The organism is Coleofasciculus sp. FACHB-1120 (assembly GCF_014698845.1).
Taxonomy (GTDB): Bacteria; Cyanobacteriota; Cyanobacteriia; order Cyanobacteriales; family FACHB-T130; genus FACHB-T130.
On the sequence record NZ_JACJTV010000004.1, the window covers coordinates 115,343 to 308,078 of the forward strand.

The following is a 192,736-nucleotide window of genomic DNA, read 5'->3' on the forward strand; positions in this document are numbered from 1 at the left end:
AAAATCTGAACTCCCAATGGGGTAGTAGGCTTACCAGTGGTAGTGGTAAATGGAACAGTTGCAGCAAAAACATAGAAGCTTTTCTTTAAAGTTGGCCCCGATCTATACCAACCCGAATTGCCGACTAAGCCAGCAAAGGTACCCTGTGCTGCTTGGCATCCCGGATTAGCCACACTGTCATCCATCGGTGCAGTTCTCGACTCGATAGGCGTTCTGGCTCTATTATTTGTTGCAGTTGGATTGGGAGTGCGAAAGTAAATGCCGTAAAGGGTATAGCTATCAAACTTACCGTCGTTATCTGTATCGACGGGAAATCTCCAGGCAGTGGTTATTTTTTCGTCATTGTCTAGTGGTGTTGGAGTCGCAGGAGCATTTGTTTGAATACTGTTGCTACTATTAATGTCATATCGAATGTCTAGCTGTTGCTCATCGCCCAAAGTATATTTACTAAGGTTCCCAGAAATAGCCTGATATAAAGCGACATCTGTAGGAGTGGCTCGTGGTAGTGTCGGATCTTCAAGTAAAGCTGCTATCTTTGCCTTAGCTCGGTCAAGGGCGGGAGTTGCTGCTGCCAATACTTCCTGACTCACCCTCACGTTACTGGCATTTTTGGAACGATCGAACGACCGGAACACCATCGCTGTCGTCAGCAAGATGACGACCAGGATCACCATTGTCACCGTTGGCAAGATAAATCCCGACTTGGCAAGCTTTGAGCTTCGACCAATAACCATTAAGCTCCGCAAGAGCCAATTCATGAGTGTTTTGGTAATTACTCTGGCTAGCTGCATCATTTGTCGGAATAGGTTCTGCATAGCTTTAACTAGCTTGTTGCGGGATGACATGGCTGCTTTCCTGTCAAAGGTGAGAGATTGGTGGAATAAAGAGTGTAAAACTGAAAAAATTAATAACTGGCGTCGAAAGGCTTTAAAAAAGGCTGTTTGCCTAAAATTTTGCTTTTTATGAGGTGAAGGGAAACTTCATCAAAAATTTATAGTTCAACATTTCTCCTCTGTCTTAACAACCGAAGTTCTGTTGGGCAACCGGGAAACTACGCACTCAGATGTTCAACGGCTGTTTAACGGCTTGTTAAATCTTTCAGTACCTTTCCGGAGCAGAGATGTCCGTTCCGTATTGTGAAACAAAGGCTAGGTGTGCGCTTCCCTCAAGGGATAGATTTAAGAGTCTCTACAAACCATTTTTGCAAACATAGCCTTTAGCTTTAACACAACTTAACGAAAAATCGGGGTAGATTCACTGTAGTTAAGATACCCAGATATTATGGAAAAACTATCACCTGTAGTAAAAAAATAAAGAAACTGCCCAATACCCACTAGAAGTGGGGTATCAGGCAGCACATAAATCATAAAGTGTAGAGACATTGCAGGCTAACGCCTCTACTAGAAGCCATAAGCACTTAGGGATTCTCTAGAGGCTGTACTAATAGTGTGTACTAATAGTGATTCAGGTTAAGTCCCGCTTCTTTAGCCATCGTTTGCAGACCCTTTAGCTCTAGAGTCTTGATTGCCTTCGTAGAAAGCCTTAGCTTCACCCAGCGATTCCCTTGAGGCCACCAAACCCGCTTCCATTGCAGATTTGCTTCCTGTAGCTTTTTGGTACGCCGATGAGAGTGAGAAACTGCATAGGCATTATTCGCCTTTTTGCCGGTCAGCTGACATTTGCGCGACATAGTCTAGTCTCCAGATTTTCGGTCGTTATTTAGATATAGCTTTTAGATTGTACCCAAGCTATTGCTTGGGTGGGCACTGCCCACCCATACTCGCCTAGCGTTCTGTCAGACGAGTTAGCACTTGATTCGACCGTTCCACAAAGGATTTCATCCCTTCAGCGTCAAATCCTTTCTGAGCCATTAGTGCCAAATCATAGATATGCTGGCACATCAGATTAGCCAAATCGCCAGTGGGTGATTGACCTTCACCTTGGATAATACTGCCTTGGCTCAACTGAACTAGATTTTGGATCAGCGGGTGCGCGGTATTTACCACCAAGGTGTGCTCTTCAGGAAATTCAACGTTTTGCTGCTGCATCAATGCGTTCATCTCCCGCAGACGCCGCAGAACTTCTGGCAAGAGTACCATTGCTGGTGGGGTTCCCTGCGGATCATCTGACTTGAGCGCCTCGGTGCGGATGTTTAATTTGGGCTTGTTGAGAGCTTTCTGAAATAACTCTTTGATCTGTTCTGAGCGAGTTTTGTTGGTTTTGGGATCAACAATGTCTCCTGCTTTATCCTGGTCAAGCAGGGTCTTGTCGAGATCAGAGTCTACGCGGGAGAACTTAACGTTCGGATGCTCCTGCTCTAAGAAACTGATGAAGTGGGAGTCTATGAAGGAGTCCATAAACAGGACTTCTAACCCCTGCTTTTTGTGTAGTTCGACGTAGGTTGCCTGAGTAACTTCATCAGTACAGTAAAAGACTCGATTTTCTTGGCGGTCTTGATTACGCTCTAAGTAATCTTTGAGGGTGGTGTAGTGAGTGCTAAGGAGTGTAGGAGCTTCGCCGGGGGTTTGGCTGGGGGTAACTTCTTGCCAGACATCGCCCTCTTGAGATTGCACTTCAACGGCTGGGATATCGGGTTGGGGAGTTTCTGGAGCCGCTGGTGTAAGGTTCGCAGTGGTGCGATAAATCAGTATGTCTTCGACTTGCTTTTTGAATTTGTCGTCGTTGAGGGAGCCGAATTTGACGAAAGTGCCTACGTCTTGCCAGCAGCGGATGTACTCGTCGCGATTTTCGCGGTAAAGTTCTTTCAAGCGATCGCCCACTTTCTTGGCAATATAATCGGCAATTCTCCGCACTGTCCGGTCGTTGGTCAAGGAACTGCGGGAGACGTTTAAGGGGATGTCAGTGCTATCAATGACGCCTCGCAGCGGCAGCAGGAACTTGGGAATGACTTCTTCGCAGTGGTCGCTGACAAATACCTGATTGCAGAACAGCTTAATTTGTCCCTTGGTGGTGTCCACATCCGGCTTGAGCTTCGGGAAGTAAAGAATCCCGTTCAGGATGAAGGGATAGTCGGTGTTAAGATGCACCCACAGCAGCGGCTCTTCTTGGAAGGGGTAGAGGTAGCGGTAGAATTCTAGATAATCTTCTTTGGTCAGGTTTTGGGGCGATTCCTTCCACGGTGCTTTTTGCCGGTTGATTGTCTCCCCGTCCAGTTGGATAGCTACTGGCATGAAGTCGCAGTAAGTTTTTACCAACTGCCGAATCCGCATTGGTTCCAGGTATTCCACCTCCTCATCCTGAAGCGTGAGGGTGATGGTGGTGCCGCGTTCAGTTGTTGGTGAGTCTTCTAACTGAAATACGGGTGAACCATCACAAGACCAGTGAACGGCAGAAGCTCCTTGCTGGTAGGAGAGGGTATCAATCTCGACTTTTTGCGCCACCATGAAGGAGGAGTAGAAGCCAAGACCGAAGTGACCGATAATCTGTTGATCTGCGTTGGCTTTGTATTTTTGGATAAATTCTTCGGCGCTAGAGAAGGCAACTTGGTTGATGTATTTCTTGACCTCCTCTGCGGTCATGCCGATACCATTATCCGAGATGGAGAGGGTTTTTCTGTCTTTGTCAATTGCAATTTTAATTTCTGGTTCGCCCAGTTCGCCGGTGAATTCGCCTGCGAAGGAAACCATCTTGAGTTTCTGGATGGCATCCACGGCGTTTGAAACCAGTTCCCGCAAGAATATCTCGTGGTCTGTGTAGAGAGATTTCTTGATAATCGGGAAAATATTCTCGGTATGAATCGTGATTGTGCCTTGTTCCAGCATAGTTAGGGGTCTCTAGTTCGCTTACTTCGAGTATCTTAAATATTGATTGTGAGCGATCGCTGTTAGTTCTGAGTAGAGGGCAGAGCTGCTTAACCCTATGGGATTCCCACCCATCGAGATGCGGATTTCCCTACTTTCTAGTTTAGTAAGGGAAATTGTAACTGGACGCGATCGCTCAATCCCCGCCTAGAATGCTAATTATTCATGTTTTTTTCCAGTACGAAAAAGTAGTGATAGGGGTTTAAAGGATCGATAAATTCCCTATTAATTCTAAGACCTGCTTTTTCAATTGAGTTAACTAGACGTTTTTTCGGATAGCCTTTGAGTCCCATCTCCCAGTAGTGCTCATCAGTCAAAGGCTTTTGACTCCAAAAGAGTGGAATCCGAACAAAAAAATACTTGGGTCTTAATGACAAAGAAAATTTAAATTGAACTGACAAAAATCTACTTCTATATGGAACCGAAATTACTAAGAATTTTTTAGTTGCATCTGCCAGCTTTTTAAGGGCTTTTTCTGCATCATCGTATGGGATATGCTCTAATACTTGAAAAATAGCGATTGCATCGAATTTATCTTCTGGCAGTGTAAAATCACTTGCTAGATCCAGAACCATGTCCGGCTTTAATTCTACGTCAAAATCAGCGGTTGTGACGTTGTATCCACCCCGCTTGAGCATTTCTGTAAAAAGCGAATTAAAAATCCCGATTTCAAGGATGTTGTTAACTTGCTGTCCTAGCCCTCGGATGAGACGCGCCTGGTTATAGTAACTAATGAGCCGGTCTTTTGATATATATTCTTCGCTCGAAATTTTAGGTTTGTTTATGCTCGTCATAAAAATATCTCCTTGGTTGGTTAAAAAATTAGTATTATTAACTTTTCTATTTTGGTAAAGACTTAACTTTAAGCTATTGAAGACTAGAAAGCTCTACAAGTTTTTTTTAATAAATTTCTAAAAGCTAGCTTCCCTACTCATAGGAGTATAACTTTCCAAAAAGTCAGAAAAATAGAATATATTTCTATGTTCTTAACTCAGTTAATAGTTTTTTTACGGCTTGAGCAGCAATATTCCAATTAAGTCTATCTTGATACTCGTTGAATGATGATACAGCTAACCTTTCATAGGCGCTATAATTTTCTAGTTTAGATACAATATAGTTACAATAATCAGCAATATTAGTATTTACTGCAAAAGTTTTCCCGTTGAAATCATTTTTAATGATAGTTGGTATACCACCAATATTTGTGGTTAAACAAGGTATTCCAAACGAATTTGCTTCAATTAAAACGTGGGGTGAACAGTCTGCTAAAGTAGGCAAAATTAGAAAGTGGGATTCAGCCATTAGTCTATTAAATTCATTTAAACCCTCATTCGTTGATTTATCAATAAATCCTTTAATCCTAACAAAACTTAGTTCGGACTCATTAATCTTCGGCTGACATCCAACTACTTGAAGTTGAGTTTTTAGACCCATTTGATTTAGTTTTCTAGCAACTTCCAGCGCAACATTTCCTCCTTTTCTAAGCCACTCCACACCAATAAATAATAATTTACAAGGAGTTGTACTTCTTGCTGTTATAGCGTTGTTGATATCATCAATTGTTCTATTACATTTTATATTAGCTCCCCAAGGCACTACTTTTACTTTAGAAGGATTAATTCCATAGATATCAATGGCTGTTTGAGCAGCCCATTCCGACGAGAGAATTACTAATTCGCATTTATTCAATGCAGCTTGTTCCATTAAATATATATTTCCTTTGGTTTCCTTGCACAAGTTGCTCAAATAAGGATAGAAATCAATCAAACCTGTCAGTGTTGAGTCTGTCCACAGAACGACTGGCTGTTTACATTCCAGATAAGCAATCGGCACTGCATTTTCAGGACAAAGCACTATGTCTGAGTTGAATTCAGATAATTTTTCAGATATCTGATATGCATAATCCTTAAGGACTAATGGCTCTGCCCAGCGGTAGTAATCTTTTTTAAAAAAGTTTCGATATAAACTCCACTTAGCTTTAGTAATTATCGATTTTTTCTTATTTAAAGGTCCAACGTATTCCAGGTCAATAGATTGATTTTTCAAAGCTTTTGCTATGCTGGCCCCAGCACCACATAGTCCTAATTGAGACTTAGTCCAGGTCAAGCTATTAAAGACATCATAAGTTGTAGCATAAGCAATCTTCATAATGAGTAATTATGCTTAATTTAAATTAAGTCCATAAATAACTTTTGTGCTGACTGGGCACTTACTGACCAGTTTAAACGAGTTTGATACTCATTAAATGAAGATAAAGCTAACTTTTTATAAGCGCCATAATCGCTAAACAAATCATAAATATAGGTGCAATATTCAAGAATATTGCTGGTTATTGAAAAAAGCTTTCCATTTACATTATCTTTGATTACTGTTGGTATGCCGCCTACCTTGGTAGATATACAGGGAACTCCATAGGAGTTCGCCTCACAGAAGACGTTTCCATAAGCTTCTGCTTGTGAAGGCACAATTAATAGATGAGATTCAGCTATCAACTTACTAATTTTATTTAATCCCGCCGCTGTTGATTTACTAATAAAACCAATATTAACAACAAAATCAGGAAGAGAACTATCCCTAAAAGGCTGGCATCCAACTATTGTTAATTCAACATTTAATCCGCTCTTATTCAATTCTCTGGCTACTTCTAAAGCTATCTTTCCACCTTTTCTAAACCAATCCACGCCTAAAAAGAGGAGCTTGCATTTATCCGAGGGTCGATCTTCAATAATCTCCTTAATATCGTCTAACGTCCTATCACACTCAACATTTGCTCCTGACGGAATCACTTTGACTTTCGAGGCGTCAACTTGATAAGTATCAATTACAGTTTGAGCTGCCCAGTCGGAGGAGAATATAGCTAAACTGCATTTATCTAAAGTAAGTTTATCCATAGTAGTTAATTGCTGGATGGTCTCACTACACAGGTTACTAAACTCAGTATAAAAGTTCATCAATCCAGCGTAAGAAGCATCTGTCCAGACTACAGTGGGTTGCTTACAGTCAAGATAAGAAATTAAATTGATGTCTGGACATAAGACGATTTTGGGATTAGTTCGGAGAATTTTTTGGGCAATTTGGGATGCATAGCCTTGATTAACAACGGGTTCTGCCCAAGGATAATAGGTTTGTTTAGATATATGCTTATGCCAGCGATTCTTTGCCTTAGATAATAATTTTGAAATAGGGGGATAGCTTTCCTGAAGAGGACCAATATATTCGATAGTTCCCAACTGTCTTTCAAGAGCTTTCGCTTTGTAGTAGTTAGTGCCACAGTGCCCAATTAAGTTTCGAGGCCAAGTACGGCTATTGAAAAGGTCATAGTGAGTAGCGTATGCTATCTTCATTGACTTTGTTCAAATTTTTTTTTTTACGTTAATGAAACCTTTAACTGGCAATTTTTTATATATTCCTAAAAAAGGACTATAAAATCGACCCAATTGAGACTGAAACTCACAAGCTTTAATAAAATTCTTGGAAAGAAAATCTTCATTTTGTCGGTAGTAAACCAATAGCTTAAAACCATCTCGTAATGTAAAAAATGGTATCAAAAAAGGTAGGAAGGGGCGCTGCCATCGATAAAACCGAGTAACTCGTGTCAAATGGTTAGAGAGACCATATCCACGAGCTAGTCTAAGTAAATAGGCTTCTTCTAAACGATGGGGGGGAATGTGGTGCCAAATCTCCAGTTTGGGATTGTGCCAAACTTCCCACTTACTATTTTGAATATAGAACATTATTTCTGCGTCTTCCCCGGCAGCCATTGTTTTCTCGTCTCTGCCGGGTATTAGGAGTTTTTCTGGAGGAGGAACGGCGTCTTGCCATGCCTGTTTCCGGATGACTGAACCGGGTGCAGCAGGAATTCGGCGTGGTTTATCAGAACGCTTGTATTGAAAAGGCGTTGCACCTCGGTTATAGATAGTAAGATACCCTTTTATTTGCTCAAAGTAGGGCGGTGGTGGTTCATCGAGTTTGGCATGAATAATGCCGCCATAGGCCCCCACTTGAGGGCGATCGCAACCAAAGCGATAAGCTTCGGCTACCCAGTTGTCTGCTGGTAGATTATCATCATCCAAAAATCCAATCAAGTCGCTGCTTTTAGCTTCTTGTACGGCTCGATATCGAGCATAGGTAGCGCCTTGTTTGGCTTCAAAAACATATCTTAACTGGCTACCTTGACGCCAGTTTGTCGCATAGTGAGCAACAATACCAGCCGTGTCGTCATTGCTATTGTTGTCAACAACCAGCACTTCCCAGTCAATATCCTCTGTTCCAACTTGATGAAGCAGTTGATCTAGAACTTCGGGCAGACGTTCTGCACCGTTATATGTGCAAATTGCTACAGTAAAGTCCACGGATATGTTCTTGGCGTTGTCGCCTCCATTTTGGATTTTGTCTTGCTTTTAGACTAACAGTAGAGACGTTTAGAGGCAATGTCTCTACTGATAATTGTTAAATGATTTGAGCTTCGAGGAGGCTGAGGGACTGTTTTTTGCTGAAAGTCAGCGTATCGTCAACACAATCAACCAAGATGGTATCGCCACTCACGAAGGTGTTTTCTAGCAGCGCTGTGGCAAGGGTATTTTGCAATTCACGCTGAATGGCGCGTTTCAGAGGACGGGCACCATAGATCGGATCGTAGCCAACTTCTGCCAGGTGGTCTTGGGCAGATCCCGAGAGTTCGATGGTGATTTTTTGATCGGCTAGTAGCTTCTCAATCTGCTTGATTTGAATGCTGACAATCTGGCGCAGTTCCGAGCGTTCCAGCCTGTGGAAGAGAATAATGTCGTCCACGCGGTTGAGAAATTCGGGGCGGAAATGCGATCGCAAAGCATCCGTCACCTTCTTCTGCATCAATTCATACTGGTCTTCGTTGCCTGAAAGATCGAGAATATACTCGCTGCCGATGTTGCTTGTCATTACAATCACCGTATTCCGGAAATCCACCGTCCTGCCTTGGGAATCGGTAATTCTTCCATCATCCAGCACTTGCAGCAAGATGTTGAACACATCGCGGTGGGCTTTCTCCACTTCATCCAGCAGCACGACCGAGTAGGGGCGACGGCGAATTGCCTCAGACAGTTGACCGCCTTCTTCGTAACCGACGTACCCTGGTGGGGCACCTACGAGGCGCGAGACAGCGTGTTTTTCCATGTACTCGGACATATCAATCCGTACCAGGGCGTCCTCGCTGTCAAACAGGAACTGAGCTAAGGCACGGGCTAGCTCAGTTTTACCCACTCCTGTTGGCCCCATGAACAGGAAAGAACCAATCGGACGACTGGGATCTTTCATCCCCGCACGGGTGCGACGGATGGCAGCAGAAACGGCGGCAACGGCTTCTTGCTGACCGATCACCCGTTCGTGGAGATGAGATTCAAGCTGGAGTAGTTTTTGCCGTTCCGACTCTAGCAGTCGGTTGACTGGGATGCCCGTCCACTTGGCGACAATTTCGGCAATATCGTCTTCGCGTACCTCTTCGCGCAACAAGGCAGCACCGCGAGATTGCAGTTCCAACAATTGGGCTTCTTTGGCTTCCCGGTCGCGTCCTAAAACCTCCAACCGTCCATACTTCAGCTGAGCAGCTTTGTTAAGGTCGTAGGCGCGTTCTGCCTGCTCTATTTGTACCCGGAGTTTATCTTCTTCCTCCTTCACCGCGTTAATGTCTTCTAAGAGCTGTTTTTCTGATTGCCACTGAGAACTTAGTTGAACTTGTTTTTCACTCAGGGAGGCAATTTCTTGTTCGATGCGCTCTAAACGCTCCTGAGAAGAACGGAAGGCACCCACAACGGTTGTTAAACCCGTCCGTTGACCTTCTCCTTGCAGGGAGAGCTTTTCCATCTCCAGCTGCATCACCCGGCGGTCAATTGCCTCTAGTTCTACCGGCTTGGAAGTAATCTCCATTTTCAGCTTGGCAGCGGCTTCATCGACCAAATCAATTGCTTTATCTGGCAAAAACCGCTCGGTGATGTAGCGATCGCTCAAGCTGGCGGCGGCAACTAAGGCAGAATCGGTAATCTTCACACCGTGGTGGACTTCGTAGCGTTCTTTCAGCCCCCGGAGAATCGAAACTGTATCTTCGACGCTGGGCTGATTGACATAGACTTGTTGAAACCGGCGTTCGAGTGCCGCATCTTTTTCAATGTGCTTGCGGTACTCGTCTAGGGTCGTCGCCCCAATGCAGCGCAGTTCTCCCCGCGCCAGCATTGGTTTGAGCAAGTTACTGGCATCCATTGCCCCTTGCGTGGCACCAGCGCCCACCACCGTGTGCATCTCATCAATAAATAGGACAATCTGACCGACTGAATCGATGACTTCTTTTAACACCGATCTGAGGCGGTCTTCAAATTCTCCCCGATATTTGGCTCCCGCAATCAGACTCCCCATATCCAGGGCAATTAAGCGGCGGTTCTTCAAAGATTCAGGTACGTCGCCGTTGACGATGCGCTGGGCTAAACCTTCTGCGATCGCTGTCTTCCCGACACCGGGTTCCCCAATCAGCACCGGGTTGTTCTTACTCCGGCGGGATAGTACCTGCACCACGCGGCGGATTTCCTCATCTCGCCCAATCACCGGGTCAAGCTTCCCGGATTTGGCTCGTTCTGTCAGGTCGCGTCCGTACCGTTCCAAGGCTTCATAGCGTGCCTCTGGATTTTGGTCTTTGACTTTCTGGGTACCCCGAACCTCTTTTATCGTGACTTCCAGCTTTTGGCGATCGAAGTTGAAGCTTTTGAGCAACCGGCGTCCGATGCGGTCATCTTCAGCGAAGCCGACTAATAGATGTTCTACGGAGATGAACTCATCCTGCAAGCTAGTTCTTGAGGCTTCAGCCTTGTCTAGCATGACATCTAAGCCCCTACCCAGGTACAACTGGTCAACGACAGCGACTTTGGGCTGGCGTTGGGTGAAGGCTTCGAGTTGCGACTTTAACGCCTGGATGTCCACATTGACTCGACTCAAAATCCGATTTGTCAGCCCTTCTTCTTCTTCCAGAAGCGCGATCGTTAAATGCTCTACCTCTAGCTGCTGATTTTTGAATCGACGCGCCACATCTTGAGATTTGATGATGGCTTCCCAGGCTTTCTCCGTAAACTTGGCAGGGTCAGTAGGCTGCATTTTATAAAACGAATCTCAGTCGAATACCGTGTCTCACCCGTCAGTATAACAATCTGGAGTCAATGGCTCATCGCCAGATTGCGAATAAAAAAAAATTCCCTCCCTGGTGTGAGGGAAGGAACGGAGGGTGGGAGGAAAGCCCACCTTGCAACTCAACAAGGGCGGAGAGACTCCACCCCGACAGCACTTAACTGACTGCTTCTGCCTCAACTGGCTCTGGCTTCGGTTCGCGCACTTCCTGCTTGATGGTGAGGTAGCGGATGACTTCTTCCGACAGACGCATTGCCCGTTCCATCGGCGCTATCTGGCTGCCATTGCATTTGTAGTTCATCTGAACATAAATGCCTTCCCGATGTTTGCCGATATCTTGAGCTAGACGCCGCCGACCCCGATGCTGGATTTCAATGTCGTGTGCCCCATTGTCACTCAAGATACCTTGATACTTGGCGATCGCCAAGTTTACCTGTTCCTCGCCCAAATCGGGACGGAGGATGTACATAGTTTCGTAAACGATCTGCATTGCTGTTAATCTCCTTATGGACAAGACGGCTTCTTCTAGCACTGGGACTAGGAAGTTTGGGATTGGAAATGGAAGTCGCACCTTGAAAATCTCAACTCGCTAGCCTATAGCGTCTAAAGATGAAGAAGCAAGGAATTAAAATCTTACTACCAGTCCATCAATTGTACAAAGTTACCAGGGTAAATTCACCTCAACGTCCAGACCACACATCAGCATAATCCAACACCAGTCAACATTATGGCGCAGCGCTACGTCCGAGTCCGAACCGCAAAAGGGCAGACTTATTACGGTTTACTGCAACTAAGTCGAGGCGTTCAGGTGCTTGATGCGCCTCCCTGGTTACACGGGCAACCTACGGATTTGCAGTTAGAACCCGATACTTATCAGATTTTGGCTCCTTGTGCCCCGTCTAAAATTATCGCGGTGGGCAAAAATTATGCCAGCCACGCCGCTGAAATGGGGACGGATGTGCCAAAAGAACCGCTACTATTTCTCAAGCCGCCTACTTCTGTCACCGCAGCGGGGACAGAAATTCAATACCCCCCGCAGTCGCAGCGAGTGGACTACGAGGGCGAATTGGCTTTAATTATTGGCGATCGCGTTTATTGCTGTACGCCAGAGGAGGCACAAACCAAAATTTGGGGTTACACCATTGCCAATGATGTCACCGCCCGCGATTTGCAAAAGCAGGATCTTCAATGGACGCGGGCAAAAGGATTTGATACTTTCTGTCCTTTAGGGCCGTGGATCGTCCGCGAGTTGAGTCCTGCTGCCCGCTTGCAAACTTTTCTCAATGACGATCCCCAGCCGGTACAGTCAGCACTGATTAATCAGATGGTGTTTGCGCCCGATTTTCTAGTGTCTTACATCTCTCAGGTGATGACGCTGTTACCGGGAGACGTGGTGCTGACTGGAACGCCCCAAGGGATTGGTCCGATGCAGGTGGGCGATCGCATTCGCATCGAAATTGAAGGCATTGGTCACATGGAAAACACAATTGTGGCACGCTCCACACCAGCCGCACCCTAACGAAGACTCCGCCTGCGGCAAGAAACTAGGGAACTTGGCTGTAAACTGCCTCTGAAATCCCAGGAATTTCTGCGTAACGTCCGATCGCAGACTGAACAACTGAATAGGCGCAGGCAGCAACCGTTCCTAGAAAAACAACATTAAATAGGGTTTGTGCTACCAAGCCAGTTTCTAGCGCTGGAGTCAAAATCTGCAATGCCATAGTACACAAAAATAGAGCAATGTTTATTAGGAGTGCCTGCATCGTGTTGAAACGAATGAAATGGCTAATTTTTTCGTTTCTAACTACGCCTAAGAACAAGACAAAGAAAATGATTAAACTGGCAAACCGTATACGGTAAATTGCTAGTAACGGTTGTAGCGGTAATAAAATCAGCGTCAAGACAGGAAACTGTCCAAACAGATACACCCCAAAAGGAAGCACAGAAAGCAAAGGGAGTAAATAAGGAAGGCAAGCGAAAACCCGGTCTTTCGCTGTCGCTGAACCACGCCAAGTCATCGTGCGTTCTCCTGAAATAATGTATTTATCGCAAGTTATTACTAAGTTCAGGATAACGCAGATGCTATGTCAACCAAGACACGCCTGATCCAGGGGTGTCCCACCAAAGGTATAGAGCTTGTAGCGTTGCTCCCCTTAGAAAAAGTAGCGATCGCCATTAAGCCGCAAATCGCAGATAGCGCCTCAGCAGACTTTAAACTTCAGCAAATAAACTTGCTCAATACAGGATTACTCAATATTGGCAATCCGGAAGCCCATGAGACACTCATATTGATCGGGTTGATTTTCGGTAAGCTTGTGAATCGCTTGAGCGCAGCGGAGCCGCCCCTGACGCCAGCGGGGTTGACCACTTTGATCGGCAAGTAAACAGGTCTGACAAACTTGTTTGGGGGAGAGTATCTGCTCATCCGTAAGAATGACTAACATTTAATACCTCCGCGAGAGCTTTAATCCGCCCGCATTCATTCTAAGTCAGCTTTTCGGCGAGATATGGTAAATTAACATACAGCTTAATGTCCTCTCCTAAAAGTAGGAGTAAGGAGCGTTACTAAAGCGACGCTTTGTGTGTGTGCCAAGAGAGGAGGGCAGGAAATAAATTTGGCACCTAACTTTAGGAATCTGAACAGTATGGGCGTCTAATCCCTCTAAAGTCTTGCAGTTTGTAATTGCATCGGTTGCCAAGTTGGTAAGGTGAATGTCATGGGCAACTTTTTCTAAGCCCCAATGTATCCGGGGTTGGGGATTAAATGTAAAGCAAATTTTTCCAGATCCTCTAGCCCCTGATGAATGGGCGAGAGAAATACAGCAAAATTGCATACTGCGCCAGGTTAGCTAGTTTGAATGAAAGGTTGCAAAAAATTGTTCACTTCAAGTGTTAACAGGAAAGTTGGAATAGACACGACTCCAACAGCGTTAAGATTGAAGACTCCCGAAAATACTGGCGTGGGCTAGTAGCGCGGACATGGCGTTGACCGAAAGCGCACCCGAATCAGAGTTTGAAAGGAAGACTGACACTATTTCTAGGGGTTCACTTTGTGAGTAAAACAAACTTAGATTTTCTAGCCGAAACCGATCCTACCGTTGCCAGCTTTGTCCAAGAAGAACTCCAGCGCCAACGCGCCCACTTGGAGCTAATTGCCAGTGAAAACTTTACCTCCGCAGCAGTGCTGGCAGCACAAGGCTCGGTATTAACAAATAAGTATGCCGAAGGTTTGCCGGGGAAACGCTATTACGGCGGCTGTGACTTTATCGACAAAATTGAGCAATTGGCGATTGACCGCGCCAAACAGCTATTTGGAGCAGCTCACGCGAACGTGCAACCGCATTCGGGGGCGCAGGCGAATTTTGCCGTTTTCTTGACCCTGTTGCAGCCAGGAGACACGATTATGGGGATGGATTTGTCCCACGGGGGGCATTTAACCCACGGTTCGCCAGTAAATGTGTCGGGGAAGTGGTTTAAGGTTTGCCACTATGGAGTCAGTCAGGAAACAGAACAGCTAGACTACGATCAGATCCGGGATTTGGCGCTACAACACCGTCCTAAGTTAATCATTTGCGGCTATTCAGCTTATCCGCGCATCATTAACTTTGAGAAATTCCGCGCGATCGCTGATGAAGTCGGAGCTTATCTATTAGCCGATATCGCCCATATTGCGGGTTTAGTTGCCACAGGTCATCACCCCAATCCTCTACCCCACTGCCACGTCGTCACCACTACCACCCACAAGACCCTGCGCGGTCCTAGAGGTGGCTTAATTATGACCAGCGACCCAGAACTCGGCAAGCAACTCGATAAAGCCGTGTTCCCCGGTACTCAAGGGGGTCCTTTAGAACACGTCATTGCCGGTAAGGCGGTGGCATTTGGAGAAGCATTGCAACCTGCATTTAAAACTTATTCGGCGCAAGTGATTGAAAATGCTCGTGCTTTGGCAACTCAGTTGCAAAAACGCGGCTTCAAGATTGTTTCTGACGGGACTGACAATCACTTGATGCTAGTAGACTTGCGCTCTATCAGCATGACGGGAAAGAGAGCCGATCAGCTAGTAAGCGGAGTGAACATTACCGCGAATAAAAATACCGTACCCTTCGATCCAGAGTCGCCATTTGTAACCAGTGGCTTGCGGCTGGGTTCGCCAGCCATGACGACGCGCGGGATGTCCACTAATGAATTTACAGAAATTGGGGATATTATTGCCGAACGGCTGCTAAATCCAGAAGAGGAAGCAGTGGCGGCGGAATGTCGGCGACGAGTGGCTGCATTGTGCGATCGCTTCCCCTTGTACCCCCACCTGACAATTCCCGTACCAGCCTTGGCATAGAAATAGTAGGGGCATAGCCGCCCTTAATATACCCCTACTCCCCATTCCCCCGCTGAATTCCCCATCCCCCTCTGCCTCTTCCCGTCTGAAATGTAGTAGACTCTGCCTGACGATTGTTTTGAAGGATGAAAGATCAATAGCGATTAGCAATCAGCTAACAGCTTTTTTTGATTTCTCCCTTCTGATGTCTAGTACCCTACTTAATTTCAGATGCCCCCCCAGCTGTATCACCTGGTTGCCTTTCTCGTATCTGCCTGTGTTGTCCTCTGGGCAACACCCGTTGTGAACAAAATTGGCCTCCAAAAGGGACTGGTTGATTTACCCAGTGAGCGCAAAGTCCATAAGCATCCTATCGTGCGGGTGGGAGGTGTCTCTATCTTTGCAGGCACCATTATTGCCCTACTGATTGTTTGGGGAACCGGGGGATTTGGCGCTTTGAGCGCGGAGAAATCCCTAGAAGTTTGGGGCGTTATCTTGGGTGGTCTTGGTTTTTTCCTAGTTGGCTTAGCCGATGATTTGTTTAGTTTGTCGCCTTTCTTGCGGCTGTTTCTGCAAATTATCATTGCCAGCTGGGCTTGGCACCTCGGCGTCCAAATTGACTTCCTCACCGTTCCCTTCGCTGGACTGGTCACATTGCCAGACACCATTAGCTGGCCCATTACTGTCATTTGGCTGGTCGGTCTGACTAATGCCATCAATTGGATAGATGGTCTAGATGGTCTAGCTGCCGGTGTTTCTGGTATCGCTGCCGTGGTGATGCTGATTGTGAGTTTGTTTATGCATCAACCGGCAGCAGCACTGATTGCCGCAGCGCTTGCTGGTGGTTCATTGGGATTTCTGCGATATAATTTCAACCCCGCTCAGATTTTTATGGGGGATGGCGGAGCCTATTTTATGGGCTTTACGCTTGCCGGTGTCGGGGTGATTGGCTTAGTAAAAAGCACCGCAGTGACAGCAGTGCTGCTACCTTACCTGATTCTGGCTGTGCCCATTGTGGATATGTCAGCGGTGATTGTGCAACGCCTGTTGCGTGGTAATTCGCCTTTTATTGGCGATAAATTCCATCTGCATCATCGGTTGCTGCAAGCGGGTCTGCCGCAACGTTTGATAGTTTTGTTTATCTACGCTTTGACTCTCTGGGTGGGAAGTTTAGCCCTAGCTTTGGCTAAAATACCAAGCGGATTGGCTTATGCGATGGGTGCAACGTTATTGCTGGGGTATACCAGCTGGCAAGTTTGGCGAAATTCGCGTGTGAGGAGTGAGGAGTGAGGAAAAATACAAAATTAAAAAATAAAAAACTTTTGCATGAGTGCTGAAATTATTTGTGTTGGTACGGAACTGCTACTCGGCGATATTCTCAATAGCAATGCCCAATTTTTGGCGCAGCAACTAGCCTCTCTGGGAATCCCCCACTACTATCAAACGGTGGTGGGAGATAATCCTGGGCGTCTCAAACAGGTGTTGGAAATTGCCTGCAATCGCTCCCATCTGCTGATCTTTACCGGCGGTTTGGGTCCAACTCCCGATGACCTGACAGTGGAAGCGATCGCTGATTTTTTTGGCGTTCCCTTAGTAGAACAACCGGAAATCGTCGAAGACATTACTCGCAAATACGCTATGCGAGGGCGTCAGATGACCCCCAGCAATCGGAAACAAGCGCTCATTCCCCAGGACGCCTCAATTTTGCCCAATCCAGGCGGTACAGCCCCCGGTATTATCTGGCAACCCCGCACGGGTCTGACAATTCTGACTTTCCCCGGCGTCCCTTCAGAAATGAAGCGGATGTGGCAGGAAACCGCCGTTCCCTTTCTCAAGAGTCAAGGCTGGGGCAAAGAAATCATCTACAGTCAGATGTTAAAGTTCTGGGGAATTGCGGAATCGGCTCTGGCTGAAAAAGTCGCGCCCTTCCTCGACCTCCCTAACCCCACCGTTGCTCCTTACGCCCTTCATGGAGAGGTGCGGCTGCGAGTCTCGGCAAGAGCGGCGTCAGAACCGGAAGCGCTAGGACTGATTGAGCCAGTGGCGCAACAACTGCGGCAGATAGGAGGGCTGGATTATTACGGCACTGACACTGACACCCTTGCTTCCGTTGTCGGCTTTTTGTTGCAAGAAGCCGGGGAAACGCTTTCGGTGGCAGAATCTTGTACGGGTGGAGGATTAGGGCAGATGCTAACCAGTGTCGCCGGGAGTTCCAATTATTTTTTGGGCGGCGTCATTTCTTATGACAACTCGGTGAAAATTTCCCTTTTGGGCGTCAATCCAGAAGACTTAGCCCAAGTCGGTGCGGTGAGCGACGCGGTCGCCAAGCAAATGGCAATCGGTGTAAAGACACGTCTCTCAACAACCTGGGGACTCAGTATCACAGGGATTGCTGGGCCGGGAGGTGGTACGGAAACCAAGCCGGTGGGATTAGTCTATATTGGTCTAGCAGGGCCGGATGACACGGTAGAAAGTTTTAAGCACCAGCTGGGTCAAAATCGAGAGCGAGACTCGATTCGGTACGCCAGTGCTTTAATTGCCCTTGACCAACTGCGGCGAACAATGTTGAAGAAAAAGTTAACGGCGGATGTGTCTTAAGACGGATAGACGCCGCTTGGTCACACACATCCATAGTGAGATTCCTCACCTATTTCGTCATGTGCTAGGGTTAGAATAAATCTTAACTACAATAGGATTCATAAACTCTCACGTTTGCCCTGTTGTTAAGTACTCATCCTGGTCGTATTGCAGGAGTTTTCAATTCAATGGACTATATAGAAAAGGTTTTGGAAAAGCTCAAAGAATGGGCCCGCAAGCTCATCGAAACGCTCCTGGGGCCGGAAGCTGAGCCGGAACCCGAACCAATTCCAATTCCCGTGAATGAGAGAACGTCGCGCCGTCGTAGTTAGTCTGTGTAGTTAGTCTGTTGAGTTGCTGCTGAAACCTTGGGCACAGTTAGTATTCTGGTGCTGCACGGGCCAAACTTGAACCTGTTGGGACTCCGAGAACCAGGGATTTATGGCTCTGTGACGTTGGATGAGATTAATCGCCTGTTAGAACAAGAAGGGCAAACGCTCGACTGTAAGGTGTTTACCCTACAGTCAAATCATGAAGGTGTTCTAGTAGATGCGATTCACGATGCCTTTGGGCAGCACCAGGGAATTTTAATTAACGCTGGAGCATATACTCATACCAGCGTAGCGATACGGGATGCGATCGCGGCTGTTAACCTTCCGACTGTAGAAGTGCATCTGAGTAACATTTACCGACGCGAAGCTTTCCGACATCATTCTTATATCGCACCCATTGTAATTGGACAAATCAGCGGCTTTGGTGCAGAAAGTTACCGCTTGGGGTTAAACGCTCTAGTTAACCATTTGAGACAAAAGAGTAGCAGTGAATAAAATTCGTGGCGAGTGATTGTCCCTGCCTGTTTGAGGGACTGATGACCGATCCGATTCGGCATTGCTGCTTGGCGCAACAAGCGATCGCCTAAAAATGAGCTTCATTAAACGCATAGCATCTTGGCTCGGTCGTCTTAGCAGCGACCGGGTTTTTTTTGGAGTTTATTCCCTCCCCTTTAGGGAGCTATTTACTGCCAAACTTCTTATGTATGGGTGTTTTGAGTAACAAGTGCTGTTGCTTGTTGCTGAATAGTTCTTAGCTTAAATTTTTAGCTCAAGTTCTTAGCTCAAATTCTTAGCTCATCTGTGCCGTACACTCAAGAATCAATCTTTGATTTTCTAAGGCGTAAGGCTGAATTTCCAGTGCTTGTCGAAAAGCTTGAATGGCAGCGCTGTAGTCTTCGAGTGCGACATGGCACAACCCCATCCCATGCAGCGCCCCAAAATGAAACGGGATGAGCTTAACCGCCATTTGGCAGTCTTGGAGCGCCTTTTTGTACTCCCTGAGAATATAGTAAAGAACGGCTCGTCTATTCCAGGCTTCCGCGAAATTGGGTTGAGTCTCGATCAGGTCGGTGAGTAATGCCTCAGCTTGGGCAAGCTCTCCTGCCTCCAGCATTACCTGCGATCGCTGAAGTAGTTCAAACCCTACCACTCCCTTTTGATGAAACCAGACGCGCCACAGCTCTGCTGTAGCCTCATAACGGACGGTTTCATCAGGATTTTTTAGGTCTTCGAGTAACGAATTGATAGAAAATTCATTCATGAATATCACTTCCAATCGGTCGCGTTGGCTTCTAATCTCTCTATCCTTATGTTTAGCAGCTATCTGTTGGATAGGGGCAACTACCGCTTTGTCAGGAGGAACGATCGTGTTTGCCGGAAAACAACCCACTAATCTCGGTGTCCAGTCAGGTCAACTAGCGCCCTGCCCGAGTACGCCCAACTGTGTCAGCAGCCAAAGCCAAGATGCCCAGCATAAAATTGAGCCTTTGACCTACAACTCTTCATCAGGGGAAGCGATCGCTAACCTCAAGACAGTTATCAAGTCCCTCCCGAAAACCAAAATTATCACCGAAACTGAGAATTACCTCTACGCGGAATTCACCAGTGCCCTGATGGGGTTTGTCGATGACGTAGAATTTTATCTCGATGAAGGCGCAAAAACGATCCATGTCCGTTCAGCCTCCCGCCTAGGACAGTCGGATTTGGGCGTGAACCGTAAAAGAATAGAGACAATCAGAGCCAAACTCAACGAACTGAGAAGCTAGGTGTAAGTAATAAAACCCCTTCAATCGGTTCGCCCCCACAGAGAAGTTCCTCTTCGCCCCCTCCTTGCTTGCGGGGAGGGTTGGGGGTGGGGTTCTTGTCATCCTAAAAAAAGAATGGAGATGTGCGCGATGCCCACAGAAACACAAACCTCAAAAATAGTCGTCGTTGGTGCTGGTTGGGCAGGGTTGGGGGCTACCTACCACCTAGCGAGGCAAGGCTATGACGTAACTCTTCTAGAAGCTGGCCCCTATCCGGGTGGCTTGGTGGCAGGCTGGAAGACCGCAGGGGGACGATCGGTAGAAGCGGGGATTCATGGTTTCTGGTATCCTTACCGAAATATCTTCTCCCTGGTAAAAGAATTAGGGCTGAATCCGTTTACGCCTTGGACTCGTTCCTCCCAGTATTCTCCAGCCGGTTTGGAAGTTGAATCACCCATTTTCCAAGACTTGCCGCGACTTCCCACCCCTCTTGGGACTTTTCTCTACACGCAATTTAAGCGATTGCCATTAAGCGATCGCCTCTCAGCTTTACCTCTACTCTACGCAGTTATTGATTTTGACAATAGCGACGAAGCTTGGCGACGCTATGACTCGGTAACAGCACGGGAACTCTTCAAAGATTTTGGGGTTTCGGCACGGCTTTACCGCGATTCCTTTGAGCCGATGCTCTTAGTAGGCTTATTTGCACCAGGCGAGCAGTGTTCCGCCGCCGCCGCACTCGGTATGCTTTATTACTTCATTTTGGCTCACCAACCCGATTTTGATGTCGTCTGGTGTCGCGGAACGGTTGGTGAGATGATATTTCGCCCTTGGGTAGAGCGCATCGAACAAGCAGGGGGAAAATTACTCGCTAATCGACGAGTCAGTGATGTAATTGTTGATAGTAATAATCAAGCGACAGCAGTTGTTTGTCGTGATGAAGTTTTTGAGGCAGATGCGATTATTTTTGCCGTTGGTATCAGCGGTATGAAGAAGATTGTGTCTGGTAGCCCCAGCTTACAAAACCGTAAAGAATTTCGGGATATTCACAACTTGGGCGCGGTTGATGTGTTGGCAACCCGCCTCTGGTTTGACCGCAAAATTAATATTCCCCGTCCTTCTAATGCCTGTTTTGGTTTTAATGCTACAACTGGATGGACGTTTTTCGATTTAAATGCCATACATGATGAGTACCGCGATGAACCAGGGACGGTTATTGAGGCAGATTTTTATCACGCAAATCAGTTTCTTCCCTTAAGCGATGAGGAAATTGTGCTGCTGGTTCAGCAAGATTTAGCAACTTGTATCTCGGCTTTTCGAGATGCAAAAGTAATCGATAGTAGTGCAATCCGCTTACCGCGTGCAGTGACTCACTTTTTCCCTGGTAGCTATCAGTATATGTTACCCGGAGAGACAAGGATCAAGAATGTATTTATGAGTGGCGATTGGATTGTTACCCGTCACGGTTCTTGGTCGCAAGAAAAGGCTTATATAACTGGTTTGGAAGCGGCAAATTCGGTTATTTCTCACTTTGGACGTGGGAGTAAGGCTTTGATTCTACCCATAGAGGCGGATGAGCCGCATATTCAAGTTGGTCGAGCAATTAACCAAAGCCTACGTAATTTCGGTAAAACATTCTTACCTAATATTTGGCTCCCTTAGAACTATTTAGCTGTGTTTTTTTCTTCAGTCCAAACACTGCACCAAAACCACTTACCAAGATCAATGCAGATGTCAAAGAGGATTCAGGAACTGGCTTTGATTGGCTAGTTACATTCACATTTGCATCCAGAGCATCCCCTCTAGAATACACATAATTAAAAGCATCTTTGTCATTGAGAACGCTGGCACGTAAGAAAAGTGCGCTCCAGCGAGCTACAGTTTCTACTGCTACATCTTGAGTTATTGTTGGAGTGTTGCTGTCTGGTCTTGCACCTATAGGGTTGTTCGTATTTGTGATGCCATAGTGGTTAGCACCCAAAATGGTAATCAATGTTTTAGGAGGGTTTTGGATCTGATTGTAGGTTTTTTGGGCGTTAACAGGAAGAGCAATACTATCAAGATTTCCCTGTAAGAGAGCAGTGGAAATTTTTGAATTGTTGATGGGAATAAACTCTTGAGTATTGAAGTTCCGTAAATTTGCACCGAAAAACGCTCCTGCTACGAGTTCATTAGGTCGGCTGAAGGAGCCTTCACATAAAATAGGAAGGCAGAGGTTGGCAATAGCAGATAGTCCGACAGCACCCCCTTGGGAGTGACCGAGTAAAGCTAGTTTCTGTGTATTGATAACGCCAGCAACGGGTGAAGTAGAGTTAGAGTTTTCTTTCACCATTTGTGACAGAACGGCGTTTAATTGTGACGTTTCGGGTAGAAGTCCCGTAAATCCGAACTGTGGCAGTGACTTCTGGTGATTGGGTACAACTACTACGAATCCGTAGCTTGCTACTGTACTAGCAAAATTTGTGTAATTTGATTTATCGACATTCGCACCTTGCAATAGCAGCGCAATGGGAAACGAATAGTTGCCAGTTTTAAGGTTTGATGGGTTTGGAAAGTAGATATCGGCTAAGTCATTATTAGCGGAGATTGTTGTGCTGTAGCTACCTACATCGTTGAATAAAGGAGCATCGCTGAACCTTGCAGCGGCAGTTTCCCCAATACCACAGATAATAAATGCTGCACCAACAGAAGCGAGTGACAATGCTTTTAATCTAGCCAAAGAACTTACTCCTTTACTAAATGCGTCTGCTGGTTGCAAAGCTACTCAATAACATCACTGGCAACAACTACTTTTAGATAGAGAAAGCGCGACGCTGAAGACAGCCGCTTCGGTTCACGCATCCTCATTACCCACTCAACTTGATATCTTGGTAGAAAACGCGGGGTTAAGTCCTATGGTGACGGCAACGAAAACCACTCAAGGGCGGGGTGTACTTAGAAACATTAGTTGGCTGACTTTTGAAACAATACTTGCAGAGATGGGGGAAGATCGTAACACTCGGCTGGCTTACGATCGCGGAACGCTAGAAATTATGACTCCTCTGATGCCTCATGAGCATAACAATAGGCTGCTGGAACACTTGGTGTTCGCTTTAGCTGAGGAACTGAACCTCAACCTCAGAAGTGCTGGATCTCTCACTTGTAAGCGTCCAGACTTACAGCGGGGAGTTGAACCGGATTCTTGCTTTTATATTCAAAATGAACCGCTAATCAGACAGAAAAGGGATATTGACCTAACAATTGACCCACCTCCTGACTTAGCAATAGAGGTGGACTTCACCAGTTCGTCTGTTGACAAACTTTCAATTTATCTCGCTTTGGGTGTTCCGGAAGTTTGGCGTTATGACGAACCTGTGATGCAAATTTATCAATTGCAAGAAGGTGTGTATGTCCCGTGCGCTGTTTCTCCTACTTTTGCAAATCTACCCTTAACAACAGAAATTCCAGGTTTTTTGGAAGAAAGCCTAAAAATTGGGGAAATCCCTATGATTCGGTCTTTTCGCGCTTGGGTAAGACAGCAAATAGAGCATCGTGGCGACAATTGTTGAGGAAAATTGAGAACGCGATCGCTCGAAAGATTTATTATATTCAAAGTTTAATTATCCGGAGCTAATGTCTTATGCCTAACGTTGAGGAAGACGAAATCCGAGAGAATCGCATTGCAATGGAGATAATCGTCGATGCCTATGACGAAGAAGAACAGGCGATGGGATGGTACTACTACCTTGAAAACAATCTCAACTTCCCCTTTAAAGCTAAGTGGGTGAGAAAGGGACGCAAATCATCCTCACCTGAAGGCAAAGAAGTTGAGGTGGTGGAAATGTCATCGGAGGATGAATGCTCGCACGATATGTTTGTAGAAGTGCTTTACAAAGATGCTACAGGTGAAGATACGTTCTCAGCACGTTTATCTGACATAGAACCGATTGATGCTGATAGCAAAACCTTGGAAGCAATCGCCGACTGGCACTATTGGCTTGGCAGAGGATACGAGTTTTAAAGGAGTCGTTTTAATGGCAGTTTATCAAGTCCGGCTAGTGAATCCAGTGATCGCGCTTGACCGTACCATCTCAGTGCCAGACGATCAGTATATTCTAGATATAGCTGAAGATGCTGGCATTCGATTACCTTCTGGGTGTAAACAAGGAGAATGTTCAGCTTGTATTGCCAAGCTGGTGAGTGGTGAAGTCGATCAAGGCGAACAAAAGTTTCTACGTCTAAAAGAACTAGAGGCTGGGTACACTGTTACCTGTGTGGCTTATCCTCTGTCGGATTGCACTTTGGAAACCCACCAAGAACAAGTTTTATATAAATCGGCTCTTTACTTTCAGCCAGATTCTGCTAAATCCGAATAATTCTTGTGCGAATGCTTGCAATATTTCGCAACTAGCAATTAGTCAGTTTTAACTAAAGGTACAGATGGTCTTGCTGCCATGTTCTTAGGTGGCAATTTGGTTAAACTTGCCGCTACACGAGTATTTACAGGGAAGATTTTTGAGTGCGATCGCGCTGATGTATATGAAAAAGCCGAATGGTACAATTCCTTATAAGAAAAAATACACTCTTTTGAAGAAATGAAGGGTGAAATAGTTAGTGCAGAGGATAAAAATGAGCCGGTTACTCTACGAAAATTCAGTTTCTTATAAAGGATATCTGATCATCCCATTTGTTTTTGGAATAGCGGATGGTCAAAATATTTACTCTTATGCTTTACTTTCTGAATTAGGGCATAAAGGTAAATTTCATAAATTGGAAAATCCGGCTGGTTTTTATTCAAGTTGCCTTGAGACGATTATTAAGGTTGCAAAAGAACATCTAGAGGAGAAGTCAGATGTTGCCAGTCAACACGATTATTTTAAAAATAGATATATCTATCAAGATAATTTGATTATTGTTTATCAATTAGCAAGTAAATATTTTTACGATCATTATAAACCGGAGATTTTAAATAATGTTGCCGCGCCAAAAATATTTGAGACTGAACAAGAATGTATTAACTGGATAAAAGAGGGACTAGATAAGTCGCGGATTAATCAACAAGTTTAAATTGTACGCAGATAGAAGTAAGGTGGACAATGCCCACCCTACTCGACGTGCTATTCTGGTACTATTTCGAATGAGAACGCGCTTGTTTTACCATTGCAATGAGCGTATGGTGAGCATCTTCGGCATCTTTGAGAATATGATCGAAGTGAATGCGTATCGGCACATCTGAACCTTTGACTTCTGCCATTAAATTCATGCCTTCTGGGTCTATTGAAACCATTTCTGCCTTTACAGCATCAGGAGAATTTCCGTAAGTTTGGGCGTAAAGAACGACAGCACTCGCGTGATCGTCGTTCATGTGAGCGCAAATGCGATCGCTTATTTCAGACGTTATTGCATCGGACATTAGATAGCACCCTCTGATGTAATTAATTAAGAATGTTTAGCGACAAAATTGCTAACTACATTGACAAATTCACCCGTTGACTCATAGGGTAGAACATTACGACCTAACATTTTAATTCCCTCAGCATTGGGTAAAGACTTCTGATAGTCAGCCAAGCGTTCATTGGGAGTTTCGCCTTTACCAGCTTGACTAATGCTGGATGCCGTGTCGCCGACAACTACCAGAGTGGGTTGAGAGATAGATGCGATCGCGTCTCGATAATCTTGCCGCCAAAACCCTGCTAGAAAGGAAAAAACAGCATGGCGAGTCTCTGGATCTGTCGCACCTTTCTCCAGCGTTTCCAGCCACTCCCGATCGACTGAATCAGCCTTTTCAAAGAGTTGTTTAGTTGAGAAAGAACGTAAGAACTGTTCGCGCCGCGCATAGCGATAAAAGGCACTCCCAAAAGGAGAGTCTAACAGATTCCAGGTGAATTTTTGCCGCCAATTTGCTCTAGGTTTAGCAAGCAACGTCAAAGCGGGAGGGCCAGCCAGCACCAAGCCTCGAATAAAATTAGAATTCGTTTCTAGACGAACTAACTCAATTGCTACCGGCAGCAAGGCACCTTGCACCACTACAATTACAGGTTTTTGAACTACAGTTTGCAAAAAATGTTGCAATTGCTGTGCCCAATCAAGAGGAGTATAAGCCACATGAGGCATATCGCTCTCTCCACATCCTAGTAAGTCTGGATTGTAAATTGGATTCCGGCGACCCGCTTCATACCATTCTCGACAGAATCGCTGCCAAAATTTTCGGGATAATCCTACCCCAATGGGATGAATCAATAGTAGGGGAGTCCCGTCATTTGTATTCGGATTAATTGCAGTATGAAACTCGTAGGCGCAGCGATAGTTTTTCCAAGTGTAAAACTGCGTAGGATTTACGGTTTCAGTTTCAGTGGGTGAATTTTGAGTTGAAGATAATGGTTGCATAATTATCCAGAAAGCAATTAAGGTTAGGAGCATCCCAATCAGAGTAAAAACGCCTGATAGCTAAAATCGCAGCTATACAATGAAGCCTGACGAGAGCAGGTTTCAGCCTGTAAGCTTATTTTTAGAAAAATGGGATGCACTTTGCTCGTTTTTTGGGTTGATGAGCTAAATTTTGAGTTAACTTAACAGTGCCTCCTGGCAAAGCTCAGCTCATCTATCGCTCGTAAGAATAAATATCTCCCGGTTGCTTAAATAGGGTAGATGAACGATCTGAAAGCAATTGCAGATCGTCCTTGTCTAGTTGGAAACTTAAAGCTTCTACATTCTTTTGAATCTGCTGACGATCTAGAGTAAAGCCTGATATGACAGCAGCAACACCAGGCTGTTGTTTAACCCAGTTTAAAGCTACCTGAGAAATTGTTTTCTCATATTTTTTTGCCACCTGTGCCAACGTGTCTAGCATCTCTAGGACAAGTTGCCAGCCGCCGTGAGCGCGGATCATACTGTTGTAGTAGAAGCCACGAGCGTGAGAGCCTTCGCTTGGGGCTGATGCAACACCCCGGAACTTATCTGACAAGAAGCCGCCTGCTAGAGGACCGTAGGGCAACAAAGCAATATTATGCTGGAGACATAGACTTTGCATTGAGTTTTCTACTCGTCGGTCAATTAAGCTGTATTGAACTTGATGAGTGCTGATTGTGGCGTATTGCAAAGCTTTTTCCAGCATCGGCGTGTTGAAATTAGTAACGCCAAGTTTGCAAATTTTACCTTGTTCTAAAAGTTCTGCGAAAACACTAAAAGTAGAGGCAAAATCTAATCCTGGATTATGCCAGTGGATTTGTACGCAATCGAGAGTATCGCGCTGCAAATTGCGAAGAGAATTTTCAATTTTGCTGCGAATTTGTGTTGGATTCGGAATATTGCCGAAAAAGACAGCTTTGGTCAAAATGGTGCAGTCGCTACCTTTGAGCAAGCGACCGAGAACACTTTCGCTGCGTCCATAGATGTCTGCGGTATCAAAATGAGTAATACCCAGCGCTAAGTAAATATCCAAAGCACGGGCGATGTCGGCTTCTGAAATTCGTTTCCAACTGCGATCGTCAAGTTGCCAGCAGCCGACAATGAAAGAGGATTTTTCTTGGCTATTCATGCTTTCGGTCAATATTCCTTGCAATTCATGGCAAAAAGGTGTATTTCTCTGCTAAATGCCCCCTTGACGATTATGCGCCTAAAATCGTCTGCAAACCCTTCACGAATCGCCCAATCCCCTCGGCTGCAGTTTCTTTTTGCAGGGCACCATAGGCAACGCGCAGATAGCATCCATCTTCCATGCCAAAGGCGGTACCTGGAATGACAGCGACGCCATGTTCGCGGATGAGTCGTTCTACCAAGTCCATCGCGGGCAATTTTGTATGAACTCTCAGCAGAAAATAAAAAGCACCATCTGCTGGGGGGATGGTGCATAAATATTGGATGCGATCGCATTCGTTGAGGACAATTTCTCGCACAGAGGCGATCGCTTCTAGCTTTTCTTTGCAGTAGCCTACTCCCGCTTGCAATGCCCCCAAGGCGGCATACTGGGAAATAACTGGGGGACAAATCAAAATCGTATCCTGAATCTTCTTGACGGCGGTGAGTAGGGATTTTGGGATGACCATATAGCCGATGCGCCAGGATGCGAAACCGTAAGCTTTAGACAGCGAGAAGAGGGAAATTGTATGGAGGTGGCTGTCTAGAATCGCTGCTGGGGAAAAATGCTGCACGCCGTTATAAGTGAAGTATTCATAGGCTTCATCGCTGATGTGATAGATGCCGCGATCGCGACAAATTTGATTCACTTCCTGCAATGCGGCTTCCGAATACACGGCTCCTGTGGGATTATTGGGTGAAATTGTGACAACTGCCCGCGTTTTTTCGGTAATTGCTTGCCGAACCGCCTCCGGACGGAGTTGATAATTCTCATCCGTTGCGACCAGAACCGGACGACAACCCGCCATTGTAATTGCCATCTCTTGGTTGAAGTAATAAGGCGTTTGGAGAATAATCTCATCTCCGGGATTCGCGATCGCTAACATCACATTCACGAACGCCATGTTACTGCCAGCAGTGACTACAATGCAGTTCTCAGCATTCATGTCAATTGCGTTCTCAAATTTTAATTTTTGAGCGATCGCCTCCAGCAACGGCGAGATACCTTGCACGGGTTTGTACTTGTGATTCTCTGGATCTGCCAGGAAATCGGACAGTTGTGCGATCGCTTCTGGCGGCGGACTATAATAAGCAACGCCTTGTCCCAGAGAAATCGTTCCCGGACAGCTACGAATCAATTCCCCCACAACGGGAATAATTGGCGACTGCACCACCTGTATTCGAGAAGATTCGGTAAGCATACAAAACTCATCATTCAGGGTTTATTGTGCATTTTTCATAATATTTAAAAATCGAAAATTACTTTTTTTTCGCCCTTTTTTCTATTGAGGCAGAGCGTTAGGGCGAGGTTTAGGGGAGAAAATTTCAATTGCACAAACTTAAATCCCCCGAACACAGTTTAAAAGCGAGAACCCAAAAAGTTTCGCAGAACGTCAATCACAAGCTTTCCATTCATATCGTTTCCGGATGACTCAATTGAAATCCAGCAGCTTTTAGCTTGTAATTTGACACTCGCGCATTGTAAGGTCGAACACTTTTCTGGGATTCATCCCAAGAAACTTTGGGTAGATTATGTTGGTCGCACACTCGGTCAAGAAGTTCTCGATAGGTCAAATGTGCATCATCCACTAAATTGTAAATTCCTTGCAGTTGGTGCTTGCGGACAAACTCAATAGCCGCAACAATGTCATCCAAGTGAATCCAGTTTGTTGAGTCCTCGCCGTTTCCAGGGCGAGTTGTACCAACAACTCGACTGAATATTTTAGATAATTCACGACCTGACCCATGAATTCCGCCTAAACGGAGGATACAAACGCTTAGATTTTCAGTGGAAGCTGATAGCAATACTTGCTCAGTATCGCAGAGAATTTGACCATTCTTGTTAGCAGGTGCAACGGGTGATTCTTCATCCACCCATTCCCCATTTCTATCTCCGTAGACAGCATAACTTCCCGTATAGATTAGCTGTCGTACCGAAGGAGTTTGTTTCAAGGCTGTGACTAAGCTATGGGCAGTTTTTAAATAAGTTTCTTCGTAAACATCGGCATTTTTTGCTCCAATACTTAGCAGTACAGTATCCTGATTTTCCAGCACCGATTGTAGACCTGCCAAATCATCACCTTTTACCAGGAAGACTTGTTGGACAACTGCTTCTAATTCTGAAATTCGTTCGGAAGAAGTTGTGGTTGCGGTAACAGTAAATCCTAACTCTTGACGCCAATATTGGGCAATTGGCTTACCCACATAACCACAGCCAATGATTGCAACGTTCATGAAGATTCCGATGTAAATAAATCTAGAGGCAAATGACCATACATCTCGTTAATTCCGTCTTCACTCGCAGACTGGCAGGACACCAAAACTCCGCGATGTTCTCCTATGTACGGATTGAGATAACATAAGTTAGTCTGAGGGTTGAATTTAATATAAACAGAGCCATCAATCGTCGCTAAATCTTTATTGACTTCATAACCCAAAGCAGTTGCATAGGTTTTTAAAGCTTCAATCCCTTGCTCGGCTGTATCGGCACAAACCCCTAGTATTTGGTTATCAGAAAGCTCTGTTACCAAAAGTAGCGCTTGACGAATTGAATTTTTATCCGGTGTATCTTCACTGGAATCTATCTTCAAGCAGTCGAAAATTTTGAGAATTTTATGTGCTTCTTGAACGGTTAAGCTGGATGAATTCTGGACAGACATAAATTCCTAGGCTTACTGGGCTAATTCCCGCTCAATCGCTGCAATCAATTCTGGTGAATCTGGCTTTATGCTGCTATTAAATCGAGCCACTACTTCACCTTGCTTACTGATTAAGAATTTCTCAAAATTCCAAGAAACATTTCCCGTAGGCTGTACTGCACTGGTAAGCCGAGCATAAAGCGGGTGCTGTTCTTGACCTTTTGCATGAACTTTGTCAAACATCTCAAAGCTGACGCCATAGTTGGTCGTGCAGAAATTCATAATCTCTTCATTGCTACCGGGTTCTTGCGCTCCAAAGTCGTTGCAGGGGAATCCTAGAACGCGCAATCCCCTATCCTGATACTTTTGGTTTAACTGCTCCAATCCTTTGTATTGAGGCGTGTAGCCGCACTGGGAAGCGACATTTACGATTAAAAGTACGTTTCCGCCGTACTCGGAAAGTTGTTTATCTTCACCGTTGATAGTTTTTACGGCGATGTCAGAGACTTTGCTGCTCATTAATTTCACTCCTATACACCCTGATTTAGGTGCGTTTTCCCTTATCTGCGGTTAGTGATATTGGATTCTTCTTCGTTAGGGACGGGCGTTTTTTGAAGGGCTGGCTTGTAATATTCTTGCCAAATTTCTAGGCTGAGGATACAGGTCATCAACCACACAATCCCTGCTGCATAGCCAGCGACGACATCTGTAGGCCAATGGACGCCGAGATAAAGGCGACTCAGACCAATACCCGTAACCAATAGCAGTGTCCCGGTAGCGATCGCGATGTGCCATCTACCCAACTGCTTGACCAGTAAATAGCCCAGTGCGCCGTAAACAACCATTGAAATCATCGCATGACCGCTGGGAAAGCTGTATTGACCCACATCAATCACCCGATCCCAAAGTGCCGGACGGGCGCGACCAAATACCACCTTGAGTAAATAGTTTAAGCCAACCGCACCCACTCCAGCGATCGCAAGTGTTATAGCTTGCCCTCGCCGACCGCCTCGGTACAGCCAAATCCCGAAGCCCAAGCAAATGACCAGCAACACCGTAGGTTCTCCCACAAATGTGAATCCCAGCATTAGCCGATCGAGCAGCGGCGCGTGCAGGCTTCTGATAGCCACTAGAATTGCCGTGTCAATGGCTTGGGTTTCTTTGTCTAAAACTTCGTCAGCAATTTGGGCAAATCCCCACAGCCCCAGAGCAGCAACAAACAGACCCGCCGCTGGAATCGTAAATAACAAGGGCAATATGTGCGATCGCCACCACTGCGGCAACGCGGAGATAACTCGCTTGGCAATTTCGCGCATGATTTGGCGGTTCTAATTTGCTAGAGGCTAGCCCAAGCTTGGGCAACGATGTCGCTAAGCCAGTGTCTTTGTGCCTGATCCAGCAGACTATCTTCTTCTAGCACTTGGGCGGTTAATTCGTCTAAAGACTGCCCCTCTTGACGGGCAATTTGAACGACTCCAGCGATCGCTGCCGCAACTAATTCTTCATCAACGGGCTTTTGCCGTAGGGCAACAATTTCTTGGGGACTGGCTGGGATGGGATAATTCATGGCGTAGGTCATAGTCTATGGGCGGGTTTAAAGGATTCATCGCTCAGGGCTTTCGTCGTGAGCGGTTCCCCGCCCGTCCAACAGTTGCACCCCTGTACATTAAGAAAATGAGAATTGTGTAAAGTTTTTTAATCAATTCTAAGCAATTCGTATCCGGAAGTTTAGCGTACTTTGACCCCGGTTCACTCTGTCTTTCTCAGGAATAGGTTCCCTAATGCAGATCGCCAATATGAGAGAAATACTTTACTTAGAAGTTCCTACCCCGGATATAGTCGCCGTCCGCACCTGGTTGCAACAGGAGTACAATCCAGCAGCAGGGGAGAAACTGCTCACGCCCGACGGTATCAGGCTGCAATTTTCCGATCCTGGGAGCCTTAGGAAAACGGATACAGCCCGAAATCCCGCGATTCCGCAACCCGAACTCTCCATTTTTCTTTGGTCGGTGCAGCGAACCACGTATCTGAAGGTCTTCCGTTGGACACAGAAGGCTGTCCCCGGTGAAAGAGAAATCCTGAAACAACTTACTACCAATCTGAGAAGCCGGTTTGCCCAACAATATCCAGAACCACCGGCGATTGATTTGTCAAAGCAGTCTATTTTTGAAGCTTTGGCTCACGATTACCCGGAAACAGTCCGCTTCTTTCAAAAAATGCCGAACGGGGAATATGACCTGAATCGTGTCTATTGGTGGGAGAAACGTTGGCGCGAGAGCGTTCGCAATCCGAAGCAGCCAGCACAGGTTATCTTCCGAGGAGACGGGGACAGGGGGAATAAAAAGGGAGATGAAGCCTTTACTGATTCCTCAGTCCTCCCCCCTCAGTCCTCTTCCTACGACCTGATTTATGTAGGTGGTGCCTTGGGCGTCATCCACGCTGCTGTCATGGCTCAACTCGGCTACCGGGTTCTATTGCTGGAACGGCTACCTTTCGGGCGGATGAACCGGGAGTGGAATATTTCCCGCGATGAATTTCAAAGCTTGATTGATTTAGGCTTATTTACTCCGGGGGAGTTTGAAAGCCTGATTGCAGCCGAATATGTAGACGGATTTCACAAATTCTTCGATGCCAATAATCCACCCAAGCTAAAAGCACAGGTATTGCATACCCCAACGGTGCTGAATGTGGGATTGGACGCCGAGAAACTACTGCGTCTGTGTGGGGAAAAACTCACCAAAGCGGGCGGGGAAATTTGGGATGAGACGGAGTTTATCCGGGCGGATATTGAGCGATCGCAAGTTACTGTGCAAGCGAAACATCTGCCCAGCCAAGCTCAACGCCAAGCCAGCGGACGTCTGCTGGTAGATGCGATGGGAACCGCTTCGCCGATTGCATGGCAGTTGAATGGAGGCCGCACTTTTGATAGTGTTTGCCCAACCGTCGGAGCTGTGGTTGCTAGCGGGTTTGAGCCGGGAGTATGGGATTCCAAATACGGGGATGTACTGAACAGTCACGGCGATATTTCGCGGGGACGCCAGCTGATTTGGGAGTTATTCCCGGCTGAAGGTGAGGAAGTTACCTTCTACTTGTTCCACTATCATCAGGTGCATCCTGAGAATCCCGGCTCATTATTAGAAATGTATGAAGATTTTTTCAACATTTTGCCAGAGTATCGCCGCTGCGATATGGAGAAGCTGGTGTGGAAAAAGCCGACATTTGGGTATATTCCGGGTCACTTTAGTGTTGGAAGTGGCGATCGCACGGTCGCCTTCGATCGACTGATTGGCATTGGCGATGCTGCCTCTCTCCAATCTCCCCTCGTCTTTACCGGCTTCGGTTCCCTGGTTCGCAATCTCTCCCGTTTAACCAACCTTCTCGATACCGCTCTCAAACATGACTTGCTCCAAGCCCGCCATTTAAACCAGATTCGCGCTTATCAAAGTAACGTCTCCGTTACCTGGCTATTTTCTAAAGGCATGATGGTTCCCACCGGCACCTATTTACCGCCGCAGCGAATTAACTCGATGCTGAATACCTTTTTTGGGCTTTTGGCGACAGAACCCCCAGAGGTGGCAGACACGTTTATTAAAGACCGAGTGAATTGGCTAACCTTCAATCGGCTGGCGCTAAAAGCCGCTTGGATCAATCCAGCTTTACTGTTATGGATTTGGGAACTCGCTGGTGCGAAGGATATCCTGCGCTGGTTGGGCAGCTATTTCAGCTTTACACGCTATGCCCTTGTTGTTTGGTTGCTGGGAGGTTGGTTTCCGAGCGCTATCCGGCGTCTACAACCCTCGCTAGAAAAACGCTATCCCGCTTTGTGGTTGTGGCTGCTGACTCAAAGCTATGCCCTCACTGCTGGGATGCGGCGTCCTCAAAAGAACCGTCAACTTTCCCCACGGGAAGGGCAGAGGCAAAAGCCATCGGAGAGGGTCGCGATTAAAAATTAAAAATTAAAAAAGCAAAATTTAAAAGAACAATTTTAAATTTTGCTTTTTTAATTTTTAATGTCTATGCGCCAGTTTTTCTGGGAAACGTTGGCAATTCTATCGCCGCCAACGATTTCCGCCCTTTGGGGGGACGTGTCGGATAAAGCAGGGGTGAGGGCCAGTTGGGTTGGGAGAGGATGGGGTCAGGGCGCTGGGCTGGCACAGCAGCCGGAAATTCTCTCCGGGATACCGTTTCCGTTTCTTCCTCAGCAGTGACTCCAGCATCTTCTGATGAGACTTCTGGTTCAGAAGGCTCAAAGATGAACGAGGATGAAGAAGTTAATTCGACCTCTTCTGGAAAATACCTCGTGCCCGGTTCATCGTTCTCATCTGGATCGAAACTGACAGCCAGCAGCAGCTCTTCCAATTCGTTCTCAATTGCGATATTTTCCTGGGCAGAAGCGATCGCTAATTCATCGCTGAAATCTTCATTGCCAGAAATTTCCAGCTCAGAGGGCATCAGAAAATCATCCATAAGTGGATCGGAGTCTGAGTCTAGCATTCCCCATTGCCATATCTCCTCTTCATCGGTGGCTCCAAGGCTCTCAGAGGCAGGTATTTCTTCTAAAGGCTCCCATTCCGTCGAAACGAAGGAGGTAGCGTCTGTAATCGGTGAATAAGCCGGAGGCGGTACTGAAATCTCCCAATTTTCCTCACTCTGGGCGGGTTCTTCTTGGAATGCTGATTGTGCTGACCAAGGTTGAATCGGCGGCGCTTTGGGGAGGAGGGATTGGGAATCGTGGGCGCTTTTGAGATGGCGGCGCGCCCAGGTAGGAGAAGGTCTGGTATCTGAATTGATTTCAGTAGGGGGAGGCATTTCCAGACACTTTTCTAACGCCGACTTGAATTGCAGGGTTTGGCGCTGCTGGCGTTGCAACCGGGTGCGGAGTTCGCGGATTGTATTTTCGCTTTGCAACAGTGCGTGAGATTGTTCGTTATAGCGTTGCTGGGTGAAGGCACATTCCCGTTCTAGCTGGGCGATGCGTTCTTGGCTGTTTTCCAGCTGTTCTGTGACGGTTTCAATTAAGATTTGTTGGCGCTGGGCAGCTTGATGAGACGATTCTAGTTCTCGGAACATCCGGGTGACTTGTTCTTGCGTCCCGTTGAGTTCTTGGGTTGTAGAGGTGAGGATATTTTCTTGAGCTTGCGATCGCTGTCTTTGCAATTGCAACGCCTCCTGACAATCCCCCAGTGCCTTCTCTAAGTGATTCACTCGGCTGACTAAGTCCCGATTGCGCTGACGCAACTCAGCCATCAGTGGAAACAAATTTCCCGCCTCTACAGACGATGACTGCGGCTCAGACTTTTCCCGATGCACCCTATCCCCATCATCAGTTGTCTTTGCGGCACCCACCTCATCGTCCACTAGCGCGGGTGGGCGATGAACTAAGCTGACGACTTCTATTACTTCCAGGATCTCGTCCTGTGCGGGTGCTGTCTCCTGTACAAGATGAAGGTTAGAATCTGTTTCATCCTTTACAGGATCGTCTATGGGAGGATCGGTTGATTCGGGGAAGGACTGGGACTGGTTAGCTTCTTGGGGGGTGTCAGCTTCACTCATTGCTCTGATTTAAGAGAAGGTCATGGGTGCTTGAAATGGACTGGCTGTCGCTCGATCAATTCACAGCTTTAGAAAGCGCCTAGATTGCAATAATTCTAATTAAGATTATTCCACGACGCTCTCGGAGTCACTCTACCATTTTCAAATTTCGCATCGACGAGGAAATCGAACTCAAATTGCTTGAGATGCAACGTCTAGAAGAAGTTTATGCCTTGGTTGATTCTTGCCGCACCTCCCTTCGGGAATGGCTTCTTTCATCGAAAAGTCCTGAAGATACCAAGATTTTTCATTTAGGGTGTTGTGTCCCGACAGAGCTATTCTGGCGCTAAAGCGTCATTCAACAAATCCCGATGCATCAGTGCCCGATCAACTAAGGACTGTATTTGATGGGGTGACAGGGGGTCGCCGTTGACGTAGTGTTCTAACCAAGTTTGACTAATCAAGTTGGGGTCGTCAGGCAATTGAGTTAAGTCCCACCCCGGCAGATTGAGTTCTTCCATCAGCAAGCTAACTTTGGGGTCGTAGCTGAGGGCGAAACAGCGACATTCTTGTGCTGCCGCCATAATTAAGCTGTGGTAGCGCATCCCGATTGCCATTTCGACGCCCTGGAATAATCCTTTCAATTCTCTAGGGTCATTGAGAGAAAAGATATGGCTGGCACCTGGTAATTGCGGTTGAATAGACTGAGCGATCGCTAGATCCTGACTTGCTTGAAATGGCACCAGTAAAATGCAGGTCTGAGTGGCTTTTTGAAAGTCAATCAAGGCGTGAGTTAAGTTGGCAAGTCGCGCGGGAGTCAGTTGGGGATGCGATCGCAAGGTGACGGCGACTCTCGGTGCCGGTAAATCCCATAGTCCCTTTACTGGCTTCGCGTCTAACGCCCAAACCGGGTCTGGGGCTTGGATATAGGGGATTTTCCAATTCATCAGCAGGGCAGCAGAGGCGCGATCGCGCACGCTGACGGCTTGGCAACCTGCGATCGCTTTTCGCGCAATCCAGCGAGTCAAATTGCGGTTCAAGGGGCCAATTCCCTGCGCCCAGGCAATGGTTTTCAATCCCCGCTTCTGGGCTAATCCCATCAATCCCCCGTAGTAGAGGGGACTTAGGGCACTGGTAGCATCTTGTATCAGACTCCCGCCCCCCCAGATGAAAACATCCGATTTGCGGAGTGCTTGCTGCACTGGTAAGAAAGCCTTGCGCGAACAACTTTCTACGCCATAGCGATCGCGCGTCTTTTTGGGATTCCCAGAAAGCACAATCGGCGTCACATCAGCTGGTAACATTTGCAGCAACGATGCCAGCAATGCTTCATCGCCTGCATTGCCCTGCCCATAATATCCACACAAAACCGCTCGAATCTGTCCCATGCTCAAACTTTACCAGCAAAGCCGAGCGGTACTATAAGAAAAAGAGTGATGAGTTTTGAATTTTGTTAGCGAAGCGATGCCTAGCACGGGTTGAGTTAAGACTTCTAATTCAAAACTTCAACCTTAACCCTCAAAAACTTCTTTATGCACGCACTCTCAATTCCTACCTGGATTATTCACGTTTCCAGCGTCATCGAGTGGATTGCCGCTATTTGGTTGATCTGGATCTACGGCGAAGTAACTCGCAATCGGGCTTGGTGGGGATTATCCTTTGCCATGCTACCGGCATTAGTCAGCGCCATGTGTGCCTGCACTTGGCACTATTTTGACAACCCAGAATCCTTAGAATGGCTGGTGACGCTTCAGGCGGCGATGACTTTGCTGGGTAACTTCACCCTTTTAGCGGCTGCTTGGTGGATTTGGCGTTCATCACCCGCTGCCAATCAAAAAGACGATGCGCCAATTATCTCTCCAAAGTCACGGTAATGTCTAAAGAAACCCTTTTTGCACTCTCTCTATTCCCCTATTTAGGCTTTCTTTGGTTTCTGACTCGAAGTGGGCAGATGCCGCGTTTAGCTTTAATTGGTTTCTACATGACGTTAGTTTTCGTGGGGGTCACGATTCCGGCTGGAATTTATGCCCAAGTTGGCTATGAGGAGTCCTTAGCAAATGTCGATTGGCTGCACGGGGGCGCAGAGGTTTTTCTGACGCTTTCTAATATTCTGATTGTGCTGGGATTTCGACAAGCGGTGATTCAAAAAAAGGCAAGTCTTTAAGTCAGGGAAACTTCACGCTTTCTGCCCTTGAGAAGATAAGTTTGCATTTCCCCTTTGCCTTTGACCTGAATCGAGCCTCTTTGCTCTAACGCATATCGACTCTGTAAGTATTCGTAAGTTGTAGCCGTTACTTGAATTTCACCGGGCAACCCGTGAGATTCCATCCGGCTAGCAATGTTCACGGTATCTCCCCAAAGGTCATAAATGAACTTTTTAGTGCCAATGACTCCAGCAACGACTGGGCCAGTATTAATCCCAATGCGGATGCTGAGTGCTTGGTTATGCTTGGCGTTGAATTGGGCAATTTCTTGTTGCATATCGATTGCCATTTGGGCGATCGCTTCTGCATGGTCGGGTCGGGGTTCGGGAAGACCTCCTACTACCATGTAGGCATCGCCAATTGTCTTAATTTTCTCCAAGTTATGCTGTTCGGTGAGGCGATCGAACCCAGAGAAGATTTCGTTCAGCAACCAGACAAGTTCTTTGGGTGATATTTTTTCTGAAAGCTGAGTAAAATTAACCAAATCAGCAAATAAAATCGTGACTTCGGCAAATCCATCGGCAATGTTACTTTGCCCATCTTTGAGCTGTCTAGCAATCGGCTCTGGCAAGATATTCAGGAGCAGGTTTTCAGACTTTTCCTGTTCCACCGTCAGTTCCTGATTTGCCTCCTGTAATTGCATCGTGCGTTCAATGACGCGCAACTCTAGCTCCTTGGAAGTTTGACGCAGTCTACCAATCACGAGGGCAATTCCTAATAGCCCTAGTAGAGACAGTAGCGCTAACATTACGAAAGTTCCTTGCAGTCCTGTTTGAGTCTTTGCCATGAACTCATCCAGCGGACTAGAGATTTCCAAAACTCCTCGAACATCCCCCACTTTCCAGTCTTTTTTGGGACTATCAACGTGGGTATTGTGGCAAGCAACGCAGCTAGCCTTCATGAGATCGGCTTGTGCATATCGCAATGACAAACGCCCTTGAAACTTCTCTAAACGAACAAAGGGTCGATCGGGATGTTGCCTCAAGGCGCGAAGCGCTTCCCACTCAAAATTGTCTCTGGGGCCGCCTGTCGCTTGCCGCTGGCGAAAGGGATACTCACTATAGAGTCGGACTGACATCCCAGGATTTTTTTGGGCGAGGCGCTGACTGAGTTCTATCAAGAATGTTGCTGGTACGGGAATTGCCTTTTCTTGAGTGGCGTAGTTGTCAGTAATCGTAATTTCAGGAACTGCTTCTATCCGCGGTATGATCTCGGAGCTGTAGAGGGTGCGTGCTTCCTCTATCGCTTGGGCATACAAGGCTGCATTCTGAAGTGCTTGTGATTGAATTAGGTTTGACGAGAGATGGGACATATTCCACAAAGCTCCCGCTATCCCAGCACATAATAGGAGTGTCAAAACCAGAATCGTCTGTTTATTCAGCAGTTGAATGATTTTTGCTAGACTTTTCGCAATTAACTGGCGAATTGTACGCCTATCTCCAGGGGAGCCTTGCAGATTCATTGAATCTCTCCTACTGTTTCATCTAGCGATACCTTTGTTCCAAGCAGAACACCCTTTAGTTTCTTTTCATCTTCTAAGCTACGACAAGTTTAACTGGGCTACCACAGTTAAACCAGGTTTCCAGTAGCTTGGTAAAAGTGTGAGGCTTGTTCTAGCGCTATAAAGAAAAAAGTCTCATGTCAAGGTTTTACAACCTTTTTTTATCTAAATATTAGGTTTTACTGACTAAAGGTTGATGCTGTTCAGGATTTATTTTAATAATAGAAATTTCTCACTGGGTTATTAATACTTAGTTCTTCCTTCTCCGTATAGCGGCGCTCTCTTCGCGGGGTGCAAGGGTTATCTCTATCATTTTAGCGTCTCAATTACGACTTTTCAGACATTCTCTTATACCCACCAAATAGAAGTAACCAGACGACTACAATTAGCCAATGGATTGCTACTGGCAGCCATAGAGAACCACTTTGAAAATAGGCAAGAGTACAAATAACACCTAGAAGTGCTGCCAAGAATAGAAAAACTGGATTAAAAAAAGTCTGGAGTCCATCTGGGTAGAAAGTTACGGCATTGAGTGGATGATAGATAATAAACATTGCTAAACTGATACCTCCCCACAGCCACAGAGTAGCAGGAGTAGCATTTTCTGTAGGATGAGGGAGTAGTAAAATGCGAAAGAATAACTCTTCAGATATCGCGGGAGAAAAGAAACAACGGGCGATTACGCCGACAATGATTTCCCAGGATGTTTCTATATCAAGTTTTAGAAAACCCAAGTTGAATCCGATAGGGAGTGAAATTAGGGCATATATCAGTACCAATGCAGCGGAATACAGCCAAGCTTGGGCATTAGGAAGTGTAGAGGTAGATGCAATCAAGCGATGGACGATTCCCAGGTTTTGCGAAAGCGCGATCGCATTTATTGAAAGCTCAAATGTGGCTGCGATCGCTGGCACATTACTAATATACGCATCAACCATTAAAGATATTTCCTTAGATAGATACTTTTCAAAATTTAATTTTACTACTGAGAGCCTTTCTCGCTACGTAAAGTAATCTTCTAGTGTCATTTACTATCGACTAGATAAATATTTCTCAGGAAGGGCAAAAATTACCAACGATAGAAAAATTTTTTCTGAATAAAAAAGGTAGCACGAGAAGTACATACGGTTAAGTTTAAACTCCTCTTCCTGCTGCGTAAACCTTTGAAAGCTTGGTGTTCAAAAACATATTGTTACGCAAGTTTACGAAACTTTCTCTTGATGAGAATCTCTACCTGCTGGAAGAGATATTTGTCAAATCCCTGTGACAAACTTCGAGAATTAGCACAGCTTTAATAACAAAAATTCTCAATTTGACTTTGGAGGGACATTATGGGAATCGGCGATATGTTCAGAAACATACCCGGTTTGAATAGGGAAGGAGGCGATCGAGATCGGGAGTACCGCGATCGCAATGAAGATCGGGAATATCGCGATCGCAATGAAGATCGGGAGTACCGCGATCGCGATAGGTATCGTGGCAGTAATGACGATGATGATGACGATGATGATCGCAGAGATAGATATCGTAGTGAACATCGCGATGATGATGACGACGATGATGACGAACATAAGCGCAGCCATCGCCGCAAACACCATGATGATGATGATGACGACGATTAAAATAGTCGGGTTGGATTAACCATCCACACAATCTGTTAAAGGATTAAATGGCGTTAGCTCAATAGCTGACGCCATTCCTGCTTAAAATGAACCCAGGCAATACTTTTGAGCTAAAAAGCTGTTGTAGACAAGAAAAAACAGATGCAGAATTCATCACCCCCGGCGGGACAAATCCGCGCTCATGTAATCGTTTCAGGAACTGTTCAGGGAGTTGGCTTTCGGTTCTCAACGTTGGATGAAGCGATCCAGTTAGGCGTCAGCGGCTGGGTGCAGAATCTCCCCGATGGGCGTGTAGAAGCTGTTTTTGAAGGAAGTAAGGTAGATGTTGAAGAGGTAATTCAATGGTGTCACAAAGGGCCACCTGCTGCTATGGTGAAAGCGGTGGCGGTTGAGTACGAAACGCCGGAAGGACTGCGCGGATTTGAAATGTGGCGATAGAGGCAATTTTAACAGGTAGCAATGACTCCACTTCTACGGCGATCGCCAGCGCCGGTTATGACTCCTTGCGAATTTTCCATGACGCTATGAACGCCACCGAAAAACATATTCTTCTGTTTCCAGAAAATTAATTCATTACTACCCGGAAGCATCAGGTTTTTAAGTTCTTCTTCGCTAAAGCCTGGTTCAAGATTGAAAATATCACTTTCCCAGTGAACGCGAGGATTATTCACCGCTGCATCAACGTCCATTTCAAAATCAATAATATTGGAAATCACCTGTAAAATTGCGGTTCTAATGCGGTTCGATCCACCGGAACCTAAGACAATCTCTGGTTGATTATTCTTCAGTACGATAGTCGGAGCCATCATTGAAGAAATTCGCGTATTCTCTTCCCAGTTATGAAATCCATGCGGATTTAAATCGGCTTCTCCTAGCATATTATTAAGCATGATGCCAGTTCCCGGAATCACATAAGAAGACCCCTCACCGTTGGAAGTGGTAACACTCGCCGCATTGCCTTCGCTATCAACCACACTGATATGAGTAGTGCTTCCCCATTTATTGACAACTTCAGTTAATTGATTTTCATAAATAGCTAAATGTTCAGATGATAAAAAAGTTTGGGCAATATCTTCTGTATGAGTATAAGCGTTATATCCATCCTTTCTAGCTTCATTAGTTAGACGCATCACATGAGCTAATATTTCTAAATGGCGAGAACTGCCAAACTCCATATCAGCTAAATCAACTTTTGAAAGCAGCTCTAAAGCAAAAGCAATCAAAATGCCGCCAGAGCTGGGTGGCGGATTTGTTAAAAAGGTGTTCCCCCGGTAATTCATAACCAGAGGATTTCTCTCAATCACTTGATAATTTTTAAGGTCTTCTAAGGTTAAATAACCTCCATAATCTTGGCAATCATTAACTAAGCATTGGGCAATTTCACCCTCGTAAAATTCTCTAATTCCACTTTCAGCTAAATAAGTTAACGTATCAGCAAAATCCCTCATCAAGACGGTTCCTCCAGGCTGGACAAGTTTCCCCTCTGGGGCAAAAACTTGCTGCATCTCTTTAGAGCCAAGCAGCATGGGGCTGAGGATTGTCAAACAGTAATAGGTAAAATCGTTTAGTTCAACACCCGTTTTTGCATAACGGATTGCCGGTTCAGCAACCACATTAAAAGGTAATCTACCTAATTTTTTATGAACGTGGAAAACGCCCTTGAGGTTTCCTGGGACAGCCATTGAGCCAAGCCCAATATGGAACTCTTGAACTGCATCGCCAAAATTAATCCCGACTGGATAAAAATTAAGCTGTTCCTGGCTCTTTTTCTGTCGTGGCGTTTGAGAAAAAAAGTCAAACAAAATATTTTGATTATCCTGAGTATGAGCTAAAAGAAACCCACCACCCCCGGCAGATGTCAGCGCAGTTTCAGTAACGCAAGATGCTAGGATTGCAGCCGCCGCCGCATCAAATGCATTTCCCCCTAATTGGAGCATTTCAATTCCAGCTTCGGCAGTTTTTTGATGTCCAGCGGCGATCGCACCGTGAGTTTTTTTATGCATAAATATTGAGTACGGAAAGCTAGAGGTAATAGAAGCTAGGTAGTCAGTATGTAGGACGCTGGCGCTATATTCATTAAAGCTCGTTTGATGCTGCTGTGAGTATTAATCAAAAAATTGGCTAAGGGCGATCGCGCTTTCTTATATTTGCATGATGAGAGTACCACGAGCGTCGGATCGCGATTGGATACAATAAAATTGGTAGGAAAAACGAAATGATATTCCCGACTTTACTAGAAATCAAGGATTCTATCTGTGCCTTATGCCTCGAAAAACAACAGTGCTTGCTGAAACGGATGACTCCGTAAGGGTAGAAGAGGCAACATACACAAGATAAACTTGCTAATTTTAAATGCAGGGAAAACTACCTGAGATACTTGGAGTGCTAAGCATCCTAGCAGAAATCGCTGAAATCAATGAGGAATTACCGTTGCTGAAATGAATGGCTTAGCTAGCAACCCTAGGAGAGTCAGCGAAGCGATCGCTCTCAGCTTGGGTCAGGGTGCATTCAGGTAGCGATCGCTTCGCCAAGATTTGCTGTGGGGAATGCTTGCAGCTAGGGTTCAGCGTTTTTATTAATTTTTTTATCTAAGTTAGATGAATTTTTTCACCCTGTCTATAACATTACATTTGGACTTCAATCCCTAACGCATACAAAAACCAGGAATCATACCCGATGGAAACCCAATTATTCAACACTCATATTGAAGAGTCGCATATTCTCTTAACTCCAAATGAAGTTAAATCAAAATTACCTTTAACAGATGAGGCGGAAAAAACCGTTTTAAACTTTAGGAATGAAATAGAGGATATCCTAGATGGGAAAGATAGTCGAAAATTTATTGTAGTTGGCCCTTGTTCTATCCATGATATAAAGTCGGCTGAAGAATATGCTTATAGGCTAAAAAATCTCTCCGACCGAGTGAATGATAAGCTGCTGCTGATCATGAGAGTGTATTTTGAAAAACCAAGGACTACCGTGGGATGGAAAGGATTAATTAACGATCCGGATATGGATGATTCTTTCCAAATAGAAAAGGGTTTATTAACTGCACGGAATTTGCTAATCAAAATAACTGAATTGGGATTACCCGCTGCTACAGAAGCTCTCGATCCTATAGTCCCTCAATATATTGGCGAATTGATTGCATGGTCTGCGATTGGGGCACGCACAACCGAATCGCAAACTCACCGCGAAATGGCAAGCGGACTTTCAATGCCTGTGGGTTTTAAAAATGGTACTGATGGTAGCGTTCAAGTCGCTTTAAATGCTCTGGAGTCAGCTAGAAAACCTCACCATTTTCTAGGAATTAATGCAACGGGACAGGTGAGCATTTTTAAAACAAAAGGAAATGCTTACGGTCATATTATTTTACGGGGCGGTGCTAAACAGCCTAACTTTGATGCTGCGAATGTAAAAATTGCGGAGGAAAAATTAAAAGCGGCTAATTTACCTCCAAAAATTGTCATTGACTGTAGTCACGGAAATTCAAATAAAGACTATAAAAAACAGTCGGCAGTTTTTGAAAATGTTATTCAACAAATAGTGGAGAAAAATTTATCTATCGTTGGCATGATGCTGGAATCAAATTTGTATGAAGGCAGTCAACCTATTCCTAGCCAATTAGAGGAATTAAAATATGGTGTTTCGGTAACGGATAAATGTATTAGTTGGGAGGAAACCGAAAAAATTATCTTAGCTGCTTACGAAAAATTAAAATAAAAAAGCAGTTTCTTGAGAGTAAGAACTGACAAGTTTGCACTTCACTACCACAGGCGCTTTTAGTATCGGTGAAAGTAGTTTCACCGATACTGACAAACTAACTGTTTTCTTGCCCTGATTGGAAAGGATGCCCGCCCACACCCAGTTGTTCTTTTGAATCTTCCAACTGTTTCCAAAGCATTTCAATGTCTTGGAAAGCTTTCTCTAGAGGAATTTTGCCATTGCTTGCCAGACAACTGATATAAGTTACTCGTTGGGCAAATTCTTGTAGATTTGCATTAAAAACCAAATTTTCTGGTTTTACATCACCGTTATAGCGGCTGTGAGAGTATAAAAAATTAGAAGTCGCTAACATTTAATTTAGCTCCGCTTATGAGATTCTGTATCTTATTCTTACTATGCACTGCAACCTCTGTCGGGATAAGTGATAGCTGTCTACAAAAAAAGTGACACCTATCAGCCTGAAGAGTGATGAAACTAATAAATAAGAGTGAAAGTCCTATGCTGAGTGACGACAAGCTAAATAGAATGCGATAGCGAAGCGCTGACTTGTCAGTTCGCACTCTTGCGTTGCTTGTGATTTGCATCACAAACAACGCCCTTGGATTTTGCGCGTATCAACTGCTATAGCGGTTCTAACGTTCAGTAGAGGCTTTTTGATTGCCATGCCCATACTGATGTATGACACCCAAACTAGAATTCCTATAGACAAAGGGATCGCTTTTAGAGCTTAAATTGCCGAACAGGGTTGATGCTCTCCGGACGCGATCGCGTTAGTCGTCTACAGTAAAATTGTCAGGAAATATTTGAGGAAAGATCAACAATGTCTTTGCAAGAATTAAAAAATCAAGCAGATCAATTATCGGTGAGCGATCTCTTGGAATTAGTGAGTGCGCTCATCGAGTCGCTTCGACACGAACTCCACCCCCCCCGCCCTCGTAAAGGCGCAGCGGAACGATTGATGGGACTAGCGAAAACGGATCGAACACCGCCAACAGATACGGAAGTTGAGGCAATGTTAGAAGAAAGGTTGGTGGAGAAATATCTGAAATGAAGGTATTAATAGATACCAACATTATGCTGGATGGGCTGCTGGAAAGAGAACCATTCAATGAGGATGCTAGAGCTTTATTCCAGGCTATCGACTTAGGGCAGATTCAGGGGTATGTCACAGCAACCACCTTAACTGATATCTTCTACATTGTTAGAAAGCAGACACAGAGCCTTGAACGGGCGAGACTTGCTGTAATTGAGACACTAGAAGTTATGGAAGTGTGCCTTGTTGACCATTTGAGATTGGAGAGAGCGATCGCATCTAATTTGAGAGATTTTGAAGATGCACTCCAATTAGCTTGTGCGATCGCCGATCGTCTTGATGCCATTGTGACCCGCGATTCTCAGGGTTTCGCGGGTGCTACTTTGCCGATTTTGTTCGTCAGTGAGTTACGAGATCGTCTGTCGCCAGCCTTGGACTAAAGTAGCGCTCGCATAAATTTATCTAATCTGTCCATGCCTTTCTCAATCGAGTTCATATCCGTCGCGTAGGATAAACGGATGTGGTCATCGGCACCAAAAGCAATTCCTGGAATGGCAGCAACTTGCTGAGATTCTAGTAAAGCATCACAGAATTCTAGAGAAGTTAAACCCGTCTTGCCGATATTAATAAACAAATAGAAAGCACCGTCAGGCTTGGCGCAACTGAGTCCAGAAATGGCGTTAAGACGTTCTAACATTACCTTTCGCCGTTCGGCAAAGGCAAGGCGCATTTGTTCCACACACTCTTGAGAACTTTCCAAAGCAGCGATCGCGCCAAATTGTGCAAAAGTACACACATTTGAGGTGCTGTGTCCTTGGATGGTACTCATTGTTTTAATCAATTTTTCGGGACCTGCGAGATAACCAATTCGCCAACCCGTCATTGAGTAAGCTTTCGCAAACCCATTGCTAATGAGGGTGCGCTCAAAAATCTCTTGCCCCAGCGAACCAATACTAATCTGTTGCACTCCTTCATAGATAATCTTTTCGTAAATCTCATCAGAGACAACTAGAATATCTTTCTCCACCACCACCTCTGCCAATGCTGCCAACTCTGCTGGCGTATAGACGATGCCGGTGGGATTAGAAGGGGAATTGAGGACAAAGAGCTTCGTCCGTTCGGTACAAGATGCGCGGAGTTGATCCGGCGTAATTTTGTAGCCGGTGGAGGCATCTGTCTGGACAATCACCGGAGTCCCACCCGCCAGAACCACCATATCCGGATAACTGAGCCAGTAGGGGGCGGGGATAATCACCTCATCTCCCGCCTCAATCAGCGCCATGTGCAGGTTATAGAGGGAATGTTTGCCACCATTGGTAACGATGACATTTTCAGCCATGTAGCTGAGTCCATTATCAGTTTGTAGCTTGCGAGCGATCGCTTGCCTTAACTTCGGTTCCCCAGCCGCTGGGCCGTACTTGGTCTTGCCCTCGTCTAACGCTTTTTGGGCAGCGACTTTGATATGCGTCGGGGTGTCGAAATCCGGTTCCCCAGCACTGAAACTACAAACATCCATTCCTTCCGCCTTCATCGCCTTGGCTTTAGCTGCGATCGCCAATGTTAAAGAAGGCTGTACTTGCTCCACTCGTGCTGCCAGCTTCATCCTTACCCCACTCGTGAGACTAACTTAGAGAGCCATTGCCAAAGTAACTTAGCTTGTGTGATCGCGTTGCGCTGACTTGCCAGTTCGCACTTGGTAACTCTCTAGTCTTTCAGAGTATCCTGCAATCAGACTCCAGGTTGGCATTTTTTTTACTTTTTCAACTGAATTCCTGGTTCTTACCCATATTCTGACGATTCACACCCAGGCACAAAGCCACCAAGGAAACACAAAATTTTCCATTTTAGTGTCTTTGTACCTTAGGGGTTCTTAAAAAACACGCTTTGGGGCTTATCCATCTGGAGAAACAGACCCCGCGCTCAAGCAATGGTTACATCTGGTGACAGATAAACATCTTGGATGGCGTTAAATAGCTTCACTCCCTCCTCAAACGGACGCTGGAAGGTTTTGCGACCGGAAATTAATCCAGTACCCCCAGCCCGTTTGTTAATGACGGCGGTGCGAATTGCTTCGGCAAAGTCGTTTTTCCCCGATGCACCTCCGGAATTAATCAATCCAGCGCGACCAGAGTAGCAATTCAGCACCTGGTAGCGGGTAAGGTCAATTGGATGGTCGGTCGTCAGGTCAGTGTAAACCCGGTCGTGGGTTTTGCCGTAACTTTCACCTGCGGCTTTGGCAACCGCAGCATATCCGTTGTTACATTCAGGCAGCTTTTGTTTAATGATGTCTGCTTGAATGGTCACGCCCAAGTGATTTGCCTGAGCCGTGAGATCCCCTGCCAGGTGATAGTCTTTGTCTTGCTTAAAAGCATTGTTTCGGAGATAACACCAAAGGATGGTTGCCATCCCATATTCGTGGGCGAGTTCAAATGCTTGGCTGACTTCCTGAATTTGGCGCGTGGATTGATCTGAACCAAAGTAAATCGTTGCCCCGACCGCAGTTGCCCCCAAATTCCAAGCTTGCTCGATCGAGGCAAACATTATCTGGTCAAATTGATTGGGGTAGGTGAGCAGTTCGTTGTGGTTAATCTTGAGAATGAAGGGGATTTTGTGGGCATACTTGCGAGAAACCATGCCCAAAACGCCCAGCGTGGTAGCAACGGCATTGCAACCGGCAGCGATCGCAAGTTTGACGATATTCTCAGGATCGAAATACATCGGGTTGGGTGCAAAAGAAGCACCAGCTGAGTGTTCGATGCCTTGGTCTACTGGCAGGATGGAAAGATAGCCAGTATTGGCTAAACGCCCGGTTGAATACAGTTGCTGGAGACTTCGCAGCACTTGCGGGTTGCGATCGCTACTGGCAAAAATTCGGTCTACGAAATCAGGCCCTGGCAGATGCAGTAAATTTTTGGAAATCTTCGCTTTGTGAGTCAGAAGGTCTTCTGCTTCTTGACCAAGATTCGACTCTAGAAAACTGGGCATAGATAGCGTAGTAGTCATAGCCGTTTTCCTGAAAACTTTAATTTTGGTGGGCAGTACTGATGCACAGAAAAGGGATAATCAATCGAGAGTTTTGTTAGGGTAGCGCGTTTTTCATTTTGAGTTTTGTGTTTAAAATGCTTTATTCAAAACTCAGCACTCCAATTCCAATTACCGCCTGTCTTTACTTAACGAGAGAACATCCATAAAACCTAGCGTACCGCTTCAAGTTTCAACTTGCTCTTTAGGTGGAAATCCGTGCTGTTCTCTACCCGGTGATCCGTCGTACTTCTTTGATGTTTTGTAAAGTTCAAAGCGCCCATCAGCAGCATAGGTTGCATAACGCGATCGCACTGCTTGCATTTCCTCTGGAGTCATCGGCGTGAAACCCCTGGCAATATTCAAGTTTTGGCGCAGCACTTGTAGCGAGTCAATCCCACTCACCGTGGTCGCCACGGGAAGACTCATAGCATAGCGTAGCGCTTCTTGAACGGTGACAACGCCTGCTTTAATCGGTTCGCCCTCACCGCCGAGACTTTTCATCCCAATAGCGGCAATCCCACGCTTGTTGAGTTCTGGGAGAACTTGTTTCTCAAAGCTGCGAAAGCTGGCGTCAAAACAATTCAGCGGCAGTTGCACAGTATCAAAGGGATAATCATAGGAAAGCATTTTCAGGTGAATTGCCGGATCTTTGTGACCTGTAAAGCCGACAAACCGAACTTTACCCTGCCGCTTGGCTTCATCTAAAGCCTCCATAACGCCCCCTTTCGCGAAATGTCTTTCCGGGTCGTTGTCGTAAACAACTTCATGAACTTGCCACAGGTCGATATAATCCGTCTTCAGACGCCGCAAAGATTGCTCTAGTTGCTGCATGGCGACTTTGCGATCGCGTCCGTGGGTACAAACTTTTGTCATCACAAAAGCTTTATCCCGTCTACCTTGCAGCGCCTTACCCATCCGTTGTTCGCTAACGCCTTCGTTATATTCCCAGGCGTTGTCCATAAAGGTGACGCCAGCATCCAGCGCTTCCTGAACAATCCGGATCGCTTCTGGTTCGTTTGGAACCCCCAAGTGAAAGCCGCCAAGTGTCAGCGCCGAAACTTCTACGCCAGTGCGTCCGAGTTTTCGGCGCGGGATTTCGCCTGGTTTTATTGGCGTTGCCTGAGAGGTTGGCGATAGATTTGTCTCAGCATTGACTTGTAGGTGTGGGTGTAGCAAGATGCGATCGGCGATCGCTACTCCGGCTCCCAAAACGCCAAGTCGTTGCAGAAACTGCCTGCGCTTCCAGTTCAGAATCTCTGGGCGACGATTCTCGGCTGCGTTATCATCATGTGCATCTGGCATCGGCTTACCCGGCTGATTTCACTCATTTCTTCTTCAGAATTAATATTTTTGTTAGTTTATTTTCACCTGTCTCTAGATAGGTTATTGACTATCTCTCAAAAATCCAATTTATAAAAATTTAATCTTTTATCCAAGCGATTAATAACAAATATGATTTTCCAATGCACCACTGCACTTGTCACTTTGGCAACCGTTGACCTTGAACTTTTGGTGCCTTTCTATACCAATTTGCTCAACCAAAATCCGAATCCATACATTCCAACTATTTACGCTGAATTTCAATTGTCTGGATTGCGATTAGGAATCTTTCGACCTAAAGAAACGCACGTTTCCGAGTTTGAATCTACTAAAAGTGGAATGAGTTTGTGTTTAGAAGTGACTGATTTGGAAGGGGCAATTTCTCACCTAACTGCCCTCGGATACCCACCACCTGGAGAAATTTTTATCGCTTCTCACGGTAGAGAAATCTATGCTTACGATCCCCTCGGGAATCGGTTAATTCTTCACCAGGCATTTGCTATTTGTTAGGATTTATGACTCTCAGGGCATTGCCTAACCGATGCATCTGTTGTTTTTTCTAGAGTTTTCCCAACTTCCAAACATCTTTAATTTCATTGCTTCTACCTACGTAGCTAATTTTTCAAGGATGTAGATACATTGCTTGATAATTTATTTAAAATCATTAGATAGTGTGAAAATTTAGATTTTATTCAGATTCCAAAATCCAAATTTAAAAACAGGATTACTGTAGGTAAACGGCTAAATCCGAAAAGCTACAAAAACTATAAATGAGTAAGAGGATGGAGAGAATCTGCATGATTCGCAAATGGGGCGAGGGCATGAGAGTTTCACGTACCCACATTGACGTCGCAGCTCCGATTGCGAAGCTTGAACTTAAAACTAGATAAGGCCAATCTCTGGTAACTTCCCAGCTCATCAGTAAACCGATAGATAACCCGGTCATTAGCAACTCGATAAACAAAGGTGGATTGTATTGACTAGAAAAAACTAAGGTGCGCCACCAAAATTGTAAAGGTCTCATCGATCAGTTGTTAGTTGTTAAAAGAGCCATTAACGATGAGGCATTAACTGTTAGTTCATCGTTAATAAAAAATATCAATACGGGACTATAGCTTAAGATAATCAAAATTAAACCGTTTGGCTATCTGCTCAGAGGCGCATCTGGCGGGGGAGTTCCAGGGAAAATCTGCCGATTGTGCTGTTGCAAATCAGCGATCGCTTCTTGTGTCTCAACTTGGGGAAACTCCTCATAGAAGCGGCTGACACTGAGGAATGGATCGGGAGTCTGGAGGATAATCACGCGATCGCTCCAAGATAATAGCCAATCGCCCAATCCTATCGGTGCTACCGGGCTGCAAACCCAAACCGCAGCGGGTTCTTGGGCTTTCAAAGCATAAGCGGCGGCTGCCATTGTCATGCCGGTGGCGATGCCATCGTCAATTAAAATAGCGATCGCACCGCGAGGACTCACAGATAAGCAACTAGGGGAAAGCTGACTGTATAGCGCCGCCGCTTTTTCTTGGGCTTGGTGCAGCGCCGCTTCCCGTAGCTGATTATTTTCTTGATCTTTACGCGATCGCTTTGCCTGGTACCAGATAACGTGCCCATCTGACGTCACGGCACCAATCGCTAGTTCTGGGTTTTCGGGACGGGTAATTTTTTTAGCGACAACGATATCCACCGGGCAACCGAGACAGCGTGCTACCGGCACAGCCACCGGAATGCCGCCGCGAGGCAGTGCATAAACGATAGGCTGAACGCTCAATCCTTGAGCCTGGAGCTGCTTAATCTCTGCCAGAATAAGTTGAGCTAGCTGCTCACCGGCAGTAATGCGATCGCGGAAAATTGGAACAGATGACATGGCACCCTCCAGAAGTTGGCAGTGCGCTCGCCTCTATAATGGCTGATTTTCGCCAGATAAGGCAGGAATCGAGAGTCCATCCAAAGTATGAACTATCCAAGGCAAAGTGTGAAGCTACTTGCAGTCTGAGAGTAACCGGAAGCTTAGAGAAGCAAAAATCCTTTAGCTTCTAGCCGTGGGGAGTGTCAATATTGTTAGGATTATTTCGGAAAAACAATAGACTAGCTGCCAAATTCATGCCCAGCGAAGACCAACTCAGCCTTTTTGACACCTCAGGGATTAGCGAATCTGCCACCCCCCAGCCTCAAGCACTAGAACTGATTCCAACAAGTGCCAAAATTCCCATTCCTGCTGGCACTTATCAAACAATGGCTCAGATGGCTGAGCATTGCAACCAATGCTATCGCTGTCGATTGGGAGAAACCCGCACAAACGCCGTAGTTGGACGTGGCAATCTCCAGGCACCCATCATGATTGTGGGGGAAGCGCCCGGTCAACATGAAGACGAAAAAGGCGAGCCATTTGTCGGTAAATCGGGTCAGTTGCTAGATAAAATACTCGCGTCGGTGCAGCTAGATGTAGAACAGGATGTCTACATCGCCAATATTAATAAGTGTCGTCCTCCCGCCAATCGGGTTCCCACTCCCGATGAAATCGCCGCTTGCAAACCGTATCTGTTGGAACAGATTCGCATGGTAGACCCGAAAATTATCCTATTAACGGGCGCTACAGCAGTGAAAGGATTAACTGGCGATAAAAGAGGCATTACTAAAATTCGCGGCACCTGGATGGAGTGGGAAGGACGCCTGTGTATGCCGATTCTGCACCCAGCCTACCTGCTACGGAATCCTGCCCGTGAAGCGGGCAGCCCCAAATGGTTGATGTGGCAGGATATTCAAGCAGTACGGGCAAAGTTGGATGAAATCCGCAGTTCTCCAGCGTAATTTTGTCGGTTTACACCAGTCCTTCCTGTTCTAAGGTTTCAATCAGCTGAAGACCTCTGGGATCGCCGACTCTCAAAAGCGCAGCTTTTGCATCTTCTCGGACACCCATCTCTTCATCCTCTGCGAATGCCTCAATTAATCCATCAATGGCACCGGCGTAGACAGCATTAGAAGGCATTTCGCGGCAGAGTTGTCCTAACGACCAGGCACAGTTGCTACGGACTGCGGCGATCGGGTCTTGCCTTAAAGCTTCAATCAAAGGTGGAATGGATGCCACAATGGCTTCGTAGCCCAGTTCAGCCATTTGAGCTAACCCACTAGCGGCCCACAGACGCACGGCAGAAATATCGGTTTTCAAGGCGTCGGTAAGGGGTTCTAACGAGCGGCGATCGCGGCAGTTTCCCAAAGCCCAAACAACGCCTTTGCGGACGTAACCATTCCAATCGTTGTTGAGCTGGGTAATCAATGGCACTACAGCGGTAGAACTGGGATTGCGCCCTAGCCCATAAGCAGCACTGACCCGCACCAACGGGCAAGGGTCACTCAGCAAGCGAATTAAATGAGGAATCGCCCGTTCATCCTGGAGTTCGCAAAAGGCTCGGGCTGCTAGCATCCGTTGCTGCGTTCCAGGAGCCGTTAACAGTGCCAGCATTGCTTCTGGATCTGGTTTAGGCTGGCTCTCCTCGTCGGCATCAAGCGGCTCTATTTGATCCAGGGGGCTTTCTAGGTCTATCTCTGGATCGAGTAAGCTCAAATCGTCATCGTCGTCATACATATTTGAATAAAGTACCACTACCGCTCCCATTCCTCTAGTCTCTACTGGCAATGCCTGCTTGAGAGAGGCTCGAAAGTTAAGAAAACTAACATTATGAGTTGCTTGACCCGATCAAAAAGTTGAATTTGGTATAGTACACGACACCAAGAGCCTTCTATTGTGATGCTTGATAATCGGGGGAATAATGTGACAGACCACCTAGAGCCATATCGCCGGATGGTTCGTTCCATTCGATTCGTTCCCGCCTTGGGACCAACCCATCCATCTCATCAGCAGCCGGTGATGCCATTGCCGCCGGTCAATTTATCACTGTCAGTGCCATCTGCCCCTCTGCCTGCTTCTGAAGTTGCCCCCGATCCGTCGGAACACGTTACCGGGTTAGTGCAAGAGGCAGTGTCGAAACCGACGGTGCTTCCCGTGACCTATGCGATCGCGGAAAATCTCGGCGATCGCATCAGCCGACTGGCTCCTGCCAAACCCACGCGATCGCAACCGCCGGAAATTATAGCATTCAAAATTCCCCAGCCTGACCCCAAATGGAAGCCTGCCCCTCCAGTACCTGGTTGGGAGAAGCCAGTAGACGCGAGTTCTACGGCTCCAACCTCTGTCGCGGCACCGGAAGTTGAGCCACCGTCCAGTTCGGTTCCAGAGAGGGAAGTTGCCCCCGTACCCGAACCCGTTGAGGAGACGCCCAGCGCCCTTCCAGAAGCCATCTCTAAAGCTCCAACGACGGCACCGGAAGTATCAGCTCCGACTGAGGAGACGCCTGTTGCTGAGGCTGGGTCGCCAGAGGAAGCGATCGCGCCGATAGAGGAACCAGAAGATACCCAAAAAGATACCCAACAACCCTCTCTATTAGACAGGGCGGCGGCGGCGCTTCAGGCAGTAGTATCTGTTTTCGACCAGGCAGATGCCGAGCAAAAAGAGCCTGCTGTAGAACCAGCTCCTCCAGAAGTCGAAGCCGAAACATCAGCGGCTACACCCGCTCCCGTCGAACAGATCCCCAGGCAATCGGAAGTCGAAACCGAAACTCCAACCGCCGAAACTCCAGTGCCAACCCAACCCGCTGAGGAGACGGCTGCTGAGTCGTCGGAGGAAGCGATCGCTCCCAAAGATGAACCAGACGCCCCTCAGCCGACTCTATTAGATAGAGCCGCATCGGCGCTTGAGGCGGTGGTATCTGTTTTTAACCAGCAACCAGAAGCAGACGACCAGAACGAACAGGCTGTAGAATCAGCACCAGAATCAGCACCAGCACCTGCCCCATCTGTCCCAGAATTGGAGACACCTCAGATTATCTGTCCCAAATGCGGCGCTCCTGAGATTCGGAAAAATGGGCACTATAAAAACAAGCAAAGATATGTTTGTAAAGACTGTGGGAAACAGTTTGTTGCCGCTGATGCTGTTGAAGAAGCCGAGGCGCAGAAGCAGGCTTCTGTAACGTCTGAAGCTCAGGAATCGCCAAAGACAGAAAAGACGGACAGCGTGCCTACCGTACCTGAAAAAGCTTCTAAGGGGAAAGGTAAGAAACCGGCAAAAGGTTTTGGACGACCCAACAAAAAATAGCTTTGTTGGTCTTCCTTATGGCTCCGGTTCTTATGGCTCCGGTATCGCAGGAAACAGCGGTTTCAGCATCCACAACGACTGGGTTTGGTAGCCGAGGCTGCGGTAGAGATTCAACGCGGGTTGATTGGTTTGAAAGACTTGCAGACCCATTTGGCGATCGCCTCTTGCCCTCGCCCAGTCTTCGGCATAATTGACCAAAGCTTTTCCTATACCACGTCGCCGGTATTCTGGCAAAACATAAAGTAAAAAAATGTGGGCATGGCGATCGCCTGTCACCTGATCCACGGCATTCCCCAGCCAAAGACAAGCTACTTGGGAAGGATGAATTGAAGGATGATGAACGGATGAGCCAGGGATTGAAGAATCTGTTTCTTCCTTTTTTATTCCTCCTTCTTCCTTTAGTTCAACCCACCACAAAGGCGTTTTTTTAGAAAAGTATTGCTCAACCGTTTCAGCGAGATGAGAAAAATCTTTTTGTTCTGGAAAAAGTTCCTGGTAAGTCAGCTGCATGAATTTCACGAGACTTGCTCGATTCAGACTCGATCCTTCGCGCAGCTGATACCCCGGCAATAACAGACAAGGCATTTTAGACTATCGATTTTAGATCGGAGATCAATCCTAAATCCATCATTCCCAAGCCAAAATCAGATGCCGGTGCCTGAGCGTGTTCCCCAGGGGGATCAACTTCCTCAATAGGTGCGGGTGCTGCCATATCAGAGGGTAAAAAGATGCGGGCGCTAACTGCCACCAGCGCCACAAAAAAGATTAACACCGCGATCAAGGGAGCAATATACTGACGAAAGATAGCCATAGCAAAAGATTCTAAGAATTGTGCTTAAGATTTGTTAAGCTCTCTATTTCTATCCTACAACTGTTGAGAGTCATCGTCTTCATCATCTAGTACCTCTCGAGGGATTTCTGGCACGGAACGCGGATTCCAGGGAGCAAAGATGGGCAGCAGAAGTAATCCAGGCAAGGCAGCAGCGATGCTAATTAGGAAAAAGGAAGGCCAACCTGTGGCTTCTGCGATTCGACCCGCGGGAGCAACTAAAATATCACGGCTGACTGCCATCAAACTAGAGAGTAAAGCATACTGGGTTGCTGAGAAGCGCTGGTTACAAAGACTCATCAAAAAGGCTACAAAAGCGGCGTTTCCGAGTCCAGCACAAAAGTTTTCAATATTAATGGTCAGTACAAGTAACTGATAATTTTTCCCGACTTGTGCAAGGAGGAAATAAGTAAAATTACTCACTGCTTGCAAAGCACCAAATACCCAAAGTGAGCGATTAATACCGATTTTGCTGAGAATTGCACCGCCTGAAAGAGCGCCAACAATGCTTGCCAGTAATCCCATGCCGCCCTGAATTGCACCAACTTCTGCGGAAGAGAAGTTTAAGCCAGTCTTCTCCAACAAAAAGGGCGTGGACATATTATTAACGAGCGCGTCACCCAGTTTGTAGAGAACAATAAAAACTAGAATCAAAAATCCTTGGCTCTGACCATTGCGTTGGAAGAATTCAATAAATGGCAAAGACACCGCTTCTGATAAGGAATCGGGTGGGCGATCGCGCTGTATGGGTTCCGGTGCCCAAATTGAACTCACGAAGCCAATTGCCATCAACAGCGACATCAACAAGTAAACTGTAGGCCAAGACAATTTTTCTGCGAAAATCAGCGCCAAACCACCCGTAATCAGCAAGGCAACGCGATACCCTAAAACAAAAATCGCTGCCCCGGCTCCCATTTCCCGTTCTTCCAAGACATCAGTGCGATAGGCGTCAACGGCGATGTCTTGAGTCGCACTGAAAAAGGCAATGAGTAAAGCATTGACGGCTAACAGTTGCAAAGCTTGCGAGGGCTTTTGGAGCGCCATTGCTGCGATCGCTAACAACAATGCCCCTTGCGTTAGAACTAGCCAGCCACGACGACGCCCCAGAAACGGCGGCACAAAGCGGTCGAGTAAGGGCGACCAAATAAACTTGAGCGAATAGGGCAAACCTACCAAGCTGAACAACCCAATCGCGCTTAAATTCACGTTCTCGACTGTCATCCAGGCTTGCAAAGTCTTACTCGTCAAGAACAAGGGCAAACCTGACGCAAAGCCCAGAAACAAAAGAGCCGCCATCTTGCGGCTTTGAAAAACTTGAAAAAAAGATTGGGTTGCTTTCACGGCTGACAAAGGCTCCTTACGAACTTTTAGTCATTAGTTTGTTGTCCTTGCTAGTGGGTAATCGGTAATCGGTAATGCCTTGTATGAATTACCAATTACCAATTACCAATTGCCGTTTCTCCAATCCCTAATGACTCAGGAGAATGGCTCTTTTAGTATTGAGACATCATCCCATAGAGAGAAACCTTTTCCCGGAGACTTCGATAAGGGGAACACGAAGAATGTTATCGCCTTCGAGATCCCGATTTCATGGCAGCAAACTCATAGCCGCGCCAGACACCGACCAATATACCTTGTACCTCCACTTGGTTCGCCTTTACCTTAATGGGGTCGTATTTGGTATTCGCTGGTTTGAGCGTAATTTGCTCTCCCTGACGGTGATAGCGTTTCAAAGTCGTCCCGTGTCCTTCGACTCGTGCTGCCACAATCGTGCCATTTTTCACCCGATCCGGTTCGGGTACGGGTCGCATGATGACCATATCGCCTTCGGCAATTTGGTCATCAATCATGCTGTCTCCGATCACCCGGAGAGCATAATAATCTGGCTGACGAAACAGGGAAGCCAAATCCAGCTGTTCGACCGTATCAGTAAAAGGTTCAACAAGACCACCGGCAGCGATCGCTCCTAAAACCGGCACTCCACCCGTACCAGAGCGTACAATCCTAATCGTGCGGGCTTTTCCTTCCGTCCAGTCAATATAGCCTTTCGCACGCAAGTGTTCCAGGCGGCTCTGAACTGGCGCAGGCGACTTCAGTTCCATTGCCCGCATCATCTGCCGAATTGAAGGCGCGTGTTGATATTGACTGATATATTCCACCAGCCAATTATAAAGTTGCTGCTGAGCATCAGTTAAGGGTTCCATAAAACAATAGGGGAATACTAATCTACGTCCTATAGAACATTCGTACTACTAAAATCTTCGTCTGTCCAGTAGCTAATGACGAATGATTTTGAAACAATTAGTCATTCGCCATTTGTCATCCGTAATTAGCAAATTGTTAATCTGCTCCTAAAAGACTCACCAACAAAGCTTTCTGCGCGTGCATTCGGTTTTCTGCCTGATCCCAAACCCGCGACTGAGAACCTTCCATGACAGCATCGGTAATTTCTTCCTCCCGATGAGCCGGTAAACAATGCAGTACAATTGCATCAGGATCGGCAATACTTAACAGCTGCTCATTCACCTGGTAAGGTTGAAAAATTGGAATTCTGGCATTCGCCTGTTCCTCTTGTCCCATACTTGCCCAAACATCGGTATAAAGCACGTGGGCACCTTTAGCGGCAGCTTCGGGATCGTTAGTAATTGTCACCTCTGTGTTCCCCTGAGCAATCTTTTTCGCTTGCTCGACAATTGCCTCATCGGGTTGATACTCCGCAGGTGTAGCAATTCTCACATTCATCCTCATCAACGCGCAGCCCAAAAGCAGCGAGTTCGCCATATTATTGCCATCTCCCAGATAAGTCAAGGTCAGCCCATCTGGCGTTCCAAAGCACTCTTGAACAGTTAACAAATCAGCTAAAACCTGACAGGGATGTTCTAAATCTGACAGCGCATTGATAATCGGAATTTTGGCATAGTTCGCAAAAGATTGCAGATCCTCCTGCTCAAATGTCCGAATCGCTAGGATGTCTAGATAGCGATCCAACACCCGTGCTGTATCCACCAACGGTTCTCCCCGGCTCACCTGGGTAACATTAGGATTAAGGTCTATCACCTGACCGCCTAGCTGGTACATTGCCACTGAAAAGCTGACGCGAGTCCGTGTAGACGCTTTATAAAACAACAGCCCTAACACCTTATTACAGCGCAAACTGAGCTGATGCGTCTTCAGCTGGGCTGCCAAATCCAAAAGTTCTTTCATTTCCTCAGCACTGAGGTCTGCCAGACTTAGGAGATCTCGTCCTTTCAATGCTTCCATTTTTATCCCCGATGAGTGAAGTGAAATGCGTTCCCGCAGCGTGAGTCCTAACAGATCGCGTCGTTTTGACTCTACTTAGCTCTTGTTATACCGTTTTAAAACCCTACCAGATTTTTATCGACTTATCTGTGGCAGAGGATTGTAGCTGAAAGACTATCTAAATCTCGGATGTGTAAGCTAGGTTAATTTCACCAAACCCAGCACTGGTAAAGTTTTTTGGGTTTTGTCAACTTAACCAAACCTACGATTTTTCAAGGGTTTCAGGAGCTTTGGATAGCCTTTGAGGAATCGTAGAGACAAGTCCATGAGTCACTAGGAGTGTTTTCAACCACATCAGGAGGAAAACCTTCCGGTCAGCAACCCATTTTTGCAGAAGTTAACGAGTTTCAAGGGTAAATGTTTTTTCTGCTCCAGCAGCTTAATAAAGAGTTGCAAATTCCAAATTATATTTTCCCAGTCTCTTTTACCCCTAACTCTCGAAAAATCTTTTTTTAAACGAGAAATAAACCGCAATAAAGACAAAACAAACCATGATAAAGGTGTCGGTATGCTGAAGGTTCCCTTTCTCTCATCCTAGGAAAAAATTGAGCGAAATGCTCAGCCTGGTCTCCCTACCCAGAAAATAGGTTGCAAGAATTAACAAACTCATATATGCCGCTTAGGTTTGTTACACTTAAAATTTTTAGTAGAACCTTAAGCTGATCAATTAAGCTGAACAAGTATATTTACCAAAGTAATCGTTTAGCCAGGAAAATGGTTGGAAATATTACAGAAATATAATTTTATAGAATTGTGAATATGAAATTTCCCTTCGCGGTGAAAATAGGGCTAGCTATCTCGCTTCTTTCAGTTGGAGTCACTAGCACTAGCGTTTATTTTTTCTACTCAAAAACAAACCAAATTGTTTTAAACCAGATGTCAGAGCGACTTAAAGATGTAGGTCGTCAAGGAGCATCTCTGTTGGAGCAAGACAAACAAGAAACGATTCAACGGCTTCGCCAGTCTATTGAAAAAAAGTCTCTGCCTAGTAGCCAAAAAATCGGCACGCTAGAATCTGGAGAAATCACTGCTTCCTTACTGCCTAAAATTGCCCAAGAAGCTATGCAATCTCAGGATTATCAAGACCTTGTGCAAGTTTTGACAAAAATTAGAAGTAGTAGCCGAAGAAAAGTATTTCCAGTGAGATTTCTGAGACAAGCACCGGAAGTTAAAGAGAAGATTCCGCTTATTCGCTCAACCTACCTTATCGTTAGTATCCCAGAATCACCAGAATATCAAATTGTCAAATTTCTGGCTCATGCCAATTCCAAAAACACACTAGATCATAAAGAAAAATCAATTGGAAATTTATATGCGACTGACCAAAAAGAACTACAACAAGCTTTTGAGGGGGAGGCACAAGCGGGCAGAAAATTCTATACGGATGAAATGGGGACTTTTCTAAAAGCAGCTATTCCTATTAAAGATGAAGCAGATAATGTTATTGCGGTTTTAGTTTTAGAGTATGACGGTACTAACGAAATCAATCAAATCTATAAATTACAATCCATTTGTATCAGTATTATTGGTATTAGTTTAATCATGTCAATGCTGGTCGCATTTTTGCTGGCGCGGTGGTTGGGAAGCCCTATCGAAAAATTATTAGAAGGTGCCCAAAAAGTATGCGATCGCAACTTTGACATTTGTATAGATGTTAAAAGCAAAGATGAGCTAGGACTGCTGGCCGATGCCTTTAATTCGATGGTAGCGGAAATACGAGATTATGCCCAAAGTCTAGAATCTAAAAACAAAGATTTATTACAAATCAATCAACTAAAGGATGAATTTTTAGCCAATACTTCTCAAGAACTAAAGAATCCTTTAGATGGAATAATCGGTATTGCTGACTCTCTTGTAGAGGGAGCTGCTGGACAACTATCGGAAATTCAAAAGCAAAACTTGTTAATGATTTTGCAAAGTAGTCAGCGTCTAGCAAGTATGGTTAACGATATTGTTGATTTAGAAAAAATTAAGCATAAAACACTGGAGTTAAAACTCAGACCAGTAGGAATGCAAGAAATTGCCGATGTAGTTTTAACCCTTGCTAAACCTTTTGCAGATATCAAAGGTTTGCGCTTGATTAATCGGATTGAACCTACTGCCCCACTGGTACATGCTGATGAAAATAGAGTTCAACAAATTCTGCATAATTTAGTTAGTAATGCGATTAAATTCACTAATACAGGTTGTATAGAAGTCTTTTCCTCGGTTTCAGATGATTACATGGAAATCACGGTTGCAGATACCGGAATCGGCATTCCAATCAGTAGATTAAATACCATTTTTGATGCTTTTGAACTTACCGAAGAATCTATTCTTAGACCTTACGTGGGGATGGGTATTCGCCTTGCAGTTACCAAACAACTGGTGGAGTTGCATGGCGGCAAAATTCAGGTAGAATCCACTCTAGAAAAAGGTTCGTGGTTTACTTTTACACTACCGATGTCAGGAAATTTGGAAATTTTACAACAAACGCTTTCTCAAGAAGTCAGTTTAAAGGAGGTTGAAATTAAAAATTTTCAGTTTGAAAGGTTACAAGATTATTTACAACCTGCACCCCAAGAGGGAAAATTTAAAATTTTAATTGTAGATGACGATCCAGTTAATCTTCAGATCCTTAACAATTATCTCTGTTTAGAAAATTATACGGTTTATCAAGCGAGAAATGGAATCGCTGCTTTAGAAGCCATTGAGCAAGGTCTAAAGCCTGACTTAATTTTACTTGATGTAATGATGCCAAAAATGTCAGGCTATGAAGTTTGCAAAAAAATTCGCCAAACTTTTCCTGCGAATGAATTACCAATTGTGATTGTGACAGAAGCGCATAGCGTTGCTAATTTATTAGAAACTTTTGGTTCTGGAGCCAATGATTATCTAACTAAACCTATTTCAAGACACGAACTAATAGCGCGAATAGAGACTCATCTTGAACTTTCTAAAATAAATATTGCTTATGGTCGATTTGTGCCTCGGCAATTTATTAGTCTACTGGGAGAAGAAAGTATTGTTAATGTAAAACTTGGCGACCAGGTGCAGAAAGAAATGACAATCCTCTTTTCTGACATTCGCAACTTTACTAGCCTTTCAGAAGTGATGTCACCCAAAGAAAATTTTAATTTTATTAATTCTTACTTGAGTCGGGTAAGCCCAGTTATCCGGAATAATAATGGCTTTATAGATAAATATATTGGAGATGCGGTGATGGCGCTTTTTCCGGAAAGCGCTGAAGATGCTTTGCGGGCAGCGATTGAAATGCAAAAACAAGTCTCGCAGTACAATATGGAACGCCGAAGAAGCAATTTACCTCCTATCGCTATCGGCATTGGCATCCATAGTGGCAGTTTGATGCTAGGCACGATTGGAGATGAACAGCGTATGGAAGGAACCGTGATTTCAGATGCTGTGAATCTGGCGTCTCGTCTGGAAGATTTGACCAAAGCCTACGGAGCTTCTATTATTATTAGTGAAAAGACTTTGCTGGGTTTAGCAGATCCCACTCGATACAATTATAGATTTTTGGATAAAGTTAATATTAAAGGCCGTAAAGATTTATCGCCTATTTTTGAAGTTTTTGATGGTGTTATCTTAGAGAGTTTAGAGCTAAAGAGCAAAACTAGAAGCTCTTTTGAATGGGGAATTCATCTCTATTACAGCAAAAAATATGCCTCTGCGGAGGAAATTTTCAAGAAGGTCTTAGAGCAAAATAATCAAGATAAAGCGGCCAGCCTTTATGTTAAACGTTGTCAGAGATTTCAAAAACGGGGAACCGATGAAAGATGGGATGAAATTGAGTCTTTCGAGGAAGTATTTTAGGCAAAACGACAGGAGGGGATGTTTAGAGAGTGGGTTGCCAAGGCAACCTGCATCGCCGATTACCAATTCCGTGATTAAACGCTTACTTTTAAGCCTTCCAGGTCTCTGTCTGGGAATGGTTTTACCTTCTGTAACGACTTTGATGCCGATTCGAGTTTTGGCTGCTGAAAAAATATTTATTTCCTATGGACCGATACAGTTATCCCTTCCGATTTCGGCGCTGGAAGAATATGCCAGGGAAGGCAAAATTAATCAGGATTTAGGGTTTTATGCTCAATTTTTCAAGCCGGAACAGCTAGAGCAGTTACGGAAGATTTTGCAAACTCGTGCGAATGTTAGTCCGGTGGCAGTGGCTCAATTTCTCTACACGCCGCAGGGGGAAATTCTGCTGCGGCGTGTCGGCGAAGTTATTCAAACAAAAGCGTTTCAACCGGGTTTTTATGCAATTCGAGCTGCTTTAATTCAAGCTGCTGCCGATCCCGCAGGGCTGACGCCACTGAATGTACTGCGTAAGTTTCCGACTTACGCAGTTCGGATTAATTCGGATCGGGGCTTTGAGATTATTGATGAGCTGAGCAACCTGATCGAGAAAACTCAAGGAGCGATCGCTGCCGTTGAACAGGAAGCTTTGGCTGAAATCTCAGCTCAGTCATCCACTCAGCTGCCCTTTCAGCCATCACCAATGGCAACACCGTCTAATATTCCCGCAGGGCGAGATTTACAGCAACCAGGGCCGCTAAGCTGGGAAATGCAGACCCTGACGCTCAATGACCTCAGCCGCAGCCGGACCTTCCCAGTTGATGTTTATCTGCCTCAGTTGAGCGGACGAGCTGCACCCGTGATTGTAATTTCTCATGGGTTGGGAAGCGATCGCTTGTCCTATGCCTACCTGGCGAGACACTTAGCTTCTCATGGATTTGCAGTGGCTCTACCAGAGCATCCAGGCAGTAATTCCCAGCAGTTGCAGGCTCTAATTAGCGGTCTGACAAGCGATGCGGCTCCTCCCAGCGAGGCGGTTGACCGTCCTCTGGATATGAAGTATTTGCTAGATCAACTGGCAGCTACTTATCGAGGACGACTAGATATGCAAAACGTCGGCGTCCTTGGTCAATCGTTTGGCGGCTACACAGCGTTGGCGCTGGCGGGTGCAGAAATTAATTTTGAGAACCTGGAAAAAGATTGCACTGCTATCAATAGTTCGTTAAATCTGTCGCTGTTGCTCCAGTGTCGGGCGCTGCTGTTGCCGCAAATTGATTATCAATTGGGGGATGACCGAATTAAGGCAGCGATCGCGATCAATCCAGTTGATAGTAGCATCTTCGGAAAAAGTGAGATGAGTGGTATCAAAGTCCCGATAATGTTATTTTCCAGCAGTAACGATACCGCCGCACCCGCTTTATCAGAACAAATTAAACCCTTCACCTGGCTGACAACTCCCAACAAATATCTGGTTTTAATGAAAAAGGCAACGCATTTTTCCACTTTGGGAGAAGCATTTGAAGGCACTGGTGTAGTTAAAATTCCGCCGCAAGTTGCGGGACCAAATCCCGTGACTGCGTTCGGATATGTGAAAGCATTGAGTCTAGCTTTTTTTAAAACCTATGTTTCTAACGAGCCAGAATATCAAGGCTACCTGAATGCTTCTTACGCTCAATATATCAGTCGAGATGAGATTCCTTTAGTTTTAATTGAGTCTTTGACAGAGGAACAATTGCAGGGAATCATCAATACTTCTGCCGCTCAGCCAATCCCATCTCCCACACCCAATACTTTTCGGTTAACCTCTCCCCCATCCCCTCCCCTGCAAGGAAAGGGGAGGAATTCTCCCCCTTTTCTGCCAGGGGAAGGAGCAGAGGGGTTAGGTCTGCCTTACCCGAAAAGTATTGCTCCTACACCTTAAATAGAATATGCAATCGGATGATTTGAAATTAGCTCAACTGAAACAAAAACTAAATGGTGTTAGGCGTTCGGCTTGGAAACCTATCGTTCAAGAAGGTGATGGAGATTTAACTGCATCAAAGTTTGCTGGAAAACCTTGGCTGAGTGCCGATGAGACTTGGCCTACTTGTCCTAATTGTCAAAAGCCAATGCAGTTTTTTCTGCAACTGAATCTTGACAAGTTGCCTGAAAGCTTGAATGGAAAGTTTGGCAGTGGTTTATTACAATTTTTTTATTGTACCAATTATGAACCACCTTATTGTCATTGTGAGGTTGATTGTGGTGCATGGGAAGCCTTTGTAAACACTCAGCTTGTAAGAATTATTCAACCAAATACGGCACCATTACACGTAGAAATACCTGGAATAGAAGATTTGTTCGATTCTAGATTAATTTTGAACTGGGAAGAAATATATGATTACCCCGATTGGCAAGAATTGGAAATATATGGAATTAACCTAAATAAGGAAGAAGACGATGTTTTTTTTCAAAATAAATTATATCAATTAGGAGATAAGTTAGCAGGGTGGCCTATATGGGTACAAGGTTTGGAATATCCCAATTGTCCTCATTGTAATCAAGCAATGAATCAGTTTGTTTTTCAACTAGAATCAGACGGAAATGTTCCTCATATGTGGGGAGATGCAGGTATAGGATATCTCATTCAATGCCCCGAACATAAGGAACAACTTGCTTTCTTGTGGCAGTGCTAATTAAAAACTTATAGGATTAAATGCAAGGATTTCTTAACTTAAATAAACCTGTTGGATTCACTTCTCACGATTGTGTCGCCAAGGTGCGAAAACTCCTGCGCCTCAAGCGCGTGGGACACGCGGGAACCTTAGATCCGGCTGCGACTGGCGTGTTACCAATCGCGCTGGGTAAGGCGACGCGGCTGTTGCAATATTTGCGGCAGGATAAGTCTTATCGGGGGACGATTCGGCTGGGGGTAAGGACAACGACTGATGACTTGGAAGGGGAAATTATCAGCGCCCAGCCAGTGCCAAAATTAACTTTAGAACAGGTGCAAGCAGCGCTAAGGCAATTTGAGGGAAAAATTCAGCAGGTACCGCCCAGTTACAGCGCCATTCAAGTTGAGGGAAAACGCCTGTACGATAGGGCACGGGCGGGTGAAATCATTGAAGTTCCGGCGCGAGAGGTGGAAATTTATAAGCTAGAAATATTGGAGTGGCGAGAAGGAGATTTTCCCGAATTAGATGTAGCGATCGCTTGTGGTCCTGGAACTTATATTAGAGCGATCGCTCGCGATTTAGGTTCGGCGTGTGCAACTGGCGGCACGCTTACTGCCTTGACTCGCACTGAGAGTAGCGGCTTCCAGCTATCAGATAGCCTGACTTTTGAAGAATTGGAAGAACAGCTCAAACAAGGAACGTTTCATCCAATTCTAGCGTCGGCAGCTTTGGGGCATCTCCCAGCTGTCACCTTACAAGCAACAGACGCTAAAGCCTGGTGCCAAGGTCAGCGCATTCCTTTTCGCCCCCTTTCCTTTCCTGCCTTGACGGACGCTGAAGAGGGAAAGTTGCGGCTTCACGATGAAGATGACCGTTTTTTGGGCATAGGCTGCCTGCTTGCCTCAGAAACTGGCTATCTGCTGGTTCCTCTGATGGTATTTGAGCCACTTTGAGCCACATTTATCGGAACACCCGTTTTCTCGTGTGCGCGATCACACCGATGCCTTTGCCATCCGATTGTCAGGATAATCGTTTTAGAGTTAGAACTGGCAGCATGATAGCCGTCTGCGAACGACTTAGCTGCTTTTGGAGAGAATTTCGGATGCGATCGCTAAAATCAACGTTAATTTATATTGCAATTACTCTGGGATTTGTTTTGAGCTATATTAACAAATCATCGGCTCAAGATTCCGATTTCGCTACTTTAAGTCGGGAAATTATTACCAGATTGAATGGAAATTGTCGGGGTTCTACGCAAGTTCGCTATCAATCCCAGAAGTTGACCTCACCGAATGGTCTTAATTCAGTTTATCTGAATATGAATATTCGGAGATTTGGTCAAGTCAACAGCCGAAAAAATGATAACTTTATAATAAAATGTAATCCCAATACGGCTGATAAAATTATTGGAGAATTAGTGATTGAAAAGAATGGAGTATCAAGTACAACAAGGCTGGAAGATATTCTAGGCTTAAGTAACAATATTCATAACTACGTTATTGCCAATCCAGTTTCTTTTTCTCCCGATGATAGATATTTAGTGCTAAGATTAGATGTTTTTGATGGATTAAATAACTCTTGGGTCAATCATCTGGTTATAGATACCCTCAATCGCTATAAAATATTGGCTTTTTCCAATTGCGAAGGATTTGAAAGCAATTCCTATTTAGGATTTATTTCATCTTCTGAGATAGTGTTTGCCTGCGAGAATCCTAGCGAACCAGGCCCCATAGAAGTGTTTGATTTTCAAAAAAGGTCTCGTCAGAAGATTTCTACCCGGAAAGCTTCAAGAGAATTAGTGAGGATTCTTGATAAGGTTCGCTCTTACGGCTCAGTTTCTTCGGAATTTGCTATTGTCGATGAGCAGCACTTTCCTCCTCAATAGAACTTAATCTATTGCCTATAAAATATCACTATATTATTTTAGGAATATAGAATTTTGTATAACAATCCTAAATGATTTGTGACGAGATACTCGCCTCCTTAGAGAAGCTGGATATCTGAACCGCCAGCCTCTCAAAACCAAAATAAAATGGCGATAGAGATACCACGTTTCACTCGATACAAACTTTATTTGTGCCCAAAATTACTGAATCCGTAGCTTGGTTTTAAATATGCAGGAACCAAAACCTTGTATCGGGTTAAAGAACGAAAACTAACTGACTAAACTCCAATAATCTAATCCTAGGAAGCAAGTAATTTAACCCTAAAGTAGATACATTCATTAATATTTCCCTATAAGAGTAAATAAATGATCCAAGCACAAGTAGCACCTTTTGGTTCCTGGAAATCGCCCATCACCTCTGACTTAATTGTTTCTGAAACGATTGGAGTGGGGCAGATTGCCCTTGATGGCGAGGATATTTACTGGATTGAGGGGCGACCCGCAGAAGCCGGACGGAGTGTCATTGTGCGACGTACCCCAGAGGGGAAAACCATTGATGTCACCCCACCTCCCTTTAACGTCCGAACCCGCGTCAATGAATACGGCGGCGGTGCCTTCTGCGTCGCTGATGGCACTATTTATTTTTCCAATTTCGCGGATCAGCGCCTTTATCGGCAGACTCTAGGTGCAGAACCGCAACCGCTGACACCAGAAGGAATCTTCTGCTATGCAGATGGAGTAATTGACCAGAAACAGCAGCGGCTGTACGTTGTGCGCGAAGACCATACTACAGGCGATCGCGAACCAGTCAATACCTTGATTAGTATCAACTTGAAAGATGGTGACGATATTCGGGTGCTAGTGTCTGGAAACGACTTTTATTCATCTCCACGCCTCAGTCCTGACGGTTCTCAACTGGCTTGGTTAACTTGGAATCATCCGAATCTGCCGTGGGATGGGACGGAATTATGGGTTGCAAACGTGACGGCGGATGGTTCCTTGGGTGAAAGCCAACGGGTTGCTGGTGGCGTTGATGAGTCTATTTTTCAACCAGAATGGTCGCCGGATGGCATTTTACACTTTGTTAGCGATCGCAGTGGCTGGTGGAATCTCTACAGATGGCAATCCCAGCCTTACCTAGAAAAGGGGGGAAAAGACGTTGAACCGCTGTGCGAAATGGATGCTGAATTTGGGCTTCCGCAGTGGATTTTTGGGATGTCTACCTATGCCTTTGAATCTGAAGAACGCATTATCTGCACCTACACTCAGCAAGGCATTTGGCATCTGGCAAGTCTCGACACGGAGACAGGACTGGAGCAAATTGAGACGGACTACACTGAGATTTCGTCTCTCAAAGCATCTGCGGGTCGTGTAGCGTTCATTGCTGGCTCACCGACCAAATTTAGCTCGATTATCCAAATGGATATGGCGACGCGGCAGATAGAAGTGTTACAGCGTTCCAGTAAGTTAGAAATTGACGCCGGGTATTTGTCTGTCCCGCAACCAATTGAATTTCCGACCGAGAACGAATTAACCGCTCACGCCTTCTTCTATCCGCCCCAAAATCGCGACCATACGGCACCCGATGGTGAGTTACCACCCTTAGTCGTCAAAAGCCATGGAGGGCCGACAGCAGCCACCTCTAGCCAGCTGAACTTGCGGATTCAATACTGGACAAGTCGCGGATTTGCTTATCTAGATGTCAATTATGGCGGCAGCACCGGCTATGGACGCGCCTACCATCAGCGGCTGGATGGGCAGTGGGGGATTGTGGATGTAGATGATTGCGTCAATGGAGCGCGGTATCTGGCGCAGCAAGGCTTGGTGGATGGAAACCGGATGGCGATCGCTGGTGGGAGTGCGGGTGGCTACACGACACTATGCGCCCTGACTTTCCGAGATGTCTTCAAGGCAGGTGCGAGTTACTACGGTGTTAGCGACTTAGAGGCGCTAGTCAGAGATACCCACAAATTTGAATCGCGCTATCTAGATCGGCTGATTGGTCCTTACCCACAGCGGCAAGATATTTATCAGGAGCGATCGCCTATTTACTTTACAGAGAATCTCTCTTGTCCGGTTATTTTCTTTCAAGGGCTAGAAGATAAAGTTGTCCTGCCCAACCAAGCTGAAATGATGGTAGAGGCGCTACGTGCCAAAGGGTTGCCCGTCGCTTATGTTCCTTTTGAGGGCGAACAGCATGGTTTCCGCCGTTCAGAGAATATCAAACGTGCCATTGATGGGGAGTTTTACTTTTATTCTCGCGTCTTCCAGTTTGAGCTTGCCGATCCTGTGGAGCCAGTTGCGATCGCGAATCTTCCTGAATCATGACCAACCCCCAGGCTGATTACGACAGCCCTTGGAAGGAAGCCTTGGAGATTTATTTTACAGATTTCATGGCTTTCTTCTTCCCGCAAGCTTATGCTGACATCAACTGGTCGCAGGGCTACGAATTTCTCGACACCGAACTGCAACAGGTCGTCCGCGATGCAGAACTTGGGCGGCGTCGGGTCGATAAACTGGTAAAAGTCTGGCGACAAAACGGCGAAGAAACTTGGGTACTGATTCACATCGAAGTTCAAAGCAAAGTCGATGCTAATTTTGCTGAGCGGATGTATGTCTATAATTACCGGCTTTTTGACCGATATCGACGGCAAGTTGCCAGCTTAGCCGTGTTGGCAGACGAGCAAGCGTCATGGCGTCCGCAGAGCTATGACTACGAAATTTGGGGCGCAAGAGTTAGTTTGCAGTTTCCCACTGTCAAACTGTTGGACTATGAAGCGCAGTGGCAAAGCTTAGAGCAAAGCGCCAATCCCTTTGCCGTCATCATCATGGCTCATCTGAAAGCACAGGCAACGCGCCGCAATCCCGAAGGGCGGTTACAGTGGAAATTGAGCCTAGTTCGGGGGCTATATGGACGAGGCTACAGCCGGGAAAACATCCTAGAGTTGTTCCGGTTGATTGAGTGGATGATGGTGTTGCCAGAGGAATTTCAGTTTGGGTTTGAAGAGACACTAAGCCGTTACGAGGAGGAAAGGAGAATGCCGTTTATCACGCCAATTGAGCGCAGAGGCATCCGCAAGGGAATCGTACAGAATTCTAGAGAGAATGTCATCGAAGTTCTGGAGACGCGGTTTGAAACCGTGCCTAGCCCAATTGTCGAGAGCGTCAACGGAATAGACGATCCCGCTTTGCTAAAACAGCTTTTGAAGCAGGCAATTACCGTTAGCTCAGTGGAAGAATTCCAGCAAGCGATCGCGCTACTTAGCTCTCAGGGAGAATCGGGAACAGTTTAAAGCCACAATTTTTAATTGGAGAGTAATTCATGCCAGACGAACCAATATTCAACATTAACGAAGAAATGTATGAGACGCTGCTAGAATTTCAGCAGCAAATTGAAGAAGGCGAAGTCGAATCGTCAGCGGAAACGACACAAGAGCAGCTCGACACAACTAGAGAATCTCTAGAAAATGTTTACTTGGCCCAGAGCGGTCCAAAACACCCACTTGAGTAAAGCCAGTCGCAGAATGCGATAGCGAAGCGCCGACCTGTCGGTTCGCGCTTGTGAGGCATGGGGAGAGCGAACCGACAGGTCGGCGCTAGGCTAACGCCTCGCTTCGCTGTTTTTATGCCCAAAGGGCTGTACGTGATCGCACCCTTCCCGGCTTCATCCGTCTGTTGCTTGCATAAAATTAACAGCAAATTTGTTCCAATGACGCCGTGCAAAAACGCCGAATTCAGAAGCGCTAAAAAATTAGCAAGATGATTGGGTGGATTTTGCGAAAAAAATATTTAATTGAATCGGAAATGCAGAAAAAGCAAAAGTTCCCCTACCTAGTTGGTTCCAAATGGACAGCCCAGCAGAAAACGTGGGGATGGCGACATTTTCAGGTAGTTAATCGCAAAAACCAAGGCAAGTTTGTCTTTGCCGAGATGGTCGCTTCCTGTGACCCGAACGTGCGTTTTTGGATTAACGCCAAGCTGCTAAAAAACTCCTCTCAGTGGCAAGCAGGCTGGCAAACTCTACAAGAAATGGAAAAAAATGAGGAAAACAGTGAATTAGATATAGAAAACTTAATTATCCATAATTTTTGATTGTTAATCATTACGTATGACTGCTGTTTCCCTTCAGAACGTCCGCAAACTCTATAACAAAGTCCCCGTCGTTAACGACCTCTCCTTTACGATTAAATCTGGAGAGATTTTTGGACTCCTTGGTCCCAATGGTGCGGGAAAATCCACCACAATTCGGATGCTGACTACATTGACAAAACCCAGCGAGGGTCAAATTGAGGTCGCTGGTTATGATGTAGTACGACAACCTTTGCAGGTGAAACAAAATATTGGGGTGGTATTGCAACAAATCAGCGTGGATGCCGATTTAACAGTTTGGGAGAACATGGAACTGCATGGGCGGATGCACCATATTCCCCATCGTCAGCGACAGCAGGAGATCGAGCGATGGCTGGAATACATGGAACTGGCAGACAGGCGAGATAGCCTGGTAAAAACCCTCTCTGGCGGTATGAAGCGCCGATTGCAAATTGCCAGAGCCTTATTGCATAATCCTTCTATTCTTTTTTTGGATGAGCCAACGGTGGGACTAGATCCGCAAACGCGCCGCCGTCTCTGGGAAATTATCCGAGATTTGAATAAGCAAGGGATGACGATGCTGCTGACGACGCATTACATGGATGAGGTGGAATATTTGTGCGATCGCATTGGTATCATGGATGCCGGTCAGTTGATTGAACTTGGCACCTTGCAACAGCTGCGGTCTAAACACGGCGAAGGGTTGGTGATGAAACAACAAGGAGATCGCTGGGAATATAAATTCTTTCCCAATCTGGAACAAGCCAACGCTTATCTTGACGCTGCACCGGATAAAACTGGTATGATGGTTCGCCCGTCCAATCTAGAAGATATTTTCGTTGAACTCACAGGACGCCAGCTAGACTAACCCATTCAGTCATTCGTCTTTTATTTAAAGTCTCTTCCCCATGACGAATGACTAATGACGAATGACTGACTAATGACGAATGACTAATGATGCCTCGCCTCGCCTCGAAAATTGAAGCCATTCTTTATCTCAAGGGTAAGCCGATCTCGGTTAGCGAAATTGCCGAATATGCGGAATGCGATCGCGATAATGCCGAAGATGCCCTGATTGAACTGATGACTGACTATGCCCATCGGGATAGCGCTCTGGAAGTAGTGGAAACGCCCGAAGGCTTCACCTTACAATTGCGATCGCCCTTTCAAGGTTTGGTGGAGGCGTTAGTTCCGCTAGATTTAGGGGTGGGAGCCTTGAGGACGCTAGCAGCGATCGCCCTCAAAGGTCCCATTACTCAGTCTGAGTTAGTCGATTTGCGCGGTTCAGGAGCTTATCAGCACGTTCAAGAACTGGTCGAACTGGGTTTTATCCGCAAGCGCCGACAAGCTGATGGTCGCTCCTACTGGTTACAGGTTACAGAAAAATTTCATCAATATTTTGAAGTCGAACAACTCCCCCAACTGACTCAGCAGGATGCACCGTAAAACCTGCTACTTGGTGTTACAGAGAGCATCTTTTTAAAAAAATCTCTCTATTGACTTACACCTAATAGCCAATAGTAAGGAGTAGCCAAACAACACAATCGTTTACAGTAGAGGGGAAGCTACTCAAATCTTTTTATTCCAATGGTGTTTAACCCTGAATTGTTCGACCGCGAGCCTGAAGATGTACAAGCCAATCAGCTCCTCCAATATATTCAGCACCAATCTCCAGAAGTTTTAGCGCGGGTTGCGAAGTCTGTTACGCCTGACATTAAGCAAATCATCTCGCAGAACGTTCAGGGACTGGTGGGAATGCTTCCCTCAGAGAATTTTAACGTTCAAATTACGACCGATAGAGAAAATTTAGCAGGTCTGTTGGCATCAGCAATGATGACTGGCTATTTCTTACGCCAGCTTGAACAACGGATGCAGCTGGATGAATCGTTGACTGGTTCTTCTTCCCTGTCTCATAAACCTTCTAACGGCGAAAAATTCGCCGATTAAGTCGAGTCAACTTAACCAGGGATATATCATCTGCGATCGCATTTCTGTCTGCAATTCTATCTTTCGCCCAAGAGAGAGTCTTGTTTCGATGAGAAGTTATCGCCTATTTTTGGCATTTTAGGCGATCGCTTCAGTTAAACTTGCTCATTCCATTACCAACTTGCGATCGCATAGTTGGCACCTAGCCAATTGGCTTCCTGTTTCAGGGAATTTCCCCTCTGAGCCAAAAAATAGTTTTAGCCGCCAGCCGCAAAAGCAGCCAGTATCAAAATTGACAGTAAAAGACCCGGACTAAGCATCAGCGCTAAGGTTAAAATTTCATTAAATTCCATTTTATTGCACCACTCCTAAAGCTCACCTAACCGATAGCGATCCTAACACGACAACCAGGGTTTCAGAAGCAATAACCCCAATGAATAATCATTTCAAAATTTAATAATTTAGCAAATATTAAATATTTTAAATTTAATGTTTGCTAAATTATTAGAGACTCCCACCAATACTTCTAATACCCAATCTGGTAGATTATCTGCCATTCCTAGAATCCAACTTTACCCGGTCGTAGGGTAAGGTTATTTTAGGATGAGACAGAATTAATATAATTTAACGGTTTTACTCAACGCCAACCCCTAAATCTCCCATATTTGAGATTTTATTGGAGCGTTTTACCTCAATCAAATATTTGCTTGCACCGCCCTTTTTTTGAACTGCGGCTAAAGATTTCAAATTTTTGTAAAAGTTTTTCTTCTAACCCCATTAAAATGCCTTGATTTAAGAGAATTTGGCATTTAAGCAAGATTAAAATTTTATAGAGAATATAAATCAAAAAATATTTAGTAATCAGAAAACAAGGAAAAAAATGTTTTAGGTTTTTTCTGTAATTGATAGCTAAATTTGACGGCTATTATTTTTAGGTAATTTGACCTATACAAATAGGCATAAATTTTGATACCTGTAAATACTTCATGTATAAAAATTTGCAAATCTTAAAAGTTCTTGTTAGATTTCAGAGAACGCCATAGAAGATGATAGCCAGCGATGAATAAGCTCTTTTGGATTATTCCGACACCGCCAACGCTACAAGCCCAATCTCGTGTTTATGACCTGAAAGCGCGTCTAGATTGGGGTGAACCGGCTTTGACGATTATTGATGTGCGCGATCGCAGTCAATTTAATATTAGCCACATCATGGGAGCCATTCCCATGCCAATGAACGAATTAATAGACCGAGTCCTCACCAATGTGGAACTTACCCGCGATATCTACATTTATGGTGAAACCGATGACGAAACAGCAGTTGGTGCGGCAAAACTGCGTGCAGCTGGCTATCAAAAAGTGTCTGAAATCAGAGGGGGCGTGGCGGCGTGGAAAGCAGTAGGCTATCCAGTTGAGACGATTCTGACTGTGTTAGCTGTTAACGAATCGTGAATAATCTAATTGCGAAGCGCTTAGAAAGGTAGATTTATTAACCCCCTTTTCCTTACATAGGGGATCACATCTAATTAACTGACAAAACTCCTGAAACCCTTGATAAATTTTAGGTTGGGTAGGGGCATAGTATTGCCATGCCCCTACCCAACCTACAGGATGTGAATGAGTGTAAGTTATTTAGTTTTCATTTTTTAGTGTTCAAAAATATCCTTATATTGAAGCAAATCCAAAGTCACAATCGTGGGTAAACATTCAAAGCATTGTTGAGCTACTTCCCAGCGCCCTTCGCGTTGCAACATTGCAATTAGTTTTTCCCACACGCTGAGTAGATAACGAACATCATTTGCTGCATAGCGGAGTTGTTCTTCGGATAAGTTTGCAGCATTTCCCCAGTCTGAACTTTGAGCTGTTTTGTCAAGTTCTACCTTCTCTAGCTCTTGCACCAACTCCTTCAAACCGTGGCGGGAAGTATAGGTACGAGCAAGCTTGCTGGCAATCTTAGTACAAAAAATCGGAGTTACATGGATGCCTAAATTTTGCCGTAGTTGGGCAACATCGAAACGGGCGAAGTGAAATAGTTTTAGGACATTGGTGGCTTCCATCAGTTGTTTTAAGTTGGGAGCCTCTATCTGTCCTTTGGCGATTCGCACGACTGTAACGCGGTTTTGAGCGTCACACAGTTGCACCAAGCATAAGCGATCGCGTTGGGGTATTAGTCCCATCGTTTCAGTATCCACAGCGATCGCTGACTCTTGCAGATATTGAGACAATATCTCCTCGGAAAGGTCGCGATCGCATACCTGAAAATCTTCCAATTCTCTCTCCTTAGCGGCGTTTAATGAATATTTGGGTTAAGTAATACTCGCCCTTTGCGTTTTTGGCAATACCTACCCCAGTTAAATCATACTGACCTTGAATATTTTTCAGATGACCGGGGCTTTTTAGCCAACCCTCTACTGCTTGCTTGGCTGGATCGCTAAAGCCTTGATTGTATGCCACATTCTCAGATGCACCGCTATAAGAAATTGATTTATCAATTGCCTTAGCTCGCTGCTCAAATCCATTATGACTAAAAGGAACTGCACCATTTGCCATTGCCTGACTATGTGCCCTTGCCTCTTTGCTAATTCGAGGATCTAGCGTCAGAGGTGGCAAATTTTGGGACTTTCGATATTGATTGATGAGTTCGTGAGTATACTCTTCCAAGGTTAGGAAATTACTGGAGGAACTGGACGATTTGGGGCTTGGGATGGCTGGTGATGTTTCATACGGCGAAATTTCGCCATCAAGATCAAGATTAGGGATAAAATCGCAGCCTCCAGCTCCAACAGCCAGGACAAGCATTCCGAAAACAAGCCCCGCAGCTAATTTTTGCATGAGTTTTGTATAGATTTGGGAATTAATTTGGCAATTCTTTTAGGATGAGAATATAAATTTTCACTATAGCAATTCTATATTTTTTCTAAGTTATCCCTTCAGATCCCCGCCTTCAGGTTGCCAAGAATTCATAGAGGGCAAGATAAGTTTCTTCTGGCGCTTCTTCGGGTAGAAAGTGGCCGCAATTGATAGGCTTACCGCGTACATTAATTGCGCGATCGCGCCAGGTTTCTAAAACATCGTATTTGCGCCCAATAATTCCTTTTCCGCCCCAAAGAGCCAGCACCGGACAGAGAATTTTTTTCTCCATATCTAGGTTATCGTGTTCTAGATCGATGGTAGCAGCGGCGCGATAATCTTCGCAGGTGGCATGAATCGCAGCGCGATCACTAAAGCACCGAATATATTCAGCTAAGGCTTCCGGAACAAAGGCAGAAAAATCCTGACTCCATCTTTCTAAACAGGTACGTAGGTAATATTCAGGATTAGCGCCAATTAAGGTTTCGGGTAAACTATCGGGTTGAATGAGAAAAAACCAATGGTAGTAAGCCGTGGCAAAATCTTTATCGGTCGTCGCGTACATTTTATGGGTGGGCGCGATATCTAATAATGATAGTTTCGTAACTTGGTTAGGATGATCGAGCGCCATGCGATGAGCGACTCGTGCGCCTCTGTCATGACCGACTACATAAAATTCTTCATAACCTAATTTTGACATTACCTCGACTTGATCCTGCGCGATCGCTCGTTTTGAATAATTCCGATGATCCGGTTCGCCTTCCGGTTTAGAACTATCGCCGTAGCCTCTCAAATCCGGTGCCACTACTGTAAAATTCTCAGCAAGACGAGGTGCTATTTTATGCCACATGACGTGGGTTTGAGGATAGCCGTGTAGCAAGAGCAGTGCAGGACCAGATCCCGCCTTAACCAAATGGATTCTTGCTTCAGTGGTATCAATTTCAGCCCCATCAAAATTAGCGAACATAGTCATTTTTGAATTAACGCAGTGCCCAATCTAAAAATCGCTCAGTATGATAAAGCGCTAACTGGTTGCTCAGCCCCTGAAAGACAGCATCAAAAGCATGTTCAGCCCAAGGAATTTCCAGCAAAACCGATGTATTTCCATCTGCAAGCAGGCGTTGGTGCATTTGCTGGATAAATTTTAATTGCACTAAATTATCGCGGCTTCCATGCACCAATAATGTTGGCGGTAGCGATCGCCTAACATAACTAATCGGTGAAGCCAGACGATACCGATCGGGCATTGTCGCAGGCGTTCCACCCATAAATGTTTTTAAAACCGCTCGCGTATCGATGGGATCGGGGCGTGGCGGGTCAGCATAGCCTCCAGGCAAATCAACCGGGCCATAATAGCTAACCACAGCTTTTACAGGCAGTGCATCCGGCTCATAAGCCGCCAGCATTGCTAGATGTCCGCCGGCGGAACGTCCAACGAATGCGATCCGTTCTGGGTTAGCCTCGTACTCGGCTGCATGTTGGTGGATGAAGGCTAAGGCAGCACGCACATCATCTAACTGTGCGGGAAAACGGTAGCGCGGCGTGTGTCGGTAATCGATGGCAAAGACACTATAGCCCCTCGCCGCCATATAACGGCTGAAATCAGCATTTTGGGTTGGGTCGCCACTCCGCCATGCTCCAGCGTAGATGATAATTAGCGCTGGATAAGTGCCAACTTGCGGCGGTCGGTAGAGATCCATGCTCAATGGGACACCATCTGGTTTTGAAAAGACGATGCCAGAGGTATAGCGACTCTCACCGGGATTGATGCCTCGAAACACATCAGCCAGCACGAAAGGTTGTTCGCGCATCCGTTTTTGCTGACGATTGGGCAAATTTACGCTGTAGTCGCCAAGACCGTCGCGCATTGCCGCTGCTAGATGCTGTTGTGTCGCTGGCATCTGCAACAGTGGCAAAACACTCAAAAGCAGTGCCAGCAAACTAGCAGCCAAAGCCAGAAATTGCCACGGAGTGCGACGGAGCATCACGAGTGCTAACAGAGTTGCGATCGCGTTTAGCATCACCAACCAAGGACTGACTTCCGGTGCCCCTACCCCTAAGGGCAGTAAGGACATTGTGGGCGCTGGAATCACAATCCAGGAACTCAAGAAAAGTGCCGCGCCGCTCAAAAGCAAAACTAACGTCTGGGTAATTACTGCTAACCAATGGGACACGATCGCTGCCCTATTGCCCCAAGTAAGCTTCTAAGACTTGGGGATTGCGCTGAATTTCAATCGGAGTCCCCACGGCGAGATTGCGACCTTCAGCGACAACCCAGACGCGATCGCACAATGACATGATTACGTCCATATTGTGTTCAATAATCAAAAAGGTCATGCCCTCCTGATTCCATTGGGTGATGTAGTCGCAAATTTGTCTAATCAGCGTCGGATTCACACCAGCCGCCGGTTCATCCAATAAAATCAGCTTCGGCTGCGTCATCAAGGCCCGTGCCATTTCCAGCAGCTTGCGTTGCCCTCCAGAGAGCGCCCCGGCGTAATCCTGCGCCTTTGCTGCTAACCCCACCGATTCCAGCAGAATCGTGGCTCTTTCTCGCTGCTGCCGTTCTTCCTTAGCCACTAGATGGGGTTGAAAGCAAACTTTCCAAAAGTTTTCCCCCGTCTGTTTTTGAGCTGCCAACAGCATATTTTCCATAACCGAAAGCCGCGATAGCACCCGCGCGACCTGAAATGTACGAACCATTCCCATCTGAGCAATTTGATAGGGCTGCAACGAATGAATCGGTTCGCCGTCAAAAATCACCCGCCCTTTATCTGGATGAATGAAGTTTGATAGGAGATTAAATAGCGTCGTTTTGCCAGCACCATTCGGGCCAATCAGTCCCGTGATACTGCCTTGCGGTACCATAATCTCGACATTATCGACAGCCCGAACTCCGCCGAAACTTTTACAGAGTCCGCTGGCAGCGAGTAAAGCGATTTCTGAGAGTGGGGATTTTGGGTCGGCTTCGACTAAATCGGGGCTTTCTTCGAGATGCTTTCCGCCCCCATTTAAAGACCCCTCAGACAACCGATTGGGCGGAATGTGCGAGTTATTTGCCAAGGGTCAGTTCCTCTTTTTTCCCTAAGATACCTTGTGGACGCCAAACCATCAGCACCATCAGGATTAAACCAATCACCATGATTCTAAATGCCCCTTCCCGCGAGGCATCCAGTTGCACCAACTGAGGTAAGTAAAAGCGAGTCAAACTATCGTAACCCCAGAAAATCACTGCCCCCAGGATTGTGCCCAGGTTGTTCCCCGCACCGCCCAAGACAACAATCGTCCAAGCATAGAAAGTCGTTAGCGGCTCAAAGTTATTCGGGTAAACCGTTGTCGTCTGCCATGCCAAAAAAGCCCCAGCGACTCCGGCGATCGCGCCTCCTAGCATGAAAGATTGTAGTTTGTACCAAAAGACATTTTTGCCCAGCGCTTTGGGAATTTGCTCATCTTCTCGAATCGCTTTTAGCACTCGACCCCAAGGCGATCGCACCAACGTCTCCAGCAGCCAAAATGTCAGCCCCAATACCAGCAGCGACAACACCATCAAACCAAGCTTATCTCCCGGCGGCAAGGCATATCCATATACCCCAAACGATCCTTGCCGAAATTCTTTGCCCATTGGCAACGGCTGATTATTGACAACCAAACGGAGCAATTCGGAAACGCCGATGGTCACAATTGCTAGGTAATCCTCCCGCAACCGCAGAGTGGATAAACCGATCAACAGCCCTAACAGTGCTGCTAAAACAGCACCGATAGCCACTCCGAAAATCAGGGGAACCCCCTGCAAGCTCAACAACACTGTGGTATATGCACCGACGGTCATAAAGGCAATATGCCCAAAATTAATCAGTCCGGTGAAGCCCCACTGTAAATTTAAACCCAAGCTAAACAGGGCAAAAATTGCCGTAGAAATTGTCAAAAAAACGAGATAGCCAGCCATGCCACACTTGTGAGAGTCAATAAAACAATAAACTCTAAAGTTTAGATTGTCCAAGATCCTTCTAACAAGAAGGCTCTGGGGAATTTTACTTTGTTCGCTGGTGTTTAACTATGAATTTTCTCAGAGGTCGGTTACAACGCTTAACGGCTCAGCTGCCTCAGTTAATCAATGAACTCGCTGATGACAACCTGGATGACGCCTGGAAAGTTCTACAACAGATTTATTATGACCTGTATATACTCAAAGCCATCCAAGAGTCGAAACATATCGTACAGCCTGGGGAAACCCTAACTCGCGAAGAAGCGCTTCGGATGTTGCACTTTCCCTAAGTTCTCGCCTGTTCGTCGGCTGAATCAACTGGTAAAAAGCCTTTTTATCCAAATTTCACAGTAAAAAGAAAAAGTATCTGCCATTTGGAGTATGAGCCAGTTACCCTGTGAAACTAGAAGTGCGCTATGCCCGGTCTTTTCTACGAGACCTGAAGAACTTAGAATACGCAGCTAGAGAGCGGATCTATGATTTTGCTTTTGAGGAGTTTATGAGGATCGATCAAATTACCGACTTGCCGGAACTCCGGAAAATCGGTTCTGATAATATCTTCTACCGCTTTACGATAGATGACTATCTGATTGCGATTGAAGTGACCGGGCATCTTGTTAAATTTCTGCGGGTTCTGCCCAAACCGCATCTTTAGGAGGCTTTTGGGTTGAAAAGGAGGTTTTTAGGTTGAAGGTTGGTCGTTGTCGGGGCGGGTGGATCGATCGGGTGGATTTTCCCGGCTATCTAAGCTCAATCCGCCCCTATAGGAGACTCAAGCAATTCTAAATCTCAATTCGGGGTGGAAGAATTGCACAATAGCCGAATTTAGAAGCTAATTCGTCAAAAGTGATGCTGAAGCTTACCTTAAACTTGTGTTGACTGAAAACACGCTTATTTGAGATTTACTTATGGATGCTGCTGCACTTTGGCAACGTTACCAAGAATGGCTTTACTACCATGAGGGGTTAGACTTTTACCTCGATGTCAGCCGGATGCGGTTTGATAATCAGTTTGTCGAGACGATGCAGCCGAGGTTTGAGAAGGCATTTAAGGAGATGGCTCAATTAGAGGGAGGCGCGATCGCAAACCCTGATGAAAACCGCATGGTGGGTCACTACTGGCTGCGCGACCCGGATTTATCGCCCACTCCGGAAATCAAACAACAGATTGTCCAAACTTTAGAGCAGATTGAAGCATTTGCCCAAAAAATCCACAGCGGCGAAATTCATCCGCCCAATGCTCCAAAATTTACCGATATTGTTTCAATTGGTATCGGCGGATCGGCACTCGGTCCCCAATTTGTTGCCCAAGCGATCGCTCCAGACTTCCCACCCCTAGCAATTCACTTCATTGACAACACCGATCCGGCGGGCATTGACCGTATCCTCTCCCAGCTCAAAGATCGGCTGAACAGCACTCTCGTCTTAGTCATCTCCAAATCTGGGGGAACGCCAGAACCCCGCAATGGCATGGTAGAAGTGCAAAAAGCCTTTGCTGAGCAAAATCTGAACTTTCCCCCCCAAGCTGTTGCCATCACTGGGGAAGACAGCAAATTAGATCGGCAGGCAAACTCAGAAGGCTGGTTGGCAACCTTCCCAATGGAAGATTGGGTGGGAGGACGTACCTCAGAGCTGTCAGCCGTAGGATTGCTCCCAGCCGCCTTGCAGGGCATTGATATCCGCGCCATGCTTGCCGGTGCCAAAGAAATGGACACTGCCACTCGCCTGCCCCAAGTCAAGAAAAATCCAGCCGCATTACTGGCAATGAGCTGGTACTTCGCCGGAAATGGCAAGGGCGAAAAAGATATGGTTGTGTTGCCCTACAAAGACAGCCTGCTACTATTCAGCCGCTATTTGCAACAGCTAGTCATGGAATCTTTGGGCAAAGAAAAAGACCTTGACGGAAATATCGTCTATCAAGGGATTGCTGTTTATGGCAACAAAGGCTCAACCGACCAACACGCTTACGTGCAGCAGTTGCGAGAGGGTGTCCCGAATTTCTTCCTCACCTTCATAGAAGTCTTAGAAGACCGGCAGGGTGACTCCCCCTTCGTCGAGCCGGAAGTTACATCCGGCGACTATCTCTCTGGTTTACTCCAGGGAACCCGACAAGCTCTGTATGAAAACCAGCGAGATTCTGTCACCGTGACGATTCCTCAGGTAAATCCCCGCATGGTAGGTGCGTTAATTGCTTTGTATGACCGAGCTGTCGGACTTTATGGTTTCCTGGTCAATATCAATGCTTATCACCAGCCAGGGGTAGAAGCGGGTAAAAAGGCTGCCGCCGCCATTCTCGACTTGCAAAGACGAGTTTTGCAGGCAGTACAAGAGGAAGGCACGCCCCTTTCTTTGACTGAGTTGGCTCAGAAAGCGGGTGCCTCCGATCAAATTGAGGCAATCTACAAAATTCTGCGCCATCTTGATGCCAATCAGCGGAGTGTTGTTTTACAAGGCAATTTGGGCGAACCCAGCAGTTTGAGGGTTGCCGCCATTTAGATGGTTCTGAAAAATATCATAAATTCAGCATTTTCCAGGGAAGACAAAGCTTCAACTTGAAGGGTGCTGAATGCATTTCTTGTCAAGGGAATTGAGATCCGTCCGCTAGCTTCATTCTGTGGAGAGGCGAGTAGCTAAGCTCGATTGCCCAATCAGTGCTTGAAACCTTTCTCGTTTTCAGTAGGGGCATGGCACTGCCGTGCCCCTATGGCTAACAAGAAAGTTTAGGGACTCTACCTCTCAATGCCAAGATGATTGTGCAAGCTGCTAGAAACAGCAACTAAAAAAGCCCAGCCAAAACTGAGAAATGGGATTCTTCTCCCTCTTAATTTGTCAATAAGCTGGGGCAAGTCAGAACAAATACGTCCCTTGTTCCTTCACCATGAAATAGTGGCTGAATGGGAGTTGTATAGTGAAAAAATTCCCGATCGTTGACTAATAGCAGTTCACCCGGCTGGAGAACTTTAGAAAAAACCGGGTCATGCTTTTTAGATTTGTAGAGATGGGTTTCCCCGCCTTGAATATTTTCCCGTCCTACAGAAAATATGCCGACAAAATCAGTTCCATCCCGATGAATCCCTTCCGGGGCTGGGTTTCCATAATTATCTGGCGAACAGGTTGTTCTAATTTGGTGAACTCCTATTTCAACGGCTTCTGGGTCGAGTTGGCAGTAATCAATAAATGCCAAAACAAGTTTTTTAAAATCTTCAAGCTTAGTAATGGCATCATCTAGTTCGGCATACTCTCGCTTGATATCACCGACTAATGGATTGTATTGCTTGCTTTGGAAGAAGTAACCATGTGGTAGTTTGACAAACTCATTTCCAAATACCTTGAACCGCGATAATCTTCTGAAACGATAATTGCTTTTGATGTAAGGGTCAACAGGAAGATCGCTAAAGAATGGCTTAAACCCTTCTACTTTTACGGAATGGACTTTGTGTAAGGTAAACATCATGGCATAAGCCAAATCCGTCGATCCCGGTAGCGTTTGCATCGCTTTTTCTCCAGTATGCTTCGATCCCCAGTCTTCCTTCCTACTTTAGGAAGGTGATTCTTTAAGCATAAACTTATAATTTTTAATTTGGTTGTTTAAGATACAAAATTAATACAAATTTTTGATAAAAATTTCCTCCCGATGACTCAGTGAAATGTAAAAATTTAGATATAGTTTTACATATTTCTTCCTTCTCTGGGATTTTACTGAATCGGGAACCTTAAGTTCGCACCGCTTTCACCAAAGCCTCGCAAGCTCGCAGGAAAATACCGACATCTACACCGAGAGTAATGTACTGAACTCCGGCATCAATCCACTGCTTCGCTGTTTCAGGATTATCGGCAAATGTGCCCGCAGATTTGCCCGCATTGCGAATTGTAGTGACGCATTTTTGCATCAGCTCGATCACGCGCGAGTCTTGGACTTGTCCCGGAATGCCCAAAGACTGCGACAAGTCATAGGGACCGAGAAAAATGACATCAATGTGAGGGACGCTGACAATTTCTTCAATATTTTCGACGCCGCGAATCCCTTCGACATGAACGATAATCAGAGATTCTTCGTTGAGCTGATTTGTAATTTGCGTCCCTGCTGCTGCGTACACGCCAGCACGGGTGTAAAATGAAAGTCCGCGCGAACCAAGAGGGCTATATTTGGCACCACGCACAACATCCGCTGCGTCGGACTGAGTTTCTATCTGAGGCACTTGAACACCGGCACTGCCGATGTCCAGTGCCCGTTGAATTTGCGGTGCGTCGTTCTTGCGGATGCGTACAATCGGTGCCAATCCCACGCAGTCGGCTGCACGGCACAGGTCTTCGGCAACCAGTGTGTTGAGGGCACCGTGTTCCATGTCAATCACGGCAAAGTCAAATCCTGCGTGTCCGCAGATTTCTATAAATGCCGGATAGGCGCAGTTGATGAACGGGCCGAGGACAACCTCACCTCGCTTGAGTTTTCGTTTCAGTTGATTTTCACGCATTGGTCAATTTTCACCTTAAGAGGCAGAACAGTGTTCCCACTTTTAGGATGGACTTGACCTATTCTAGGGGTTATGTACGCTCTTCCTCTGTGCCCATGCCTTTGCTCATCGTGGTTGCCGATGACGATCCAGGAATTCGGCTTTCTATATGCGATTATCTGGAAATGTCTGGCTACTCAGTTATTACAGCTGAGGATGGTCAAGCAGCTCTCAGTTTAGTTGAGTCATATCATCCTCATTTGCTGGTAACAGACATTATGATGCCCCGGATGGATGGCTATGAACTGGTGCGGCGTCTCCGTCAACGCCCAGCGTTTCGTCTACTGCCGGTGATTTTCTTAACGGAACGTGCGACGACCTCAGAACGGATTCGGGGCTACCAATTAGGCTGCGATCTGTATCTGCCCAAGCCGTTTGAGTTGGATGAGTTAGGGGCGGTGATTCGTAATCTTTTAGAGCGATCGCAAATGATTCAAGTCGAATGGCGATCGCTCATTCATGCTGTTGCCACACCAGAGAAGGAAATTGAAGCTCCTGGGCTTCCCCAACATGCTCCTTCAAACTCATTCAACTTGACTCCGCGAGAACAGGATGTTCTTGATTTACTCACCAAGGGTTTATCTAACGCCGACATCGGCAACGAGCTACACCTCAGTCATCGGACAGTGGAAAAGCACGTCAGCAACCTGCTGAGAAAAACGGAAACTAGCAACCGAGCCGAGCTGGTGCGTTTTGCCTTAGAGCATCATCTAGTGGAATAGTCAATTGCTAATCGATATTTGTTCAATTCGATTAGCAAATTGCTATTCCCTATTCGCATGACTCACGTGTTGTAGCAGACCCTCACAAGCATCTAAAAGTAAATCGATGACGTGGTTAAACCCCTCCGGCCCACCGTAGTAGGGGTCAGGCACCTCAGTCGCCGTATGGCGGGTGCAAAAGTCACACATCAGCCGCACCTTGTCCCGATATTTCCCTGATGGGTCAAGGGAGAGGATATCGTGGTAATTCTCCCGATCCATTGCCAAAATCAGGTCAAAATCCTCAAAGTCAGACTTTTGAAACTGCCGCGCTTGACCTTGGAGCTGAATCCCTCTGTCGGCTGCGGCTACTCCCATGCGTCGGTCGGGAGAACGACCAATGTGATAACCGGCTGTACCGGCAGAATCACAGATAATCCGTTCCCCTAAGTTTGCTTGTTCAACCAAATGGTTCATAATGTTCTCTGCCGCAGGCGACCGACAAATATTTCCCAAGCAAACGAATAATAACTTGTAGGACATTTGATGCTAAGATGTCTAGTTTTGTACGTTTAATGATTGATACACTTCCCCATTCACAAGTCCCTAATTCCGCACCAGCATTAGAGGAAAGCCAATCGGTATAACCCATTCATCATAAGTGGTCATCTACCCCGGTGTTAAGTTTAGCAACGAAATTGCTGCATACTGGGATCGCAGTGGGATAACGGATGCCGGGATCGAGCTAATCTTTGGCTTTGTTATTCCGCCTTACTCCACCGGCAACTCATGAAAGCGAAAGGCAAACATTTAATCATCCCTTTTTTGCCTTTTACTTCCTTTGTTCGTTGGTCATTTGAGGTTCATTACTTGATGTTTAAAAAGTCCCGCTACAGACCTTACCAAAAACGCCGCCAGCCGCCTTCGATTCTTATCCTACTCCTGGCTTTGCCCCTGATTTTGATTCTCTTGGAACTGCTTGCACGGGTTGTTGTGAGCGTTGCGGGCAAAAATGCTGAATTGGCAGCCTATGAAGGTGAGCCAGCAGAAGTTACCGCCTACCGTCTCAAATTCCTCGACCAAAACCAGCAAACCTACGGGGGTTTACCAAATTCTGGGCGTCTGGTTGCTAAACGGCGTTTATCAGTGGGATATCAGCTGGCAGGAAAACAGCAAAGCAAATTCTGGCGCATTAACGAACAGGGTTTTCGTGATGACCAGCCGGTTTCTCAAGCGAAACCCAAAGATGAAATTCGGATTTTCATTTTGGGCGGTTCCACAGCTTTTGGTCAAATGAGTTCCAATAACGCAACCACGTTTGCCCATAAGCTCGAAGGTAGTCTGAATATACGGGTAAAGCAGCAGAAAGCTTCTCCAGAGAAATTTCGCCCGGATTTCTTGCCCTACTACAAGCCAGAACGGGTGAAAGCACTTGCCTTGCCGCTACGGATTCGGGAAGGCAAGTATCGTGTCATTAACGCAGCGGTTCCCGGCTATACTTCGGGGAACGAACTGGCCGGGCTTGCCCTCCAAATTTTGCCTTACCAGCCTGATGCGATTGTGGTTTTGAATGGGTATGCAGATTTAATGCTACCCAGCACTGAAAACGAAACGGATATCCCTTATATAGAAAACTTTCTAAACAATGCAGCAGGGCATCTGTGGTTTGAGCTGACTCAGGACATGAATCGCTGGCTCAATCAGACCTATTTAGTGAAAGCAACACAGTATTGGGTGTTGAAACCACAACCGTCTGTGGAGCAGCTGACGATGGCAGTGAGTGAGGAAAGCGTGCCTTTAGCACAACGTCTGCCAGCTAACACCGCTGAGCTGGAGCGTCGGGTCAAGCGTTATCAAAATCACCAGACACAGATGGTTCGTCTGACAGCAGCAGCGCAGATTCCTTTGGTTTTGGTGGTTCAGCCAGAAATCACGGGGCGCTCAACGAATAATCTTTCTCTCAGAGAACGGGAGCTTTTAAGCGAACTCGGTTCAACTTACACTCAGCGAGTGCAAGTCGGTTATGGACAATTAGACACAAAGACTGGGCAGTTACAGAGAAGTTTTCCGCAAAATGTGAAAGTGCTGAATTTTTACAAGCTTTACCAGAATTTCCCAGGTCAGGCTTTTTCAGACGCCATTCACTTGACGGATGAAGCCAATACAGTAATGGCGGATCGGCTCTACAAAACGTTTTTGGAGTTACCAAGGCTACAGATACAGCCTGCAAAGCAGCCCCAATAAGCAGGAGAGCTAGGGAGCAGAGGAGACAACAAGTAGTGTAGAGCTAAATTCTCCTCTGTCCCTGAAGTTTTTGCGCTGATCTTAAAAGATTGCTAAACCTAGGAAATATTCTTGCCGTTTTGCCTGCTAGCCGTCTCCCTACGATAAGTAGGTGGCAGGCGAGAAGCCTGCCTAAGAAGAGCGGCAGATTATTGATGCCTGGGAAATCCCTTAAGGGTTACAGTGGCAAGTCGAGTCCACTGGTGAGGTCTTCCATCCGCGATCGCATTGTTGCCGTGGATTTTTCGTAAGCATCTCTCATTGCCGCTGTTACAAGTTCAGCCAGAGTATCTGCTCCCTGATTGTAGGCGTCTGCTGAAATTTCCACCCGCAGAGGTTCTTGATTGCCGCTGAGGAAAACCTTAACGCTTCCACCGCTGCTCTCTCCCCCAATCTCCATTTGCTCCAATTCTTCTTGGAGTTTTTTTGCACCTTCTTGAACCTGCTGGGCTTTTTTAAAAGCTTCGGCTAGTTCTTTCATTTTGCCTAAGCCAAAGCCAAATCCTTTCTGTGTCATAACTATTAATGCCGTATGCGATAGACTTGCAAGCCAATTTCAATCTTAGTATCCTTGGCGTCTGGCGACACCTTTAAGCAGGCTGAAACTCACCTAAGATTTTCACTTCTGGTTCTAAACACAGAGACCAATGCTGTTCTACTTGTTGCTGAACATAGCGAATTAGATGGAAAATATCGCTAGCTTTAGCACCGCCACAGTTGAGGATAAAGTTGGCATGGCGCTGGGCGACTTGGGCACCGCCAATCTGGTAGCCTTTGAGTCCGGTTTGCTCGATCAACCAGGCAGCTTTGTGAGAATCGGGATTGCGGAAAACGCTGCCGCAACTTGGTAAATGGTAGGGTTGAGTGGTTCGCCGTTGCTCTAGATGTTTGGCGGTTGTTGCCATGACTTGAGCTGGATCGGCTCCGGGTTGGAGTTGGAAGGTTGCCTGCGTCACCAAGCGATCGCCTCCTTGCAGCATTGAGGTGCGGTAGGCAAATCCTAGTTGTTGTGGTGTCAAAATCTCAGCTTTTCCGCTGGGTGAGAGGGCTTGGACATTGACTAAAATATCAGCGGTACAGCTGGTATGAGCGCCTGCATTCATCACCACTGCGCCGCCGACTGTACCGGGGATGCCAACAGCCCATTCCAACCCTTTCCAACCGCGTTCTGCTGCCTGCCATGCGAGGCGGGCGATGGGTTCTCCGGCACCTGCACTCACCTGACCCGTTTCGGGGTCGAAGTTGGTGTGGCGGAGATGGCGAGTACAGATGGCTAAACCGGGAAGACCTTTATCACTCACCAGTAAGTTTGAACCGGCCCCCAAGAGCGTGATCGACAATTCTTGATACCGTGCCCACTCAAAACTGGCTTGCAGCTCTTCGGTGCGGCGGGGAGCTACATACCATTCGGCTGGCCCTCCCACTCGAAACGAGGTCAAGCTGGAGAGAGGAGCTTGCGATCGCACAATACAATCGGTTCCTGGTAGGTAAAGAGGGGAAGAAGACTTGGTGGATTTTTTCTGGGGGGAAGAAGCGTTTACAACGCTGGCTGGATCATAAGAGAGAGTCATATCAATTCACAAATTTGAATGCCGAGACAGCTGAGGCCACAACATGAGTTTTGAGTAATTTTGAGTGAATCTGTTAGCTGGGAACTTCTTTACTTACCAGTACGACTTCAATGCAGCTAACGGATTCAGTCATCACCGATTACTTGAGGCTGGCTTCGTCAGTTTTTTGATAGAACGCCATCACCTCAGGAATAATCTGATTTAGGTTGCCCGCCCCCAAAAACAGAGCCAAGTCGCCCGGTCGAAGGGTATCTGTAAGTAACTTACAGATGGACGGGAGAGACGGTTGGTAATGCACGTTCGGATGATTACCCGCCACTAATTCCGCGACTTGTTCACCGCTAATTTGCCCCAAATTAGGTTCTCCGGCGCTATAAATATCGCTGAGAATCACAATGTCGGCATCTTTAAAAGATTGAGCAAATTCCGGTAAAAAAGCGAGCGTCCGGCTGTAGCGGTGTGGTTGGAAAATAGCGACAAGCCTTCGCGGGGGCAACACTTGCAAGCGAGCTGCTGACAGGGTTGCCAGAAGTTCGCTGGGATGGTGGGCATAATCATCCACAAAGTAGATGCCATTGCGTTCGCCCCGCAACTCAAATCGGCGGCGGGCACCCTCGAAGGTAGCGATCGCCTCTGCAATTACCTCAAAATCCATTCCCAACTGACGACCTACAGCCACGGCTGCTAGGGCATTGCTGAGATTGTGCTTTCCTAGCAGCTTTAAGGAGAGCGTCCCCAGAATTTCTCCTCGTTCCCAAACTTGTGCCTCTGTGCCATCCGCCCGATAATCTACCTGATCGACCGTATAATCAGCCCCAGAATCTCGCTGCAAGCTGTAGCCGATCGTGGGTTGCAGATAATCTCTGACTACAGCACAATCAATGCACCCCACCAAAGTCTTACAGCGTTTGGCAAATATCTGGAAGGTGGTAATCACCTCTTCGAGCGATTCATAGTGATCTGGATGATCCAGCTCAATGTTTGTCACTACGCCAATTTCGGCTGAGAGTCTTGATAACGACCCATCTGATTCATCCGCTTCCGCGACCAGATAGGGGCCGTCTCCCAACCGTGCGTTGCCTCCCCAGGCATTCACTTCACCGCCTACCACAATTGTTGGGTCTAATCCGCCCTGTAGTAATAAATACCCAATTAAACTGCTGGTTGTAGTTTTCCCATGAGTACCAGCAACAGCAATACTTTGGTAATCCTGGATCAAAGCTGCTAATAAATCCGAACGATGAAAAATCGGACAGCCTAATTCAATGGCTGCCCGATATTCAGAGTTTGCCGGATTGATTGCAGTTGAACAAATCACTTGGGGCAGAGCCATTGCCTTCAAGTTCCCAGATGACCCTCGATTACTCGACCGGGTTGCTCCAGTTTCCACAGGTTCTCTGGAGGGTTCCAGGCGATCGCTTATCCCAATGACTGCCGTTGGTAATGCCTCGTAGGCTGAGTCCTCGGCTGGTTGAAAAAATTCCAAGTTTGCGGCGTCTTGACTTCCAAAAACATGACTGCCAACGGCCTGCAAACGTTTAGTAATATGACTGGAATGAATATCCGATCCAGATACAGGCAGCTTACGCTTGGCTAGAACGTAGGCCAGAGCTGACATTCCAATTCCACCAATGCCGATGAAATGAAATGGCCTCCCCGTAAAATCAACAGTATTCGGCATCTTAGCTCCTTACACACCACACCACACCAGGCTGCACGGATAACACGCGCTATCATATCAAGAATTGATTTTTCCTGATACAACCTTGCCAAGATTTACAGCACAATCCCAGAGCGCGATCGCAGAATATACTTTCGTTCGCTATAACTGCACTTTAGGTCATTCCTAAAAAGAGCGGCTTCTATCATGGGATGGTTTTTATCTTTACACGTCAAAATGCATTTCTGTCCGGAAACTTCTTGCAAAGACTAACACCAAGACAGTAGCAGATCATCCGCATTTTTACTGCTTAACCTGGAGAAGAGGAGACAATCCACAACGGATCTTGTATGCAAAACTTGGGAATTTTGGGTGGCACCTTTGATCCCATTCACTGGGGACACCTGTTGATGGCGGAAACTGCCTTCTCTCAGGCGGCTCTGAACCAAGTCATTTGGGTACCGAGTCGCCGTCCTCCCTACAAAGTGGCAGTGGAATTTGAGCATCGCGCTCAAATGGTGCAGCAAGCGATCGCAGACCATCCAAACTTTGTTTTTTCCCCTCTAGAGACAAATTGCACCCGTTCAGATTATGCCATTCATACCCTCTTAGACCTCCAGATTCTCTACCCTGATAGCCGCTGGCACTGGATTATTGGCACGGACGCCTTCAGAACCTTACCCCGTTGGCATCGACGGCAGGAACTTGTCCCTGCTTGTGAATGGTTGGTGGCACCACGTCCAGAAGAACTGCCGATCCCGATGGATGATAACCGAGGAAATTTGCTCTGCCAGCAGATTGTTCAACAGCTTGCCACCCAAGATTTGACGATTCGCTGGCAGTTGTTGAAAATGCCGAAAGTGAGCATTTCATCAAGTTTGATTCGCCAGTATTGTCGCCAAGAACAGTCGATTCGTTATTTAGTCCCAGAAGCTATCAGAGTGTATATTTCCACTCACAACCTCTACGGAGGAGAGATTTGAACTTAATTTGAAATTGAAATAATGATTCAAAATTATGAGTCGTTTCTAATTTTGCAGCCTTAGTTTAATGATTCTTGAATGCCTCATAACTTCCCGATTCAGGCAAAGCATGCCCCTTCTCAAACAACGCTGACAGGCAATTTGGTTGGGGTTTAATGGCTTCGTCAGAGCAAGCGATCGCTTCTTGATACTGTCCTAAGCTACTAAGCGCATAGCAGTGTTTTTAACTGAAGTCAACCAGTGTCCGGGTAGAGATTGAACAACCAGTTAGATTAGATACTCGTATAAGAGCGAGTACCTTAGAACTTACAATCTCTGTACTTCTTAGAGTGCCCAATGCGGCTACCGGCAAAAATTTGAAATTCTCCATTTTAGGCTTTTAAGCGCTATTCGGACTAAACAATAGCTAAAAGTTATTATTGGGACTAAAGAAGAATTAATAGATGAAATTAGCGATTTAAGAGCCTAAATAAGGGAAAATACTAATAAAATAATTGTTTAAGTAAAAATTGATCGCGCAAATGCCTCAAAACAGGTGAACTTCAGCTTCGACTGACGCTTCTTCCCATAGCCCCCGGCAGTAAAAGTTAAGCCAGGGTGGCAACGAGTACGTTTGCGATCGCGCTTGTCCTCTAGATTTTGTCCTTTTCCCAGTCAAGGACGATTCGTTTCGATCCCAACTAAATTCGATTGAGGAGAATCGCTGCAAACCACTAGGTAGAATTGTTCAGCCTTTGCGATATGATTGGGGTCATTAACAGGAAAATACTGTAGGTCACAAGATAGAGGGCAAGACGCTGTGATTAGAGTAGCGATCAACGGTTTTGGGCGCATCGGACGTAACTTTATGCGATGCTGGCTGGGTCGGGAAAATAGCCATATAGAAGTCGTCGCTATCAACGACACTTCTGACCCAAAAACCAACTCCCACTTGCTGAAATATGATTCAATGATGGGGAAGTTTAACGCTGATATCAGTTACGATGACAACTCCATCACTGTTAACGGCAAAACGATTAAATGCACATCGGATCGCAACCCAGAAAACTTGCCCTGGAAAGATTGGGAAATTGACCTGATTATCGAATCAACAGGCGTCTTTACCAGCAAGGAAGGGGCATCCAAGCATATAAAGGCTGGAGCTAAGAAAGTTCTGATTACCGCTCCCGGTAAAAATGATGACGGCACCTTTGTGGTAGGCGTCAACGAGAAAGAATATGACCACGACAAGCATGTTGTGATCAGCAATGCTAGCTGCACCACCAACTGCCTAGCACCTGTTGCCAAAGTGCTGCACGAACAGTTCGGCATTATCAAAGGCACGATGACCACCACCCACAGCTATACCGGCGACCAGCGTTTACTGGATGCTTCTCACCGGGATTTGCGGCGGGCACGGGCGGCAGCGCTCAACATTGTTCCTACCTCAACGGGTGCCGCTAAAGCAGTTGCTTTGGTGTTGCCAGAGCTGAAGGGCAAGCTGAATGGGATTGCTTTGCGGGTGCCAACTCCAAACGTTTCCGTAGTGGATTTGGTGATTCAAGTCGAGAAGCAGACCTTCACTGATGAAGTGAACCAAGCGCTGAAAGCTGCCGCTGAAGGCCCAATGAAAGGCATTCTGGAATACAACGAACTGGAGCTAGTCTCTAGCGATTATCGGGGTACCGATGCTTCTTCCATCGTGGATGCCAGCCTAACGATGGTTATGGGCGGAGACTTGGTTAAAGTTATCTCTTGGTACGACAACGAGTGGGGTTACTCTCAGCGGGTTGTAGACTTGGCTGAACTGGTGGGTGAGAAGTGGAAAGCTTAAAAATGCTGAAAGCTTTGGCTTAGGGTGAGTTGTTGGTCGGGATAGATGCCGGTAGAGTCTCCTAATAAGACAGTTGAGCCGGTAGTAATTTTTCCGACCACAGCGGCTTCTTTGCCCAGTCGTTTGATTAACGCCTGGGCTTTTTCCAGAGGTAAGCACAGCACCAGTTCAAAGTCTTCACCACCGTATAAAGCCCAGTTCAGAGCTTGCTCGGCAGGCACAAGCTGGGTAAGGGCATGAGGGCGGGGAATTGCACTGCGTTCGACATGGGCACCCACTCGACTACACCGGCAGATTTGCACAATGGCATCTGCTAGACCGTCGCTGCTGTCCATGCCAGCCACGGGAATTTTAGATTTTGGATTTTGGATTTTGGGCGGGGAATCTAAAATTTCCCACAAAAACGGCAACACATCTAGCCTAGGTTTGGGACGCTGGTGAGTTTCGATTAAAGATGCTTTGTCAGTTTCACTGAGATGTTGACCAAACTCTGGGTGAAGCAGTAATTCTAGACCAGCTCGTGAGGCTCCGTGAACGCCAGTGACGATAATAGCATCCCCAACCTGAGCATTTGAGCGCCGAAGGATCTGAGTTGGGGAAGCTTGACCAAAGGCGGTAATCGCGACGGTAATCACCGATGAGCGGCAAATATCGCCGCCGACGATCGCTGTATTGTATTGTTGCAAGCATTCGGTGAGTCCCTGATAGAGTCGCTCAACCCAGGTGACAGATGTATCACCCGTGACGCTCAAACCTACGGTAATGCCTAGAGGCAGTGCCCCCATTGCAGCTAGATCGGATAAATTGGCAGCAGCAGCACGCCAGCCAGCATCTTCTGGGGAAGTGGTGCGATCGCTAAAATGAGTTCCATCTACCAGTACATCGGTCGTCACTACCAATTCTTGACCGGGCTGAATGGTCATCACCGCCGCATCATCCCCCACAACTTCCGGCGGACAAAAGCGCTGCAATCGTTCTAATAAACCTTGTTCTCCAATATCTCGAATCTTCATGCATCTAAACTATTCAGTGTCTGATAGTTTAGCGGCTAGAAGAAACGCGATCGCTACAATCGACTCATCCAGCAATATATTTCTCGTAGCTACCAGCAATTGTCTAGGCTTAGTCTCAAAATGATATTATTTGGGGTTCGGCAGTCTACCTCACCCGCAATTTTCTCTAAATTGGCAAAAAAATCGGGACTAGAAGCCTTGTTCAGCATCTAATCCCGGCTAATCTGTGCATTGTTTAAAACAATGAAGAATTAGGAAACTTTAGCAGCTTGACGGCGGCGGCGAGAAACTACTAAAGCACCTGCTACCATTCCTAAACCCGCAAGGCTTGCTGGTTCAGGCACGCTCACATTTTGAGCAACTACCTTAAAGTCAGGACCATTATGACCCTTGAAGCTTGACAGGCGAAGACCCACAGCTTTCTGTGTCGCTTTCAGACCTAAAGAACCAACTTTCTGATTTTCGTTGATTTCTTTGGTGTTGATATCGAAGCCAGCATACTCCCACATATCTCTGGTAATCTTGAACGCCTCTAGCACGTTTCCAAATTTATCCAGAGACTCAACGAATAAATCGCTGTTTCCAGCTGTCTGAGTATCCCCAGCCTTTGGATTGCCTCGTTCCCAGAAGAAGAATGTGTCTGTTGCCTGCCCGAAGAAAACTTCGATTATAGATGTTGCATAATCGTCTTCAGTATCAATGATGCTGTTGAGATTCAAGTTGCCTAAGCTAGCAACGATATCAGCAGCCGTGGGGTTTTCCTTTTTAGGTCCCTGCGGCAGAGAGGGGTCGCTGACTGTACCATCGCCGTGGTCGGAACTGGCTGGACCCTGCTGTTGACCAGTTGTATGGTCATTTTTGATGATTTTGGCATCTGTAACCAGCAAGAAGTCTTTGATTGTAGCGCCATCAAAAGTAACTGCCTCTAGCTTGATATCCTTCTTGGGGTCAGCAGGCTTTGGAGAGAAGGTGGTGCCAAAATCAAAAGGAGAGAAAGCTTGAGCCGAAGTTGCCGAAAAAGCTAGAAGGCTGCCAGCCACTAAGCTTATAAAAGCTGAAGTCTGTTGAAGTTTCATCTGGTTCACCTTAATTGATCCGAAGTTCAAGATTTTAAATGTCCGCATATTTAGCGTTTGAGTCATGTTGCTATTTTTTAGTTGAACCTAGTAGTTTACTTGAGTGTTACGGATGATTGCGTTGGAAACTACTTAAGCACCTGATGAACGAAGACTGGTTATCTAAGAAATGACTCTAGCTTTTAGTAGCAAACTCAGGAGACCGAGTAAATATGCTTGGCTTTGTTCTTCCTAAATATAGGGAATCTTTCGAGTAGATAGCAATCATTCGGACGTATCTTTACTGACTCTTTAACATCACCCGTAGTTTTTACAGAAACGTGTAAAGTTGGGGTGAAGTCAAGTTCTGGAACCAAGACTATGTATGTATCCTGATTTTCAACAACCAAATAAAAAAAATCTATATATTTTCCGTAGAAATACGGTTTACTAAAGTCTGGTTTAATGGATTAAAACTAAATCTGCGGGAAATTACTGAAAACCCAATACTCTAACTGCGGGGAATACGCAGGAAATGGCTTAAAACAAACACTAAAGCTAACAGTTAGTAAGAAAAAATACTTAGAAAAGAGATGCGGGAACGGGCGAAGCTTTTCCCCTGTTGGAGGTAAATCTCTAGTTAACGATGAGGAAGGCTTCGCCCGTTTAACTTCCAGAAAAAAGCAGATTATATCAGCTTAGGGTAATTTTAGAGTGACTTTAACCGGCTATTTAAGCAGATTTTAAACAAGTTTGTGCTTCCTGAGCTACTTGCTCGACTTCATCTTTCGCTAGAGCTTCTAATATCGAGCGTGCTTCTGCGCCACCTAGGCGATTGAGCGCCTGTACCACCCGGTAGCGGATCTGCCAATCCGAATGGGTAGAGTAGGGAGCAATCAGGGGAACTGCACGCGGATCTCCGAGTTCTCCCAGTGAAGAGATAGCAGCAGTTTGGACTAATTCGTTACCAGAGGTGAGGGCTTCTTCTAGGAGTTCAAACCCTCTGCTGTCGCCCATTTCTCCCAAAGCCGCAACAATGCTGAACTTAACGAGCCACTCTGGGGTTTGATTGTAAACTTGCTGCAAGTCCTCGAAAGCTTCTTTTAACTGTAGCGCTCCCAAAGCATCAGCGGCAGCAGCTTGGACATCTGCTTCCGAGTCATTGAATAAGCGATCGCGCAAAACACTCAAAGATGTTTGTAAATCTTCTTGTCCCAGAGTATCCATCTGGCTGACAGCAGCATATCTAACGCGAGTGTTGCTGTCTGTCACAGCGGGTTGCACCAGCTCAAACGCGATCGCCCTTTCCAGCTGGCGCAGCTGGTTAATGCCACGAATGCGATCGCCAAAATTTTCTGAACCCAGCAATTCTCTAACAGACTCAGGGGTAATGCTCATTATTATTTGATTATTGATTAGTTTTCAGTTGTCACTTGTTATGAGTCATTAGTCATGAGTCCTTTGCGGCAAACTCCCAATGACTAATGACCAGGATTAATCCACCTCAGATGCCATTGCTCGCACAATATCCCCACGGGTGAGGATACCAATCACCTGAGCATTTTTATCAATCACCGGCAAGCGGCGAACATTTCGCTCGTGCATCAGCGCAGCGGCTTCCCGTAAAGGTTTTTCCTCGGTAATGGTAATGGCATCTTGGGTCATTACTTCCCCAACCGTTTGCCCCAGAGACTTGTGCAGGTCTCGTTCAAAAGTGGCTGGATTTTGCAGGTAAATCACGCTATCTAGAAACATGATGTAAGCCGGAGGAGTTACCCCTTTTTCTTGCCACATCAAGTCAGTTTCCGAGATAACGCCGACTAATTTGCCAGTTTGTTCGACTACTGGCAGACCGCTGATGTGTCGTTCTGCCAAGATTTGGATTGCCTCCTTGAGAGGCGTTTCAGGCCGTACCACGATTGGGTCACGACTCATAACATCGGCTACAGTTTTGGGCATACAAGGCTTAACTGCTGTCACAGGATAACTGGCTTAATTGTAAGGAATTGCAGGGATCAATTGTCTTTTGTCAGTTATCAGTTGCTGTTGACGAAGGGCTAAAGTCGGTTTCGCAGTAGGCGCGAAGGATATGTGTACAGTTTGCGATCGCGCCTAAATGGGCAATCTCGTAGCCATGTGTGTTTTGCGTCGGAAACGCCAGACACGCAGCACGGGCAACATGACCGAACTTCATTGCAATTGAGCCATCGCTGCCAAAACCGCTCAACGTCGCCAATTGCACGGGGATCTTCAGATTCTTGGCAACTTGCCGCAACTGATAATTTAAAGCTTCATCGTAGATCCCGTAACCATCTTGGGAAAGCAGCACCGGCGCGTTCCCATCGGCGATTGGGTATTCCGGAGCCAAAGGGCAGATTTCCAGCGCAATCAAAGCATCTACACGCTGCTTCTGAGTAAAGTACATTGCGCCAATTGCGCCGACTTCCTCCTTCGCAGATGCCACCAGATAAATATCAACTGGTGGCTGTTTTACCGTTTCAGCCAGCGCTAACAAAATTGCGACGGACGCTTTATTATCCAGCGTGTAACTGGCAATCCAATCATTCAACCGCACCGGACGCTTACGATGCTTCCCGACTACCATTCGGGTTCCCGGTCGAATTCCAGCTATTTCTAATTCTTCGGAGGTGCATTTGGTTTCCACCCAAGCGTCTTCCCAGCGCACTGGTTTGTCTTCCTGCTGGGATTTTTGGGGAGATTCGTGGGAAATGTGGCGCGATCCAAAAGACAGAATCCCGGTAATCGTTTGTTCATCTCCCAGTAAATCTACAGCGCCCTCACCATAAACCCACGGAAACGCGCCTCCCAGCCTGCGGACTTCTACCCGTCCCTCGTCGCCGACTTGTTTGACAATTCCGCCAATTTCGTCTTTGTGGGCGGTGATAGCGATGCCTCTGTCTTGCTTTTGACCGGCAATTTTCGCAATGATATTCCCGGCATTATCCTGCCAAACTTCGACTCCCAGCGCTTTAAATCGACTCATCAACAATTGGTCAATTTCTTCTTCCGCACCGCTGGGAGAATGGTGCAGCACTAATTCTTCAATGGTGTTAAATAGATTGTCGTAATCCAACAAAGCCATGCCTAAAAGTATGAAGTGTGAAATATCAAGGACGAAAGGTGAAATTTAGCCTTAACACGAACCTTTTCATCCTTGAGTCTTCATCCTTTATACTTCAGTCTTGATTGAGCTGGCTTTTGTCTGTTGGCGTTTCAGCACCAAACCCGCGCCTAAAGCACCAAACGCTAATATACCGAACGTAGAAGCCGGTTCAGGAACGCTTTTCTGGGAGTCGGAAACCAGTGCAGGCGTCAGCGTTGCAGAGGCGGATTGTCTTAATAGCTGATTATTACTAGCGATCGCAGATGCCTCAGTCTGTTGCCCTAGCACTGAAAAGGCATATTTTCCTAATATCTTATGAGCAGTCGTCGTCGGATGGATGTTGTCCCAGAACAAAAACTTGTCTGCATTAACAGCACAGGCAAATAATTTGTCTAAACAAGCCTCAGTAACATTTCTCAAACCGAATTCGCTCGGATTAGCGATGACCCGATCGAATAGAAAATTAGCATCAAGGGAGATAATATTGATGCTGTCACCTAGGTTCTGGCTCAAACCATTGAGAGTTGCGGCTAACCCGGAGTTATGAGTTGCTGTCAAGGCGCTGAGATTGGCTGAATTCGAGTTTGTCCGGGTGTCCGGGAGTTTCCCCAAATCTGGCAAGTTGACCACCATGATATTTTTAGCGCCGAATGTAGCAAGTGACGTTACTGCCGTCGATAAATTTCCGACTGGTATGGCAGCATTAGTTACGCCACCACCGATGTAGTCATTGCCACCCGCCCATACGATATATAACGCATCCGGATTAGCCGGTAAATTGGCGTTTTTGAAGTTATTAATCTGCTGCTGCAAGCCCGGTAAATTCAACACTACACGAGGAACGATATTGTTCAAAACGTTACTGTCTCCCGTAGTTGCACCACCGTAAGCGAGATTAATATTGGAATTTGAGGTTAATCCTAAATATTGGGCGAGATAGTCTACCCAAACTGGGCCATTGGAAAAACGTCCATCCGAGTAAACCGGGCTTGTAGGAATATATCCTTTCGTAGTATCAAACAGATTTCCATCATCTGAAAGGCTGTCACCGAAAACATAAATTTCATTAAAATTCTGAGGCGATAAGCTTGCTGCTTTTACTGCTGTTGGCAACCCAGCGATCGCGCTGAGGGGTAACGCACTCACAAGAAATACTACCCTCAGGCTAGAAAACACTTTTTGGAAGGACATTGTGTTTTTTCTGTAGTTAGGCTAGTGAATAAGTTTATTTGTCAATTAGTCTTTTACTAAATTGCTATTTGACAGCTAAAAACTTTTCTCTCTAAAGATACATTTTCTCTACCATCGCTCTTCTGCCATTCTAGGTAGCAGACAATAGGAATTTTTACATTTGTAGAGGTGTAGGAACGCCCAAAACTTGTAATTTTTAATTAAATTATATGAGTGGCAATTTTCAGTTAGTTCAACTATCTATCTCCAGCTATATCCAGCTTGGAGAAATTCTTCAATTTTTATAGGCTTCAAAGGTCAACGGTAGGAGAATTATGTCCATTACTCCATCAGATGCGATCGCTACAATCCCATTCTCAATCTTGCCTAGGTTTCTAATCTAAGACTGGTTTGACATCATCCATCTCATCTCTTTTTTTGCGGTCGCTTGTTTTATCAATTATTAGGATGATTTCTCGCCCATTTAAAACTTGCTAAATTAATTTAAACCCTTGATACCTCAACTGCTCTAACTGCTAGGAGAATGAGAAACATTTCATTATTTCCTTTCCCTGCAAATTATCTTTACTTAAAAGTTTTCCTGTTCAAGGATATAATATTTGTCGTGAGTTAAAGACATATCAGCACTCGCTTAAAACTAATACTAATTACGTAAATTATTGATAAGCTTATTTAATTTAGAAAATATATTATTTGAGGTCAGGAGTCCCTAAAATCTAAAAATTATCAAGTGTAAAACATCAAGGATGAACGGTGAATTTGGCTTTAACAGGAACGCCTTCATCCTTGAGTCTTCATCCTTTATCCTTCAGTTTTTATTGAGCTGGCTTTTTTCGGTTTGTGTCGCCGCAGCGAACCTGCTCCTAAAGCCCCGAAGGCTAATATCCCTAATGCCGAAGCCGGTTCCGGAACGCTTTTTTGAGGTTCGGATGCGGGTGTCAGCGCTGCAAATGCTAAGTCTGCCACTAGCTTATGACCAGCGGCTGTAGGATGGATTGCATCCCAGAACAAAAAACTGTCTGGGTTATCGCATACCTCGTAGTTTAAATCCAAGGGAGGAGCGTAGTTTTTTAGGCAAGAGTCAGTCACATTTGTGAAACCAAATTTCTCTTTATTTGTGATGGCATTGTTAAATAAAGAATTGACATCGAGGGATTTGAGGTTGATTCCCGTTAATGACTTGCTCAAACCAGCAAGAGTCCCGCTCAAGCCCAAGTTATGCAATTCGGTCAACTGGTTGAGACCGTTGGACACATTACTACCACCACTAAGACCGATGGGTGCCTTTCCCAAATCTGGTAAATTAGCCACGAGGAAATTTCGAGCGCCAAGGTTGAAAAGCGATGTCACCGCCGCCGATATATTCTGGACTGGCTCAGCCGGATTTGTAACGCCACCGACGTAATCATTGCCACCCGCCCAGACTATATATAGAGCTTCTGAGTCAGCAGATTGATTGGTTTGCGCCAAAACACTCTTAAAGAAGTCGATTTCCGTCTGCAATCCCGGCAAAAGCGAATTAATAATGATGTTACTGGTTCCTGAGGTAGCACCACCGGAAGCGAAGTTAATGCCATCGCTAGAGCTAGCACCTCCCGCAAGGTTGGTAAACAGAGCCGGAGCTAATCCCAACTTATCGGCTAAAGCCTCCACCCAGACTGGGCCATTAGAAAAACGTCCCTGATAGTAGGGTGGAGTTTGGGGAAAGAATCCTTTTGTAAGATTGAACACATTGCCAGGATCTGAGAGGCTGTCACCAAAGACGTACATTTTATCAAAGGACGCCGCTACTGCTTTAAGTGGCAATAGGAAAGAAAAAAGCACAAATCCTGTGGCTAGAATTTGTTTTTTCATAGTTATCTTTTTCTCCGTATTTTCTCCAACTCTATAGAGTTTTGGATGAAGTTCTTGCAAACCTCTCGCCAAATAATATAAAGTTTATGTGAATTTAAGGCTAGTTTCAGTGAAAACCCACAGGGGCAGTATTATAATTTATTCTTTCAGATTTTTTAATAGATTCTGACACTGCCTCCACCTACGCTTCTCAAAGGGGAGCTGTTGTATTCCAAAGAAAGCACGAAGCGATCGCTTACCTCCAGTAAGGGCTTTGCCTAATTGCGATCGCTTCATTGACTGCTTTTAATTGTCAAGCTATTGATTAGCAGAACTTGACGGTGTAGGCTCCGGCGTAGATGTTGCTGATGGCTGGCTCTGTTGACGCTGGCTCTGCAAAGCATCTTGAGCAGATACCCCTTCACCTTCAGCGCCAAAGTACCAGACAGCCGCCGCAGCCTCAGCCCTCGTCACGGGTTTTTTCGGCTGGAACAGCGTCGTATACCCAAAAACCCGCCGGATATTTGCCAATTCCCCATTTTGAAAATCTGCCAATACTGCCCGCAACGCCTTCGGCTCAGTTTTACCTGCATCCTGAAATCCCCACGTTTGCTTCACCGCGTCAACCGAAGCCGTGGGCAAGGTCTGGCGGGTATCTAGGGGCACTTTCCAGAGAATCAAGTTTTCGCGGGTAAGCGGTGCATCGGGGCGAAACAACACAGCGGTAGCATCACCCGTCAACCGACTGGGAATTAAACCTGCCTCCGCTAAACCTTGAATTGCAGGAAAATCAGGGTCGCTGCGGGGAATATCCTGGAAAGCCGGTTGGACATCTGTTGATGCTAAACGGATTTGCTTGCCCGGACTATTGCTATAAATCTGATTATTCGCAGCTACCAACCAACGCGCATACTGGCGGCGGGTGATGGTTTTATTTGGCTCAAACTGTTCGCCTGCGGCTGAATTACTCTTGGAACCACCAGAGTTGAGCGAAAGTACCCCCAACACTGCCAGGTTTTCTACGTACTGACGTAATTCTTGGGGTGCTTTGTTGATATCTGTAAATACAGAGGGTTGAGAAGGAGACCCCGGCTTGTCTGTTGTTGCCTCAGCCGTTGGCTGACTGGCGACCTCTGAGTTACTCGATGACGGTGCTGCTGCTGCGCTGCCGTCGCGGACATACTGAATCGTAAATTGTGTGGTACTAGCTGCACTACTCGCTGGACTATTAGCAGCAGCCGCTGGAGTCGGTGAGGGTGTTGAGATAAAACTATTACTACCCGAACCTGACTGGATGGAAACGGTAACTTTCAGGTTATTCTGGCGAGCTACTAAGGTATCTGTTGGAGGAACAGCACCCTCCTCAGTCTCAGTTGGCTGACTCACAATTTCCCAGTTATTCGATTGAAATTCCTTCTGGTAAAAGCTTTGGACAGAGTTGCTGGGGTCAGTAGTCGTCCAACGAAGGGTCTGTCCTTGATTGGGATCGGATGTTGATGGAGTGACTTCTTGCAGCTGAGCCTCTGGATAGACGGGAATCTCCGATGGGAAATCAGAGGGAAGTGCAACAAGCGTTTCGTTCGGAGAGTTATTTTGAGATGGCAACCCAAACGCAGCCGGATTGTCCTTAAGTTTAGGGTCTGCTGCGAGCGATCGCTCTAGTGCTTCACTGTTGGTACTATTGGCGCAAGCACTTAAGGAAATCAGCAAGCAACCAATAAATCCGGTAAGTATAACAGGACGTTTAGAAAATAACACAGCAAAAACTGGAGAACACATCTTCCTTCCTACGCTAGCGCAGATAGTGAAGACAGTTTCCAGTTCTTGGTTAAGTTCCTGTTAGTTGCTTTCAAAAGCCATAATCTTTTTCTAAGAGTCTAACTCTAGCGTCACTTTCTCGTGAAAACGCTTATGCAGTTGACTGCCTACAAACGCTAGAGCAACTAAAGCCATACCCGCAATTCCAGTAGGCTCTGGTACCTGGTGAGTTACTGCAACAACTGGCGCTGGTGGCAAAATTGCTCCAGCCAGTGCAACGCCATCATTGCCACACTCAAGAAACATGTTAGCAACGTAGTCTCCAAAGCCAAGAAGAGACTTGTTCAACTGGAACCCAATGGTTTGATCTCCACTTGCCAAAAAGTGACTAAAATCAAGCCCAGCGGCACTCAATGCAGAGGCGGTGAGCATGGTAATGTCACCCACTTTTGTACCTGAGCCAATTACATTGAGAATAGAACCTTCCCCGAAGTATGCATAAGCATCAGTTTTAGTAGCCAAGTCCGTCCCTTGAGTATTCTGTTTATTCCATCCAGAATCATAGTATTGCTTCAAACTGCTATATCCGTCGTTCGTTGCAGTGACGCTAGCAGCTTGGACATTTTTGTAGACGCCAGTGCTGGAAACTATTGAGTCGTTAGTCCCAGCAAAGCGAATCCCAAACAAACTGTTTGCATCACTGGCAGCTTTAAAAGTTTTATCAGTGAAATTGAAGAATAAATCTCCCCAACCAATGTTTTTGTCAGCAGCGCCACTCGCGTAAGTTCCTGTCAAGGGCGTACCACCAGTCAGAGCGACAAAAATGCTGTCACTGGTTTCCTTGATTGCCATCCCTTTAATTTCATAAGCTGACCCACCAGAGCCATCATTAAAGGCATCAATGCTATAGTTCCAATCTTTGTGTATTGTTCCCGCGTTAGCCTGCTGTCCAGTCATAGAAATAAAGCAGAGAGTCGCCGTAGCACCAGCCATTAAGGTTGCAATATTACGCAATTTCATATTATGAAAACTCCTTTCGTTTGCCCTAAGTTTATGTCATTTCTTAATTTGTAACAGTAACTTTGTTGATTGTCTCTAGATAATTTCTCGGAAATTTTTGTTTTTGGCAAAACCTCAAAAACGCAAAGATTTTATAAAAGTGTATATATTAAGTCAGTATTTTTTTGTAAAAACATAAAGCTTAGTTTATAGACTCAGTAAATCCATTTAAATAAGCACAAGAAGAATCTTTAAAAATTGAGAAGTATTACAGTCTGCTTAAATCCAATGGATCTAAACCAGAGGTCGCGTGGTATCTTGGCTGAGAGCTGAAACAAGCCAAGACTGTCTCTGTGGCTAACAACGCCAGATATTTTTAGTTGAAACTTTTATGGCATCTGAGGAAAAGGATTTAGCCGCCGTCAACGAATCTCCACAATTTGCTACCTCAAACTCGACCCAACTGGGACTTCCGCCTGAGCTTCAGGCAGATGTTTCTTCCCAGGATGTAGTCAATCAAACTGAGGCAGTTGTTGCTGAGAAGACAAACCAAGAGCAACCCAAACGGGTAGATTCCGGCGGACACAAAGAAAAAAATGCAGCAGGAGGGGGAATATGGGAACAATTAAGAGAAAACCTGCAAATTCTGTTGATTGCGCTATGTTTAGCTCTTTTTATCCGAACATTTGTTGCAGAACCCCGCTATATCCCCTCTGACTCTATGCTGCCGACCTTGCAAGTGGGCGATCGCTTGGTAGTGGAAAAAGTCTCTTATCGCTTTCAGGCACCCCACCTAGGCGATATCGTAGTTTTTGACCCTCCCCAGAAATTGCAAATTCAAGGCTACGCGAAAGACCAAGCCTTTATTAAACGGGTGATTGGCACACCGGGTCACGTCGTTAAAGTTCAAAATGGCAAGGTTTACGTGGATGACTCGCCTCTCCAGGAAGACTACATCGCAGAACCCCCAGAATATCAGTGGGGACCAGCGCTGGTGCCTGAAGACCAGGTATTAGTTATGGGAGATAACCGTAATAACAGCAACGACTCCCACGTTTGGGGCTTCTTACCCCAAGAAAATATCATTGGTCGCGCCTTCTTCCGCTTCTGGCCTCTTAGCCGGATTAGCCGCACTTAAGTCAAAGTTTTGAGTGATGAGTTTTATGTGTGTTCAATTCAAAACTGAAAACTCATCACTTTTCCCAATAAGTTATTCAAAATCGCAAATAATGCATTAATTGGGCAGTTAGATTTCCAGGAAGCGATAGCCGTTGCTGGAAATCAACTAGGTTGCGGTACGACCCCGCAACGAGACGATTTTGCACTACTGTGACGGCGAGAACCGCGTCAATCAATGGAATCTGCATCAGTTCTTCGACAGACGCTGTATTCGGGTTGATGAGTTGCGGCGTTGCCAAACTAGAGTCGTCGTAGTAACAAAATCTAATCACTGCCTCTAGAGGTTTTAGCCGAGCGGGTGGCATTCCTAGTGCTGCTGCAATATCCTCTATGCAGAAAAATTGAACGCCAGATCGAGCAAGGGAAACGAGCGATCGCGCTTGATGAATTGATAACCCTGGTAATCTCAGCCAATCGTCTACACTTGCCTGATTTGCATCAATCTTGATACCAAGTTCCGCTGCGATCGCAATTTCTTGAGTGGATTGCAGGCGGTAGTAGGGATCGTTCAAAATCCTGCCCCGAATTGACTGCAAATTTGGATTTAATCGAGCTGCGGGTGGTAGCCATTCAAACATTCCCATAAATGTCAAGCGATGCGATCGAGCCATTGACGGCGCTTTTGCTCAAATTCATATTCTGAGATCAGTCCCTCTTCCCGCAGGCTGTCCAGTTGGCGCAAGGCATCTGCGATCGCACCCACCCGATCGGGATCGACGCCGACGGAGGAGGCAGCCGGTTCCACGCCCAGATTAAAATTCCGGTCAAACTCATCCCCATCTTGCACTAAATACCAAAACCCTTCAATCGCGCTAGCAATCCGAGGAATCGGTGTCCCCCACGACAAGAGCAAATAAGCCAGACCCCATACCGGCTGTCCCATATAAAACTTGTGGAATCCAGCAACGGGTATCACTGCCCCCACCAACGCCAAGATAGCTGCAACTTTTCGATTTTTTGCCTTTGTTAACATGAACCGCACCACTCCATGACCCCTTGGCTCTTGCTTGCAGACTGATTTCCTGCTTCCTGAAGCTGCTGCCAAATTTTACTGCCAAATTTTCCGCAAAAAAGCTTAGGGAAAGCAGAGAATTTTCCTATCGAGACCATACTTGCGATGGAAGCAATTGTCTTCTTCCATAATATTGATTTTCTCCCTTGAGAAGGCTTGCAGATGCTGGGCGCTGATGATTAGTCAAAAACTGGATATGCTTTACTAAAAGCTTGTCAATGGTAGGCAGGTGATAAGATGCCATCTTGGACAATCGGTATTGCTATCTTACTCGGCTTGATTTTGCTGCTAGCTATTTTTTTCTGGCAGTTTCGCAACTTACAATCTTCAGCTAAACAATCATCCGTTAAGCAAAGTAAGCATCAGCGTCGCCAACCCACCATTAAGCTACAAAACAAGCTGCTGAGACTGTTGAGTGGGGATAGGGCAGCTGCGATGCGGCTAGTGGAGCGGGTAAAACAGAGGCATCCGGGTAAATCGGAGGAATGGTATTGGGAAAAAGCGATCGAGGATTTAGAGCGCGATCGCCGTTAATACGGAAAACCGAATATAACGGAAACATTGGGCTGCACTAAAATGATACTCAAAGCAGTAAACTTCTCCTTGGCGGGGAAGCCCATTAACGGGAAAAATAAAAGGCTATGGGATTTTTTGATTCAGAAATTGTTCAGCAAGAAGCCAAGCAGCTGTTTGAAGATTATCAATCCCTGATCCAACTGGGAAGCCACTACGGCAAATTTGATCTGGAAGGAAAAAAGATTTTCATTGAGCAAATGGAAGCCATGATGGATCGCTATCGCGTCTTTATGAAGCGATTCGAGCTATCTGATGATTTCATGGCTCAAATGACAGTACAGCAGCTACATACCCAGCTTGGTCAATTTGGCATCACTCCGGCTCAAATGTTTGACCAAATGAACCTCACTTTAGAGCGGATGAAATCCGAACTGTCCAGCCAACCCTAAAGATTTTGGATTTTGGATTTAATCCAAAATCCAAAGTCTCAAGTTAGCGGGGTCGCTCAAATTTGGAAGGCGAGTGGAAGTATTGCACGGGTTCACCAGACATCGCCGTTGACATAAAATCGCGCCAAATTGGAGCGGCGTACTGACCCCCTGTGACACCACCGCCTAAGCTGCGGTTGTTATCCTTGCCAATCCAAACAGCCGTTGACATCTGCGGGACATAGCCCACAAACCAAACATCTTTCTCTAAAGAAGTCGTACCCGTCTTACCAGCAGCTGGACGACCTATTTGTGCAGCTTTCCCCGTACCGCCAGTGATTACCCCTTGCAGCACTTGAGTCAGAGATGCAGTCGCCCACTGGTCTAAAACCAAACGGCGTTTCGGAGTGTTATCAAGCAACACATTGCCTTGGCTGTCTGTTACCCGAACAATCATCGTGGTGTCGGAATGCCAGCCATTACTGGCAAACGTGGCATAGCCGCCAGCCATTTCTAAAGGCGTTACACCAATCGCTCCCAGAGGTAAGGAAATCACTGGCTCAATCGGACTCTTAAAACCAAGCGTCCGTAAGGTTTCAATCACCTTGTCCAGCCCCACAGACCGTCCAATTTTCACCGCAGGCACGTTAGCAGAGACGACGAGCGCTTGGCGAATGCTCATCGCACCAGAGTAGCCGCCGCCATAGTTTTTGGGAGAGTAATAGCCCCCTCCATCTCGATAGCTGACTGGCGAATCGTAGACAGTAGAATAAGGCGAATATTTGCCAGTCGCGAACGCCGTGTAGTAAACAAATGGTTTAAAGGCAGATCCTGGCTGACGTAGCGATTGGGTTGCCCGATTAAACTTACTTTTTTTGTAATCAACCCCGCCAACCAAAGCTTTCACAAAATGCGTCCGAGGATCGACTGCCACCAGAGCGATTTGGTTGTTATAAACTCCCCAACCCTGAAGTCTTCTATGCCAACGACTAACCTTTTGTTCCGCCATCCGCTGGAATTTGTAGTCGATGGTAGTTTGGACTCGCATTCCCCCTTTTTCCACTGCATCTGAACCAAAGCGCTCTTTCAACTCAGCCACGACTGCATCTGTTATGTAAGGCAGTTCGCTGGTTTGCCAAGAAGTCAGCTGACCCTTTTTAATCGTTAGTTTGCGGGCGGCTGCTTCCTCTTGAGCTGTAATCCACCCCAACTCCCGCATCCGACCCAACACTTGCGCTTGCCGCTGTTTGGCGAGCTTGATATTGGTGAAAGGACTGTAATCTTCTGGAGCCTGAATCATCCCTGCCAACATTGACGCCTCTGCCAAGTTGAGGTCAGCAGCTTTTTTGCCAAAGTAGCTTTCAGATGCAGTTTGGACACCATAATTGTTGTGACCCCAATACACCTGATTGAGGTACATTTCTAAAATTTGGTCTTTTTTAAAGATTTGCTCCAAACGAATTGCGAGTACAGCTTCAGCAATTTTGCGGCTAAAGGTACGCTTGCGAGAAAGAAATAGATTTTTCACCAACTGCATGGTGATTGTCGAACCGCCCTCTACAACCGCGCCCTTCTGCCAGTTTGCTCGGACAGCACGACCCACGCTGTTAGGGTTGATGCCTTGGTGGAAGTAAAAGTGACTATCTTCAATTGCGAGAACCGCCCGCTTTAGTTCGGGAGAAATTGCGTCAAGGGGGACAATTTCGCGGTTGGCTTCGCCGTGGAGACTGGCAAGGTGCTTGCCTTTAACATCGTAAATGTAAGACGTTTCCGTGGGTGTATAGCTGCGGAGAACGCGCACATCTGGCAAATTACGGAAGCTAATTGCTAATCCAACCAGTCCACCAGCGACTACCGAACTGGTAAGCATGGTGATGCCGAGGAGGGTTCCGCCCGTTGCTTTCCCGACTCCCTGCATGAACTTAAAAAGCGGTGGGACTGGCTCTCGCGGGTGTTTGTCTTGAATAGTGCTAGACGACACGGGGATTTCACTTCCTCACTAAAAAATGTGGGACTTGGGTGTTGGGCAACTGGATAGGGCTTTGCTGATTGAAATTACAAAGGCTTTCCAGGGGCAGCCGGAGGGCGGACGATTTTAAAATCTGTCCGGGAATGCGGTCGGGAGGTCAGACCGGGGAGGAAACTGATCTGCTATAGCAGCATAAGTGCAGCCTGTTCCTGGAATTTTTTAATCGGGCATGGAGATTTTAACAATTTTTGCAAATTATACTAATCTGATTTGCCTTGGACTTGCATTACATACAAATATAGTGATTAGTTACCATACCCGATTGAGTTTTGGCAAAGCATGACCGCTAGTGTATCATCGGCAAAAACGCCTTCAGAAGCCCTCAGTTGGCTCTATCGCGGCGTCAGCGAAATTTTTCCCAATCAGCCTGATTCTTCTGACCCGGCGGAGAATTTGGCTCAACGGTTAGCGCAGACTGACCGACCTTTGCGGGTGAAGTATGGGATCGATCCGACGGGTGCAGAGATTCATCTCGGTCATACTATCCCGATGCGAAAGTTGCGATCGCTTCAGGATGCTGGTCACACGGCTGTTCTAATTCTGGGGGATTTTACGGCTCGGATTGGCGATCCGACGGGGAAGTCTGAGGTACGCCGCCAGCTGACAGCGGAGGAAGTGGCTCAAAATGCCCAGACGTATCTAGATCAGGTGCGTCCAATCCTAGATTTTGATACGCCGGGACGGTTAGAAATTCGTTACAACTCCGAGTGGCTTGGCAAACTGGATTTGGCAAAGATTCAGGAGTTACTCGCCACGATGACGGTGGGACAGATGCTGGCGAAGGAGGGGTTTGCTCTCCGCTTTGAACAAGAAAATCCGATTTATCTGCATGAGTTTCTCTACCCATTAATGCAGGGTTATGATTCTGTGGCGGTAGAAGCGGATGTGGAGTTGGGAGGAACCGATCAGAAATTTAATATTGCCGTGGGGCGAGATTTACAGCGGCATTTTGGTCAGAAACCTCAGTTTGGGGTGTTGATGCCGATTTTGATCGGGACAGATGGCGTTCAGAAAATGTCGAAGTCTCTGGGCAATTATGTGGGGCTATCAGAACGCTCGACTCCGATGTATCAGAAGCTGGAAAAGATTCCAGATGAGCTGTTGGAGCAGTATTTTGAACTCCTGACGGATCTGCCTTTGGATCGGCTGCCAGAAACTCCGCGCGATCGCCAGCAAGAACTTGCCTTCGAGATTGTGAGGCAATACCACGGTCAGCAAGCAGCGGAGGAAGCGAGGAAGGGAAAAACTGACGATGTACCGGAATTTTCGCTTTCGAGCGTGCAATTTCCGGCTAAGTTTTTCTACATTGTCGGTGCTAGCGGTCTGTGTAAAAGTAGTTCGGAAGCACGGCAGCGAATACAAGAGGGTGGCGTGCGACTAGATGGCGATCGCGTTGACACGATCGATCTCGTCTTTGATACGCCCGAACAACTAGCCGGACGCATCCTGAGTGTCGGTAAAAAGCGATTTGTCCGCCTTGTAAGCTAATGTGAGCGAGTGAATTGAAATCACTCGGTTATCTAGTCGATTCTTCCAGCCTTACTCCTACCCGTGAACCCAAATCCTACTCGCCTAAAATCCCCTAAGTCAGTCACAGAGCGCATCATCGTGCCACTGGATGTGCCGACAAAGGAAGCCGCGATCGCGCTGCTCGATCAATTGCCCCAAGTATCATTCTGGAAGGTGGGGCTAGAGCTATTTGTCAGCACCGGCCCGGAAATCTTGACGGCGCTCAAAGACCGGAAAAAGCGAATTTTTTTGGATCTGAAGTTTCACGATATCCCTAACACCGTTGCTGGGGCTTGTCGCGCCGCTGCCCGCTACGGAGTGGATTTAGTCACCATTCATGCAACAGCCGGTCGCGGTGCCTTGCAGGGGGCAGTAGCAGGGGCACAGGAGGGCGCAGAGGAGGGAGGGGTGACACCCCCCAATTTAATTGCGATTACGTTATTGACCAGTCTCACCTCGCGTCAGCTAGCCTTTGAGCTAAAAATACCGCTAGAACTGCCAGAGTATGCCTTACAGATGGCGCTGCTAGCCAAAGAAGCGGGGCTGGCTGGGGCGGTTTGTTCCCCCCAAGAGGCAGAACAGCTGCGGCAGACTTGTGGCGATGATTTTCTGCTAGTGTGTCCGGGTGTGCGTCCCTCTTGGGCAGAAGCGGGAGATCAGAAGCGATCGCTTACCCCCGCCCAAGCCTTCCAAGCAGGCGCTGATTACCTAGTGATTGGGCGTCCGATTACCGCCGCCTCTGACCCCGTTGCGGCTTGGGCAAGAATTTGCGATGAGCTTACAGGGGTTTGATGAACTTAGGTCGAAAGCGTCAGTTGTCAGGAGTTAGGCGGTTACTTCTGGTTTCTAGCTGTTCTCTGTTCGCTGCACTCAGCCCTCAACAAGGTCAAGGAAACTCCGCCCTAGCACTCAACAGGGGCAGGGAAACCCTGTCCCTACAGCGTTCTGCTTGCCCCAATAATGTAGAAAGCCTCACACTTCTACTTCTTCGAGATTTACCCAGTTATGCGAACCGGGTCAATCAACGTGCCCGACGGCGCAGCAGAAAAGTTGACATTTCTTCGAGTTCTGTGATTGTCGCTGGACGCCCAGAATTTGAGCCGCTTAGCCTGGGGCCCGGTCAATATACCCCAACGACTCCAGCGGAACTTGCCCCACCCTCCAAACAGGTCTTCATTACCACCTTGGAGCGACAATATACGGCTGGCAAGCTGATTGAATTACAGCAGTATCACTGGCTATTTCTGACTCAAACTGACAGCGGTTGGGGCCTATCGCTTATGTTTTCTCGTACTGGCCCTTATCCGGGAGGACGACCCCCGACGCCGCCGCGCGATAGCAGTAATGGCATCGTTGGTCAGGCAATTCGGAATTGGTTGCAAGATTGCCGGGTGGGAAAAGTGCGATCGCTTTAAATCTCTGAACTCTCACAAATATGAGCAGTTCTCAAGCAGTTACCCTACAGTTTTGACCTCTTTTCAAGCCTCTTTGGGGGAATATTAGATTATTCCTTTAGAGAGATGTAGGAAGGGGGTTCGGAGGTTAAGTTTGGTCTGCATACCTCACCCAACTTAAAATAGCCGATAAGTGTGCGTTTTTAGGGGAAATCCTGTAACTACAATGGTGATTCAGCCAAATTTTATTTGAATAATGGCTTTCCTCCCATGCGTCTCAGTCATTTTTCCTCAAACGTTATTTATAGGAAAGTTTTAAGTATGAGTAGTCAAACATAGCTTTTAAAAATGCGAGCGGTATCTATCTAAAGTTTTAAAAGTTTTACTTTCATAGATTACATAATTGATTCAAATCAAACTTTTGTATCCTTCACGACATTTGCCAATTATCCCGAAATTTTACGCACGTCGAGAAGCATCCTAATTTTATTTCCGTAATTTTAACGATGAACTTAATTAATCTTTACTATTAAGATGCGATGGTGTAAAATTGTTCTAAAGATTCAACCGAAAAGTGCTGAATTATTTGTCTGAAAATTGGCAACTTGACGGGGATGAAATGGCATTAAGTATGGAGCTTTAGTCATCTAACTCAAGTTTGAACTTAAAGCTGGATAACTAAAGTTGTAGCTTAACCCTTTGCTATATCTTAGGAGCATCCGTCAGTGAAAACCTTCGACTAATACCTTTCATCAACGTTTCTAGATAGGTAACTACCCATGAGGATTAAAAGAATGAATTTTCAGCGTACATCAACTTTTCTATGCTTAGCTGCTGGAACAGTTTTAACGATTTCTAGTTCAGCGCAAGCCGCAACCTTCCAAACTAACGTTAGCCAAAAAGGCGACCCTGAGGCAGATATTTTTCTTGAGTCTATTACTCAGAATGACATCACATTTGATAGTTTTAATCTTGTAAAAGAGGCTGAAATCCTCTTTAATACTCCCATTAGTCTCACGGGTAAGAATGGAGAAACGTCTGATCCAGAAGCCGGTGGCTCCATCAATAACACGGGTGCCGCTAGCACGGACAAAGGCGATGAAGCGAGTACGCCAGACGGTGTTGAAGTATCTGGACTGGAAGACCCCACCGACGCTGAAATTGCCGCTTATTTAGGCAACCAAAACCTCAACAACATTATTGATACTGAGGATGAGGATGAGGCTTCCTTTAGTATCAACCTTTTCTTCGACAACCTAGTTAAGGCCGATAATACAGGATTAGACAACCTCTTTTTCTGGGAACGAGGCAAGAACAGCGATTTAGGTATTCAAGCAATTGACAAAGCTGGTAACCTGATTGGTAATTTCCTCAAACTAAACCGAAACGATCAGTTTGCCGCAGGCTACAACATTGACACAATGGAACTTAGTAGAAATCAGCGAGTTGGTTCCTGGGGGGTTAGCTTAGAGGAATTAGGAATTACTTCTTTAGCGGGTATCCGAGTGACAGCAGATCCTAGTTACAATGGACCTGACTTTAAAGTAGTCGCTAGAGGACAAAACGAAGCAGTTCCTGAACCAGCCACGCTTGCTGGCTTGGGTTTGGTAGCCGGAGCGTTGATGACAGTTCGTCGGCGTCGAAGCAGCAAAGCTAGCTAGTTTTTAGAGACGATTTACGTTCATAAAGACTGAGTGGAAATGAAAATGAGGACTGCTAAAGTGGATAACGCTCTAGCCCTCATTTTTTATTTCTTCGGATCTAACTTTCTTTTTCATCTCATCATATTTAAATATAAAATAATTGCACTGCTGGGATTTATCAATTTAGCTTCATTTTGATATTTCTATCAGTTTGGAATTTATCACATTACCCATCAACAATAGATTTTATCCTTATGTTTATCGGTTATTTTTATCACTTTGTCATAAAAAGGGTTTATTAACCGAATGAACTTGTATACAGTTGTGGGCGGGCACAGGTTTTGTTCTATGAATGAGCGAAAAATCTAGTTTAAGTAGAGAAGGCCAGATAGCGATCGCGCTTGATAATTTCAGGAAATGCGATCGCATTAACGATTGTGCGTCTAGGTGCGATCGCGCAAGTTTTCAGCTATTGGTAAAAAGATACTAAGAGCGTATCAATTCGCGAGATTCTTGCTGCACACGACCAGCCATTGCTGCTTGCTGCAAACTCATAAAGGCATTTAGGTCTTCCCAGCTATATTTTGTTGTCTGTAAAAGCTGGCGTAGTTGAGACTCTGATGCTAACGTTAAATAACCTGTTGCCAAAGCCTTTTGGACTACTTCGCGGATCAAAACCATATCAACCTCTGAAACTGGTAGTGATAAATATTCTGGAGGGCGATCGGACTCGCTTCAGCAGAGGAAACAAGTGCGATCGCGTTTATTCTTGTATCAATCAGCTGAGGCTGGAATCTAGAGCTTTCTGTTGCTGTTTGCGCTTCAGTACCGAACCGACACCGAAAGCACCAACCGCTAAGATACTGAATACAGAAGAAGGTTCAGGTACGGGTACTGTTTCCTTAGCTTCTTCAACTACAGGAAAATCAACTACAAAGACAACATCGTTGAAATCCCGGTCAGACCCTTCATTTCTACCTCCGGTTGCACCTTTTTCTCCAAACCAATCCTCAATACCAAGTACAACATAGCCTTTATATTCGTAGGCAATAAGGTGATCTAGTCCATCTGGATTAGAAGCTGGATTTGCACCATAAGTGTCTATTTGACCATCAGTGTCATTTGTAGTTTCCAGTAGAAAGTCGAACAAGGTACCAGCTTTAAAAGAGCCTAAATTCACCCAGTCGCCTATATGGAGTGTTCCCTGTGTCTCCGGTAGTTGACACTCAGTGTCAATACAAGAGATATTTCCAAAAATCGATGCGGAAGGCTGAGTATTATAGCCATTTGCTATATATTTTAACTGATTACTTAGTTTTCCGGCACCTTCATTGAGAAGGAAAATACGAATCTCATGGTCAATTGCTAGCTTCAACTTAGTGGGATCTAACTTACTTGCGTTTGGGTTAGGAATTGCAATACCTTCTTGCTGAACGAATGGCTTAAACTCATCAATCAATTTTTTAAAGCCAGTCGTGTCAGAGTTAATGTTTTTGATGTCATAAGCTGAGGCAGGTGCGGTGGTAGAAAACAAGGTAGCAACAACCGTCAAAATAAAAAGCTTAATTTTCATTCAAATACTCCTTTTAGAGTCTGTAGGTGTAGCCATGAGAACAAGTTAACTAGCGCGATCGGAATCGCTTTTTTGACAACAAACACAGTTGATTGGGACACTACGTTACTGGTGTTTTTGCGTGTCTATATCTATAAAAGCAAGCCACTCACTGAGATAACCCTGACTTTTGCTGAAATTGGCACTGAGAAATCAATAACTTGTCACGGACTTACAATTAAAGTAATATTTTTAACAAAGCTCATTAGGGTATAAGTTGTTTTCCAAGGGGTAGTCATGTCGCAACGCTCCCTTATGGTGCGTTCGGAGTGTATCCAGCAAGCTAAATCTGCTTATCAGCGGAGTAGGTATGAAAGCCACAAGGATATTGCAGTAGATATCGGAGTATCACCAGATACAGTTCGCAAATTCTTCAATGGGAAACCTGTTGAGCGTAGGAATTTTTTGGAACTTTGCAATCTCTTGGATTTGGACTGGCAAGCGATCGCTGATTTAGACATTCAGGAAAGTGATATTCAACTTCCAGCTAGTGAATTAGAAATTCAAACAAAAATTAAAAGAAGATTAGAAGATAAAGCTAATATCTCCCAATCATTATTATTTGGTGTAGAAGAATATATAACAACGTTGAAAGAATATTTACAAGATAAAGAAGGTAGTTGGTTTATTAGTGTCGTCGGAACGGGAGGAGTTGGTAAGACATCTATTGTAGAGAAGTTAGTTAGAGAACATACAGTACAGTCAGGGTTTATTGATCTGGCTTGGGTAACAGCTAAAAGAACTTATTTTAGAGTCGAAGAGCGCTCAATTAGAGATATAGGTACGGCTTTAAATGTTGATGCTTTAGTTTCTGAAATAGCAGAGCAGCTACAGATAAACTTACCACCAACCATAGACGAACATTTTTCATATTTACAAAGTCAGCTAAAGTCTGCTCCTTATCTAATTATTATAGATAATCTAGAAACTCTGCAAGACTACACTGAGCTACTAACCAGATTTGACCCTTATAGCAAAAGAAATAATTTACGACCTAGCAAGATTATCTTTACTTCCAGGCAAAAAATCCAGAAGCTAACGATGGAGGTGAGGGAAGTAGAACTTAAAGGTATAAGTGTCAATCCAACTTTAAAGTTAATTCGATACAAGGGAGGACACATTCAACGTATTTATGATGCAAAAGATGATGAACTGTTACCAATATTTCATGCTACCAATGGTATTCCACTGATAATATTACTTGTCGTTAGTCTGATAGCAATCGATGACTCACCGTTAGATGAAATTATTCAGTCACTCATTAATCAAGATGAGCTTTACAAATATTTGTATGAGGAAGCTCTATTTTCAATTTCAGATAATGCTCTAAAAGTTTTGAAGTCAATGACTCGCTTCAGTGAGAGTATTCCAGTTCCACGTCGTCTACTAAAGCAACAAGCTGAGCTTAGTGATGATGAATTCAAAGAATCTGTAGGTGAGTGCATTCAGCATTCGCTGCTTATAAGTATTTCTAGACTTTCAGATGAGCCACGTTATTCAATACACAACTTACTATACGAGTTTTTGAGGGAATTGCAATCCAGTGACCAAACTTGATGAGAAAATTAATAAGCGCCAACTTCTTAGGGAAAGACTAAAATCCCAGAAAAAGACAGGAGATACTGCTAAACTTCTGAACACTTGGCTTTCTGAAACTGAGTCTAGCACCGATCTCGCTCACGTTTTACAGTCACTACAGGACAATCGAAAAGATTCTGAACAGTTGCCAATACGTTGTAAGGTAATAGTTAAATTTACTAACAAAGCGCTCCAAACAAATCAAGCTTTTGACTGGCTTCAAGCAATTGAGCAATTACTCCAAGACAATCAGAAGGTTGGAAAAGTTATACCAGCCGAGTTGTATATTTCAAAATATCTTTGCTTAAAAAACTTCAAAAACTTTGATCTGGAAGCTGAAAATTGCTTACATAGAGCAATTACGCTGTCTAACAATAATGAAGATAAAATTAAAGCCTACTTGGTGCTTGTCCTGTACTATGACGATATTAGTGAATACAAGAAGATGAAAGATGTAATTATTAAATGTGAAGCTTTTTGTGAAAAATACTCAATTCCTGAGGAATATTTAGCTCGTACTTTGGTTTTACTGGGTCGCTACAATTTTCGTAGATTTAAATTTGCTAAATCAAAAAAGTATTTCATTCAAGCCCAATTAAAACTAGAGTTATTATGCAAACAACAAAAATATAAATGGCTCCTCCGAACATTAAGCGAATGTTTACATTTCCTCGGCAGAATATATTTTGAGGAATATGAATTCATCAAATCTATTAACTTTTATGTTAAATCCCAAAAAGTTTTAGAAGAAGGCTGTGAGAAAAATAGTTTGACGCTAGATATTGGAGCAACTGCCTTCTATCACTTGCGACTAGGTCAGCTTCTTGAGGCTGCTCAAATTAAAGACAGTGCAAAATACCATTACGATAAAAGTCTACAACTCTTCATTGAGCATAATGGCGCACCATCTAGTTTAGTTCATCTAAACCTAGCCCTAGCCAATCTAGTTGAAAATAAATCTGATAATTCATATTCTGCTAAACAAAATTCTCATAAACAGGAAAAACAAATAAAAGATGCTGCGGAAAAAGCATTAAAAACTGGTTATCATCGTGGCTACCTAATGGCACTTGTACAACTGCTTTCGCTCTATATGAAGAATCTAAAAATTCATTTAGCGCTGAAAGTGGTTTGGGATATCTTTATATCAAAGGAATTTCAGGAGTTAGGTGGTATAGTTTTTGTACTGGCTTTTATATACAAAATTTTCTTAAAGTTATATTACAAAATAAAATACAATTTTTACAAAAAGTTTAAATATGATAAAATTCTCTATAGATGTCTTTGTTTAGATCCTAAATGCAAGTTAAATAACAAGTAATACCGAAGCAAGTTGATAAATGCTAGGGACAATGGAAAGTAGAGTATGAAAGATCGCATCCTCACTACAAAAATGCGAGCGCTCTCTTTCCTCACTTCACGCTAATTTCTGTCTGAAGCAGAATCCCGCTTCAGCTTAGGAAAGCGGTAAAAGGTATCTCCATCAGCATCTACTTCTGGCAGCACTCCAAACATCTGCACCTGACGATCCAGGTATTCCTTTGCCAACGGGACATCTACTCTTGCCGCTGCTGTTAGTTGAATGAGCGAAATACAACTATCTTGAGCTTCTAGCAATTGATAAAAAGCATTTTCTAGCTGCATCTGCTGCTGTCGTTGCTGGGAGGCATTGTAAAACAACAAACCCGCCATCACACTGGCGGTGATGATAAAGATTACCTCAAAAATCGCCATAAATTTCCCGATTTTATAGCACAGAGGGTGAGCGATCGCGCAATGCTGGCATTGCTGTCCCACCCACCCTATTAATAGCTCTTTATTGGAGCTGGATGTTTATGCAGTTTGTGGCGGAATTAAATTCTCCGTCCCCTGGATTACCTTAGCCGAGACAATCTTGTCACCTGCATCGAGTTTTTCCAGCACTTCTTTACCCTTGGTTAAATAGCCAAAAACTGAATATCTCCCATCCAACAGGTTGCGACCCGCTGGGGTCAATTCTGGCTCAAACAGGAAGAAAAAGAACTGAGAAGAACCTCCGTTGGGTTCTGTTTCCGGACGAGCCATTGCTAAGGCACCATAAGCTGAGAAGGGAAGCACGGGCAGGTCAAGGTAACGTCCTGCGTCTTCTAAGGTGATGCCATAGGTGGGTTCTTTGTCGCCTCTCGCTAGCACTTCTAAAGGAACTGCCCGGTATTTACCAGTTTCTGGGTCAATAAACCCTTGATCTGGGCCAGGAGGATCTCCCACTTGCAGCACGTAGGAGTCTTCGGCGCGGACAAATTCTAGCCCGTTATAGAAACCACGCTGGACTAAATCCACAAAGTTACCCGCAGTCACGGGCGCACTGTAACCGTCTACTACTAGGGTCAGGGGGCCTTTCTCTGTTGTCATTTCTATGGTGGCGCGTCCCTTGAGTTGAGGCAGATTACTGTAGGCTGAGGGCACCTCGAAGGGGAATCCCGGCACCATTAGCTCTTCTAGCTGACCCACGAGATCGAGAACGTTGCCCCGTTCCGCCTGAGTTTGTTCTTTATCTTTGGCTTCCACGGTTTCTCGAAGCTTCCCGAATTGGTCTTCTATCTTCGCAATTAGGGCTTCTGCTTGAGATTTTTGCGACGGAGAGACGCCCGCGAGCAAGTCGGAGGAGCGATCGCTTAAAATTCGAGATGCCTTGCTAACATCGCTGGCGATCGCACTCCAACGCTTACTTCGCAGTTGTATGGAAATATCTTCTAAATCGGCTTGCATTTCCCGCACTGCTTGATTGTCAATGGGTAGGGCATACCGTAACAAAGCTTTACCATCTGTGATGGCATTTCCCGATGGCAATCCACTATCACGGGCAGTTTTGCCAGAATCCCACCAAGCAGCGCTGAGTCCTGCTGAGAGTGTCATCATCAGCACTACTAAGACGCCTGTTAAAGCCAAGCGTTTGAACCAATCGAGCGTGGAACGGTTTGAATCAAGCATAAATTAATTCCTGCATGCTGCTTTCCCGACTGCGGTTGAAGCTTTCACGCTTACCAAAAACTCCATTTTTAATCTTGCCACACGGGTGTCCCGACCCAGCGACATTAGACGCAGCCGATCGATCTACGAGTAATAGGAAGAACCTCCGCTCGCGGTAAAATGAGGTGCCGATTGTTCTCCCCTAGATAAAGATTCATGATTTCGAGTAACGACTTTAGAACTGGCGTCACCATTGAATTAGATGGAGCTGTGTGGCGGGTAGTAGAATTTCTCCACGTTAAGCCAGGGAAAGGAGCTGCGTTTGTCCGCACTAAGCTAAAAAATGTGCAGTCAGGCTCCGTTGTGGAACGAACCTTCCGAGCCGCAGAAACGGTGCCCCAGGCAAATCTGGAAAAGCGCACGATGCAGCATACCTACAAAGAAGGCGACCAGTTCGTGTTTATGGACATGGAAACCTATGAAGAAGCAAGCCTGAATGCGGTTCAGATTGGCGATCGCGTAAAGTACCTTAAGGAAGGCATGGAAGTGAACGTCATCAGCTGGGGCGAGCAGATCATGGAAGTGGAACTGCCCAACTCCGTAGTGCTGGAAGTGACGCAAACCGATCCCGGTCTCAAAGGCGATACCGCCACTGGCGGCTCGAAACCCGCAATCGTGGAAACAGGTGCCCAGGTGATGGTTCCCCTGTTTATCACGGTCGGAGAGCGGATCAAGATTGATACCCGTAGCGATACCTATCTGGGTCGAGAATAATGCAAAAGTTTTTAGTCAGTGGTCAGGGGTCAGCGGTACAGAAGAAACAACCAACAACCAACAACTGACACTGACCTTGAGACGAGATTTACCCTTGTCTCTACCAAGCAACAATTAATCCCTGACTACTGACATCCTTTTTCTCATGTCCATAGACTTCAACGATCTCCGTGAACTGCTGGCAGCGATCGCGCAAACCGATATTACAGAGTTGACACTCAAAAGCGCTGATTTTGAACTCACCGTGCGGAAAGATCCGCGCGGAGGTTTGCCGGTCTTGCCACCCGCCCTGGCAGGGAGTGGGAGTCCCGAAGTCTCGGCTCCCCCCTCCCAGGCATCTCCGTCCATGCCGTCCAGCCCGAACTTAGAGGCGGTGCCACGAACTGCCCCGCCGACCACTGCTGGTTCTCCCATTGATAGAAGACTCGAAGATGTCAAATCACCGATGGTGGGGACGTTTTATCGCGCTCCCTCACCGGATGATTCTCCATTTGTGGAAGTGGGCGATCGCATCCGTACCGGACAAACCGTCTGCATCATTGAGGCAATGAAGCTGATGAATGAAATTGAAGCCGAGGTGTCCGGTACAGTGATAGAAGTTTTGGTTCAAAACGGCGAACCGGTTGAGTATGGTCAACCGCTAATGCGGATTAATCCCGAATAACTTTAGCATTTGTCGCCGTTGTACGGAGGCATCTGTGATGAATCCTTCAAAAAGTTTATTTCCAAAATTTACTATTTTTGGAGTAAACTTTTTTGTATAATTTAATTCTCTAAAAATTGCCTCTTAATAATGGAAATATCGATTAGGTTTTCTAATTACGCATATTTCCATTATTTAATTCTCCAGAATTTACTTTAGCAAATCATCTCTAAAGCTGCCCAGGTTTCTACCCTAATAGGTCTGACAAATTTAATAATTATTCATAGTTATAATGACTTAATAGCTATTAAGCAAAAAACATCATATATAATCAGGTTGAACTATCATTTCTGGTTAGTCTCATGCGACAAGCTTTGTCTGTACCACCAGAATCTGTACCGTCAGAAGTTGTACAACAACTTGCAGAATACTTCAGCATCTTGAGCGAACCAATGCGGTTGCGGATTTTGAACTTCCTACGCGACGACGAGAAATGCGTACAAGAATTGGTTGAGGCAACACAAACCAGTCAGGCTAACGTTTCTAAACATCTAAAAGTGATGATGCAAGCCGGTATCCTGAGTCGCCGCAGCGAAGGGACATCGGCTTATTACAAAGTGGAAGATGAGTTGATTTTTGAATTATGCAACTTAGTTTGCGATCGCCTTGCCGCTCGGATTGAACAGCAAGCCCGCCACTTCCGTGACTTTAGCTTAAGCGCCAGAAAGTAAACAAAGCCCTACAAATCAAAATTTTTCTCAAAGTTTTGGCGAGTCAGAGGTTGATTGAGTTCCAACCCTTCACCGCCCAAAACTTCCAACCGTTTTCCCTCTACATCAATCCAAACATTGGTATTGGGATTGATACTGGTGGCCGTATAGAGGATTTGCGCCACGCGACCTGTCATCGAGGCACTACCGCCACCAGCAGTAAATTCTTCGGACAAATCTACATGAATACCATCCTCCCGAACATCCAGATTTCGTAGCTGCGTTCCCTTGGGAATCGTGCTGCTGTAAGCCGGATCGTTCGGGCCTGCTAACAAGCGATTGAACGCACCTTCTAGAATGTTCTCAGACTTGACTCCTGCCTGTATTTTGACCGGAGCGGGCACCACCTCAATCTTGCTACCACTACTCTTGAGCCAGTAGACTTGAACCGTCTTCTGACTAGATAGTTGCTGAGCGGACGGCTTCACAGAGGGTTGCACAGATGGCTGTACAGATGGCTGCACAGATGCCTGAGGCGCAGTAGTCGGTTGGATAGCCGTAGAAACTGACGGTGTTGGAGAAGAGTCTGTATTTGCTGCCTGTTGCTCCCCTGGGCTACAAGCCGCCAAAGCCATCGCCAAAACACTAACGGCGATGCCAATACCGATTCGACGGCCTGATTGTTGAACTTTCATATCAATTTCCCTCCTTAAAATTTATTTGGATGCTGGTGAGGAGGTTTTGTTGAGGAATACAGTGAAGATGAGCGCTGCTCCGGATAATTCTAACGTTGAGTAGATGCGGAAGCAGTGTCTAGCTTTTCTACTCTTACAAATGCAGCTAACTCTAGTTGTTCCTTATTTAAATCTAATTTTAGGAGTCGGGCAGCAATCCCTCTATCCTCCAAGGTGCGGAGATCCAAGCGGCTATTGAGACCGGACACGAAAGAGGCAACCAGGAGGGGTGGCACTGGCATCCCATTGACCAAGACATTTGGCTCGATCAATTGCAACTGATGCTCAGACACGATACCTAGCCCTGATTCCACCGAGACAACCAGTTTATCTGCATTTCCCGGCTCCTGCAATTCCAACTGGAAACGCAGCCGGTTATCTCCCAGAAATTCCACTTGAGGATTGACAAACTCATAGCGCTGAACCAGCATATCAGCGTTGCTGCCAAGAATGCGGCTTCCCAGTTTACGCAATTGAGCGCTGACGGCGGGTGACTGTAAAGCTTGATTGATATCTTGCTGGGTAATCACCAAACGCACCCCAGCTTGTAAAGGTTGCTTCAACAATTCAGTCGGTCGCACTCTCTTCTGCCGGAGACGCGCCACATCCAGGTTAATGGGGTCGGTTTCCATTTCCAGCGCTGCAATCCGAAATTCTGGCGTCACCCACAACCCTCGCCCACCAATCCGCACTCGTTGGACTTTTCCTCGCACGATTTGGAAATTTGGAGCATTGTCAACGCGGACTTGCAACTGCTCCACTTTATCAAACCGTGAACGAATGGCATTCGCAGCGATACGGTCGATGGCGAAATTAACAGGGGAAACTAGAGTAAGCAAACCAGATAGAAAAATTGCTATAAATTCCATAGTTCTCGCTTGAATTTTCTGGATTTGCACAATGACACGATTTTCTGAAATCTCGCGCACAGACGCATAGTTTTTAGGAGTGATAAAAGCGCCTTGGCATCAAATATCATCTAAGTGTTTTTTTGAAACACAAAGGCACAAAGACACAGAATGAGAATCTTGTATCTTTGTGCCTTTGGGGTGAATTGTTATTGATTTAAAGCAGCATCAATCTGCTGCTTTAAGGTAGTCACAACTTCCTCCACAGGAATTTCCTGGGATTTGCGAGTCGCCCGTTCAACGACTTCCACTTTGCCACTATTGAGCGATCGCCCGGTTACGATTCGATAGGGTATCCCAATTAAATCGGCATCTTTGAACTTTACGCCCGCTCGTTCATCGCGGTCATCCAAAAGGGTTTCGATTCCCGCTTGATTCAACTGGGTGTATAGTTTTTCGGCAACTTCCACTTGTTGGGCATCGCTAGTGTTGGGAACTGAGATGATGACGTGATAGGGCGCGATCGCAACAGGCCAGATAATTCCATCTTTGTCATAAGATTGTTCTACTGCTGCCTGCGCTAACCGCGAAACCCCAAGACCATAACAACCCATCACCAGAGGAATTTCCTCCCCTTGTTCGCTAGTGTAAGTGGCTCCCATCGCTTGAGAATACTTATTACCTAGCTGGAAAATGTGTCCTACTTCAATACCTCGGGCAGTTCGGAGCGTTTGAGCGGGATCGTGCATCGCGCGATCGCCCGGTCGTGCCTTGCGGATATCTACAACCCCTTCTGGTAACTTAAATTGCTCGCCCCAATTAGCACCCACAACGTGGTATTCCAAGTCGTTAGAACCTGTGACGAAGTTTTTTAGCTCGACCGCAGTGTTATCGACCAATCGCAAAAACCGGGGAGCCAAATTTTTAGCCGAACAGATGTAATCGTCTGCGATATCGGGAGCGATATAGCCCAAAGGTAGGGGTCTGGTCGCCCATAGTTGCTGAAGCGCCGCCGCTGGCACCTCTACAGATAGCACCGTTTTAGCTTGGTATTCTGGTGCCAGTTTTGCCAGAGCGTTGTGTAACTTTACCTCATTAACTTCTTGGTCGCCCCGGATACTAATCAGTACCAGCACCGTCAAGCCATTGTCATAAACTGCCTGGTAGAGAACGTTTTTCACCACTTGAGTCGGCGAACACTTGAGGAATCTACAGAGTTTATCAATGGTATCGGCGTCCGGCGTCTTCCGCTTCTCATAAGTCTTAAACGGAGAGGGTTCGATGTCAGCAGGTAAAGAAACCGCTTTTTCTACATTAGCGGCGTACTTGCCATCTTCGGTGTAAAGAACCTCATCTTCCCCAGCTTCAGCCAGCACCATAAATTCTTGAGAACCAGACCCCCCAATCGCGCCAGAGTCAGCTTCTACAGCACGGAAGGCTAAACCAGTCCGGCTTAACATCTTGCTGTAAGCATGGTGCATATCCTGATAAGTTTTTTTCAAGCTTTCTTCATTGACGTGGAACGAATAGCCATCCTTCATGATGAATTCCCGTCCTCGCATTAAACCAAACCGGGGGCGAATTTCATCCCGAAACTTCGTTTGAATTTGGTAGAGGTGCAGAGGCAACTGGCGGTAGGAGCGAATCGTATCACGAGCGATCGCTGTAATTACTTCCTCATGCGTTGGCCCCAGCCCCAGTTCCTGCTCTCGGCGGTCTGTCAGGGCAAACATGATCCCTTCCGCTTTGGTATAAGTATCCCAGCGCCCCGACTGCTGCCACAATTCAGCGGGTTGTAGTTGCGGGAGTAGACACTCTTGTGCGCCGGTTGCATTCATCTCTTCCCGCACAATATGAGAGATTTTTTGCAGCACCCGCCACATGAAGGGTAAATAGGCGTAGATACCGCTCCCGATGCGACGAATGTAGCCTGCACGGAGCAGTAATTTATGGCTGGGGATTTCCGCTTCCGCCGGTTCTTCCCGCAGAGTGACAAAAAACATTTGTGACAGTCGCATCGCTGGTTCCCTCTACAGATTGGATAATCGATATCTCAGTTAAGTCTAGAATGTCCACAAGTTCACAAGAAAACCACTTTGCCCGATTTAATGAGTCCGGCTCAGCCTCCTCTAGAATTTATTCCACCGGCGCTCAACCCCCTGGTTTTACGAGCCGCCCAACAAGTGCTACCTGGCTGCATACGTTCCCAAACAGCGATTACCCAAATTCAAGCAGAAAACGTTGAGATTTTAGTCGATTTATATCGCCAATTTCAGGATGGGAAGATCCGCTTTATGATGGCATTTCGCCATCCCAGAGTTGAAGATCCGCTGTGCATGAGCTATCTGCTTTGGAAATTAGTACCGCGGCTGGCACGAGAAAAGGGTATCTCACTACAGCACCCGATTCATGCCCACTTTCTTTATGACCGAGGGATTCCTTTATGGGCGGGAGCGCACATGGGCTGGCTCTATTCTCGCTTAGGTGGTACCCCTATCCATCGCGGTAAGGCAGACTGGACGGGATTGCGTTCGGCTCGTGACCTGTTTGCCAATGCTCGGTTTCCGATAACCGCTTCCCCAGAAGGAGCCACCAATGGTCACAACGAGATTATCAGCCCCCTAGAACCAGGAATTGCACAATTAGGCTTTTGGTGTGCTGAAGATTTGCAGAAGGCTGGACGAGGGGAGCAAGTTTTAATTTTGCCAGTGGGAATTAAATACCGTTACGTCGAAGCTCCCTGGAAAGAGATAGAAAAGCTTTTAGGCGAATTGGAAGTAGCGAGCGGTTTGCCAGAAGGAAAGTTAAAGGGTGAATTGAAAGGCGAATTACAGGGTGAAAATTTAAATCCATCTGCTAACCTGCAACCTTTCCAAGCTTCTCTCTATCAGCGGCTGTGTCGTTTAGGCGAACATTTACTCTCTTTGATGGAGGAGTTTTACACCCGGTTTTATCATCAAACTTTGCCGACTGTAGAAGCATCCCCCAGCAATGCGAATGAAGCTTTGGCGATTCGACTTCAAGCACTACTGAACGTGGCACTACAGGTAGCAGAGGAGTATTTTAACCTACCATCCAAGGGAAGTGTGATTGACCGTTGCCGTCGTCTAGAGGCGGCTGGCTGGAATTACATCTATCGGGAAGACCTGAAGAATATTAAAGCGCTGTCTCCTCTAGAACGCGGATTGGCGAATCGAATTGCTGAGGAAGCCAGCCTTCGGATATGGCATATGCGGTTGGTCGAAACTTTTGTAGCCGTAACTGGACAATATGTTCTGGAGAAACCAACCGTAGAGCGGTTTGCCGAGACGACCTTACTTTTATGGGATATGGTAACTCGAATCAAAGGCAGCAATCCCTTCCAGCGTCCTCGATTAGGTAGGCAACGAGTAGAGATGAGTGTAGGGCAACCCATCTCGGTTTCAGAACGCTACCCGGTCTATCAGGCAAATCGGCACGGTGCGAGACTTGCGGTGGCTGATTTAACTAAAGATTTGCAACACGCGATGGAAGGTTTGATTGCTTCGGCTGGATGAAATCCCAAGTTCCTGAATAAGTTAGCTCGTGGTTGGCTCGTGAAAATCCGCAGGATGACACTGATAAAATCTTGCGGATTACGAGTAACAATTTCATCCAGATTATTCATGATTGCTGTACTCAGAACAAATGCAATTAATTTCCCAAATGGATACTGAACAAGGGTTTCAGTATTGATTTTCCTCGTGTTTTCCAAACCTGCGAAAATCTCCAAGTTTATTACATCCGGCTATTTAATAGCGAATAACGACTTCCCCGATTACGTCTTCCTTTAGTTAGAAATCTTGTGACATTTTTGCCATCTTATTGATGGATTTGTAATGGGGATCATATCTGTCTTCAGCAGGGTTAAACTTACATCGTTTATTCGTTAATTTTCTTTAAGTAAGTGAAAAGCAGTTTCCTGAAGAACTGAGGAAACAAAGCAATTATTAGTTTTCCGGAGGGTTAATTATGACATCTAGCACCATGAATGCCTACGATCAAGGTAAACAAGCTTTTCAAGGCATGGACGTAGACCAGCAGCTTGCCGTGCTGTGGTTTGTATACACCAAGATGGGCAAATCTATTACACCAGCCGCTCCAGGTGCTTCTGGTTCTGATATTGCTCAAGGATTGTTCAATCAAGTAAAAGAACTATCTCAAGAAGAACAACTACAAGTTCAGCGTGACATTGCTTCTAAAGCGAATACACAAATTAGTCGTGAATATGGTTCTCTGAGTCCAGAAACCAAACTAGCATTTTGGTACTTTTTAGCGCAGGGAATGGACAATGGCACTATCATTCCGATGCCTCCGAACTATGAACTTTCCCAAGCTGGGAAAGACTTATTAGGACGAATTGAAGGAATGGACTTTCAGCACCAAATCGATTTTCTACGCGGTGCGGTGCTACCGATGGGTGCCGAGGCAGCTCCTGGTTCTGACATCTAGAAAGCATATTAACTTTTTGTTGAATTCCTCCTCTATATGCCCCGCTATATTGTTAAGCAATTAGCGGGTTTTTTGAATCACTAATCGTTTGCACCAACCGGATAGCTAGCCCAGAATTCAAATTCCGGGCTAATCACTCAAGTCCATTGAAATGGGCTAAAAGCCTTGATATATTGGAATTTTAGCCCCGATAAAGTCTGAGTAGACGGATTTGGTTTGTATAGCTCACAGGTGAAAACCTGGAGCTATACAAAGTTTCGCAAGAAGTTTAGTTTTTAAGGGTAGCTAAATTCAACTTCCCTAGCTGTTACTGTTGTGCCTACTGCTTCTGGCGCACCGACTACTAAATTCATCTGGTCGCAATAAACAGTTAGCAAAGGCTGACCTAAGTTTAACTGGGAAAAAGGGCTTGCTGCTGGGATTTCTAGCTTGCCGCTCATTGCCTTCAGTTGAGATTCAAACTGACTTTTGAAGAAAAGCAAATTGTAATTTTGGCTACTAAACGCAGTCCCCATTAATGGCTGTCGCCACCATGTAGAGATAGGTAATAAGGCATCTGTGTAGCTGAGACTGCATAGTAATTGATCGCCTTGGCGGACGGTGACACCAGCGCGATCGCCTTTTTCCCAGGTAAACTCAGCAAGTTCCTTCGGTAAACCCCAGATTCTTCTCCCACCAGCAACAGAATCTGCATTATCTACATAGATGTGGGACACCCAACCGCCGAATTTGTCTTCATATTTGACCATCGCTGGGATAACAATTAACTCGCTATACTCCAGCACGGAACCCGATCCGTAATAGGAAAGATAAACCCCGCCTAGGGTTTTTCCAGGGAAAACTGAGACGATTTCTAACTCTGGAGGGATGAATGGACGCGATCGCTCAACATCTATCAAGTGCAGGGTTTGTAGCGCGTAACCCTGGAGCGTCCAAGGTGCTTGTGGATATGACATTTTCAACTCCTACAATCCTATTCATTTTTATTAAGACTTTTTCTTAAACAAATAAACATCATCACGTTGATAGGTTAATTGAAATTCTGGGGTATTTTTTAGTTGATTTGCCAGCTTAGCAGCAAATTCTTGGCTAACAGTTCCGCCAGCACCGCCTGGGTAACGCACATTGAGCAATATATACTCAAAAGGAGACAGATCGGCAGGGAGCGGACTCAGATCGTCCACTAGATTGATTGTCTGGCGGTGGGTTAAATGGGGTGTAATCCGATTGGTGGTTAACACACCGCCTTTCGTTTGCACTTGAGCGATCGCTTCTCGCGCTGCTTGCCACGTATCAACGGAATTTTGATATTTCGACCAAAAATAGCCATACTTTCCTAACGCTAAGAAAGCTACTAGCGACCACACAATTATTGCCCGTTTGTTTCGCAGCCAACTTCGATTTGCGGCAAGGCTGGAAATGACAACGAGCATCAAAAAAGGCAGAATTGGCAAAGAATATTGGTGGAGTAAATCCCGTTGGTGTGGTTTGTCGGAAAGAATGTTTAACGCCAACGCAGGAATCGCACTGATTAGAGGCGTCATGTGGCGGGGAGAAAGTCCCCAAATTACCGGCAAAACCAATAGCGCCAAATATTCAAGTGTCTTGAATGAAAAAATTCTTCCCAATATCAACCCAGGCTTAAACAGCAGATTTCTAGCAATATCTAGAACTGAGTCACCGAGATAGCTGTAACGTGACACAGCGGCTACTTCGCTACCACTGAAAGATGGAATAATTAGCTGAGTTGCAATTAGGAACCAAGCGATACCAGCACAAAGGGCAAATGCACCATATAAACGCCGCTTCTCAAACACCAGCAACCAAATTCCCATCGCCGATACAGTCAGAGATAAAACAGCTTTACACCCCAAAATAAAAATAATACTGGTACAAAACCACCCAATTCGATTTTGCCTAGCACACCATACCGCTGCTAAGAAGGCAGGAACAGCCATCACTTCCGGGTGGAATTCAAACAAATTTGCATTAAAAATTAGCGGGTAAAGTAAGTAGACTGCTGATATTACGATTGCTTGCGATTCTTTCAACCCCGCTTGACGCGCTAGGTGCCACATTGGTAAAGCACCTAAAGATAAAGCGACGGCTTGTACTACTAACAACCAATGAACATTGGGATAAATTTTGTACAGGAAAGACAGTAGATAAACCGCCCAAGCAGCATGGTTCCCCATGTGATGAAAGCCAAGAATCGAAGAAATTGGCGGCTGTCCTTGGCTCATTAAATAAACTACTTGGTCATAAATTCCTAGGTCATAAGCCCCCGATTGAAACATAGAGTGTCGTAGACTACTGCACGCAAATAGTATTACGGTACTTGCGCCAATCATCAATGACAGGGCACTCGGCTTGATTCGTTTTTTTTTCATAAGATGTTTTTCCCGCAGAGAACGCAGAGAATTAGCTATTGCTGGATACTTTACGTCCTAATCCCAACCCAGCCTAAAAGTCGATTGCTAAATCTTTTTGCATTTTAAATAGAAAGAATATCCTTCATCAGGGTATTCGCTCAGTCCCACTGAATCAATCAGTTCTAGGCGGCTAAATCTTCCTGTTCTTAAACTAAAAGGCATCGGGGAGACAGCCTTTTTATCTACGACTTTAAACCCAAATTTTTCTATGTTGTTAATTAAATCTTCTGGGCAGTATTCAATTTTATGTTCCGGATGAACAAAGCCCATTTTAACTTGTAAACGAGTAAGTTTTCGATTGGGAGTATCCAAACAAAAATAGCCTCCCGGTTTTAGGACACGATGAACCTCCATATATACTTTTTCAGCTTCGTTTTCTGTAATGTGTTCAATACTCTGTCCTGACCAAACCAAATCAATTATTTCATTCTCAAAATTAGATAAATCCGTCATGGATTGATAATAATAGGTTACTTTAGTGCCTTGAGGCGTTGTTACTTCATTCGTAGGCAGGATAGCGGAACCGAACATTCTTTGTTCAGGAGGCAAATCAATAATATGGACTCGATCGGGAATAGAAGGATACCCCATCGCCAGTAAGCTTCCTTCTACGAGATGACCAGCAGCGCCCCCAAGATCCAAGATTACCTTAGCAGGAGGGAGATGTTCTTGGACAAGGGTTAAACGCGCTAAATGGTGGGAAAGGATTCCATTCGTTTTGAATAACTTTCTTTCAGTTTCAGCAGGAATCATCAAAAACGAAAAAATTAATGATGTTCGTGTTATTTCACCAGAATCTAGTTTCTTTAAATAAAATTGAACTTCTTCTTCTAAAGGAGGTGAATTAATTAAATATTTATAAAGATTAATTATATAGGTTTCATTATTCGTTTGAATCTTGGTTAGCTGATAGAAGGAATTAATTGTTAAGAAGCTTGAAATTAAAAGTAAGTCGAAGGGATAAAATATTAAATATCTAAAAACTTTAAAAGCTAGAAGCTTTTTGTTTTGTAATGAATTTTGCATATTTTAATTAAATATTAATCAAAAACAATTCAGGTTCAAATTAGGGCTATATCAAGTCATCGGATTAGTTTATTGTGAATTTAGCATAATTGTCAGAGTTCTTGTAAAACTTGGTTTAGTGAATGTTGATTTTATTTTGATAGTGCAAAAAGCACAGCATTTTAGGGTAACTTAATAGCTGGGCGATCGCATTTGTAAGGGCGAAGGTTTCGACCCTGCTTTTACCTTTTGCTATTTTTCTTATCCTGCCCAAAGGTGTTGGGCAAATCGAATGGATAGCGGAACAAGTAAGACGGTAAAAAAGCCGATTGTGGCATATCCCCAACGCGGGTGACGGGAAAGTAATAAGCCAAGCGCGATCGCAAGTGACACAATGCCGTAAGCAATCCGCCCAATCGACCAAGTTCCTCCAGAGGACAAAATTAAACCCAAGCCGCAAAATCCATAAATTACGGTTACTAAACTGAGTTGATTCCGGAAGTGCCATAACAAGTAGCCACCCCCCACTAACGAAACCGTATTAATTAATGGATCGCCTGCTTGTAACCACAAAATTAACCATAAAACACAAAAGCCGTATCCAACTTTAACCGAACCTAATTTTTGCCGGAATCGCCACAGTAAATAGCCACAGCCGACAAGGATTAAAAATAGCAGCGGATGCCAAGGATCTTTAATCCCGCCATACTTCCAATTGGCAGTGCCAATCGAAATTTGCATTAGCATTTTCCACCAACCCTGCCAATCAAATCCGACTGAAGGTCGCCATCCTCGCTGTGCGTGAATAAACGCTAAAGGGTCTGCAAATCGAATCCAGCAATACAAACTAAATAGAAGTAACCCTCCAGCAGTCGCTAGACTGGCAACGTAGGCGATGAGGGGTCTGCGTTCTTTCCAGGCGGCAATCAGAAAGGCGGGGATGAGGGCGATTCCGGTGGGACGGGTGGCAGTTGCTAATGCACCGCACAGGGATAACCAGGCATATTGACGTTTATCAAAGGCTCGTAAAGCCGCAGTGCTGAAGAATAAAAATAGCCCTTCCGTGTAAATTACGGTTCCAAATAGGGAAAACGGACACCAAGCCAATACCGCACTTGCCCACCGTGCAGCACTTCTACCATGACGTTCTTCGACCCAAAAGTATACAAGGGCGATCGCTCCTAATAATGCCAAATTATTTACTAGCGTGCCCGCAACTTCAAACGGCAAGCCGAGGGTCATTACTCCCCGGATGAGTAAAGGGAAAACGGGGAAAAAGGCAACATTATGTCCTTGTCCGTCATTCGCGTATTCGTAACCAGAGACAGCGATCGCTCGATAATGAATGCTATCCCAGCCCTCAAAAACTCCCCAACCAGATGTAGGCATCATGTTTGAGGGACTTGGAAGTGCAGGCGCAACCACCATCATTGCGATCGCAATGATGAGTCGGCTGCATAGCCACATTGCTGTTGCAAAGACGAACCCATTCGTGCTTATGTCTTTTTTTTCAACAGCAGCAGCTTCCACAGTTGCAGCATATTTTTCCATAGATGCCCCACTCAGTTGCTCTTCCCAATCTTACTCATTGACACTCATCTGGCCCACGATTGAGCGCTTATGGTGAGTAATAATACCCCGATCTTTATCAATCCGCTCAGATGAGATGTGAAGGATGAACCCCAAGCAATTTATAGTGGAATTGCCCCTGAATCCTTAAATGATTGTGAAAGCGATTACTCTCCTTGGCTCCACTGGCTCTATCGGGACTCAGACGCTAGATATTGTGGCTCAAAACCCGGAAAAGTTCAGAATCGTGGGGTTGGCAGCAGGGCGCAACGTGCCGATGCTTGCCGCACAGATTCGGCAGTTCCGACCGAAAATTGCCGCTATCTGTCAAGAAGACAAATTGTCTGAACTGAAAGAAGCGATCGCAGACCTCGACCCCCAACCAATCCTGTTAAGTGGGGAAACTGGGGTCGTTGAAGTCGCCCGCTACGGCAATGCAGAAACGGTCGTCACCGGAATTGTGGGCTGTGCGGGGTTATTACCGACCATTGCCGCGATTGAAGCCGGGAAAGATATTGCTTTGGCGAATAAGGAAACTTTAATTGCGGGTGCCCCCGTGGTTCTGCCGCTGGTAGAGAAACACGGTGTGAAGCTGTTGCCAGCGGACTCTGAGCATTCTGCAATTTTTCAGTGTCTCCAAGGCGTCCCCAAAGGCGGCTTGCGACGGATTCTGCTCACGGCTTCTGGTGGTTCTTTCCGCGATTTGCCTGTCGAGAAATTAGCCTCTGTCACGGTTGCAGACGCCCTGAAGCATCCCAATTGGTCGATGGGTCGCAAAATTACCATTGACTCCGCTACATTGATGAATAAGGGGCTGGAAGTGATTGAGGCGCACTTCCTCTTTGGCATGGATTACGATGGCATCGAGATTGTCATCCATCCCCAAAGCATTATTCACTCGCTCATTGAATTGCAAGATACGTCAGTCTTAGCTCAGTTGGGTTGGCCTGATATGCGTTTGCCGCTACTTTATGCCCTATCCTGGCCTGAGCGAATCTATACCGACTGGGAACCGCTAGATTTGGTGAAAGCTGGAAATCTCACTTTCAAGGAACCCGATCACGAGAAGTATCCCTGTATGCAATTGGCGTATGCAGCAGGTCGTGCCGGGGGTTCGATGCCTGCGGTCTTGAATGCGGCGAACGAACAGGCAGTGGCGCTATTTTTAGAAGAAAAAATTCAATTTTTGGATATTCCTCGTTGCATCGAATCAGTTTGCGATCGCTTTACTTCCCAAAACCGCTCAACTCCTACTCTCGATGACATCATTGCCGCAGACAAATGGGCAAGACAGGAAGCACTTGAGGTCAGTCAGCAGTTGCACAAAGGTAGTAGCGCCACAGTCGTGCGTTAGGGAATTTTCTAGTCTTCCTTTAATAACTCACCAACTCATTTTCTACCCCGAACAAAGAATTTTGTAGTATCTTCCCAGACTCCTCGCTCGGTTGTTAGTTTATCAATTTCTGCTCTGTACTCAACTTGGAACTGCTCTAATTGTTCCGGTGATAGTTTCGCCAGCAGCGGATTTCCTTTAAAACTTAAATTAATCCCCTTCCAGGATAAGTCGTCATCCCTTAGATGGCGATACCGTCCAGACGGCTCAATTTTGATTTCGATATCTCTAAAACCTGCTTTTTGTAGCAAATTACGACACTTTTCTGGAGTACCGAGTGTTTCGAGGATGTGTGGTAGCGATATCCCCAATACTCTAGCGCAGATATTCCTGTAAACATCTCCCAGATAAGCTGTTTCCGGAGGACAGGTAAATGCTACAAATCCTCCTGTTTTCAGGAAGCGATACCACTTTTGTAAACTAGCAGGAATATCAGTAAAAAGTACAATTGCCTCACAGCAGAAAACAGCATCAAAACAACCATCATTAAAGGTGATGGATTCTGCATCTGCCTCAATCAATTCGATGTTTTTTAAGGAAGCTGCTTCAACTTTAACTCTAGCTTGATGGAGCATTCCCGGAGACATATCTATGCCAATGATATGGCCTTCCAAACCCACTTTCTGAGCGGCAGGAATCGCCAATAAACCTGTTCCAGTAGCCACATCAAGGATTTTATCTCCCTTCTGAATGGGGACAAATTCAAGTAGGAGATTGGCTTCAAGTGGATGGCGAGTTCCTTCCTCACAATCGTAGGTAGTTCTAGAATTATAAAATTCAATTACCTGTTGCTTGTAACTATTCATAATTCAATGAGTTGGTAATTTATGCGACTATAGTAGTCCTACTTGATTTGGAAAAAAAAACGACCGCAGAGAGGGAGATTAGAGAAACTTACGAATCCGCAAACGTGGTTCGTAATATTCAAGGAGAATAAAATTGGAAACTTATGCAGCCTGAAAGTCCTGATTTTGCAGCAACCCGAAAATAAAGTTAGAAACTAGAGAAATGTTTGTCTTTGAGGGCAGCTAAATTATAAACAATAAACCAACAATAAACTTGGAAACTGTCACACTGTAAGAAATACTCGCAAAGGATCTTTCAGAGGAAAAACAGTTTTTCTTGCCATAGTTAAGTAAAGTTACACAATACTATTTTTACCTAACGGGTCTAAAGATTCTTTCATCTGCTGCGCCGCTTCTATATCCGGACGTAAACCTGCTCGACGCACTAACTTCCACTGCTGAGCATTTTCGTCAAGAAAATGCTCAGCAGCATACTTCACTCGACGTACGGCAAACTGTTCTCGGTGCTCTACTACCTCCGCCAGAACTTGTGCTGTTAGGGGTAACTTATCAAGTTTTAGGAGGAGAGTAGAAGGAAGTCTATTTCCTCCAGAAGGAGTGGAAAATTCACAAACTGGGGCGGATGAATCAGTTCCTTGTCCGTCCCAGCTTGTTAGAGCTTGCAGAAAACATTCTGGAAAAGAGTCCTTTTACGGAATGGTTATCAGGTTACTTTGTCGCCTGCTCCACAAGACTGGGTAACTTTGTTGAAAATTCTTTAATCTGCATAAAATTGCTTTCTCCGAGAGATAAGTAAATAATGACTTGAGAATAGGGGCATTGCCATGAAGAGGAGAAAAGCACGAGTCAGGAGTACGCTACCCTGGGCTTCTACGCTAATCGGAGTCATGGGGTTTCTGACTGGAGTACCAACGCCAGTGGTAGGACAAGCTAATCCTCCCCAGGCAACCCAACAGTCAGCGGAACTGGAGTCAGCCAAGCAGCTGAACAAACAGGTAGACCAGCTTTACCAGCAAGGGCAATATGCTATAGCGATTCCCCTAGCCAAACGCGCCCTCGCTATTCGGGAAAAAGTGCTGGGCAAAGAGCATCCCGCTGTTGCCCTCAGTCTCAACAGTCTGGCAGTGCTGTACCGCTTACAGGGGAACTACAGCTCTGCCGAACCTCTCTATCAACGCTCCTTGGCAATCCGGGAGAATGTGTTGGGACTAGAGCATCCCGATGTTGCCCTCAGTCTCTACAATCTGGCAGAGCTGTACCAAGCACAGGGGAACTACAGCTCTGCTGAACCTCTCTACCAACGCTCTTTGGCAATCTCTGAGAAAGTGGTGGGCAAAGAGCATCCCTATGTTGCCAACAGTCTCAACGGTCTGGCAGAGCTGTACCAAGCACAGGGGAACTACAGCTCTGCTGAACCTCTCTACCAACGTTCCTTGGAAATCCGAGAAAAAGTGCTGGGACCAGAGCATCCCGATGTTGCTCACAGTCTCAACAGTCTGGCAGGGCTGTACCAGACACAGGGGAAGTACAGCTCTGCCGAACCTCTCTACCAACGCTCCTTGGCAATTTATGAGAAAGTGCTGGGACCAGAGCATCCCGATGTTGCCTCCAGCCTCCACAATCTAGCATCTCTGTACCGAGAACAGGGGAAGTACAGCTCTGCCGAACCTCTCCACCAACGCTCTTTGGCAATCTCTGAGAAGGTGCTGGGATCAGAGCATCCCGATGTTGCCTCCAGCCTCCACAATCTAGCATCTCTGTACCGAGAACAGGGGAAGTACAGCTCTGCCGAACCCCTCCACCAACGCTCCTTGGCAATTTATGAGAAGGTGCTGGGATCAGAGCATCCCTCTGTTGCAAAAAGCCTCAACAATCTAGCAATGCTGTACCAAGCACAGGGGAATTACAGCTCTGCTGAACCTCTCTTCCAACGCTCCTTGGCAATTTATGAGAAAGTGCTGGGACCAGAGCATCCCGATGTTGCCAACAGCCTCAACAATCTCGCAGCGCTGTACGAAGCACAGGGGAACTACAGCCAAGCTGAACCCCTCCACCAAAGCTCCTTGGTAATCCGGGAGAAGGTGCTGGGACCAGAACATCCCGATGTTGCTCAAAGTCTCAACAATTTGGCAGCCCTGTACCGAGCACAGGGGAACTACAGCTCTGCCGAACCTCTCTTTCAACGCTCTTTGGTAATCCGGGAGAAGGTGCTGGGTAAAGAACATCCCGATGTTGCCACCAGCCTCATCAATCTGGCAGCGCTGTACCAAGCACAGGGGAACTACAGCTCTGCCGAACCTCTCTTTCAACGCTCTTTGGCAATCTCTCAGAAGGTGCTGGGACCAGAGCATCCCGATGTTGCTCACAGTCTTAGCAATCTGGCAGCGCTGTACCAAGAACAGGGGAAGTACAGCTCTGCCGAACTTCTCCACCAACGCTCCTTGGCAATCTTAGAGAAAGTGCTGGGACCAGAGCATCCCCATGTTGCAAAAAGCCTCAACTATCTGGCATCTCTGTACCAAGCACAGGGGAACATCGTCCGTGCCCTTGAACTCCTGAACCGTGGCACTAATATCGAAGAACGCAACCTCGCCCTCATCTTCACCACTGGCTCCGAGGCTCAGAAAAGTGCCTACATCGCCACACTCTGGGGTACAACCAACTATACAGTCTCCCTGCAAACCCAGGACACATCCAACAACTCCCAAGCTACCCGCCTCGCTCTTACTACTATTCTGCGGCGCAAAGGCAGAGTCCTCAACGCCCTCACTGACAGCCTGCAAACTCTGCGCCAAAACCTCAAACCCTCTGACCAAAAATTACTTGACCAACTCGCTGCCACCCGCTCTCAACTGGCAGCACTACTGTTTAAGGGAACGGGTAATCTCCCCCCCAACCAGTACCGCCAGCAAGTCGCCACCCTGAAAGCTCAAGCCGACAAACTGGAAGCTACACTCTCTCGTCGTAGTGCCGAATTTCGTAGCGAATCCCAACCCGTCACCCTTGAAGCGGTGCAGCCGCTCATTCCTACTGATGCTGCCTTAGTTGAACTGATGTTGTACCAACCCTTCAACGCCAAAGCTACAAAACCAGATGAAAGGCTGGGTGCCCCTCGCTACGTCGCTTACGTCCTCCACTCTACGGGTGAACCCAAATGGGTAGACTTAGGCGAAGCCGCACTCATCAACCAAGCGGTTAATGACTTCCGCAAAGCACTGCGCTCTACCCTTTCCTCTAATGTCAAGCCAGTCGCCCGGACGCTGGATGAACTCCTCATGCAGCCCGTTCGTAAGCTTCTGGGCAACAGGCGAACCGTGCTGCTTTCCCCAGACAGCCAACTGAACCTGATTCCTTTCGCTGCCTTGGTTGATGAAAATAATCGCTATCTCGTCGAAAACTACTCCATCACCTACCTGAGTTCCGGACGTGACCTGTTGCGCCTCCAAAATCGCTCCAAAAGCAGTTCGGAACCTGTGCTGATTGCTAATCCTGATTATGACAAACCTGGCAACCCATCCGTGCCGGTTGCGACAACACGCAGCACTCTCAACCAGCGCTCTACAGACCTCGCCCAACTCCAGTTCGGCCCCTTACCCGGAACTGCCGCTGAAGCCGAAGCGATTGCCCCCATGCTACCAAGAGCTACCCTGCTGACCGGCTCACAGGCAACTGAAAATGCTCTCAAGCAACTCCAAAGTCCCAAAATTCTGCATATTGCGACTCACGGCTTCTTCTTCAATGACGTTCCCCTCGTTGCACCGCCCGATTTCTCCGGCTCATTGGTTCAAGACCGTGCCGCCATTGAAATCGTCCCCATTTCTGGCAACACCGAGAACCCCCTGCTGCGTTCGGGAATTGCTCTAGCCGGGTTCAACCCCCGTCAAAGTGGCAGTGAAGATGGAGTCCTGACGGCAATGGAAGCGGCCGGACTAAACCTATTAGGTACGAAGTTAGTGGTACTCTCAGCCTGTGAAACCGGATTGGGAGATGTTGCCAACGGGGACGGCGTTTATGGCTTGCGTCGTGCCTTGACCGTTGCCGGTGCCGAAAGTCAGCTAATCAGCCTATGGAAAGTCGATGATTTTGGCACCAAAGACCTGATGGCGAGCTATTACAAGCGCTTAATGGCGAATGTCGAGCGCTCTCAAGCTCTGCGTCAAACCCAACTAGAAATGCTCCAGAACCCACAGTACCAGCATCCTTTCTATTGGGCAGCTTTCATCCCCTCCGGCAATTGGACGAGCCTGGAGTCGGCGTCCCCCTAATCTCAATTAACTAGACACAAGTTTGACCTCTTAGCCTGTTCCGAGAGCGCGATCGCCAAAGTTTTCGCTCTACTGAAAGTCTTCCCACATTCTGGACTTCGTTCTTTTTACGGAATGTTTACACCCACATTCCGCACCCTCAACTGTCACATGAGCAGCAATTCCCTAGAAGCGATCGCGTTTATTGCTCAACGTTACAGTATTCCCTTCCTCTGTGATGCCTCCCAAGCTGTAGGAAAAATCCCCATACTCTTTGAAGAGTGGGAAATCACTTACCTAGCCATCTGTGCCCACAAACTCTATGGTTCCAATCGTAGCTAGTTGCGTAAGTCCTAATAATCTTAGTAAACCTAAACAAAGGTATTACCACTTTGGAAAACTGGTCGCTGATAAGTACAACGCGCTCTAAAAGGGTATGTGCCAGTTAGTTTCCAACTTTATTTTTCAGTTTCCAACTTTATTCTCCTTTTACAGCTATAGCAGCTTATTCCACTGTTACTGACTTCGCCAAATTCCGAGGCTGATCTACATCTAAGCCGCGAAGCGCTGCAATGTGATAAGCCAACAGTTGTAATGGAATAACTGTGAGGATGGGAGAAAGCAACTCTTCAACAGCAGGAACGGGCAATAAATCATCAAAGGTTTCCGCTGCTTCTGGGTCATTCATCGGCGTCACGCCAATTAAGCGGGAATCCCGCGCCTTCGCTTCCTGGGCATTCGAGAGGACTTTTTCGTACACAGTCCCCGGCATTGCGATCGCTACTACGGGCACTTTCGCATCCAACAATGCAATCGGGCCGTGTTTCATCTCTCCAGCGGGATAACCTTCGGCGTGGATATAGCTAATTTCTTTCAATTTCAGCGCCCCTTCCAAGGCAATTGGGAAATTAATCCCCCGTCCTAAAAAGATAAAATCTTTTGTTTCGGCAAAATCGTGAGTCAGATGCTCAATATAACGCTCCTGACTTTCTAAAATTAGTTCAATCTGCGCTGGCAACTGTCGTAAGCCAATTAAAATTTGCTCTAACCGAATTGCCGATACCGTCTGACGCCGATAAGCTAAATCCAGAGCCAAACAGTAAAACGCCATCAGCTGAGCAACAAAGGTTTTAGTCGCCGCTACTCCGATTTCAATTCCGGCGTGAGTTTCGATAATCTGCGGCACCATCGTCCCCAAAGTGCTTTCTGGGCGATTGGTAATCCCTAGCAATCGCGTCTGAAACTGGGGCGGCTGAGTGGCACGACGCTGGGATTCCATTGCCAAAGCCGCCAGGGTATCCGCTGTTTCTCCAGATTGAGTCACGCCAATTGTCAACGTATTCGCAGTTAGAGGCGCGGGTGCATAGCGAAACTCAGAGGCATACTGCACGATGGTCGGAATTCCCGCTAACTGTTCCAGCAGGTATTTACCCACCAGTCCAGCGTGCCAACTGGTGCCGCAGGCAAGAATTTGAATGTGTTCTAAATTTTCGTACAGTGACGCCGGTAAATTCAGTTTAATCGGAGATTGAGGAGACTCGGCATTCCAATCTGCATTCAGATAAGCTTCTAAACAAGCGCGAACTACTCCCGGTTGCTCATAAATTTCTTTGAGCATAAAGTGCTTGAATCCCTGTTTTTCCACCTGTACGGGATTCCAACTCAACGTCCGGGGACTTTTTTTGAGCCTATCGCCAGCAAAATTGTACACCTCAACCCCAATCGGGGTCATTCTTGCCAGTTCACCATTTTCCAGGGTCAGGACGGCACGAGTGTGGGGAACCAGTGCCGGAGTATCAGAGGCGCAGAAAAACTCTCCTTGACCGAATCCAATGGTGAGGGGAGCTTGTTGCCGTGCCACAATCAATTCATCGGGATAGTCGGCACAGATAACCGCGATCGCAAACGCTCCCTCCAGTTTATTTACCGCCTGCCGTACTACTTCTAAAAAGGGCGAATTCTGAATTACCGCCGCTGAGTTTTGCACTTGCTGTGACATCACTTCAGCCATCAATTGCGGGATTGCCTCCGTGTCTGTCCCCGCCTTCGTTACTGCTTGGCGCACTGCCTCTAAAAACGGAGCCTGCTGAGGTGTAGAAGCTGAGTTGTGTACTTGCTGTGCCATTAGTTCGGCGATTAGCTGGGGAATCAACTCCGTATCCGTCCCGGTTTTCGTCACCGCCAGCCGCACCGCTTCTAAAAACGGAAACGGTTGAGCTGTCGCCGCTGCTTGCTGCGCTTGCTGTGCCATTAATTCGGCGATTAAGTGGGGAATCACCTCGGTATCCGTCTCTGAGCGAAACTCGTGTCCCTTGGCTTTAAGTTCTTCTCGCAATTCCCGATAATTTTCAATAATCCCGTTTTGTACTACCGCGATTCGCTTCGCCGTATCCGTGTGGGGATGGGCGTTGTATTCTTCTGGCTTGCCGTGAGTCGCCCAGCGGGTGTGTCCGATGCCAATCGTCGCCGGATTGACTTCTCGTTGTAGCTTTTCGCGCAGGTTGTAGAGTTTGCCCTTTGCCCGCACGCAGTGGATGTCACCTTCCAAGACTGTGGCGATACCGGCAGAATCGTAGCCCCGGTACTCCAGTTTTTCCAAGCCTGCCAGCAAAATTTCTGTCGCCGCTTGAGTGCCAATATAGCCAACGATTCCGCACATATATCACAACACTCCTGTTCACACTTAATCTAAAAAGCTACTGGGCTATCCCAGGAACGTCAAGGTCAACAACATTGTATTGGTTACGGGCGATCGCGCTCTTGTTCCGTAAAAAAGAGGGAGCAATTTGCCCCCTCAATGCCTTGGAATCGGAATGATAAAAAGTGTTTTCAAGCCAGCTTGTTAGTATGCCAAGCCCATGCTGCGAGTAGTTTCAGCATTGCTCAAATAAACTCGGATACTCAAAAAGTCTGTAGGACAGGCAGTTTCGCACCGCTTGCAACCTACACAATCTTCAGTCCGAGGAGATGAGGCAATCTGTTGGGCTTTGCAGCCATCCCAGGGAACCATCTCTAGGACGTCCGTTGGGCAAGCGCGAACGCATTGGGTGCATCCAATGCAGGTGTCATAGATTTTAACGGTATGAGACATCGAAAAACGGCTCCTTTCTGAGTGTTCTCTACTAATGACACTAGAATCAAGGCTTAGTTTACCGCAGGCACAGAGACGCCTCTGCAAAAGGCTACAGAACTTCAAACTCTGTAATAGATTGCCCCTAATTGTGACTTGGCAATCAAGGCGGGGAAATCCCTCTGTCTCAATGCGGTTTGCCTCACCGGCAAAGCTGGGTTGCCTTCGACATCATAAAGAAGTGTGAACAAAAGACTTAACTCAGTTGAACAAAATTTCATTCAAACGTTCGACACCGATAAGTTTTAATCCTTGGGAATCGACTATGACACTGATTCGTTGGCAACCTTTTCAAGAAATGGAAACCCTGCGCCGTCAAATGGATCGAGTGTTTGACGAACTGGCAAGCGTTAATCGGGATGCTCCAATCACCTGGAAGCCTGCGATTGAGCTGCAAGATACAGAGGATAGCCTAATCTTGCGGGCACAGCTTCCTGGTATTGAAGCCAAAGACCTTGATATCCGCATTTCTCGTGAAGCGGTCGTGATTACAGGCGAACGCCGCTACGAAAAGAAAGAACAAGAAGGCGGTTACGTCCGTTCTGAGTTCCGCTACGGAAACTTTCAGCGAGTGATTCCTCTGCCTGTTGCGATTCAGAACGATCGCGTCGAGTCTGAATTTAAGGATGGCGTCCTGATGCTGACGCTGCCCAAAGTGACGGCAACTCGCGATCGCGTGGTCAAACTCAATCTAGCAGATACCACCAGTGCGACTCCAGAAGTCACCGACGCACCTGTTGCTGACGCGAAGAAGCCCGAAGCGACTGAGAGTGCCGAACCGGCTAGCGTCTGGGATTAATTCAGATAATATTCGGTTAATCCGTAGCCGCGAAAACTTCTTAGTCTAACCACTCAACCGCTGAGTATCAGCAACTCAGCGGTTATTTTTTCGCCTTCTCCCAGAAGTCGGGAAAATCCCCCAAAAGACAATTCGGTTTTCCTCACTGACGTAACCGAACTGTTTTGACATTATAAAAACGTGGGAACTAAAAGCTTCATCCCATTGAACAAATTTCAATTCAAGCATTTAGTCACTGCAAATTGGAGGTAACTGTTTTATGGCACTGATTCGTTGGCAACCCTTCCAAGAAATGGAAACTCTGCGTCGTCAAATGGATCAAATGTTTGATGAACTTGCTGGAAGCGATCGCTCAGCTTCTCGTCAGTACAGCACAAGTTGGAAGCCTGCCATTGAACTGCAAGATACTGAAGACAATCTCATCCTGCGGGCTGAAATTCCTGGCGTAGAAGGCAAGGACATTGATGTCCAAATCACTCGTGAAGCGATCGCTATTAGCGGCGAACATCGCTTTGAGAAGAAGAACGAAGAAAAAGGCTTCTTCCGCTCCGAGTTCCGCTATGGTAGCTTCCAGCGGGTGATTCCTCTACCAGTGCCCATTCAGAACGACCAAGCCAAGGCTGACTTCCAGAATGGCATCCTGAAATTGACCCTGCCGAAAGTCACGGAAGCGCGGCGTACCGTCGTCAAACTCAATTTAGGCGGCACCAATGCGGCTCCAGAATTGACCAGTCAGTCAACTCCTGAAGCCAACCACGCTAACATTAACTAATCTTGCCCTCGAAATCTTGCCCTGTTGAAAGGTCTTGAGCCTGGGTGAGAAATAGCCTAATCTCAAGCAATTCTTGATTGAGTGAGAGATAGATATCGGTAGGGGTATGGCAATCAAAATGCCCCTACCGAACGCTTACACCGCCATGAGATTCAACCAAATAGTAAAAACTCTATATTTATCCCACTGAGTGGTCTTCACTGGAATCCCATCCTCCACTCAGGGTCTTTTTTTTTGATGTTGCACCTTGAAAAGAGATTTATTTGAGAGACAATCTCCTCGCTAGATTCTCCCTACAAAAACTATCTCCTAATTGGACAATGCCATCTTATTCGCTATCGTTAAGAGCGATACACTTGTGCAAGATGTGTTATTTAGGAACTTAAAATGCCAGATTCTTTGATGTATCGGCAAGATGCCTTCGTTGTTCTGGAACCCAACCAACCAGAGCAATTTCTCACCCCCGTAGAAATGTTAGAAAAACTGAAGGCAATTTTGGCAAATCGTCAAGATAACCTACCGCCAGATTTGCAAAAATTTCCCTCAGTAGAAGCTCAAGCTCAATACCTACTAGAAACGTCCTGCGAATTAGATATGGAGCCAGGGCAATTTTTACAGTGGTATGTCGTGCGTTTAGAAAAATAAAAGCGGAATGCCTCCGTCCCTACCTATCTTTAGGATGTAGCAATTAGCGCCACATCAACACGTTCTTCAGCCGGTTGAGTCACGGTTACGCGCACACCAGGACCAAAAAACCCTTCTATTTTCTCCCGCTTCTGTTCCCAAATTTCTAGAGGAATCAGTGGCGACTCAAATTCTAATACTAAAGCGTAAGCCCCAGCGATCGCAGTTTCGTGTAATCCTGTTAGCACGGGTCTTTCTTCGTCAGTGGGACTCAGTCCTAAGCTGCTCAAAGAGCTATCGAGATGAGCATCTTGACCGTAGCGATAGCGGGTGACATCTAGACGAATTTGGTTTTGAGTTGCGGTTGCTTGCTGTTCTCGGAGTTCCAAGATGTCCTTGGAAGTCGGTTTGGTGAACGGTACAGGCGTAAGTTCAGAGGCTTTGAGGGCAAGTCCTCCCAGCAGCAAGGGAACCCCATAGAAGAATCCGGCTAGATTCAGCGTCGGGTTGTCAGTAACGTAAGCGACAAGCCCAGCCAGAAATAAAACGCCACCCACACTTAAACCCAACGTTCCCAAAGAAGTTTGACGTAACATTTTAATTAGGATACCCAATTTACAATCTCTTCAGCTTTATTATCCTTGGCGCTGGGTAACATCTCTACTACGGGTGGGACTTTTGTTAAAACGATGTGCAGCGCTTTGGGTCAAGCTTGGGAAGCCCAATCGCTCAATAAGTCTTACGAATTTGATAGCCCTTGACGAATGAGTGCAGACTCTGTAAAGTAGCGCATCAACCAACGGCAACTCGTAACTCAGGGCGGTTACAAAAGGAACCCGTGTTATCAAAATAAGTTGCTGTTGTCCCCTGTCATCAATTGCCATCAATTCATAACTGAGATAATAAAATGATTCAAGAAGACAATTCCGGGGCTACCAAAAAGAGTAAAGCCATCCTAGAGCAGCTCAAAACGCTGAAGCAGGAAGATGAAACGCTTTATAACATCTTGGCTGTAGATGTTTGGGCTTTAGCCAAAACAATGGATGAGTTTCAACCAGGATTTTGGTCGGCTTTTATGAAAAATCGGGAGAAGGCGCTGAAGCGGTTTATTTCTGAAGTGATTAAAAATAAGCCTACCGATCCGAAACGTCCTCCTTTCCTTCGCTAGGATTAATTATTGTAAATAAAGAATCAAGCCAGGAAGTAAACAATGGACCCACAAACCCTTAAGCAATGGATTAGCCAGATTGAACTCAAGCGTGAGTCGCTGGTACGGCTTCTGGAGGAACCAAACCTGGGAACTCTACGCATTGACGTTAATCAGGCGCTCGAAGAAATTGACGACCTGATTGATGAATTTCGGCGCACCTTTCCAGAGGCAGATGCCAACTAGAAACTAACGCCTTGCCGAGCTAAACTCTAGCCAAGAGGCTACGGCAAGGACATCAATCACTGCTTGCGCCCCTTTCTAATGACTGACTGCCCGCTGCCCTAGCTGCTTGACTAGAGCAATCAGCTCTTGAGTAGCGGTGTCTTTTTTACAAAAAGCATCTATTCTGGCAGTTTGGCTCATCACTTCAATCTGCGGGTCTTCGACTGAGGAATAGGCAATAATCTGAGCGTGTGGATCGATGTGCTTGATTTGGGTAGACGCGCTCAAACCGTCTAATACTGGCATTTGAAGATCGAGGATAATCACATCAGGGCGGTGACGCTCGACCATCTCTATTGCTTCTTGACCGTTAGTAGCCAATCCAACTAACTCGATGTTCGCCTGACTCTGTAACGCTAATTTCAAGCTAAAACGAGTCAGCTCGTGGTCATCAACAACAAGAACACGAAGAAGGGGGTGCTGACAGGACAACATAAGAGGATAACTATATCATCTGACGGTTCTAGTTTAGGGGCATAAGATACAAATGTCCCTCTACCATCCGAGCGAACTACTGCAAGAAATACTCATTTTACCTCCAAACTAAATGTAGATAATTTTCTAAAGTTTAAATATTTATAAAGAAATACAAGATTTTAGTTTTTATGTGTTTATACAAATTGAACAGCCGCTCATTTCGCATTTGACTTTCTAACGCGATCGCTCTTGAGTTTCAGCCATTCGCTCTCTAGGATACCAAGACTTTTTCGGTCTGTCCTCTCCACCCAGAGGGATAGGCTAAAAGAGCGATCGCGCTCTTGCAGTTAGTAGAGCTACAGAGGTAATGATCTTGAACTCATCAACTCTTTTAGCAACTTATTAAGAAGTCAGCTCATCTTCAATAATATCAGAACCCTCAAGAAAATTAGAAGCGAATGCAGCCTGCTTATAAAATTCATCATATTCTTGTAGCACTCTATCAATTTTTTCCGACACATCAGTATTATTCAAAGCTTCTCTAGATAAAGTTGCCATCATGAAATTTACAACCCGCTCTCTCCGTTTTCTACAACGACTTAGACAGGCTAAGCCACCAGGCTTACGTTCTGATTTTCTATCCGCTTCTACCTTGACAATTTTTCCTTAGATTTTTTTCAATACTCTAGATTTACTTTTACCCTATCTTCCGTCGATACATTTTCCTGATTTCTACCAGCCCTCCTCGCCTATGCTTTTGAGAGTTTGTAGCGCTTGCAAACTTGCTATTAGTGCCTCAAGTTGATTACCTTCTCAAAAAGCTGTTGAGATTTGGAAGCTAAGGTTCCAACGGCGATCACCTTTCCTTTTTCTACCTCTGCTTCGCGTTGTTTTACCACTAGCTCACGTTGTTGTGCCAGTAATCCGAATCCAAGAGTAAAGGTTGCAAAGATTCCGCCTGCAATCGCGAACCTAGTTCGTTGTTTTTAAACTTTAGCTGAAGCTTCAGCCTCTCTAGCTTCAGCTTCAGCTTTATCTTTTTCTACCAGCGATTTTTCTACGTCAGTTAATGCTATGGTTTCGGCTGCCTTGGCTTTTTCGGCTTCGGCTCTAGCTTCAGCTTCGACTTCACGTTTTGCTGCCTCTATTTTTTCTTGGAGTTCGCGATCGCGCTTCTCTACACTCTTATGAAAAAACTCTGCTTCTAAGGCAGGTAGCCTAGGTTGAGTATTGTTCACCCACTCTTCAATTGCTGCCAGCGGCAGATGATTCGGGGCTACGCGACTTATGCCATCAGTGCTTTTAAAGACTTCGGTGCTGCTGAGATTGAGGAGGTGACACTGAAATTTGGCATGAAACTGGGTGGTTCAGCGGGTATCCCTTACATTACTGAAGGCAAGGCTGAAAGCAACTTAGAAATTGAGGTGAAGTGTAAGTTTCCCGATAAATCAAAACCGGGTTCGCCGCCGCAAAATTCAGTATCTTAAAGCACAACGACTGAAGATAGAAACCTCACTTTTCCTGAAAACTTCCAATCTGGGCTAAATTATCCCTAAGTTTCACCCAGAGGGTAGAACCCGAAAGCTGCCAGCCTTTGTACCGTGTTGGTTGTGGAGAGGGAGTTATTCATGCAGATACAGACGCCAGATTGGGTTAAGCACGCGGTTTTTTACCAGATTTTTCCGGATCGCTTTGCTAAAACGAAGCATCCTCACAAGCGGCTTTTGAAGGATACCCGGTGGGAAGATTGGCACGAAATACCGACACTTCAAGGGTACAAGGGCGGCGATTTGTGGGGGGTGATGGAACAGCTGGATTACTTGCAAGATGTAGGGATTAATGCGATTTACTTTACCCCCATCTTTCAATCGGCTAGCAATCACCGCTATCATACCCACGACTATTACCAAGTCGATCCGATGTTGGGGGGGAATGGCGCTTTTCGGGAATTGCTCGAAGCTGCCCACGAACGGGATATCAAAGTTGTACTGGATGGGGTGTTTAATCACTCTAGTCGGGGATTTTTCTTTTTCCACGATGTTCTGGAAAATGGCCCCAATTCGCCTTGGGTGGATTGGTTCAAGATTGAAGGATGGCCTTTATCGGCGTATAACGGTGACTTTCCGGCAAATTATGAAGGTTGGGACGGGAATCGGGCGCTGCCAGTGTTCAACCATGAAAATCCTGAAGTGCGGGAATATATTATGGAGATTGCCGAATATTGGATTAAATTCGGCATTGATGGTTGGCGCTTGGATGTACCGTTTGAGATTAAGGCTGAGGGCTTTTGGCAAGAATTTCGCGATCGCGTAAAAGCCATTAACCCGGAAGCCTACATCGTGGGGGAAGTCTGGGGAGATTCCCGCGAGTGGCTGGATGGGACTCAGTTTGACGGGGTAATGAACTATTTATTTGCTGCGCCAACTATTGCTTTTGCCGCAGGCGATCGCGTAGACATTGACCAAGTGAAAGATCGCTCTTACCATCCTTATCCGCCCCTCTTTGCACCAGAGTATGCTGAAAAAATCCAGCAATTGTTGGAATTTTATCCGTGGGATATTCAACTGACTCAGTTGAATTTGCTAGCCAGTCACGATACAGCGCGACTGATTTCCATTGCTGGCGACGATAAGGCGAGTGTTCACCTGGCAACGTTGCTGCTGTTGACTTATCCCGGTGCGCCCAGCATCTACTATGGCGATGAAGTAGGATTACCCGGAAAACTCGATCCAGACTCGCGCCGTGGCTTTCCGATGGAAGCTCGCTGGGAGCGTGATGTTCTAGATTATCACAAGCAACTCATCGCCCTGCGTCACCAATATCCAGCCTTGCGTATAGGTTCTTACCACGTTCTGTTTGCTGAAGGAACGGTTTATGTCTTTGCTCGGAAATTGGGAGATGAGGAATTGATTGTTGCCGTTAACGTGGGGACGGCACCGGCAGATCATGTGAGTTTTGAGGTGGCAGAGTTAAAATCCCAGCCGAATCAGTTATTGTATGGCACCGCCGAGGTGTCATGGAGCAGTGAGGGAGAATCCAACCATCTGTCCTTGCATTTGCCACCGCGTAGTGGATGCATCCTGGGTTAAACGAATTTCGCGAAGGTTTGCGAAGAAGGGTAGATTTATTATCCTCTAATTGCCTACGCCTACATAGGGGCGTGTTTGTGCCATCCCCCGACAGAATGTGAATTTTACCAGTTATTTAATCCACATTCCTTCGCGATCGCCCAAATCAAAAGGAGGCACCTTTGCAAAGGTGCCTCCTTTTTTATGTTCAGCAAATCGAATTTTAAATTTTTACGATGTCATTTAGATCGCACTAACTCCAAATTTGCTTTTATCTTACCGTTACCAGGTTTTTGACCAATAAATTCTGTCTTTAGACAGGAGGCTACAGCAGAAATCAGTGCTTATTTAGACATTATCGCCGGTGTAAGTACGGAATCAATGACATGGATGACGCCGTTATCGGTAAGGATATCTGTTTTCAGCACCTTCGCGTCATTCACTTTGAAGCCGTCATCGGTGCTATCAATCCCCATAATGCCGCCCTCAACTGTCTCAGCGGAATCTATCTCGACGAAGTTATCGGTTCTAACATCCCCAAACAGGACGTGATACATTAAAATTTGCTTCAGCTTGGGGATGTTGTCCATCCAAGAAGCCAGTGTATCCTCTGGAATTTTGGCAAATGCTTCGTCGGTTGGAGCAAAGACAGTATAGGGTCCTGGACTCTTGAGAATCTCTAACAGACCAGCAGCCTCAAGAGCAGTAACCAGAGTTTTGAAAGATCCTTCGTTGGCGGCAGTTTCTACAAGGTCAGCCATGCGTTTTGATGATTTTAAGTGAGTGTCCTGTTTAGAGATACTCGCTAGAAGACTTGCAGTGCATCCTTCAAAAGTATTGAAGGCAAAAGTATTGAAGGCGCGATCGCTAATAGGTTAGCACCGCTACCCATTTCACTTCATTTCGCTAGCGTGCAGCCACTCATCAGATCCTCCAACCCCCTTAAACAACTCAACTACTGGAACGAATGCCACGCTCTTGTAGCTGCTGAATAAAAAAGTCTTCCAGAGAAGGACGGGATAGGTTCATTGTTGTCAGATGGGCATCCATCAGACGGAGACTAGCCAGAAACTCTTGGGGTTCGCCTTGCAAATGACCATGCCAACCATTATGCTCAAATGCCAAATCGGGTATCCAGCGTTTGAGAACCTCCAGGTTCCCGCCTTTGCCTCTGACGTGGTAGGATTCGGCGGTACCTAAGAGTTCATCAAGGGAGCCGACGCAAATCAGATCGCCTTGGGCGAGGATAGCGACGCGATCGCATATCTGCTCCACTTCCGCCAGAATATGACTATTAAAGAAAATAGTCTTTCCCTGCTTCTTAAGGGATAGAATAATCTCTCGCATCTGGTAACGCCCCATTGGGTCAAGACCCGACATCGGCTCATCCAAAAATACCAGTTCTGGATCGTTAATCAGCGCTTGAGCCATGCCTACCCGTTGCAGCATCCCTTTAGAATACTGACGCATCTGCTTTTTACGGGCAGCAGATTGAGCCAATCCGACTAATTCCAGTAGTTGGGGAATGCGTTGACGCTGTATGGATTTCGGGATTTGAAATAATCCAGCCGTAAATTGCAAAAACTCCCAGCCGGTGAGAAAGTCGTAGAAATAGGCGTTTTCCGGTAAATAACCGATGCGTTGTTTCACTTCGCGATTGCCCAAAGGTCTTCCCAGCAGTGCCCCTCGTCCACCTGTAGGGCGTACTATTCCCAAAAGCGTCTTTAACAGCGTCGTTTTCCCAGCCCCATTCGGGCCTAGCAGCCCAAACGTTTCCCCCTCAAGCACTGACAGCGTGCAGCTTTTGAGAGATTCGATTTTTTGATTTAGCCAAAATCCGGTGCGGTAAACCTTTCGCAGTTCAAAAGTCTGTACTACCGATTGACGGTAAACGGTAATCGGTTCCCCTGACTTATCTTCAACAGAATTCATATTAGTTCGGCAAGCGATCGCATTCTCTACAATATTATTGATTCCCTATTTTGCGGACTTTCGTATCAGTTTGGAATCATGGATGATATGAGTCCGATATCTGTTCTATTTCTTAGGGATAAACTGGGCGGATGCTTGTCTTAACTGAAGCCGAGTTTCGAGAATCGGCAGAATCCTCATTGCGTCGGGTTTTTCTGAACGACGACCCGTTTAACCAGCGTTTTGCACCGGATGTCCCGGCGAGAAGGATAATCTACGAGTATTTCTACCACATAGAGCCGCCGCTCATAGATGCCATAGTTGCAGCTGCTTGCCGTGTAGGAGACACTGGTTGTTACCTCTCAAATCTATGGCGTAACAAAGAACAAAACGAACGCCCCAATCACTGGTATATCCCTTTTTCTGAGATTTCAGCTTACATAACAGCCGATGACAAAGTATTTAACCATGCTTTGACTTCGGAGAATGTCCTCTATTCGCCGCAAGGAAAATGGGGAGTGATGATGTCTCACGAGCATCACGGTTTACTGGCGGGTACGCACGAGTTTATGGAAGAAATTCGTCGGCTAATACCAGACCTCGATCGCCAGGTGTATGGGTTCCTAGATTATTGGAAATACTGGTATAGCCAAGGTAAGAGTGCTGATGTAACTTGGCTACCGGGATTATTAACGCAGATTTACGGGCGAGAAACAGCAAAAACCATGCTGCGAGAAGCAGGTTTAAAGTCTATCTGGCGAAAATACAGTTCTGAACTTCCATTAACTTAGACTGGATTTAGGAGCTTTCAACAGAAGAGAAACGAATGGATAGATCCAAAATAGTTGCAATTATCACTGGGGCAATTTCTATAATTCTAGCGATCGCCTATTTACTACTGGTTCAGTTACTAGACTTCCGGGGTGAAATGCTTCCCGCGCCCACAAGTCAACTGCCGCCAGTCGTGCAAGTTGCCCAAATATCCGCGATTCAGCTTTTATAGAGAGCAATGTCTAATCGGAGTTACGCCATCCTCGGAACCGGGGCGCTGGGCGGCTACTACGGAGCTAAATTACAAAGAGCGGGGCTGAATGTCTACTTCCTGTTGCACAGCGATTACGAACAAGTCTGGCAACAGGGTTTAGTCATTGAGTCCCCAGACGGGGATTTTACCCTACCCCACGTTAACGCTTACCCTGACGCTGACAAGATGCCGCCTTGCGATGTGGTCGTTGTGGCGCTGAAAACGACGCAAAACCACCTGCTTCCTAAAATGCTGCCATTTATGGTTAAGGATGACGGCGTTGTTTTGGTGCTGCAAAATGGTCTAGGCGTTGAAGAGAAAGTCGCCAAAATTGTGGGTTCGGAACGGGTGATGGGAGGCTTGTGCTTTCTTTGCTCTAATAAAGTGGGACCGGGACACATCCGCCACCTAGACTATAAAGCGATTACGCTCGGCGAATATACCCCCGATTATCAACCCGCCGGGATTACCGAGCGAATGCGTCAGATTGCCAGTGACTTTGAAAGTGCTGACATTCCCATCCAACTTGCTGAAGACTTGCTGTTTGCTCGTTGGCAGAAACTGGTGTGGAATATCCCATATAACGGACTTTCTGTGGTTCTTGATGCGACAACAGATGAGTTAATGAGCGACCTTCACACTCGATTATTAGTTGAGCAGTTAATGGGTGAAGTGCTGGCAGGTGCATCTGCCTTTGGTCGGAGGATTCCTGATAGCTTTGTCGAAAAGATGCTCGATCACACGGCAAAGATGAAGCCGTACCGCACCAGTATGAAAATCGACTATGACGAAGGGCGTCCTCTAGAGGTGGAAACCATGTTTGGCAATCCGCTCCGAACTGCACAAGCAGCCGATGTTGATTTGCCGAGAATTGCGATGCTTTACCAGCAGCTAAAGTTTTTGGATGCAAGAAATCGCCAAAAATAGGGAGTTTTTTGGCTCAGGGGTTCCGATTATCTAAATACACTTAAAATTTCGGAAACCCATATCAATAACCCTTAATTATGAAATCAATGCCTATAGAAAATCCGATTTTTACCATCCCAAACGTTCTGTCAAAAGCAGAGTGTAATGAGTACATCGCTTTGACCGAGAACATTGGCTATACGGCTGCTGGTCTCGCTGTAGGCCAGGATGAATACATAATGGCTCCATCACTCCGAAATAACGATCGGGTGATTATGGATAATCCAGAGCTTGCAGCAAGTCTGTGGCGTCGTGTGGAGACTTTTGTTCCCAGAATCGATAACTGGCGTGCCATTGGGCTTAATGAGCGCTTGCGATTCTACCGATACGATCCGGGTCAGCGTTTCGCACCGCACTGCGATAGTAGTTATTGGCGAACAAACCGCGATCATAGCCGATTGACTTTTATGATTTACTTGAACGAAGACTTTGAGGGAGGCGAAACTCGGTTTTACTCACCTGACGTTTGTATCGTTCCTAAGAGCGGTATGGCGCTGTTGTTCATGCATGAACTCAAACACGAAGGCGTATCTGTTCTCCAGGGTCGAAAGTATGTAGTGCGCTCAGACGTGATGTATACGTATGCGAGAAAAGAGAAATCGAGGAAAGTTGACTTTTGAAAATGGGCGATCGCTCTACACGACCCAGAATACAGAATCCCGTATCTACAACGCCCTCTAGATAAAAAAATAGTTTTTATAAATTTACAAGTTTGGAATACTACTTGGGATAGGGAAATATAGGTTGTTCAGCTTAGGGTAAAGAAATAGAAATGGGAGATTGGGAACATAAGAATTCCCAATCTCCTATTTTGATAGCGAGAAGCTAAAAAGAGGGATTTAAAGGTTTTTGAGCATCTCAAAATTTGTCATTTTATGAGTCATGAAAGAGAGTTAGAAGTGAGGTTCTCCTTTTTTCAATCGTTCTTGTAGATTTTGGCGATATATTCTGGTTTTTTATCAGATCCCTTGTTGTCTGACAAAGTTCTGCCACTAAAAGCGAAAAAGATCCAGGTGAAGGCGATTGCTGCAATTGTTAATTCCATACAAATTTCTCCAGGTAGAGCGAACTGTCCCATTGAGCTTATTAATCACCTCAAGGATTGCTTTATCCGGATAAATTTGAAGTTTGCATATTAAATTTACAAGGCGTAAATGCTTCACCTCAACCTGAGAATCCAAGCTAGGAATTAGGCTAGGAATTATAGGGAACGCATAGCCGATTCCGGGAAAGGAGCTGGAGGGTTCGGGTTGTTTAGTGCAAACTGTGTATTTCCCAGACTTCCAACTCCCCAGTTCCGATTTCAACTTTCAAGACGATTGATGACGGCGATCGGATTCAGGTTCAGGTGTAGCTTCTGGTTCTTTCGCTTCTGCTAAAGGTTTGACGACTCGCGCGATCGCTTCTTGCACAAATGTCTTGATAAACTCATCCCGGCGATTTAGCTGAAACTGTCGCTGTACGACTTCAGTAATTCCACCATCGCCCCAATCTTGATCGTGACGGAAGTATTCAATAAAACTCTTCCCGGCGATTCGAGTCAAATAAGCGGCGGTAACGCCTTGAATCACCTTACCAATGGGATAGGCGGCGACACTCAGTTGGAGGACTCTAGAAAGCAACTCAATTGCTCCTTGGACAATCCCCAAGCTAGCAAGAGTTTTCCCTAAGGAAAGCGCTAATTCGCGCCCTCGATCCATATTCAGTTCGCAACCGTAAATTCTGCCAATTTCTACAACCATTTGGGCATTTACAGCAGCGGTTGCTAGCAAATCCACTACTGGCAGGGGCGTCACGGTGATGACACCTGCACCAATCCACTGAAAACGTTCTACCACCTTCTCCGCTTGGCGTCTGCGCTGACCATCTAGCAGGCGTCGCGCTTCGTCTCCCAGCCGCTGAGATTGGAGTAGGATGTTGTCAGCGACTAAGTCTTCCCCTTCGGCTCTGAGAACTACCGCCATGCGGCGAATTAACGGCATTACATCGGGTTCGGGTTGGAAGGTTTCGCCACTTTCCAACTCAGCTGGCTGGGGATTCGCAGCGATCGCAACCACATCAGCAGTGGCGATAAATCCCCGCACTCGTTCCCGCAGACGTGCCAGAATCGTTTCCTTATCGGTGTCTGTATAAAGATCGGTTTTGTTGAGGATCAGCAGCGATCGCTTGCCAATCTCTGCCAAGGTTCGCAACGGGTTATACTCTGACTGCCGCAAGTCATTATCTACGACAAATAACAACAAATCTGCTTCAGTCGCCAATTGCCGTGCTAGTTGCTCTCGCTGAGTTCCCGCCACCCCTGCTTCTAAAATTCCGGGCGTATCGGTAATCAAAATTTGCCGATTTAATCCTTTCAACTTGAGAACGTAAGTTTCCCCCACCTCCGTCGTTCCCATTGGCGAGTCTACCCGTCCCACCATGCGCCCAATTAGCGCATTTACCAGAGAAGTCTTGCCAGCGGAACCCGTCCCAAATACAACGACTAACAGTTCCCCACGCGCTAGATTTGCTTCGATTTCGCGCGATCGCTCCAGCAATGCCTGCCGCGACACCTCATCCTGAATCTGTGCTACTTGCTGCCGCACTGCTTTGAGGGTTTCTGAAGCCGCCTCTGTCTTCGCTTCCGGGACTTTCGGCAATCTGCGGCGTTGCCGCGAACCTTTTGCAGTCCCCTGAAGAATCATCACATAGTAGATAAACCCACCGATTAGCACCCCCAGTAGGACAATCAGCAACAAAAGCAGCAGATTTCCCAACAAAGGTGCCGTAAAAGAAATCTGGATATACAGCCGATAGAGAGAATTAATCAGCCACAGCATCAGCCCCAGAATTACACTGAGGCCAACGATCAGCGTTAATAAGCGCGACAGGGGCATGAACGGGATTGTGGTAAGGAGATGCTTCTAATCTTAATCTCCCTATCATTGTCTGCTATCAGCAACAGGCAAGAGATGCGTCCAGAAACAAAGTAGAGCCGATTGCTGTGATTTTTCTCCGACTGGATGATTAAAATAAAGCGTCTTTCTGCGTGATTCTAAAGAATCAAAAATTATAATACAAGCTAGATTTTCAAATTATCCTCCACCGGATAGATCAATGAACCCTGAGCCAAACATCAGGAAGCCTCAGATACGCTTAGATAGTGCGTTCCCTCACGCAGCCAGTATCTCAGGCTGGCTCAGCCGGGTCACTGGTCGTTTCAGCGTTAGCCAAAAGATTAGTTATGGATATGGGCTGACCCTTGGCATTGCCATTTTGGGAACGGCTGCCGGATTTATGATTGGAGATTACTATCAGCAACGGGCTACGAAGTTACGTGAATATAGTAACCAAGAACTAAACCTTCTCCATCGCTTGCAAAATGGCGTACTACAGGCACGTACGCACCAACAACAGTTGATTCCGTTAGCAGAGAAACCGGAATTGTTTTGGAACGAATACTCCCATTTTCTGGAGCATACTGCTGAAATTAAGCGGGTATTGTCTCAAATCAAATCTTATACAAATAGTGCCATTTATCAACGCGAGGCAGCGGCTCATGTACACGCTGATGGAATCCCCAGGTTTCTACAAATTTACGAAAACGTACCAGAAATCTATTTTCGGCAGCTTGATGAATTAGTACAGCAACTTGAGCTGTCTCATTTAAAGCCAGAGAAAATTCAGGAAGCACAAAAAATCCTGATAAATTTTACGAATGGTTCTGAAGCACTGAAGTTTGATGATTTATCAGACGACTTAACTGAAGTCATTAATCGCTCTTATCAGGATGTTAAGCAAGCAGAATTTGCCTTGATTGCTGCGGAAACAATTCGATTTCAAATCATTGTTGCAAGCATTTTGTTGTCAATTGCGATCGCTATCCTTTTAGCCATCTACACTTCTCGCGCCATTGTCCGTCCCCTGAAAGCGGCAACCGATGTAGCGCAGCAGACAACTCAAGAATCTAATTTTGACTTGCAAGTGCCGATTACAACTGAAGATGAAGTGGGAATGTTGGCAACCTCCCTCAATCAGCTCATCCACCAAGTGGGACACCTTTTGCAAGAACAAAAAGCAGACAGCGAGTTGCGCCTGATCCAGAGTGAGAAAATGTCTAGCTTGGGACGAATGCTTGCCGGAGTCGCCCATGAAATCAATAATCCGGTTAACTTCATCTATGGCAACTTGGGTTATGCGGGTGACTACGTTAAAGAACTTCTTGCATTACTAGAAACTTACCAAGCTGAAATTCCCAACCCTCCTAAAGCGATTCAAATTCAAGCCGAAGAAATCGATATTGATTTTCTTAAACAAGACCTACCCAAAGTTCTGCAATCGATGAAAGTTGGCTCTGATCGAGTTCGACAAATTGTTCTAAGTTTAAAAGATTTCTCTCGCCTGGACGATCCAAAACCGAATTCTGTAGATTTGCACGCCTGTCTTGAGAGTACCTTGCTGATTCTGAATAATCGGATTAAAAACAATATAAAAATTATTAAAAACTACGGCGATATCCCAACCATTGAAGGTTATACCGGGTTGCTTTATCAGGTATTTATGAATCTACTCAGCAATGCAATTGATGCTTTGGAAGAGACAAAAGAGTTTGGAGAAATCGTTATTTCTACAGAACGTCTCAACAAGGACACAGTGGGGGTGCGGATTGCTGACAATGGTTCTGGCATTGCGCCCGAACATCAGGAGAAAATCTTTGATGCCTTTTTTACTACTAAACCGAGAGGCATTGGAACAGGCTTAGGTCTAGCGATCAGCCGTGAGATTATCGTAGAAAAACATGGCGGTAAATTTAGCTGCAACTCAGAAGTTGGGAAAGGGACAGAGTTAGCGATCGCCCTCCCTATCAAACATCAGGTCAGTGTCGCATCAACATCAACAACCAAAATTCTCTGCTAATAGCTAGAGGCGAACGACAGCCCAAAAGTGGGACATTTTGTTCAAGTTATCGGAGTAAAAAGAGTTATGGGACTTTTTGACCAAATTATCAATGCCTTAGACAGTCCAGATCGCGCAGCGACTCCCGGACAGATGGATAATATTTTTGGCACCGTGCAGCAGGTCAGCAATAATTATGGTGCCGACCCGTCAGCAGTGCAATCTACAATGTCCCTTGTAGGTAACTACGTGCGCTCTGCTCTACAACAGAAGCAAGCTACCGAAGGCCCTCAACAAGCGCAAGCCCTTGTCAATCAATATGGCGGCACTTCTCCCAATCCTCAAGCTGTTGATGCGCTTTTTGGTTTTTCTCAAGTGCCGCAAATCGTGCAAGTAATTGCTCAAAGAACCGGCTTGAATCCGGCGATGATTCAACAGATGTTGCCGATTCTCGTTCCCCTGGTGTTAAATCTTCTAAAAACTGGCTCCAGCGCTCAAAATCCGCACGGGTCGAATCCAGTTCTGAATACTTTCTTAGATGCCGACCGCGATGGCGATGTTGATATTGCTGATGCGATGCAGTTAGCAGCTCGCCATCTGGGTAGATAAAGCAGGGAATGGGTAATGAGTATCCCATTACTCATTACCCATTATTAATATCTAACCGCTCAACCCCCTCAATTTCCAAAATCAAATCGGCACCATAGACTTTAGACGGCGTCTGGAAACCAACACTCACCTGTCCGGCAAGCACCTTGGTAACAATTGCCAGCGCTGTCATTGCTGTGAGCGTATAGCCTTCGGGGCATTGCAGTCGGGATACCTTAGTTGCGCCATCATCTGACACCTCTCCCCACAATTTAGTTTTCCCCTGTTGCCTCTGTGCATCGGTTGGGCCTGGTGGTTGAGCTTGGATTAGACGTTTCTGTAAGCTTTGTATGGGTGGCGACCCCAATAACCAACCCAAATATCTACTGGCTACCAGCGTCCAGTAAGTGGGTGGAGAGGTTGCCATATAAACCTCAATATTGGGAATCCCTGTGCTGTAGAAAGCGGTAGACACATCTCCCCAAGGAATTGTCGTGCCTAAAACGGGACCTTCTCCAAAGTCGATGGTTCGAGTTTTCCAGGCGGTCGGAACCGGAGTCAGAACCCCACCCCGCCGCACTAAGCCTCCTTGCTTCTGAGCTTCCACGATGGTTGTGGCAGTTCCCCGCGATGTCTGACCGGCGGTGAAAGCCAGAGTAAGACTTGTTGCTGAAGGTAACTGTCGCTTGAGATGAGCCGCAAGACAGTCAGAGGGGACGACATCAAAACCGACGCCAGGAAGCAGCATCACGCCTGCTTTTCTTCCCTCAGCATCTTTGGCAGCGATCGCCTCGAATACTGGGACTTCTCCGGTAATATCCAAGTAATGCGTTTTTGTCCGCAGGCACCCTTCAACCATTGGCTTGGAGGTGCGGGAGAATGGCCCTGCACAGTGGAGTACCGCTGTGACATCCTTCAGTGCCGCATCCACGGCGGACTCATTTTCTAGGCTAAAGGCGCGGTGTTCTAAACCAAGCGATGTCGCTAACGGCTGCAACTTGTCGGAATTGCGTCCTGCCAGAATCGGGCGTAACCCTTGCTGCACTGCCAATCGCGCAATCAGGGTTCCGGTATAGCCATTCGCACCGTATAACAAAAAGTTTGAGGACATCAGTACAGGAGTTACGACACACCAGAGATAGGAAGTGATCGCTCTTTTTATCCCGCTTTGTCAATCGAGGGTATAACAGTTGAGCGACTGCATACTTCTATTGTCCGCTTGGGAGTGTTTTCTTCAATACGGCAAAAGGTACAGGTAAGATGACAGAATGTTTGCTTGACTTTGCTTCCTCCCCTAGGATAGCTACATCACTGATTCAATCGTCTCGCCCCTGAAACTATGTTGGCTGCAATTTTATTTGACTTGGACGGGACTCTGGTAAATACTGACCGAATCCATTACAAATCTTGGCAGGATATTTTAAAACAATACGATATTGATATTGACGAGAATTTTTACCAAAACCGGATTAGCGGACGCCTCAATCCAGTCATTATCCAAGATATTCTCCCTCAGTTATCCTTAGCAGAAGGCGAACAACTCGCTGAAGCGAAAGAAGCTTATTTCCGAGAATTATCGCCAGAACTTAAACCCTTGGCTGGACTTTCTAAAATTTTGGCATGGACAGAAGAATTAAAGTTGCAACGAGCAGTTGTCACCAATGCACCGCGTAAAAATGTCTACTTTATGCTAAAAGCGTTGGGTTTAGCAGATACCTTCGCCACCGTTGTTTTAGCGGAAGAAGCGATCGCAGGCAAGCCCGACCCCGCTCCCTATCAGCTGGCGTTGGATTATTTTGGGATTAAAGCAGAACAAGCGATCGCGTTTGAAGACTCCCCCTCCGGTATTCGTTCATCGGTAGGCGCAGGCATTTTGACAATTGGCATTGCTTCCACCTACGATCCCCAAATTCTCTGCGACTGCGGGGCAATTTTTGCAGTGCCTGATTTTACCTCTTCGCAGTTGTGGGCATGGCTGGATTCTCCCGCAAACAATGAGACAGGTTTATCTTCTCTGAATCATCAAGTCCGCAATACATAACCAACACCACGCACGGTTTGAATCAAACGCTTTTCGTTATTTTCTTCTAGTTTTAAACGGAGGTAACGAATATAAACTTCGATGATATTAGAGTCGCCCATAAAGTCGTAGCCCCAGACTTGCTCCAGAATGCGATCGCGCGTAATCACTTGCCGAGGATGGGCGAGTAAATGTTCTAGTAGATCGAATTCTTTTGCTGTTAACTCAATCGCGCGATCGCCTCGATAAATTTCTCGTGTCTGTCGATTTAAACTTAAGTCTTCAAACTGTAATAAATCAGAATTTTCTTTTTGATTTCTTCGCAAGTGAGCGCGGACTCTCGCTAATAATTCTTCAATACTGAAGGGTTTAACAACATAGTCATCTGCCCCGGCATCTAAACCAGCCACGCGATCGCTGATTTCATCTTTTGCAGTTAATAAAATAATTGGCACTTTATTTCCGGTTGTTCGCAGGCGGCGACAGAGTTCTAACCCCGATAATCCTGGCAGCATCCAGTCTAAAATCACTAGCTCCGGATTGGATTCTCGCGCTGTTGTCAGCCCCGATAAACCGTCGTGAGCTACGCTAACTTGGTATCCTTCATAGGTTAATTCTAGTTCGAGAAATCGAGCCAGTTTGACTTCATCTTCTACCAACAAGATATGTGCTGCCATCAGATGTTAATCCTTAGCCATTACAGGTCTAACAACGGACTCTTTGCTTAATTAAGGTGCGGGTAAGATGACTGTAAAAACGCTACCTTCACCGAGTTTTGATCTCACCGTGACACTCCCATCCATGCCTTCAATCAGGGTTTTAACGATAGATAAACCCAAACCGGCACCACCCGTTGAACGTCCCCTAGCTTCATCCACGCGGTAGAAGCGCTCAAAGATATGGGCTTGTTTTTGCAGAGGAATACCACAACCCTTGTCACAAATTTGGATGGTCACATTGTCGTGAGTTTGAGCTAATTTTATTGTGACAGGTTCGTTGGGTTCAGAATATTTTAAGGCATTATCGATTAAGTTGAGTAATACTTGTTTAAGACGGTTGCGATCGCTTCTAATTTCAATTGGGTAGGAACTTGTCTCAATCACTATTTCTCGACTGCTAAATTGCTGTGCCATTCCTACCACCTCTGCCACCAAATCGTTTATAAAAAAGCTTTCCAAATGGAAATGCATATAACCACTATCCGCTCGTGCCAAATCGAGTAAATCTTGCAATAAGTGAATCGTGCTATCTGTCTCAGAAGCAGCAATTTCCAGGGCTTCTTGCTGGGCTTCTGTTAAATTTGTACTTCGTCGCAAGGTACTTTGGAGATAGCCATAAACAATCGTTAAAGGTGTCCGCAATTCATGGGAAACATTACTGACAAATTGCCTCTGCTGTTCCCAAGCTTGCGACAGGCGAGACAACATCATGTTAAATGTATTGGCTAATTCTTTAACTTCACTCGGAGCCTGCTCAAGATGCAGTTGTGCTTGTCCTAAATCTTCTACGGAGATGACTTGAGTCATTTGGCTCATTTGTCGCAATGGTTGAAGCGATCGCTTGATATAGATAGCAATTGCTACCGTACTTGTTACAATTGCTACGATATAAGCAATTCCCATGCTACGAATCACCGCTTCAAACATGGTTTGTTCGCTAGTGATATCCTGCGCCACATAGAGATTGCCGATTTTTGTACCCTTTACGATTAAAGGAATACCACAAATCAGTAAGTAACGTTGGTTAATTTGATAAATTTCGGGTTCGATTGTCATTCCCGACAGGGACAGCAATTGGGTAGAAGTGTCGTTACCTTGCCAAGGTGGCGCAACCAGCGTTATGGATTTAGCAGCGATCACTTTATTAGGATAAGCCACCCAGATAAGTAAATTTGGCGTGGTGCGGTTATCAATTGCCTTTTTCAGCCCAGTCTCTACAGACATCATTTCACTGTAGAGTTCGACATCCTGTGGAAAACGCTTTGTAATATGCTGAATATTTTGCTTAGGGGAACTAATCAGAAGCTGCTGCATTTTCCAACTCGTCCAAATGGCAATGCTACTGATTCCGAAGATTGAAACAGCCGTAATTCCGACTGTTAGGCGAAACTGAAGTGAAAACGGATCGATTTTCTGTTTGATTTTGCTAATTACCTGTTGATAGCTCCTTATGAATGACATGAATTAAAAGTTTTAGCCATCTAGAGACTCTACTGGCTTCCAGCTTAACCATAAATCCTGAGAAAATCCTGAGATTACTTATGAAAGATTGCAAGTATTATATTTCGGTTGATATACGGTTTCATTCTTGTAGAGGTAGGCTTGATAAGCAGATACCTAATTCCTGCCTAAAATTGGGATAAACCCGCCCTCCGTCGCCTAGGAAAGGAGAATGTAGCAATTCTAGGCGATCGCCGATCGAAAGAGTGCTGCTTAGTTTTACAATGAATTGGCGAAATCTGATAGCTCAAAGTCAACAAATCAATGGGACCTTCTCTCAAGCTTCCTCAAAAAATCATGCTGCTTGGTTCGGGAGAACTCGGCAAAGAATTTGTCATCGCTGCTCAACGTCTTGGCAACCATATCATTGCAGTGGATCGCTATCATAATGCTCCAGCAATGCAAGTAGCTGATGAATTTGAAGTAATTTCTATGCTCAGTGCTGATGACCTAGAAGCCGTCGTGCAAAAACATCAGCCAAATTTAATTATTCCGGAAATCGAAGCGATTAGGACGGAGAAACTGATTGAATTTGAAAAGAGAGGGTTTACAGTCATTCCGACTGCTACTGCTACCCATTACACGATGAATCGAGACCGAATTAGGGAACTCGCCCATCAGCAGTTAGGAATTAGAACCGCAAAATATGCTTATGCAACAAAGTTAGAGGAATTTATTGATGCTTGCGACAAAATTGGATTTCCAAATGTCGTAAAACCTGTGATGTCATCCTCTGGAAAAGGTCAATCGGTTGTCAATTCGAGCGATGAGGTTGAAGCGGCATGGAAGTATGCGATCGAAGGTTCTAGAGGAGATACTCAAAAAATTATTGTTGAAGAGTTCATTCCCTTTGAATTAGAAATAACATTGCTAACGATTAAGCAGTGGGATGCTCCAACCATTTTCTGCCCTCCTATCGGTCATCGTCAAGAAAGGGGGGATTATCAAGAATCCTGGCAACCAGCAGCCATGCCAGAAAAATTGCTTTTGGAAGCCCAGGCGATCGCGCAAAAAGTTACCGATGCTTTGGGAGGCGCTGGTATCTTCGGGGTAGAGTTCTTTATTACAAGAGATTCCGTAATTTTCTCCGAACTTTCTCCCCGACCTCATGATACGGGAATGGTGACATTAATTTCTCAAAATTTGAATGAATTTGAATTGCATCTAAGAGCGGTTTTAGGCTTGCCAATTCCTAAAATAGAACTATTAGGGGCTTCAGCAAGTGCGGTAATTCTGGCAAGTAAGCATTCAAATTCGATCGCTTTTATGGAGCTGCAAGAGGCTTTGTCTGAACCAGATGTAGACATCCGGTTATTTGGTAAGCCCAATTCTCGTCCTAACCGCAGAATGGGAGTCGCTTTGGCGAAAGCAAGTAATGTCCAAGAGGCGCGAGATAAAGCGACTAAAGCCGCTAGCAAGATTAAAATTGTTAATCAAGACGATCATTATTGACGCTTGATTATTAGAGATTCCCCTAACCCCCTTTTTTAAGGCGGGTTAGGATAAAATTTACCTTTCTATAAAGAATATAGGGTGGATAAAATATGTTGTCTTTAAATATAAAAATTGTATTAATAGAGAAATTAGAATTCAGGAGTTAGTCAGGTTGAACGATTCCATTTTTTCTGATATTCAAAACCATTGGGCACAAGAGTGTATCCAACAACTGCAAGAGCGAAATCTGATCAGCGGCTACCCAGATGGTACCTTTCGTCCCAATGCACAGGTGACGCGGGCAGAGTTTGCGGCGCTGGTGCGAAAAGCGTTTCCTAATGCTGTCCCGATTCGGAATGCAATTAACTTTGTGGATGTGCCTTCAAGTCATTGGGCTTATCAGGCGATTCAAGTTGTTTATCGGGCGGGTTTTTTGTCTGGCTATCCGGATCGTACATTTAAGCCCAGTCAGGCGATTCCGCGAGTGCAAGCTTTTGTAGCTTTGGCATCGGGGTTGAAGTATGGCGCTACCACAAATCCCAACGAGATATTAAAAAAGTATTTTGAGGATGCGGCGCAGATTCCCAATTATGCAATTGGCGCGGTCGCATCTGCAACCGAAAAATATCTGGTCGTCAATTATCCGAATGTCCGACGCTTTAACCCCAATCAGAATGCCACTAGAGGCGAGATTGCGGCTTTGATTTGTCGCGCTTTGAGCATTTCTGGGGTGCCGTTGCAGTATATTCCGGGGATGGAATTTGTGGTCATTGGGTTGCAATTTGATGAAGCTGAAGCTTTTTCGGAAGGATTGGCACGAGTCAAAATTGCTGATAAGTGGGGTTATATCGATAAAACAGGTAAATTCGTAATCTCGCCACAATTTGATGAAGCAGAGGCTTTTTCTGAAGGAGTGGCGCTAATTAGACAATACGCGCCAAAGAGGCAGTAATGGAAACTCGCGGTGTCTGGATTACCACTACAGATAGCAAAGTCCTGAATTCTCGGCAAAACATTGCGGCGGCGATGGATTTCCTCGCTCAAACTGGGTTCAATGTAGTTTTTCCTGTTATTTGGAATAGCGCCTTTACGCTATATCCCAGTAAAGTGATGCAGGACAATTTTGGAGTCGAAATTGATCCGCGATATCGCGATCGCGATCCCTTAGCTGAAATGGTAACTGAGGCGCGTCGAGTTGGACTTGCGGTGATTCCCTGGTTTGAATATGGATTTGCCGCTTCTTACAATCAAAATGGTGGACATATTCTCGCGAAAAAACCTGATTGGGGTGCCCGCGACAGCAGCGGCAATTTAGTTAAAAAGAACAGTTTCGAGTGGATGAATGCCCTTGATGTTGAAGTGCAGGAATTCTTACTCAATTTAGTGCTAGAAGTTGTCAAAAATTACGATATCAGCGGCATTCAAGGGGATGATCGACTGCCTGCACTTCCAAGTGAAGGGGGCTACGATCGACGAACAAGCGATCGCTACTTTCAGCAGTTCTTCCAAAATCCTCCGCAAAACCCGAAAGATCCGCAATGGCTTCAGTGGCGTGCGGATATTCTTACCGATTTCTTAACTCGCCTCTATCAAGAAGTCATTAATATTAAGCCAGAATTACTGATTTCACTGGCACCAAGCCTCCACGGTTGGGCACTTCAGGAATATCTGCAAGATCCCAAAGCTTGGAGCGATCGCGGGTTGGTTGATATGATGCATCCACAGTTGTATCGCCGCGATTTCTTAAGTTACAAACAACTGGTTGATACTCTTGTCGCCAAGCAATTTACCCCGGAACAGCTACCCACCCTGATGCCCGGTATTTTACTCAAAGTCGGGGGATATCGCATCAGCGCCGACTACTTGTTGCAAGCGATCGCTTACAATCGCTTTTGTGGCATCCAAGGCGAAGTTTTCTTCTTCTACGAAGGGCTGCGAGAAGACAACGACGCCTTAGCCAAAGCCTTGCGTTCTGGCCCCTACTCCCAGCCTGCACCCTTTAATCCCTCACAATTAAAACAGCTTGGCTTTACCAGTCGGAGAATTGGCGGAAAATATAGCTATATCGACTCGACCGGAAAAAGCGTCAGCCAGCCGCAATTTGACTGGGTGGATTCCTTTTATAGCGGGCTGGCGCGGGTCAAAATGGGCTATAAATGGAGCTTTATTGATAAAAACGGAAAACTGATTAGCCGATTCCAATTTGATAGCGCCGAGCATTTCCAAGAAGGGCTAGCAGTGATAAAAATTGGTAGCAAATATAGTTATATCGATAATACGGGGAAACTGATTATAGGGTTGCAATTTGATGAAGCTAAGTCTTTTTCAGGAGGTTTAGCAGCAGTCAAGATAGAGAACAAGTGGGGCTATATTGATAAGACGAATCCTGAAGCGCTAAATCCGCCTCAGGGCTGGATAAACAACTTTTTGGTTCGCTTCCAAACTATTCTTAATCCAAACACCCTCAAAATTCCTCCGCAATTTGATAGCGCTGATGCATTTTCGGGAGGAATGGCACGCATTAGTGTTGGCGGAAAATATGGTTATATCGACACGACCGGAAAGCTGGTAATATTGCCACAATTTGAGGACGCTAAATCTTTTTCAGAAAAATTAGCAGCGGTAAAACTTGCTGGAAAATGGCGGTATATCGATAGAACTGGGAAGGTCGTAATATTGCCGCAATTTCAGGATGCTGAGTCTTTTTCAGAAGGGCTAGCGGCAGTCAAAATTGCTGGCAAGTGGGGCTATATTAACAAGGCAGGGAAACTGGTCATTCCCACAGAATTTGACAACGCTCAACCCTTTTCTCAAGGGTTGGCGCTGGTTAATATTGGTGGATCGTGGCGTTCAAGCGGTGAGAATGGCGAATGGTCTTTCAGCGGCGGGAAATGGGGCTACATTCGGAACGTGCTGTCTTGAAGAACTGAGGGCTGTAAGGGCGGGGTTTCACGGCTGCTACTGAGTTGCGGGTGGCAAACGCGATCGCACAGACTGAGCAAAGTCCTCGCGTCCAATCTCTAATTGTGGTGGAACGCCGTTGGGATAGGTTTGAGTGATTAAAGCTTGTAGTTTTTGAATTCGGTTCTCAGGGTTAGGGTGAGTGCTGAAAAACTCCGGAGATGCACCGCCACTCCTGGCACTCGCCAGAATCTGCATCACTTCGAGGCTGGCTTTAGGGTTGTAGCCAGCTTGCGCCATAAACTGAACGCCAAGGCGATCGCTTTCTAGTTCGTCCTCTCTTCCGTAGCGCAGATTGACAATCTGGTTCACTGCTTGGGCAATCACTTGTGCCTGCCGACCGCCACCTTGGTCATCACTCGCTGCGACTCCAACCGCTGTCACCAGCGCTGTACCGAGTTGCTGCTTTGCCAAGCGTTCCGCCCCGTGTCGCCCCACAACGTGCCCAACCTCGTGCCCCAGCACAGACGCCAGTTGCGCTTCAGAAGAAAGACGACGCAATAAACCCGCAGTAATGAAAATTTGTCCTCCCGGCAACGCGAAGGCATTAATCGTTTGAGGGTCGCGCAGCAGGTGAAATTCAAAAGGATAGCCAGAAGTCTTCGCCTTTGACTCCTGCACCACCTCATTGCCTACTTTGTCAATATAGTTTTGTAGCGCCGGATCTGGGTACAGACCGCCAAATTTTGCCGCCATTTGCGATCGCGCTTGCAGTCCCAAGACGACTTCCTCCTTGGGCGAAAGTTGCACCCGCTGCTTTTCCCCAGTTACCGGGTTCTCCACCGTCGTAGTGCAGTAACTAACTAACCCAAATAGCATAAGTAACAGTGCAATTCCCAGCCGGATCAGCGCTCTCACTGCTTATTCTCCCGATTTATTCGTCCGAAGGGTATCATACTGCCCGATAATTTCACATCAGTCTGAGGGCTACTTCGTTAAATGTTCCTACTGTACAAAGGCGATTCTAGAGCTTGAAACCAAGAGCCCGTTTTCCCTTTCCCCGATGTTAAATATTATTAATTGACTTGAGATTTCGGCGCAATCAATGAGGAATTAGCTTTGTGGGAACTCGCTCGTGAAAAAAAATGCCGCTTGCCTATCTTTTGGGGTAAAGACACTTATATCGTGTGGCAGATAGGATTGCTCTATTTGAACTGTTAATCTGTAAATGTAAATAAGAGACTATTAAGGAATCAGAACCATGAATATTATTGCTTGGATCGTTTTAGGTCTGATTGCTGGTGCAATTGCTAAAGCTATTTATCCGGGTCATCAAGGCGGCGGGATTCTCGGAACCATCGTACTAGGTATCATTGGAGCTTTCGTAGGCGGTAGTATCGGTACTTTCCTGAGTACGGGAACTCTAACATTAGCAGCTTCTAGCTTGAGTATCCCTGGAGTTATTGTCGCTGTTTTAGGCGCAATTGTTGCAGTCTTCCTGTGGAACTTACTCACTCGCCGCGCCGCTTAAGTAGCGCGACATCTGCCACTTCGTTCGGCAGATTCAAAATGCTCAATCTGCGATCGCAGCTCTTGGGCAAGTCTTGGGCAACTGATTAATTTTCAAGGAAGTGAAAATTGCGTTGTAATAGACGACAGGTAAGTAGTATCCGCCTCGTCAGTAGGGGAGTCTCTGATACTCCCCTACACTTTCAATGCAATGAGAGCAAAGAACGCGATCGCTTGGCTCAAGATTGATATTTTTTGAGTGAAGTATGAAACTTCAGGATTTTTCAATCTTGCCGTACAAAGTTATTTTATGGCTTTGAAAATAGCTTTGAAAATAGCTTTGAAATAACTGCCAGAGCCTGCATCTACCCTTCGTATAAAAGTTCCAGATAAAAATCAAGATAAAAATTGAAGGTTGAAACAGACAGGCTGCAACTATAGCCCTGCGAACCATTCATAACCTTGATCTTCCCAATAGCCTTTATAAGGTAACAAATCGCTAACTAGCGTAATGCTTGTCACCCATTTGCTTTGCTTGTATCCAAGTTTAATCGGGGAAGCTAGACGTAGAGGGGCACCATTCTCAACCGATAAAGGCTGACCATTTTTTTGATACGCCATGAGAGTTTGGGGATGCAAAACAGAAGCGATATCCCAGCTTTCGTAATAACCATCCGCTGATTTAAAGTAAGCATAGCGGACATTCTCTTTCGGTTGAGCGAGAGATACAATTTCTCGCAGTTGGATTCCCCCCCATTGCACAATTGCCGCCCAACCTTCAACGCAGACATGGCGAATTGTCATTGAGGATGAAGGCATTCGCTGAATATCCGCCATACTAAGGCTGATAGGGTTATTAACCTCGCCATTCACATTTAGGCGAAACGCAACAGGGTCTATTTGTGGTGTAAAGTCAAATGTATTAATAATTAAAGCATCTGGCTCAATCTGACTAGCAGGAAATTCAGGTACAGGTTTTTGAGGATTTAGCAGTAACTCTTCAACGCTTTGGTTGAGGGGTTCAAAAGCTTTGCCAGCAATCCCCTCAAACACGCTGAACGCACAACCCCCCAGAAGTAAACTGATACTGGAAAGTCCTGATAATTGTAGAAATCTGCGACGGGGAACTTGAATTAAACCCATAAAATCTCTCTAAAACCTTCCTAAGCAAATAAGATTGCTATACCAAAATACAAAATCAATCAACAGAAAACTATAAAAAATTTAGTAGGCTCCTCTTGAGAGATGAAACCTAGAATAAGGTGAATTTTGCGATCGCTCAAGCCAACCTACGGCTCATTATAAAATACCGCTACCAAAACATAGAATCAATTAACCGAGAACCTCCTACTCTAAGAGCTAGCCAAGAGTGAACCATTGCAAAGAGTATGACAGTTGGCACACTCATAAAGTGAACAATTCGCAATGCTTGCCAATCGCCAAATAAATCAACAATCCAGTGAAACTGAGCTGGTTTATACATTCCCAGTCCGCTGAGCAAAGCTAGCAGTAAAATTGGGATAATTGCGGTATAAGCAATTCGATGCCAAGCATAAGCAATGCGCTTTGGGTTGTGGCTCAATTGCAGTGCCTTCACATCCTTCTCACCTACAAATCGATGCTTCCAGCGCCGCGTAATCAAAATATAAATCCCGTACCAAACTAAATTTAGAGAAAATAGCCACATGGCAGCAAAATGCCAATGTCTACCTCCAGCAAGCCAGCCGCCCAGCAAAAACAAGGGTGGAAAATGCCAACCACCGCGTCCGCCAAAAACTGGATTGGCATTGTAAATCTGTAGTCCACTGGTAATCATTAAAAGCAAGCTAATAATGTTAATCCAGTGAAATGATTTTGCCGCCAAAGCTTGTGTTGGTAGCAGTGGCGGGCGAGGTGTTTGGGAGGAAATAGACGAACTCATAGATTTATAACGAAAAATTGGTAGTCCTAAATACGTAAGGATGCATTGTAGTAGTGGACAAAGTACCACACTGCACCAACATGATTCTCTAACTTCTTGGAAAACGATAACGTCTTTCTCACTAACCGGGATACTCGCTACCGTAAGGTGCAATTGAAGCGCTCAATTAAACTTGTTTGACCACTATCCTTGCCCACACTAGATAAGCTCGGCAGAAATAACCCACCAGTCTAGGTTTCATCTAAAAAATCCTCAAACTTCCATTGAAAGGGTTGGGCAAAGATGCGATTGTAGTAGGCAATAAAGTCAAGAATTGGTAGTGCTAAACAAGTAATAATGCATTGTAGTGATGGATAAAATACCAGATAGCACCAATGTGGTTCTCCAACGATTTTGAAAAGGACAAGGTTTTTCGGACTAGCCGAGATACCCGTTGCCTCAACGTATTGTTGAATCGCTCAATGTAGATGGATTTTCAAGCTAAAAGAGCGTCAAATAATGCGATAAAAATGCGATCGCTTCTTTTACGATCCTTTTGTGAAAGAGAACGAAGGGGTGTTGTATATAACAGCACCCCTTCTTCGTCAGTATGATATCAGTTGGCTTTTGAGCGATGATGACTCACCCAATTTTCGCTTCCCTACTGATTGTTACGCCAGCTAGCTTCATTCATGTCTTGCCAGACATCATCAAGTAGCGACTCTGATGGATTTTCTTCCTTTTCAGACAGTTCTGGAAATTCCAAATCATCCGCACCAAAGCCTGATTCACCAGTGAGATCCAGATCGTCCGCACCAAAGGCTGATTCCCCTGTGAGATCCAGTTCTTCCACGGCGAAACCTGATTCTCCAGTAAGATCCAAATCATCCGCACCGAAGCCTGATTCTGGTGAGATTTCCAAATCATCCGCGCCGAAGGCTGATTCTCCGGTGAGATCCAAATCATCCGCACCGAAAGCTGATTCTGGTGCCATTTCCAAATCATCCGCACCAAAGGCTGATTCTCCGGTGAGATCCAAATCATCCGCACCAAAGGCTGCTTCTGGTGCCATTTCCAGTTCATCTAAAGTGGAGTCTGGTACCTCTATTAGAATTAGCTCTTCCTCATAGATTAACGGTGCCTCGACTCCAACTAACACTTCCTCCTCCGAAGCGGCTGGCATCGGTGCCCTTTGTTGCCTTTGTGGCTCAGTATCTTCAATCGTTGATGACTGCTGGGTTTGTGGATCTTCCGGGCAAAATTCCAAGCTAAATCTGACTTTCCCTTTTTGCCAGCCGTTTGAGCCAAATTTCAGAACTTCGCAAGGAATACCTTGGTCGCTAAACCAACCATCCTTTTCTTCTGTCCATCCACCTAAACCATATTCCAATTGCGTTTTGATTGCTTCTGCGAATTCACCGACTCTGAATGTGCGGTGCCCAATTAAGATTTGGGAAGACTCATCGACAGAGAGAACTTCACCTTTGGCTAGCGAGTCGAACTGATTATCCACAACCATCTCCCCCGGTTGAATTGATAGTTTAAAGAGTTATTCGTTATTGGTCATCAGTGATGGCGAATAGCGAATTGTTAAAAGCCGTTCGCAAATTGACTAAAAGTTCAAAAGAACCAACCGTAGCTGTGGAGTCCTTTTCCTAGTAAATTGACCCCAAGATAGCAAATCCAGACGACCACAAAGCCTGTCGCCGCCAAAATTGCCGGTCGTCTTCCTTGCCAGCCTTTGGTGATGCGGGCATGGAGATAGGCGGCAAATACCAACCAGGTAATCAGTGCCCAAGTTTCTTTGGGGTCCCAACTCCAGTAAGAACCCCAAGCTTCATTTGCCCAGACAGCACCGGCAATAATTCCAATCGTCAGGAGAGGAAATCCCAAACCGATGACGCGGTAGCTGATGTTATCTAAGGTTTCGGCAAGGCTCAAGCGCTGGGGCGAAAGGGTTGGTAATTCAGATACCCTTTCTTGGGAAGGTTGGGAGGTGACTAAATCGAGAACGGCTGTTTTCGTGCTGCCATTGCTTTCAAAAATACGCTCCACAGCAGAAGATGACTCGCTGGTTGCTCCTTGTGGCTGAGACACGAGATCGCTGGCGCGTTGCAGACGGTAGGGGCGTGCCGGGTCATTCTTACTGCGAAATCCGCCGGTTCCGACAGAACTGCCTCGGAGTTCGACATTCTGACCGCCACTCACGAATAAGAAAGCGATCGCTAGCAGTGATCCCACCATCAATGCGGCATAACTGAGCATCATGACGCTGACGTGCATCATCAGCCAATTGGATTTTAGTGCCGGGACTAAAGGCTCTGACAACTGCATCGTAGATGGCAGCGTCAAAGCAGCAAAGGCGGTGATGCCCATCGCAATCGGTGCTGTGACGACGCCGACCAAGCGGCTCTTGCTCATATTTTCGGCAATCAGATGGATGGTGGTAATCCCCCAAGCCAGGAAGAAGAGGGATTCATAGAGATTGCTCAAAGGGAAGTAGCCTGCGTCCAGCCATCGTGCGCCCAGTAGGGCGGCAATGCAGAGGTTTGCGATCGCCATCCCTGCGGTCGATAAAGCCCACAGATAGGGGATGCCATTGAAAGCTGCTCCTACCCAGTAAATCAACATCGTCGCAAACAGGACGGCGAAGGAGATATTATCTAACCCATTCTGGAGTGCAACCAGGTTCATCTTGTATTCTTTCCAGCAATTTTTATCGAAGTCGCTCACACAAGCGCCACTTTGATCCTATCGGTTCTGGTCGCTCTGATGCTTGGTAGAATCACCCAGGTTTAGACAACAGATTGTTATTTTTTTTAACGCTGTCGTCCCACCAAGGTAATTGTTAAGGTACGCAAAGGAATGATTGAGCTTTGCGTACCTTGGCGTAGAAACCCGAAAATTCAAGGAGAAGGGCTAGGACTGGGAGAGACACTGGCTTTCGGCGAAGGACTAGGTTCTCCAATTTTCTTCATATTGATGAAGATATCAAAGCGGCTACTGCGATCGCTACTGATGCCACCCGTGACGCCAATGGAGCGCATCGCGTTTGTAAAGATTTTTTGATTGGGATCGACTTGCGACAGCGACAGATTCCCGGTGTTAATGGTACGGTCAACATCAATAAAAAATAGACCGTTCTTGTCATTGAGCTGCTGAGGAATCGCTTGTTTGAATAACTCGCTTTCCGCTAAAGTCACTTGGGGTTTGGGGACGAGGGTCGTCGCAACGGGTGCCCCTAATGTCAGGAAAGCAACATTACCCTCTAACCAGCCGTGAGTGGCGGCTAAGCCACCGAGTTGCGATGTCCAATTGATGATGGGTTGACCGTTGAGCGTCGTTTCTTGGACTTGAAACTTATATTGCTGTGCCATCACCTCATCCAGCTGCTTGAGGGATTTTTCAGCTCTAGGGCGATCGCTTGTTTGCACCAGGAACGCCACCCCAGCACCTAAAATCGAGGGAGTTCCTGGAGGTGTAGGAATTAAAGCCAGAGAAAACTCACCTTTCATCCAAGGCAGCAAATCTTGCTCTAAATCTTGACCTAATTTAGACCGAATCTCCGCTTTCATCTGTTCTGGGCTAACCCGGATCAGCGGATTCGCTTGGGCACCCTGGACGTAATCTTGCCACAACTGCTGCAAATTCCCACCAGAGGTCATGATCAAAGTATTGCCAGGGAGACGCCGATGCATATTTTTGGCGTTGTTTTCCACCACATACTTTGTCTCGCTATTCGGCTTTAGCCAAGACACCCCTTTAAACAAAAGTCCCTCTGGTTCCAGTGTCACTGTCGCGCCGACTCCCTGCCTTTGTTGAACCGAGGCGATTTGGGGAGAAAGCGATCGCGCTGAATAGGTGGCTGCCATTGCTGTTGCCACGGGCACATTAAAATAAACTTTGGCAAACGGCGCACCCGCTTTAATCTTTCCCAACGCCTCCGCATAACCTGGAGTATCCGCCAGGGAGGCACCGCCTTGATAAGCGTCAATGACGCGCTCCGTGCCTTTCGGATCGGTGCTTACAATTAAGGAACGCTCTAGCAGGGTTGTTGAGAAATTCTGGGCGGAACTGCCTTGGGTTTCTCGAATCTTGATGCCTTTGTAATTGCGTTCAACGAACTTGCTAGAGGTCGGGTTTCTAGATTTTTCTAGCGCTTGCTTTGCTTGCAAAGGATTTTCAATCGGCAATACCATCACCACCGATTGTTGACCAACCGGAACAGCATTAGGGTTCTGGGGTAACTGCTGTGACAAAAAAGCGATCGTGACTTCTTTACCCACCCAAGGCTTGATATCTTGCTGGTAGTTGTAGCCGTTAGCAGTGAGGAGATTTTTTTCCAGTTCAGCGAGTTGTTTGCCAAATGCGGCTTGGCTAGCAGGAGTGCCATATTGCCGCAGTTGCTGCCATTGCTTTTCATCAGTCGAAACTGACACGGCGAGCAAGGTATCTTGGGGAACCATCTCGGCACCCACTGGGACATCGCCCTGAAACAGATTCCGCTGCATCAGCAGCCAGTAAGCTACTGCGCCGCCAGCAATTAGCAATATGGCAGCTGCCACAGTCAGAAGGGAACGTTGATTTTTCTGAGGCATAAACCAAGTCAAGAGTCGTAGGAGCTTTCGCATTCGGGCGAGCCATCTTGAGCAACAACCGACTGATTCGGATGCAAATGCTGTGCAACGCTGACGCCCGGATCTGAGTCGAGCCAAATGATAACTGCTCGCTCAGGAGAGAACAGGAACCGTGTCCCTCTTTAGCACTCTGTAGAGTGTATCCCGTTGTTGGTAAGGACGCCCTAATGAACGAATCGCTTCCTGTAAAGTTTCCACTTCCATGCAGGTGCCACCCACTGCCCCAGCCATTGTTGTAATATGCTCCTCCATTAAGGTGCCGCCGATGTCATTGCAGCCCCATTTCAGGGCTTCCACCGCACCTGCGAGACCGAGTTTCACCCAGCTGGGTTGATGGTTGGGAATCCAATTTCCTAAGAAAATTCGCGCCACAGCCGTCAGCAACAGGGCGTCTTCTAGAATTGGTTGATCTCGCCCCACCCGACGACGCAGAGGTTTGGGGGCTTCTTGCCCGACGAAAGGTAATAGGATAAATTCGCTAATCCGGGCAGGATATCCTTGGGCAACAGCAGTTTGTTGGAGCGATCGCAACTTGTCTAAATGCTGCATCTGCTGTTCTGGGGTCTCAATATGACCGGAAAGCATGGTGCTAGTGGTTGGCATTCCTAACTTGTGTGCTGTTCCCACAATTTCTAACCAAGTTGCCGTATCCAGCTTTTCCGGACAAAGGACGCGCCGTACTTCATCGTTCAAAACTTCCGCTGCCGTCCCCGGCATTGAGCCAACACCGGCATCTTGCAGCGCCGCAATCACCGACTCGTAGCTAAGACCATCTTCCCTGGCAATAAATTGCACTTCCTGGGGGGAGAAGGCGTGTAGGTGCAGTTGGGGAAATTCATCTTTGATTGTCTTCACCAGTTGCAGGTAATAAGGCAAAGAAGCACCATTAATTTTTGCCCCAAGATGGAGTCCCCCCTGCATACAAATCTCCGTCGCACCCCGCCGGACTCCATCGGTCGCTTTTTCCAAAATTTGGGGGTTTTCTAACCAAAATGCGCCTTCTTCGTCTTCATCCCGGCGAAAGGCGCAGAAACTACAGTGCTGTTCGCAGATATTGGTGAAGTTAATATTGCGATTGATCACATAGGTGACAGTCTCACCTGCTTGGCTGAGTCGCAGTTTGTCAGAGGTTTCCCGAATCGCTGACTGAACATCTGGATCGGTTTGCTTTAATAGTACAACTCCCTCTTCTTGGGACAAATCGCCACCTGCCAGGGCACGCTCAAGAATGGCATTAACAGTTTTAGTCGTCACAGCACTTCCCAGTAAAGTAGGTCACTCTTCTCAATTTTGGCAGTAAATGTTTTTTCTGGGAGTTCGCTAGCAGCGCCAGCAGTCAGTTTCACGGGTTCATCGGGTAGCGAAATTCGCTCTAAACTCAAAATTGTGCCTAATTTTTCACCAAGCCTCTAGGTTGTTTTCTATAATGACCAAATTTAGCGAAACACTGAGCAATTTAATGGTATTAAATAGGAACTATTTATAATCGGACACCTATGAGTGTGGTAGTAAATCGGCTGGGGAAATAGTTCGCTATTGTGACAGCAACTTGCTTTCAAGCATTGAATCAAATTTATTTCTCTATCCCTCAGGAGGGCAGTTTAGTTTAAGTTATCGGTTCATTGGGAAGGATATCGATAAAAACCGCCTCTAAATTCAGAGATTTCACTTAGTTCTATTAGTTGCGACCATAGTGCCCAACCTTTATTTCATTGTAGTTTAGACATTACTTCACCCAATCTTTACAACTTAAGGAAAAAAATAGCAATTATTTAAAGATTTAGTAAAGATAGCCTATCCCTTATCGTAGAATTTCAGTCCAATTGCGTAAAATATAGCGAACCTATTTTTGGGTTTATCTGGTCTTACGTAAGTATCTGATTTTTAAAATATCCAAGTGAAGGGATGTTGTTAAAAATTGTCGAAAATATTTCTACCCAAATGGGAGCCGACAATGAATCCTGTACTTAACATTAATACTTTTAACTTGAGGAAATAGAAAATGAAAAACTATATGTCAAAAACGTGGAGAGATGTTACAGCTAATCCTAGCGATTCTGATAGTAAATCTAAAAGTAACCAATATAGATTTCCCTTACTCGTTATTCTAGCGGGTGTTTTATTTTCACTGTTTTTACAATCGCAACTCCCAAACGATGTCTTTTTTAGTGGAGATGCTGGACTTAAAGCTTTGTTAGCGAAGCAATTTAGTAGCGGTCAGTTGCGCTTTGACCTAAACTTACCTGTAGAAGAATGGGTTCGGAATCTTTGGCAAAACGGATTATACCCGTTTCAAGAGCCGTTTGTTTATAACAGATTCGGTCAATATTTCATCACATTCCCGTTTACTTTCCCCCTGGTTACTGCACCTTTTCAAGCGCTTTTTGGATATCGAGGATTATACGTAGTTCCCCTGGTTGCAACTTGGGCTGTATGGGTAAGCTTTTATTTTGCTTGCAGACGTTTAAAATTAAAAGCTTTTAGCATAGCGATCGCGCTTGCCATTCTAATTTTTGCTTCCCCTTTATCTATCTATAGCGCGATGTATTGGGAACATACCCTCGCGGTAGCACTTTGCTTTCAAGGTATGGCAACTTTATTAATACCAGGAACAGAAGAGTTGTCTAAAAAGGATACTGTATTAAGTGGGATATTCATTGGCTTATCTGTTTGGTTTAGAGAAGAAATTCTAGGCATCGTCGCGCTTTTGACGGTTTTGGCTTATGGGGCATCTTTTTTAAAATTAAAGCAATTTCAGTTTTTAGCGAAAAGAAAAGAACTCTTTGTTGTCAGCACATTTTTGACGATTGCCATCTTCTTTGTGCTGAATACATTGATTTACAAGCATCCTCTAGGAATGCATTCCGTCCAGATAGTAGAAAAATTTTCGTTAATCGAGAGATTATCAGTGGCGGTTGCAAATTTCAATCAAATGAGTTTTGGTTTGTTTGAATATTTCCCCATAACCTTGTTTGCATTTTTATATTTAGGAGTGAGTTTATTTAGCCGACAAAAGCTAAAACTAAGCTTGGGTATGACGGTTATCTATGCTACCTGTCTCTTATTTACTGTAGCGGTTGCGGTAATGGTTCCGGCTGGCGCTGGAGGCAAACAATGGGGACCTCGGTTTTTGCTGGTTTTGGTACCGCTAATTTGCTTAATCGCAATCCAAGAGTTTGAATTTATCCGAAAACTAGCGAACGGAAGTATCAAAAAGATAGGTACGGTTATTTTCTTGGTGCTTTTTATAATTGGGATTTATAAGAACACCTACTCCGGTACGGCTTATCTCAGTAAAAATTATCAAGGGATTTCTCCGGCTATTCAGTTTTTGAGATCGCAACCAGAAACAGTAGTCGCGATGTCTAACCAATATGTTGCCCAAGTTCTCCAAGCACCCCTACTTGAAAAAGTATTTTTCCTGACGAAAGAACCTCAGGATTTACAAACTTTAGGCGAGGCGCTACTTGAGCAGAAACAAGAGAAGTTTATTTATGTCTGCTATTACACTCGTTCCTGCCAAATCTCTGAGAAAAAGCCTGAAGAGGTAAAGTTGCCTTTAAAAAATCAGCAGTTCACGATGGAATTCTTACCTTTAGGAAAATATGGGAATTATCCTATATTCCAGGCATCGATCGCTTCCCGATCGCCGGTAGCGCCAGCCTCATCCTCTTCTGCGGTTCCTGCTTCATCCCTTTAGAGGGCAGAAAATAGAAACTATCCGGTGTGTTGGAGGTTGGAATCATCGCGATCGCACGCAATTTTGAGGAAAGTGGGCGATCGCTTTCCCAAGTTTGAGGCTGGCTGAATACCTTTATCGTATTGATCAGCACTTTGCCTCAGGCTGAACGTGAGGGGGTGTCAGGAAACCCAGCACCACTTGCACAGCAGAAGCTAAAGCTACCAAACTAACGACTGTAATCGGTGACAAAGCCGCACCCGCGATCGCAATCACCAGAATAAAAGCCGCAGAACCCAAACGATAAGCGGCTAAAATCTTACGATGTCGCTTTGTCCCTAAAGTACAGGTAATCAGGTGAATCACCGCCAAGGCTGTCAAGCAAATCGCTACAGCACCGCAGATTAGCCATCGTTCGTTACTAGGTAATGCTCCTGCCGTTTTGCTGGACACGACAATATGTTCCACACCCACACCAGCAGCAGCAATGCCAATGGCGAGGGGTAAATGGGAATAGAGCCAGATTAAACCAATTTTCATATTGCCAAGTCCCATCGCCCGTAGGGGTGAGCCATCCACGCTGTCAAAATAAATCCACCACAGGCTAAAAGCAACTATCATCCCCAACACAGCCACACTGGCAGATGCAAAACCCCATTGCAGCTGAGAAACGCCTTTGACTACGGCAATCACCGCCTCACCCAATACGATAATCGTAAATAAGCCTAAACGTTCTGGGATGTGTGAAAAGCTTGGTGGCGCTTTGGCAACCAACTTTCCAGCTGTAAGAGGTGTGCCAAAGTCGATAATCAACCCCAATCCCCAAAGCCAAAAACGCCCAGGAATGGGTACAAAAATTGAGATTAGCCAGATGGCGGCGGCAATGCCAAAGCCTGTCGCGTACCAAGTTGTTAACTTACGCGCTGCTACTACAAAGTATCCAGCGCTCAGATACTGGAAAATTAAAATACACCGAACACTTACATAGGAAAGGACGAAGCCGTCAGAAGTTTTTCCTAAGCCGTAATGCACGTTTACTGCTAGCACTGCGATCGCAATCATTTGCAGTAATGTCAGCAGTCGGTGTCCTAAGTCGTCGGTATCGAACCGAGTTGCGTAAAAAGTCGCCCCAACCCAAGACCACCAAATCGGCACAAACAGCAGCATATAACCCAGGAAACCCTCCAGGGAGACGTGTTCGTTGAGATTATGCGCCACTTCCGCGATCGCTGCCACAAATACCAAGTCATAAAAGAGTTCTAACCAAGTCGCGCGGCGTTCTTTTTCGTTCTCTTCAGGCGTCCGCAGGCGGGGAGGTTGCCACAAAGTTTTAATCATCTTGCACTCTCTAATTTCCGAGAGGATTATGCAGATAATATCCCATAGAAAATTGAATCTTTCTCGAAGCGATTGCCCGCAACGCCAACTTCCTTCTCTTCTGCGGTTCCTTCTTCATCCCTCTGAACAGAGGAAAATAGAAACTCTTTGGTGTATTGGATGTTGGAATCTTCGCGATCGCCAGCAGTGGATAAAATGAGCGATCGCCTTACTGTATAGCAGTTATCCAACACTGCGATCGCTCGAATGCCACAGTATTCTTTCCTACACCTTAAAAGTCAATACAGGTTTCATCTTTGCCACTACGCTAACCATTTTTTCTTCAACTTGGGCATCAATTACAGGCACAATTGGCTTATAAGCTGCCGGTGCTTCTTCGATTCTGCGTTCTTCGCGCAAAGTGATGCAGTCTACTCCCGTTAAACCCAAAGTTGCTTCAGTTTGGTCTGCACCTTGGCGGGTGAGATCGAAACGCGACCGCATCCTTCCCGCACCATGAGAAGCAGAACTTAAAAATTTTGAGTTTCCTTTGCCAATCAGCAAGTAAGACGCAGCACCCATCGAACCGGGAATAATCACAGGTTGTCCGGGATGCGCGGGACAAGCACCCTTACGAGTCACCCATCCAGCACCTTCTTTTAGGGTGATATTATGTGGCAAGTCGTAGACTAGGGGAGCCTCGACCTTACCGTAAACTTCCCGCAGGCGCAGGCGCAACAGTTCCGCCAACAGCAACCGATTAATAAAGGCATAATTAGCAGCAGTCGCCTCAGCTTGCAAGTAACTGGTGACAAGTTCGGGATTTGCGGCAACTGAGAGGGGAAAAAGAGCAGATTCAGGGTATTTTACACCTTTAGCCCATGCTGATTTAGCGCGATCGCGCCACATTCCCCCAATATACTTCCCCACGTTGCGCGAACCTGAGTGAATCATAAACGCCAGTTGTCCTTCTCGGACACCCTAGGCGTAAGCTGTCGCTTTGTCCTCTACCCGTTCCACCACCTGAATTTCAACAAAATGGTTCCCGCCGCCGATGGTCGCTAGTCCACCATCCCGCACTAACCCGTCTTCTGGAATCAGTTCTAGGGGTGCAAACTTGACATCCGCGTTCATGGAACCGCCTAAGTAGACGCGATCGCATTCCGCCGCCAATTGGTCTAAGTCAGACTTGACAATACTACCCGTAGGGGAGTCTAGCATTGCATCCAACCAGCCGGGAATCCCATACTGGAACAAGGCGCGAGCAGTTTTGGCTGTCATGGTGACATCGCGAGTTCCGAAGAAATAATCGCCTTTCATCAATTCCACGAAGCGATCTCGCTTTGCTAAAAATTCCTCAAGCGATAAGTCTACAACGTGCGATCGCATCCCGCAGTTGATATCCGAACCGACAGCAGCAGGGATCAGCATCCCTTGGGTTTCCAAAATTGAGCCAATCGCAACCCCAGCATCACCAGGATGAAAGTCAGGCGTAGCACAGCACTTGCAAACATGACCGCTGCTAGGATGGCGCACATTGGCTAGATTTGCTAGTTGCTTAAGCGCCTTAGCTTCTACGGGGAAATCTTCGGGAAGCAGGACTTCTGCGGCTGGTGCGTCGAGAGAATTATTTAGGCGAACAGAGTAAGTTCTATTTTCGTAACTTACCTCAAGCCCCTCACGAGCCAAAGCCCGGAGGAGTCTATTCATATTTTTTGGCTGCATGAATAAGTTCCTTTACGGGTCACACTGTGACCCCAATTTTGTGAAGAGTTTAGGAGACTTCGGTTCAGCAGCCGCAGTCTGGATGCAAAGAAGTTGAAGGCAACATCCTTACCGTAATCTCAAACTTCCACAAAATTTGTAATTAGTCAAGGTGCAGATAACTCTTTTTCGTAAACAGATATTTTGTTGTCCATGATAGCCGGGTCAAAAAGTCGCGCGACCGCCACCGGATACTACTACTCTTAAGGGAGTAAAACCCGCTCCAGTTCTAGGTCTCAGGTCTTTTGATGGGAGTCTAAAATAGAAGTAAGGGACAAAATAAACATTCTTCTAAATGAAACTACAATCATCGGTTTTAGTCCATCTAGGATTCGGAAAATACGTGCGCTCCGACCAGGTAACTGCCATCATCCCCATTGAGGAAGAACGTGGGCCAGGGCGGCGAACCTTCGTTCATCTACAGGGGGAAGCTGACCCGGTCGTTGCCTCGCGGGCTGAAGACACCATCATTCGTGACTTGGTGCAAGAACCGCGTGAAGTCACCCAAGCGCGTCAACAGCAAGAAATTCTCCAAGATTTATTGGTGGATTTGGGCAACGTTAACTCAACGGTGCGTCGCATTAGCCGTGATGAAGGCGGTCTGGATATGGAACTGTTGGAACGGCGCATCCGCCAAGTTTTAGAGAATTAAGGCGGTCAGGGGCGATCGCGATCGCCCCTTACTTAAGCTCCAAGTTGATCAATCCGGAGAACCTGACAGTATGCACGCGATCGCAGACAACATTTCCTCACCCGAAGCGCCATCCACCCGTTTGTGGATGCCGGAGCGAGTTTTATTCACACCCGCGGCTTTAGATGAGCCTTACGGTCAGCAGATACTTTCTCGCGTCCAGGCGCTGAACTTACCTATCGAAGAGTTGCCGCGAAACCGCCTCACTGGTTTGCGTGGCGAGAGCGATTGCGATACCTACAACATCGCCAAGCGTACCCTTGCCGTCGTCACTGCACCGCCTAGTTCCTTCAAACTCAGCCCCATCCCTCCATCGGCTGACTGGCAATTTCACATTGCTGAAGGCTGTCCCGCACACTGTCAATACTGTTATTTAGCAGGTAGTTTATCAGGGCCACCCGTGATTCGCGTCTTTGCGAACTTGCCCCAGATATTGGAGAATCTGGCAGCTTACGAAGGACAAAGTGACGCCACAAGTTTTGAGGTTAGCTGCTACACTGACCCCCTGGGTATCGAGCATTTAACCGGCAGCCTCGCTGAATGTATCCGCTACTTTGGGACGCGGACGAACGGATATCTGCGTTGGGTTTCTAAGTTCGATGCGGTGGATGAATTACTCGACTTGCCCCACAATGGTCACACCCGTTGTCGAATCAGTGTGAACGCCGATCCGGTGTCTCGTCGGTTTGAAGGCGGTACAGCGTCGGTAGCTTCCCGGCTTCAAGCTTTGCGGCGGTTAGCTTTACCTCGATCTTCTGGCGGTGGCGAGTATCCAGTGGGTTTAGTGATTGCGCCGATTATGCCTATCGAGGATTGGGAGACACATTACACTCGTTTGCTTGACTCGATTAGCGAAGCACTCGATTTTGATTGTGACTTGACGTTCGAGTTGATTTCCCATCGCTTCACCCCTGGATCAAAAGAGGTTTTGCAAACTTGGTATCCCCAATCAAAGCTGGACATGGATGAAGAAACACGCACTGTTAAGCGTAACAAGTTTGGTGGCACCAAGTATGTTTATGACACTGACACGATGAAGACGCTACGGCGCTTTTTTGAGGGTGAGATTACTAAGCGCTTTCCCCAAGGTCGCATTCTCTACTGGACTTAAGATTTCTAGCTAAATCTAATCTTATTCGCTGACCAAAATTACAGGTCAGCTTTTTTTATATTTTGAGCAAGTTTGCAAGGATTGAGGATGCGATCGCATTCCTTGACATGACACCCTCCTTGGCTAGCTCCCGGAACGCTTAACCATGATGCTTGGCTTCACTTCCTTGAAATCGGCACGATCTAAATTATCTGTTTTATTTTATTTGTTTATTTATTTATCGTTTCCATGCCGGGGAAATCCACAATTCATTTGTTTAGGCTGTAAACCTTGCTGTGCATACTTTTCGCCTTTCTTAGCCAACTGAGAATTCCGGTTGATCTAGAACCCTTATTCAACCTTGAGAGGTACAACCACAGACTGACTACCGGCTGCCAGATGTACTCCTTTAGCCCGGTGTAAGTCTTTTCCTTGGCTTGTTAAATAGGTACTAGATGAGAATGACTTGCAACAAAATAGCGTGAGGTCGTTTAAATTCAAAAGATTAATACAAAGGATCATCTGATTATGACTGACAATAAGCAACCCATCAATAAGCAAGACGAAAATACAAATACCGAAAATCAGCAACCTGAAACTAATTCCTCAGGTACAGGTATCGGTGCTGGAATAGCTGGCGCAGCAGCGGGTACTGTACTTGGTGGTCGAGTCGGAGGAATCGTTGGTGCAGTAGCGGGTGCAGTAGCTGGCGCTTTAGCTGGTAGAGGTACAGCCGAGACGGTTCATAATACCGCAGAAGGTATTGTGGACGCAGTAAAAGGTGTCGCTGAAAATGTGAACCACACCGTAGAAGATATAGGCGGTAGCGTAAAACAGACTGCTCAGGAGGTCAAGCCTTCTGTAATTGGTGCAGTAGACGCGGTTAAAGAGACAGTTCAGGAGTCAAAGCCTTCTGTCGTCAGCACAATAGACGCAGTGAAGGAAACAGTTCAGGAGTCAAAGCCTTCTGTCGTCAGCACAGTAGACGCAGTGAAGGAGACAGTTCAAGAGTCTAAGCCTTCTGTAGTAGACGCTGTAAAGAGTGCTTCTGAGGAAGCCAAGCCAGCAGTCAGAAGCGTAGCAAACGCTGTGAAAGATACCGTTAATGATGTGAAGCCAGCGGTCAAAGATGCAGCCAACTCCTTCAAGGATGCATCTCGCAATGTCGGAGACTCTGTTAAGGGTGCGTCTGAGGATGTGAAACCAGCGATAAAAGATGCAGCTAACTCCTTTAAGGATGCAACGCATAATGTTGCAGACTCCGTTAAAGGTGCATCTGAGGATGTGAAGCCAGCGGTAAAAGATGCAGCTAACTCCGTCAAGGATGCAACGCATAATGTTGCAGACTCCGTTAAAGGTGCATCTGAGGATGTGAAGCCAGCGGTAAAAGATGCAGCTAACTCCGTCAAGGGTGCAACTCAGGATGTCAAGTCCTCCGTACAATCATCTGCAAAAGATGCAGCTAACTCAGTTAAGGGTGCAACTCAGGATGCCAAGTCATCTGTAAAAGGTGCAGCTAATAATGTTAAGACTGCTGCTGAAGATGCCAAGTCAACTAATCATCAGAACATCACACCGTCTGATAATCAGAACGTCAAGCTATACGAAGAGCAGCTGATTGCAGGAAAAGCTCAAGTTAAAACTGGAGAAATCGGTATTGGCAAGCGTGTTGAAACCAAGACCGCTAACGTTTCAATCCCAGTAGAAAAAGAACGAGTTGTGATTGAGCGCACTAACCCTGTAGACGCTGGAACGCCAGTATCTCCAAGTCAAGTGGATTTCCAGAATCAGGAAGTTGCTCGGATGGAAGTTCATGAAGAAAGAGCTTACCTGGATAAGCAAGCTTTCGTGCATGAAGAAGTTAACATTCACAAAGAAGTGGATCGCGATACAGTTGAACTTCAAGATAAAGTTCGTCGCGAGAAGTTAGACGTTGATGCTCAAGGTCGTACTATCGTTGATAAAACCAACAAAGTGTAAAAACTTGAGTCTAGCTGATAAAAGCTTGCACTGAGAAGGTTTAGTTTAGGGTGGGTCATCACGATCCGCTCTTTCCTGTAAAATCCTTTTTCGCCAAGTTTTGAGCTAACAAAAATAGCAATTTCCTGCTTCTAGGAACTGCGAACAACTTTTTTGATGGATGCGATCGCGTTTCCCAGCACTACGTTATCGCGCTACTTTTTTCAAACTTTTACTACTTCTTCCATCACTTCTTGTATCAAAAGAATTTAGATAACAAGCAACTAAAATTAGGCAATAAAGGTGAACTTATTTCATCATTGCTAAACAGCGTTACTATTAATTGCAACGCTGAGTTACTACGACGATAAACTTCTATTTTTTGCAAGCGCCAATCAACAATCCAGTATTCTTGTACTCCTCGCACTGAGTATAATTTAAGTTTAGCTTCTCTATCTCGGCGTTCATTTTGCACTCCCGAAGATAATACCTCTACAACTAACTCTGGTGCGCCTGTCAGGTGTCCTGAATCATCTACCAGAGCAGCTAATTTTTCTTTACTAATCCAAATCACATCCGGCTCTACATTATCAGCTTCCGTGAAAATAATGCCCGGATTAATAAATGCCTCCCCCAGTCCAGTGTCTTCTGACCAAGCTTGTAACTTTCGGTACATGTTGCCACAAGTGCGTTGATGGCTCAAATGGGGGGATCTAGACATAAACAACTCTCCATCAATAATCTCGTAGCGCGTACCGTTCTCTGGCAATAGCTCCAAATCTGCGGTAGTCCAGCGTACCCCTTGATTTACTGTTTGACTCATAAAAGCAATCCTTGTGAGTAGCTATATATTCTAGATTAGCTGCACTTCCCACACCCTTGACACTTGTGTAGTACGTTTTGTAGCATAAATATTGCCGCACAAGTGGCAAATGTCTTTTCATGGCTCTGGTAAGGCAGAGTATTTGTCCTATGATTCCCCGAACGCGCATCCGTAATATTGGCATTTCCGCTCACATCGACTCTGGTAAAACCACCCTCAGTGAGCGGATTCTGTACTACACGGGCAAAATTTACAAGATTGGCGAAGTTCGGGGAGGTAGCGATCGCGCTACGTTGGACTACATGGAGTTGGAGCAACAAAAAGGCATTACTATTACTTCCGCAGCGACAACTTGTGTATGGAATGATACGCAGATTAACCTGATCGATACTCCGGGACACGTAGACTTCACAATTGAAGTGGAGCGTGCATTACGGGTTCTTGATGGTGCGATTATGGTGCTGTGCGCTGTTGCTGGTGTGCAATCGCAATCTATCACCGTAGATAGGCAGATGAAGCGCTACCGAGTGCCGCGTATTGCCTTCATTAATAAGATGGATCGGGCGGGTGCAAATCCTTTCCGAGTCGTGCGATCGCTGCGAGAAAAACTAGGTTTAAACCCGGTACTGCTTCAGTATCCTATTGGCAGCGAGGATAAGTTTGAAGGCGTCATTGATTTGATTGAAATGACAGCAAACTATTTTGCTGGAGAAAAAGGCGAAATTCGCGTTATTGAGTCGATTCCCGAACACTTACGCGAGGAGGCAAAAGAAGCACGAGAAAAGATGCTCGATCAACTCTCTATGTTCTCCGAACCGATGATGGAGATGCTACTTGAGAGCGAAGAAATTCCTAAAGAAATGATTTGGGAAGCCCTTCGTCGGGCAACTTTAAGCTTGCAATTAACTCCAGTTCTGATGGGTTCCGCCTTCAAAAATAAGGGGGTTCAGAACTTATTGGATGCTGTTGCTCTTTACTTGCCGTCCCCAGTGGATAGAGATGTGGTGAAAGCGATCGCGATTCCGACCAATGAGCCGATTCATGTCTATCCAGACACGGAAGTCGCACTCGTTGCCTTGGCTTTCAAAATCGCCAAAGATGAGTACGGACAACTGACTTATACCCGCATCTATTCCGGGACGCTGCGCGAGGGACAACGCATCTACAACACTCGCACCAACCAACGGGTGCTAGTGAGCCAAATTGTGCGGATGCACGCGAACAAACGCGAGGAGATCGAAAGTGCTGCCGCTGGGGACATTGTAGCTCTGCTGGGTGTAGACTGCGCTTCGGGCGATACGTTCTGCTCGGAAGGATCTCACCTCTCTTTGGAGGGGATATTTGTGCCAGAACCTGTGATGACGCTAGCGATCGCGCCTAAGAAACGGGAAGATGCCGCTCAAATGTCAAAAGCGCTGAATCGCTTTACACGCGAAGATCCCACCTTCCGCGTCAGTATTGATCCGGAGTCCAAGGAAACCCTGATTTCGGGGATGGGCGAACTACATCTAGAAATCTACATCGAACGCATGAAGCGGGAATACAACGCAGAAGTGAACGTCGGTGCGCCAGCAGTCGCTTACCGCGAAACCGTTACCAAGTCGGCAACCTTCGACTACAGGCTCAAGAAGCAAGGCGGCGGTCCCGGTCAATATGCTCATGTTAGCGGTCGGATTGAACCCTGCGAAGAACCGTTTGCGTTCGAGAATCGGGTGGTTGGGGGTGCGATTCCCAGAGAATTCATCCCCGCTTGCGAGAAAGGTTTCCGCGAAGCGATCGCTAGCGGACATCTCATCGGTTATCCGATTGTTGGTGTCAAAGCGATACTAGAAGCGGGTTCTTACCATGCGATTGACTCTTCGGAAATGGCGTTCCGAACTGCGGCGAGTCTTGCACTCAAGCAAGCTTTTGCCAAAGCAACGCCAGTCATCCTCGAACCGATTATGCTCGTGGAAGTGGAGACACCGAACGAGTTTGTCGGGCGAGTGCAGGGCGATCTCTCGTCTCGTCGCGGCGTCCTGCTGGGTTCTGAGACGATGGAAAATTACGCCGTTATCCGTGCCGAAGTGCCGTTCGTGGAAATGTTTGGTTATTCCGCACAGTTGCGATCGCTTTCTTCCGGTCAAGCGAACTTCTCAATGGAGTTTGTCTCCAACAAGCCGGTACCTGCCAATCTGCAACAGCAACTGATGGAAAACGCTGCCCATCTGCGCGGCTAAAGCCTGCATCTGAAAATAGGACTAAGGAGTGTTCGCGTAGCGGCACTCTCTTCGCGGACTGAGGACTAAATTTTTAGTTCTCAGTCTTTTCTTGCTAAATCGAGTGGCACGAGGAAAAATCACTGGATGTCATTGTGCAGAAAAAGCAGTCATCGGCAGTGATTTTCCTATCTAACAATCTTTTTAAAAACCACCGCAATCGGCAATATCAAAAGATACTTTGCTGCTACGGTTACTGCTGCCAGTAGAAAGCATATCGTGAGGATTGCTCTTTGCCTTTTTGCTTTTATTTTTAATATCAGGCAAACTTAGTTTAGGGAACTTCATAGAACTGCTTAATTTTTAAAACACTATTGACAAATTAATTGATATATGTAAAAAATGCCTGCGGGCGTCTGTCGCCAGTGCTTGACGGGAAGCGAATCAGGAGTAGGGGAAATCTCAAAGTGAACATTCTGCTAGTGGAAGATGATGAGCGTTTGGCACAAGCTCTCACCAAAACCCTCAGCGATCGCAATTATGTAATCGACCGGGCAGCCGATGGGCAAGCAGGCTGGCAATTCGCACGGGCTGGCACCTATGATTTGATTTTGCTAGATGTGATGCTGCCCGCACTCGATGGCATCAGTCTTTGCCAGCGGCTACGTTCTTTAGGGCGGCTAATGCCGATTCTCTTATACGCTGCCCATGAAATTGATGGCGATAAAGTCATGGCACTGGATGCTGGTGCGGATGATTATGTCCTCAAACCCTTTGATTTAGAAGAAGTAGCGGCTCGTGTCCGCACTCTCCTGTGTCATTGCTGTTTATTAAAACCGCCAATTCTGAAGAATGGCAGCCTAGGTCTTGACCCGCCTACCTTAGAGGGACGCTATGAAGGGCAAAATTTGCACCTCACCCCCAAACAATATGCGCTACTAGAACTATTTGTGCGCTGTCCAGATCAAGTCTTTAGCAGCAGTGAGCTTCTAGAACACCTCTGGTCGTTTGAGCAACCACCCGCTGAAGAAACCGTCCGTTCTCACATTAAAGGGTTGCGGCAGAAACTAAGAGCCGCAGGCGCTCCCACCGATCTGATTGAGACGGTTTATGGATTGGGATATCGTCTCAAGCAAGCTCGATGCCATCCTCCAATCCGAGGGGTATCCTCCACCCTACAGCCGCCGCCGACTCCTGCCCAAACGCAGGCAGCAGTGGCGAAAGTCTGGGAGCGCTTGCAAGGAGAGATTATCTCCCGGATAGATGTTGTTGAAGAGGCAACCACTGCCTTATTGAGAGACGAATTAGGCTTGGAGGAGCGCCACCGAGCAGTTTGGGCAGCTCACAAGCTGGCGGGTTCTTTAGGGATGTTTGGGTTTCCGTGGGGTTCTCAACTGGCTCGTCAGCTTGAACATAGCTTTCAACCAGAGACGCCATTAGATCGGGATATAGCGCAACACTTATGCGAATTAGTTGCGGATCTCCGGTGCGAACTGCGGCAACCTCCAGCAATCGGGCGCAAAATTCGCTCGGTGTCGGTGGATGTAGAAATGCAAGAGAGGATGTCTCAGGTTAAATCTGGTTGATTGACGCTAATGGAGTTCTTGGCTCATTTCGATACGGCTTGCCAACCCAGATTAAAATTCCCGATGAGTCAAAATAATTTTCAGATGCGTTTCGTCCGTTGTTTCCTGAAATTCTTGCTGGCTTTTTTACTTGTCACCTTACCTGTTAAGGCTCAACAAATGGAAATAACCGATAGCGATCGCTTAACTATTCGTGCTGTCATTTCTAGCCAACTGGAAGCGTTTCAAAAAGACGATGCTGAAGGTGCTTTCTCCTTTGCTAGCCCAAAAATTCAAGCTCAATTCGAGACGCCAGAGAACTTTTTGCGGATGGTGAAAGTTGCTTATCAGCCAGTTTATCGTCCTCGTTCCGTGATGTTTGAGAACATGACCACCATTGAAGGATTCCCGGCTCAGCAAGTGCTGCTACTCGATCAAGATGGGAATTTAGTCAGGGCACTTTATCTGATGAAAAAGCAATCTCAGGGTAAATGGAAAATTACTGGCTGTTATTTAGTGCCCGTAAAAGGGGAAACGGTTTAAATAAGACCTCTTGCGGAATTGAGTAAAATCAGCTAAACAAAGTTTAATGAATTGATAGTTATAGTTCCTAAATTGATGCGTTACAAAAAAGCACTTGCATTGTCTAAATCTGACTTTAAAAGAATGTACGGGGTGAAACCGGAAACATTTTGGATGATGGTGAAAGTAGTACGGGATGGGAAAGAGGGCAGCCGTGGCAGCCATGCATCTATCCCAATTCCCGACCAAATCTTGTTAACAAGAGCAGTATTGGCGCGAGGGTAGTGCTGAATAGTAATGGTCACGAACGAAGAGAGGCATTGTAATGATGCACAAAGTACCAAATTGCCCCAATATGATTGCTCAATTTTTTAGAGAACGATAACG

The 192,736-nt window shown here is 46.1% G+C and carries 183 protein-coding genes and 6 pseudogenes (1 of these 189 only partly in view); 85 read left to right on the forward strand and 104 right to left on the reverse strand.

Annotated elements, in window-relative coordinates; translation table 11 throughout:
• From hpsA to rpsF, 9 genes are all read right to left on the reverse strand, one after another.
• On the reverse strand, nt 1–845 hold the 5' end (the start) of the coding sequence (hpsA, locus tag H6H02_RS06055; RefSeq protein ID WP_190815630.1) for a hormogonium polysaccharide biosynthesis protein HpsA. The gene continues 4,090 nt to the left of window position 1, outside the view; the window shows 845 of its 4,935 coding nt (coding positions 1–845); its start codon is at nt 843–845; the stop codon falls past the left edge of the window.
• A 608-nt stretch (nt 846–1,453) separates the two neighbouring features.
• On the reverse strand, nt 1,454–1,690 hold the full coding sequence (rpmB, locus tag H6H02_RS06060) for a 50S ribosomal protein L28 (RefSeq protein WP_190815632.1): 237 nt from the start codon (nt 1,688–1,690) through the stop codon (nt 1,454–1,456).
• Nucleotides 1,691–1,784: 94 nt separating this feature from the next.
• Nucleotides 1,785–3,782 carry a molecular chaperone HtpG gene (htpG, locus tag H6H02_RS06065; protein WP_190815634.1) on the reverse strand — a complete coding sequence of 666 codons (1,998 nt, stop codon included), beginning with the start codon at nt 3,780–3,782 and terminating at the stop codon, nt 1,785–1,787.
• Nucleotides 3,783–3,976: 194 nt separating this feature from the next.
• A complete protein-coding gene (locus H6H02_RS06070) occupies nt 3,977–4,615 on the reverse strand; it encodes a class I SAM-dependent methyltransferase (protein WP_190815636.1) in 639 nt (212 codons plus the stop codon).
• A gap of 184 nt (nt 4,616–4,799) precedes the next feature.
• A complete protein-coding gene (locus tag H6H02_RS06075; protein ID WP_190815639.1) occupies nt 4,800–5,969 on the reverse strand; it encodes a glycosyltransferase family 4 protein in 1,170 nt (389 codons plus the stop codon).
• A 20-nt stretch (nt 5,970–5,989) separates the two neighbouring features.
• Nucleotides 5,990–7,165: a glycosyltransferase family 4 protein gene (locus H6H02_RS06080; RefSeq protein WP_190815641.1), complete on the reverse strand. Its 1,176-nt coding sequence runs from the start codon at nt 7,163–7,165 to the stop codon at nt 5,990–5,992.
• A gap of 9 nt (nt 7,166–7,174) precedes the next feature.
• A complete protein-coding gene (gene hpsE / locus H6H02_RS06085; RefSeq protein WP_190815643.1) occupies nt 7,175–8,173 on the reverse strand; it encodes a hormogonium polysaccharide biosynthesis glycosyltransferase HpsE in 999 nt (332 codons plus the stop codon).
• Nucleotides 8,174–8,270: 97 nt separating this feature from the next.
• The gene (gene clpB, locus H6H02_RS06090) at nt 8,271–10,934 is read right to left on the reverse strand and encodes an ATP-dependent chaperone ClpB (RefSeq protein ID WP_190815645.1); all 2,664 of its coding nucleotides are present in this window, start codon (nt 10,932–10,934) and stop codon (nt 8,271–8,273) included.
• Nucleotides 10,935–11,121: 187 nt separating this feature from the next.
• A complete protein-coding gene (gene rpsF, locus H6H02_RS06095) occupies nt 11,122–11,454 on the reverse strand; it encodes a 30S ribosomal protein S6 (RefSeq protein ID WP_190815647.1) in 333 nt (110 codons plus the stop codon).
• 237 nt (nt 11,455–11,691) lie between these two features.
• Here rpsF and H6H02_RS06100 point away from each other — a divergent pair, with 237 nt between their 5' ends.
• A complete protein-coding gene (locus tag H6H02_RS06100; protein WP_190815649.1) occupies nt 11,692–12,483 on the forward strand; it encodes a fumarylacetoacetate hydrolase family protein in 792 nt (263 codons plus the stop codon).
• A 25-nt stretch (nt 12,484–12,508) separates the two neighbouring features.
• Here H6H02_RS06100 and H6H02_RS06105 read toward each other — a convergent pair whose 3' ends face one another.
• Both H6H02_RS06105 and H6H02_RS27000 read right to left on the reverse strand, forming a co-directional pair.
• The gene (locus tag H6H02_RS06105; protein WP_190815651.1) at nt 12,509–12,982 is read right to left on the reverse strand and encodes a Tic20 family protein; all 474 of its coding nucleotides are present in this window, start codon (nt 12,980–12,982) and stop codon (nt 12,509–12,511) included.
• 228 nt (nt 12,983–13,210) lie between these two features.
• A complete protein-coding gene (locus H6H02_RS27000; RefSeq protein ID WP_190425815.1) occupies nt 13,211–13,408 on the reverse strand; it encodes a hypothetical protein in 198 nt (65 codons plus the stop codon).
• Nucleotides 13,409–14,016: 608 nt separating this feature from the next.
• On the opposite strand from H6H02_RS27000, the gene glyA reads away from it, so the two are divergent.
• The 4 genes from glyA (at nt 14,017) to aroQ (ending at nt 18,683) form a co-directional block, all read left to right on the forward strand.
• Nucleotides 14,017–15,300 (forward strand): serine hydroxymethyltransferase, encoded by a 1,284-nt coding sequence (gene glyA / locus H6H02_RS06115; RefSeq protein ID WP_190815654.1) that lies wholly within the window; start codon nt 14,017–14,019, stop codon nt 15,298–15,300.
• 210 nt (nt 15,301–15,510) lie between these two features.
• On the forward strand, nt 15,511–16,569 hold the full coding sequence (locus tag H6H02_RS06120; RefSeq protein WP_190815657.1) for an MraY family glycosyltransferase: 1,059 nt from the start codon (nt 15,511–15,513) through the stop codon (nt 16,567–16,569).
• 36 nt (nt 16,570–16,605) lie between these two features.
• A complete protein-coding gene (locus H6H02_RS06125; RefSeq protein WP_190815659.1) occupies nt 16,606–17,877 on the forward strand; it encodes a competence/damage-inducible protein A in 1,272 nt (423 codons plus the stop codon).
• A gap of 347 nt (nt 17,878–18,224) precedes the next feature.
• Nucleotides 18,225–18,683, forward strand: a complete 459-nt coding sequence (gene aroQ / locus H6H02_RS06130) for a type II 3-dehydroquinate dehydratase (RefSeq protein ID WP_190815661.1) — start codon at nt 18,225–18,227, stop codon at nt 18,681–18,683.
• Between the two features lie 295 nt (nt 18,684–18,978).
• Here the strand turns inward: aroQ and H6H02_RS06135 are convergent, their stop codons facing one another.
• Entirely contained in the window at nt 18,979–19,449 is a 471-nt protein-coding gene (locus tag H6H02_RS06135; protein WP_190815664.1) for a tetratricopeptide repeat protein, read from the reverse strand.
• Here H6H02_RS06135 and H6H02_RS06140 point away from each other — a divergent pair.
• Both H6H02_RS06140 and H6H02_RS06145 read left to right on the forward strand, forming a co-directional pair.
• Complete coding sequence (locus H6H02_RS06140) at nt 19,448–19,954, forward strand: DUF1499 domain-containing protein (RefSeq protein WP_190815666.1); 507 nt, start codon at nt 19,448–19,450, stop codon at nt 19,952–19,954. The two genes, H6H02_RS06135 and H6H02_RS06140, sit on opposite strands and share 2 nt — an antisense overlap.
• 129 nt (nt 19,955–20,083) lie before the next feature.
• Nucleotides 20,084–21,595 (forward strand): FAD-dependent oxidoreductase, encoded by a 1,512-nt coding sequence (locus tag H6H02_RS06145; protein ID WP_190815668.1) that lies wholly within the window; start codon nt 20,084–20,086, stop codon nt 21,593–21,595.
• Here the strand turns inward: H6H02_RS06145 and H6H02_RS06150 are convergent.
• Entirely contained in the window at nt 21,576–22,691 is a 1,116-nt protein-coding gene (locus H6H02_RS06150; protein WP_242040580.1) for an alpha/beta hydrolase, read from the reverse strand. The two genes, H6H02_RS06145 and H6H02_RS06150, sit on opposite strands and share 20 nt — an antisense overlap.
• Nucleotides 22,692–22,827: 136 nt before the next feature.
• On the opposite strand from H6H02_RS06150, the gene H6H02_RS06155 reads away from it, so the two are divergent.
• The 4 genes from H6H02_RS06155 (at nt 22,828) to H6H02_RS06170 (ending at nt 24,979) form a co-directional block, all read left to right on the forward strand.
• Nucleotides 22,828–23,481: a Uma2 family endonuclease gene (locus tag H6H02_RS06155; RefSeq protein ID WP_190815670.1), complete on the forward strand. Its 654-nt coding sequence runs from the start codon at nt 22,828–22,830 to the stop codon at nt 23,479–23,481.
• A gap of 71 nt (nt 23,482–23,552) precedes the next feature.
• On the forward strand, nt 23,553–23,933 hold the full coding sequence (locus H6H02_RS06160) for a calcium-binding protein (RefSeq protein ID WP_190815672.1): 381 nt from the start codon (nt 23,553–23,555) through the stop codon (nt 23,931–23,933).
• 13 nt (nt 23,934–23,946) lie between these two features.
• Nucleotides 23,947–24,288, forward strand: a complete 342-nt coding sequence (locus H6H02_RS06165) for a 2Fe-2S iron-sulfur cluster-binding protein (protein ID WP_190815674.1) — start codon at nt 23,947–23,949, stop codon at nt 24,286–24,288.
• 253 nt (nt 24,289–24,541) lie between these two features.
• Nucleotides 24,542–24,979, forward strand: a complete 438-nt coding sequence (locus H6H02_RS06170) for a hypothetical protein (protein ID WP_190815676.1) — start codon at nt 24,542–24,544, stop codon at nt 24,977–24,979.
• A 61-nt stretch (nt 24,980–25,040) separates the two neighbouring features.
• Here the strand turns inward: H6H02_RS06170 and H6H02_RS06175 are convergent, their stop codons facing one another.
• From H6H02_RS06175 to H6H02_RS06215, 9 genes are all read right to left on the reverse strand, one after another.
• On the reverse strand, nt 25,041–25,325 hold the full coding sequence (locus tag H6H02_RS06175) for a DUF2470 domain-containing protein (protein ID WP_190815678.1): 285 nt from the start codon (nt 25,323–25,325) through the stop codon (nt 25,041–25,043).
• A gap of 26 nt (nt 25,326–25,351) precedes the next feature.
• Nucleotides 25,352–26,299 carry an alpha/beta hydrolase gene (locus H6H02_RS06180; RefSeq protein WP_190815680.1) on the reverse strand — a complete coding sequence of 316 codons (948 nt, stop codon included), beginning with the start codon at nt 26,297–26,299 and terminating at the stop codon, nt 25,352–25,354.
• Nucleotides 26,300–26,513: 214 nt separating this feature from the next.
• Nucleotides 26,514–27,449, reverse strand: coding sequence for an aldo/keto reductase (locus H6H02_RS06185; protein WP_190815682.1), 936 nt, complete (start codon nt 27,447–27,449; stop codon nt 26,514–26,516).
• A gap of 70 nt (nt 27,450–27,519) precedes the next feature.
• A complete protein-coding gene (locus tag H6H02_RS06190; RefSeq protein ID WP_190815683.1) occupies nt 27,520–28,689 on the reverse strand; it encodes a pyridoxal phosphate-dependent aminotransferase in 1,170 nt (389 codons plus the stop codon).
• Nucleotides 28,690–28,900: 211 nt separating this feature from the next.
• Nucleotides 28,901–29,722 (reverse strand): SDR family oxidoreductase, encoded by an 822-nt coding sequence (locus tag H6H02_RS06195; protein WP_190815685.1) that lies wholly within the window; start codon nt 29,720–29,722, stop codon nt 28,901–28,903.
• A complete protein-coding gene (locus H6H02_RS06200) occupies nt 29,719–30,147 on the reverse strand; it encodes a DUF1824 family protein (RefSeq protein ID WP_190815687.1) in 429 nt (142 codons plus the stop codon). Before H6H02_RS06200 ends, H6H02_RS06195 begins: the two co-directional genes overlap by 4 nt.
• Nucleotides 30,148–30,159: 12 nt before the next feature.
• Nucleotides 30,160–30,645 (reverse strand): glutathione peroxidase, encoded by a 486-nt coding sequence (locus H6H02_RS06205; protein ID WP_190815690.1) that lies wholly within the window; start codon nt 30,643–30,645, stop codon nt 30,160–30,162.
• Between the two features lie 41 nt (nt 30,646–30,686).
• Nucleotides 30,687–31,442 carry a phosphatase PAP2 family protein gene (locus H6H02_RS06210; RefSeq protein ID WP_190815692.1) on the reverse strand — a complete coding sequence of 252 codons (756 nt, stop codon included), beginning with the start codon at nt 31,440–31,442 and terminating at the stop codon, nt 30,687–30,689.
• A 20-nt stretch (nt 31,443–31,462) separates the two neighbouring features.
• Complete coding sequence (locus tag H6H02_RS06215; RefSeq protein WP_190429539.1) at nt 31,463–31,693, reverse strand: hypothetical protein; 231 nt, start codon at nt 31,691–31,693, stop codon at nt 31,463–31,465.
• A 229-nt stretch (nt 31,694–31,922) separates the two neighbouring features.
• Between H6H02_RS06215 and H6H02_RS06220 the strand changes: the two genes are divergently transcribed.
• On the forward strand, nt 31,923–34,079 hold the full coding sequence (locus tag H6H02_RS06220; RefSeq protein ID WP_190815694.1) for a flavin-dependent dehydrogenase: 2,157 nt from the start codon (nt 31,923–31,925) through the stop codon (nt 34,077–34,079).
• Nucleotides 34,080–34,140: 61 nt separating this feature from the next.
• Here H6H02_RS06220 and H6H02_RS06225 read toward each other — a convergent pair whose 3' ends face one another.
• Nucleotides 34,141–35,679 (reverse strand): hypothetical protein, encoded by a 1,539-nt coding sequence (locus H6H02_RS06225; RefSeq protein WP_190815696.1) that lies wholly within the window; start codon nt 35,677–35,679, stop codon nt 34,141–34,143.
• A gap of 314 nt (nt 35,680–35,993) precedes the next feature.
• Nucleotides 35,994–37,046, reverse strand: coding sequence for a polysaccharide pyruvyl transferase CsaB (csaB, locus tag H6H02_RS06230; protein WP_190815698.1), 1,053 nt, complete (start codon nt 37,044–37,046; stop codon nt 35,994–35,996).
• A gap of 144 nt (nt 37,047–37,190) precedes the next feature.
• Between csaB and H6H02_RS06235 the strand changes: the two genes are divergently transcribed.
• Together H6H02_RS06235 and H6H02_RS06240 are read left to right on the forward strand one after the other, a co-directional pair.
• Nucleotides 37,191–37,532 (forward strand): DUF2499 domain-containing protein, encoded by a 342-nt coding sequence (locus H6H02_RS06235; protein WP_190815700.1) that lies wholly within the window; start codon nt 37,191–37,193, stop codon nt 37,530–37,532.
• Nucleotides 37,532–37,822, forward strand: a complete 291-nt coding sequence (locus tag H6H02_RS06240; protein ID WP_190815702.1) for a DUF3593 domain-containing protein — start codon at nt 37,532–37,534, stop codon at nt 37,820–37,822. The genes H6H02_RS06235 and H6H02_RS06240 overlap by 1 nt, the downstream gene beginning before the upstream one ends.
• On the opposite strand, the gene H6H02_RS06245 is transcribed toward H6H02_RS06240, so the two are convergent.
• Nucleotides 37,819–39,324, reverse strand: a complete 1,506-nt coding sequence (locus H6H02_RS06245) for an adenylate/guanylate cyclase domain-containing protein (protein ID WP_190815704.1) — start codon at nt 39,322–39,324, stop codon at nt 37,819–37,821. The two genes, H6H02_RS06240 and H6H02_RS06245, sit on opposite strands and share 4 nt — an antisense overlap.
• A 365-nt stretch (nt 39,325–39,689) precedes the next feature.
• A complete protein-coding gene (locus H6H02_RS06250) occupies nt 39,690–40,301 on the reverse strand; it encodes a CPBP family glutamic-type intramembrane protease (RefSeq protein ID WP_190815706.1) in 612 nt (203 codons plus the stop codon).
• Nucleotides 40,302–40,709: 408 nt separating this feature from the next.
• On the opposite strand from H6H02_RS06250, the gene H6H02_RS06255 reads away from it, so the two are divergent.
• Nucleotides 40,710–40,985, forward strand: a complete 276-nt coding sequence (locus H6H02_RS06255) for a hypothetical protein (RefSeq protein WP_242040581.1) — start codon at nt 40,710–40,712, stop codon at nt 40,983–40,985.
• 141 nt (nt 40,986–41,126) lie between these two features.
• Entirely contained in the window at nt 41,127–41,423 is a 297-nt protein-coding gene (locus H6H02_RS06260) for an acylphosphatase (protein WP_190815711.1), read from the forward strand.
• A gap of 8 nt (nt 41,424–41,431) precedes the next feature.
• On the opposite strand, the gene ggt is transcribed toward H6H02_RS06260, so the two are convergent.
• Nucleotides 41,432–42,988 carry a gamma-glutamyltransferase gene (gene ggt, locus H6H02_RS06265; RefSeq protein ID WP_190815713.1) on the reverse strand — a complete coding sequence of 519 codons (1,557 nt, stop codon included), beginning with the start codon at nt 42,986–42,988 and terminating at the stop codon, nt 41,432–41,434.
• Between the two features lie 673 nt (nt 42,989–43,661).
• On the opposite strand from ggt, the gene H6H02_RS06270 reads away from it, so the two are divergent.
• Complete coding sequence (locus tag H6H02_RS06270) at nt 43,662–44,708, forward strand: 3-deoxy-7-phosphoheptulonate synthase (RefSeq protein ID WP_190815715.1); 1,047 nt, start codon at nt 43,662–43,664, stop codon at nt 44,706–44,708.
• Nucleotides 44,709–44,805: 97 nt separating this feature from the next.
• Here the strand turns inward: H6H02_RS06270 and H6H02_RS06275 are convergent, their stop codons facing one another.
• Complete coding sequence (locus H6H02_RS06275) at nt 44,806–45,063, reverse strand: hypothetical protein (RefSeq protein WP_190815717.1); 258 nt, start codon at nt 45,061–45,063, stop codon at nt 44,806–44,808.
• Nucleotides 45,064–45,531: 468 nt separating this feature from the next.
• On the opposite strand from H6H02_RS06275, the gene H6H02_RS06280 reads away from it, so the two are divergent.
• A complete protein-coding gene (locus H6H02_RS06280; RefSeq protein ID WP_190815720.1) occupies nt 45,532–45,762 on the forward strand; it encodes a hypothetical protein in 231 nt (76 codons plus the stop codon).
• Nucleotides 45,759–46,184, forward strand: a complete 426-nt coding sequence (locus tag H6H02_RS06285; RefSeq protein ID WP_190815721.1) for a PIN domain-containing protein — start codon at nt 45,759–45,761, stop codon at nt 46,182–46,184. Before H6H02_RS06280 ends, H6H02_RS06285 begins: the two co-directional genes overlap by 4 nt.
• Here the strand turns inward: H6H02_RS06285 and H6H02_RS06290 are convergent.
• The 3 genes from H6H02_RS06290 to H6H02_RS06300 form a co-directional block, all read right to left on the reverse strand.
• Nucleotides 46,181–47,347, reverse strand: a complete 1,167-nt coding sequence (locus H6H02_RS06290; RefSeq protein ID WP_190815723.1) for a pyridoxal phosphate-dependent aminotransferase — start codon at nt 47,345–47,347, stop codon at nt 46,181–46,183. The two genes, H6H02_RS06285 and H6H02_RS06290, sit on opposite strands and share 4 nt — an antisense overlap.
• 317 nt (nt 47,348–47,664) lie before the next feature.
• A complete protein-coding gene (locus tag H6H02_RS06295; protein ID WP_190815725.1) occupies nt 47,665–48,747 on the reverse strand; it encodes a class I fructose-bisphosphate aldolase in 1,083 nt (360 codons plus the stop codon).
• A gap of 204 nt (nt 48,748–48,951) precedes the next feature.
• Nucleotides 48,952–50,070 carry an aldo/keto reductase gene (locus H6H02_RS06300; protein WP_190815727.1) on the reverse strand — a complete coding sequence of 373 codons (1,119 nt, stop codon included), beginning with the start codon at nt 50,068–50,070 and terminating at the stop codon, nt 48,952–48,954.
• Between the two features lie 150 nt (nt 50,071–50,220).
• Between H6H02_RS06300 and H6H02_RS06305 the strand changes: the two genes are divergently transcribed.
• Nucleotides 50,221–50,598: a VOC family protein gene (locus H6H02_RS06305; protein WP_190815729.1), complete on the forward strand. Its 378-nt coding sequence runs from the start codon at nt 50,221–50,223 to the stop codon at nt 50,596–50,598.
• 214 nt (nt 50,599–50,812) lie between these two features.
• On the opposite strand, the gene H6H02_RS06310 is transcribed toward H6H02_RS06305, so the two are convergent.
• Nucleotides 50,813–51,112, reverse strand: a complete 300-nt coding sequence (locus H6H02_RS06310; RefSeq protein ID WP_190815732.1) for a hypothetical protein — start codon at nt 51,110–51,112, stop codon at nt 50,813–50,815.
• 120 nt (nt 51,113–51,232) lie between these two features.
• A complete protein-coding gene (locus H6H02_RS06315; RefSeq protein ID WP_190815734.1) occupies nt 51,233–51,952 on the reverse strand; it encodes a phosphoribosyltransferase family protein in 720 nt (239 codons plus the stop codon).
• Between the two features lie 236 nt (nt 51,953–52,188).
• Here H6H02_RS06315 and H6H02_RS06320 point away from each other — a divergent pair, with 236 nt between their 5' ends.
• Nucleotides 52,189–52,896 (forward strand): uracil-DNA glycosylase, encoded by a 708-nt coding sequence (locus tag H6H02_RS06320; RefSeq protein ID WP_190815736.1) that lies wholly within the window; start codon nt 52,189–52,191, stop codon nt 52,894–52,896.
• Nucleotides 52,897–52,906: 10 nt separating this feature from the next.
• Here the strand turns inward: H6H02_RS06320 and H6H02_RS06325 are convergent, their stop codons facing one another.
• On the reverse strand, nt 52,907–53,671 hold the full coding sequence (locus H6H02_RS06325) for a HEAT repeat domain-containing protein (protein ID WP_190815985.1): 765 nt from the start codon (nt 53,669–53,671) through the stop codon (nt 52,907–52,909).
• Between the two features lie 1,296 nt (nt 53,672–54,967).
• Here H6H02_RS06325 and H6H02_RS27005 point away from each other — a divergent pair.
• Nucleotides 54,968–55,069: pseudogene (locus tag H6H02_RS27005) on the forward strand (IS1 family transposase); the annotation flags it as partial.
• Between the two features lie 198 nt (nt 55,070–55,267).
• On the opposite strand, the gene H6H02_RS06335 reads toward H6H02_RS27005, so the two are convergent.
• The 5 genes from H6H02_RS06335 to argF all read right to left on the reverse strand — a co-directional run bounded on the left by H6H02_RS06335 (nt 55,268) and on the right by argF (nt 59,327).
• Nucleotides 55,268–55,822: a GNAT family N-acetyltransferase gene (locus H6H02_RS06335; RefSeq protein ID WP_190815740.1), complete on the reverse strand. Its 555-nt coding sequence runs from the start codon at nt 55,820–55,822 to the stop codon at nt 55,268–55,270.
• A gap of 1 nt (nt 55,823) precedes the next feature.
• A complete protein-coding gene (locus H6H02_RS06340; protein WP_190816020.1) occupies nt 55,824–56,048 on the reverse strand; it encodes a hypothetical protein in 225 nt (74 codons plus the stop codon).
• 54 nt (nt 56,049–56,102) lie between these two features.
• Nucleotides 56,103–57,362 (reverse strand): AmpG family muropeptide MFS transporter, encoded by a 1,260-nt coding sequence (locus H6H02_RS06345; protein ID WP_190815987.1) that lies wholly within the window; start codon nt 57,360–57,362, stop codon nt 56,103–56,105.
• A 269-nt stretch (nt 57,363–57,631) separates the two neighbouring features.
• Nucleotides 57,632–58,270: a transcriptional repressor LexA gene (lexA, locus tag H6H02_RS06350; protein WP_190815742.1), complete on the reverse strand. Its 639-nt coding sequence runs from the start codon at nt 58,268–58,270 to the stop codon at nt 57,632–57,634.
• Between the two features lie 136 nt (nt 58,271–58,406).
• Nucleotides 58,407–59,327, reverse strand: a complete 921-nt coding sequence (gene argF / locus H6H02_RS06355; protein WP_190815744.1) for an ornithine carbamoyltransferase — start codon at nt 59,325–59,327, stop codon at nt 58,407–58,409.
• 798 nt (nt 59,328–60,125) lie between these two features.
• Between argF and H6H02_RS06360 the strand changes: the two genes are divergently transcribed.
• The 13 genes from H6H02_RS06360 (at nt 60,126) to H6H02_RS06420 (ending at nt 75,158) form a co-directional block, all read left to right on the forward strand.
• Nucleotides 60,126–63,179: a response regulator gene (locus tag H6H02_RS06360; RefSeq protein ID WP_190815746.1), complete on the forward strand. Its 3,054-nt coding sequence runs from the start codon at nt 60,126–60,128 to the stop codon at nt 63,177–63,179.
• 34 nt (nt 63,180–63,213) lie between these two features.
• Nucleotides 63,214–65,079 carry an alpha/beta hydrolase gene (locus tag H6H02_RS06365; RefSeq protein WP_242040582.1) on the forward strand — a complete coding sequence of 622 codons (1,866 nt, stop codon included), beginning with the start codon at nt 63,214–63,216 and terminating at the stop codon, nt 65,077–65,079.
• Nucleotides 65,080–65,086: 7 nt separating this feature from the next.
• Entirely contained in the window at nt 65,087–65,830 is a 744-nt protein-coding gene (locus H6H02_RS06370) for a DUF1963 domain-containing protein (protein WP_190815748.1), read from the forward strand.
• Between the two features lie 20 nt (nt 65,831–65,850).
• Nucleotides 65,851–66,762: a tRNA pseudouridine(55) synthase TruB gene (truB, locus tag H6H02_RS06375; protein ID WP_190815750.1), complete on the forward strand. Its 912-nt coding sequence runs from the start codon at nt 65,851–65,853 to the stop codon at nt 66,760–66,762.
• Nucleotides 66,763–66,911: 149 nt separating this feature from the next.
• Complete coding sequence (locus tag H6H02_RS06380) at nt 66,912–67,694, forward strand: hypothetical protein (protein ID WP_190815752.1); 783 nt, start codon at nt 66,912–66,914, stop codon at nt 67,692–67,694.
• A gap of 366 nt (nt 67,695–68,060) precedes the next feature.
• On the forward strand, nt 68,061–70,022 hold the full coding sequence (locus H6H02_RS06385; protein WP_190815754.1) for a S9 family peptidase: 1,962 nt from the start codon (nt 68,061–68,063) through the stop codon (nt 70,020–70,022).
• Nucleotides 70,019–70,987: a transposase gene (locus H6H02_RS06390; protein WP_190815756.1), complete on the forward strand. Its 969-nt coding sequence runs from the start codon at nt 70,019–70,021 to the stop codon at nt 70,985–70,987. Before H6H02_RS06385 ends, H6H02_RS06390 begins: the two co-directional genes overlap by 4 nt.
• Before the next feature lie 29 nt (nt 70,988–71,016).
• The gene (locus H6H02_RS06395) at nt 71,017–71,205 is read left to right on the forward strand and encodes a hypothetical protein (RefSeq protein WP_190815758.1); all 189 of its coding nucleotides are present in this window, start codon (nt 71,017–71,019) and stop codon (nt 71,203–71,205) included.
• 293 nt (nt 71,206–71,498) lie between these two features.
• Nucleotides 71,499–71,786, forward strand: coding sequence for a TIGR02450 family Trp-rich protein (locus H6H02_RS06400; RefSeq protein WP_190815760.1), 288 nt, complete (start codon nt 71,499–71,501; stop codon nt 71,784–71,786).
• Between the two features lie 16 nt (nt 71,787–71,802).
• Nucleotides 71,803–72,651, forward strand: a complete 849-nt coding sequence (locus H6H02_RS06405; protein WP_190815762.1) for an ABC transporter ATP-binding protein — start codon at nt 71,803–71,805, stop codon at nt 72,649–72,651.
• A gap of 89 nt (nt 72,652–72,740) precedes the next feature.
• Nucleotides 72,741–73,229 carry an SMC-Scp complex subunit ScpB gene (gene scpB, locus H6H02_RS06410; RefSeq protein WP_190672548.1) on the forward strand — a complete coding sequence of 163 codons (489 nt, stop codon included), beginning with the start codon at nt 72,741–72,743 and terminating at the stop codon, nt 73,227–73,229.
• Between the two features lie 141 nt (nt 73,230–73,370).
• Complete coding sequence (locus H6H02_RS06415; protein WP_190815764.1) at nt 73,371–73,730, forward strand: DUF760 domain-containing protein; 360 nt, start codon at nt 73,371–73,373, stop codon at nt 73,728–73,730.
• 1,038 nt (nt 73,731–74,768) lie between these two features.
• The gene (locus tag H6H02_RS06420) at nt 74,769–75,158 is read left to right on the forward strand and encodes a rhodanese-like domain-containing protein (protein WP_190815766.1); all 390 of its coding nucleotides are present in this window, start codon (nt 74,769–74,771) and stop codon (nt 75,156–75,158) included.
• A gap of 194 nt (nt 75,159–75,352) precedes the next feature.
• On the opposite strand, the gene H6H02_RS06425 is transcribed toward H6H02_RS06420, so the two are convergent.
• The 6 genes from H6H02_RS06425 to H6H02_RS06450 form a co-directional block, all read right to left on the reverse strand.
• Nucleotides 75,353–75,976 (reverse strand): ribonuclease H-like domain-containing protein, encoded by a 624-nt coding sequence (locus tag H6H02_RS06425; protein ID WP_190815768.1) that lies wholly within the window; start codon nt 75,974–75,976, stop codon nt 75,353–75,355.
• Nucleotides 75,977–75,986: 10 nt separating this feature from the next.
• Nucleotides 75,987–76,538: a CAP domain-containing protein gene (locus tag H6H02_RS06430; RefSeq protein WP_190815771.1), complete on the reverse strand. Its 552-nt coding sequence runs from the start codon at nt 76,536–76,538 to the stop codon at nt 75,987–75,989.
• Between the two features lie 112 nt (nt 76,539–76,650).
• Nucleotides 76,651–77,523, reverse strand: coding sequence for an alpha/beta hydrolase (locus tag H6H02_RS06435; RefSeq protein ID WP_190815773.1), 873 nt, complete (start codon nt 77,521–77,523; stop codon nt 76,651–76,653).
• 13 nt (nt 77,524–77,536) lie between these two features.
• Nucleotides 77,537–78,730, reverse strand: coding sequence for an alpha/beta hydrolase (locus H6H02_RS06440; RefSeq protein WP_347342571.1), 1,194 nt, complete (start codon nt 78,728–78,730; stop codon nt 77,537–77,539).
• A gap of 10 nt (nt 78,731–78,740) precedes the next feature.
• The gene (locus H6H02_RS06445) at nt 78,741–79,496 is read right to left on the reverse strand and encodes an ABC transporter ATP-binding protein (protein WP_347342574.1); all 756 of its coding nucleotides are present in this window, start codon (nt 79,494–79,496) and stop codon (nt 78,741–78,743) included.
• Between the two features lie 112 nt (nt 79,497–79,608).
• Nucleotides 79,609–80,502 carry a branched-chain amino acid ABC transporter permease gene (locus H6H02_RS06450; RefSeq protein ID WP_190815777.1) on the reverse strand — a complete coding sequence of 298 codons (894 nt, stop codon included), beginning with the start codon at nt 80,500–80,502 and terminating at the stop codon, nt 79,609–79,611.
• Between the two features lie 110 nt (nt 80,503–80,612).
• Between H6H02_RS06450 and H6H02_RS06455 the strand changes: the two genes are divergently transcribed.
• From H6H02_RS06455 to H6H02_RS06465, 3 genes are all read left to right on the forward strand, one after another.
• Nucleotides 80,613–80,831: a hypothetical protein gene (locus H6H02_RS06455; protein WP_190815779.1), complete on the forward strand. Its 219-nt coding sequence runs from the start codon at nt 80,613–80,615 to the stop codon at nt 80,829–80,831.
• A 107-nt stretch (nt 80,832–80,938) separates the two neighbouring features.
• Nucleotides 80,939–81,196, forward strand: a complete 258-nt coding sequence (locus H6H02_RS06460; RefSeq protein WP_190815781.1) for a cytotoxic translational repressor of toxin-antitoxin stability system — start codon at nt 80,939–80,941, stop codon at nt 81,194–81,196.
• A 253-nt stretch (nt 81,197–81,449) separates the two neighbouring features.
• Nucleotides 81,450–83,036 (forward strand): glucose-6-phosphate isomerase, encoded by a 1,587-nt coding sequence (locus H6H02_RS06465; protein ID WP_190815782.1) that lies wholly within the window; start codon nt 81,450–81,452, stop codon nt 83,034–83,036.
• A 325-nt stretch (nt 83,037–83,361) separates the two neighbouring features.
• On the opposite strand, the gene H6H02_RS06470 is transcribed toward H6H02_RS06465, so the two are convergent.
• Nucleotides 83,362–84,033: a 2OG-Fe dioxygenase family protein gene (locus H6H02_RS06470; protein ID WP_190815783.1), complete on the reverse strand. Its 672-nt coding sequence runs from the start codon at nt 84,031–84,033 to the stop codon at nt 83,362–83,364.
• Nucleotides 84,034–84,253: 220 nt separating this feature from the next.
• Nucleotides 84,254–85,015 (reverse strand): aldolase/citrate lyase family protein, encoded by a 762-nt coding sequence (locus tag H6H02_RS06475; protein ID WP_190815784.1) that lies wholly within the window; start codon nt 85,013–85,015, stop codon nt 84,254–84,256.
• A 95-nt stretch (nt 85,016–85,110) separates the two neighbouring features.
• Between H6H02_RS06475 and H6H02_RS06480 the strand changes: the two genes are divergently transcribed.
• Entirely contained in the window at nt 85,111–85,776 is a 666-nt protein-coding gene (locus H6H02_RS06480; RefSeq protein ID WP_190815992.1) for a response regulator transcription factor, read from the forward strand.
• Between the two features lie 42 nt (nt 85,777–85,818).
• Here the strand turns inward: H6H02_RS06480 and H6H02_RS06485 are convergent, their stop codons facing one another.
• Nucleotides 85,819–86,298, reverse strand: a complete 480-nt coding sequence (locus H6H02_RS06485; protein WP_190815785.1) for a low molecular weight protein-tyrosine-phosphatase — start codon at nt 86,296–86,298, stop codon at nt 85,819–85,821.
• 330 nt (nt 86,299–86,628) lie between these two features.
• Between H6H02_RS06485 and H6H02_RS06490 the strand changes: the two genes are divergently transcribed.
• Entirely contained in the window at nt 86,629–87,999 is a 1,371-nt protein-coding gene (locus tag H6H02_RS06490) for an SGNH/GDSL hydrolase family protein (protein ID WP_190815787.1), read from the forward strand.
• Between the two features lie 217 nt (nt 88,000–88,216).
• Here the strand turns inward: H6H02_RS06490 and H6H02_RS06495 are convergent, their stop codons facing one another.
• The 3 genes from H6H02_RS06495 to murC all read right to left on the reverse strand — a co-directional run bounded on the left by H6H02_RS06495 (nt 88,217) and on the right by murC (nt 91,290).
• Complete coding sequence (locus H6H02_RS06495) at nt 88,217–88,555, reverse strand: YbaB/EbfC family nucleoid-associated protein (RefSeq protein WP_190815790.1); 339 nt, start codon at nt 88,553–88,555, stop codon at nt 88,217–88,219.
• 73 nt (nt 88,556–88,628) lie between these two features.
• A complete protein-coding gene (murB, locus tag H6H02_RS06500) occupies nt 88,629–89,609 on the reverse strand; it encodes a UDP-N-acetylmuramate dehydrogenase (protein ID WP_190815792.1) in 981 nt (326 codons plus the stop codon).
• Nucleotides 89,610–89,748: 139 nt separating this feature from the next.
• Entirely contained in the window at nt 89,749–91,290 is a 1,542-nt protein-coding gene (gene murC, locus H6H02_RS06505) for a UDP-N-acetylmuramate--L-alanine ligase (protein ID WP_190815794.1), read from the reverse strand.
• 329 nt (nt 91,291–91,619) lie between these two features.
• Here murC and nadD point away from each other — a divergent pair, with 329 nt between their 5' ends.
• Both nadD and H6H02_RS06515 read left to right on the forward strand, forming a co-directional pair.
• Nucleotides 91,620–92,252: a nicotinate (nicotinamide) nucleotide adenylyltransferase gene (nadD, locus tag H6H02_RS06510; protein ID WP_190815796.1), complete on the forward strand. Its 633-nt coding sequence runs from the start codon at nt 91,620–91,622 to the stop codon at nt 92,250–92,252.
• Nucleotides 92,253–93,051: 799 nt separating this feature from the next.
• The gene (locus H6H02_RS06515; RefSeq protein ID WP_190815798.1) at nt 93,052–94,065 is read left to right on the forward strand and encodes a type I glyceraldehyde-3-phosphate dehydrogenase; all 1,014 of its coding nucleotides are present in this window, start codon (nt 93,052–93,054) and stop codon (nt 94,063–94,065) included.
• Here the strand turns inward: H6H02_RS06515 and thiL are convergent.
• From thiL to H6H02_RS06560, 9 genes are all read right to left on the reverse strand, one after another.
• Nucleotides 94,062–95,078 carry a thiamine-phosphate kinase gene (gene thiL / locus H6H02_RS06520; RefSeq protein WP_190815801.1) on the reverse strand — a complete coding sequence of 339 codons (1,017 nt, stop codon included), beginning with the start codon at nt 95,076–95,078 and terminating at the stop codon, nt 94,062–94,064. The genes H6H02_RS06515 and thiL overlap by 4 nt on opposite strands.
• Nucleotides 95,079–95,329: 251 nt before the next feature.
• Nucleotides 95,330–96,154: an exosortase-dependent surface protein XDP2 gene (locus tag H6H02_RS06525; RefSeq protein ID WP_190815803.1), complete on the reverse strand. Its 825-nt coding sequence runs from the start codon at nt 96,152–96,154 to the stop codon at nt 95,330–95,332.
• A 711-nt stretch (nt 96,155–96,865) separates the two neighbouring features.
• Nucleotides 96,866–97,531, reverse strand: a complete 666-nt coding sequence (gene nblB, locus H6H02_RS06530) for a phycobilisome degradation protein NblB (protein WP_190815806.1) — start codon at nt 97,529–97,531, stop codon at nt 96,866–96,868.
• Between the two features lie 96 nt (nt 97,532–97,627).
• Nucleotides 97,628–98,092, reverse strand: coding sequence for a CBS domain-containing protein (locus H6H02_RS06535; protein ID WP_190815808.1), 465 nt, complete (start codon nt 98,090–98,092; stop codon nt 97,628–97,630).
• 70 nt (nt 98,093–98,162) lie between these two features.
• Nucleotides 98,163–99,236, reverse strand: a complete 1,074-nt coding sequence (locus tag H6H02_RS06540; protein ID WP_190815811.1) for a M28 family peptidase — start codon at nt 99,234–99,236, stop codon at nt 98,163–98,165.
• Between the two features lie 87 nt (nt 99,237–99,323).
• Nucleotides 99,324–100,448: an SGNH/GDSL hydrolase family protein gene (locus H6H02_RS06545; protein WP_190815814.1), complete on the reverse strand. Its 1,125-nt coding sequence runs from the start codon at nt 100,446–100,448 to the stop codon at nt 99,324–99,326.
• An 801-nt stretch (nt 100,449–101,249) separates the two neighbouring features.
• A complete protein-coding gene (locus H6H02_RS06550; RefSeq protein ID WP_190815816.1) occupies nt 101,250–102,302 on the reverse strand; it encodes an SGNH/GDSL hydrolase family protein in 1,053 nt (350 codons plus the stop codon).
• Nucleotides 102,303–102,599: 297 nt separating this feature from the next.
• Nucleotides 102,600–104,060: an S-layer homology domain-containing protein gene (locus H6H02_RS06555; RefSeq protein ID WP_190815818.1), complete on the reverse strand. Its 1,461-nt coding sequence runs from the start codon at nt 104,058–104,060 to the stop codon at nt 102,600–102,602.
• 90 nt (nt 104,061–104,150) lie between these two features.
• Nucleotides 104,151–105,059: an XDD3 family exosortase-dependent surface protein gene (locus H6H02_RS06560; RefSeq protein WP_199329020.1), complete on the reverse strand. Its 909-nt coding sequence runs from the start codon at nt 105,057–105,059 to the stop codon at nt 104,151–104,153.
• A 592-nt stretch (nt 105,060–105,651) separates the two neighbouring features.
• Between H6H02_RS06560 and lepB the strand changes: the two genes are divergently transcribed.
• Nucleotides 105,652–106,176 carry a signal peptidase I gene (gene lepB, locus H6H02_RS06565; RefSeq protein WP_347342575.1) on the forward strand — a complete coding sequence of 175 codons (525 nt, stop codon included), beginning with the start codon at nt 105,652–105,654 and terminating at the stop codon, nt 106,174–106,176.
• A gap of 76 nt (nt 106,177–106,252) precedes the next feature.
• Here lepB and H6H02_RS06570 read toward each other — a convergent pair whose 3' ends face one another.
• Both H6H02_RS06570 and H6H02_RS06575 read right to left on the reverse strand, forming a co-directional pair.
• Nucleotides 106,253–106,795 carry a helix-hairpin-helix domain-containing protein gene (locus H6H02_RS06570; protein ID WP_190815994.1) on the reverse strand — a complete coding sequence of 181 codons (543 nt, stop codon included), beginning with the start codon at nt 106,793–106,795 and terminating at the stop codon, nt 106,253–106,255.
• Between the two features lie 11 nt (nt 106,796–106,806).
• A complete protein-coding gene (locus H6H02_RS06575) occupies nt 106,807–107,190 on the reverse strand; it encodes an NINE protein (RefSeq protein ID WP_190534968.1) in 384 nt (127 codons plus the stop codon).
• 276 nt (nt 107,191–107,466) lie between these two features.
• Between H6H02_RS06575 and H6H02_RS06580 the strand changes: the two genes are divergently transcribed.
• Both H6H02_RS06580 and H6H02_RS06585 read left to right on the forward strand, forming a co-directional pair.
• Nucleotides 107,467–107,763 carry a hypothetical protein gene (locus tag H6H02_RS06580; protein WP_190534971.1) on the forward strand — a complete coding sequence of 99 codons (297 nt, stop codon included), beginning with the start codon at nt 107,467–107,469 and terminating at the stop codon, nt 107,761–107,763.
• A gap of 107 nt (nt 107,764–107,870) precedes the next feature.
• Complete coding sequence (locus H6H02_RS06585; protein WP_190815822.1) at nt 107,871–108,194, forward strand: DUF1825 family protein; 324 nt, start codon at nt 107,871–107,873, stop codon at nt 108,192–108,194.
• A 43-nt stretch (nt 108,195–108,237) separates the two neighbouring features.
• Here the strand turns inward: H6H02_RS06585 and H6H02_RS06590 are convergent, their stop codons facing one another.
• Nucleotides 108,238–110,154 (reverse strand): penicillin-binding protein 1A, encoded by a 1,917-nt coding sequence (locus H6H02_RS06590; RefSeq protein ID WP_347342572.1) that lies wholly within the window; start codon nt 110,152–110,154, stop codon nt 108,238–108,240.
• Between the two features lie 327 nt (nt 110,155–110,481).
• Between H6H02_RS06590 and tyrS the strand changes: the two genes are divergently transcribed.
• From tyrS to H6H02_RS06610, 4 genes are all read left to right on the forward strand, one after another.
• Entirely contained in the window at nt 110,482–111,690 is a 1,209-nt protein-coding gene (gene tyrS, locus H6H02_RS06595; RefSeq protein WP_190815824.1) for a tyrosine--tRNA ligase, read from the forward strand.
• Nucleotides 111,691–111,753: 63 nt separating this feature from the next.
• The gene (pyrF, locus tag H6H02_RS06600; protein ID WP_190815826.1) at nt 111,754–112,503 is read left to right on the forward strand and encodes an orotidine-5'-phosphate decarboxylase; all 750 of its coding nucleotides are present in this window, start codon (nt 111,754–111,756) and stop codon (nt 112,501–112,503) included.
• Nucleotides 112,503–113,126 carry a hypothetical protein gene (locus H6H02_RS06605; RefSeq protein WP_199329021.1) on the forward strand — a complete coding sequence of 208 codons (624 nt, stop codon included), beginning with the start codon at nt 112,503–112,505 and terminating at the stop codon, nt 113,124–113,126. Before pyrF ends, H6H02_RS06605 begins: the two co-directional genes overlap by 1 nt.
• A gap of 773 nt (nt 113,127–113,899) precedes the next feature.
• Nucleotides 113,900–114,766 (forward strand): exosortase-dependent surface protein XDP2, encoded by an 867-nt coding sequence (locus H6H02_RS06610; protein ID WP_190815828.1) that lies wholly within the window; start codon nt 113,900–113,902, stop codon nt 114,764–114,766.
• Between the two features lie 468 nt (nt 114,767–115,234).
• Here the strand turns inward: H6H02_RS06610 and H6H02_RS06615 are convergent, their stop codons facing one another.
• Both H6H02_RS06615 and H6H02_RS06620 read right to left on the reverse strand, forming a co-directional pair.
• Nucleotides 115,235–115,429 carry a hypothetical protein gene (locus H6H02_RS06615; RefSeq protein ID WP_190815830.1) on the reverse strand — a complete coding sequence of 65 codons (195 nt, stop codon included), beginning with the start codon at nt 115,427–115,429 and terminating at the stop codon, nt 115,235–115,237.
• Between the two features lie 97 nt (nt 115,430–115,526).
• The gene (locus H6H02_RS06620; protein WP_190815832.1) at nt 115,527–116,321 is read right to left on the reverse strand and encodes a DUF4114 domain-containing protein; all 795 of its coding nucleotides are present in this window, start codon (nt 116,319–116,321) and stop codon (nt 115,527–115,529) included.
• A 276-nt stretch (nt 116,322–116,597) separates the two neighbouring features.
• On the opposite strand from H6H02_RS06620, the gene H6H02_RS06625 reads away from it, so the two are divergent.
• Both H6H02_RS06625 and H6H02_RS06630 read left to right on the forward strand, forming a co-directional pair.
• Entirely contained in the window at nt 116,598–117,917 is a 1,320-nt protein-coding gene (locus H6H02_RS06625) for an NB-ARC domain-containing protein (protein ID WP_190815834.1), read from the forward strand.
• Entirely contained in the window at nt 117,904–119,259 is a 1,356-nt protein-coding gene (locus H6H02_RS06630) for a hypothetical protein (RefSeq protein WP_190815836.1), read from the forward strand. Before H6H02_RS06625 ends, H6H02_RS06630 begins: the two co-directional genes overlap by 14 nt.
• Nucleotides 119,260–119,360: 101 nt before the next feature.
• Here H6H02_RS06630 and H6H02_RS06635 read toward each other — a convergent pair whose 3' ends face one another.
• Complete coding sequence (locus H6H02_RS06635) at nt 119,361–119,735, reverse strand: hypothetical protein (protein ID WP_347342573.1); 375 nt, start codon at nt 119,733–119,735, stop codon at nt 119,361–119,363.
• 36 nt (nt 119,736–119,771) lie between these two features.
• A complete protein-coding gene (locus H6H02_RS06640) occupies nt 119,772–120,908 on the reverse strand; it encodes a peptidylprolyl isomerase (RefSeq protein ID WP_190815839.1) in 1,137 nt (378 codons plus the stop codon).
• Nucleotides 120,909–121,103: 195 nt separating this feature from the next.
• Between H6H02_RS06640 and efp the strand changes: the two genes are divergently transcribed.
• The 3 genes from efp to H6H02_RS06655 all read left to right on the forward strand — a co-directional run bounded on the left by efp (nt 121,104) and on the right by H6H02_RS06655 (nt 123,035).
• Nucleotides 121,104–121,661: an elongation factor P gene (gene efp / locus H6H02_RS06645; RefSeq protein ID WP_190440430.1), complete on the forward strand. Its 558-nt coding sequence runs from the start codon at nt 121,104–121,106 to the stop codon at nt 121,659–121,661.
• A 145-nt stretch (nt 121,662–121,806) separates the two neighbouring features.
• Complete coding sequence (accB, locus tag H6H02_RS06650; RefSeq protein WP_190410538.1) at nt 121,807–122,325, forward strand: acetyl-CoA carboxylase biotin carboxyl carrier protein; 519 nt, start codon at nt 121,807–121,809, stop codon at nt 122,323–122,325.
• Nucleotides 122,326–122,666: 341 nt separating this feature from the next.
• Entirely contained in the window at nt 122,667–123,035 is a 369-nt protein-coding gene (locus H6H02_RS06655) for a metalloregulator ArsR/SmtB family transcription factor (RefSeq protein WP_190815841.1), read from the forward strand.
• A gap of 8 nt (nt 123,036–123,043) precedes the next feature.
• On the opposite strand, the gene H6H02_RS06660 is transcribed toward H6H02_RS06655, so the two are convergent.
• The 3 genes from H6H02_RS06660 to H6H02_RS06670 form a co-directional block, all read right to left on the reverse strand.
• Nucleotides 123,044–123,709: a GerMN domain-containing protein gene (locus H6H02_RS06660; protein ID WP_190815843.1), complete on the reverse strand. Its 666-nt coding sequence runs from the start codon at nt 123,707–123,709 to the stop codon at nt 123,044–123,046.
• Between the two features lie 89 nt (nt 123,710–123,798).
• The gene (locus H6H02_RS06665) at nt 123,799–124,617 is read right to left on the reverse strand and encodes a DUF2993 domain-containing protein (protein ID WP_190815845.1); all 819 of its coding nucleotides are present in this window, start codon (nt 124,615–124,617) and stop codon (nt 123,799–123,801) included.
• Between the two features lie 188 nt (nt 124,618–124,805).
• Nucleotides 124,806–126,614: a proline--tRNA ligase gene (locus tag H6H02_RS06670; RefSeq protein WP_190815847.1), complete on the reverse strand. Its 1,809-nt coding sequence runs from the start codon at nt 126,612–126,614 to the stop codon at nt 124,806–124,808.
• Between the two features lie 78 nt (nt 126,615–126,692).
• Between H6H02_RS06670 and H6H02_RS06675 the strand changes: the two genes are divergently transcribed.
• Nucleotides 126,693–128,132 (forward strand): 1-acyl-sn-glycerol-3-phosphate acyltransferase, encoded by a 1,440-nt coding sequence (locus H6H02_RS06675; RefSeq protein WP_190815850.1) that lies wholly within the window; start codon nt 126,693–126,695, stop codon nt 128,130–128,132.
• Between the two features lie 454 nt (nt 128,133–128,586).
• Nucleotides 128,587–129,066, forward strand: coding sequence for an orange carotenoid protein N-terminal domain-containing protein (locus tag H6H02_RS06680; RefSeq protein WP_190815852.1), 480 nt, complete (start codon nt 128,587–128,589; stop codon nt 129,064–129,066).
• Nucleotides 129,067–129,341: 275 nt separating this feature from the next.
• On the opposite strand, the gene H6H02_RS06685 is transcribed toward H6H02_RS06680, so the two are convergent.
• The 4 genes from H6H02_RS06685 to H6H02_RS06700 form a co-directional block, all read right to left on the reverse strand.
• Nucleotides 129,342–130,022: an acetoacetate decarboxylase family protein gene (locus H6H02_RS06685; protein ID WP_190815855.1), complete on the reverse strand. Its 681-nt coding sequence runs from the start codon at nt 130,020–130,022 to the stop codon at nt 129,342–129,344.
• A 30-nt stretch (nt 130,023–130,052) separates the two neighbouring features.
• A complete protein-coding gene (locus tag H6H02_RS06690; protein ID WP_190815857.1) occupies nt 130,053–131,456 on the reverse strand; it encodes a DUF2079 domain-containing protein in 1,404 nt (467 codons plus the stop codon).
• 87 nt (nt 131,457–131,543) lie between these two features.
• On the reverse strand, nt 131,544–132,524 hold the full coding sequence (locus tag H6H02_RS06695; protein ID WP_190815859.1) for a methyltransferase domain-containing protein: 981 nt from the start codon (nt 132,522–132,524) through the stop codon (nt 131,544–131,546).
• A gap of 240 nt (nt 132,525–132,764) precedes the next feature.
• On the reverse strand, nt 132,765–134,054 hold the full coding sequence (locus tag H6H02_RS06700) for a mannosyltransferase family protein (protein WP_199329022.1): 1,290 nt from the start codon (nt 134,052–134,054) through the stop codon (nt 132,765–132,767).
• A 175-nt stretch (nt 134,055–134,229) separates the two neighbouring features.
• Here H6H02_RS06700 and dxr point away from each other — a divergent pair, with 175 nt between their 5' ends.
• Nucleotides 134,230–135,426 carry a 1-deoxy-D-xylulose-5-phosphate reductoisomerase gene (dxr, locus tag H6H02_RS06705; protein WP_190816003.1) on the forward strand — a complete coding sequence of 399 codons (1,197 nt, stop codon included), beginning with the start codon at nt 134,230–134,232 and terminating at the stop codon, nt 135,424–135,426.
• 35 nt (nt 135,427–135,461) lie between these two features.
• Here the strand turns inward: dxr and H6H02_RS06710 are convergent, their stop codons facing one another.
• Both H6H02_RS06710 and H6H02_RS06715 read right to left on the reverse strand, forming a co-directional pair.
• Nucleotides 135,462–136,271 carry a methyltransferase domain-containing protein gene (locus H6H02_RS06710; RefSeq protein WP_190815861.1) on the reverse strand — a complete coding sequence of 270 codons (810 nt, stop codon included), beginning with the start codon at nt 136,269–136,271 and terminating at the stop codon, nt 135,462–135,464.
• A gap of 335 nt (nt 136,272–136,606) precedes the next feature.
• Nucleotides 136,607–136,750 (reverse strand): hypothetical protein, encoded by a 144-nt coding sequence (locus H6H02_RS06715; RefSeq protein WP_190815863.1) that lies wholly within the window; start codon nt 136,748–136,750, stop codon nt 136,607–136,609.
• A 345-nt stretch (nt 136,751–137,095) separates the two neighbouring features.
• Between H6H02_RS06715 and H6H02_RS06720 the strand changes: the two genes are divergently transcribed.
• Nucleotides 137,096–140,536 carry a CHAT domain-containing protein gene (locus H6H02_RS06720; protein WP_242040584.1) on the forward strand — a complete coding sequence of 1,147 codons (3,441 nt, stop codon included), beginning with the start codon at nt 137,096–137,098 and terminating at the stop codon, nt 140,534–140,536.
• A gap of 165 nt (nt 140,537–140,701) precedes the next feature.
• Nucleotides 140,702–140,839: pseudogene (locus H6H02_RS06725) on the forward strand (aminotransferase class V-fold PLP-dependent enzyme); the annotation flags it as partial.
• 181 nt (nt 140,840–141,020) lie between these two features.
• On the opposite strand, the gene glmS reads toward H6H02_RS06725, so the two are convergent.
• Both glmS and psaC read right to left on the reverse strand, forming a co-directional pair.
• On the reverse strand, nt 141,021–143,174 hold the full coding sequence (glmS, locus tag H6H02_RS06730) for a glutamine--fructose-6-phosphate transaminase (isomerizing) (RefSeq protein WP_242040585.1): 2,154 nt from the start codon (nt 143,172–143,174) through the stop codon (nt 141,021–141,023).
• A gap of 183 nt (nt 143,175–143,357) precedes the next feature.
• The gene (gene psaC / locus H6H02_RS06740; RefSeq protein ID WP_089128523.1) at nt 143,358–143,606 is read right to left on the reverse strand and encodes a photosystem I iron-sulfur center protein PsaC; all 249 of its coding nucleotides are present in this window, start codon (nt 143,604–143,606) and stop codon (nt 143,358–143,360) included.
• 304 nt (nt 143,607–143,910) lie between these two features.
• Between psaC and H6H02_RS06745 the strand changes: the two genes are divergently transcribed.
• From H6H02_RS06745 to H6H02_RS06755, 3 genes are all read left to right on the forward strand, one after another.
• Nucleotides 143,911–144,444, forward strand: coding sequence for an Hsp20/alpha crystallin family protein (locus tag H6H02_RS06745; protein ID WP_190815865.1), 534 nt, complete (start codon nt 143,911–143,913; stop codon nt 144,442–144,444).
• Between the two features lie 259 nt (nt 144,445–144,703).
• Entirely contained in the window at nt 144,704–145,216 is a 513-nt protein-coding gene (locus H6H02_RS06750) for an Hsp20/alpha crystallin family protein (protein WP_190815867.1), read from the forward strand.
• Nucleotides 145,217–145,603: 387 nt separating this feature from the next.
• The gene (locus H6H02_RS06755; RefSeq protein ID WP_190815869.1) at nt 145,604–145,861 is read left to right on the forward strand and encodes a chlororespiratory reduction protein 7; all 258 of its coding nucleotides are present in this window, start codon (nt 145,604–145,606) and stop codon (nt 145,859–145,861) included.
• A gap of 29 nt (nt 145,862–145,890) precedes the next feature.
• Here the strand turns inward: H6H02_RS06755 and H6H02_RS06760 are convergent, their stop codons facing one another.
• Nucleotides 145,891–146,436: a DUF2854 domain-containing protein gene (locus H6H02_RS06760; RefSeq protein WP_190815871.1), complete on the reverse strand. Its 546-nt coding sequence runs from the start codon at nt 146,434–146,436 to the stop codon at nt 145,891–145,893.
• Nucleotides 146,437–146,747: 311 nt separating this feature from the next.
• Here H6H02_RS06760 and H6H02_RS06765 point away from each other — a divergent pair, with 311 nt between their 5' ends.
• Nucleotides 146,748–147,008 carry a hypothetical protein gene (locus H6H02_RS06765; RefSeq protein WP_190410509.1) on the forward strand — a complete coding sequence of 87 codons (261 nt, stop codon included), beginning with the start codon at nt 146,748–146,750 and terminating at the stop codon, nt 147,006–147,008.
• 42 nt (nt 147,009–147,050) lie between these two features.
• The gene (locus H6H02_RS06770; protein ID WP_190410508.1) at nt 147,051–147,233 is read left to right on the forward strand and encodes a hypothetical protein; all 183 of its coding nucleotides are present in this window, start codon (nt 147,051–147,053) and stop codon (nt 147,231–147,233) included.
• 75 nt (nt 147,234–147,308) lie between these two features.
• Here H6H02_RS06770 and H6H02_RS06775 read toward each other — a convergent pair whose 3' ends face one another.
• The 3 genes from H6H02_RS06775 to H6H02_RS06785 form a co-directional block, all read right to left on the reverse strand.
• Nucleotides 147,309–147,707, reverse strand: a complete 399-nt coding sequence (locus H6H02_RS06775) for a response regulator transcription factor (RefSeq protein WP_190815873.1) — start codon at nt 147,705–147,707, stop codon at nt 147,309–147,311.
• A gap of 384 nt (nt 147,708–148,091) precedes the next feature.
• Nucleotides 148,092–148,250: a hypothetical protein gene (locus tag H6H02_RS06780; RefSeq protein ID WP_190815875.1), complete on the reverse strand. Its 159-nt coding sequence runs from the start codon at nt 148,248–148,250 to the stop codon at nt 148,092–148,094.
• 425 nt (nt 148,251–148,675) lie between these two features.
• Nucleotides 148,676–148,927 (reverse strand): hypothetical protein, encoded by a 252-nt coding sequence (locus H6H02_RS06785; protein ID WP_190815877.1) that lies wholly within the window; start codon nt 148,925–148,927, stop codon nt 148,676–148,678.
• A 27-nt stretch (nt 148,928–148,954) separates the two neighbouring features.
• Here H6H02_RS06785 and H6H02_RS06790 point away from each other — a divergent pair, with 27 nt between their 5' ends.
• Entirely contained in the window at nt 148,955–149,176 is a 222-nt protein-coding gene (locus H6H02_RS06790) for a CU044_2847 family protein (RefSeq protein WP_199329025.1), read from the forward strand.
• Between the two features lie 141 nt (nt 149,177–149,317).
• Complete coding sequence (locus H6H02_RS06795; protein WP_190815879.1) at nt 149,318–150,778, forward strand: glycoside hydrolase family 13 protein; 1,461 nt, start codon at nt 149,318–149,320, stop codon at nt 150,776–150,778.
• A gap of 323 nt (nt 150,779–151,101) precedes the next feature.
• Here the strand turns inward: H6H02_RS06795 and H6H02_RS06800 are convergent, their stop codons facing one another.
• On the reverse strand, nt 151,102–151,518 hold the full coding sequence (locus H6H02_RS06800; protein WP_190815881.1) for a fasciclin domain-containing protein: 417 nt from the start codon (nt 151,516–151,518) through the stop codon (nt 151,102–151,104).
• Between the two features lie 190 nt (nt 151,519–151,708).
• Nucleotides 151,709–152,689, reverse strand: a complete 981-nt coding sequence (locus tag H6H02_RS06805; protein WP_190815883.1) for an ABC transporter ATP-binding protein — start codon at nt 152,687–152,689, stop codon at nt 151,709–151,711.
• Between the two features lie 131 nt (nt 152,690–152,820).
• On the opposite strand from H6H02_RS06805, the gene H6H02_RS06810 reads away from it, so the two are divergent.
• The 4 genes from H6H02_RS06810 to H6H02_RS06825 all read left to right on the forward strand — a co-directional run bounded on the left by H6H02_RS06810 (nt 152,821) and on the right by H6H02_RS06825 (nt 155,278).
• Entirely contained in the window at nt 152,821–153,459 is a 639-nt protein-coding gene (locus H6H02_RS06810) for a hypothetical protein (RefSeq protein WP_190815885.1), read from the forward strand.
• Nucleotides 153,460–153,494: 35 nt separating this feature from the next.
• On the forward strand, nt 153,495–153,671 hold the full coding sequence (locus H6H02_RS06815) for a hypothetical protein (RefSeq protein ID WP_190815887.1): 177 nt from the start codon (nt 153,495–153,497) through the stop codon (nt 153,669–153,671).
• 6 nt (nt 153,672–153,677) lie between these two features.
• Complete coding sequence (locus H6H02_RS06820; protein ID WP_190815889.1) at nt 153,678–154,619, forward strand: putative 2-dehydropantoate 2-reductase; 942 nt, start codon at nt 153,678–153,680, stop codon at nt 154,617–154,619.
• Nucleotides 154,620–154,696: 77 nt separating this feature from the next.
• Nucleotides 154,697–155,278 carry a 2OG-Fe(II) oxygenase gene (locus H6H02_RS06825; protein ID WP_190815891.1) on the forward strand — a complete coding sequence of 194 codons (582 nt, stop codon included), beginning with the start codon at nt 154,697–154,699 and terminating at the stop codon, nt 155,276–155,278.
• Nucleotides 155,279–155,574: 296 nt separating this feature from the next.
• Here H6H02_RS06825 and H6H02_RS27540 read toward each other — a convergent pair whose 3' ends face one another.
• Nucleotides 155,575–155,703 (reverse strand): hypothetical protein, encoded by a 129-nt coding sequence (locus tag H6H02_RS27540; RefSeq protein ID WP_277922523.1) that lies wholly within the window; start codon nt 155,701–155,703, stop codon nt 155,575–155,577.
• Nucleotides 155,704–155,968: 265 nt separating this feature from the next.
• A complete protein-coding gene (locus H6H02_RS06830; protein ID WP_190815893.1) occupies nt 155,969–157,534 on the reverse strand; it encodes a GTP-binding protein in 1,566 nt (521 codons plus the stop codon).
• A 220-nt stretch (nt 157,535–157,754) separates the two neighbouring features.
• Between H6H02_RS06830 and H6H02_RS06835 the strand changes: the two genes are divergently transcribed.
• Together H6H02_RS06835 and H6H02_RS06840 are read left to right on the forward strand one after the other, a co-directional pair.
• Nucleotides 157,755–159,554: an ATP-binding protein gene (locus H6H02_RS06835; protein ID WP_190815895.1), complete on the forward strand. Its 1,800-nt coding sequence runs from the start codon at nt 157,755–157,757 to the stop codon at nt 159,552–159,554.
• A gap of 66 nt (nt 159,555–159,620) precedes the next feature.
• Nucleotides 159,621–160,142 (forward strand): DUF937 domain-containing protein, encoded by a 522-nt coding sequence (locus tag H6H02_RS06840; RefSeq protein WP_190815897.1) that lies wholly within the window; start codon nt 159,621–159,623, stop codon nt 160,140–160,142.
• 34 nt (nt 160,143–160,176) lie between these two features.
• Here the strand turns inward: H6H02_RS06840 and H6H02_RS06845 are convergent, their stop codons facing one another.
• Nucleotides 160,177–161,232, reverse strand: a complete 1,056-nt coding sequence (locus H6H02_RS06845; protein ID WP_190815899.1) for a saccharopine dehydrogenase NADP-binding domain-containing protein — start codon at nt 161,230–161,232, stop codon at nt 160,177–160,179.
• 228 nt (nt 161,233–161,460) lie between these two features.
• On the opposite strand from H6H02_RS06845, the gene H6H02_RS06850 reads away from it, so the two are divergent.
• Nucleotides 161,461–162,162 (forward strand): HAD-IA family hydrolase, encoded by a 702-nt coding sequence (locus H6H02_RS06850; RefSeq protein WP_190815901.1) that lies wholly within the window; start codon nt 161,461–161,463, stop codon nt 162,160–162,162.
• Here the strand turns inward: H6H02_RS06850 and H6H02_RS06855 are convergent.
• Both H6H02_RS06855 and H6H02_RS06860 read right to left on the reverse strand, forming a co-directional pair.
• Nucleotides 162,144–162,818 carry a response regulator transcription factor gene (locus H6H02_RS06855; protein ID WP_190815903.1) on the reverse strand — a complete coding sequence of 225 codons (675 nt, stop codon included), beginning with the start codon at nt 162,816–162,818 and terminating at the stop codon, nt 162,144–162,146. The genes H6H02_RS06850 and H6H02_RS06855 overlap by 19 nt on opposite strands.
• Before the next feature lie 51 nt (nt 162,819–162,869).
• The gene (locus H6H02_RS06860; protein ID WP_190815905.1) at nt 162,870–164,321 is read right to left on the reverse strand and encodes a HAMP domain-containing sensor histidine kinase; all 1,452 of its coding nucleotides are present in this window, start codon (nt 164,319–164,321) and stop codon (nt 162,870–162,872) included.
• Nucleotides 164,322–164,624: 303 nt separating this feature from the next.
• Here H6H02_RS06860 and purT point away from each other — a divergent pair, with 303 nt between their 5' ends.
• The 3 genes from purT to H6H02_RS06875 all read left to right on the forward strand — a co-directional run bounded on the left by purT (nt 164,625) and on the right by H6H02_RS06875 (nt 168,716).
• Entirely contained in the window at nt 164,625–165,812 is a 1,188-nt protein-coding gene (purT, locus tag H6H02_RS06865; RefSeq protein WP_190815907.1) for a formate-dependent phosphoribosylglycinamide formyltransferase, read from the forward strand.
• A 154-nt stretch (nt 165,813–165,966) separates the two neighbouring features.
• Nucleotides 165,967–166,746 (forward strand): S-layer homology domain-containing protein, encoded by a 780-nt coding sequence (locus H6H02_RS06870; protein ID WP_190815909.1) that lies wholly within the window; start codon nt 165,967–165,969, stop codon nt 166,744–166,746.
• The gene (locus tag H6H02_RS06875; protein WP_190815912.1) at nt 166,746–168,716 is read left to right on the forward strand and encodes a WG repeat-containing protein; all 1,971 of its coding nucleotides are present in this window, start codon (nt 166,746–166,748) and stop codon (nt 168,714–168,716) included. Before H6H02_RS06870 ends, H6H02_RS06875 begins: the two co-directional genes overlap by 1 nt.
• Nucleotides 168,717–168,752: 36 nt before the next feature.
• On the opposite strand, the gene H6H02_RS06880 is transcribed toward H6H02_RS06875, so the two are convergent.
• Nucleotides 168,753–169,574: a M48 family metallopeptidase gene (locus tag H6H02_RS06880; RefSeq protein WP_190816011.1), complete on the reverse strand. Its 822-nt coding sequence runs from the start codon at nt 169,572–169,574 to the stop codon at nt 168,753–168,755.
• A 382-nt stretch (nt 169,575–169,956) separates the two neighbouring features.
• Between H6H02_RS06880 and H6H02_RS06885 the strand changes: the two genes are divergently transcribed.
• Complete coding sequence (locus H6H02_RS06885; protein ID WP_190815914.1) at nt 169,957–170,226, forward strand: GlsB/YeaQ/YmgE family stress response membrane protein; 270 nt, start codon at nt 169,957–169,959, stop codon at nt 170,224–170,226.
• A gap of 413 nt (nt 170,227–170,639) precedes the next feature.
• Here H6H02_RS06885 and H6H02_RS06890 read toward each other — a convergent pair whose 3' ends face one another.
• The 9 genes and pseudogenes from H6H02_RS06890 to H6H02_RS27545 all read right to left on the reverse strand — a co-directional run bounded on the left by H6H02_RS06890 (nt 170,640) and on the right by H6H02_RS27545 (nt 178,123).
• Complete coding sequence (locus H6H02_RS06890; RefSeq protein WP_190815916.1) at nt 170,640–171,347, reverse strand: molybdopterin-dependent oxidoreductase; 708 nt, start codon at nt 171,345–171,347, stop codon at nt 170,640–170,642.
• A gap of 169 nt (nt 171,348–171,516) precedes the next feature.
• Entirely contained in the window at nt 171,517–172,125 is a 609-nt protein-coding gene (locus H6H02_RS06895) for a cytochrome b/b6 domain-containing protein (protein WP_190815917.1), read from the reverse strand.
• Nucleotides 172,126–172,151: 26 nt separating this feature from the next.
• Nucleotides 172,152–172,322, reverse strand: a pseudogene (locus H6H02_RS06900) (IS1 family transposase); the annotation flags it as partial.
• Nucleotides 172,323–172,447: 125 nt separating this feature from the next.
• Nucleotides 172,448–172,600, reverse strand: a pseudogene (locus tag H6H02_RS06905) (IS1 family transposase); the annotation flags it as partial.
• Nucleotides 172,601–172,765: 165 nt separating this feature from the next.
• On the reverse strand, nt 172,766–173,617 hold the full coding sequence (locus H6H02_RS06910; RefSeq protein WP_190815919.1) for a KGK domain-containing protein: 852 nt from the start codon (nt 173,615–173,617) through the stop codon (nt 172,766–172,768).
• 107 nt (nt 173,618–173,724) lie between these two features.
• Nucleotides 173,725–174,798 (reverse strand): c-type cytochrome biogenesis protein CcsB, encoded by a 1,074-nt coding sequence (ccsB, locus tag H6H02_RS06915; RefSeq protein ID WP_190815921.1) that lies wholly within the window; start codon nt 174,796–174,798, stop codon nt 173,725–173,727.
• Nucleotides 174,799–175,010: 212 nt separating this feature from the next.
• Nucleotides 175,011–176,702, reverse strand: a complete 1,692-nt coding sequence (locus H6H02_RS06920; protein ID WP_190815930.1) for a DUF3352 domain-containing protein — start codon at nt 176,700–176,702, stop codon at nt 175,011–175,013.
• Nucleotides 176,703–176,834: 132 nt separating this feature from the next.
• Nucleotides 176,835–177,995: a 7,8-didemethyl-8-hydroxy-5-deazariboflavin synthase subunit CofH gene (gene cofH, locus H6H02_RS06925; protein WP_190815933.1), complete on the reverse strand. Its 1,161-nt coding sequence runs from the start codon at nt 177,993–177,995 to the stop codon at nt 176,835–176,837.
• Entirely contained in the window at nt 177,992–178,123 is a 132-nt protein-coding gene (locus H6H02_RS27545; RefSeq protein WP_277922524.1) for a hypothetical protein, read from the reverse strand. Before H6H02_RS27545 ends, cofH begins: the two co-directional genes overlap by 4 nt.
• A gap of 620 nt (nt 178,124–178,743) precedes the next feature.
• Here H6H02_RS27545 and H6H02_RS06930 point away from each other — a divergent pair.
• On the forward strand, nt 178,744–180,441 hold the full coding sequence (locus tag H6H02_RS06930) for a dolichol-phosphate mannosyltransferase (RefSeq protein ID WP_242040588.1): 1,698 nt from the start codon (nt 178,744–178,746) through the stop codon (nt 180,439–180,441).
• 126 nt (nt 180,442–180,567) lie between these two features.
• Here the strand turns inward: H6H02_RS06930 and H6H02_RS06935 are convergent, their stop codons facing one another.
• From H6H02_RS06935 to H6H02_RS06945, 3 genes and pseudogenes are all read right to left on the reverse strand, one after another.
• Nucleotides 180,568–181,758 carry a low temperature requirement protein A gene (locus tag H6H02_RS06935; RefSeq protein ID WP_190815936.1) on the reverse strand — a complete coding sequence of 397 codons (1,191 nt, stop codon included), beginning with the start codon at nt 181,756–181,758 and terminating at the stop codon, nt 180,568–180,570.
• 26 nt (nt 181,759–181,784) lie between these two features.
• The gene (locus H6H02_RS06940; protein WP_190815938.1) at nt 181,785–181,991 is read right to left on the reverse strand and encodes a hypothetical protein; all 207 of its coding nucleotides are present in this window, start codon (nt 181,989–181,991) and stop codon (nt 181,785–181,787) included.
• 31 nt (nt 181,992–182,022) lie between these two features.
• Nucleotides 182,023–183,462 (reverse strand): annotated as a pseudogene (locus H6H02_RS06945) (RtcB family protein).
• Between the two features lie 334 nt (nt 183,463–183,796).
• Between H6H02_RS06945 and H6H02_RS06950 the strand changes: the two are divergent.
• From H6H02_RS06950 to H6H02_RS26590, 3 genes are all read left to right on the forward strand, one after another.
• Nucleotides 183,797–184,153, forward strand: coding sequence for a hypothetical protein (locus H6H02_RS06950; protein ID WP_190815941.1), 357 nt, complete (start codon nt 183,797–183,799; stop codon nt 184,151–184,153).
• Nucleotides 184,154–184,223: 70 nt separating this feature from the next.
• Nucleotides 184,224–185,303, forward strand: coding sequence for a spore photoproduct lyase family protein (locus H6H02_RS06955; protein ID WP_190815943.1), 1,080 nt, complete (start codon nt 184,224–184,226; stop codon nt 185,301–185,303).
• A gap of 507 nt (nt 185,304–185,810) precedes the next feature.
• Entirely contained in the window at nt 185,811–187,262 is a 1,452-nt protein-coding gene (locus tag H6H02_RS26590; protein ID WP_199329026.1) for a DUF2382 domain-containing protein, read from the forward strand.
• A gap of 238 nt (nt 187,263–187,500) precedes the next feature.
• Here the strand turns inward: H6H02_RS26590 and H6H02_RS06965 are convergent, their stop codons facing one another.
• Nucleotides 187,501–188,064, reverse strand: coding sequence for a Uma2 family endonuclease (locus H6H02_RS06965; protein ID WP_190815946.1), 564 nt, complete (start codon nt 188,062–188,064; stop codon nt 187,501–187,503).
• 149 nt (nt 188,065–188,213) lie between these two features.
• Between H6H02_RS06965 and fusA the strand changes: the two genes are divergently transcribed.
• From fusA to H6H02_RS26845, 4 genes are all read left to right on the forward strand, one after another.
• A complete protein-coding gene (gene fusA, locus H6H02_RS06970; RefSeq protein WP_190815948.1) occupies nt 188,214–190,283 on the forward strand; it encodes an elongation factor G in 2,070 nt (689 codons plus the stop codon).
• 446 nt (nt 190,284–190,729) lie between these two features.
• The gene (locus H6H02_RS06980) at nt 190,730–191,848 is read left to right on the forward strand and encodes a response regulator (RefSeq protein WP_190815952.1); all 1,119 of its coding nucleotides are present in this window, start codon (nt 190,730–190,732) and stop codon (nt 191,846–191,848) included.
• 63 nt (nt 191,849–191,911) lie between these two features.
• Nucleotides 191,912–192,370, forward strand: a complete 459-nt coding sequence (locus H6H02_RS06985; RefSeq protein WP_242040589.1) for a DUF4864 domain-containing protein — start codon at nt 191,912–191,914, stop codon at nt 192,368–192,370.
• Nucleotides 192,371–192,445: 75 nt separating this feature from the next.
• Nucleotides 192,446–192,634 (forward strand): hypothetical protein, encoded by a 189-nt coding sequence (locus tag H6H02_RS26845; RefSeq protein ID WP_206757264.1) that lies wholly within the window; start codon nt 192,446–192,448, stop codon nt 192,632–192,634.
• A 16-nt stretch (nt 192,635–192,650) separates the two neighbouring features.
• On the opposite strand, the pseudogene H6H02_RS06995 reads toward H6H02_RS26845, so the two are convergent.
• Nucleotides 192,651–192,736: pseudogene (locus tag H6H02_RS06995) on the reverse strand (IS1 family transposase); the annotation flags it as partial.

Bases quoted from the DNA above. Each gene is read 5' to 3' on its own strand.
- H6H02_RS06345 (WP_190815987.1), bottom strand. From the start codon at position 57,362: ATGGCGGCTCTTTTGTTTCTGGGCTTTGCGTCAGGTTTGCCCTTGTTC.
- lexA (WP_190815742.1), bottom strand. From the start codon at position 58,270: ATGGAACCCTTAACTGATGCTCAGCAGCAACTTTATAATTGGCTGGTG.
- H6H02_RS27000 (WP_190425815.1), bottom strand. From the start codon at position 13,408: ATGTTAGTCATTCTTACGGATGAGCAGATACTCTCCCCCAAACAAGTT.
- H6H02_RS06245 (WP_190815704.1), bottom strand. From the start codon at position 39,324: ATGAATCTGCAAGGCTCCCCTGGAGATAGGCGTACAATTCGCCAGTTA.
- H6H02_RS06385 (WP_190815754.1), top strand. From the start codon at position 68,061: ATGATCCAAGCACAAGTAGCACCTTTTGGTTCCTGGAAATCGCCCATC.
- H6H02_RS06815 (WP_190815887.1), top strand. From the start codon at position 153,495: ATGGATAGATCCAAAATAGTTGCAATTATCACTGGGGCAATTTCTATA.
- H6H02_RS06585 (WP_190815822.1), top strand. From the start codon at position 107,871: ATGGGATTTTTTGATTCAGAAATTGTTCAGCAAGAAGCCAAGCAGCTG.
- H6H02_RS06430 (WP_190815771.1), bottom strand. From the start codon at position 76,538: ATGCAAAAATTAGCTGCGGGGCTTGTTTTCGGAATGCTTGTCCTGGCT.
- nadD (WP_190815796.1), top strand. From the start codon at position 91,620: ATGCAAAACTTGGGAATTTTGGGTGGCACCTTTGATCCCATTCACTGG.
- H6H02_RS06885 (WP_190815914.1), top strand. From the start codon at position 169,957: ATGAATATTATTGCTTGGATCGTTTTAGGTCTGATTGCTGGTGCAATT.
- H6H02_RS06860 (WP_190815905.1), bottom strand. From the start codon at position 164,321: ATGTCATTCATAAGGAGCTATCAACAGGTAATTAGCAAAATCAAACAG.
- scpB (WP_190672548.1), top strand. From the start codon at position 72,741: ATGCCTCGCCTCGCCTCGAAAATTGAAGCCATTCTTTATCTCAAGGGT.
- H6H02_RS06810 (WP_190815885.1), top strand. From the start codon at position 152,821: ATGCTTGTCTTAACTGAAGCCGAGTTTCGAGAATCGGCAGAATCCTCA.
- H6H02_RS06745 (WP_190815865.1), top strand. From the start codon at position 143,911: ATGACACTGATTCGTTGGCAACCTTTTCAAGAAATGGAAACCCTGCGC.
- H6H02_RS06280 (WP_190815720.1), top strand. From the start codon at position 45,532: ATGTCTTTGCAAGAATTAAAAAATCAAGCAGATCAATTATCGGTGAGC.
- H6H02_RS06295 (WP_190815725.1), bottom strand. From the start codon at position 48,747: ATGACTACTACGCTATCTATGCCCAGTTTTCTAGAGTCGAATCTTGGT.
- H6H02_RS06780 (WP_190815875.1), bottom strand. From the start codon at position 148,250: ATGATGGCAACTTTATCTAGAGAAGCTTTGAATAATACTGATGTGTCG.
- H6H02_RS06930 (WP_242040588.1), top strand. From the start codon at position 178,744: ATGAAAAACTATATGTCAAAAACGTGGAGAGATGTTACAGCTAATCCT.
- H6H02_RS06640 (WP_190815839.1), bottom strand. From the start codon at position 120,908: ATGCTTGATTCAAACCGTTCCACGCTCGATTGGTTCAAACGCTTGGCT.
- H6H02_RS06880 (WP_190816011.1), bottom strand. From the start codon at position 169,574: ATGCTATTTGGGTTAGTTAGTTACTGCACTACGACGGTGGAGAACCCG.
- nblB (WP_190815806.1), bottom strand. From the start codon at position 97,531: ATGAGCATTACCCCTGAGTCTGTTAGAGAATTGCTGGGTTCAGAAAAT.
- H6H02_RS06775 (WP_190815873.1), bottom strand. From the start codon at position 147,707: ATGTTGTCCTGTCAGCACCCCCTTCTTCGTGTTCTTGTTGTTGATGAC.
- ggt (WP_190815713.1), bottom strand. From the start codon at position 42,988: ATGCATAAAAAAACTCACGGTGCGATCGCCGCTGGACATCAAAAAACT.
- H6H02_RS06340 (WP_190816020.1), bottom strand. From the start codon at position 56,048: ATGGCTATCTTTCGTCAGTATATTGCTCCCTTGATCGCGGTGTTAATC.
- H6H02_RS06985 (WP_242040589.1), top strand. From the start codon at position 191,912: ATGAGTCAAAATAATTTTCAGATGCGTTTCGTCCGTTGTTTCCTGAAA.
- H6H02_RS06415 (WP_190815764.1), top strand. From the start codon at position 73,371: ATGGTGTTTAACCCTGAATTGTTCGACCGCGAGCCTGAAGATGTACAA.
- H6H02_RS06140 (WP_190815666.1), top strand. From the start codon at position 19,448: ATGAATATCACTTCCAATCGGTCGCGTTGGCTTCTAATCTCTCTATCC.
- H6H02_RS06475 (WP_190815784.1), bottom strand. From the start codon at position 85,015: ATGCGTGAAAATCAACTGAAACGAAAACTCAAGCGAGGTGAGGTTGTC.
- H6H02_RS06655 (WP_190815841.1), top strand. From the start codon at position 122,667: ATGCGACAAGCTTTGTCTGTACCACCAGAATCTGTACCGTCAGAAGTT.
- H6H02_RS06255 (WP_242040581.1), top strand. From the start codon at position 40,710: ATGTTCAGAAACATACCCGGTTTGAATAGGGAAGGAGGCGATCGAGAT.
- rpmB (WP_190815632.1), bottom strand. From the start codon at position 1,690: ATGTCGCGCAAATGTCAGCTGACCGGCAAAAAGGCGAATAATGCCTAT.
- H6H02_RS06190 (WP_190815683.1), bottom strand. From the start codon at position 28,689: ATGCTTACCGAATCTTCTCGAATACAGGTGGTGCAGTCGCCAATTATT.
- H6H02_RS06550 (WP_190815816.1), bottom strand. From the start codon at position 102,302: ATGAAAAAACAAATTCTAGCCACAGGATTTGTGCTTTTTTCTTTCCTA.
- H6H02_RS06275 (WP_190815717.1), bottom strand. From the start codon at position 45,063: ATGTTAGCGACTTCTAATTTTTTATACTCTCACAGCCGCTATAACGGT.
- H6H02_RS06825 (WP_190815891.1), top strand. From the start codon at position 154,697: ATGAAATCAATGCCTATAGAAAATCCGATTTTTACCATCCCAAACGTT.
- H6H02_RS06180 (WP_190815680.1), bottom strand. From the start codon at position 26,299: ATGCAACCATTATCTTCAACTCAAAATTCACCCACTGAAACTGAAACC.
- H6H02_RS06405 (WP_190815762.1), top strand. From the start codon at position 71,803: ATGACTGCTGTTTCCCTTCAGAACGTCCGCAAACTCTATAACAAAGTC.
- H6H02_RS06965 (WP_190815946.1), bottom strand. From the start codon at position 188,064: ATGAGTCAAACAGTAAATCAAGGGGTACGCTGGACTACCGCAGATTTG.
- H6H02_RS06310 (WP_190815732.1), bottom strand. From the start codon at position 51,112: ATGAGACCTTTACAATTTTGGTGGCGCACCTTAGTTTTTTCTAGTCAA.
- H6H02_RS06235 (WP_190815700.1), top strand. From the start codon at position 37,191: ATGCACGCACTCTCAATTCCTACCTGGATTATTCACGTTTCCAGCGTC.
- H6H02_RS06105 (WP_190815651.1), bottom strand. From the start codon at position 12,982: ATGACTTGGCGTGGTTCAGCGACAGCGAAAGACCGGGTTTTCGCTTGC.
- H6H02_RS06170 (WP_190815676.1), top strand. From the start codon at position 24,542: ATGAGCCGGTTACTCTACGAAAATTCAGTTTCTTATAAAGGATATCTG.
- thiL (WP_190815801.1), bottom strand. From the start codon at position 95,078: ATGAAGATTCGAGATATTGGAGAACAAGGTTTATTAGAACGATTGCAG.
- H6H02_RS06540 (WP_190815811.1), bottom strand. From the start codon at position 99,236: ATGGCTTTGTTGGATTACGACAATCTATTTAACACCATTGAAGAATTA.
- efp (WP_190440430.1), top strand. From the start codon at position 121,104: ATGATTTCGAGTAACGACTTTAGAACTGGCGTCACCATTGAATTAGAT.
- H6H02_RS06535 (WP_190815808.1), bottom strand. From the start codon at position 98,092: ATGCCCAAAACTGTAGCCGATGTTATGAGTCGTGACCCAATCGTGGTA.
- H6H02_RS06845 (WP_190815899.1), bottom strand. From the start codon at position 161,232: ATGTCCTCAAACTTTTTGTTATACGGTGCGAATGGCTATACCGGAACC.
- H6H02_RS06325 (WP_190815985.1), bottom strand. From the start codon at position 53,671: ATGTATGACGACGATGACGATTTGAGCTTACTCGATCCAGAGATAGAC.
- H6H02_RS06450 (WP_190815777.1), bottom strand. From the start codon at position 80,502: ATGGCTGGCTATCTCGTTTTTTTGACAATTTCTACGGCAATTTTTGCC.
- H6H02_RS06555 (WP_190815818.1), bottom strand. From the start codon at position 104,060: ATGTGTTCTCCAGTTTTTGCTGTGTTATTTTCTAAACGTCCTGTTATA.
- H6H02_RS06545 (WP_190815814.1), bottom strand. From the start codon at position 100,448: ATGTCCTTCCAAAAAGTGTTTTCTAGCCTGAGGGTAGTATTTCTTGTG.
- H6H02_RS06175 (WP_190815678.1), bottom strand. From the start codon at position 25,325: ATGTCCGATGCAATAACGTCTGAAATAAGCGATCGCATTTGCGCTCAC.
- H6H02_RS06765 (WP_190410509.1), top strand. From the start codon at position 146,748: ATGATTCAAGAAGACAATTCCGGGGCTACCAAAAAGAGTAAAGCCATC.
- H6H02_RS06660 (WP_190815843.1), bottom strand. From the start codon at position 123,709: ATGAAAGTTCAACAATCAGGCCGTCGAATCGGTATTGGCATCGCCGTT.
- H6H02_RS06320 (WP_190815736.1), top strand. From the start codon at position 52,189: ATGCCCAGCGAAGACCAACTCAGCCTTTTTGACACCTCAGGGATTAGC.
- htpG (WP_190815634.1), bottom strand. From the start codon at position 3,782: ATGCTGGAACAAGGCACAATCACGATTCATACCGAGAATATTTTCCCG.
- accB (WP_190410538.1), top strand. From the start codon at position 121,807: ATGTCCATAGACTTCAACGATCTCCGTGAACTGCTGGCAGCGATCGCG.
- H6H02_RS06570 (WP_190815994.1), bottom strand. From the start codon at position 106,795: ATGTTTGAATGGCTACCACCCGCAGCTCGATTAAATCCAAATTTGCAG.
- H6H02_RS06955 (WP_190815943.1), top strand. From the start codon at position 184,224: ATGCACGCGATCGCAGACAACATTTCCTCACCCGAAGCGCCATCCACC.
- H6H02_RS06315 (WP_190815734.1), bottom strand. From the start codon at position 51,952: ATGTCATCTGTTCCAATTTTCCGCGATCGCATTACTGCCGGTGAGCAG.
- H6H02_RS06695 (WP_190815859.1), bottom strand. From the start codon at position 132,524: ATGCAAAATTCATTACAAAACAAAAAGCTTCTAGCTTTTAAAGTTTTT.
- H6H02_RS06795 (WP_190815879.1), top strand. From the start codon at position 149,318: ATGCAGATACAGACGCCAGATTGGGTTAAGCACGCGGTTTTTTACCAG.
- fusA (WP_190815948.1), top strand. From the start codon at position 188,214: ATGATTCCCCGAACGCGCATCCGTAATATTGGCATTTCCGCTCACATC.
- H6H02_RS06920 (WP_190815930.1), bottom strand. From the start codon at position 176,702: ATGCCTCAGAAAAATCAACGTTCCCTTCTGACTGTGGCAGCTGCCATA.
- murC (WP_190815794.1), bottom strand. From the start codon at position 91,290: ATGCCGAATACTGTTGATTTTACGGGGAGGCCATTTCATTTCATCGGC.
- H6H02_RS06680 (WP_190815852.1), top strand. From the start codon at position 128,587: ATGACATCTAGCACCATGAATGCCTACGATCAAGGTAAACAAGCTTTT.
- H6H02_RS06525 (WP_190815803.1), bottom strand. From the start codon at position 96,154: ATGAAACTTCAACAGACTTCAGCTTTTATAAGCTTAGTGGCTGGCAGC.
- H6H02_RS06195 (WP_190815685.1), bottom strand. From the start codon at position 29,722: ATGAACGTTGCAATCATTGGCTGTGGTTATGTGGGTAAGCCAATTGCC.
- H6H02_RS06895 (WP_190815917.1), bottom strand. From the start codon at position 172,125: ATGAGTTCGTCTATTTCCTCCCAAACACCTCGCCCGCCACTGCTACCA.
- H6H02_RS06380 (WP_190815752.1), top strand. From the start codon at position 66,912: ATGCGATCGCTAAAATCAACGTTAATTTATATTGCAATTACTCTGGGA.
- H6H02_RS06690 (WP_190815857.1), bottom strand. From the start codon at position 131,456: ATGAAAAAAAAACGAATCAAGCCGAGTGCCCTGTCATTGATGATTGGC.
- H6H02_RS06205 (WP_190815690.1), bottom strand. From the start codon at position 30,645: ATGAGCAGCAAAGTCTCTGACATCGCCGTAAAAACTATCAACGGTGAA.
- H6H02_RS06465 (WP_190815782.1), top strand. From the start codon at position 81,450: ATGGATGCTGCTGCACTTTGGCAACGTTACCAAGAATGGCTTTACTAC.
- H6H02_RS06755 (WP_190815869.1), top strand. From the start codon at position 145,604: ATGCCAGATTCTTTGATGTATCGGCAAGATGCCTTCGTTGTTCTGGAA.
- H6H02_RS06720 (WP_242040584.1), top strand. From the start codon at position 137,096: ATGAAGAGGAGAAAAGCACGAGTCAGGAGTACGCTACCCTGGGCTTCT.
- argF (WP_190815744.1), bottom strand. From the start codon at position 59,327: ATGGAAGCATTGAAAGGACGAGATCTCCTAAGTCTGGCAGACCTCAGT.
- H6H02_RS06335 (WP_190815740.1), bottom strand. From the start codon at position 55,822: ATGCCTTGTCTGTTATTGCCGGGGTATCAGCTGCGCGAAGGATCGAGT.
- H6H02_RS26845 (WP_206757264.1), top strand. From the start codon at position 192,446: ATGCGTTACAAAAAAGCACTTGCATTGTCTAAATCTGACTTTAAAAGA.
- H6H02_RS06080 (WP_190815641.1), bottom strand. From the start codon at position 7,165: ATGAAGATAGCATACGCTACTCACTATGACCTTTTCAATAGCCGTACT.
- H6H02_RS06830 (WP_190815893.1), bottom strand. From the start codon at position 157,534: ATGCCCCTGTCGCGCTTATTAACGCTGATCGTTGGCCTCAGTGTAATT.
- H6H02_RS06240 (WP_190815702.1), top strand. From the start codon at position 37,532: ATGTCTAAAGAAACCCTTTTTGCACTCTCTCTATTCCCCTATTTAGGC.
- clpB (WP_190815645.1), bottom strand. From the start codon at position 10,934: ATGCAGCCTACTGACCCTGCCAAGTTTACGGAGAAAGCCTGGGAAGCC.
- H6H02_RS06615 (WP_190815830.1), bottom strand. From the start codon at position 115,429: ATGGTTTTGATCCGCGAAGTAGTCCAAAAGGCTTTGGCAACAGGTTAT.
- H6H02_RS06605 (WP_199329021.1), top strand. From the start codon at position 112,503: ATGAACTTAGGTCGAAAGCGTCAGTTGTCAGGAGTTAGGCGGTTACTT.
- H6H02_RS06790 (WP_199329025.1), top strand. From the start codon at position 148,955: ATGATTCGGGGCTACGCGACTTATGCCATCAGTGCTTTTAAAGACTTC.
- H6H02_RS06290 (WP_190815723.1), bottom strand. From the start codon at position 47,347: ATGAAGCTGGCAGCACGAGTGGAGCAAGTACAGCCTTCTTTAACATTG.
- H6H02_RS06200 (WP_190815687.1), bottom strand. From the start codon at position 30,147: ATGTCTGTCCAGAATTCATCCAGCTTAACCGTTCAAGAAGCACATAAA.
- H6H02_RS06270 (WP_190815715.1), top strand. From the start codon at position 43,662: ATGGAAACCCAATTATTCAACACTCATATTGAAGAGTCGCATATTCTC.
- rpsF (WP_190815647.1), bottom strand. From the start codon at position 11,454: ATGCAGATCGTTTACGAAACTATGTACATCCTCCGTCCCGATTTGGGC.
- H6H02_RS06125 (WP_190815659.1), top strand. From the start codon at position 16,606: ATGAGTGCTGAAATTATTTGTGTTGGTACGGAACTGCTACTCGGCGAT.
- H6H02_RS06145 (WP_190815668.1), top strand. From the start codon at position 20,084: ATGCCCACAGAAACACAAACCTCAAAAATAGTCGTCGTTGGTGCTGGT.
- H6H02_RS06260 (WP_190815711.1), top strand. From the start codon at position 41,127: ATGCAGAATTCATCACCCCCGGCGGGACAAATCCGCGCTCATGTAATC.
- H6H02_RS06575 (WP_190534968.1), bottom strand. From the start codon at position 107,190: ATGTTAACAAAGGCAAAAAATCGAAAAGTTGCAGCTATCTTGGCGTTG.
- H6H02_RS06665 (WP_190815845.1), bottom strand. From the start codon at position 124,617: ATGGAATTTATAGCAATTTTTCTATCTGGTTTGCTTACTCTAGTTTCC.
- H6H02_RS06840 (WP_190815897.1), top strand. From the start codon at position 159,621: ATGGGACTTTTTGACCAAATTATCAATGCCTTAGACAGTCCAGATCGC.
- H6H02_RS06395 (WP_190815758.1), top strand. From the start codon at position 71,017: ATGCCAGACGAACCAATATTCAACATTAACGAAGAAATGTATGAGACG.
- ccsB (WP_190815921.1), bottom strand. From the start codon at position 174,798: ATGAACCTGGTTGCACTCCAGAATGGGTTAGATAATATCTCCTTCGCC.
- H6H02_RS06770 (WP_190410508.1), top strand. From the start codon at position 147,051: ATGGACCCACAAACCCTTAAGCAATGGATTAGCCAGATTGAACTCAAG.
- H6H02_RS06855 (WP_190815903.1), bottom strand. From the start codon at position 162,818: ATGGCAGCACATATCTTGTTGGTAGAAGATGAAGTCAAACTGGCTCGA.
- H6H02_RS06220 (WP_190815694.1), top strand. From the start codon at position 31,923: ATGAGAGAAATACTTTACTTAGAAGTTCCTACCCCGGATATAGTCGCC.
- H6H02_RS06135 (WP_190815664.1), bottom strand. From the start codon at position 19,449: ATGAATGAATTTTCTATCAATTCGTTACTCGAAGACCTAAAAAATCCT.
- H6H02_RS06610 (WP_190815828.1), top strand. From the start codon at position 113,900: ATGAATTTTCAGCGTACATCAACTTTTCTATGCTTAGCTGCTGGAACA.
- H6H02_RS06935 (WP_190815936.1), bottom strand. From the start codon at position 181,758: ATGATTAAAACTTTGTGGCAACCTCCCCGCCTGCGGACGCCTGAAGAG.
- H6H02_RS06215 (WP_190429539.1), bottom strand. From the start codon at position 31,693: ATGAATTATCCCATCCCAGCCAGTCCCCAAGAAATTGTTGCCCTACGG.
- H6H02_RS06400 (WP_190815760.1), top strand. From the start codon at position 71,499: ATGCAGAAAAAGCAAAAGTTCCCCTACCTAGTTGGTTCCAAATGGACA.
- H6H02_RS06155 (WP_190815670.1), top strand. From the start codon at position 22,828: ATGGTGACGGCAACGAAAACCACTCAAGGGCGGGGTGTACTTAGAAAC.
- H6H02_RS06250 (WP_190815706.1), bottom strand. From the start codon at position 40,301: ATGGTTGATGCGTATATTAGTAATGTGCCAGCGATCGCAGCCACATTT.
- H6H02_RS06805 (WP_190815883.1), bottom strand. From the start codon at position 152,689: ATGAATTCTGTTGAAGATAAGTCAGGGGAACCGATTACCGTTTACCGT.
- H6H02_RS06370 (WP_190815748.1), top strand. From the start codon at position 65,087: ATGCAATCGGATGATTTGAAATTAGCTCAACTGAAACAAAAACTAAAT.
- purT (WP_190815907.1), top strand. From the start codon at position 164,625: ATGGGACCTTCTCTCAAGCTTCCTCAAAAAATCATGCTGCTTGGTTCG.
- H6H02_RS06835 (WP_190815895.1), top strand. From the start codon at position 157,755: ATGAACCCTGAGCCAAACATCAGGAAGCCTCAGATACGCTTAGATAGT.
- H6H02_RS06670 (WP_190815847.1), bottom strand. From the start codon at position 126,614: ATGCGACTGTCACAAATGTTTTTTGTCACTCTGCGGGAAGAACCGGCG.
- H6H02_RS06490 (WP_190815787.1), top strand. From the start codon at position 86,629: ATGTTTAAAAAGTCCCGCTACAGACCTTACCAAAAACGCCGCCAGCCG.
- H6H02_RS06455 (WP_190815779.1), top strand. From the start codon at position 80,613: ATGAATTTTCTCAGAGGTCGGTTACAACGCTTAACGGCTCAGCTGCCT.
- H6H02_RS06225 (WP_190815696.1), bottom strand. From the start codon at position 35,679: ATGAGTGAAGCTGACACCCCCCAAGAAGCTAACCAGTCCCAGTCCTTC.
- truB (WP_190815750.1), top strand. From the start codon at position 65,851: ATGCAAGGATTTCTTAACTTAAATAAACCTGTTGGATTCACTTCTCAC.
- murB (WP_190815792.1), bottom strand. From the start codon at position 89,609: ATGACTCTCTCTTATGATCCAGCCAGCGTTGTAAACGCTTCTTCCCCC.
- H6H02_RS06620 (WP_190815832.1), bottom strand. From the start codon at position 116,321: ATGAAAATTAAGCTTTTTATTTTGACGGTTGTTGCTACCTTGTTTTCT.
- csaB (WP_190815698.1), bottom strand. From the start codon at position 37,046: ATGGGACAGATTCGAGCGGTTTTGTGTGGATATTATGGGCAGGGCAAT.
- H6H02_RS26590 (WP_199329026.1), top strand. From the start codon at position 185,811: ATGACTGACAATAAGCAACCCATCAATAAGCAAGACGAAAATACAAAT.
- H6H02_RS06160 (WP_190815672.1), top strand. From the start codon at position 23,553: ATGCCTAACGTTGAGGAAGACGAAATCCGAGAGAATCGCATTGCAATG.
- H6H02_RS06100 (WP_190815649.1), top strand. From the start codon at position 11,692: ATGGCGCAGCGCTACGTCCGAGTCCGAACCGCAAAAGGGCAGACTTAT.
- H6H02_RS06435 (WP_190815773.1), bottom strand. From the start codon at position 77,523: ATGTTCGCTAATTTTGATGGGGCTGAAATTGATACCACTGAAGCAAGA.
- H6H02_RS27540 (WP_277922523.1), bottom strand. From the start codon at position 155,703: ATGGAATTAACAATTGCAGCAATCGCCTTCACCTGGATCTTTTTCGCT.
- H6H02_RS06560 (WP_199329020.1), bottom strand. From the start codon at position 105,059: ATGAAATTGCGTAATATTGCAACCTTAATGGCTGGTGCTACGGCGACT.
- H6H02_RS06875 (WP_190815912.1), top strand. From the start codon at position 166,746: ATGGAAACTCGCGGTGTCTGGATTACCACTACAGATAGCAAAGTCCTG.
- H6H02_RS06120 (WP_190815657.1), top strand. From the start codon at position 15,511: ATGCCCCCCCAGCTGTATCACCTGGTTGCCTTTCTCGTATCTGCCTGT.
- H6H02_RS06165 (WP_190815674.1), top strand. From the start codon at position 23,947: ATGGCAGTTTATCAAGTCCGGCTAGTGAATCCAGTGATCGCGCTTGAC.
- H6H02_RS06210 (WP_190815692.1), bottom strand. From the start codon at position 31,442: ATGCGCGAAATTGCCAAGCGAGTTATCTCCGCGTTGCCGCAGTGGTGG.
- H6H02_RS06300 (WP_190815727.1), bottom strand. From the start codon at position 50,070: ATGCCAGATGCACATGATGATAACGCAGCCGAGAATCGTCGCCCAGAG.
- H6H02_RS06285 (WP_190815721.1), top strand. From the start codon at position 45,759: ATGAAGGTATTAATAGATACCAACATTATGCTGGATGGGCTGCTGGAA.
- H6H02_RS06185 (WP_190815682.1), bottom strand. From the start codon at position 27,449: ATGAATAGCCAAGAAAAATCCTCTTTCATTGTCGGCTGCTGGCAACTT.
- H6H02_RS06420 (WP_190815766.1), top strand. From the start codon at position 74,769: ATGAATAAGCTCTTTTGGATTATTCCGACACCGCCAACGCTACAAGCC.
- H6H02_RS06485 (WP_190815785.1), bottom strand. From the start codon at position 86,298: ATGTCCTACAAGTTATTATTCGTTTGCTTGGGAAATATTTGTCGGTCG.
- H6H02_RS06950 (WP_190815941.1), top strand. From the start codon at position 183,797: ATGAAACTACAATCATCGGTTTTAGTCCATCTAGGATTCGGAAAATAC.
- H6H02_RS06070 (WP_190815636.1), bottom strand. From the start codon at position 4,615: ATGACGAGCATAAACAAACCTAAAATTTCGAGCGAAGAATATATATCA.
- H6H02_RS06760 (WP_190815871.1), bottom strand. From the start codon at position 146,436: ATGTTACGTCAAACTTCTTTGGGAACGTTGGGTTTAAGTGTGGGTGGC.
- H6H02_RS06700 (WP_199329022.1), bottom strand. From the start codon at position 134,054: ATGGAAAAATATGCTGCAACTGTGGAAGCTGCTGCTGTTGAAAAAAAA.
- H6H02_RS06075 (WP_190815639.1), bottom strand. From the start codon at position 5,969: ATGAAGATTGCTTATGCTACAACTTATGATGTCTTTAATAGCTTGACC.
- H6H02_RS06360 (WP_190815746.1), top strand. From the start codon at position 60,126: ATGAAATTTCCCTTCGCGGTGAAAATAGGGCTAGCTATCTCGCTTCTT.
- glmS (WP_242040585.1), bottom strand. From the start codon at position 143,174: ATGTGCGGAATCGTTGGCTATATTGGCACTCAAGCGGCGACAGAAATT.
- H6H02_RS06820 (WP_190815889.1), top strand. From the start codon at position 153,678: ATGTCTAATCGGAGTTACGCCATCCTCGGAACCGGGGCGCTGGGCGGC.
- H6H02_RS06625 (WP_190815834.1), top strand. From the start codon at position 116,598: ATGTCGCAACGCTCCCTTATGGTGCGTTCGGAGTGTATCCAGCAAGCT.
- H6H02_RS06850 (WP_190815901.1), top strand. From the start codon at position 161,461: ATGTTGGCTGCAATTTTATTTGACTTGGACGGGACTCTGGTAAATACT.
- psaC (WP_089128523.1), bottom strand. From the start codon at position 143,606: ATGTCTCATACCGTTAAAATCTATGACACCTGCATTGGATGCACCCAA.
- H6H02_RS06470 (WP_190815783.1), bottom strand. From the start codon at position 84,033: ATGCAAACGCTACCGGGATCGACGGATTTGGCTTATGCCATGATGTTT.
- tyrS (WP_190815824.1), top strand. From the start codon at position 110,482: ATGACCGCTAGTGTATCATCGGCAAAAACGCCTTCAGAAGCCCTCAGT.
- H6H02_RS06750 (WP_190815867.1), top strand. From the start codon at position 144,704: ATGGCACTGATTCGTTGGCAACCCTTCCAAGAAATGGAAACTCTGCGT.
- H6H02_RS06495 (WP_190815790.1), bottom strand. From the start codon at position 88,555: ATGACACAGAAAGGATTTGGCTTTGGCTTAGGCAAAATGAAAGAACTA.
- H6H02_RS06710 (WP_190815861.1), bottom strand. From the start codon at position 136,271: ATGAATAGTTACAAGCAACAGGTAATTGAATTTTATAATTCTAGAACT.
- H6H02_RS06390 (WP_190815756.1), top strand. From the start codon at position 70,019: ATGACCAACCCCCAGGCTGATTACGACAGCCCTTGGAAGGAAGCCTTG.
- H6H02_RS06890 (WP_190815916.1), bottom strand. From the start codon at position 171,347: ATGGGTTTAATTCAAGTTCCCCGTCGCAGATTTCTACAATTATCAGGA.
- H6H02_RS06800 (WP_190815881.1), bottom strand. From the start codon at position 151,518: ATGGCTGACCTTGTAGAAACTGCCGCCAACGAAGGATCTTTCAAAACT.
- H6H02_RS06480 (WP_190815992.1), top strand. From the start codon at position 85,111: ATGCCTTTGCTCATCGTGGTTGCCGATGACGATCCAGGAATTCGGCTT.
- H6H02_RS06685 (WP_190815855.1), bottom strand. From the start codon at position 130,022: ATGTCATATCCACAAGCACCTTGGACGCTCCAGGGTTACGCGCTACAA.
- H6H02_RS06580 (WP_190534971.1), top strand. From the start codon at position 107,467: ATGCCATCTTGGACAATCGGTATTGCTATCTTACTCGGCTTGATTTTG.
- H6H02_RS06305 (WP_190815729.1), top strand. From the start codon at position 50,221: ATGATTTTCCAATGCACCACTGCACTTGTCACTTTGGCAACCGTTGAC.